Here is a 228,049-nt window from a genome sequence, read left to right as displayed (position 1 = left end):
ATTCGGCGCGCGCCGCTTATGAAGTCAGCAATCTTGAGCTGGCCATCATCAACCTCACCATGACCAATATCCGCACCGTGCTCGGCGGCATGGAGCTGGATGAGATGCTGTCGCAGCGCGATAACATTAATACCCGCCTGCTGCACATTGTTGATGAAGCGACCAATCCGTGGGGGGTAAAAATCACCCGTATTGAAATCCGCGACGTGCGCCCGCCGCAGGAACTGATAGCGGCCATGAACGCGCAGATGAAGGCTGAGCGTACCAAACGCGCCGATATCCTCGCCGCCGAAGGCGTACGCCAGGCGGCCATCCTGCGCGCCGAGGGCGATAAGCAGTCGCAAATCCTTAAAGCGGAAGGCGAACGTACCTCCGCTTTTTTGCAGGCGGAAGCGCGCGAGCGTCAGGCCGAAGCCGAGGCCAACGCCACGCGGATGGTGTCAGAAGCCATCTCTGCCGGGGATATCCAGGCGATTAATTACTTTGTGGCGCAGAAATACACCGATGCCCTGCAAAAAATTGGCGAAGCGAATAACAGCAAAGTGGTAATGATGCCGCTCGACGCCAGCAGCCTGCTCGGCTCGGTGGCCGGTATCAGCGAGCTGCTGAAAGAGAGTCGTCAGGAGCGCAAACCGTGATGCTGATGGAGCTGATTGCGCATCCGCACTGGTTCTGGCTCACGCTGGGCGGTTTACTGCTGGCAGCGGAGATGCTCGGCACCAGCGGTTACCTGCTGTGGAGCGGCGTGGCGGCGGTGCTGGTCGGGATCATTGAGTGGCTGTTTCCGTTCTCGTGGACCAGCCAGGGCATGCTGTTCGCCACTCTGACGCTGCTGTGCGTGTTTTTCTGGTATCGCTGGATGCGCTTTCGCGAAAGTGCGCAGCAGCCCAATACACTTAATCAGCGCGGCAGCCAGCTGATTGGCCAGCACCTGACGTTAGACAGTGCGCTAAAAGACGGCGTCGGTCATGTGCGCATTGGTGACAGCAGCTGGCGCGTGCAGGCGCAGGAAGATTTGCCAGCGGGCACGCCGGTGATCGTGACCGGCGTGTCAGGCATCACGCTGCTGATTCAGCCGCGTTTGCCGCCCTCCTGATGACCGCAGCCCGCCAGGTGATTGATGATAGGACATTCGGCACCGTCATCGCCCGGGCAGGCTGCAGCCAGTTCCAGCAGACGCGCGCGCATCGCGTGCAGCTCTTCAATATGCGCCGCGATCTCATCCGCCTTCTGCAGGGTGCGCGCTTTAACATCGGCACTGTGGCGCGCCGGGTTATTAAACAGTGCGACCAGTTCGCGGCACTCCTCGAGTGTGAAGCCCACCTGCCGCGCCTGGCGCAGAAAATTGAGTTCATCCAGATGGTGCGCGGCATAACTACGATAGCCGTTGTCACTGCGTAACGGCGGCGTAACCACCCCTTTCTGTTCGTAAAAACGAATCGCTTTGCTGGTCAGCCCGGTTTTTTTTGCTACATCGCTGATGTTCATCTCTGCCCCTTGACCTTCCCCTGAATGGAAGGTTTAGGCTTTATAACTAATGCAAACCTTGCAGCGAGTCAAACCTGATAAACGAGGAGTTGATGATGTCACACACACAATTACTGGCTCTGGACGGCTTGTCCTGTGGCCACTGTGTTAAACGCGTTAAAGAGGCGCTGGAACAGCGCAGCGATGTGGAACAGGCCGAGGTAACGCAGCAGGAAGCGCGCGTCACCGGCGCAGCCAGCGCCAGCGATCTGATTGCCACCGTTGAGCAGGCTGGTTATCACGCCACGCTGAAAAATGAGGCGTCCAGCCCAAAGCCTGATCCGTTGCCAGCTCAGGAGCCGCAGCCGGAGGCGCTGACAACGGAGTCGCAGCCGGCAGAAGAGAATCTTGCGGTGCACCATCTGCTGATAGGCGGGATGAGCTGCGCCAGCTGCGTCAGCCGCGTCGAGCAGGCGTTACAGAAAGTGCCCGGCGTGAGCCAGGCGCGCGTCAATCTGGGTGAGCGCAGCGCGCTGGTGCTGGGCGATGCCGTACCCTCAGCGCTGGTCAGCGCCGTAGACGAGGCGGGTTATTCTGCGGAAGTGATCGAAGATGAACAAACCCGGCGCGAGCGCCAGCAGGTCAGCGCACAGCAGGCGATGCGCCGCTTTAGCTGGCAGGCGGCGCTGGCGCTGATCGTCGGCGTGCCGATGATGGTCTGGGGCATGGTCGGTGATCACATGATGCTAAACGACAGCAATCAGACGCTCTGGCGCGTGCTCGGTGCCGTCACGCTGGCGGTGATGGTGCTTGCCGGCGGCCACTTCTATCGCAGCGCGTGGCGCAGCCTGCGTCATGCTACCGCCACCATGGACACGCTGGTCGCGCTCGGTACCGGTGCGGCCTGGATCTACTCGATGAGCGTCGCGCTGTGGCCGGCATTTTTCCCGCCGCAGGCGCGCCACCTTTATTTTGAAGCCAGCGTGATGATCATCGGCCTGATTAACCTCGGCCATGCGCTGGAACAGCGCGCGCGCCAGCGCGCCTCACAGGCGCTGGAGCGGCTGCTGGATTTAACCCCGGCGCAGGCCTGCGTGATCACCGCCGAAGGGGAAAAGCAACTGCCGCTGAGCGAAATCGCACCGGGCATGATGCTGAAGCTGGTGACCGGCGATCGCGTACCGGTGGACGGCGAAGTCAGCCGCGGCGAAGCCTGGCTTGACGAAGCAATGCTCACCGGCGAAGCGCTGCCGCAGTCGCGCCGTCCTGGCGATAAGATTTATGCCGGGACGCTGGTGCAGGACGGATCGCTACAGTTCACCGCCCGCGCCACCGGCAGCCATACCACGCTGGCCCGTATCATCAATCTGGTGCGTCAGGCGCAGAGCAGCAAGCCGGAAATGGGCCGGCTGGCCGATCGCATCTCGGCGGTATTTGTGCCGGTGGTGGTGGCGATTGCCCTGCTCAGCGGAGCGGTCTGGTATTTTATCGGGCCGCAGCCGCAGTTGGCCTATACGCTGGTGATTGTCACCACCGTGTTGATTATCGCCTGTCCTTGTGCGCTGGGCTTAGCCACGCCGATGTCGGTGATTGCGGGCGTCGGCCGCGCTGCCGAGCTGGGCGTGCTGGTGCGCGATGCCGATGCGCTGCAGCGGGCCAGTGAAGTCGACACCATTGTGTTTGATAAAACCGGCACCCTGACCCAGGGTACGCCGCAGGTCAGCGAGGTGCTGCTGTACAGCGACTGGGATCGTCAGCAGGTATTGCAGGCGGCCGCCCAGCTGGAGCTGGGATCGGGGCATCCGCTGGCGAAGGCCATCGTCGTCGCCGCACCGACCGTCAGTGATGCCCGCGTTGCGCAATTTCGTACAATACGTGGCAAAGGCGTGAGTGCTACTGTCGCTGACAGAACGCTGCTGCTGGGCAATGCGGCGCTGCTGGAAGAGCAGCACATCGACCTGCGCGCCGCACAGCAGGATATCGCGCGGCTCGCCGCGCAGGGCGCCACGCCGGTGCTGCTGGCGGATCAACAGCAGCTGCTGGGCCTGATCGCCCTGCGTGACCAGCTGCGTCCGGAGAGCCGTGCGGCGCTACAGCGGCTGCATCAGTTGGGCTATCGTCTGATCATGCTGACCGGTGACCATCAGACCACTGCCGAAGCCATCGCTGCCGAAGCGGGTATCGATGAGGTGATCGCCGGCGTGCTGCCGGACGGTAAAGCGCAGGCGATTGCGCAGCTGCAACAGCAGGGGTGCAGCGTGGTGATGGTGGGCGATGGCATCAACGACGCCCCGGCGCTGGCGCAGGCGGATGTGGGGATCGCCATGGGCGGCGGCAGCGATGTGGCGGTTGAAACCGCGGCGATGGCGCTGATGCGCAACGATCTGCACTGCGTGGCCGACGCGCTGGCGATGGCCAACGCCACGCTGCGCAATATGCGGCAGAATCTGCTGGGTGCCTTTGTCTATAACAGCCTGGGCATTCCGATTGCTGCCGGCGTACTCTATCCGTTTACCGGCGTGCTGCTCAGCCCCATCGTCGCCGGTGCCGCCATGGCGCTGTCGTCGATCACCGTGGTGAGCAATGCTAACCGTTTGCTGCGCTTTAAACCGGCGCAGCGGCAATAGCAACCTCTGCCCTGTCTTTCGCTGAGCGAAATCGCTAGCATGGATTTTTGACTTAAAAAGGACAAGGCATGAGACGCAGTGTGTGGCACCGCCTGCAACAGCTGGCCAGCAGCCTGTTCCCCGCCAGCTACAGCTGGCCCGCCATGGATATCAGACTCGGAGACCGCCGTCTGCATCTGGCTGGCAGTATTCATATGGGCACGCGCGATATGCAACCGCTGCCGGCCGGCTTGCTGCGCCAGCTGCAGAAAGCCGATGCGCTGGTGGTAGAGGCGGATATTACCCGCGGCAGTTCACCGTTTAGTGAGGGTGAAGCATATCCGCCGCTGGCAACGCGGCTGACGCCAGAGACGCTGCAGCAGCTGACGGCGCTGTGCGATGAGCTGTCACTGAACATCGCGCTGTTTGATAGCCTGCCGTTCTGGCAAATTGCGCTGATGCTGCAGGCGCAGCAGGCGCAGCGGCTGGGGCTGCGACCGCAGTACGGTATTGACTATCAGCTGCTGCAGGCAGCGCAGGCGGCAGGAAAACGCATTATTGAGCTGGAAGGGCCGGAAACGCAGATCGCGTTGCTGAAATCACTACCGCAGGATGGCCTGGCGCTGCTGCTGGATACGCTGGAACACTGGCACACCAACGCGCGACTGCTGCAAACCATGATCAGCTGGTGGCTGGATGCGCCGCCCGCCAGTCAGCCGGTGGCGCTGCCGACTACGTTCAGCAGTGAACTGAACGATACTCTGATGCGCAACCGTAATCAGCACTGGCGCGAGCTGCTGCTGGCGTTGCCGCGCGGGCGCTATGTGGTGGCGGTCGGTGCACTGCATCTCTACGGCGAAGACAATTTGCCGCAGCTGCTGAAGGCATAAAAAAAGAAGGCCAATATTGCTATCGGCCCGTCAAAGAGGAATTTGTTTATGATTTTGGTTATCGCCAGGGTGACTGGCGCCGGCCAATTTTCGCGCAAAGTTCAGATTTTCGCCAGTACTTTCACGCAAACCGAGATAAGAATTTTCGTAGCAAGGATTGATTATGACACCCGCCGTAAAACTGCTGGAAAAACAACAGGTCGCTTTTACCCTGCATCCCTACGAGCATGACAGCCATGAAACCCACTTCGGTGACGAGGCGGTGCGCAAGCTCAACCTGGATGCGCGCCAGGTGTTTAAAACCCTGCTGGTGGCGCTTAACGGTGATGGCAAAGCGCTGGCAGTGGCGGTGACGCCGGTCTCTTCACAGCTGGATTTGAAAAAAGTCGCCAAAGCGCTGGGGGCAAAAAAAGCCGACATGGCCGATCCGCAACTGGCGCAGCGCGTCACCGGCTATCTGGTGGGTGGCATCAGTCCGCTGGGGCAGAAAAAGCGGCTGCCGACGGTGATCGATCAGCAGGCCAGCGAATTCCCGACCATCTTTATTTCCGGCGGCAAGCGCGGGCTGGATATCGAACTGGCCGCGCAGGATCTGGCAAGGCTGCTGGATGCCACGCTGGCTGACGTGGCGCGCCGCGATTAATCAGGCTGCTGCGCGCACAGCTGGTCGATCATCCAGCGGCCGGCCGGGCCCGGCGGATTGCGCCGCGACCAGATAACATCCACCGCAATATGCTGCGGCCAGCCCGGCACCGGCAGCTCACGCAAGACCTGATGACCAAACTGCTGCACCAGCCAGCGCGGCAGTACGCTCCAGCCAAACCCCTGCTCCGCCATCTCCAGCAACAACAGATAAGTTGGGGCCGACCAGGTGCGGCCGGCTGGCAGCGGCTGGCGGGTTTCCACCCAGGTATTGAGCCGCAGCTGACGCAATTCGCCCAGCTGCGCCTCGCTCACCTGCGAACGGGCTGCCAGCGGGTGATCCTGATGCAGGAAAATCGCCATTTGCGCTTCAACCTGCAGTCGCGCCACCGCCAGATCCGGCGGCAAACGCGGCTGGGCGCGCACCACGCCAAGATGCACGCGCCCGGCCTGCAGTAAATCCAGCACATCCTCATCTTCCGCAATCATGCATTCGAACTCGATATCCGGATAGCGTGCCTCAAAGCGCGTCAGCAGATTTTCATGGTGATCGGCCTGCCAGAAGTCGGAAATGGCCAGGCTCAGGCGCGGCTCAACGCCCTGCGACAGCCGCACCGCCAGTTCATCCAGCCGCTGGCTGGCAGCAAGAATTTGCTGCACCTGCGCCAGTGCGCGCTGGCCCTGAGCGGTCAGTACCGGCTGGCGACCGCTGCGGTCAAACAGCGCAAAGCCTAAGTCATCTTCGAGATTGGCCACCGCGCTACTAATGGTGGACTGACTTTTTGCCAGCGCACGCGCCGCTGCAGAAAACGAGCCGCTGGCGACGGTCTGGACAAATGCCTCAAGGGATTCTGGTGAGTACTTCATGCTGAACCATCGCTTTTATCGATAGGTAATCATTTTATCTTAGCATTGTGCAGTGAGAAAATGCGTGGCGTTACTCAAAAGGAGGTTTATATGCGTACCCGTTCACTGAAAGAACGTTTTTGTCATGCCGCAGGCTTTGAAGGGTTAGCGATCGTCACGGTTGCGCCGCTGGCCGCCTGGGTCATGGATAAACCGCTGTTTCAGATGGGCGCGCTGGCGATTATGCTGTCGACCGTCGCCATGCTGTGGAACATCATTTATAACAGCGGCTTTGATCGCCTCTGCCCGCCGCAGCGCCAGCGCGGTCTCGGCCTGCGCGCGCTGCATGCGCTCGGCTTTGAGGGCGGCTTTATCCTTATTGGCCTGCCGATTGCCGCGTGGATGTTGCACATTTCGCTGCTGGAGGCTTTCCTGCTGGAAGTGGCGTTCTTTCTGTTCTTTCTGCCCTACACCATGGCTTACAACTGGGCATGGGATAAGCTGCGCCAGCGCTGGGTGAGCCAGAAATCCTGCCGCGCCTGAAAAACCACGGGCGGCTGAAGTGCCGCCCGTGTTGTCACTCGTGCGCCGCGCGCGGCCAGATCCACGCCAGGATCATCTGCGGATAGCTGCGCTTCTTTTGCTTCTCCAGCGCTTTGTCGCGCTCCTCAACCTGCTGCGGTGTCAGGTGCACAATCTGCGGTGGCGCATAATCGGCGACGCGCAGCGGTGAGTGCTGACTGACATAGCTGCGCAGTACCTCGGCATCACGCAGGCCGCTGTTGCGGAAACCAGCATGGCCATCAATCACCGGATAGCCGTCGCCGCCGCTGGCGTTAAAGCTGTTAGTGGCCATGCGATAGGTTTTATCCAGCTGCAGCGGCTCGCCATTGATTTTCACTGCGCTGACACTTTTGCCATCGGCCACCAGGCTGATGTTGCTGAACTGCGCGAAACCGCCGGAATCGGCTTTGATATTCGCCACCGTCGCCAGGTAGTTCAGCAGCTCTTTGCCCGTCAGCGTCACGGACACCACCTGATTGCCAAACGGCTGGATCTGCAACAGATCGCGCCAGCTGATCTCTCCCTGCGCCAGCGAGGTGCGAATACCGCCGCCGCTGATAACGGCAAAGTCGGCCTGAGTAGCCGCCATCTGCGCGCGCAGGATCAGCTGAGCCAGTGGCATTTGTTCAAAGCGCACCTTGCTGCGGTCGCCATCAAACACGCTGTCGCTGCGACCCACGTTGACCGCCAGCTGTTTGCCGGCGCGCAGCTGATACGGCGTCAGCAGCTTCATCATTGCGCCGTTCTGCGCTATCGCTTCCTGATACGGCAGCCAGGTTTCGCTGCCATCAAGGTTCTTTACCTTGTGCTTAAGGTTGACCGGAATCAGCTGATAGTTATCCAGCGTCAGCTCACCGTTGCGGAAGGTGAAATCGCCGCGACCGACAAATTTCCCCCACTCTTTTGCCTGCACGATCCACACGCCGTTCTGGCGATCCGGCTGGCACGGCTGTCCGGGCTGATAATCCGCCACGCTGACGTTCTCTTTTGCCATGCACACTGCATCGTGCGAATGGCCGCCGACGATCACGTTAACCGTGCCCGGCGGCAGGCTGCGCGCCAGCTCCACATCGCCCGGTGCGTTGCTGCCATGCTGCCCGTCGTCGTAGTGGCCCATGTGCGTCAGCGCGATAATTACATCCGGCTTGTCGCTGGCGCGCAGTTCCGCCACCGCTTTTTCCGTCTCTTTCACCGGATCGCGAATCTCTATCTGCGCCACGTTTTGCGGATTGGCGATGCGCAGCGTATCAGTGGTGGTCAGGCCGATCACCGCAATTTTCAGCCCCATACGATTGAATATCGCCCATGGCTTAAACAGGCGCTTATCGCTGCCTTTGGCATAAATGTTGGCGGCAAGAAAAGGAAACTTCGCCCATTTCTGCTGCTTCTGCAGCACGCTGAGCGGTTTGTCGAATTCGTGGTTACCGAGTGCCATCGCGTCATAGCCGATGAGGTTCATGCCGCGAATGTCCGGCTCGGCGTTCAGCACATCCGATTCCGGCACGCCGGTGTTAACGTCGCCCGCCGACAGAATCAGCGCGCCGCCGCCTTTGGCCTGTACATCATACCGCTGCTGATCCATCAGCGTTTTTTGCGCGGCCAGACCATATTCGCCCTGCGCATTGGCCCAGAAGTGGCCGTGATGATCGTTGGTGTGCAAAATGCTGAAGCGATAGCTGCGGTCCGGCTGCCACGCCTGCGCCAGCAGCGGCAACAGCAGCATAAACAGCGCCAGCCAGCGCCCTCTGTGCGGTGATAACAACAAAGCCGATCTCCTTATTCTGCGTTTTTTACCGGGCGGTGCGCCGGATGTGCTTTTTCGCCCTTCTGTGTCGCACAGTTCGCCCTTTAACTCAAGGCCAAAGGCGAATACAGTCATGCATGACGTAACAATCTGATAACGAAATTCCCACCCCTTCAGGATCTTTATGGCAAGTGAACAGACGTTAACCCCGACGCGGCGCACCGGGCGTACCGCTTTTGGCATTCTTGGTGCCATCAGTCTCGCGCATCTGCTGAACGATATGCTGCAATCGCTGTTACTGGCGATCTATCCGCTGCTGCAGAAAGATTTCAGCCTCAGCTTTGTGCAAATTGGTTTGATTACGCTGACGTATCAGGTTACGGCCTCATTATTACAACCGCTGATTGGCTATTACACCGACAAATATCCGAAACCCTGGTCACTGCCGGTCGGGATGGGGTTTACCCTGTTCGGTCTGGTGCTGCTGACCTTTGCCAGCACTTATCCGCAGGTGCTGCTGGCCGCAGCGCTGGTTGGCTGCGGCTCATCGGTGTTCCATCCGGAATCGTCGCGCGTGGCGCGTATGGCCTCCGGCGGCCGCCACGGGCTGGCTCAGTCGCTGTTTCAGGTCGGTGGTAACTTTGGCAGCGCACTCGGGCCGCTGCTGGCCGCCATCATCGTCGCGCCCTATGGCAAAGGCCATCTCAGCTGGTTCATGCTGGCCGCGCTGCTCGGCATCATTGTGCTGCTGCAGGTGAGCCGCTGGTACAGCCACCAGCAGCGCGCCACGCAGGCCAGCGCTGCCAGCAGGCCGCGTAACCCCCTGCCGCGCAATAAAGTGGCGCTGGCCATCGGCATTCTGCTGCTGCTGATATTCTCCAAGTACTTTTATCTCACCAGCCTGAGCAGCTATTACACCTTCTATCTGATGCACAAATTCGGGCTGTCCGTGCAGGCCTCGCAGTTCCATCTGTTTGCCTTTCTCGGCGCGGTCGCCGCCGGCACCATTATCGGTGGGCCGATAGGCGATAAAATCGGACGGAAATATGTCATCTGGGGATCGATTCTCGGCGTGGCGCCGTTTACCCTGCTGTTACCGCACGCCAGCCTGATGTGGACCAGCGTGCTGAGCGTCATTATTGGTCTGATCCTTGCCTCGGCGTTTTCCGCCATTCTGGTCTATGCCCAGGAGCTGCTGCCGGGGCGTATCGGTATGGTTTCCGGGCTGTTTTTCGGTTTTGCTTTTGGCATGGGTGGCCTCGGCGCGGCGGTCCTGGGCGTGGTCGCCGACCACACCAGTATCGAATGGGTGTATCAAATCTGCGCCTGGCTGCCACTTATTGGCCTGTTGACCGCTTTCTTACCTGATCAGCAGCAGCGCTGAGCCCTTTCGGGGGGCAACTATTTTTCTCTGCCCCCCTCCATTCTGCATAAATCCTGCCGATATGCTGAGATAACTGAGGAAAATAGCGCTTCGGCTGCGTTTTTGTCTCATTTTTTCAATTTTTTCGTCTTTCACCGCTCAAATGTTTAAACGCGGCGAACGATTGTGCATTACACTAGGTTGTTACAAGCGGATACATTTGCACACAAGGAGACAGGCATGCATCACACTACCCCGTTGATCACCACCATTGTCGGAGGTCTGGTCCTCGCATTTCTCCTTGGTATGCTGGCGAATCGCCTGCGCATCTCGCCGCTGGTCGGCTATCTGCTGGCCGGCGTGCTGGCGGGTCCTTTTACCCCGGGCTTCGTCGCGGATACCAATCTGGCCCCCGAACTGGCTGAACTCGGCGTTATTCTGCTGATGTTCGGCGTCGGTCTGCACTTCTCGCTTAAGGATTTGATGTCGGTAAAGTCGATTGCCATTCCCGGTGCCATCGCGCAGATCGCGGTCGCCACGCTGCTGGGAATGGGTCTGTCATGGGCGATGGGCTGGTCATGGATGACCGGTCTGGTGTTTGGCCTGTGTCTTTCTACCGCCAGTACCGTGGTGCTGCTGCGCGCGCTGGAAGAGCGTCAACTGATTGATAGCCAGCGCGGGCAAATCGCCATCGGCTGGCTGATCGTCGAAGACCTGGTGATGGTGCTGACGCTGGTGCTGCTGCCGGCCATCGCCGGCATGCTGGAGCAGGGAAATGCCAGCCCGACGCTGCTTGCGTGGGACCTGTTACTGACCATCGGCAAAGTCGCTGCCTTTATGGTGCTGATGATGGTGGTTGGCCGCCGCGTGGTGCCGTGGATTCTGGCCAAAAGCGCCGCCACCGGTTCACGCGAGCTGTTTACGCTGTCGGTACTGGCGCTGGCGCTGGGTATCGCATTCGGCGCGGTCGAACTCTTTGATGTTTCCTTTGCCCTCGGCGCCTTTTTTGCCGGCATGGTGCTGAATGAATCAGAGCTCAGCCACCGGGCGGCACACGACACGCTACCGCTGCGCGATGCGTTTGCCGTGCTGTTTTTTGTCTCGGTCGGCATGCTGTTCGATCCGATGATCCTGCTGGAGCAGCCGCTGGCGGTGCTGGGTGCGCTGGCCATTATCGTGCTGGGTAAATCGATTGCCGCCTGGCTGCTGGTCACACTGCTCGGCCACTCGCGGCGCACCGCGCTGACCATCTCCGTCAGCCTGGCGCAGATTGGCGAATTCGCTTTTATCCTCGCCGGACTGGGGATTTCGCTCGGTATGCTGAGCGACGAAGGCCGCAACCTGGTGCTGGCGGCGGCGATTCTCTCCATCATGCTTAATCCGATTCTGTTTACCGTGCTGGAGCGTTATCTCGACAAAACCGAGACCATGGAAGAGCAGACACTGGAAGAGGCAATTGAAGAAGAGAAGCAGATTCCGGTGGATATCTGCAATCATGCGGTGATCGTGGGTTACGGTCGCGTCGGCAGCCTGCTGGGACAGCAGCTGATGGAAGCTGATGTGCCGCTGGTGGTAGTGGAGAATTCGCGCCCGCGCGTCGAAGCGCTGCGCGAACAGGGCATCAAAGCCGTGCTGGGCAACGCGGCGCGAGTCGATACCATGGATTTAGCGCGTCTTGACTGCGCGCGCTGGCTGCTGCTGACCATCCCCAACGGCTATGAAGCCGGGGAGATTGTTACCGCCGCGCGCGAAAAGCGGGCAGATATTGAGATTATCGCCCGGGCGCATTACGACGACGAAGTGGCCTATATCATGGAGCGTGGCGCCAATCGCGTGGTAATGGGCGAGCGGGAGATTGCCAACAGTATGTTGCATGTATTGCAGGAAGAGATCGCGCAAAACCCGATTGTGCGCGAGTGCCCGATTTAAGACGTTATTAATTTGCCAGGTTGCCATGAATGGCGCCCCTACCAAAGGGTGCGCCGCCATGGAGACCCAACGTAGGGTGCGCATTCATGCGCACCGTTTCGCAAAGTGCAGATATCCATCACGCATTCATGCGCACCGTTTCGCAAAGCGCAGATATCCATAACGCATTCATGCGCACCGTTTCACACAGCGCAGACATCCATGACGGATCGCTGTTCAACCCGCCGTTATTACCTGTCCCAGTAAGACTCTTCTAAACTGTCTTCCCGCTCCGGCAGCCCGCGCGTCAGACGCGGTGAGTGCTGGTTCAGCACCTGATAACTGACGCGGTTGGCATATTTACACACCTGCGCCAGCGACGAGTAGGTCAGGTATTCGCGTGCGTGTTTGCTGGAGTTTGGCACTTTCTGACGGTGGAAATTGTTGGCGGTAATATCGTGCAGCAGCGCCGCCAGCGCGCCATCACCGGCACCATTGGTGTTCATGATCTTCTCCGGACCGCCCATGTAAGGCGCAATATGCGAGAAGATCCGCAGCGGCTGCTGGCAATCCTGATGACGCATGGCGCGGCTGAACTCAAACTGGTTGAACTCGGCAATCGCCCCTGGCAACAGCGGATGATTGGTTTTGCGCTTAAACGCCTCTTCGGTGAACCCGGCCATATACAGCCCGGTCGGTCCGGCGGTGCACAGCACCAGATCGACCCAGTCCAGCGCCATGTTGGAGGCCAGCAGCGGATCCGCTTCGCCGGTCAGCGCGAACGCTTCCTCTTCATTCATCGCCACAATCGAGACGTGTTCGCGCAGGAAATCGCGCCAGAACTGCGGGTTATCCTGAATCACATATTTGGTACCGAGCGTCAGCACCACCGGTACATTGTGCTTTTTGGCGAACTCGATGGCCCGCAGCGTCGCTTCCGGCATCGGTTCGCCCGGCTGACAGCGCACCAGGTAGGATGTCAGCACCAGCGCCGACGCACCGGCAATCACCTCTTCCGGAATACTGGCGGCCTGCAGCTGGTTCATCAGACCAGGGCTGATGGCAAAGGTGCGCTCGCCCTGCTCGCCGATCAGGGTAAAGCAGCGGCCAATGGCGCCATCGACGCCCTGCAGGAAGTTAAGATCCATGCGGCTGGAGGTATTGCACAGGTAGCGATAGGCGTAACCGCCAATCTGGATGTTGTTACACATCACGCCGAGCAGCACCGAACGGTCATCGGCCAGCACCGAGTAGTTGTGCAGCGTATTACCGATGGTGCCGCCGGCAAACTGGTGGCTGATCAGCTGCTCGCGCATCAGCTCGTTGTATAGCGCTTCGGCGGTCGCATCGTCGATCACCAGCGAATGACCGGCGCTCAGACCATAGCGCTGCAGGAAGTCGTCATCGACTTTGGCTTCGATATCCACCAGCGTCTGGTCGATACCCACCACCCAGCTGCCCTCTTCCTGCTCCTGCTGGGAAGCCTGCAGCAGCGGATCGCGCGCGTTGACGGGAAAATAGTGTTTGGATTTGCGTTTGCCGGGAAATTTCATGAAAGCTGCCGTCAGGGAAAATCAGGCAGAGAATGATATCACATTCTCTGCCGCACCCTTAGCGGCGCGCTTGTACCAGCTGCACCATCATCTCGATGTGCTCATCATCCGCATTAAGCGCCGGAATGTATTCAAATTTCTCGCCGCCAGCATGCAGGAAGATTTCGCAGTTTTCGCCGCTGATCTCCTCCAGCGTCTCGAGGCAGTCCGCCGCAAAGCCCGGACTCATCACCTGCACATGTTTGATTCCTTTGGCCGGCAGGCTTTTCATGGTCTCATCCGTGTACGGCATCAGCCACGGCTCGCGGCCAAAGCGCGACTGGAAGGTCATCATGATTTTATGCGGCGCAATGCCGAGCGCGGCGGCCAGGGCATCGGTGGTGTCTTTGCAGCGCAGCGGATAGTCGTCGCCTTCATTGGCGAAGCGCTGCGGAATGCCGTGGTAAGAGAGCACCAGCAGATCCGGCTCGCCGTGTTGGGCAAACGAGCGCTCTACCGAGGCCTTCAGCGCGGCGATATAGGCCGGATGTTCGGCGTAATCGCGGATAAACGCCACTTCCGGCAGGGAACGCAGCGGTTTAAAGCTGGCCGCCAGGCCATCCCACACTGCCGCCACGGTGGAGCAGGAGAACTGCGGATAGAGCGGCAGCACGATGAATTTGGTGACGCCCTGCGCCAGCAGACGCTCAACCGCACCGTTAAGGCTCGGCTGGCCGTAACTCATGCCCAGCTCTACCGGCATATCCAGCCGCTGCGCCAGCGCGGCACGCTGCCGCTTGCTGAACACCATCAGCGGGGAACCTTCGTCCATCCACACCGATGCGTACAGCTTCGAAACACGCGGCGAGCGGAACGGCAGAATGATGAAATTGAGAATCGGCCACCACAGCCAGCGCGGCGTATCCACCACGCGCGGATCGCCGAGGAACTGTTTCAGATAGCGTTTCACCGCCGCGGTGGTCGGTGCGTCTGGTGTACCTAAGTTAACCAGTAAAACCCCAGGCTTATCTTGCCTCATTGTATTTCCTTGATGTCGCAGACAATGGTTCTGAATCGGGGGAAATTGTAGCGGAAAAAGCGGAGGGGGAAAGCAATTGCTGCAAAAGGGCCGGACAACCGGCCCTGGTCACCACTTAGCCGAGGATATCGGCCAGCTGTGCACTCACTTCGGTCACCTGGCGGGTGCCGTCGATTTTGTGGTATTCGGTGTTACCGGCTTCGGCTTCTTTGCTGTAGTAAGCAATCAGCGGCGCGGTCAGCTGATGGTATTCCACCAGACGCTTACGCACGGTCTCTTCCTGGTCGTCTTTACGCGTGGTCAGCTCTTCGCCGGTCACGTCATCTTTACCTTCCACTTTTGGCGGATTGTATTTGATGTGGTAAACGCGGCCTGACGGCGCATGCACGCGGCGGCCGACAATGCGATCGACAATCAGTTCGTCCGGTACGGCGAACTCGAGCACGTAATCCACCTTGATGCCCGCCTCTTTCATGGCGTCAGCCTGCGGAATGGTGCGTGGGAAACCATCGAGCAGGAAGCCGTTTTTGCAGTCTTCCTGCGCGATACGCTCTTTAACCAGCGCAATCACCAGCTCGTCCGTTACCAGTTTACCGGCATCCATGATGGCTTTCGCCTGCTGGCCCAATTCGGTGCCGGCTTTGACAGCCGCACGCAACATGTCGCCCGTGGAGATCTGCGGAATACCGTATTTCTCCATGATGAATTGAGCCTGAGTGCCCTTACCTGCGCCCGGTGCCCCGAGCAGAATAATACGCATTGCGTAATTCCCCTTGCGAATCGCATTGATCAATCTGAGAAGGCCAAGAACATACCATTATGACCCGCACACCACAAGGCAACGGGCCCCCGGGCGCTGAAAGGCCTACTTTGACCTGCTTTAGCGCTGTGCGCCAGTAGCACGCACGTTTTTAAGAATTTCGGCTGTCTCTGAGCACCTCGCGCAGCCGTTTTTTTAGCGCAGCGGTGACGTTCTGCGGCTTATTGCCGTTGCCGCGCACGCTGACCGGCAAAAACAGGCGATGCGGCGCGGGCAGCAGCTGCATATCCGCGGGCAACGCTGGCAGCGCACTGCCGGGCGGCAAGGGCAGCAGCGCAAACGGCAGGCCGGGCTGGTGAATCGACTGCAGCGTGAACGGCGTATCCAGCGTCAGGCTATCGACACTGGCAACATTGAAGGGCTGCCAGTCGTCCTGCGCCATGCTCTCCAGCGCGCGTTCCGGCGCGTCACCCAGCGCCAGTCCCTGTTCGAACAGCCGCAGTTCGCTGCGCACCAGCGTACTAAAATCATGAGTACGCAGCGCAATCAGCACCAGATCGTCGCTCAGCATCGCATGCTGATTCAGCTGGGTGACAAACAGTCGCGCCTCGCTGATGAGTCGTTTATGCAACACGCTGGCGAAGGAGCCGGACGCGTGCGTCACGCCCTGGCTCTGGCAGGCACTCAGATTGCGCACCCGGCCCTGCTGCATATCGACATGATCGACCAGCGCGATATTGCCCGCCATCATCGGCAGGGCCGGCAGCACGCTGAGTTCGCTGACCGGATATTGCGCGGCGTAGCGCGTCTGATTGCGCGCCTGCTCCTGGCGCAGAAACAGTTGCGAGAGCAGCACGCGCGCGATGTGCAGTGAGGGGGCAAAAAACAGATCGTAATTTTCCAGCCGATAGTGACGGGACAGCAAGCCGCGCAGCCGATCGCGCGCCGCCGCCCTGGCAGTAGCCTGTTGTGAAGTCATCACGTGACATTTCTCTTGGTTATTCTGCTGTGTGAAGCTGGCGCTGGCAGCGGACATCGCCGCTGCTTTACACAGCGAAGCCGGTCCGTCAACCCGCCAGATTAAGCAGGAAAGGTTAGGTTAATGCGGCTGGACATTAAAATGATATAAACTGACAATCCCTGTTAGGTTTTTACACAGGGGATGAGTATGACCGCGCTTCCGTCGTTACGTGCACTGCACTATTTTCATCAGGCGGCGCTGCATTGCAGCTTTAGCGTCGCGGCCGAATGTCTCCATGTCACCCACAGCGCCATCAGCCATCAGATTCGCCAGCTGGAGAGCTGGATGGGCAAGCCTCTGTTCATCCGCACTAACGGGCGCGTGCGCTTAACCTCTCACGGCGAACGTCTGCTGGTGAGCTGCCAGAAAGCCTTTAGCGAACTCTCTACCACCTGCGTAAGTATTCGCACCGGGATGCGCAACCATCTGAGCGTCGCCTGTACCCCAAGTTTTTTATCCCAGTGGCTGATTCCGCGCATCAGCAGCTTTTACCAGCGCTATCCCGATATTGAAGTGCAATTCCAGCCGCAGGGCGATATTGCTCAGCTGCGCAGCGAACACACCGATGTGCTGATCCTCAGTTATGAACAGGCGCCGGACGACGACATAGATGCCTCACTCATCAGCGATGATTACGTTGGCCCGCTGTGCGCCCCGCAGTACGCGGCGCGTTTTCACAGCGAGCAGGATCTGGCGTCGCTGCCGCTTTTGCACGCCGATACCCGCCTGCAGGCCTGGGCCGAATGGGCGAAGATCAGCGGCGTGCGCGGTAATTTTTGGCTGGGCAAACATTTCGATAATCTGACGCTGGCGATTCAGGCCGCGAGAAACGGGCTGGGCGTGATTGTGGCGCCGCGCCTGCTGGTGCGTCAGGAGCTGAACGACGGCACGCTGATTGCGCCGCTGGGGTTTGTGCGCGCCGACCGTGCCACCTGGATGATGACCAAGCGGTCACGCCAGCACGATGCGGAGATTACGTTGTTCCGGGATTGGCTGCGGGATGAAGCGCTGAAGTAAGCAAGGGCGGCATAAATAAAAAAAGGTCGTCATTAATGACGACCCTACAGAGAGTGGACAGTTGTCGAATCGGTGACAGGTAACCTGTAGGGTCGGCATTCATGCCGACCGTTCCGATTACCGCACCGCGTTACGCCGTCAGCAACTGATTCATGCGGCGGATAAACTGGTTAGGATCGTCCAGCGTGCCGCGCTCGGCCAGCAACGCCTGATCCAGCAGCAGTTCAACCCACTCCGCAAAGCGCGCTTCATCCTGCGTATCAGCCACGCGTTTCACCAGCGTATGCTCCGGGTTGATCTCAAAGATGTACTTCACTTCCGGCACATCCTGACCGGCCGCGGCGAACAGCTTCGCCATCTGCGTGGTCATTTCGTTGGCGTCGGTGGTGACAATCGCCGGCGTGTCGGTGAGGCGATGGGTCAGACGCACCTCTTTGACGCGCTCGCCCAGCAGGGTTTTCACGCGATCGACGAACGGCTCCAGCGCTTTTTCCGCTTCCTTCTGCGCTTCCGTCTCTTCGTCCGCCAGCTTGCTCAGCGACTCATCCGCTTTGCTCACCGACTGGAACGCTTTGCCATCGAACTCCGTCAGGTAGCTCATCATCCACTCGTCGATACGATCAGACAGCAGCAGGACCTCGATGCCTTTCTTACGGAACAGCTCCAGATGCGGGCTGCTTTTCGCGGCGGCATAGCTGTCGGCAGTGATGTAGTAAATCTTCTCCTGCCCTTCAACCATGCGGCTAACGTAATCGTCCAGCGAAACGGTCTGCGCCGCGCCTTCGCTCTGGGTGGTGGCGAAACGCAGCAGTTTAGCAATCGCCTCCTGGTTGGCATGATCTTCCGCCGGGCCCTCTTTCAGCACCAGACCGAATTCTTTCCAGAACTGCTGATATTTCTCTGCGTCGTCTTTGGCCAGTTTCTCCAGCATCTGCAGGCTGCGTTTGGTCAGCGCGGCGCGCAGGCTCTGCGTGACGCGGCTGTCCTGCAGGATCTCACGGGAGACGTTGAGCGGCAGATCGCTGGAATCTATCAGGCCACGCACAAAGCGCAGGTAGTTCGGCATGAACTGTTCCGCGTCATCCATGATGAAGACGCGCTGCACGTACAGCTTCAGACCGTGCTTGCTGTCGCGGTTCCACATGTCGAACGGCGCACGCGACGGGATGTACAGCAGGCTGGTGTACTCCTGCTTACCTTCGACGCGGTTGTGGCTCCAGATGGCCGGATCGCTGAAATCATGGGCGATGTGTTTGTAGAACTCGTTGTACTCTTCGTCGCTGATTTCGCCTTTGTTGCGCGTCCACAGCGCCTGGGCTTTGTTGATCTTCTCCCAGGTGACGGTATCGTTCTCTTCGTCTTTGGTCTCGATCTCCACCGGCAGCGCGATATGATCGGAATATTTGCTGATCACGTTGCGCACGCGCCACGCGTCGAGGAAGTCATCTTCGCCTTCACGGAAGTGCAGCGTAATTTCGGTGCCGCGATCGGCTTTCTCAATCTCCGCCAGCGTATACTCGCCTTCGCCAGCGGATTCCCAGAACACGCCTTCGTCGGCTTTGGCGCCTGCGGCACGGGTGCGTACCGTCACTTTGTCAGCGACGATAAACGCCGAGTAGAAACCGACGCCGAACTGGCCGATCAGCTGGCTGTCTTTTGCCTGATCGGAACCCATCGATTCCAGAAACGCTTTGGTACCGGATTTCGCGATGGTGCCGAGGTTTTCAATCACCTCATCACGGCGCATACCGATGCCGTTATCGCTCAGCGTCAGCGTGCGTTTTTCCTTGTCGACCGAGATACGCACGCGCAGGTCGCCATCGCCTTCGTACAGATCCGGCGTCGACAGTGCGCGGAAGCGCAGCTTGTCAGCCGCATCGGAGGCGTTGGAGATCAGTTCACGCAGGAAAATCTCTTTGTTTGAATAGAGGGAATGGATCATCAGGTGCAGAAGTTGTTTTACCTCTGACTGGAAGCCACGCGTCTCTTGTCCTTTCATGGTCATTGCTACCTCAACAGAATCGGGGTTGATCAATTGTTGAGAGTGAAATGGGGATGGTGGGAAGAATTTCAAGCCGGTATCGCAGCAGGATACCGGCAAGTGGTCAGAATTTAATCTTGTGCCGTCCGGCAAGCGAGTGCGACAGCGTTGTGCCGTCGACCATTTCCAGTTCACCACCGACCGGAACCCCGTGCGCAATGCGGCTGGCGTCGACGCCATACTGGCCGCACAGCTCGGCGATATAGTTAGCCGTGGCTTCGCCTTCCACCGTGGGATTGGTGGCGAGGATCACCTCCTGCAGCGTCTCACGTTCAAGGCGCTGCTCCAGCCGATCCAGGCCAATGTCCTGCGGGCCGATGCCGTCCAGCGGCGACAGATGGCCCATCAGCACAAAGTAGCGACCGCCAAACTGGCCGGTCTGCTCAATGGCGTGGATATCCGCCGGGCTCTCCACCACGCAAATCTGGCCGTTTTGCTGACGGCGGGGATTGGCGCAGATGGTGCAGATCTCCTGCTCGGTGAAGGTGCGGCAGTCGGAACAGTGGCCGATTTCTGCCATGGCGCGGGTCAGCGCCTGCGCCAGACGCATGCCACCGCTGCGATCGCGCTGCAACAGATGAAACGCCATGCGCTGCGCCGATTTCGGGCCAACGCCCGGTAAACAGCGCAGCGACTCCATCAAAGCTTCAAGCAGTGGACTGGTTTGCATCAGAACGGCATCTTGAAGCCAGGCGGCAGCTGCATACCGGCAGAGACGGACGCCATCTTCTCTTTCTGCGTTTCATCAATACGGCGCGCCGCATCGTTGAACGCCGCAGCGATCAGATCTTCCAGCATCTCTTTGTCATCTTCCAGCAGGCTGGGATCGACTTCCACGCGGCGGCAGTTGTGCGCACCGTTGATGGTCACTTTGACCAGGCCAGCCCCTGATTCGCCGGTGACTTCCAGTGCGGCGATCTCTTCCTGAACTTTGGCCATTTTATCCTGCATCTGCTGGGCCTGTTTCATCAGGTTGCCCAATCCGCCTTTACCAAACATAGTTTTCTCTCTCTGCTGGGGCTGCGCGCAACGCTGCGCGACAGCGTGATCATACGGGTCGGATACTCTCTTCATCCAGGTCCGCATCAAAGAAGCGACGCAGCGTCTGAATGTGGGTATCGCTTTCGATCGACTGACGCGCCTGCGCCAGCTTCTCTTCATAAATGGCCTGACGCCACTCCAGCGGCGTCAATACCGCCGGATTATCGTCTTCCACGACGGTCAGTTCAACCGTCTGGCCGGCCGCCTGGCTCAGCGCGTCCTGAATCGCCTGGCGCGCCGGGGCAGAGTTGAGATGACGCTGGCTGCTGCGCAAATGCAGCGTCACGCCCTGCTCATTCACCTCTTTCCACGCGTTCAGCGCGACCTGCTGGACCAGCTTCGGCAGCGTCAGCGTGGCGATTTCCGCCGCCCAGGCGTCGCGCTGCAGCGCCTCTTCCGCCAGTTTGAGCGCCAGCTCTGGCGTTTTCTCATGCTCCAGCGCAGAACGCAAGGCTTTTGGCGTCGCCACCGGCTCCGGCTTGATCTCCTCCTGCTGCTGGGCTTTCCAGCGATACGCTTCCGGTTTCGCCGGCGCTTTTACCGCCGGCTCAGACGCGCGCTGTTGCACGCGCTCGGTAACGCTTGCCAGACGTTCCAGCGCCGGGTTTGCCGGCCGCGCGGAACGCGCTGCCGGCTCACTCTTTTTTGCTTTGCCGGCTCCCTGACGCAGCAGCTGCGTCCGCGCCTGTAACAGCTGACTGGTGGCGTCGGGCAAGTTATCCGGGGCCGGTGCCATATCGGGATAATCATCGGCCGGCGGCGGCGACTCATCCATTGGCGGTGCCATCTGCGGCTGCGCGGCCACAGCGGGTGCGGCTTTGGTCTGAGGCGCTGCCGCGGCAACGGCCGGCGCGGCCTGCGGCGTCAGCGACGGGCGCGCCACCGGTTCAGCGATGGTGGCCTGCGGATGAAACGCCAGTGCACGCAACAGCGTCATTTCCACGCCGAGCCGGCGATCCGGCGCCAGCGGCAAATCTTTGCGCCCCATCAGCAGCGTCTGATAATAGAGCTGAACGTCAGCAGGCGGCAGCACGCGCGCCAGTTCGCGCAGGCGCTGCGCCTGGCTGGCATCATCTTCGCCAAGCGAGCTGGGCAGCAGCTGGACCATCGCGATACGGTGCAGCAGACGCAGCATCTCCACCAGCAGCGCCTCCCACTCCACGCCGCGCGATGCGGCCTGATTCAGCAGCGCCATCACCTGTTCGCCGTTGCCTTCCACCAGCGCTTCAATCAGCGCCAGCGGCTGTTCATCATCCAGCGTGCCCAGCATTTGCGCCACGCTGTCGCGCGTGACGCTGCCCTGCCCCATGGCAATCGCCTGATCGGTGAGGCTGAGCGCATCGCGCATACTGCCGTCGGCGGCGCGAGCCAGCAGATGCAGCGCGCGCGGCTCGGCGTCAATCTGCTCCTGCTGCAGCACGTGCGCCAGCTGCTGCTGAATCTGTTCGACGTCGAGGGCTTTCAGGTGGAACTGCAGGCAGCGCGACAGAATGGTTACCGGCAGCTTCTGCGGATCGGTGGTCGCCAGCAGGAATTTCACGTGTGACGGCGGCTCTTCCAGCGTTTTCAGCAGCGCATTAAAGCTGTGGCGCGACAGCATGTGCACTTCATCGATCAGATAGACCTTAAAGCGCCCGCGTGCGGGTGCATACTGGACGTTATCCAGCAGGTCGCGCGTGTCTTCCACTTTGGTGCGCGAGGCAGCATCGATTTCAATCAGATCGACAAAGCGCCCCTGTTCAATCTCGCGACAGTTATCGCACTGTCCACAGGGCGTGGCCGTAATACCGGTTTCGCAGTTGAGGCCTTTGGCCAGCAGACGCGCAATCGAGGTTTTCCCCACGCCGCGCGTGCCGGAAAACAGATAGGCATGATGGATGCGTCCCAGTGACAACCCGTTGGCCAGCGCCGTCAGCACATGTTCCTGACCGACTACGTCGGCGAAAGCCTGGGGACGCCATTTTCGCGCAAGTACCTGATAGCTCATGTGGATTCAATCACTGGAGTTGTTTAACCTGGCACAGCAGCACGCTCAGTTGCGCCGATTCTGCCGTGGGACTTAGGGGAAAAATGCGGTGACGCAAACCCTGTTTATTTTGACAGGAGTGTAACAGCCACAGCCGGATATGCCTATACCCGTGATACGTTGCGCGCTGCGCTTCAGGGCGGAATACGCCTGTCAGGGAGTGCGAAGAGAGGCGCCGCCGGGCATCAAGGCTGGCGGCGCGATGGCCTTAGTGGCCGGGGAAGTTGACCAGGCTGTAGCAGTCGATACCCAGCGCGTTCAGGCGCGCTTCGCCGCTTAAATCAAACAGGTTGATCACGAACGCGGCGTCTTTAACTTCACCGCCCGCACGACGAATCAGTTTCACCGTGGCTTCAAGGGTGCCGCCGGTAGCCAGCAGATCGTCCACCACCAGTACCACATCGCCGGGTTTGATGGCGTCTTTGTGCAGTTCCAGCGCGTCTGAACCGTACTCCAGTTCATAGCTTTCGCTGAAAGTTTCACGCGGCAGTTTGCCCGGCTTGCGCACCGGCACAAATCCCACGCCCAGACCCAGCGCAACAGGCGCCCCGAACAGGAAGCCACGCGCTTCGGTGCCCACCACTTTGGTGATGCCTTTATTACGATAACGCTCCACCAGAATGGCGATCGCTGCGGCATACGCCTGCGGATCTTCCATCAGACTGGTGACGTCACGGAACAGGATGCCCGGCTTCGGATAGTCAGGAATGCTTTTGATGCTGTTTTTGATCAGTTCAAGCTGCTGCGCAGTTGCGGTCATAAAGGTTACGCCTGGAAAAATATCTAAAACACGCAGCTCCCACAGCGCCAATACCCGGAAACCGGGTTAAGCGAAGTCGTTTCTCAAAGGGAAGCCACGCACGAAGATGCCCAAATCTAAGCAAACAGCCGGCTAAATGCAACCCTGATGCTACGGTTCGTGCGGGTTCGCACTTTCTGCTACAACCGGGATGCGCCACAGCATGAGCAGCAGCAGCGCCAGCATCACACCGAGCAGGATGCGCAGCCACAGCAGCTTCACCAGCCAGATTGAAACCGCAAAGGTGATGACAATCAGCAACATAGCGCGGCTTTTGGCACCGGGCGGCATGGCGCGATGCTGCTGCCAGTGGCGCAGATAGCGGCCAAACGGCGAGCGCCACAGCAGCCAGTGGTGAAAGCGTGGCGACGAGCGGGCAAAACACCAGGCGGCCAGCAACACGAATGGCGTGGTCGGTAGTAAAGGTAATACAATGCCCAGCGTGCCCAGCACAATCGCCAGCCAGCCAAGGCTTAACAGTAAAATGCGCTGCATGCCAGATGCCTGAAAAATGTCACAACAGCGCTACGTTAACACAGACGGAATCGAAGTGATGCCTCAACTGCCCGCCCAACAGCGTCTGCACGCAATGATTGACACGCTGCGCCAGCAGATTGCGCAGCAGCCGGACGGTAGCTGCCGTCAGCCGCGCTTTGACGCGCAGCTGTTTCGCTGCAAAGGCACGCGACTGGCTGACTATCTGCAAGAGCTGCAGCACAATGCGGCGCAGCTCGCGGCGTCCGACAGTGATGCGTCGCGCCGCCAGTGGCTGGCGCAGAAGGTGCTGGATCAGATTGCCGCGCTGCAGCGCGAGTGCAGTAGCCAGCAACTGCGCGTGGTGCGTGAACAGCCGCGTCGCGATCCGCTGCAGCCGAAGCGTGATGAGTACCGCGGCTACGAAACGCGACTGCTGGCCATGCTGCAGCAGCGCGAACAGCACCTGGCGCGCGCTGAAACGCTGAGCGTGCAGCAGCAGCTGATGCGCGAGGTGGAGATTCTGCAGGAGCGGCTGGCGCGCTGCCGCGCCGCGCTGCATAAACTGGAGATCGCGGCGCAGCCGTAAGCCGTTCGCTTTCCTCTATACTGGAAACAGCGCTGACGGGAGGAGAAGCATGACCCTTATCATCTGGATTATTATTGGCCTGGCTGCCGGCTGGCTGAAGCGGAGGGAGTTTCCCGGCCGTCCCGGCGGACTGGTGCCGACGCTGGTGCTGGCGGTGATCGGCGCGCTGATTGGCGGCTACATCGCCACGTATTTCACCACGGGTGACCTCGGTACGCTGCATCCGATGGGCTTTGCCGTGGCGCTGGCCGGTGCTCTGCTAATGCTGCTGGTCGCCGCTAAACTACGTATTTAGGAGACACTATGACGCTGGATACCGCGCCGGACGACATCAAGCTGGCGGTCGATTTAATTCAGCTGCTGGAGGAAAACCAGGTGCCCACGGCCACGGTGCTGGCTGCGCTGGCGATTGTCCAGCGCGATTATGAGCAGAAGCTGGCGGCCGAGCGCACCGCTTAGCGCGTGCCGGCGAGCGTCGGGCTCAGGCGCAGCATATCTATAAATGCCTCGACCACCTGCGGCGCTTCACTCACCAGATCAAAACTTTGCGGATTGAATAACCAGCTTTCCATCATGCCGCTGATGTAGCCGCGCATCAGCAGCGCCGCCTGGCGGGTGTTGAGGCTGGCCGGAAGCTGCCCGGCCTCGATACAGCTGCGCAGCACCTCTTCGATGCGGTCATAACACGCCTGCAGCAGCCCCTGCTGCATCGCCATTAACGTCGACATTTCGCCAACGAACTCACATTTATGGAAGATAATCTCCATTAATGCGCGTCTTTGTGGATCCTTTGCTGTGGCTTCAAGGATATAGATCAGCATCGAACGCATTACAGAAAGTGGATCGCCAGGGTATTTTGTCTGATACTCAAGTTCCACATCGTCGAGCCCGGCGTCGCAGCGCAGCCAGATCTCCTGTAACAGATCGGCTTTATTTTTAAAATGCCAGTAGATAGCTCCGCGCGTGACGCCAGCGGCCGCGGCGATATCCGCCAGTGAGGTGGCGGCCACACCGTGTTCAGAAAAGTGAGCTAAAGCGGCATCCAGAATTTGATGCCGCGTTTCAAGTGCTTGCGCTTTGGTTTTTCGTGCCATAGAGGACTGTTTTTACAAACTGGCAAGTTTACATACATTTGTGAATGTATGTACCATAGCACGACCCGTGTTTTAACGCAGCAATGGGTTTAACGGTTTGTGATCCATTGATCATTTGATATCGGACACTAGAGGTTTATTTATGAATAAAAACAGAGGATTAGCGCCTCTGGCGGCCGCCGTGATGCTTACAGGCAGCTTTTTGTTAACAGGATGTGATGATAATAAATCCCAGCAAGCCGCCCAGCAGCAGCCCCCGGAAGTGGGTGTTGTCACGTTAAAAAACGAGCCCCTGAAAATCACCACCGAACTGCCAGGCCGTACTTCGGCGTTCCGCGTGGCTGAAGTGCGTCCGCAGGTGTCAGGTATCATTCTCAAGCGTAATTTTGTTGAAGGCAGTGATGTTAAAGCCGGCGATTCGCTGTACCAGATCGATCCCGCCACCTATCAGGCCGCATACGACAGCGCAAAAGGCGATTTAGCCCAGGCTCAGGCCAACGCGCGCGTTGCCCAGCTGACGGTGAATCGTTACAAGCCACTGCTGGGTACCAAATATATCAGTCAGCAGGACTACGATAACGCCGCGGCCACCGCCGCGCAGACCGCCGCAGCCGTACAGGCGGCGCAGGCCAATGTGGAAACCGCCCGCATTAACCTGGCGTACACCAAAGTGACCTCGCCAATCAGCGGCCGCATTGGTAAATCCTCGGTAACGGAAGGTGCACTGGTGTCGAACGGCCAGACCACCGCGCTGGCGACCGTGCAGCAACTCGACCCGATGTACGTCGACGTGACTCAATCCAGCGATGATTTTCTGCGCCTGCGCGGCGAGCTGGAGTCGGGTCAGTTGAAACAGAACGACGGCAAAGCTAACGTTACCCTGCTGATGCAGAACGGTAGCGCATACAGCCAGCCGGGCACACTGGAATTCTCTGATGTTACCGTGGATGAAACCACTGGCTCGATTACCCTTCGCGCGATTTTCCCGAATCCGGATCATCGTTTGCTGCCGGGCATGTTCGTGCGTGCACGTCTGGATGAGGGCACTAACCCGACGGCGCTGCTGGTACCGCAGACCGGCGTAACCCGCACGCCAACCGGTGAAGCCACCGCGATGGTAGTGGGCGCGGATAATAAAGTCGAAGTGCGTAAGATTACCGCGAACCAGGCGTTTGGCGACAAATGGCTGGTGACCGATGGCCTGAAAGAGGGCGATCGCGTGATTACCGTCGGTATTCAGCGTGCTAAACCGGGTGCTCAGGTGACGCCGCAGGAAGTCAAAGATGATGCCAAAGCCGCACCGGAATCTCAGTCTGCTAAATCATCGTCATAAACAGGAGCCGTTGATACATGGCTAAGTTCTTTATCGATCGCCCCATTTTTGCCTGGGTGCTTGCCATCATTATTATGCTGGCGGGTGCGCTATCGATTATCAAACTGCCGATCGAGCAATATCCCAACGTTGCGCCGCCGGCAGTTGAAATCCAGGCATCTTATCCGGGTGCAGATGCGAAAACGCTACAGGATTCGGTAACGCAGGTTATCGAACAGAATATGAACGGCATCGACGGGCTGATGTATATGTCCTCGAGCAGTGACTCTTCTGGTACGCTGACGCTGACGCTGACCTTCCAGTCTGGCACCGACGCCGACATTGCTCAGGTGCAGGTGCAGAACAAACTGCAGCTGGCAATGCCGCTGCTGCCGCAGGAAGTACAGCAGCAGGGGATTCAGGTGAAAAAATCCTCCAGCAGCTTCCTGATGGTCGCCGGTTTCGTTAGCGAAGATGGCAGCATGACGCAGAACGACATCTCAGACTACGTAGCGTCGAACATCAAAGATCCGATCAGCCGTACGCCTGGCGTCGGTGATACTCAGGTGTTTGGTGCGCAGTATGCGATGCGTATCTGGCTCGATCCGCACAAGCTTAACAACTACCAGCTGACGCCGGTAGATGTGATCAGCGCGCTGCAAACCCAGAACACCCAGGTGGCCGCCGGTCAGTTGGGCGGTACCCCACCGGTGCCGGGTCAGCAGCTTAACGCTTCGATCATTGCCCAGACGCGTCTGACCTCGACCGAAGAGTTCGGCAACATCATGCTGAAGGTCAATCAGGACGGCTCACAGGTGCGCCTGCGCGATGTCGCGAAGATTGAACTCGGCGGTGAAAACTACGAGATCATTGCCCGCTATAACGGCAAACCAGCCTCCGGTATCGGTGTCAAACTGGCGACTGGCGCCAACGCACTGGATACCGCCGACGCGGTGAAAGCGGAACTGGCTAAGCTGGAACCGTTCTTCCCGGCCGGCATGAAAACCGTTTACCCGTACGACACCACGCCATTCGTTAAGATCTCCATTTTCGAAGTGGTGAAAACGCTGTTCGAAGCCATCGTGCTGGTGTTCCTGGTGATGTATCTGTTCCTGCAGAACTTCCGCGCGACGCTGATTCCTACCATCGCCGTGCCGGTGGTGCTGCTGGGCACCTTTGCCATCATCAGTGCCTTTGGCTACTCAATAAACACCCTGACGATGTTCGGCATGGTGCTCGCCATCGGCCTGCTGGTGGATGACGCCATCGTGGTGGTGGAGAACGTTGAGCGCGTCATGGCGGAAGAGGGATTACCGCCGAAAGAAGCCACCAAACGCTCAATGGAACAGATCCAGGGCGCGCTGGTTGGCATCGCGCTGGTGCTGTCAGCGGTATTTATCCCGATGGCGTTCTTCGGCGGCTCAACCGGGGTGATTTATCGTCAGTTCTCGATCACCATCGTTTCGGCGATGGCGCTGTCGGTGCTGGTGGCGTTGATTCTGACGCCAGCGCTGTGTGCCACCATGCTGAAGCCCATCAAAAAAGGCGAACACGGCAAAACCACCGGTTTCTTCGGCTGGTTTAACCGCCTGTTTGATAAGAGCACCAACCATTACGTCGACAGCGTCGGTCACATTGTGCGCAGCACCGGTCGCTATCTGCTGATTTATCTGCTGATTGTGGTCGGCATGGCTTACCTGTTCCTGAAACTGCCTACCTCGTTCCTGCCGGAAGAGGATCAGGGGCTGTTACTGGCGCAGGCGCAGCTGCCTGCCGGTGCAACCCAGGAACGTACGCAGAAGGTGCTGGATCAGGTTACGGATTACTTCCTGACCAAAGAGAAAGACAGCGTGAATTCGGTGTTTACCGTTAACGGCTTTGGCTTCGCCGGTCGTGGACAGAACACCGGTATCGCCTTCGTCAGCCTGAAGCCATGGGATGAGCGTGGTGATGCCAGCCTGAAAGTGCCGGCGATTGCCGGACGTGCAATGCAGGCGCTGGGTCAGATTAAAGATGCCATGGTGTTCCCGTTCAACCTGCCGGCCATTATCGAACTGGGTAACGCCACCGGTTTCGACTTCCAGCTGATCGATCAGGGTAACCTCGGCCATGAGAAGCTGACCGCCGCGCGTAACCAGCTGTTTGGCATGATTGCCCAGCATCCGGATACGCTGGTGGGCGTGCGTCCAAACGGGCTGGAAGATACGCCGCAGTACAAACTGATTATCGATCAGGAAAAAGCGCAGGCGCTTGGTGTGTCGCTGTCCGACATCAACACCACGCTGGGTGCGGCCTGGGGCGGTTCTTACGTCAATGACTTCATCGACCGTGGTCGCGTGAAGAAAGTGTACGTGATGGGTCAGGCCGACTCGCGCATGCTGCCGGATGACATCAGCAAATGGTACGTGCGCAATAGCGCCGGGACCATGGTGCCATTCTCTGCCTTCTCTTCGGCGAAGTGGCAGTATGGTTCACCGCGTCTGGAGCGTTACAACGGTCTGCCATCAATGGAGATCCTGGGTCAGGCAGCACCGGGCAAGAGCTCGGGTGATGCCATGAACCTGATGGAGAGCCTCGCCTCGAAGCTGCCTGCGGGTATCGGCTACGACTGGACCGGCATGTCCTATCAGGAACGCCTGTCCGGCAACCAGGCGCCTGCACTGTACGCCATTTCGCTGATTGTGGTGTTCCTGTGTCTGGCCGCGCTGTATGAGAGCTGGTCGATTCCGTTCGCGGTCATGCTGGTGGTGCCGCTGGGTGTGATTGGCGCCCTGCTCTTCACCACGCTGCGCGGTCTGAGTAACGACGTGTACTTTGTGGTGGGCCTGTTGACCACCATTGGTCTCTCGGCGAAGAACGCCATCCTGATCGTCGAATTCGCCAAGGATTTGATGGAGAAGGAAGGCAAAGGGCTGGTCGAGTCAACGCTGGAAGCCTCACGTATGCGTCTGCGTCCGATTCTGATGACGTCGCTGGCGTTCATCCTCGGCGTACTGCCGCTGGCGATCAGCAGCGGTGCCGGCTCCGGCGCACAGAACGCCGTCGGTACCGGCGTGATGGGCGGGATGGTGACGGCCACCGCGCTGGCGATCTTCTTCGTGCCGGTGTTCTTCGTGGTGGTGCGCCGCCGTTTCAGCAAGAACAAGTCTGAGCTGGAACAGGGCCATCCGGTCGATCACCCTCACTGATAGTTTCTCTCTGCTAAAAGGCCGCGCAAGCGGCCTTTTTTATTGCGCACTCCCCTGCTCCGCACGTTCCATGACAAACCCGCACCGGAAGCGTGGTTGCAATCCTGCGGTGCGAGGTTCATAATATTGTTATATTATAACATTACATGAGAGCGCTATTATGAAACCAAACATTCATCCGCACTACCGTCCTGTGGTGTTCCACGACACCACCGTCGACGAATACTTCAAAGTCGGCTCAACGATTCAGACCGACCGTACCATCCAGTTTGAGGGCGAAGAGCTGCCGTACGTCACGCTTGATGTGTCGTCGAAGTCGCACGTTTACTACACCGGTAAACAGAAAGAGTTTGCCAAAGAGGGCAGCGCCGCACGCTTCAACAAGCGTTTTGGCAGCTTCCTGACGCGCAGCAAATAACCGGAGTTCAGCCACATGCAAGTTGTCAGTTCATTGCGGTCTGCCAAGACCCGTCACAAAGATTGCAAAGTCGTGCGGCGTAAAGGTCGTATTTATGTGATTTGCAAAACCAACCCGCGCTTTAAGGCGGTGCAGGGAAGAAAGAAAAAACGTTAGGAAAGTGTCGTGATAATTGGCCGGGATGCTCCCCGGCCTTTTTTTTACTTCATGCTGTGCAGCAGAGTTTCCACGTTGTGCTTAAACGCCGCCTCATAGGTGGGCGCCGGCCCGCTGGCCGCTGACAGCGCTTCCGGATAGAGCTCGCCACCGGGTTGCGCACCGGTTTCACTGGCGATCTGTTTCACCAGACGCGGATCGGTCTGGTTCTCCATAAAGTAGGTGGTGATATGCTCGGCCCGGAGCTGTTTGATGATAGCGGCGACATCGCTGGCGCTGGCTTCCGCTTCGGTTGAGAAGCCCACCGGCGCGAGGAACGTCACGCCGTAGCGCTGGCCGAAGTAGCCAAAGGCATCATGGCTGGTGAGTACCTTGCGTTTACTTTGCGCCACGCCGGCAAATTCACTTTTGGCCCAGCTATCCAGCTTCTGCAACTGCTGAATATAGCGTTCACCGCTGTGACGGATGTCGGCAGCATCATCCGGATCGGCTTTGATCAGCGCGTTCATCACGTTGGTGGCGTAGATCACGCCGTTGTGCATGCTGTTCCACGCGTGTGGATCGGTGATGGTTTTGCCATCCTCCTCCATTTTGCGCGTATTGACACCATTCGAGGCGACCACCACCGTGCCCTTGTAGCCGGACGCGCTAATCAGCCGGTCCATCCAGCCTTCCATGCCCAGCCCGCTGACGAACACCACATCGGCCTGCGCCAGCGCCTGGCTATCCTGCGGCGTCGGCTCAAAGGTGTGCGGATCGCCATCCGGGCCCACCAGCGATTTCACCTTAACGTGATCGCCGCCGACCTGTTTAACGATGTCAGCCAGCACGGTAAAACTGGCTACGGCATCAACGGTTTTTGCCAGCGTCAGCGGGCTAATCAGCATCGCGCCAATCGCCAGACTCAACGGTAACTTCTTCATACCTATCCCCTTGTCATCTTATTATCGACGGCGCAGCAGGCCGCCACATGGTCCTGTCAACACAGACAGCAAAAACAGTACGGCCGCACTCAGTACCACCGCCGGTCCGGCAGGCAGCGCATAGTGCCAGGAGAGCAACAGGCCGATAAAGGCGGCGATCAGCGCCAGCAGCATGGCAATCGCCAGCATGCGCGTAAGGTGACGGCTCCAGAAGCGCGCGCTGGTGGCGGGCAGCATCATCAGCCCAACGGACATCAGCGTGCCGAGCACCTGAAAACCCGCCACCAGATTCAGCACCACCAGCGTGAGGAAAATGCCGTGCACCAGCGGTGCGCTCCATTTCCCCTGCGCACGCAGAAAATCAGGATCAAAGGCATCAATGACCAGCGGCCGGAAGATCACGGCCAGCATCAGCAGGGTGAACGCGGCGATGCTGCCAACCAGCACAATCGCGCCGTTGTCCACCGCCAGCAGCGAGCCGAACAACACGTGCAGCAGATCGACACTGGATCCGCGCAGTGATACCAGCGTGACGCCGAGCGCCAGCGAACCCAGATAGAAGCCGGAAAAGCTGGCATCCTCCTTCAGATGGGTGTAACGGCTGACCGCACCGGACAGCAGCGCCACCGCCAGCCCGGCAATCAGGCCGCCAATCCCCATCGCCACCAGCGACAGGCCGGACACCAGATAGCCGATGGCGGCGCCCGGCAGTACCGCATGGGACAGCGCATCGCCCACCAAACTCATACGGCGCAGCGAGAGAAAGACGCCGAGCGGCGTCGCACTGATCGCCAGCGCCATGCAGGCCACCAGCGCCCGACGCATAAAACCAAACTCAATAAACGGCTGGAGTAACGTCATGACGCCACCCGACACAGCCGCGGTTGCTGCGCACTGTCACGCTCATCCAGCGACAGCACGTCACGAAAATGGCGCGCCACCAGCAGCTTGTCGTGCAGCACCACCAGCAGCGTGGTGCCCGCCCGCTGCTGCTGTTCGAGAATCGACATCAGTAAGGTTATCGTCGGCGTATCAATGCCGTTGAAGGGTTCATCCAGCAGCCAGAGCTGACTGCGCTGGAGCATCAGGCGCGCAAACAGCACGCGCTGCAACTGCCCGCCGGAGAGCATCGCGGGCTGCGCAGTGGCGAAGTCGCGCATCTGCACCGCCTCCAGCGCGGCATCAATCTCCTGCCTCAGCGCACGCGTGATGCCACCGAACCAGCCGCAGCGCGGCCAGCAGCCCATTGCCACCAGCTCATAGACGGTGAGCGGAAAGCGGGTATCCAGCTCGCTGCGCTGCGGCAACCAGCCCAGCGCTTTTCGCGGCAGCTGCAGTTCACAGCGTCCCGCCACTGGCGGCAGCAGTCCGGCGATAGTTTTGAGCAAGGTTGATTTGCCCGTTCCGTTGGCCCCGACCAGTGCCGTCATACTGCCGGCCGCCAGTTCGCCATTCACCACCGGCGTCACCGCCCTGCCCTGATAGCCGCCCTGCAGACGATGAAAACGCATCATTGGTGCAGGCCCCAGACGATGGCTAAAGCCAGCAGGCTACTCAGCAGTAGCGCTACCAGCAGGCGCCCGCCGAGCGAGAGAAGTAATCCACTGTGATTCATGATAGGCAACCAAAATGTTATAACATAACAATATACTACCTGATGGCATCATCGCGACGCGCGGACGAAAGTGTTTCAAAAGTTGATCAGCGGCGATACGCATGGGCGATTTGTGCCATCAAGCCAGCGCCCATCGCAGCAATCGCCCTTTCTGTTTACCAATGGCTTGCAATGTCAGAGCTGAAAGCCAATGATAGAACTCTCCTTGCTTTTTACGGGATGCAGAATGCAGTCTATTATTCATAGTGATATTGATGTGAATGAGGATGATTGCGGCAAGTTACGCCAGATTATCCAGGGGAATATTCTCAAAATAGCCCAGGACCTTGCCGGCGATTTACAGTGGTATTCTCAAAACGCGCAATTAGTTCCGGACAGTTTTACCATTATTTCCATTCAGCCCGTCGGCCACAAACGATTTAAAATGCTTTACGATTTCACGTGGGATTTATTTAATCCCTGCCTTGATTTAAATGAAACCTTTACCCAACGTGAAGAAGTTATGTTCCAGACAACGCCCGGTGCGCTGGTGTTTGAGGTGATAGACAATACCCGCCCGTCACCGTGCGACGAATTGTAATATTTAGTAATTGGGTGAGCAAAACTAATGATTGTGGATTATATTTAAAAGGTCGCTGAATTCTTTTTATTCGTGATCGCTCCCTGGTAGCTTTTCCAAATCTCGCCGCGTCGCGGTAACTGTGCTCGCTATGGAGGGGAAAAAGATGGACGAATACTCACCGAAACGGCATGATATTGCCCAGCTTAAATTTCTGTGTGAGAACCTGTTTGACGAAAGTATGGCGACGCTAACCGACAGCCATCACGGCTGGGTTAATGATCCCACTTCGCCAGGCAATTTACAGCTCAACGATTTGATTGAGCATATCGCCTCTTTCACGATGAATTACAAAATTAAGCATGTTGAAGATGAAGCGCTGATTACGCAAATCGATGAATATCTTGATGATACCTTTATGCTGTTTAGCAGCTATGGAATCAATACCCAGGATCTTCAACGGTGGCAACGTTCAGCAAAACGCTTATTTAATCTGTTTGCCGAAGAGTGCGCTTATCTCCAGCAACCCAGCCATTCCTTTTAGCATCAGAGTGAGACCGGTTTATTTATGAGCAACCCAGCCTTAACCAAAACAGACTATTTGATGCGACTGCGTCGTTGTCGCTCAATTGACACCCTTGAACGGGTGATTGAAAAGAACAAGTATGAATTACCCGATGATGAGTTAGCGGTATTCTACTCCGCAGCCGATCACCGTCTGGCCGAGCTGACCATGAACAAGCTCTATGACAAAGTGCCCGGATCTGTCTGGAAGTACGTCCGCTAAGTTTTCTCCCCGCAGGTCGCTTCGTTACTCACCTTTATTTCCACGGATGACAGGCAGGCAAAGGAGTGCCGATACGGTGCTGTGCCGCATTGCGCGCAGGGATTTTGCATGGGCAGAAATGGTGGAGGCCCTGCCAGCTACATCCCGGCACACGCGTCGCCTGCTGCGGCTGCTTCCTTCCGGACCTGACCGAGTTCACAAGTTAGCGTTGCGGGAGAACCAACAGGGCCCCCATTGACGAGCTCTCATGTTGAGAGCGCTGGCATTATCGGGGAAGCCCCTGGCAATTGCAAGCGCAGGCCGGGCAACCGTTGGTTTCTTGAACAGGCCGGCGGCAAAACCCTGCAGATAGCCGCAATCGCATGCTAAAGTGGCGCTTTTCCCGCAGACGAGGTGCGTCAGTGAGTGAACAGAGCAATTTTTCCGAGCGCGTCTGGCAAATTGTTGCCGCTATTCCTGCCGGTAAAGTGACGACCTACGGCGATGTCGCGCTGCTGGCTGGTTCACCGCGCGCCGCACGTCAGGTCGGCGGCGTGCTGCGGCGCCTGCCGCCAGGCAGCAAATTGCCGTGGTTCCGCGTGATTAATCGTCATGGTCGTATTTCGCTGCAGGGTGATGATCTTTTTCGTCAGCGCGATGCGCTGGAAGCCGAAGGTATTGAAGTGAGTGATGCGGGAGAAATTGAACTGGCAAAGTATCGCTGGGAGTATTAATGCTGACAGGCCGCACTCCCTTTAAGGCGCGGGAATGGCACTGCAGAAAGTAAAGCGTCACACGCCAGGGATGGCATGTGCCGAGCGATCAGGGACGAGACAGCGCCTTTACTTTCTGCAGTGCCATTCTGGCGCAGCTGCCGTAACGCGCTGTCTCCCGTTTCAACTTACAGACTGGTTGGTGCCGGCACGGAGGCTGACGGCGTAACCTGGGTTGGCGACGTCGAAGGCACAGTGGTAGCAGCGCCCGGCTGGGTTGGCATCGCCATATTGGTCACCGGTACCAGCAGCAGTTCCGCTTTCGTTCCACCCTGATTAATCACCGGTTTCACCGTATCGGTAATAAACGCCAGCTTGCCGTCGATGGTGATCGCTGCGCTCAGCAAAATGCGCGCGTTCGGCTGGATATCGGCCGGGTTAAAGGGCAGCACAAACTGGAACGGTGCCTGTTTGCCCTCGGTGCGAACCACACGCTGTGACAGCACTTTGGACGGCGCGTCCGCCAGTGACGCATCGGCCAGCGTCACGGTCAGCACCGCATCCGGCGGCAGCGCAATACGCTGGCGAATATAGACGGAACCGCTTACGTTCGGCTGGGCAATTGCCGACGGCTGCCCGGCCACGCTGGCGCCTAAAGTTGGCGTCGGCACGGGTTTACTGTGATCGGCACAGCCTGTGATTGCCACCGCCAGTGTCATACCGCTAATTACATGCCAGAGTTTCATCGATGTCGTCTCCTTATGAACACTATGATTGTCGGCGGTAAATTTATTGGCTGGGTTTTCCACCGCCGATTGCTGTTAATTCTGGCACAAAAATCCGCTTTGCGCCTGAAGCCCCGCCATCCTGCTGAAAACCGGGTAAAATCGTTGCGCAAACTGGTCGGATCTTTCACACTGACGCCATTGGCATCACTGAGGAATCCGTTATGAGCCAGGCACTGCACAACCTGCTTAATTTATTGAATCTGGAAAAACTGGAAGAAGGCCTGTTTCGCGGCCAGAGTGAAGACCTCGGCCTGCGCCAGGTGTTTGGCGGCCAGGTGGTGGGACAGGCGCTGTATGCGGCAAAACAAACCGTGCCGGAAGCCCGTATCATTCACTCCTTCCACAGCTACTTTCTGCGCCCGGGCGACAGCCAGAAAGCCATTATTTACGATGTGGAAACCCTGCGCGACGGCAAAAGCTTCAGCGCCCGCCGCGTCAGCGCCGTACAAAACGGTCAGCCGATCTTCTACATGACCGCCTCCTTTCAGGCACCGGAAGATGGCTTCGAGCATCAGAACAGCATGCCGCAGGTGCCGGGACCCGATAACCTGCCCTCCGAGCAGGATCTCGCCCACCGGCTGGCTGCGCACCTGCCGCTCAAGCTGAAAGAAAAATTCCTCGCCGAGCGCCCGCTGGATATCCGTCCGGTGCAGATCCACAATCCGCTGAAAGGCCACGTTGATGAGCCGCTGCGCCAGGTCTGGGTGCGTGCCAATGGTCAGCTGCCGGACGATCGCCGCATTCATCAATATCTGCTGGGCTACGCTTCCGATCTCAACTTTCTGCCGGTCGCGCTGCAGCCGCATGGCAAAGGCTTCCTTGAGCCGGATATGCAGGTGGCGACGATTGACCACTCCATGTGGTTCCATCGTCCATTCGATCTCTCGGAGTGGCTCCTGTACAGCGTGGTAAGCACCTCAGCGTCCGGCGCGCGCGGCTTCGTGCGCGGTGAGTTCTTCAGCCAGGACGGCACGCTGGTGGCGACGACGGTGCAGGAAGGGGTGATGCGTCAGCGCGAAGCATAAAAAAAGGGGCGATTATCTCGCCCCTTTCTCATCATTATAGTAATAGCGCACTGCTCTTCTGCCAGCCGGCACTTACTGGTTGTAAGCGTTCTCGCCGTGGCTGTTCACATCCAGACCTTCACGTTCCTGTTCTTCCGGTACGCGCAGGCCAACAATCATATCTGCCAGCTTGAAGCCGATGAAGGCGACCACGCCAGACCAGACGATGGTCAGGCCACAGCTGAACAGCTGAACCCAAACCTGATGGCCCATAGTCACGCCTTCTGCGTAGCCCACGCCGCCCAGTGACGAGGAGGCAAACACGCCGGTCAGGACACAACCGAGGATGCCACACACGCCGTGCACACCGAACACATCGCACGGGTCATCCACGCGCAGCCATTTCTTCAGCGTGGTCACACCCCAGATACCTGCCAGGCCACCGGCCAGACCGATAATCAGTGCGCCGCCGACGCCGACATAGCCACAGGCTGGCGTGATGGCAACCAGACCGGCGATGAAGCCAGAAGACGCACCCAGCAGTGAAGGCTTACCGCGCAGCGCCCACTCACCGAACACCCACGACAGCACGGCACCCGCAGTGGCCACCACGGTATTCAGGAAGGCCAGCGCCGCGATTTCGTTAGCGGAAGACGCAGAGCCGGCGTTGAAACCGAACCAGCCAACGTACAGAATCGCGGTACCGGTAAACACCATCGGCAGGTTATGCGGCTTGAACGCTTCTTTACCGAAGCCAGCACGCTTGCCTACCAGGTAAGCACCAACCAGACCCGCAACGGCGGCGTTGATGTGCACCACGGTACCGCCAGCGAAGTCCAGCGCGCCATCCTGTGCCAGGAAGCCGCCAGCCCACACCATATGTGCGATAGGCAGATAGGCCAGCGTCAGCCACACCAGTACGAAAATCAGTACCGCCGAGAAGCGAATACGCTCAGCCAGCGAACCAACAATCAGCCCCACGGTGATACAGGCAAAGGAAGCCTGGAACGCCACGTGAATGTACTGATAGAAGCTGCCCATCACCGCTTTCAGCTCGATATTTTTCAGCATCGCCCACTGGAAGTTACCGAAGAAGGCGTTGCCTTCGCTGAATGCCAGCGAGTAGCCGTAGACGATCCACAGTACGCACACTAACGCGAACGTCACCGCGACCTGCGTCAGCATCGACAGCACGTTTTTGCCGCGAATCAGGCCGCCGTAAAACAGGGCAATGCCGGGAATTGTCATGAACAGTACCAGCGCGGTACAAATCATCATAAACGCGTTATCGGCTTTATCCGCTACGGCAGGCGCAGCTGCCATCGCAAGAGACGGTAACAGCGCCAGGCTGGTGAGGCCCAACTTAGTCATTACTTTATTCATTTCTTTCCATCCCATCACAATTCAGAGCCCCAGTTACAGTGCTGCTTCGTCGGTCTCGCCGGTACGAATACGAATCACGCGCTGCAGTTCCGCGACGAAAATTTTGCCGTCGCCAATTTTGCCGGTGTACGCGGCTTTGCTGATCACATCCACCACTTCATCCAGCTGATCGTCCGCAATCGCAATATCGATTTTTACTTTTGGCAGGAAGTTAACGCTGTACTCGGCACCGCGGTACAGTTCTGCATGGCCTTTCTGACGACCGAAGCCTTTCACTTCGGTCACGGTCAGGCCCTGAATGCCAATGGAGGATAAGGCTTCACGCACGTCCTCCAGCTTAAATGGTTTGATTACCACGGTAACCAGCTTCATACGTTCCCCTCCGGATATAAAAATAGGTGAGTCTTCGCGGACACGCAGAGAGTTAAGCAAAGGCTGTGCCACAAATGGCAAAAGTGGGCGCTAAGGCTGCCGGGCGCAGAGTTTCGCGCTCCGGTATGGCGTAACAGGCAAGGTTTTCATTCGGAAAAACAGAAAGGTGGGACTTTACTGCACTCCTTTGGTGCTTACGGCCTCAAAGGAGTGCATCAATACAGAACATTCCGATAAATCTGCGCAAAAAAGGTGCAAATCACCCCTCTGCCGTTGCGGGTATGCCCGCCGCGAGTTCATCGCCGGCCTGCTGCAGCTGGTACATCTGCCAGTAACGGCCCTGCTGCGCCAGCAGTTCGGTATGTGTGCCGCGTTCGACCACCTGACCACGGTGCAGCACCAGAATCTGATCCGCTTCGGTGATGGTGGAAAGACGGTGAGCAATCACCACCAGCGTGCTGTGCTGGCGCAGCGTGCGTAGCGCCTGCTGAATCGCCTGCTCGGTGCCTGAGTCGATATTGGCAGTAGCCTCATCGAGGATCAGAATCTGCGGCAGCGACACCAGCACGCGCGCCAGCGCCAGCAGCTGTTTCTGCCCGACCGACAGCGTGTTTCCCTGCTCACCGAGCCGGGTATGAATACCGTCGCGCATCGTGCGGGCCAGCGGTGCCAGCTGCACCTTCTCCAGCGCGCGCCACACGTCCTCTTCGCTGATATCGCGTCCCAGGCGCACGTTGGCCAATAGCGTATCGGCCAGTACCACCGGATCCTGCTGCACCATCGCCACGCTGCCGCGCAGCGCATCGTGCGTCAGCTCGCGCAGCGGGCGGCCATCCAGTTCTATGCTGCCGCGCGTCACCGGATAGTAGCCCATCAGCAGATTGGCTAAAGTGCTTTTGCCACTGCCGGTATGGCCGACCAGTGCCACGAAGCCGCGCGCCGGCACCTCGAGATCGATATGGCTGAGCACGTCGCGGTTGTCGCGGTAGGCAAAGCTGACATCGCGCAGGGTGATACACCCGGAAGCCAGCGGCTGAGCGTCACTGCCGTAGCCCTGCTGCGCCGCATCCATCAGTTCAAAAATACGTTCGCCCGACACCACCGCCTGCTGCAGCATTGACTGCTGCGTGGTGAGCTCGATCAGTGGCTCGTTAAGGCGGCCAAGGTAAGTGATAAAGGCGTAAAGCACGCCAACCTCGAACACGCCCGGCGTGGCAAAGCTGAACAGCATTAGCAGACCGCACAAAATCAGTGCAGAAAACAGGCTGAGCAGCGGACGCAGCAGGAAGCCGTCCAGCCGCAGCGTCTCCATCCGCGCCAGATAGTGTGAACGGCTGGCTTCGCCCATGCGCTCGCCAAAGCGCGCCTGCTGGCGAAACTGCTGGATCACACTCATGCCGTTAATCACTTCGTTGAAGCCATTATTGATCTCGGCCAGATAGCTACGTACGCGGCGCGCAATCGGCGTGCTGTAGCGCTGATAGATCAGCATCACCGTTAACACCAGCGGGAAAATCACCAGCGCCACCAGCGCCATACGCCAGTCGAGTGCAAACATCGCCACCAGCATCGCGCCAATCAGCGCAGCGCTGCGCAGCACAGTGGCCACCACCGTGACGTAAAGATCTTTGATCACTTCGGTGTCGTTGGTGACGCGCGAAATAATCTGCCCCACCGGCTGGGTATCGAAGGCACTGAGCGGCTGGCGCAGCGCCGCATTCATCACGTCGACACGCAGCTGCTGCACAACGCCAATCGCCGCGCGGTTAAACAGCAGCGCCTGGAAATAGTGCAGACCCGCTGCCAGCAGCTGTAGCAGCACAAAGCCCACCAGCAGCCCGGCCACGATGCCCCACGGCATCTGGTGTTTAGCCACCAGGTTATCGATAAAATAGCTCACCAGCACCGGGCCGGTGACTTCGGCAGCGGCAGCGATCCACAGCATGCCGACGGCCAGCCACAGCGATTTGCGCCACGGTTTACCGTAAGCCAGCAGGCGTTTCAGCGTTGGCCATAAGCGTTGCGATTTAGCCATGGTCGGCTCCCTGTTCTGACTCGTCCTCATCCAGCGCGGCTTCCAGCTGCTGATAGCGATACATATCGCGATACCAGCCCGGCTGCGCCGCCAGCGTATCGTGATCGCCGCGCTGTGCCACTGCGCCCTGCTGCAATACCAGAATCTCGCTGGCTTCGGTCAGCGCCGACAGCCGATGCGCGCTGATGATCAGCGTGCGCCCTTTGCCCCACAGGCGCAGGTTATGCAGGATTTCATGTTCGGTACGGCCATCAACCGCCGACAGCGCATCGTCGAGGATCAGAATCTCCGCGTTGAGCAACAGCGCACGCGCAATGGCGATGCGCTGTTTCTGCCCGCCAGAGAGCATGACGCCGCGCTCGCCCACTTCGGTCGCGTACCCCTGCGGCAAACGCAGAATGTCATCGTGCACGCAGGCCATCTGCGCCACGCGCTCGATCTCTTCCTGCGTTGCCTCCGGGCGACCCAGCGCCAGGTTATTCGCAACGGTATCGGAAAACAGGAACGGCGTCTGGCTGACCACCGCCAGCCGGCTGCGCCAGCTGTCCAGCCGCAGCTGCGGCAGCGGAATGGCGTGATAGCAAATCTCGCCCTGATCGATATCAAAATGGCGCTGAATCAGGCTCAGCAGCGTGCTTTTGCCGCAGCCGGTAGGCCCGCAGAGCCCAAGCATCTGCCCGGGTTGTAGCTGGAAATGCACGTCGCTCAGCACCGGCGCGCTGCTCGCCGGATAGTGGAAGGCGCGGATCGCCACCTGCAGCAAGCCCGCTTCCGCCGGCAGTGGCTGCTGACCATCCTCAACCGCAGGCGCTTCCGCCAGCAGCGCGCCAATACGGCTCCACGCGGCGCTGCCGCGCTCGACGATGTTAATCATCCACGCCAGCGCCAGCATCGGCCAAATCATCAGCCCTAAGTACATGACGAAGCTGGTGAGCTGCCCGAGCGTTAGTGAACCGTGCCACACCATCCAGCCGCCACCGCCAATCGCCAGCAGATTCGAAAAGCCCACGGCAATATAAATGATGGGATCGAAGCGCGCATCGACGCGCGCCACGTGCAGATTTTTGCGGCCGGTGTCGCTGGCGATATCGGCAAACTGGCTCGACTGATGATCTTCCAGGCCAAAGGCTTTGATCATGCGGATGCTGGTCAGGCTCTCCTGCGTTTGATCGTTCAGGCTGGAGAACGCCGCCTGCGCCACTTTGAAGCGCTGATGCAGGCGCGCGCCGTCTTTCTGAATCACCAGCGCCATAATCGGCATGGGAATCAGCGCCAGCAGCGTCAGCTCCCAGCTGATCTGCACGCTCATTACCGCCAGCACGACCAGCCCCATCACCAGCGAATCCACCAGCGTCAGCACCCCTTCACCCGCAGCAAACACCACGCGATCGACATCGTTGGTCGCGCGCGCGATCAGATCGCCGGTACGGTGGCGCAGGTAAAACGCCGGATGCTGGCGGCTAAGCTGGCGGTAAAAATCTTCGCGCAGCTCCACCGCCAGCTGGTAAGAGGCGCCGAACAACAGCACGCGCCAGACGTAGCGCAGCAAATAGACAATCACTGCGGTCACCAGCATCACGCCGATCCACAGAAAAATTTCGCCGCGCGTCAGGCTGTGCTGGGTCACGCCGTCGACAATCACGCCGACCAGATGCGGAGGCAGCAGCTGCAGCAGCGCAATGATAATCAGCAAGCTGATGGCGCCCAGATAGCGCCGCCACTCGCGCAAAAAATACCAACTTAACTGGCTGAATAATCGCACAAAAAAATCTCTTGTGATGCCCGTTCAGGGCGCTACCGGCAAGGCGGTGGTGTATTTAATCTCTTCCATAGCGAAGCTGGAGGTGACGTCAATCAGCCCCGGGACGCCGTTAACCAGACGCTTGTAAAACGCGTCGTAGCTCTTCATATCGGCCACCTGAATGCGCAGCAGGTAGTCGTACTCACCCGCCATGCGGTAGAAGGCCATCACTTCCGGCATCTGCTGTACCACCGCGACAAACTGCTGAAACCAGTCGCTGCTGTGCTGCTGGGTTTTGATCAGCATAAAGGCGGTGAGCGACAGGCCGAGCTTTTCACCATCCAGCAACGCGACGCGCGCCCGAATAATGCCATCATCTTCCAGCTTTTTCAGGCGTTTCCAGCACGGCGTGGTGGTGAGATTCACCGCATCGGCCAGCGCCTGCAGCGACAGCGTGCAGTCTTTTTGCAGCAGCGCCAGCAGTGTGCGGTCAGTTTTATCTAGCATTCGCCACCTCAGGAGAAAAATTTTCTCTTATTTGCCGATTATAACCAAATTTTAGCAACCTCTTTTTCCTGCCAGTGCCTTACACTGAGCGCAATCTCGCTGCCGGAATCGCACCATGCAAACGCCCTGGGTTCGCCACGCTATCAATGAAATTAACGCCGACTTTCAGCGCTCCGCTGATACGCACCTGATCCGTTTTACGCTGGACGATTTCCCCGGCATTCGCTTTTATCTTAAGGATGAAAGCACCCATCCAAGCGGCAGCCTGAAACATCGCCTGGCGCGTTCGCTGTTTCTCTATGGTCTGGCCAATGGCTGGATTGGAGAAAACACGCCGATCATCGAAGCCTCCTCCGGCAGCACCGCGGTGTCGGAAGCCTATTTTGCCCGTCTGCTCGGCCTGCCGTTTATCGCCGTAATGCCAGCCAGTACCGCACGGCGCAAAATCGAGCTGATCCGCTTTTACGGCGGGGAGTGCCACTTCGTCGCCGATCCGTGCCAGCTGTACAGCGAATCCGAGCGTCTGGCGCGTGAACTCAACGGCCATTTTATGGATCAGTTTACCTACGCCGAACGCGCCACCGACTGGCGCGGCAACAACAATATTGCCGAAAGCATTTTCCGCCAGATGGCGCATGAACCCTTCCCGGTGCCACACACCCTGATCATGAGCGCCGGCACCGGCGGCACCTCGGCTACGCTGGGGCGCTACATCCGCTATCAGGGCCACGACACGCGCCTGCTGGTGGTCGATCCGCAGCACTCGGTGTTTTTCGATTACTGGCACAGCCGCGATCGCACGCTGCGCAGCGAGCGCGGCAGCCTGATTGAGGGGATTGGTCGCCCGCGCGTTGAGCCGTCGTTTTTACCGGATGTGATTGACGAAATGATGAAAGTGCCCGATGGCGCCACCGTGGCGGCGATGTTAAGGCTGGAGCAGATTCTCGGCCGGCGTCCGGGTGCCTCTACCGGCACCAATTTCTGGGGCATGCTGCAGGTGGCAAAACGGCTGCGCGCGCAGGGGCAGTCCGCCGCGCTGGTCACGCTGCTGTGTGACAGCGGCGAGCGCTATCCGGATACCTATTACAATCCGCAGTGGATCGCTGAGCAGATCGGCGATATTCAGGCGTGGCAGCGCGAGCTGCAATAAAAAACCGGACATCCTGTCCGGTTCACTGTAAGCCTCAGCATTCGGGGGAATAATCGAGGTGTGGTGTGGTCATCCAGTGATTTAAGTAGTGAGACACCGCCTGTGTCTCGCAATGGCCAATGATCGGTAAATGGGGCAGCGAGGTTTTCAGCTGATGCATGGCGTTGCCCATGATGAAACCACGCCCGACGCGCTCCAGCATTTCACGGTCGTTCATCGCATCGCCAAATGCCATGCAATCCGCCAGCGACAGAGACAGATGCTGGCACAGCCGCGCCAGCGCGGCGCCTTTGTGGCAATCCAACGGTAAAACTTCCAGACACTCCCTGGCGGAGAAGCACAGGCTGGCGCGATCGCCGAGCGCCTGTTGCAGTTCAATCTTAAGCGCCAGCAGCATCTCGTACGGCGCGATAAAGCAGATCTTGGTGACTTCATGTGCCGGCATGCGGCGTAAATCACGCAGCTGATAGTGAAACCCGCTCATCGCGTGCGCTTCCAGCAATCCCGGGAGCGGTTTATCGGTAAACCAGCCTTCGTCATTAAAGATGTGGATCGATCCGGGAGTTTGCCAGTGACTGTGCAATACCTCTTCCGCCACCGACGGCGCTAAATCACAGCCGTACAGCTGCCTGCCCTCGACATCGTGAATGCGCGTGCCGTTACCGGTGATCAGCCAGGCGGGCAAGGTGATCTGCTGGCGTACTGCCTGCATATCCAGCAGGTGACGCCCCGTGGCAAACGCCAGTGTAACGCCACGCTGGTGTAGGGCGTTGAGGCTCTGCAGCGTCTCCGCACCTAAACGGTGGGTAGGCAGCAGCAGTGTACCGTCCATATCAAATGCCGCGAGGCGGGCCATAGCAACTCTCCGGTCTGAATGAGGGGTTTACTATCGCCTGGTAATTACGGAACTAATAGTGAATACTTTCAAAAAACTGTTCCGGGTTTAATCATGCGACAGCTTCATCGGGTTAATCAGTTTCAGCGCCTGTGGCAGCTTAGCCAGGGCGAAGCGCAGCGCATCAGCGTTGCGGCCATGGCGCAGCACTGCTATTGCAGCGAGCGCCACGTGCGTACCCTGCTGCGGCAGTGGCAGCAGGCGGGCTGGCTGCAGTGGCACGGTGCGGCGGGACGCGGTAAACAGGGCGAACTGCGCTTTCTGCTCTCTCCCGAACAGCTGCGTCAGCAATTGCTCAGCCAGCAGCTGGCAGCCGGTGAAGCGGTACAGGCACTGCAGGTACTGGATGTCGCGCCTGAACGGCTGGTGACAATGCTGCGCCCACTGATGGGCGGCCAGTGGCAGAATCAGGCGCCGGTGCTGCGCATTCCCTATTATCGCGCGATGGAGGCGCTGGATCCGCTGCAGCTCACCGGACGCGCCGAGCAGCATCTGGTACGCCAGATTTTTTCCGGCCTGACGCGCTTTAACGCGGATGATGTCGAGGGCGATCTGGCACATCACTGGCAGCACGATGCGCAGGGCCGCGAATGGTATTTCTGGCTGCGGCCGCTGCTCAGCTGGCACAACGACGAACCGGTGCAGGCGGCACAGCTGGTCCAGCAGCTGCAACGTATCATGCAGACGCCGCAGGGCGGCCGCCTGCTGGCGGCGGTGGAACACATCGATGCGCCACATCCGCTGGCGCTGCGTATCCGGCTACGCACCAGCGATTACTGGCTGCCGCAGCGGCTGGCGCATCAGTTTTGCCTGCTGCCGCATCCGGAGCATGCCGATACCGGCAGCGGACCGTGGCGCCTGACGCACTTTACCCGCGAGCTGGTGCGGCTGGAGAGCCATGCGCGCTGGCACCATCAGCGTCCGCTGATTCAGGTGGTGGAATACTGGATTACGCCGCAGCTATTCGATCGCGGGCTGGGCACCAGCTGTCGCCATCCGGTGCAGATCGCCATTGGCGATCCCAACGAGCTGGACACGCTGCGGCCGGTGGATCGCAGCATCAGTCTCGGTTTCTGTTACCTGGCGCCGCGTTTCTCGGCTCGCTTCAGCCAGGCGCAGGCCAAAACGCTGCTCGCGCTGATTCAGCACAGCGGCGTCATTCAGCAGCTGCCGCTGGATGAAGGCTTAATTACACCAACCGCAGAGCTGCTGCCCGGCTGGCCGCTGCCCGCCCCGCACCGCCCGGAGGGCACACTGCCCGCAACGCTGACGCTGCATTATCACCTGCCCATCGAACTGCACGTCATGGCCCAGGCGCTGGTGCCGCTGCTGGCGGCACAGGGCTGTACCCTCACCTGCGTATTTCACGACGTCAAAAGCTGGCGCGACGACATCGATCTGAGTGACGCCGACATCATCATGGGCGACCGTCTGATTGGTGATGCGCCGCAGTTTACCCTGGTGAACTGGCTGGAAAATGATGCGGCCTGGCAACCGCTGCGTCCGGCGGTACTGCAGGCACCGCTGCACGCTATCGCCCGTCAGGCCAGTCCGGCACTGCGCAGCGCCGCGATTCATCAGCTGTTTCAGCAGCTAATGCGCGACGGCCATCTGCTGCCGCTGTTTAACTATCGCTACCAGGTGTTTGCTCCGCCAGGCGTCGAAGGTATTCAGCTTAACAGCATGGGCTGGTTCGATTTCACCCGCGCCTGGATCCCGCCGCCTGCCGCAGGCGGTGCTGTTCAGCCCGCGCCGGAGCCAGTACCATAGGCGCACTGATTTATGGGGAAGAAAACATGAAACGAGCCGTTGTCGTATTCAGTGGCGGACAAGACTCCACCACCTGTCTGATTCAGGCGCTGCAGCAGTATGATGAAGTGCACTGCGTGACCTTTGATTATGGTCAGCGCCATCGCGAAGAGATCAGCGTCGCCGCAGAGCTGGCGCACCAGCTGGGCGCGCGGGCGCACAAAGTGCTGGACGTAACGCTGCTCAATGAACTGGCGGTCAGCAGCCTGACGCGCGATAACATCCCGGTGCCAGCCTACAATCCACAGGCCAGCGGCCTGCCCAGCACCTTTGTCCCGGGGCGTAACATCCTGTTTCTGACGCTGGCCTCAATTTATGCTTATCAGGTGGAAGCCGAAGCGGTGATCACCGGCGTATGTGAAACCGATTTTTCCGGCTACCCGGATTGCCGCGACGAGTTTGTCAAAGCGCTGAACAACGCCGTCACTCTCGGCATGGCGCGCGAAGTGCGTTTTGAAACGCCGCTGATGTGGCTGAATAAAGCGGAAACCTGGGCGCTGGCGGACTACTGGCAGCAGCTGCCGCTGGTCCGTTCGGAGACGCTGACCTGCTACAACGGCGTTAAAGGCGACGGCTGTGGTGAGTGCGCGGCCTGCCACCTGCGCGCGCGCGGTCTGGCCGATTACCAGGCCAATGCGGCCAGCGTGATGGCGGCGATGAAACAGAAAAGCGGCCTGCGCTAATTGCGGCCGCGCTGCGGGCTGGCGTGCTTTCTGGGCATGCCAGCTCAGGAAGGCGCGGTCATCAATGCCGCCAGGCGTTCACGTAACTCCCCTTCCAGCGGCACGGTTTTTTGCGTGCGCAAATCGATGCAGACGAAAGTCAGCGCCGCATCCGCCACCAGCGTGTTGTCTCCTGCCAGCACCACCCGCTGTAAAATAATGCCGCTTTTGCCGTTGAGCTGCGCGACCTCGCTCTCAATGTGCAGCACGTCGCCCAGCACCGCCGGACGACGATAGTTAATGTTGATATTCACCACCACAAATGCCAGCTGCTGCTCCAGCAGCCAGTGAAAGGCATCGGCATCTTCCAGCCACTGCCAGCGCGCCTCTTCCAGAAATTCCAGGTAGCGCGCATTGTTCACATGCTGATAGACGTCAAGATGATAGCCGCGCACTTTGATGGTGGTTTGCATGATTGCTCCTGTTCAGGCTGTGAATGACAACTGGTTGGACCTGTTGAGCATAGCACAGCCTGATGGGCCGCTTTAGCAATCCTTCAGAGTCGCGAGCCGCTTCACAATTTCAGCCGCGCGCTGTTCCGCTCCACCAGCGCACTGCCAATACCCGGTACTTCTTTCAGCTGCTCGATGGCGCTGAAGGGCCCGTACTGCTCACGATAGCTGACAATCGCCTGCGCTTTTTTCAGTCCAATACCGTTCATGGCGGCGGCCAGCTGCTCGGCCGTGGCCTGATTGATGCTGACCTGTTCCGGCTGCGGCGTGGACACCTGCGTCGCCTGCGTTTCACTGGGGCTTTCCGCCGCCGCCAGTCCGCTGGTCCAGAGCGCGCCGCCCAGCGCCAGCGTGATGCAAAAGGCACGAAATGTTGATTTAACCATGCTGTGTTTCTCCTTGTGTTTGACAGCCACTGCAGGGTGGCACAAGCGAGAAACGCACTCAAAAGGCGATGATCAGAAATGGAAAAGGCCGCAGAAGCGGCCTTTCGGTATTGCAGCAGTTTACCTTTTTTTGTGAGGCTTACTGGTTTTGTGCGGCGGTGCCGTACTTAATCTTCGCCTCTTTACGCAGGTTTTCCAGCAGCGCTTCAAAGGCAATCTGCGCGTTGTTTTGCGTCACGCCTTTCACCATTTCGTCGATCTGCGCCTGCGGCATGTTGCCCGCGCTGACCTTATCCAGCGCGACCAGCACCACGTTGCCCTGCATATCTTCGCTGACACCCCACGACGGCTGGTTATCCGCTGGCTGTGGCAGGTTGAATGCGGCCTGTGCCACCGGATCCTGCGCGTTGCGATCGACGGTTTTGCTGGCGCTCAGCGTCAGTCCAGCCGCCTGCAGCGCGTCCTGTTTGCCCGCTTTCAGCTCGGTCAGCAGTTTGTCTGCCTGCGCTTTGGCCTGCTGCGTCGCTTTGTCATGCTTCAGGCTGTCGGCAATCTGCGCCTTGACCTGATCCAGCGGTTTAACCGCTTCCGGTTTGTGCTCGCTGATGCGCAACACAAACGCCCGATCGCCATCGACGCTGATGATGTCAGAGTTGTTGCCCGGCGCGCCGTTCTGACCGGTCAGGCCACCGTTGAAGATCGCCTGTTTAACCGCATCGAAATCGAGATCGGCCGGCACGTTATCGCGGGTGATCCAGCCCGTTTCCACTACTTTCAGGCCAGATGCCTGTGCGGCGCCCGCCAGGGACTCGTTGTCGTTACTGGCGGCTTCGCTCACCTTCTGCTGCATCTTATAGAAGGCGTCGACGGCTTTTTCCTGCTTCACTTTATCCGCCACCGCATCGTGCACCTCCGCCAGCGGTTTAACCTGCTCCGGCTGGATATCGTCCAGACGCACCACCAGGAAACCGACTGAGGACTTGATCACGCCAGACAGCTGGCCTTTCTGCGTCAGGTTGGCGTTTTTCAGCTCATCCGGCGTGGTGTTCGGCTCCAGCCAGCCCATGTCGCCGCCTTTACGCGCAGAGATTGGGTCGATGGATTTGCTCTTCGCCAGCATGGCGAAATCCTCGCCCTTTTTCAGCGCATCCAGCACTGCGTTGGCATCGGCTTCGGTTTTGGTCTGAATGATGCTGTAACGGTTGCGCTGCGGCTGTGAATAGTCGGCTTTGTGCTGATCGTACCAGCTCTGAATATCCGCTTCGCTGGCGTTCTCCTGCAGGCTGGCCGCATCCATTTTGATGTAGCTGACGCGGAACTGCTCAGGTGCCATAAAGCTGCTCTGATGCTGCTGGTAGTACTGATTGATTTCGTCGTCGCTGGCGGTTTGTTTCGCGGCCAGCGCATTAACGTCAATCACCGCCTGACGAATCTCACGCTGCTGCGAGACCAGATCCACCAGCTTGCTGGTTTCACCCTTCAGCATGAAGTCGGTATTGGCGATGGCGTTGATCAACTGCTGCGTCGCCAGCTGCTTGCGCAGCGCTTCGGCGTACTGATCGGCACTGAAGCCCATGCTGGCGATCAGGCCGTTGTATTTCGCGTTGTCGAACTTACCGTTGGTCTGGAAAGCCTGCTGATTGAAAATAGCCTGCTTCACCTGATCGTCGCTGATGCCAATGTGCAGATCTTTGATGTACTGATCGAGCAGCGCCTGATCGATCAACTGTGACAGCGCCTGCTGGCGCATCTGCTGCATGTAGCCGTCGTTGCTGGCCAGCTGCGAGAACTGGTCGCCCAGCATCTGCTGCTGACGGTTGCGCTCGTTGTTAAACGCCTGTTCCAGCTCACCGCGGCTAATTTCATGGCCGTTCACTTTGGCAGCGTAATCGCTGTTACCGCCAATCAGGTAGTTGCCCACCCCGGTCAGTACGAATGACAGGATGATCAATCCCAGAATGATCTTGAGCACGACATGGTTCGACGCCGCGCGTAAATTGTCCATCATGGTATGACAACACTCCGCTGTAGTGTGGATGTAAAGCTCTGACACGATGTCATCATCGTGCAGCTGCGGTTCAGGCTGGCAGCTGGCAACCATGCGGAGACTGAAGCCAGCGGCTAAAGTCGCGCATCAAGATAAAAAAAGGCACATCAAAAATGATGTGCCCGTATGTTACATGAGAACGCCTTTTTCGTCCTCAATCCATGGAAGAAAATGCTTCGATGGACAGGTCAGCGGTCATTAATTGACGGCGTCTTTCAGTGCCTTACCTGCACGGAAGCCCGGTACTTTACCAGCCGGGATGGTGATTTCTTTACCGGTTTGTGGGTTACGGCCGGTGCGGGCAGCACGCTCGCGTACAGAGAAGGTACCGAAACCGACCAGTGCCACTTCGTCACCGCCTTTCAGCGCGTCAGAAACGGAGCCCATGAATGCATCTAACACACGTCCCGCTGCCGCTTTAGAAATGTCAGCGTCTGCAGCAATTTTGTCGATCAACTGTGACTTATTCACTCTCTTCATCCCCTCTTTTATTATTCACTCGCACCCGCGCTTCCCGCCCGGTGCGAACGCGCAGCCAGTTATATCAAGCCTGTGGAGCTGAAACAACGGTATTCATCTTAATCGTTGATACAGCAGCCCCCTAAATTAGCGGCACAAAAAAAAGCTGGCAAGCCCGATTTGGGCTGCCAGCTTCGCTTTTTAGCGCTTTTTGTCGCTAATCACTATTTTGCCGTGGCTACCTGCATCCCGTACGGGGCATTTTCAAGCGCCAGGCTCAGCACTTCTTCAATACGCTTCACCGGATGGATCGACAGATCGGCAATCACGTTCTGTGGAATCTCTTCCAGATCGCGCTTGTTTTCGTCCGGGATCAGCACGGTTTTGATGCCGCCGCGATGCGCCGCCAGCAGTTTCTCTTTCAGGCCACCAATCGGCAGTACCTGACCGCGCAGCGTGATCTCGCCGGTCATCGCCACGTCCGAACGCACCGGGTTACCGGTCAGACAGGAGACCAGCGCGGTACACATCGCGATACCGGCGCTCGGACCATCTTTCGGCGTCGCTCCTTCCGGTACGTGCACGTGGATGTCACGCTTCTCGTAGAAGTCACCGTTGATGCCGAGTTTCTCCGCACGGGCGCGGACTACGGTCAGCGCCGCCTGGATTGACTCCTGCATCACCTCACCGAGTGAACCGGTGTAGGTCAGCTTGCCTTTGCCTGGCACGCAGGCGGTTTCGATGGTGAGCAGATCGCCGCCCACTTCGGTCCACGCCAGGCCGGTGACCTGACCAACACGGTTTTCGCTGTCGGCACGGCCGTAATCAAAGCGCTGCACACCCAAGAAATCCTTGAGGTTTTCGCCGGTGATTTTGATGCTCTTTTTCGCTTTGTCCATCAGCAGCGCTTTCACCGCTTTACGGCACAGCTTGGAGAGTTCGCGCTCCAGGCTACGCACGCCCGCTTCACGGGTGTAATAGCGGATGATGCCGATAATGGCGCTGTCGTCAACGCTGATCTCTTTCTCTTTCAGCGCATTACGCTCGATCTGCTTCGGCAGCAGGTGCTGTTTAGCGATGTTGAGCTTCTCATCTTCGGTGTAGCCGGAGAGACGGATCACTTCCATACGATCCAGCAGCGGAGCCGGAATGTTCATGGAGTTAGAGGTAGCCACAAACATCACATCTGACAGATCGTAATCCACTTCCAGATAGTGATCGTTGAACGCAATGTTCTGCTCCGGATCCAGTACCTCCAGCAGCGCTGAAGCCGGATCGCCGCGCATGTCGGATGACATTTTGTCGATCTCATCCAGCAGGAACAGCGGGTTTTTCACGCCGACTTTGGCCATTTTCTGGATCAGTTTGCCCGGCATCGACCCGATATAGGTACGACGGTGGCCGCGGATTTCCGCTTCGTCACGCACGCCGCCCAGCGCCATACGTACATATTTACGGCCAGTGGCTTTGGCGATTGACTGTCCCAGCGAGGTTTTACCCACGCCCGGCGGTCCGACCAGGCACAGAATCGGCCCTTTGATTTTGCTGACGCGACTCTGCACCGCAAGATACTCAAGGATGCGGTCTTTCACGCGCTCCAGACCGTAATGGTCGGTATCCAGCGTCTCCTGCGCTTTCCGCAGGTCTTTTTTCACCTTGCTGCGCGCGTTCCACGGAACCTGCACCATCCAGTCGATGTATCCGCGCACCACGGTGGCTTCCGCTGACATCGGTGACATCATCTTCAGCTTCTGCAGTTCAGCTTCGGCCTTCTCGCGCGCCTCGGCCGGCATTTTCGCCGCGTCGATTTTGCGTTTCAGCGCTTCGTATTCATCCGGCGCATCGTCCATCTCGCCCAGCTCTTTCTGAATCGCTTTCATTTGCTCATTCAGATAGTACTCGCGCTGGCTTTTCTCCATCTGCTTTTTAACGCGGTTGCGAATACGCTTCTCAACCTGCAGCAGATCGATTTCCGATTCCATCATCGCCATGAGGTATTCCAGACGCTCATTGATGTCGGACATCTCCAGCACTGACTGTTTGTCAGCCAGCTTAAGCGGCATGTGCGCCGCCACGGTGTCGGCGAGACGCGCCGCGTCGTCGATGCTGTTGAGTGAAGTCAGCACCTCCGGCGGGATTTTTTTGTTCAGCTTGATGTAGCCTTCAAACTGATTGATGGCGGTACGCACCAGCACTTCCTGCTCGCGCTCTTCAATTTCCGGCGAGATCAGGTATTCGGCCTGGGCAACAAAGTGGTCGCCATTGTCCGCTAAAGTGGTGATGTGTGCGCGCTGAAGACCTTCCACCAGCACCTTAACGGTGCCGTCTGGCAGTTTCAGCATCTGCAGTACGGAAGCAACGGTCCCTACCGCGAAGAGATCGTTAATACCAGGTTCATCCGTTGAAGCCTCTTTCTGGGCAACCAGCATGATCTTCTTGTCATGATCCATCGCCGCTTCGAGGCAACGAATCGATTTTTCCCGACCAACAAACAACGGAATTACCATGTGCGGATAAACCACCACGTCGCGCAACGGCAACACGGGGATTTCAATGCGTTCAGAACGCTCAGGATTCATAGAGCTCTCTCTTAGTTTAATGTCCGCCAGGTGATGGGAACCGCGTGATACAGGCTGTATGCAGTTAGACCCACAGGATTATGAGTATATGGGGATGCTTGCACGACATTCAATGTCACAGAGGTGAGAAAAATAAAAGGGGAAACATTTTCCCCTTTTTTAAGATAACAACGTGGTGTGATTGATTATTTATTCGCCAGAAGCCTGGGCTTCATGCTTACCGTAAATCAGCATCGGGTCAGATTGCCCCTCGATCACTGACTCATCGATCACCACTTTCTCTACGCCTTCCATTGATGGCAGGTCGTACATGGTTTCGAGCAGCGCCGCTTCTACGATAGAACGCAGACCACGTGCCCCGGTTTTACGCGAGTTCGCTTTCTTCGCAATCGCCGTCAGCGCTTCGTCACGGAACTCCAGCTCCACGCCTTCCAGGTTAAACAGCGCCTGATACTGCTTGGTCAGCGCGTTTTTCGGTTCACGCAGGATCTGGATCAGCGCTTCTTCGCTCAGCTCGTTGAGCGTCGCCACCACTGGCAGACGACCAATGAACTCCGGAATCAGACCAAATTTGATCAGATCTTCCGGCTCAACCTGTGACAGCAACTCGCCTTCGCTGGCTTTCTGCGATTTACCTTTGACGGTCGCGCCAAAGCCAATACCGGAGCCGGTTTCAACACGCTGTGAAATCACTTTATCGAGGCCAGCAAACGCACCGCCACAGATAAACAGGATTTTCGAGGTGTCGACCTGCAGAAACTCCTGCTGCGGATGTTTACGTCCACCCTGCGGCGGCACGGCAGCCACTGTGCCTTCAATCAGTTTCAGCAGCGCCTGCTGCACGCCTTCACCTGACACATCACGGGTGATAGACGGGTTGTCTGATTTACGGGAAATCTTATCGATTTCATCGATGTACACGATGCCGCGCTGCGCTTTCTGTACGTCGTAGTCGCACTTCTGCAGCAGTTTCTGGATGATGTTTTCCACATCCTCGCCCACGTAACCGGCTTCGGTCAGCGTGGTGGCATCCGCCATGGTGAAAGGCACATCCAGCAGGCGCGCCAGCGTTTCCGCCAGCAGGGTCTTACCGCTACCGGTTGGACCGATCAGCAGAATGTTACTTTTGCCCAGTTCAATCCCGTTGCTGGTGTCGCCATTACGCAGACGTTTGTAGTGGTTGTACACCGCCACCGCCAGCACTTTTTTCGCCTTCTCCTGACCGATAACATAATCGTCAAGGTGATGGCGGATCTCATGCGGCGTCGGGAGCGCGCTGCGCTCGCGGTGCGGGGCCACTTCTTTAATCTCTTCGCGAATGATGTCGTTACACAGATCGACACACTCGTCGCAAATATACACTGACGGCCCGGCAATCAGCTTACGGACTTCATGCTGGCTTTTGCCGCAGAAAGAGCAGTACAGCAACTTACCTGAACCGTCTTTGCGCTTATCTGTCATCAGCTAACCTCTTTTCGTTCTCAGACCTAATTGGTGTACGGCAATGGCCGCACAGCAACGGCCGATATGCATGCAACTCACCTGTCTGCACCCGTTAACTATAGCGTAAGGGGCAGACAGATGTGTCTTATTGGCGATGCGTCAGGATGGAGTCGACCAGGCCATACTCTACCGCTTCGCTGGCAGAGAGGAAACGATCGCGCTCGGTGTCGCGTTCAATCTGCTCCAGCGATTTGCCGGTATGTTCCGCCATAAGCTCATTCATACGCTGCTTCACTTTCAGGATTTCACGCGCGTGGATCTCAATGTCCGTCGCCTGGCCCTGATAGCCGCCCAGCGGCTGGTGAATCATCACGCGTGAGTTTGGCAGACAGAAGCGCTTGCCTTTGGTCCCCGCCGTCAGCAGGAATGCGCCCATCGAACAGGCCTGGCCCATACAGATGGTGCTCACGTCCGGCTTGATGAACTTCATTGTGTCATAAATCGACATACCGGCGGTAATTACACCACCTGGCGAGTTAATGTAGAGGTAAATGTCTTTTTCAGGATTCTCAGCTTCCAGAAACAGCATCTGCGCCACAATCAGGTTCGCCATGTGATCCTCAACCTGACCGGTCAGGAAGATCACGCGCTCTTTAAGCAGGCGGGAGTAGATGTCGTAAGAACGCTCGCCGCGCGAGGTTTGTTCGACCACCATTGGCACCAGCGCATTGGTTGGTGCAGTAAATTCACGATCGCCACTGTATGACATTACCGTCTCCTGATAAATTTCATTGGCAACATTCTGTACCGATTTTACGCGAGGCGCGCGGCGAAAACTATGCGCAGCGGTCTCGTTCCGACATAACAGGACGGTTAATCAGCCAGTCTTACTGTTTTCACGCATTCTCCCTGTATCTGGGGATGCAGCCCAGTTGTTTCAAGCATAACAACCTTTTCCCCATTCGCTAACACGGAAAAACAGCTTAGCGAAGAATTTGCCGATTAATTAGTCAAATAGCGCACAAATGTGGTTGGTTTCCGCCAGAAACGAAAAAGCCCGCGACATAGCGGTCGCGGGCTTTAGCACTCAGGGTTAACTCACGAATCAGGCCGCAGAGGTCTGGTTCATCAGCTCCTGGAAGTTAGTGGCTTTGTCAGTCACTTTGGCTTTCGCCAGTACCGCTTCAACCGCCTGCTCTTCCAGCGCAACGTTGCGCATGTTGTTCATCAGCTCGCTGTTTTTGCTGTAGAACTCGATCACTTCCTGCGGATCTTCGTACGCAGAAGCCATCTCTTCAATCAGCGCTTTAACGCGATCTTCATCGGCTTTCAGCTCGTTGATGCGAATCACTTCGCCCAGCAGCAGACCGACCACAACGCGACGTTTTGCCTGCTCTTCGAACAGTTCACGTGGCAGTTCCAGCGCCTGCTTCTCGTTGCCGCCGAAACGCTGTGCAGCCTGACGACGCAGAACGTCGATTTCGCTGTCGATCAGTGCCACTGGCACGTCGATTTCGTTCGCGTTAACCAGACCGTCAATCGCCTGCGTCTTCACGCGGTTACGGATAGCGCCTTTCAGTTCGCGCTCCATGTTCTTACGCACTTCAGCGCGCAGACCTTCGATGGAGCCATCTTCCACGCCGAAACGCTTGATGAATTCAGCGGTCAGCTCCGGCAGTTCGCGGGTTTCCACTTTCTTCAGCACGATGTCGAACTTCGCGTCTTTGCCTTTCAGGTTTTCCGCGTGGTAGTCATCCGGGAATTTCACGTCGATGGTGAAGGTGTCGCCGGCTTTCTTGCCAGTGATGCCTTCTTCGAAGCCTGGGATCATACGACCCTGCCCCATTGCCAGCACGAAGTCAGACGCTTTGCCGCCTTCGAACTCTTCGCCGTCTACAGAGCCGGTGAAATCGATGGTCGCGCGATCTTCTGCTGATGCCGCTGCATCGGTCTCTTTCCAGGTCGCCTGCTGCTTCTGCAGGGTTTCCAGCATGGTGTCGACGTCAGCGTCGGTCACTTCAACCACCGGTTTTTCGACTTCGATTGCATCCAGGCCTTTCAGCTCAACTTCCGGATACACTTCGAATTCAACCGCGTAAGTGAAATCTTCACCTTCTTTATACTCACCCGGCACGTAGTTCGGTGCGCCAGCTGGGTTGATCTTCTCTTTGATGATGGCGTCAACGAAGTTACGCGTCATCAGCTCGCTCAGGACGTCCTGACGAACAGAGGCACCGTAGCGCTGATTAATGATGGTAGCCGGCACTTTGCCTTTACGGAAACCGTCGATACGGACTTTCTTAGCCACTTCCACCAGTTCTTTCTTCACTGCGCTTTCGATGCTGTCCTTAGGAACAGTAATCGAAATGCGACGGCCCAGACCCTGAGTGGTTTCTACTGAAACTGTCATCTTGTTACCTCAAAAAATCACGTGCTCGGTCAACTTCAGACACCACACAATTAATGCGCCGTATCCAACAACCGGGACGGCCTCTGCAGGCAGAACCTAATCCCTGTCACCAGAAGCGTCCCGAAGACATTCCGGAAAAATAGACGCCGCATTATAGCGGCATCCCCGGAATGAGTCGAGGCTGCAAACTCACCACTTTTTAACGGTTTTGCTGCTTTTTTGCGCCGCAGATCGCGTTTGTGCATCATTGAGGTAAGAAAAAACGGCCCGCAGGCCGTTTTGGAGGAAGCTGAAGAGAAAAACTCAGGCCAGCGTACCGGCACCGCGACAGTTCGGTGAGGCGAGTACGGTATCCTGCAGTCCATCCCACTCTTTGCGCGTGTAGGTATGCAGCGCCAGCGCATGAACGCTGCCTGCCAGCTCGGTCGCCAGCTCGCCATAAATGGCGCGGTGACGCTGCAGGAAGCGCTGTCCGGTGAAAAGGTCGCTGACGATCACCACTTTGAAGTGACTTTCAGACCCGGCAGGCACGTTATGACGATAGCTTTCGTCATGCACTTCGAGATGTGCAGGCTCAAAAGCGTTACGCAGCTTTTCTTCTATTTGTTCGCGAATCATTGTTAACACTCCTCTACGGCGAGCGCTGTGCCCCATCTGTTTAAATATTAGTAGGTTTTTTACCTTTCCCGCAGCCGGGCAGGAAAAAAATCCTGCTGCGCTGCGCATCTTAGCCTGCTCAGGCTGGCGGTCAATCGGTTAGCGCGTCCGGCGGTCCGAAAAAATCCTTTACAATCAATTTCCCCTGGTGCGGGGCTTTTTTCGCCGTGCCGCAATGCTATGATGGCCGCAGTTTTGCAAACCAACCCATATGCTAACGAGAATGAGTATGTTGAAAAAACTGTTATTCCCTCTGCTGGCTGCCTTTATTTTGGCCGGCTGCGCCAGCAATAACACCACGCTGAACATCCAGCCAAAAATCCAGCTGCCACAGCAGGATCCGAGCCTGATGGGCGTTACCGTCAGCGTTAACGGTGCCGATCAGCGCAGCGATCAGGCGCTGGCCAAAGTGAACCGCGACGGTCAGCTGATCACCCTGACCCCGTCACGCGATCTGCGTTTCCTGCTGCAGGAAGTGCTGGAGAAGCAGATGACCTCGCGCGGCTACATGATTGGCCCGAACGGCGCGGTGGATCTGCAGATCGTGGTTAATGGCCTGTACGCCGATGTTACGCAGGGCAACGTGCGTTACAGCATCACCACCAAAGCGGATATCTCTATTATCGCTACCGCGAAAAACGGCAACAAGCAGGTGAAAAACTACCGTCAGACTTACAGCGTAGAGGGTGCCTTCAGCGCCACTAACGATAAGATCACCAACGCGGTTAACTCGACCCTGAGCGACGTGATTGCCGATATGGCGCAGGACACCAGCGTCAATAACTTCATCAAGCAAAACGCGCGTTAATTTTCCGCAGTAACCTGCCCGGTCCCCGCTGACCGGGCTTCATTTCAGGCTGGCTATGACATCTCACTATCTGCGTATTTTTACCCAACGTAACGCTGCGGTCCTGCTGCTGCTCGGTTTCGCTTCCGGTCTGCCGCTGGCGCTGACCGCCGGTACGCTCCAGGCGTGGATGACGGTAGAGAATGTCGACCTGAAAACCATTGGTTTCTTCTCCCTCGTTGGTCAGGCTTACGTGTTTAAGTTCCTGTGGTCGCCGATGATGGATCGCTATACTCCGCCCTTTCTTGGCCGGCGGCGCGGCTGGCTGCTGGTCACGCAGTTAGCGCTGATTGCCGGCATTGTGGCGATGGGCTTTATGCAGCCCTCACGCGACCTTACCCTGCTGGCGGCGCTGGCGGTGCTGGTGGCGTTCTGCTCAGCCTCACAAGATATTGTGTTTGATGCGTGGAAAACCGATGTGCTGCCGCCGGAAGAGCGCGGCAGCGGCGCGGCGATTACCGTGCTCGGTTACCGGCTGGCGATGCTGATTTCCGGCGGCCTGGCGCTGTGGCTGGCGGATCGCTATCTCGGCTGGCAGGCCACCTACTGGCTGATGGCGCTGCTGATGGTGCCCGGACTGATCGCCACGCTGCTGGCGCGTGAACCTGAGGCACCGGTGCGCGAGCCGCACTCGCTGCGTCAGGCCGTCGCGTTTCCGCTGAAGGATTTCTTTCAGCGCAACAACGCCTGGCTGCTGATCACCTTAATCATTCTCTACAAGCTGGGCGATGCGTTCGCCGCTTCGCTCACCACCACCTTCCTGATTCGCGGCGTGGGCTTCAGCGCCGGTGATGTCGGTCTGGTGAACAAAACGCTCGGCCTGCTGGCGACCATTATCGGTGCGCTGTACGGTGGCGTGCTGATGCAGCGCCTGAGCCTGTTCCGCGCGCTGATGATCTTCGGCGTGCTGCAGGCAGTATCTAATTTCGCTTACTGGCTGCTGGCGGTAACGCCACCGCATCTGTGGAGCATGGCCAGCGCGGTCTTTATCGAAAACCTGTGCGGCGGTATGGGCACCGCCGCCTTTGTGGCGTTGCTGATGACGCTGTGCAACAAATCGTTCTCGGCCACGCAGTTCGCGCTGCTGTCAGCGCTGTCAGCGGTTGGACGCGTGTATGTCGGTCCGGCGGCTGGCTGGCTGGTCGAACTATGGGGCTGGCCGGTATTTTATGCCTTTACCGTGGTGGCCGCCGTACCAGGCCTGCTGCTGCTGTGGGCGTGTCGCGGCACGCTACAGGCAATGCAGCACAGCGGTGAATTCATGAAGCGCAGCCTGTGGCCACAGGGTTATCGCTGGACGGTACGCCTGTTCGCGACGGGCTGTACGCTGCTGGCGCTCTGGCTGCTGACGCTGGCACTGCGTGCGGCGGATATCTGGCACAGCGCGACGCTGCCAACCCATCTGTTTGAGGCAGGGATGGCGCTGGCGCTGCTGGCGGTGCTGCTCGGTGTGATGCTGGACTGGCTGGCATTAAGAAAAACAGCGTCAAATCGTGCACATTAACGCTGCGCTATTTGCCAGACGGGGATAAATCGCTTAAAAATAGCCCCCGGCGAATTTTAAGCGATAGCATTTTTTTTAACGCGAAATAGAAACATTAAATTAACAATCCTGCGTAATATTTAAATCCGGTGAGCAATTAATTTGTAGAAATTTCATCGCCAAAATGATGCAGAATTGTTAAATAAATGAGTATTAAAACTCCGGTTTATGCTTTCCCTGTTTTCTCTGCGGTTAATGTCATTGGTTTTTGTTATATTGCCGCCAACTGCTTGTCGCAGTTAATAATTTGTCACCCTGCGCAACATCTGTGACACCCTTAGCAAAAGGTGTCAACAGCCTTCTGACACATCCTTAAGCTGGTTTACACTGCATAAACCTTCCCGTAAAATGCGCGCACACTTAAACGACAATAGAGCCCTTTGTCATTGAGGTCGTTAAATGAGACTCAGGAAATACAATAAAAGTTTGGGGATTTTGTCATTAATTGCAGGCGCTGTATTACTCAGCGGCTGCGATAGTGCGTTGTTAAATCCCAAGGGACAGATTGCACTGGAGCAACGTTCACTGATTCTGACAGCTTTCGGCTTGATGATGATCGTCGTTATTCCGGCAGTCTTAATGGCTGTTGTGTTCGCCTGGAAATATCGGGCAACCAATACCAACGCGAAGTATAGCCCTAACTGGTCACACTCTAACAAAGTGGAAGCCGTGGTCTGGACCATTCCGATCCTGATCATTCTCTTCCTCGGCGTGCTGACCTGGAAATCAACCCACGCGCTGGAGCCGAGCAAACCGCTGGCCTCTGACGTGAAACCGGTTGAGATCGACGTAGTGGCACTGGACTGGAAATGGCTGTTCATCTACCCGGAACAGGGTATTGCAACCGTCAACCAGATTGCCTTCCCGGCAAATACTCCGGTGAACTTCAAGATCACCTCGAACTCCGTCATGAACTCCTTCTTTATTCCTACGCTCGGCAGCCAGATTTACGCCATGGCGGGTATGCAGACCAAACTGCACCTGATCGCCAACGAGCCAGGTACGTTCGACGGTATCTCTGCTAACTTCAGCGGTCGCGGTTTCTCTGGCATGAAGTTCAAAGCCATTGCCACCAAAGACGATGCGGAATTCCAGCAGTGGGTTGCCAAAGTTAAAGCGGCACCTAACACGCTGACCACCATGGATGATTTCGAAAAACTGGCTGCGCCAAGCGAAAATCACCCGGTGGAATATTTCTCAACTGCGAATCCGGAACTGTTCAAGCAGGTTATTGATAAGTTCATGATGAGCCACGGGAAAATGGACATGTCGCACGAAGGCATGGACATGAATCACGCCGCAGCTGCGGGAGCCGAGGAATAATACGATGTTCGGAAAATTAACACTGGATGCAGTGCCCTACCATGAACCCATTATCATGGTTACGGTCGCCGGTATCATCATTGGTGGTCTGGCGCTGATCGCTGCTATTACCTATTTCGGTAAATGGCAGTATCTGTGGTCTGAATGGTTAACCTCCATCGACCACAAAAAACTGGGTATCATGTACATCATCATGGCCTTTGTCATGCTGCTGCGCGGCTTTGCCGATGCGGTAATGATGCGTACCCAACAGGTTATGGCTTCCGCCGGGGAAGCAGGCATACTGCCACCGCACCACTACGACCAGATCTTCACCGCTCACGGCGTGATCATGATCTTCTTCGTGGCGATGCCTTTCGTGGTGGGTCTGATGAACATCGCGGTTCCGCTGCAAATCGGTGCCCGTGACGTTGCCTTCCCGTTCCTGAACAACCTGAGCTTCTGGTTCACCGCTATCGGTGTGATCCTGGTTAACCTGTCACTGGGTGTGGGCGAATTCGCACAGACCGGCTGGCTGGCTTATCCACCGCTCTCGGGGGCAGAATACAGTCCTGGCGTCGGGGTCGATTACTGGATCTGGAGTCTCCAGCTCTCCGGTATTGGTACCACGCTGACCGGTATCAACTTCTTCGTGACCATTCTGAAGATGCGTGCTCCGGGCATGGACCTGTTCAAGATGCCGGTGTTCACCTGGGCAGCACTGTGTACTAACGTCCTGATTATCGCTGCGTTCCCGGTTCTGACCGTGACGCTGGCACTGTTGACGCTTGATCGTTACCTCGACTTCCATTTCTTTACCAATGATATGGGCGGTAACATGATGATGTACGTCAACCTGATCTGGGTCTGGGGTCACCCGGAGGTGTACATCCTCGTTCTGCCGGTGTTTGGTGTCTTCTCTGAAGTCACGGCCACCTTCTCGAAAAAGCGTCTGTTTGGTTACACCTCGCTGGTGTGGGCAACCATCGCCATTACCGTTCTGTCGTTCATCGTTTGGCTGCACCACTTCTTCACCATGGGTGCCGGTGCGAACGTTAACGCCTTCTTCGGTATCATGACGATGATCATCGCGATTCCGACCGGGGTGAAAATCTTTAACTGGCTGTTCACCATGTATCAGGGTCGTATCGAGTTCAACTCGGCGATGCTGTGGACCATCGGCTTCCTGGTCACCTTCTCCGTTGGTGGGATGACCGGCGTACTGCTGGCGGTACCAGGCGCAGACTTCGTGCTGCACAACAGCCTGTTCCTGATTGCACACTTCCACAACGTTATCATCGGTGGTGTGGTGTTCGGTTGTATGGCTGGCGTGACCTACTGGTTCCCGAAAGCCTTCGGCTTCACCCTGAACGAAACCTGGGGCAAACGTGCTTTCTGGTTCTGGATCATCGGCTTCTTCGTTGCCTTTATGCCGCTGTACGCGCTGGGCTTCATGGGGATGACCCGTCGTCTGAGCCAGGACATCGATCCGCAGTTCCACTCTCTGCTGGTAGTTGCAGCAGGCGGTGCAGCGCTGATCGCCTGCGGTATCCTGTGCCAGCTTATCCAGTTCTGGGTATCGGTACGTGACCGTGAGCAGAACCGCGATCTGACCGGTGACCCGTGGGGCGGCCGTACGCTGGAGTGGGCAACCTCTTCACCTCCGCCGTTCTACAACTTTGCTGTGATCCCACATATCCACGAGCGTGATGCGTTCTGGGAAATGAAAGAGAAAGGCGAAGCGTACAAGCAGCCAGAAAAATATGAAGAAATTCATATGCCGAAAAACAGCGGCGCGGCCATTGTTATCGCTGCCTTCATGACAGTCTTCGGTTTTGCCCTGATCTGGCACATCTGGTGGCTGGCAGGTCTTACTTTCCTTGGCACCATCGTGACCTGGATTGTGAAGAGCTTCGATGAAGACGTGGATTACTACGTACCGGTTGCTGAAATCGAGCAGATCGAGAAGAAGCACTTTGATGACATCAGCAAAGCAGGTCTGAAATAATGTCAACTGAAACCGTTAAACACCACCACGACGCCCATGCGGAGCATGGGCATCACGATGCGGGAGCCAATAAAGTCTTTGGCTTCTGGATCTACCTGATGAGTGACTGCATTATCTTCGCAACCCTGTTTGCGACCTATGCGGTCATGGTTAACAACACTGCCGGTGGCCCGGCAGGTAAAGATATCTTCGAACTGCCGTTTGTGCTGGTTGAAACCGCGCTGCTGCTGCTGAGCTCCATCACGTATGGTATGGCAGTGATTGCGATGAACAACCAGAACAAAGGTTCGGTCATCAGCTGGCTGGCGTTGACCTTCCTGTTCGGTGCCGGATTTATCGGGATGGAAATCTATGAATTCCATCACCTGATCAAGGAAGGTTTCGGTCCTGACCGCAGCGGCTTCCTGTCTGGCTTCTTTACTCTGGTCGGTACGCACGGTCTGCACGTGACCTCTGGTCTGATCTGGATGGCCGTGCTGATGTTCCAGATCGCTAAACGCGGTCTGAGCGCCACCAACCGCACCCGTATCATGTGTCTGAGCCTGTTCTGGCACTTCCTGGATGTGGTGTGGATCTGCGTATTCACCGTTGTCTATCTGATGGGGGCCATGTAATGAGTCATTCTGTAAACGAACATGGTGCATCTCACGGTAGCGTGAAGTCTTACATGATCGGCTTCATCCTCTCGATCATCCTGACGGCGATTCCGTTCTGGATGGTGATGGATGGCAGTGCTTCTCACGGCACCATTCTGGGTGTGGTTCTGGTGTGTGCAGTGGTTCAGGTGCTGGTGCACCTGGTCTACTTCCTGCATCTGGACAGCAAATCCGAGGGTGGCTGGAACATGGTGGCCATTGTCTTCTCCGCAGTCATTATCCTGATTGTGGTGATTGGCTCACTGTGGATTATGTGGAACCTCAACTACAACATGATGGCCCACTAAAGAGTCACGCGTAATGATTAAGCAATACCTGCAAGTAACAAAACCAGGAATTATTTTCGGCAATTTAATTTCTGTGATCGGTGGATTCCTGCTGGCTTCAAAAGGCAGCATTGATTACCCCCTGTTTCTCGTCGCTTTGGTGGGCGTTTCGCTGGTGGTCGCATCCGGTTGTGTATTCAACAATGTGATTGACCGCGACATCGACATCAAAATGGAGAGAACGCGGAACCGTGTTCTGGTCAAAGGCCTGATCTCGGCGAAAGTAAGCCTGGTTTATGCAACCGCATTGGGTATTGCTGGCTTTGCGTTGCTGTATTTTGGCGCTAACCCGCTGGCCATGTGGCTGGCGGTGATGGGCTTCGTCGTCTATGTCGGCATTTACAGCCTCTACATGAAGCGTCATTCGGTCTATGGCACGCTGATTGGCAGCCTCTCTGGCGCTGCGCCGCCAGTGATTGGCTACTGCGCGGTGACCAACCAGTTTGATGCCGGCGCGTTAATCTTACTGGCTATCTTTAGCCTGTGGCAGATGCCGCACTCCTACGCGATTGCCATCTTCCGCTTCAAAGATTATCAGGCCGCCAATATTCCGGTTCTGCCGGTGGTGAAAGGCATCTCCGTGGCAAAAAATCATATTACGCTGTACATCCTGGCGTTCATGATTGCCACGCTGATGCTGTCGCTGGGCGGTTATGCTGGCTACAAATATCTGGTGGTGGCTGCCGCCGTCAGCGTGTGGTGGCTGGGTATGGCACTGTCAGGTTACAAAACCTCAAACGACAAAGTTTGGGCGCGTAAACTGTTCGTGTTCTCCATTGTCGCCATCACTGCGCTGAGCGTGATGATGTCGGTGGACTTTATGGCCCCGGCCTCTAAGGACCTGCTGACTTACGTCTGGTAAGTCAGACCGTTACTCCGGACAAGGGCGCGAATTTCGCGCCCTTTCTTTTTGTTACCACTGCTTAAAAACAATTGTTTTACCCGCCCTGCCCTGCTTCCTAAAATAAGCGCTGCATGTCCCGGTGAGCCGGGTCGCAGATAAGGGCGCGCAACCTGTGCCGCTGCAACCTGAAGTCCCAGGGGCATAAACTTACAGAGGTTGGAATGAACGATAATAGAATGACACCAGTTGAGCTTCGGGCAACATGGGGTTTAGGCACAGTTTTTTCCCTGCGCATGCTGGGAATGTTTATGGTCCTGCCGGTACTGACCACTTACGGTATGGCTTTACAGGGCGCCAGCGAAACGTTGATCGGTCTGGCAATTGGTATTTATGGTCTGGCGCAGGCCGTGTTTCAGATCCCCTTTGGTCTGCTGTCCGACCGTATTGGCCGCAAGCCGCTGATTGTCGGTGGCCTGCTGCTGTTTGTGCTTGGTAGCCTTATTGCCGCCACCAGCACCTCCATCTGGGGCATTATCCTTGGTCGCGCGCTGCAGGGCTCCGGTGCCATTGCCGCGGCGGTGATGGCACTGCTGTCAGACCTGACCCGTGAACAGAACCGCACCAAAGCGATGGCGTTTATCGGCATCAGCTTCGGCGTTACCTTTGCGATTGCCATGGTGGTCGGCCCGATTGTCACGCATGCGCTGGGTCTGCACGCGCTGTTCTGGATGATTGCCCTGCTCGCCAGCCTGGGTATCGTGATCACCCTGCTGGTAGTGCCCAATGCGCCGGGCCACGTGCTGAACCGCGAATCCGGCATGGTCAAAGGCAGCATTCGCGCAGTGCTGGCTAATCCCAAATTGCTGAAGCTGAATATCGGCATTCTCTGTCTGCACATTTTGCTGATGTCGAGCTTCGTCGCGCTGCCGGGCCAGTTTGAACAGGCAGGCTTCCCGGCGGCTGAACACTGGAAAGTGTATCTGGTGACCATGCTGGTGGCGTTTGTCGCCGTGGTGCCGTTTATTATCTATGCCGAGGTAAAGCGCCGCATGAAGCGGGTGTTTGTCGGCTGCGTGGCGCTGATCATCATCGCGGAAATTGTGCTGTGGGGCGCCGCAGGCCACTTCTGGACGCTGGTGATTGGCGTGCAGCTGTTTTTCCTCGCCTTTAACCTGATGGAAGCGATTCTGCCGTCGCTGATCAGCAAAGAGTCGCCGGCGGGCTACAAAGGCACGGCCATGGGGATTTATTCCACCAGCCAGTTTATTGGCGTCGCGATTGGCGGCAGCCTGGGCGGCTGGATTTTCGGCCACTTCGATGCGCAAACGGTGTTTCTGGTCGGCGCGATAGTGGCTGCGGCGTGGCTGTTTGTCGCCATGTCGATGCAGGAGCCGCCGTACGTCAGCAGCCTGCGCCTGGTGCTGAGTGATGCGGTGCTGGCAGTACCGAATCTGGAGAAGCGGCTGCGCGCGCAGCCCGGCGTGGCGTCAGTGTTTATCGTGCCGGAAGAGAAAAGTGCCTACATTAAAATTGACAGCAAAGTGACGAGCCGCGTGGAGCTGGAGGCGCTGCTCGCCAGCAGTTAATGACTTAGCCACAGCGGACCGCGATGCTCTGGCTCCACGCGGTCCGCTCAGCGTCACTACAGCGACATATCCACCACAATACGCCCTTCAATTTTGCCGGCGTGCATGCGCGCAAAGATATCGTTGATGTTAGTCAGCGGCTCAACCGCGACATTCGCTTTCACCTTATGGCGACCGGCAAAATCCAGTGCCTCCTGCAGATCTTTACGCGTGCCGACAATCGAGCCGCGCACCGTAATGCCATCCAGCACCATGTCGAAGATCGAGAGATCGAATTTCCCCGGCGGCAGGCCGTTGAGCACCATGGTGCCGCCGCGACGCAGCGTGCCGATCGCCTGTTCAAACGCTTTTGGCGAGACCGCCGTCACCAGCACGCCGTGCGCACCGCCAAAACTTTCCTGGAACACTTTCGCCGGATCGACCTGCTTCGCATTGGCAACCACGCTGGCACCGAGCCGTTTGGCAAATGCCAGCTTATCGTCGTCGATATCGACCGCCGCCACGTTGAGCCCCATCGCCACCGCATACTGAATAGCCATGTGCCCCAGCCCGCCGATGCCGGAAACCACCACCCAGTCACCCGGTTTGGTATCGGTCATCTTCAGGCCTTTGTAAACCGTTACGCCAGCACATAAAATCGGTGCCACTTCATTAAACTCAACGTTATCCGGAATGATGCCGACGTAGTTGGCATCCGCCAGGCAGTACTCGGCAAAGCTGCCGTTGACCGAATAGCCGGCATTCTGCTGCGACAGACACAGCGTCTCCCAGCTGTCGAGGCAGTGCTCGCAGTGGCCACACGCCGAGTAGAGCCACGGTACGCCGACGCGATCGCCCAGTTTGAGATGTTTCACCCCTTCGCCAATGGCTACCACCTGCCCGACGCCTTCGTGACCGGGAATGAACGGCGGATTGGGCTTGATCGGCCAGTCGCCTTCGGCGGCGTGCAGGTCGGTGTGACACACGCCGGTGGCGGCGATTTTCACCAGAATCTGTCCTGGCCCAACGGACGGCACCGGCACCTGCTCAATCACCAGCGGTTCACCAAACGCCTTTACAATCGCGGCTTTCATGGTGGTTTTGATTTGCATATTCATCTTTCACTCTCCATTTGAACGGATGCGGACTCAGAACAGCCCCAGTGGCGCTGTGCCATAGCTGACCAGCAGATTTTTGGTTTGCTGATAGGCGCTGAGCGCCATTTTGTGGGTTTCACGCCCGACGCCCGACTGCTTGTAGCCACCGAATGCCGCATGGGCGGGATAGATGTGATAGCAGTTGGTCCAGACGCGACCGGCTTTAATGCCGCGGCCCATGCGATACGCCAGATTGGTATCGCGCGTCCACACGCCCGCGCCCAGACCAAACTGGGTTTCATTGGCGATCGCGAGCGCCTCTGCCTCATCGTGGAACGTGGTGACGCCAATCACTGGCCCAAAAATCTCCTCCTGGAAACAGCGCATCTGGTTGCTGCCCTTGATCAGAGTGGGCTGGATGTAGAATCCGTTATCCAGCTCCTCGGCGATATGCGCACGCTCGCCCCCTGTCAGAATCTGCCCCCCTTCCTCGCGGGCAATGTTGATATAGGACAGGATTTTGTCGAATTGCTGGCGGGAAGCCTGAGCACCGATCATGGTGTCGGTATCGAGCGGATCGCCACGGCGAATGGTGGCAACCTTGGCCAGCACCCGCTCCATAAAGGGCTGGTAGATCGATTCATGAATTAACGCACGCGATGGACAGGTACAGACTTCGCCCTGATTAAAGAAGCCCAGCACCAGCCCCTCGACCGCTTTCTCGATGAACGCCTCTTCACCCGACATCACATCCGCGAAGTAGATGTTGGGTGATTTGCCGCCCAGCTCGACGGTGCAGGGAATGATGTTCTCCGCCGCACAGGCCATGATATGCCGCCCGACCGGCGTGGATCCGGTAAAGGCAATTTTAGCGATGCGCTTGCTGGTGGCCAGCGCTTCGCCGGCTTCGCGGCCAAAGCCCTGCACCACATTCAGCACGCCCGGTGGGAACAGATCGCCAATCAGCTCCATCAGCAGCGTAATACCAAGCGGCGTCTGCTCAGCCGGTTTCAGCACCACGCAGTTACCGGCGGCCAGCGCCGGTGCCAGCTTCCACGCCGCCATGAGCAGCGGGAAATTCCACGGGATGATCTGTCCGACCACGCCGAGCGGCTCGTGGAAGTGATAGGCCACCGTGGTTTCGTCGATCTCGGCGGTGCTGCCCTCCTGCGCGCGCAGGCAGCCGGCAAAGTAGCGAAAATGGTCGACCGCCAGCGGCAGATCGGCGTTGAGCGTCTCGCGAATCGGTTTACCGTTATCCCAGCTCTCCGCTACCGCCAGCTTCTCAAGACTGGCTTCCATGCGATCGGCCACCTGCAGCAGCAGGTTGGCGCGCTGCTGTACGCTGGTTTTGCCCCACTCATCGGCGGCCTGATGCGCCGCATCCAGCGCCAGATCGATATCGCGCGCGTCGGATCGCGGGAACCGGGCAATATCGCTGCCGTCTACCGGCGAGGTGTTCATAAAGTACTGGCCGCTCAGCGGCTCGGTGAAGTTGCCGGCGATATAGTTGCCGTAGGTCGCCTGGAAAGAGACCAGCGCGCCGGGCGTGCCGGGATGTGCATAACGCATCGCAAACTCCTTATTATCAGGTCAGAGGGTCTGAACAGGCAGCGCAACTGCCTGTGTCGGTATTGCAGCGCGCGTGCCAGTTTTTTCTCATCAGGCGCAAAAGCGATAAATGCATTATTTATCAATCAAATAAATTCATGCCCCGCCAGCAAACCTGTCAGTCCTCCAGGACAAACGCGGTATCTGTGTTGCGTATCGCAACAGTGCAGAAACCCGAACGCTACAATATCGCAACACTTACACGCCGTTCTGAGGTCACTCATGCAGGGAAATTCAGCCGCGTCTGCCGTGCACGCCAACCCGCTGTTAAGCGACTCCTGGTTCCGCAGCCAGCTGTATGGATTAGAGCGCAGCGCCGACGATTTCCCGCGCGTGCGTCAGGGCGAGCTGGCCGATGTGCTGGCCAGCAACGCCGGGCTGCAGCAGTTTGCGCAGCCGGTCATCCGCCAGCTGGCGCAGCAGATGGCGGAGACGCAGTCGGTGGTGATCCTGTCCGATGCCAGCGGGCTGGTGCTGAACACCTTTGGCGATATGCAGGCGCTGGAGAAAGCCCAGCGCTTTGCCCTGGCTCCCGGTAATCTGTGGAGTGAATGCGGACGCGGCACCAATGCGATTGGCACCGCGCTGGCGATTGATGACGGCTGTGAAATTGATGGCCAGCAGCATTTCCTGACGCGCAATCAGGGTCTGTACTGCGCCGCGATGCCGTTGCAGATGCCCAACGGCCAGATAGCCGGCGTGCTGGATATCTCGGGTCCGGCACACTTTCCGCATCCGCATACCCTGAACCGGGTGAAAGCAGCGGCAAAGCAGATCGAGTACCTGTGGGTGAAGCAGAGCCTGCATCCGCAGCAGTGGCTGCTCAGTCTGCATCCGCAGCCGCAGGGCATCGACACCAGTGATGAACTGCTGCTGGTATTCTCTGACAATGTGCTGACCGCAGCCAACCGGCTGGCGATGCGCGAACTGGCTCTCAGCGCCGACCGCTTTGCCAGCCTGACGTTTCAGCAGCTGTTTCCGCAACTGCAGCAGCAGGCCAACAGCGTTCCCGCCGCGGTCGACATTGGCGCGCAGCGCTATTGGTTCCGCCTGCGCGCGCCGCAGCGCAGCCATGTCAGCGTGCCGGACAGTCGCACGCATGACTTGCCGCGCGTGCTGGGAGCTGACGGCGCAAAAATGCTGCGGTTGCTGGATGCCGGCGTTTCGCTGTGCATTTATGGTGAAACCGGCAGCGGCAAGGAGTATGTCAGCCGCGCGCTGCACCAGCAAAGCCGGTGGCGCAAGGGCAAGTTTGTCGCCATCAACTGTGCCGCCATCCCCGAAGCACTGATTGAATCCGAACTGTTTGGCTACCAGCCCGGCGCATTTACCGGCGCCAGTAAAAATGGCTACATCGGCAAAATTCGCGAAGCGGATGGCGGCGTGCTGTTTCTGGATGAAATCGGTGATATGCCGCTGACGCTGCAGACCCGTTTGCTGCGCGTGCTGCAGGAAAAAGAGGTGGCGCCGCTCGGCTCCAGTCGCAGCTGGCCGGTGAATTTTGCCGTGATTTGCGCCACGCATCGCGATCTGGCCCAGCGCGTGGCCGCCGGCGAATTTCGTGAAGATTTACTCTATCGTCTGCAGGAGTTCGCGCTGACCCTTCCGCCGCTGCGCGCCTGGCCGAACGTCGCCGGGTTTATCCGCGATTTATGGCAGGAGCTGGGGGCCGCGCAGCGTGGCGTACAGCTGTCTCCGGCGCTGCTGACGGCGCTGGCGCAGCAGCCGTGGCCGGGCAATGTGCGCCAGCTACGCAGTCTGCTGCGCGTGCTGCTGGCGCTTGCCGACGAGGGCGAAACGCTGACGGAAAGTCACCTGCCGGCAGAGTATCGCCGCCCGCCGGCACCGCCGCTGCGCGAACGCCACGATGAACAGCTGATCAGTGAAACGCTGCTGCGCTATGACGGCAATATCAGTAAAGCGGCGCAGGCGCTGGGGGTCGCGCGCAGCACGCTGTATCGTCGTGCGGCACGCGACAGAGGGGATTAATCGCGGAAGTTTTTGAACTGGAACGGCTGACCCAGGTTGCCACCGCGCACCAGCGCCATCGCACCCTGCAGATCGTCGCGGGATTTACCTGTGACGCGCAGCTCTTCACCCTGAATCTGCGTCTGCACTTTCAGTTTGCTGTCTTTGATCAGCTTAACGATTTTCTTCGCGACATCGCTTTCGATGCCTTTTTTCAGCTTCGCTTCAACGCTCCAGCTTTTACCGCTGTGCACAATCTCTTCCGGTACTTCAATCGCTGCGCCTTCAATGCCGCGCTTCAGCAGCTTTTCACGCAGAATATCCACCAGCTGCTTCACCTGAAAATCCGATTCGCTGGTGACTTTGATGGTCTCATTCTTTTCGTTGAGCTCAAAGCTGGCGCTCACGTTGCGGAAATCGAAACGGGTTGAGATCTCACGGTTGGCATTCTCCACCGCATTACGCACTTCCGGCAATTCGACTTCGGAAACGATATCGAAAGATGGCATCTTTTCTTCTCCTGATACTAAAGTGACATGCATAATACGCGTCTTGTCGCGCTAATAAAACACGCGACGCGGAAAGCTATAATTAAGGGTGTGACACCCATTCACCCACCCGCCAGCGGGAGGCATAATGAAAATTACCGTGTTGGGTTGCGGCGCCCTGGGGCAAATCTGGCTCGCGGCCCTTGCACGCCAGGGACATGACGTTCAGGGCTGGCTGCGCGTACCGCAGCCGTACTGTTCGGTCAACGTGGTTGATCCGCAGGGCCACGTCAGCAATCACACCTTCATCGCTAACGATCCGCTGTTTCTGGCTGAAAGCCAGCTGCTACTGGTGACCCTGAAAGCGCCACAGGTTTCCCCTGCGGTGAAAAACCTGCAAGGCGTGCTACCGCGCCACGCGCCGATCCTGCTGCTGCACAACGGCATGGGTACGATCGAAGAGCTCAAAGAAGTGCAGCAGCCGCTGCTGCGCGGCATCACCACGCACGCGGCTATGCGCGACGGCACGATGATCAAGCATGTCGCGCAGGGCATCACCCACATCGGACCTGCCAGCCGCGAAAGCGCGGCGCTGAGCGATATCGCCGATATTCTGCATCAGGCGCTGCCGGACGTGGCGTGGCACGATAACATCGCGTCCGCCAGCTGGCGCAAGCTGGCAGTTAACTGCGTGATCAACACGCTGACGGTTGAGCACGACTGCCAGAACGGCGCGCTGCGCGCCTGGCCGGAGCAGATTAACCGGCTGTGCGAGGAGCTGGCCTGGGTGATGGAGCGCGAGGGCCAGCACATTGCGCTGGATAACCTGCGCGACATTATCTACGACGTCATCGACAGCACCGCCGCCAACGTCTCCTCAATGCTGCAGGATGTGCGTGCGCAGCGTCAGACTGAAATTGATTACATTACCGGCTACCTGCTGCGCCGCGCCCGCGCGCAGGGGATTGCGCTGCCGGAAAACACCCGCCTGTACGACCTGATTAAACGCAAGGAGTCCCAATATGAGCGCGAACGCATCAGTGCTGGTTTGCCTGGCCCATGGCAGTGAAGAGACCGAAGCGGTCACCACCATTGACCTGCTGGTCCGCGCCGGCCTGAAGGTGACCACCGCCAGCGTGGAGAGTGATGGCACGCGCGAGATTGTCTGCTCCCGCGGCGTACGCCTGCTGGCTGACGCACCGCTGGTGGAAGTGGCGGATAACGATTTTGCCGCCATCGTTCTGCCGGGCGGCCTCAAAGGCGCTGAAACCTTCCGCGACAGCCCGCTGCTGGTGGAGACGGTACGCCAGTGTCATCTGTCAGGCAACATTGTCGCGGCGATCTGTGCCGCGCCGGGCACGGTACTGATACCGCATGACCTGTTTCCGGTGGGCAACATGACCGGTTTTCCCGGCCTGAAGCACACCATTCCGGAAGAGAAATGGATGGAGCGCCGCGTGGTGTGGGATCCGCGCGTTAATCTGCTGACCAGCCAGGGGCCGGGCACGGCGATCGATTTTGCCCTGAAGCTGATTGATCTGCTGGTGGATAAAGAGCAAGCGCGTGAAGTCGCGTCACAGCTGGTGCTGGCGGCAGGGATTTATAATTATCAGGAATTTGAAGAACGCGCGTAAAAAAGGTCGCCATCAATGGCGACCCCACGAGATCAGCGCACAGTTTTATTCGTCGCGGTGATTACAGGGTGCGCATTCCTGCGCACCGGGTTTTGCCCATGCACCCGAAATCAGGCGCGCCAGGCTTAACTCCCCCGCGCTTACGGACGGTACACCTTCACGTTCTTAAAGCCCTGCTCGTGCAGATACAACGCCTGCAACCGGCTCATCACGCCGCGATCGCAGTACAGCAACCAGGTTCTGCTCTGATCGAGATCGCCGAACTGGGTGCTCAGCTTATAAAACGGCAGCGATTTCACTTCCACGCCGGTCAGCGCCAGCGGCTTGTCGTCCTGTTCATCAATTGAACGGATATCCAGCACCACATCGTTGCCGCTGAATGACGCCACGGTTTCCACTTCCACCACTTCTTCTTCCGTCTGCTCCGCGATTTCACGGATATCGACGTTGCTGGCTTCCTGCACCACGCGCTGCAGAATGTCGAAATCGAAGTTCTGCTCTTCGGCTTCGATCTTCGCCTTCACCGCTTTCACCGTGGGGCTTTTCGAAATCACGCCGCAGTACTCCGGCATGGTGCGGGCGAAGTCTTCGGTGCCGATCTGACGCGCAATATTGATGATGTGCTCTTTATCGTGCGAGATCAGCGGGCGCAGAATCAGCGTGTCGGACGCGTTATCAATCAAACGCAGGTTAGTCAGCGTCTGGCTGGAGACCTGGCCCAGCGCCTCACCGGTCACCAGCGCCTGCACGCCGTAACGCTCAGCCACCATCGACGCCGCACGCACCATCATGCGCTTCAGCACCACGCCCATCTGGCCGTCATCAACTTTTTCCAGAATTTCACCCACCACCGGCTCAAAATTGATGGCGACAAAACGCACGCGATGTGAACGGCCAAAACGCTGCCACAGATAGTGCGCCACCTGACGCACGCCGATTTCATGCGCCGCGCCGCCGAGGTTAAAGAAGCAGTAGTGCACGCGACAGCCGCGGCGCATCAGCATATAGCTGGAGACGCCGGAGTCAAAGCCGCCGGAAATCAGCGACAGCACATCTTCCTGGGTGCCGATCGGGAAGCCGCCCAGGCCCTCATAGCGGCCGGTAATCAGCAGCAGGCGATCGTCTTCAATCTCCAGATTCACTGTCACATCCGGGTGATTCAGCTGCACGCGCGCGCTTTCAATGTGCTGATTGAGACCACCGCCGACGTAGCGCTCCACATCCTGCGAGCTAAAGCTGTGCTTGCCGCGACGCTTCACGCGCACGCAGAAGCTCTTGCCTTCCAGCCGCTCGCGGTTGAGCGCCAGCGTCTGCTCGAAGATATCGTGCATGTCGGTATAGGCGCGGTCTTCGACCGCCAGCACATGGTGGATACCGGGAATGCGCGTCAGCTCTTCCGTGACGGTGGCACGCAGCGCTTCCTTCTTCGCGCGCACTTCGATGTGATCCCAGTGGCGCACCACGGCGATCTCTTCGTCGAGGGTGCGCAGGGTATTACGGATATTACCGGTCAGAATTTTGATAAAGCGCAGGCGCACCGACTGACTTTTGATGGTGATTTCAGGGAAGAGCTTGATGATAAACTTCATGGCGACACAGCTTCGTTGGGCAAATAAGTGCTAAAATCATCAACACTTAGCTGGTAAAATCATATAATTGCGGGTTGGCATCAGCCACCGCATCCGAGGCGCGCAAGTATATCACCTTTGTCGGGTGACTGCTGTAAGCAACCTTCGCCGCATTGATTATTTTGCTAATCAATGCCCGTCGGCTACCATGGCCGATTGCAACATAATGTCCCAACCTGTGAGTCGACACTGATTATGCCGAAAAAAGCCGAAGCGCCCGTGAGTTTTGAAAACGCACTGCAGCAGCTGGAACAGATTGTCAGCCGTCTGGAGAGTGGCGAACTGCCGCTGGAAGAGGCGCTGAATGAATTCGAGCGCGGCGTACAGCTGGCACGCAGCGGCCAGCAAACCCTGCAGGCGGCGGAACAGCGCGTGCAGATTCTGCTGAGCGACGACAAAGACGCCCCGCTCGCCCCTTTCACGCCGGAAAATGAGTAATGGATTTCGTGCAACTGCAGCGCGCCTACCATGAGCGCGTGAACCAGGCGTTGACGCGCTTAATAGATCCACTTCCTTTTCAGAGTTCTCCTCTGGTGAACGCCATGCAATATGGGGCACTATTAGGCGGTAAGCGCCTGCGCCCGTTTCTGGTGTATGCCACTGGCGAGATGCTGCGCGCCGAGGCGGCCAGCCTGGATGCCCCCGCCGCAGCGGTGGAGTGCATTCACGCTTACTCATTGATTCATGATGACCTGCCGGCGATGGACGACGATGCGTTACGTCGCGGGCAGCCAACCTGCCATATCAAATATGGCGAAGACACGGCGATTCTGGCCGGCGATGCCCTGCAAACCCTGGCGTTTACCATTCTTGCGGACCAGCCGATGCCCGGCGTAAGCCCGCAGGATCGCATTGCCATGATTTCCGAACTGGCGCAGGCCAGCGGCGTGGCCGGCATGTGCGGTGGCCAGGCGCTGGATTTAGCCGCCGAAGGCCAATCCGTGGACTTGAACCAGCTGGAGCAGATCCATCGCCATAAAACCGGCGCGCTGATCCGCGCCGCCGTACGTCTCGGCGCCCTCACAGCAGGTGCAGCGGGCCGCGATGCGCTGCCGCAGCTGGATATCTACGCCAACGCCATCGGACTGGCGTTTCAGGTGCAGGATGACATCCTCGATGTGGTCGGCGATACCGCCGTTCTGGGCAAAACCCAGGGAGCCGATCAGGCGCTGGGGAAAAGTACTTACCCGGCGCTGCTGGGACTGGATAACGCGCGGGCCAAAGCGCAGGATCTCTATCGCGAAGCACTGGGCGCGCTGGAGGTACTGGCGGCACAGTCGTATGACACGTCCGCTCTGCAGGCGCTGGCCAGCTTTATAATTGAACGCGATAAATAACTTATATAATGAGTCTCTGATGAGTTTTGATATTGCAAAATACCCGACACTGGCGTTAGCAGGCACGGTTCAGGAATTACGTTTACTGCCTAAAGAAAAACTTCCGGACCTGTGCGACGAGCTGCGTCAGTATCTGCTGGACAGCGTGAGCCGCTCGTCCGGCCACTTTGCTTCGGGTCTGGGCGTCGTCGAGCTGACCGTCGCGTTGCATTATGTGTACAACACCCCGTTTGATCATCTGGTGTGGGACGTCGGCCATCAGGCCTATCCGCACAAGATTCTGACCGGCCGCCGCGACCGTATCGGCACTATCCGCCAGAAAAATGGCCTGCACCCGTTCCCATGGCGCGGCGAAAGCGAATATGACGTGCTGAGCGTGGGCCACTCGTCGACGTCCATCAGCGCCGGTCTCGGCATGGCCGTGGCCGCCGAACGCGAAGGCAAAGGTCGCCGTACCGCCTGTATCATTGGCGACGGCGCGATTACCGCGGGCATGGCGTTTGAAGCCATGAACCACGCCGGTGATATCAAGCCGGACATGCTGGTGATCCTCAACGACAACGAGATGTCGATCTCTGAGAACGTAGGCGCGCTGAACAATCGCCTGGCGCAGATTCTCTCGGGGAAAACCTATTCACGCCTGCGCGAAGGCGGCAAGCGCGTGCTGGGCGGGCTGCCGCCGATTAAAGAGCTGGTGAAGCGCACTGAAGAGCACCTGAAAGGCATGGTGGTGCCGGGCACGCTGTTTGAGGAGCTGGGCTTTAACTATATCGGTCCGGTCGACGGTCACGATGTGCTGACGCTGGTCAGTACGCTGAAGAATATGCGCGATCTGAAAGGGCCGCAGTTCCTGCACATCATGACCAAAAAGGGCAAGGGCTACGCGCCGGCGGAAGAAGATCCGATTACCTGGCACGCGGTGCCAAAATTCGATCCGGCCAGCGGCTCGCTGCCGAAAAGCGCGCCGGGCCTGCCGAGCTACTCGAAAATTTTTGGTAACTGGCTGAGCGAGATGGCCGCCGACGATGCGCGGCTGATGGCCGTGACGCCGGCCATGCGCGAAGGCTCCGGCATGGTGAGCTACTCGCGTGATTATCCGCAGCAGTATTTTGACGTGGCGATCGCCGAGCAGCATGCGGTGACGTTTGCCGCAGGCATGGCCATCGGCGGTTATAAGCCGGTGGTGGCGATTTACTCCACCTTCCTGCAGCGCGCCTACGACCAGGTGATTCACGACGTGGCAATTCAGCAATTGCCGGTACTGTTTGCTATCGATCGCGGCGGTATCGTGGGTGCCGACGGCCAGACGCACCAGGGGGCGTTTGATATCGCCTATCTGCGCTGCGTGCCGGGCATGGTGATCATGACGCCAAGCGATGAAAACGAGTGTCGTCAGATGCTTTACACCGGCTACCACTATCAGGATGGCCCGAGCGCGGTGCGCTATCCGCGCGGCACCGGCACCGGCGCCACGCTGGAACCGCTGGCCAGCCTGCCGCTTGGCAAAGGGGTGATTAAGCGCCGCGGCGAGCAGCTGGCGATCCTCAACTTTGGTACTCTGCTGCCGGAAGCACAGGCCGCCGCCGACGCGCTCAACGCCACGCTGGTCGACATGCGCTTTGTTAAGCCGCTGGATGAAGCCCTGATTAGCGAACTGGCGGCCAGCCACGACGCGCTGGTTACGCTGGAAGAAGGCGCGATCAAAGGCGGTGCCGGCAGCGGCGTCAATGAATACGTGATGGCGAAACGCCTGCGCGTGCCGGTGCTGAACCTCGGCCTGCCGGATGAGTTCATTCCGCAGGGGACGCAGGAAGAAGTGCGTCAGGATTATCAGCTGGACGCCGCAGGCATCCAGCAGCAAATCGCCGCCTGGCTGGCGCAGTAACCGCCCTTCCCCGCTCCTGCTGCTATGCTTGAGGGTAAAACCCCACGCATAAGAGCAGGAGCCCTTCATGAAAACCGTTCGTTTAGGCCAGACCGATCTGCAGGTTTCACGTCTCTGTTTAGGCTGTATGACCTATGGCGATCCGCTGCGCGGTAACCACGCCTGGACGCTGCCGGAAGAGAGCAGCCGACCGCTGATTAAGCAGGCGCTGGACGCGGGCATTAACTTCTTCGACACCGCTAACAGCTACTCCGACGGCAGCAGTGAGGAGATCCTCGGCCGCGCGCTCAAAGATTATGCGCAGCGCGATCGGGTGGTGGTGGCGACCAAAGTCTACTTTCCGCTGAGCAACCTGTCGCAGGGGCTGTCGCGCACCAATATTCTGCAGTCGATTGATGACAGCCTGACGCGGCTTGGCATGGAGTATGTCGATCTGCTGCAGATTCATCGCTGGGATTACGCCACGCCGATTGAAGAGACGCTGGAAGCGCTCGATCAGGTAGTGCGGTCAGGCAAAGCGCGTTACATCGGGGCTTCCTCGATGCATGCCACACAGTTTGCGCAGGCGCTGCAGTTACAGCAGCAGCATGGCTGGGCGCGTTTTGTCAGTATGCAGGATCAGTACAACCTGATTCAGCGCGAAGAAGAGAAGGAGATGCATCCGCTGTGCCAGCGCGAAGGCATCGCGGTGCTGCCATGGAGCCCGCTGGCGCGCGGTAAGCTGACGCGTCCGTGGGGAGAAACCACTGCGCGTTCGGTGTCGGATAACGTGATGGAAAAACTCTATACCGGCACCGAAGAGAATGACGCGGCCATTGCGCAACGGCTGGCAACGGTGGCTGCGGACAAAGGCGTGACGCGCGCGCAGGTGGCGCTGGCGTGGCTGCTGCATAAGCCGGTGGTTACCGCGCCGATTATTGGTGCCTCGCGCGAGCAGCAGTTTGCCGAGCTGGTGAAAGCCGTCGACGTGGAGCTGAGTTCAACCGATATCGCCGAGCTGGAGAGCGTCTACCAACCGCATCCGGTGGTGGGATTCGAGTAACGGTCCAGTCAGGTCGCCTTCAGGGCGACCTGATGTCACAGGCAGCGCATGCATGGCGACCTGCCTGCGGGCTAGGCATTCATGGCAACGCTTTCTGTAGGGTGCGCATTCATGCGCACCTGGCGCATTAAAGCACCAGCCCCAACCCATACAAAATCGCCGCTGAAATGACCCCGGCGATAATGTCATCGACCATAATGCCCATGCCGCCGTGCACGTTACGGTCGAACCAGCGAATCGGCCACGGCTTCCACATATCGAAAATACGGAAAATCACAAAGCCGGCCAGCACCCATTGCCAGCTCATCGCCGGTATCGCCATCAGCGTAATCCACATGCCGATGAACTCATCCCATACGATGCTGCCATGGTCGTGCACGCCCATATCACGCGCGGTGCGGTGACACAGGTAGACACCCACGCTAATGCCAATCAGCACCAGCAGCGAATACAGCTGCAGCGGCAGCAGCGTCATCAGCCACCAGAAGGGAATGGCAGCAATTGAACCGGCGGTGCCGGGCATAATCGGGCTCAGGCCGCTGCCAAAACCGGTCGCCAGCAGGTGCCACGGATTGGCCATGCGCAGACGGCTTTTGGCCACATCTTTATTTAGCGTCAAAGTGATCAAATCCCTTGTGATGGAAACTGCGCGGCTTGCCGTTCTCCAGCAGCGTCAGCCCTTCTGCTTCCGGCGCGATCTGGCCGATGCAGGTATACGCCACGCCAAGATGCCCCAGCGCCACATCCAGCGCACCACGATTGACTTCCGGCACGGTAAAGCACAGCTCATAATCCTCACCCCCGCTCAGCGCCCAGCGCAACACCTGTTCCGGCTCGAAGTGATCGCGCAACGCAGCCGACAGCGGCAGCGCATCCAGATTGATGCGGGCACCGACGCGGCTGGCGGTGAGAATGTGGCCGAGATCGGAGATCAGGCCATCGGACAGATCGATGGCTGACGTCGCCAGATTACGCAGCGCCTGGCCCTGCAGCACGCGCGGCATCGGGCGCAGATGACGCTTGATTAGCACTTCATGCACCGCCGGATCGTTCAGGCGATGATGGTGCTGCAGCAGCGACAGGCCGGCAGCGCTGTCGCCCAGCGTGCCGGTGACAAAAATCCAGTCACCCGGTTTGGCCCCGGCGCGCTTCAGCGCACGGCCCGCCGGCACCAGGCCATGAATGCCCAGCGTCAGGCTGAGCGGCCCGCGCGTGGTATCGCCGCCGATCAGCTGCATATCGTAATAATCCAGCAGCTCAAACAGGCTGTCGCTGAACGCCGCCAGCCACGGCTCATCCACTTCGGGCAGGGTTAACGCCAGCGTTAACCATGCCGGATCGGCGCCCATCGCCGCCAGGTCGCTCAGGTTAACCGCCAGCGCTTTGTAACCGAGATCGGCCGGATGGATATCACGTAAGAAATGCACGCCCGCCACCAGCGTATCGGTGCTGATGGCCAGCGTCTGTTTTTCCGGCACGTTAAGTAACGCGCAGTCGTCACCAATTCCCTTCTCCACATCGCGGCGGGAGCTGGTGACGCGGTTAAAATAACGTGCGATCAGTTCGAATTCACCACAGGACATAAGTCAGGTCTCAATGAAAAAAGGCCGGTGAGCCGGCCTTTTGCACTTATTTTTTGTTCGGTCGAATTTGCGGAGCGGCTTTATCCAGCACGCCGTTGACAAATTTATGGCTGTCTTCAGCACCAAACACTTTAGCCAGTTCGATACCTTCGTTGATCGCCACTTTGTACGGCACATCGTCACGCTTGCTCAGTTCATAGAGCGAAATGCGCAGGATGGCTTTTTCTACCTGGCCCAGCTCTTCCAGCTGGCGCGACAGGTAAGGCTTCATCAGGCCGTCCAGGAACGCGCTGTTGGTCGCCACACCGGCCAGCAGTTCGCGGAAATAGCTAATATCGACGTCTTTGACGTCTTGTTCCGCCAGAAACTGGTATTCCACATCGGCAATGTCGTTGTTAGACAACTGCCAGGAGTAAAGCGCCTGGACAGCGCACTCACGGGCGCGACGACGAGCAGCAGGTTTCACAAAATTCCCCTTACAAAAATCAGGCTTTGATGGCTTTCAATACGTTAATCATTTCAAGTGCGGTCAGGGCCGCTTCGGCGCCTTTGTTACCCGCTTTGGTGCCGGCGCGTTCAATCGCCTGCTCGATGTTTTCGGTGGTCAGTACGCCGAAGGTCACCGGAATTTCGCTGTTCATCGCTACGTGAGCGATGCCGGAGCTGGCTTCACCCGCCACGTATTCGAAGTGTGCGGTACCGCCACGGATCACCGTGCCCAGTGCAACGATCGCGTCGTGCTTGCCGGTTTTCGCCAGGGCGCGTGCCGCCAGCGGCAGCTCGTAAGCGCCCGGTACCCAGACCACGGTGATGTTTTCCGCTTTGACCTGGCCAATACGCTTCAGCGCGTCAACCGCACCGTCCAGCAGGCTGTCATTGATGAAATTGTTAAAACGCGCGATTACGATGGCAATATTGGCATCAGGCGTGGCAACAGCAGCTTCGATAACTTTCATACATATCCTTTGGGTGTTTGTTTTATGGCCCCGCAGAAGGGGGCGGATTCTATCATACTCTTCGGCAACGCGCTCAGGCTTTTCCGTGCATGCTCAGCGTGGTGTCAGGGTCAGCCGTAAATCGTCGCCAACCTGACGCACGTCGCTAAAATTCAGCGCTGGCGCATCGGCCAGCGTTTCCAGTCCCGGCAGCGCACACAGGCCGCGCGCGGCGTTACCCAGCAGTTTCGGCGCCAGATAAACGATCAGTTCATCCACCAGGCCGGCCTGTAGCAGCGCACCGGCCAGACCGGCACCGGCCTCGACCCACACGCTGTTAATCTGACGCTGACCGAGCAGCATCATCATCGCCACCAGATCGAGCTGCTCACCGCGCGGCGGCACCTCAATCTGACTCACGCCCGGCGGCCAGCTTTGTGCATCAGCCTCCGTGCGCATCAGCCAGGTTTCGCCGGGCTGGGCGATCAAACGATGCTGCGGCGTCACGCGCTGCTGGCTGTCGATCACCACCCGCACCGGCTGACGCAGCTGGCTCTCATCCAGCTGCTGGCGCACGGTCTCGCTCAGTTCATCCCAGCGCACCGTCAGCGACGGATTGTCCGCCAGCACGGTGGCGCTGGTGGTAAGGATAGCTGAACTGCGGGCACGTAAACGTTGCACATCGCGCCTTGCCGCTGCGGAAGTGATCCACTGGCTTTCGCCGCTGGCCATGGCGGTACGGCCATCCAGCGAGGCGCCCAGTTTGAGCTGAATCCACGGAAAACCGGTACGCATGCGTTTGAGAAAACCGCGATTAAGCGCTTCCGCTTCGTTCATCATCAGGCCGTGACTCACGTCGATGCCGGCCTGCTGTAAACGATACAAGCCGCGCCCGGCCACCTGCGGATTAGGATCCTGCATCGCCGCGACCACCCGGCTGACGCCGGCGGCAATCAGCGCATCGCAGCACGGCGGCGTCCGACCGTGATGGCTGCAGGGTTCCAGCGTGACATATGCGGTCGCACCGCGTGCGTGGTCACCCGCCATGCGCAGCGCGTGCACTTCCGCGTGCGGTTCACCAGCGCGCTGATGCCAGCCTTCGCCCACGATCTCGCCGTCGCGCACGATAACGCAGCCGACGTTAGGATTCGGGGTGGTGGTGTATTGTCCGCGCCGCGCCAGTTCCAGCGCGCGCGCCATGTAGTGCGCATCGGTCATGGATTAATCCTGTAAGCGGGCGATCTCTTCGCCAAAGTCACGAATATCTTCAAAACTGCGGTACACCGATGCGAAGCGAATATAAGCAACTTTATCCAGCTTCTTCAGCTCTTCCATCACCAGGTTACCAATCAGCTTGCTGGGAATTTCACGTTCGCCGGTGGCGCGCAGCTGGGTTTTGATGTGATTGACCGCGTTGTCGACGGCATCCGCGCTCACCGGACGCTTCTCCAGCGCCTTCATCATGCCGCTGGCCAGCTTATCTTCGTTAAAGGGTTCGCGCACGTCGTTGCTTTTCACCACGCGCGGCATTACCAGCTCGGCCACTTCAAAGGTGGTAAAACGCTCATGGCACACCAGGCACTGGCGGCGGCGGCGCACTGAGGAGCCTTCACTAACCAGACGTGAATCAATCACTTTGGTGTCCACAGCGGAGCAGAATGGGCAATGCATGACGTTTCCTGTCGCGAGAATTGGGGGCAGATAGTGTAGCGCGTTCCCGGTTGCAACAAAATACAGGGCGCAGAATCGCCACCTGGCTCACAGCGACGCCTGACGGTTACAGCAAACCGTGAAAAGTTACTAAGCTTAGAAAGCCAATCCGGCTTAATGACAGGAGGATGTATGGGTTTATTCAATTTCGTCAAAGAAGCGGGTGAAAAACTGTGGGATGCGGTGTCAGGCGGCGATGACCAGAGCAAAAAGCTGCAGGAGCACATCAATCAACTCGGCCTGCCCGACAGCGACAAAGTGAAAGTCGACGTGCAGGGCGATACCGTGAAGGTCAGCGGTGACGGTATCTCGCAGGAGTTGAAAGAGAAGATTCTGGTAGCGGCGGGTAACGTGGCCGGCATCACCAAAGTGGAAGATAACGTCACCACCAGTGACAGCGCCGCGCAGGCCGAATTCTACACGGTGAAAAAAGGCGATACCCTGAGCGCTATCTCGAAGCAGGTGTACGGCACGCCGAACGAATACAACAAGATCTTTGAAGCGAACAAGCCAATGCTGACGCATCCTGATAAGATCTATCCCGGCCAGGTTTTACGTATCCCTAAATAACCGGAAGGACATTGCATGACGTTCAGGATGATTTGGGTGCCGGCAGCGCTTGCTGCGCTGGTGCTCAGTGGTTGCAGCTCCACCCCCGCTTCACCTCAGGTCAAAGCGCTGCATCAGGAAGTGAGCCAGCTCAACCAGCAGATGCGCAAACTGACCAGTCAGGCCAGCGCGCTGGAGATTCAGGGGCAGCTCAACAGCCAGTCGACGCAGGGCGCATGGTTACTCCCGCAGGCGAATACGCCGGTAGAGCTGCAGACGCAGCTGGGTAAACTGCGCCTGTCGCTGTCGCACGTTGAGGGGGAAGCCAGCGGCAGCCGCGCTAACCTGAATATCCGTTCAACCGATGATAAGCCAGTGCCGGCACTCAGCGCCCGCGTGGTATGGGGCGAAATGGATCCCGCCAGCGGCAAGCCGCTGAACGCCGACAGCCTGAGCCAGACCATTACCGTGCCCGCCAGTCTGATGCCGCGCAGTTCGGTCAGCGTACCGCTGCGACTCAGCGGGCTGGCACCGGGTCAGCCCGGCTACGTGCGCGTGCATGATGTGCAGGCGGTGACGGACGCCAGCACGGTCGTTGCAGGCCAGTAATTCTGGCGTCAGGCATAAAAAAACGGGCTGCACTCAGGCAGCCCGTTTCATTTCTCCGGCACAATTACGGCAGAATCGAAGGCTGATCGGCGCCCTCTTTCTCCACTTTCTGCACCAGCATGTGTTCACGCTTCATGCCCAGCTTCAGCGCCAGCGCGGACGACACGTAGATCGACGAAATGGTACCGATGGTGACACCGATCAGCATGGTCAGCGAGAAGCCTTTCAGCAGTGCGCCACCAAAGATGAACAGGATCAGGATCATCGCCAGCGTGGTGATCGAGGTGATCAACGTACGGCTCAGCGTCTGGGTCAGCGACACGTTAGTGATGTCGTAAGAAGAACCGCGACGGATTTTGCGGAAGTTCTCACGAATACGGTCGGAAACCACGATCTTATCGTTGAGCGAGTAACCAATCACCGACATCAGCGACGCCACAATCGTCAGATCGATCTCAATGTGGAACAGCGACAGAATGCCGCAGGTGATGATCACGTCGTGCGCCAACGCCAGCACGGTGCCCAGCGCCAGACGCCACTCAAAGCGAAAGCCGATGTAGATCAGAATCGCTATCAGCGCTGACAGCAGCGCCATCGCCCCGGCCTGCGCCAGATCGCTGCCCACGCTCGGGCCCACGAACTCAATTCGCTTCACGGTCGCGTTCTGCTGCGTCGTCTGGTTGATCGAGGCGACCACTTTGTTACCCAGCTCCTGGCCTGCATTGCCGGTGGTCGGTGGCATACGCACCATCACATCACGGCTGCTGCCAAAGTTCTGTACCAGCGGCTCCTCAAAGCCTGCCTTCACCAGCCCGTCACGCAGCGCATCCAGATCCGCCGGCTTCTCGAGGTTGATCTCAATCACCGTCCCGCCGGTGAAATCGAGCCCCCAGTTAAAGCCGCGCACACCGATAATGGCGATGGACGCCACAATCAGCAGGCCGGAGATGATAAAGGCCAGCGTGTCCCAGCGCATAAAGTCGACGACTTTACGCCCATGGTTCAGCTGTTCAATACTATATTCCTGTGCCACAACGCACTCCTCAGATAGACAGCTTATTGATGCGTTTGCCGCCGTACACCAGGTTAACGATGGCACGGGTGCCGACGATAGCGGTGAACATGGAAGTCGCGATACCGATAGCCGTGGTAATCGCAAACCCTTTGATCGAGCCGGTACCGACCGCATAAAGAATGATAACTTTAATCAGCGTGGTGACGTTGGCGTCGACGATACTGGAGAAGGCGCCTTTATAGCCTTCATGAATCGCCTGCTGTACCGAGCGTCCGTTACGCAGTTCTTCTTTAATACGTTCGTTAATCAACACGTTAGCATCCACCGCCACCGCCAGCGTCAGCACGATACCGGCAATGCCCGGCATGGTGAGCGTGGCACCCGGTAACAGTGACATGATGCCGACAATCAGCACCAGGTTGCACAGCAGTGCACTGGTCGCAATCAGACCAAACTTCTTGTAGAACACCACCATAAAGATGATGGAGGCAATCAGACCCCACAGACAGGCTTCGAGACCCTGCGTGATGTTCTGCTGGCCCATGGTTGGACCGATGGTCCGCTCTTCCACAATCTGGATTGGCGCAATCAGCGCACCGGCACGCAGCAGCAGCGACAGCTGACGCGCTTCGTTCGGGTTGCTGATACCGGTAATACGGAAGCTGTTGCCGAGGCGCGACTGAATGTTCGCCACGTTAATCACTTCTTCCTGCTTCACCAGAATCGCACGACCGTTCGCATCTTTCTTACCGCTGTCCTTGTACTCCACAAACAGGGTCGCCATCGGCTTGCCGATGTTGTCCTTGGTGAAGTTGGACATGATGTTACCGCCGGCGCCATCAAGCGAGATATTCACCTGCGGCTGGTTGTACTCATCCATGCTGGACGTCGAGTCGGTGATGTGGTCACCGGTGAGAATCACGCGCTTGTACAGCACCACCGGCTGACCTTCACGCGTCTTTTTCACTTCCGAGTCACCCGGCACGCGGCCGCTGGCGGCTGCGCTCGGATCCACCGAGGTGTTGACCAGGCGGAACTCCAGCGTTGCGGTAGCACCCAGAATCTCTTTAGCACGCGCGGTATCCTGGATACCCGGCAGCTCAACCACGATGCGGTCAGCGCCCTGACGCTGTACCAGCGGCTCAGCAACACCCAGCTGGTTCACACGGTTACGCAGGATGTTAATGTTCTGCTGCACCGCATATTCGCGCGCTTCACTCAGACGCGCATCGGTCATCACCGCACGCAGCGTGTCGCTGCCAGCGCTGGTGATCACCAGGTCGCGATGGCGCGGCGTCAGATAGCTGATGGCCGCATCACGGCTGGCGCCGTCGCGGAAGCGTATTTCGGTGCCGTAGTTAGCGATTTTGCTAACGTTGGTGTAAGGGATATTTTTTTCGCGCAGATCGCTGCGCAGGCCATCAGCATTCTGCTCCTGCAGCTTGCCGAGGGCAGTATCCATGTCGACTTCCATCAGGAAGTGCACGCCGCCGCGCAGATCGAGGCCGAGTTTCATCGGTTCAGCGGCCAGCATGGTCAGCCAGCGCGGTGTGGCAGGGGCCAGGTTAAGGGCCACAACGAAATCTTCGCCCAGCGCATTGGTGATGGCTTCACGCGCGCGCAGCTGAATATCCGTGTTAGCGAAACGGGCCAGAATGGCACCATTTTCCAGCGCGAGGGATTTGCTCTGGATATTGTCTTGTTTTAATACGGTCTGGATCTGATCCAACGTTTGCTCACTGGCGGCGCCACCGCGCGCACCAGTGATCTGAACGGCCGGATCCTCACCATAAAGGTTAGGAAGCGCATACAGCAGGCCGACGAGAATCACGACGACCAGCATGATGTACTTCCACAAAGGATAACGGTTTAACACGGCAGTTCCCTTCGGGAAGAATAAATTACAGCGCCTTCATTGTACCTTTCGGCAGAACGGCGGCCACGAAATCACGTTTAATCACTACTTCAGTGGTGTCGTTCAGGGCGATAGCGATGTAGCCGGTTTCAGCCACTTTCGTTACGCGGCCCACCAGGCCACCGTTGGTCAGCACTTCATCACCTTTAGAGATGGAATCCATCAGCTTTTTGTGATCTTTGGCGCGCTTCTGCTGTGGACGCAGGATCATGAAGTAGAAAATCAGACCAAAAACCACCAGCATGATCACCAGAGAATACGGACTTCCCTGAGACGGAGCGCCAGCTGCGGCCACGGCGTCAGAAATGAAAAAGCTCATTAAATTTCCCTCATTGATAGAATTATCAGACGTTTAACGGTGGAACCGCTTTGCCCGTCCGTTGGTAGAACTCGCTAACAAAGTGCTCTAATTTACCCTCTTCGATGGCCTGGCGTAAACCCGCCATCAGACGCTGGTAATAGCGCAGATTGTGGATGGTGTTCAGACGTGCGCCCAGTATTTCGTTACAGCGATCAAGATGATGCAAGTAGGCGCGCGTGTAATTGCGACAGGTGTAACAATCACACTCCGCATCCAGCGGCGCGGTGTCATCTTTGTATTTCGCATTGCGGATTTTCACCACGCCATCGGTGACGAACAGATGGCCGTTGCGCGCGTTACGCGTTGGCATAACACAGTCAAACATATCGATACCGCGGCGAACGCCTTCCACCAGATCTTCCGGTTTGCCGACGCCCATCAAATAACGCGGTTTGTCTTGCGGAATTTGCGGACAGACGTGTTCCAGGATGCGGTGCATGTCCTCTTTCGGTTCACCCACCGCCAGGCCGCCCACAGCGTACCCATCAAAGCCAATCTCTACCAGACCTTTAACCGAGACATCACGTAAATCTTCGTAAACCCCGCCCTGAATAATGCCAAACAGCGCATTTTTGTTACCGAGCGCGTCAAAGCGGTCGCGGCTGCGCTGCGCCCAGCGCAGTGACATCTCCATCGAGCGTTTAGCGTAATCCCAGTCCGCCGGATACGGCGTACATTCGTCGAAGATCATCACAATGTCGGAGCCGAGATCGTACTGAATCTCCATCGATTTTTCCGGGTCGAGGAAAATCGGGTCGCCGTTGATCGGGTTGCGGAAATGCACGCCGGCTTCGGTGATCTTACGGATATCGCCGAGGCTGAACACCTGGAAGCCGCCGGAGTCGGTCAGGATCGGTCCCTGCCAGTGCATGAAATCGTGCAGGTCGCCGTGCAGTTTCATGATCTCCTGCCCCGGACGCAGCCACAGATGGAAGGTGTTACCCAGCAGGATCTGCGCGCCGGTCTCTTTCACTTCTTCCGGCGTCATGCCTTTGACCGTGCCGTAGGTGCCGACCGGCATAAACGCCGGGGTTTCCACGACGCCGCGATCAAAGACCAGACGGCCACGGCGCGCGCGCCCGTCGGTGGTATCTAATTCAAATTTCACATTGACCTCTTTCAATAATCAGAGAAACAGTCTGATTACTCAGCCACCAACGATTTCGTCGGGAGCCTGTGGATTACGGGTGATGTACATCGCATCCCCGTAGCTAAAGAAACGGTACTGCTCCGCCACCGCGCTCTGATAAGCCGCCATGGTGTGTTGATAACCGGCAAACGCCGAGACCAGCATAATTAGCGTCGATTCCGGCAGGTGGAAGTTGGTGATTAGCGCATCAATCACCTGGTAGTGATAGCCCGGATAGATAAAGATCTGCGTGTCATCGAAAAACGGCGCGATCAGCCCATCCTGGCAGGCCTGCGCTGCGCTCTCCAGCGATCGCACTGAGGTGGTGCCCACCGCCACCACTTTGTTACCGCGCGCTTTGCACGCCAGCACCGCGTCCACCACGTCCTGCGGCACTTCGGCATATTCAGAGTGCATGATGTGATCGTTGATGTTCTCTACGCGCACCGGCTGGAAGGTGCCAGCGCCGACGTGCAGCGTCACAAACGCCATCTCCACGCCTTTCGCCTTCAGCGCCGCCAGTAGTGGCTCATCGAAGTGCAGACCGGCGGTCGGCGCTGCCACCGCGCCGGGGCGCGCGCTGTAGACCGTCTGGTACAGCTCGCGGTCAGCTTCCTCATCCGGACGATCGATGTACGGCGGCAGCGGCATATGGCCGACGCTGTTCAGGATATCCAGCACCGCGCGATCGTCCGCAAACTCAATTTCGAACAGCGCATCGTGGCGCGCCAGCATGGTGGCTTTGACGCTTTCGTCGTCGCCCAGCAGTAATTCGGCACCTGGCTTCGGCGCTTTGGAGGCGCGCACGTGCGCCAGCACGCGTTTGTCATCCAGCATGCGCTCAACCAGCATCTCAATTTTGCCGCCGCTGGCTTTACGGCCATAGACGCGCGCCGGAATCACCCGGGTATTATTGAACACCAGCAAATCGCCCGGATTGAGCTTATCCAGCACATCAGTAAACACGCCATGGTTCAGCGCCCCGCTCGGGCCATCCAGCGACAGCAGGCGACATCCGCTGCGCTGCGCCTGCGGATAGTGGGCGATCAAAGATTCCGGTAATTCAAAGGCAAAATCGGCTACACGCATGCATCACTTCTTCAGGACTCAAAAAACAGGCGGCATAGTTTAGCGGAAAAGTGGGCAATTCTGAACAACTGGCTGCGCCGGTGTGATTCTGCCTATAATGCGCCATGAACTTTCTTGCTCACCTTCACCTCGCAACCCTGGCCGACAGCTCACTGCTGGGTAATCTGCTGGCCGACTTCGTGCGCGGCAACGTTGAGGCGCAGTGGCCGCAGCCGGTGGTGGCCGGTATTGCCCTGCACCGGCGCATTGATGTGCTGACCGATAACCTGCCGGAAGTGCGCAGCGCGCGTCAGCTGTTCCGCGCCGAAACGCGCCGCGTGGCGCCAATTACCCTCGACGTGATCTGGGACCACTTCCTGGCGCGCCACTGGGATCAGCTGCATCCGGCGCAGTCGCTGTCCGCCTTTAGCGCTGCCGCCGAGCGCGACATTGTGCCGCAACTGCCCGGCACGCCGGGCGATTTTATCGAGCTCAACGCGGTAATGTGGCGCGAACGCTGGTTTGAACACTATGCTGACCCGGCGCGGCTGGCGCGCGTACTAAGCGGCATGGCGCATCGCCGGCCACGGCTGGCGGCGCTGCGCGACTCCTATCAGGATTTTGTCGACCACTACACCCAGCTCGAACCGCTGTTTTTCCAGTTCTATCCACGCCTGATGGCCGCCGCGCGCGCCCGGCAGCTGTGAAGCACAATTTGCCGCTGCCCCGCATTGCCTCCCCTTGCCAGCCGCAGCCATCTGCGGCTTAATGAAGCCTTGCTTAACTTTTGTTAAGCCAGTCACACAGCCATGGCGCTTTATCCGGCGTGGTTCGCCACGTCGATTGCCAGTGAATGATAAGAGGGAAAAATGTCATCAGCTACGCTAACCGAATTAGATGCCCGTTATCACTATGCCTGTGAGGTGGCGAAAACCGCCGCCAGCCGCGCGCTGGCGTGGTATCAGCAGCGCCATCAGCTGGTGGTGGAGCACAAGAAGGATTTGCAGGATGTGGTCAGTGAGGCGGATCGCAACGTTGAGCTGCTGGTAAAACACCTGATTCATGAGCGTTTTCCTGACGATGCGGTGCTGGGTGAAGAGAGCGGCGGTGACGTCAGCGGCGCGCGCTTTATCTGGGTCATCGATCCGATTGACGGCACCAGCAGCTTTCTTAACGGCCTGCACAACTGGTGCGTCTCGCTGGCGATTGTCTGCGACAATCAGCCGGTGATTGGCGTAGTCAGCGATCCTAATCATCAGGAAACCTTCCACGCCTGCCGCGGCAAAGGTGCCTGGGTGAATGACAAGCGCATTCAGGCACACAGCGCGCAGCGGCTCGACCAGGGGCTGCTGGGCCTTAGCAGCTCGAACAGCCAGCCGATTGAACCGCTGACCACCTTTATCAGCCAGCTGCTGGCGCAGGGCGGCATGTTTATCCGCAACGGTTCCGGTGCGCTGATGAGCGCCTGGGCGGCCGCCGGCCGGCTGATTGGCTATTACGAAGCGCACATGAATCCGTGGGATGGCCTGCCTGGCATTGTGCTGATGCGCGAAGCGGGCGGCGTCACCAACGATTATCTCAGCCACCATGGCCTGCAACAGGGTAATCCGGTGCTGCTGGCCAACGCGGTGCTCTATCCGCAGCTCAAAGCGCTGCTGCCGGCACAGCCAACGTTATGACACGTCTGCTGCTGAGCGCGCTGCTGGCTTTGCTGGCGCTCACCGCGCAGGCGCAGCCGCGCTACCAGCTGGAAAAAGTGGTAGAGATCAGCCGTCACGGCGTGCGTCCTCCCACCGCAGGTAACCGCACGGAAATCGAAGCCGCCACCCAGCGCGCCTGGCCGCGCTGGCGCAGCGCCGACGGCGAACTCACCGCACACGGTTATGCAGCGGTAGTGAATAAAGGTCGCTGGCAGGGTGAACACTATCGCCAGCTCGGCCTGCTGCGCGCCGGCTGTCCCGATGCCGGGCAAATCTACGTGCGTGCCAGTCCGCTGCAGCGCACCCGTGCCACGGCGCAGGCGCTGCTGCAGGGCGCCTTTCCTGGCTGCGATGTGGCAGTTCATCACGTCGCGGGGACGGTCGATCCGCTATTTCAGAGCGAAAAACTGCCGTTCGGCCAAACTGATGCTGCCACGGAGCGGGCAGCGGTCGCGGCGCGCGCCGGCGATCTCGCCGCACTGCAGCAGCGTTTACAGCCCGCCGTGCAGCAGCTCAGGCAGGCGGTATGCGCGGCAGATTGCCCGTTCTTCGATCGCCCCTGGCAGCTGAAGCAGAGTAAAAGCGGCCATACCTACGTGCAGGGTCTCAGCGTGCTGGCCAGCATGGCCGAAACCTTACGGCTCGGCTGGAGCGAAAATCTGCCGTTCAGCCAGCTGGCGTGGGGCAACATCACCCGGGCGCAGCAGATCAGCGCCCTGCTGCCGCTGCTGACCGCCAATTACGATCTGAGTAATGATGTGCCGTATATCGCGCAAAAGCGTGCATCGATTCTGCTCGACGCGGTAGTGCGCAACCTGCAGGACGATGCGGCGACGCCCTCCACCCGCTGGCTGCTGCTGGTGGCACACGATACTAATATCGCCATGCTGCGCACGCTGATCGGCTTCAGCTGGCAACTGCCCGGCTACGCGCGCGGTAATATTCCGCCCGGCAGCAGCCTGGTGTTTGAGCGCTGGCGCGATAACCAGACGCAGACGCTGCTGCTGCGCGTCTATTTTCAGGCACAGAGTCTGGACGCGCTGCGCCAGCTAACGCCGATCGATCGGCAGCACCCGCTGCTGCGCCAGGAGTGGCATCAGCAAAACTGTCGCCAGACGGCAGTGGGCACGCTGTGTCCTTATCAATCGACGCTTGAGCACTGGCGCACCGCCATTGATCAGCGCGCGGTAATCCCCGTGGTCTATCCCTGATGCCAGCCGCCGGGTTAAGCCAGACAGATTACGCCGGCTTATTCCTGCAGCGAAATTACAGCAATAAACTGCAAGCTGATGGGCACGGTTATCTGAGACTTTTCTTTTTTTTCCCTTAAAAGCCTTAGCGCTGTAAAACTGCGATATGCTGCACGGGTCAATCATCCCTTAGTAATACCTTTCTCTTTTTACATTTTTCGGCGACAGGATGCGCCGAGCTATTTTTACCCGCAGTAATAAAATCGCAAATCAACATTGAATAACTGGGATCCTGTTATGTCTGTACCTGTCTCGCTGCGCTATCGTCCGGATATCGATGGTCTGCGCGCTGTCGCCATTATATTGGTTGTGCTGTTCCACTGCGGCGTCAGCGCCGTGCCGGGCGGCTTTATTGGCGTCGATATTTTTTTCGTTATTTCCGGCTTTTTAATTGGCGGTATTATCAGTAAAGAAATTACCGCCGGCACCTTCTCGTTTTATCAGTTTTATTTACGCCGCATCCGGCGTATTGCGCCCGCACTGTTTTTTATGCTGATGGTATTGCTGCTGCTCGGTTATCTGCTGTTATCACCGCTGGAATTAAGCCAGCTGGCAAAATACAGCATGGCGGTGTTTCTCTCGGTGTCCAATATGCTGTTACTGAAGAGCGGCGACTATTTCAGTGCAGATGCCGATCTCAATCCGCTGCTGATGACCTGGTCGCTGGGCATTGAGGAGCAGTTCTATATCGTGCTGCCGTTTATTCTGCTGCTGGCCGCGCGGCTGCGGCGCACAATGACCGGCATGGTGCTACTGCTCAGCCTGCTGTCGCTGGCCGGCTGCCTGTGGTTAACGCCCCTCTCCAGCACTCAGGCGTTTTATCTGCTGCCAACCCGCGCCTGGGAACTGGGTGCCGGCGTGCTGCTGGCGCTGTGGCAACCCCGCCCCGTCACCGGCCGGCTGGCCAGCCTCTGTCATCTCGCTGGCTGGCTGTTGATCATCGGTGCCACGCTGTTACTCAGCCATAGCGATCGCTTTCCTGGCTGGCTGGCGCTGCTGCCGGTGCTGGCGGCCTGTCTGATGATCGGTGCACGCAGCCCGCTCAATCAGCGGCTGCTGGAGAACGCGCCGATGCGCTTCATCGGTAAAATTTCCTACTCGTGGTATCTGTGGCACTGGCCGCTGCTCAGTCTGGCGCGCATCTGCAGCGATCGGCCGCTCAGCATCTGGCAGGCGCTGAGCATCTGTGCCGTTGCGCTGGTCATCGCCTGGCTCTCCTGGGGCTTCGTTGAACAGCCATTCCGTCGGGCGCGCAGCGGTACGCGCTGGCTGATCCCCGGCTACTGCGCCTCGTCGCTGCTGGCAGCCGGTGCCATGGTGCTGCTGTGGCAGAGCGGTGGCCTGAAATCGCGCGTCAGTGAAGCGGTGAAGCTCGGCGACGAATGGAAAGTCGCCGCCCAGCGCGATCCCTGCCTGCTGGATTACGGCGCCACACGGCCCGCCCGCGATGCGCAGTGCCAGCCGCAGAGTGACACACCGGCGATAGCGCTGATTGGCGACAGCCATGCCGCCGCGCTGGCGGCCAACGTCGCCGATTACGCCCGGCGGCAGCAGAAACCGCTGTTTCAGCTGACCAAAGCCTCCTGCCCTTTCCTGCTTGACGCCACGCGCGCGATGCCGCAAAAACCGCAGCATGCACAGCAGTGCCTCGATTTTAATCAGCGGGTTCTGCCGATCATCCTGAGCGATAAAATAGACGAAGTGGTGATCAGCGCGTTCTGGGCGGCGGGCCTCAGTGATCAGCCGGGCAGCGGATTCCGCAGTCTCCGCGATCCGGCGCAGGACAATCTGCAGGCGCTGAAAAGCGGGCTGGATACCGTGGTGGCGCAGCTGCTGGCGGCAGGGAAAAAGATCACCCTGATTGACGATGTGCCGACCATCACGCTCGATCCGCTGCGCTACAGCCATAACCGCAATATGCCGCTGCGCCGCAGCCTGAATAGCTGGCTCAGCGCGCAGGATGGCGCGGCGCTGGCGGCGGAACGCACGCAGCAGTTGCAGATGCCAAACGCATCGGTGGCAAATCTGTTAAAGGATTATCAGCAGCACGGCGTGCGCGTGTTGTCACTGCAGGAGACGTTGTGTAATGCGCAGGGTTGTCTGGTCACTCATCAGGGCATGCCGCTCTGGTACGACAATAATCACCTGAATCCGTACGGCGGAGAGATGGCGCTGGGGAAAAACTGGTAATGCACCACGGGCGAAGTCTCGCTTCGCCCGCGGTAAAGCTTCTTACGCTTTACGTTTCTTCGCCAGCGGCCACGCCAGCAGCAGCAGAACAATCCACGCAAACCCGACGTACAGCGAGATACGCGTATCCGGGAAGTAGCCAATCAGCGCGATGATAAAGGCAAGGAACAGCACCCCCACCCACGCCGTAGCGCTGCCGCCCGGCAGAGCAAACTGCAGCTTACCGGCCTGCTCTTTGCCGATTTTGTGGCGGAACGCGATCTGCGACAGCAGAATCATAATCCACACCCACACGGTGGCAAACGTCGCCAGCGAGGCGATCACCAGGAACACTTTTTCCGGCATCAGATAGTTGAGGTACACCGCCACCAGCATGGCAAGCATCATCACCAGCACCGTAACCCATGGAATGCCGCGATTCGACACCTTCATAAACATCTTCGGCGCATGTCCCTGCTGCGCCATACCGTGCAGCATGCGGCCGACGCCAAACACATCGCTGTTAATCGCCGACAGCGAAGCAGTCAGCACCACAAAGTTCAGAATGGAGGCGGCGGCGGCGATGCCGAGGTGCTGGAAAGTCAGTACGAACGGGCTGCCTGCGGTACCGACCTGGTTCCAGGGATAGATCGACATGATCACAAACAGCGTGCCGACATAGAACACCAGAATGCGCAGCGGTACGGAGTTGATGGCACGCGGGATCGATTTCGCCGGATCTTTAGCTTCGCCGGCGGTGATACCAATGATCTCAATGCCGCCGTAGGCGAACATCACCATCTGCAGCGACAGCAGCATGCCGACGATACCGTGAGCAAAGAAGCCGCCGTTGGTCCACAGGTTATGGATGCCGGTCGGCTGACCGCCGTTGCCGATGCCCCAGAAAATCATGCCGAAACCGGCCACGATCATGATGATGATGGTGGCAACTTTGAAGAAGGAGAACCAGAACTCCACTTCGCCAAACACCTTCACGCTCATCAGGTTGATGGCGCCGATGATCAGCACCACCGACAGCACCCAAATCCAGTGCGGCACCTCCGGGAACCACACGCCCATGTAGATACCAAAAGCCGTGACGTCGGCGATCGCCACAATCAGGATTTCAAAGCAGTACGTCCAGCCGGTGATATAGCCCGCCAGCGGTCCGAGGTAATCCTGCGCGTAGCGTGAAAACGAGCTGGCCTGCGGATTGTTAACCGACATCTCGCCCAGCGCGCGCATGATGATATACGCCACGGCGCCGCCGATGATGTAGGCCAGCAGTACGCTGGGGCCTGCCATTTTGATGGCATCTGCCGAGCCGTAAAACAGCCCGGTGCCGATCGCCGATCCCAGCGCCATAAAACGGATGTGGCGCGTGCTCAGTCCGCGTTTGAGCTTATTGGTTTCTTGCATAACAAACAGTACCTGTGGAAATGAAAAAACCACGGGCAAGCCCGTGGTCGGAATTAACAGCGATGTCGTTTACTGGTGAACGGCAACCTGCTCACGCCCTTTCACCCGGTCAACCACCGCAGCAATCACCAGCATCGCCAGCGACGGCGGCAACCAGGAGAGTCCCTGATCGGCCAGCGGCAGATGCTGGCTAAACAACGGCAGCGCATCTTTAAAGCTGGTGGTTTTGATGGCATCGACGATACCAAACAGCAGGCTGATCAGCATGGTTGGCGCGATGATGCGCGTGCTGCGATTCCACCAGCTCAGGGTAAAGCTCAGTACCACCAGTACGATGCACGGCGGATAGATAGCCGTCAGCACCGGAATCGAAATCTGAATCAGGTGGCTGAGACCGAGGTTCGACACCAGCATGGCGAACAGGCCGAGAATAAACACCAGCGCTTTATACGACAACGGCAGGTATTGCGCAAAGAATTCTGCGCAGGCGCAGGTCAGGCCCACCGCCGTAACCATACAGGCGACGAAAATCAGCGCGGCGAGGAAGACACTGCCCATACCGCCGAAGGTCTGCTGCACGTAAGCATGCAGAATCGCCGCGCCGTTAGCGTTCTGATCGACAATCGCGCCGCTGCCGGAGCCCAGCTTGAACAGGCTGAGGTACACCAGCGTCAGGCCAACACCGGCGATCACGCCAGCCAGCATGGTATAGCGCGTCAGCAGTTTGCTGTCTTCCACGCCACGCGAACGCGCCGCATTAACGATGACGATACCGAACACCAGCGCGCCGAGCGTATCCATGGTCAGATAGCCGTTCACGAAACCGCTGGAGAAGGCCGCACGCTGGTAGTCGGCGGTGGCCGGCGAAATGCCGCCAGCCGGCCACAGCAGCGCCGCGACGCCCAGAATGGTCAGCGCGACAATTTTCAGCGGCGCGAGGAAGTGGCCGACGGTGTCCAGCAGCTTGCCTGGATAGAGCGAAATGCCGATCACCAGCGCGAAGTACACCAGGCTATAGATAAACAGCGGCAGCGGGCCGTCGCCGGTCAGTGGCGCAATCCCGACTTCAAATGAAACGGTCGCGGTGCGCGGCGTGGCAAACAGCGGGCCGACGGCGAGATAGCACACGGTGGCGAGCAGCAGACCGGCCGCTTTACCAATCGGTGAGCTGAGCGCATCAATACCGCCGCCAACGCGCGCCAGCGCGATCACGGTCATCACCGGTAAACCAACCGCGGTGATCAGGAAGCCGAAGGCGGCAATCCAGACATGTTCACCAGACTGAATACCGACCATAGGCGGGAAAATGATGTTTCCTGCGCCAACGAACAGGGCAAAGGTCATGAAGCCCAGCGCCAGGATGTCCCTGGAGGTTAAACGATGTGTCATAAACTTCTGTACTGCCTGTAGCTGATGTTGCGGTGGAAGTTGGGTTTGTGTTGTCCCCTGGATGCGCGAAAACAATGGCTTAACTGGCTTGACCAGTGCGTTATGCGGGCCGAATCGGTACAGCGCAGGTGATTTAAACTGCTTTTCTTCTGTTCACAGAGGGATGAATCGACAACGGCGCAAATTAAAACGTTTATAGCGAAGAAAGGCAATACAGGATCGGAAAACCAGAAGGATATAACAGGAAAGCGTCAGAACGCAGTGGATAAGCAGGAAATAGTCGGAAAACACCTGAGATGATTTGCTTAAAGTTTCTGCAAAGCGGGCGATCTCCTTGCAGAAACCGCCGCAGGGATGCACAAAAGGCGCGCTTTACGCGCCTGTTTGCACAACTTTACAGCATCACCACATCTGTTGTGCGATGTCGACAACCAGACGAATCTTCTGCCACTGCTGCGCTTCGGTCAGGCTGTTGCCCTCTTCCGTTGACGCAAAGCCACACTGCGGGCTGAGGCAAATCTGGTCGAGGCTGACAAACTGCGCCGCTTCCTGCAGGCGCGCCTTTACCTGTGCAGCGTCTTCCAGCTCGCCGGTTTTGGTGGTAATCAGCCCTAATACCACCTGCTGATGACCGGGTTTGATGAAACGCAGCGGCTCAAAGCCACCGGAGCGCTCATTATCGTACTCGAGGAAAAACGCGTCGATGTTCACGCTGCCAAACAGAATTTCCGCCACCGGCTCGTAGCCGCCTTCCGAGATCCAGGTCGAGCGGAAGTTACCACGACACACGTGCAGACCGACGGTGAGATCCGCCGGTTTATCTTCCAGCGCGCGATTCAGCACCTGCGCATAAATGCGCGCCAGCTGTTGCGGATCTTCACCGCGCTCGCGGATTTGCTGCTGCTGATCGCCTGAACACAGGTACGCCCACACGGTGTCATCCAGCTGCAGATAGCGGCAGCCAGCGTCGTAAAACGCCTTGATCGCCTCTTTGTAAGTCTGTGCCAGATCGGCGAAGTACTGCTCCAGATCCGGATACACCGTGGCATCAATCACTTTACGGCCGCCGCGGAAGTGCAGCACGCTCGGGCTGGGAATGGTCATTTTCGCCACCGCATCGCCGGCCACGCTTTGCAGGAAGCGGAAATGGTCCAGCATCGGATGCTGCGGGTTAAAAGCGACTTTGCCGGTGACCTTCACGCCGTGCGCTTTGGTCTGCACGCCGTTGAACTGAATGCCCTGATCGGCCTCAAACAGCTCGACGCCGTGCAGATGGCCAAAGAAATCAAAGTGCCACCAGGCGCGGCGGAATTCACCGTCGGTCACCACCTGCAGACCGCTGGCGCGCTGCTGCTCCACCACCTGGCGAATCGCATCGTCTTCTACCTGACGCAGCTGGTCGGCGCTGAGGGTGCCACTGGCGAACTGCTCGCGTGCCTGCTTAATGGCAGCGGGACGCAGAAAACTGCCGACGGTATCGGCGCGGAACGGGGCGGTGTTGCGTTGCATATTCACTCCTGCACTGGCGCATAATTGCGTCAGGGTATAATTGCGTACGGTTATTTTTGGCCATCTGGATGGCTATATGTCCATAAGAGTGACATGCCGCCCTGCCGGCGGCAATAGAAGAAAATTCAGGGGACGTGAAAAAAATTCATGATCGGTCAGCGTGAATTAGTTTTGCGCAATCGCCGCGCGCGCCTGCGCGATCTGGCTGTCGGACAGCGGCAGGTAGCCAGCCTCCGTTACGCGGCGCTGGCCCTGCGCAGAGAGCACCTGTTGCAGAAAGGCGGCGACCAGCGGCGGCAGCTGTTTGCCGGGCGCCTTGTTAACGTAGATATACAGCGGGCGCGACCACGGATAGCGGCCGCTGCGGATCGATTCGGCATCCGGCATGACGCTGTCGCCGCTGGCGGTGACGATCGGCAGGGTTTTCACGCCGCTCAGGTGAAAGCCAAAGCTGGCATAGCCGATGCTGTTCGGCGTGCTGGCGACCGCCTGCACCACCGCCGCCGAGCCGGGAAACTCCGCGACGTCAGCGCGGAAATCGCCGCGACACAGCGCCTGCTGCTTGAAGAAGCCCCAGGTGCCGGAAGCGGAGTTACGGCCAAAGCGCTGAATACTGCGCGTTGCCCAGTTCGCCGTATGCAGGCCAACATCGCCCCAGCGCTGCGGCACCTGCTGTGCGCCGCACAGCCGCGTCACGGAGAACAATGCATCCAGCTGCGGCTGACTGATGGACGGCAGCGGATTGTCCTGATTAACCACCACCACCAGCGCATCCATCGCCACCGGCACCGCCAGCGGTGCATAACCATAGCGCGCGATAAACAGCTGACGCTCATCCACCTGCATCGGCCGGCTCATGGCGCCAAGCTGAGCGGCCCCGGCGGCCAGCGCGGTCGGCGCCGTCGACGATCCCGCCGCCTGCACCTGCACGTTGACGCCCGGCGACTGACGGCTGAAATCTTCGCCCCACAGCGTCATCAGATAGCCCAGCGTGTCCGAGCCCACGCTGCTCAGGTTGCCGGTCAGCATGCTTTGCTGAGCCGTCGCCAGCAGCGGGCACAGTAATAAAAGAGAGAGCAGCAGTGATTTCATCACAGAGTCCGGTGGCGTTTACTGCGCCACATTCTCGCGGATTCCGTTCGCCACAATCAAGCGCGGTGGCAGCACGAAGCGGAAGCAGGTTTCCTGATGCGGCACGCTGCTGATCTCCAGCCGCGTGGTGTGGTGGCCGAGCGCATGCTTAACAATGGCCAGCCCCAGCCCGCTACCGCCAGTGGCGCGCGAGCGCGCTTTATCCACGCGGTAGAAACGTTCGGTCAGGCGCGGCAGATGCTCCTCGCTGATGCCGGGCCCGTTGTCGCACACTTTAAATTCGGCGCCCTGTTTGGTGCGCAGCCAGCTGATGTCGATGCGCGTGCCATCCGGCGTGTGGTTCACCGCGTTATACACCAGATTGGAAATCGCGCTGCGCAGCTGTTCATCATTGCCGAACACCTTCAGGTGTGGATCGGTGTGGAAATGGATGTTGTGACGGCCCTGGCTGAGGGTTTCCGCCTCGCGCTGTAACAGCAGCAGCATGGTCGGCACATCCACCGTCTCTTTCAGATCAATGGCGGGGGCCGCTTCGATGCGTGACAGCGTCAGCAGCTGCTTCACCAGGCTGTCCATGCGTCGCGTCTGCTCCTGCATGGTACTGAGCGCCTTGCTGCGGGTGCGCTCGTTCATCCCGGCATCGTCCATCATCTCCAGATAGCCCTGCAGTACCGTCAGCGGCGTGCGCAGCTCATGGCTGACATTGGCGAAGAAGTTGCGTCGCGCCCCTTCCAGCTGATGCATCTGGGTGACGTCACGCGCCACCATCAGCCACTGCCCTTCGCTGTAAGGCATGACGCGGAACTCCATGTGATGCTGATTATTGAGCACCAGCGTCAGCGGCTTGTTAAAGTCGCGCTGGCGGATATAGCGGGAGAATTCAGGGTAGCGCAGCAGGTTGAGGATATTCTGTCCATTATCTTCCGGCCAGCGCAGCCCGAGATGCTGCTGGGCCAGACCGTTACACCAGAAAATGGTGCCCTCTTCGGTGGTGAGCACCACCGCGTCCGGCAGCGACTCGGCCCCGCTGCGAAAGCGTTTGATCAGATTGCCCAGCTCGCGCCGGCGGCGGCGATTGCGCAACTGCATTTGATACAGGCCGTAAAACAGCGGTTCCCAGCTGCCGCGCCCGGTGGGCGGCGTCATTGAACGATCAATCCACAGCCAGTGCGACAGCCGCATCAGATTTTTGAAGTGCCAGAACAGCACGCCGCACACGGCCAGTAACAGCCACCACGGCAGATAGCCAACCAGCAGACCCAGCATCAGCGCAGGCAGACACACCAGCGCCAGCTCGGTCAGTAATCTCTTCCAGGAGAGTCGTTCCAGCACGGTAAAAGACTCCGTTTAGTAGCGGGCAGAGAAACGATACCCTGTTCCGCGAACGGTTTGTACCATGCGATCGTGGCCGGAAACTTCCAGTGCTTTACGTAAACGACGGATATGCACATCCACGGTGCGGTCTTCCACATACACGTTAGTGCCCCACACGTGATTCAGCAGCTGTTCGCGGCTGTATACGCGCTCCGGATGCGTCATAAAGAAGTGCAGCAGTTTGTATTCGGTCGGTCCCATTTCCAGCGGCGTGGTTTCGGACATCACGCGATGCGAGGAGGGATCGAGGCTCAGCCCCTGCATCTCAATCACCTCTTCCACCGCCATCGGTGAAATACGGCGCATCACGGCTTTAATGCGCGCCATCAGCTCTTTGGGCGAGAACGGCTTGGTGATGTAATCATCGGCGCCCACTTCCAGCCCGCGCACGCGATCTTCCTCTTCACCACGCGCCGTCAGCATCATCACCGGAATATCACGCGTCATGGCTTCACGCTTTAAATGTTTGATGAACTGAATGCCGCTGCCGCCGGGTAACATCCAGTCCAGCAGAATCAGATCGGGCCAGGGTTCGATCAGCTTGCCAATCGCGCTGTCATAGTCCTCAGCCTCAATCGGCTGATAATCGTTTTGTTCCAGCACGAAACATAACATTTCACGGATGGGAGCTTCGTCTTCCACAACCAAAATGCGCTTAGCCATTATTACTCCTGCGATTGTGACGGCATGTCACGGGGATTTGCGGCGCCATTATGCGTCAGTTTTGTGACACTTTTATGAAAAACCCACCTCATGATAATCAGATAAAAAGCGCAATTGTGACAACCGGTTTCGCTTTTTTTTCATTGCGTTGTTAAGCGGTTATACTGCCGCTTTGCGATAGCAGGCACGGAGCATTCATGCGCATTATTCACACCGCTGACTGGCATCTCGGTCAGTTCTTTTACAGCAAAAGCCGCGCCGCCGAGCACCAGCAATTCCTCGACTGGCTGCTGGTCGCGATTGTGCAGCATCAGGTGGATGCACTGATCGTCGCTGGCGACCTGTTTGATACCGGTTCGCCGCCCAGCTACGCGCGCGAACTGTTTAACCGTTTCGTGGTGGCGCTGCAGCCCAGCGGCTGCCAGCTGATTGTGCTGGCCGGCAACCATGATTCGGTCGCCACGCTGAATGAATCGCGCGAGCTGCTGGCCTGCCTCAATACCCGCGTCATTACCAGCGCCACGCCCGGCGGCGAGCAGCAGGTGCTGACGCTGCAACAGCGCGACGGCACGCCGGGCGCGCTGCTGTGCGCCATTCCCTATCTGCGTCCGCGCGACATCCTGCGCAGCCAGGCGGGTCAGTCCGGTCGCGATAAGCAGCTGTCGCTGCTACAGGCGATTGAGCAGCACTATCAGCACTGTTATGCCGCCGCCGTGGTGCAGCGCGAAGCTATGGGCAGTACGCTGCCGATCATCGCCACCGGGCATCTCACTACCGTGGGCGTCAGCAAGAGCGATTCGGTGCGTGATATCTACATCGGCACGCTGGACGCCTTTCCGGCGCAGGCCTTCCCGCCAGCCGACTACATTGCGCTGGGCCATATACATCGCGCGCAGCGCATCGCCGACAGCGATCACATCCGCTACAGCGGTTCGCCGATTGCGCTCAGTTTTGATGAGCTGGGCCGCGAGAAAAGCGTATTCCTGCTGGAATTTAGCACCCGGCTGGAATCCGTCACACCGCTGGTTATTCCGTCATTCCAGCCGATGCAGATGTTAAAAGGCGCGATGGCAGAGATTGAACAGCAGCTGACCGCGTTTCACACCTATGAAGGCGATCTGCCGGTTTGGCTGGATATCGAAATCACTACTCAGGAGTACCTGAGCGACCTGCAGCGCCGCATCGAACAGCTTACCGAGTCGCTGCCGGTTGAGGTGCTGCTGGTGCGCCGCAGCCGCGATCAGCGTCAGCGCAGCCTGGCGCGGCTGGAGAACGAAACCCTGAGCGAACTGAAAGTTGAAGAGGTATTTGCCCGCCGGCTGGCGCTGGAGGATCAGCTGGAGGATGAACAGCGCGCGCAGTTAACGCAGCTGTTTCGCAGCACGCTGGCGACGCTGGAGGATCCGGGCGCATGAAAATTCTGACGCTGCGTTTTAAAAACCTCAACGCGCTGCGCGGCGAGTGGTTTATCGATTTCCGCCGCGAGCCGTTTGCCAGCAACGGGCTGTTCGCCATCACCGGCGCCACCGGCGCGGGTAAAACCACGCTGCTGGATGCCATCTGTCTGGCGCTCTATCACCAGACGCCGCGCCTTGGTGGCCTGTCGCAGAGCGAAAATCAGCTGATGACGCGTGACACCGCTGAATGCCTCGCCGAAGTGGAGTTTGAGATCAAAGGTGAAGCCTGGCGCGCCTTCTGGAGCCAGAACCGCGCGCGCGGCCTGGCGGAAGGTAAACTGCAGGCGCCGCGCGTCGAACTGGCGCGCGTGGCGGACAACCAGATCGTCGCCGATAAAGTCGGTGACAAGCTCAAAGCCATCGAAACCTTGTCCGGTCTCGATTTTGCCCGCTTCACCCGTTCGATGATGCTGTCGCAGGGGCAGTTTGCCGCCTTCCTCAATGCCAAACCCGGCGAGCGCGCCGAGCTGCTGGAGGAGCTGACCGGCACCGAAATCTACGGCCACATCTCGATGCAGATCTACGAGCGCTGGCGCACGGCGCGCGCGGCACTCGACACGCTGCGCGCCCGCGCCGGTGCGGTGCAGTTGCTCGATGACGCCCGCCGCGCCGAACTGGCGCAGCAGCTGGACCAGCTCACCCGCACCGAACAGGATCTGAGCGAGCAGCTGGCGCAGGCCCAGCAGCAGCAGCAGTGGCTGACGCAGCAGCAGCAGCTCAACGCGGAGCAACAGCAGGCGCAGCAGGCGTTGCAGGCTGCCGCCACGGCCTGGCAGCAGGCGGAAGGCGATCGTCAGCGGCTGGCGCGTGCTGAACCGGCAGAGAAGCTGCGCGACAAACTGCAGCAGCGCGAACAGCTGCAGCGCGACCAGCAGACACTGAACCAGCAGGCGCAGCAGTTACAGCAGCAACAGCAACAGGCACAAGCGGCGCTGCAGCAGGGTGAAAGCCACTATCAGGCCGCACAGCAGGCACGTGAACGCGCGCTGGCCGAACAGCAACAGCTGGAGACGCTGCTGAGCGAACAGGTGATCCCGCTCGATCAGCAGATCGCCAGCCGTGCACAGCAGCTTGAGCAGCAGCAGGCGCTGCTGAGCGAACAGCAAAAAACCCTGTTACTCAGCCAGCAGGCGCTGGATCAGCATCAGCAGGCAAGTGAACGCTTACAACAGCAGCTGGCGCAGCAGCAGGCGTTTCGCCTGAGTGAAGCCGCTGTCGCCCGCTGGGGCGGCGAACTGGCGCGCTGGCATGCCGAACTCGCCCGGCTTGAAGAGCGTGAGCAAACGCTGACGCAGCTCAGCGCGCAGCAGCAACAACTGCAAAGCCAGCTGGAACAGCAGCAGCAGGCGCTGCAGGCGCGCGAACAGGCGGCACAGCCGCTGCAACAGGCAGAAGCCGCGGCACAGCAGCAGCGCCAGCAGGCGGAGCAGGTGCTTACTTCGCTGGAAGCGGAGATCGTCAGCCCGGCGCTGCGGACGGCGCTGGCGCAGCATCAGCAGCAGCGCGGCGTACGTCAGCAGCTCAGCCTGCTGGCGGCACAGTGGCAAACGCTCCAGCCGCAGCGCCAGCAGCGTCAGCTTAAACTGCAGCTGTTACAGCAGCATGCTGAGCAGGAAGCGCTGGCGTTGCAGCAGCTGCGCGAGGAGTACAAGCGCGAGCATCAGACGCTACTGGACGTGCGTCGCCTGTGTGAACTGGAGCGCACGATTATTCAGCTGGCCGATGAACGGGCGAAGCTGCAGCCGGAACAGCCCTGCCCGCTGTGCGGCTCCTGCCAGCATCCGGCCATCGACCGCTACCAGCAGTTGCAGCCGGACGAAAATCAGCAGCGCCTGGCCGCGCTGGAGAGCCGCGTGATGCAGCTCAGGGAAGCCGGCACCGCGCGGGGCGAGCAGCTTAAACTGTCGCAGCAGCAACAGCAGGCGCTGCAACAGGAAATCGCCGATCTCGACCAGCAAATCGCCGCCACCCGCGAGCGCTGGCAGGCGCTGTGCGGTGAGCTGGCGCTTACCTTCAGCGCTGAACAGCACGCAGAATTCAGCGCCTGGCTGCAGCAGCAGGACGCGCTCGAAGCCCGCCAGCAGCAGCAGTTGCAGGCGCGCGAACTGGCGGCCGTCACGTTGCAGCAGGCCAAAGACGCGCATCTGCAACAGCAACAGCGCTGGCAGCAACATCAGCAGCAGCAACAGCTGGCACAACAGCAGCTTGCCAGCGCCCGGCAGCAGCGGGATGAGATCGATCAGCGCGTCAGCGGTGAACGTCAGGCATGGCAGCAGCAATTGCAGCAGCTGGAACAGCAGCTGGCTGCCCATCAGCTTAGCCTGCCGGCAGCGCCCGAGCGCGCAGGCTGGCTGCAAACGCTGCAGCAGCGCTGGCAGCAGTGGCAGGAAAGTGAGCGGTTACTTGCCGGGCTACAGCCGCAGCTGGCGAAAAGCGAAACGGAAGGCAGCAGCCTGCAGCACACGCTGGTGCGTGAACAGCAGCAGGTCGCCAGCCTGCAGCAAGCCCTTAACCACCTGCAACAGCAGCAGCAGGCCCAGCAGCAGCAGCGTCAGCAGCTGTTTGGCGACCGGCGCGTGGCGGACGCGCGTCAGCAGCAGCACGCCACGCTGCAACAGCATGACCAGGCGCTGGCGCAACAGCTGCAGCGCTGGCAGCAGGCGCAAAGCGAGCTGCACGGCCTGAAAGGTCAGTATGAACAGATTGTCAGCCAGCAGCAGACGCTGGCGCAGCGCGCAGCGGACGCCGAAAGCGCCTTCCGGCAGGCATTGCTGCTCAGTGATTTCGCTGACGAAAGCGCCCTGCGCGCCGCGCTGCTGGCGGAAGATGAGGTGCAGACGCTGCGCCAGCGGCTGCAAACGCTGGAGCAGCAGCATCAGCAGCACACCGCGCTGCATGCCAGACTGGCGCAGCGGCTGAGCGATCATCAGCAGCAGCGCCCGGCCGCGCTCAGCGATGCCGATGCTGGCTCCATCGCCGCCCGGCTCGAGCAGCTGCGCGTGGCGCTGCGTGACAACGCACGCCAGCAGGGTGAAGCGCAGCAGCAGTTGCACAGCGATACCCAACAGCGTCAGCAGCAGCAAACCCTGCTGGCGCAGATCGCCGCTGACGAAGCGGAACTGGCACAGCTGAGCCGCCTCAACGATCTGATCGGGTCGGCCAAAGGCGACAAGTTCCGCCGCTTTGCTCAGGGCTTAACCCTCGATCATCTGGTGTGGCTGGCAAACCGCCAGCTCGATCGCCTGCACGGCCGCTATTTACTGCAGCGCCGCGTCAGCGATGAGCTGGAGCTGGAAGTGGTGGATACCTGGCAGGCCGATGCCACGCGCGACACGCGTACGCTGTCCGGCGGCGAGAGCTTCCTCGTCAGCCTCGCGCTGGCGCTGGCGCTGTCCGATTTGGTCAGCCATAAAACGCGCATTGAATCACTGTTTCTCGACGAAGGCTTCGGCACGCTGGATGCCGAAACGCTGGACACCGCGCTGGATGCGCTCGATGCGCTTAACGTCAGCGGGAAAACCATCGGCGTGATCAGTCATGTGGAAGCGATGAAAGAGCGCATCCCGGTGCAGATCCGGGTGCGTAAAATGAACGGACTCGGCTACAGTAAACTGGAGCTGCCGGGCGAGTGATGCGTGAAGTGGCGCGGCGATCAGCTGATCGCCGCGCCAGGTAGATTAACGCGTAACCGGCGCTTTGTAGCGCGGACCGGCCAGCAGACCACCCTGCTCGTTCTGCGCTAACAGACGCGCGCTGGTGACACCCGCAATGGTGTGCGCTTTGTCGCCCGCGTTGCTGGCAATCTGTTTGATCGCCGCCGACACCAGCATGCCAATGATGCCGCCGTTGCTGTTGTTGCTGTTCTCAGAATCATTGGCGGTGGCCATGCCCTGCCACAGCTCTTTACCGCTGCGCAGATCGACCAGACGGGCAGTGGCCGAGACCGTGGTCACCGAATCAACCACCAGATAGCTGCTGCCATAATCGGTAATCGAAATGTACAGTGCGCTGTCTGCGTTGAAGATGTCATGCAAACGCTTCGTGCTCACCGCCTGAATTTCATGCCCGTTGCTCAGGCCGTTTTGCTGGAAGGTCTCTTCCACCACCGCCACCGGGAACACGTAGTAACCCGCTTCCGCCAGCGGCTGGGTCACCAGCGAGGTGAAGCTGTGCGACGCGTTGATATCCGGCGCACGGTTATCGGCAGGCAGCACCAGAATTGACGCCGGCTTACTGGCACGGAAGGCGCTGTAGTCATACGGTTTCTTATTCTGGGCACAGCCGGTCAGCAGCAGCGCCGCGAATACGCCGCACACGGCAATCAGTTTTTTCATTGGTTCACTCCTTTTTTCTTCATCAGAAAGTCCATGTACGGGGCCGATTCCGGAAACAGCTGCTTCTCGAGGGCGAACTGGCTGAAAGCTTTATCCGTATTGCCGTTTTTGGCGTACAGCAGGCCCAGCTGGGCGTGCAGACCCGGTGCTACCGGCTTGTTCACCGCTTTGGCCTTTTCGATATCCAGATTCAGCGCATCAATCTGCTTCTGCGGATCGCTGTCTTTCTGGTAATAGCTGTAGACCTGCTGCTGGTAATCACCCCAGTAGTAGATCGGCTCCGGTCCTTTTGGCGCACAGCCGGCCAGCACGCCTGCCGCGATCAGCGCGGCGCTCAGTTGCAGTAATTTCATCGTCAATATCCTTATTTCACCGGGCGCCATGCGCCATTATTGATGCCATCCACCAGGTGGTCGACCGCTTCACGGATCGCCAGATCCATCACTTTGCCGTTCAGGGTAGAGTCATAGCTGGCGGTACCGCCAAAGCCGATCACCTCACGCGCTGACAGCTGGTATTCACCCGCGCCCTGCACGCTATAAACCACTTCTGAAGTGGTCACATCCACCACATTCAGATTCACTTTGGCGTAAGCGATCTGGCTTTTACCGCGGCCGAGGATGCCCCACAGCTGCTGGTCGCCCACTTCTTTGCGCCCGAACTCGGTGATGTCACCGGTGATGATGTAGTTAGCGCCCTTGATGTTCTGCTGGCTGTGTTTGAAGTCGGCTTCCTGCTGCAATTCTTTCAGGTTGCTGCGATCCAGCACGTTGAAGCGATTGGTCTGCTGCAGATGCGTAATCAGAATGGTTTTGGATTGGTTGCCCAGACGATCAACGCCGTCGGAGAAAATCCCATTCATGTATGACGAACGGTTATCAAACTGTCCCACCGCGATTGGGCTGCGCACGCCCTGATAAGCCGGCTGGCTTGCGGCGCGAACCTGAGGTGCGTCGATGGCGCGCGACGACTCGGTGGCACAGCCACTGAGCAGTGCGGCGCTTAACAAGGAGAGTGCCGCAAAGGCATATTTCTTCTGCATTTCTGGTCCATGAATAAAGGAAGGGATAACACCGCCACCAGGCGGCAAATTCTGGTTATGCCGACAGTCAGAGTAATGCCATAGCATTCCCTGCTGCGGTCTGTAGACTGTCGGCAGCAGCGCCAGGAATCTTTAGCGAAAATGCAGGCTTATTAATGAATTTAATTAATCAATTAGCGAGACTATCAGGTGGGTTAGTAATGATGGTGGGGCTCAGCGCCTGCCAGCAGGTGTCCGCGCCGGCCCCCAGCCTGGCCAATCAGTGCCAGCCGCAGGACGATGCTGACAGCGCCGCCTGCCACTGGAGTGAAGCACTGCAGCAGCAGCTCAATAAGCAGTTTCACGATGCGGCGCGCTATGCCGGACAGCAGTGCTGGGTGCGCCTGGAGTGGCAGAACAGTGGGCGCTACGCGGTGACGCAAACCCAGGGCGACGAAGCGCTGTGTTTGCGCGCGTGGCAGCTTATTGGTCAGTCGCGCGGCTTACCGCCTCCGCCGCAGCGCGACCAGCCAGCGTGGTTTGGCTTTGCGCCACACCGGCCTGACTTACCAGCCCATCCTGGCGCCACTGGCGCGGGCTGATGCCGAACCAGCGGCGGAAGGCGCGGGAAAACGCGCTGACCTCGGAATAGCCGAGCAGCAGCGCCATCTCCGAGATGGGCAGCTGTCTTTGCTGCAGATAGTGCGTGGCCATTTCGCAGCGCACCTTATCCACCAGCGCGCTAAAGCTGATGCCCTCTTCGCGCAGGCGTCGCTGTAGCGACCAGCTCGACAACCCCATTTTGCCGGCGATCTCCTCCAGTGCCGGTTCGCCCTGAATGAGCGTCAGGCTGACCTGCGAACGCGCCTGTTCGACCACGCTCTGCACGCTGGCGCTGCTGTTGAGGCGGCGAATGGCATCCTGCATCACCATCAGCAGCATCGCATCCTGCTCCGGCATGGCGCGCTGCAGGTCGCGTTTCGCGATCAGCAGTGAGTTAAACGGCTGATCGAACCAGACCGGCGCATCAAACACTTTGCAGTGCTCGTGCCACTGCTCCGGACGCGGATGTTCAAAGTGCACCTCGCGCGGTGCCCAGTTTTTGCCCGCTACGTGGCGAATCAGGTTGAGGAACATGCCGAGCGTCAGCTCCGCATCCTGACGGCGCGCCAGGATCGCCCCGTGGCGCACCTGATAATCGAGCCGCCAGCAGTCGCCCTTGTCCACCAGCCGCGTCAGCGTATCGTGCTGGTGCCAGGGAAACGCGTTCACCACATTGTGCAGCGCCTGCTCCAACGTCGGCGAGCACAATCCGATGTAGCCAATTAACCCTAATGACTGCGGTTTGAACTGCCTGCCGTAATGCAAACCGAAGTTATCAAAGCCGGAGTGGCGCGCCGCTTCTTCCATCACGCGGCAATAGTTCACCAGCCCCAGACTCAGTGTCGGGCTGGCCAGCAGTTCGGAATCGATACCGCTGATGCCAAAGATGCGATCGACATCGCCGCCTTTATCCGTAATAAAGGCGCTCAGACCGGTCGCCGCCGCCGCCAGAACGCCACGGTTGCTGGCGGGTGTGGCAAACGCGCTGAAGGCATCAGCAGCAGAGATGAGTGATTGCATGGGAACCTCTCAGGGATCGCGCGGATAACAGAATGAAGGGATCCAGCAATTTTCATACCAGCGTCACCCGGCGGCGCGCGGTGCAAGGCAATGCACCGCCTGGCCGCCGCTGGCGCGCTCCCGGCGAAGATCTGCGTGCCTGTCAGCGCGCCTGTGACGGCCGGCGCGCTTGATGCGCAGGCACCAGATTACGCCATCAGCGCGCGCCGCTGCCCTCTGCTGGTGCAGGTCACGCGCCTACCGGCAGCTGGCTGCTCTCAAGATAGCGACGGCACAGCCGCACCGAATGGCTGGCCCAGTGCGGCCCGAGGCTGAGCGCCATCTCGGTATCGGCGTGCGTGCCCATCCACGCCGTCATCTGGATACGACGCTGGATCAGTAGCGTCGGCACCAGCGCCATCTCAGCATCGCTGATGTGCGCCACGCGTTCATAGCCAAGGATCCAGTTATCCACCCACTCCGCCGCACGCGGATGGTGCTCGACGAAGCTGATCGCGGCCGCCAGATCGTGCAGATACCAGCCCATGCCGCAGTCGTCGAAGTCGATCACCCGGGTCTCGCCTTTGTGCAGCAGCAGATTGGTCAGACGCAGATCGGCGTGGATCAGGCCGTAGCGATCGCGCTCTTTACCAAATTCCGCCAGCGCCTGCCCGGCGCGCTCAACCGCCGCTGCGATAATGCCGTGATCGGCCGGATCGAGATGCGGCGCATCCTGCCAGCGCCCCCAGTGGCTGTGCTCGCTGACCATGGTGTGATGATCCCAGATAATACGCTGAAAACCTTCTGGTTTCTGCCAGCTGCGGCTGTGCTGATGCAGGCGCGCGGTGATGGTACCGAGCTGCTGAAAGGCTTTGGGATCGACGTCGGTGGTCGGCATCTCGCCGTCAATCCAGTGGAACAGCACCGCATGACGCGTGCTGCCGTCCGCCAGCGTCAGCGTCAGCACGCTTTCACCGTCGCGCGCCGGGATGGCCTGCGGCACCATGATGCCGGTCTCGCGCAGCGCATCGAGCCACATCAGTTCACTGAGAATATCCGCTTTGCTGTGGTAATCCGGCCGGTGCAGGCGCAGCGCGTAGCGTTTGCCGCCGGCACGCAGCAAAAAGGTGGCGTTCTCCGAACGGCACAGCAATTGCAGCTCACCGTGCAGCGCGGCGGGATAGCAGGCCAGCGCACGTTGCGCCAGCAGGGTGATCTCGGCATCGGTCAGGGATTCGGCTTGTTTGGCGCTCATTCATCACTCTCCAGCATCAGTCTCTATAAACCAGTGTTATCAGCATGGGATGAGGTCGTCCTGACTGCCTGACCGCAGAACAGCAAAAGTTGACCGCAGCGTACAGCCAGCGCTTTTTCTGGCAGCGAGTTGACCGCAGAGGACAAAACTCACTGCGCCGGCGTCAAGTTTTCCCGTCCCGGGCAGCGGCATTATCCCTTCACTGTAGCGCAAACCCACAATAGCGCGGTGCCAACGCCGCACAACAAGCATGACGGGGAGATGAAGATGACAGGCAAACTAAAACCCACGCTGGGCACCCTGCATTTATGGGGTATTGCGGTTGGACTGGTGATTTCCGGTGAGTATTTCGGCTGGAGCTATGGCTGGGGCGTGGCCGGGACGCTGGGATTCCTGATCACCACCGCGCTGATCGCCACACTTTATACCTGCTTTATTTTTAGCTTTACCGAACTGACCACGGCGATTCCGCACGCTGGCGGGCCGTTCGCTTACAGCCGTCGGGCATTTGGCGAAACCGGTGGTCTGATTGCCGGTCTGGCGACGCTGATTGAGTTCGTGTTCGCCCCGCCGGCCATCGCCATGGCGATTGGCGCCTACCTCAACGTGCAGTATCCCGATCTCAACCCCAAAACGGCGGCAGTCGGGGCTTATTTATTGTTTATGGCACTGAATATTCTCGGCGTGAAGCTGGCCGCGATGTTCGAACTGGTGGTGACGGTGCTGGCAGTGCTGGAGTTGCTGGTGTTCATGGGCGTGGTATCGCCGGGTTTCAGCGTCGCTAACTTCGCCGCCAACGGCTGGGCTGGCAGCGATCATTTTGGCATGCCAGCGCTGTCCGGCATCTTTGCCGCCATCCCGTTCGCTATCTGGTTTTTCCTCGCCATTGAAGGCGCGGCCATGGCGGCCGAAGAAGCCAAAGATCCGAAGCGCACCATCCCGAAAGCCTACATCAGCGGCATTCTTACCCTGGTGGTGCTGGCGATTGGCGTGATGCTGCTGGCCGGCGGCGCGGGCGACTGGCGCAAGCTGTCGGACATCAACGATCCGCTGCCGCAGGCGATGAAGATGATCGTCGGCGAGCACTCTAACTGGATGCATATGCTGGTGTGGATCGGCCTGTTTGGCCTGGTCGCCAGCTTCCACGGCATCATCCTTGGCTACTCGCGTCAGTTCTTTGCCCTGGCGCGCGCGGGCTATCTGCCGCCCAGCCTGGCGAAGCTGTCGCGCTTCCAGACGCCGCACCGCGCCATCATCGCCGGCGGCGCCATCGGTATCGCCGCCATTTACAGCGACGGACTGATCAACCTGCAGGGCATGACGCTGACGGCGGCGATGATCACCATGGCGGTGTTCGGCGCAATCGTGATGTACCTGATGAGTATGCTGAGCCTGTTTAAGCTGCGCCGCAGCGCACCGGATCTGGAGCGCAGCTTCCGTGCGCCGGGCTATCCGCTGGTACCGGGCATCGCACTGGTGCTGTCGCTGGTGTGTCTGGTGGCGATGCTGTGGTTTAACCCGGTAATCGGCGGATTGTTTGTGGCGATTATGGTGCTCGGCTACCTTTACTTCCTCGCCACCAAAGCTCAGCGCGAGCGCGCACCGCAGGACTCCATGCTGGTCGGCGAGTAACAAACGCATTGCCCCTGCCCTTCAGGCAACGGAGACGGGTACACAGAGCCCTTTGTGTACCCGTCTCTTTCTGCCCCACGCGATAAATCCATCCCACCACAGCACCGCTCCGGTCTTGCTGCTGTGATACCTTTTTTGCATGACGAAAATGACAATTCATTACGCGTAATCGGGGTGCAACAATCAAAAAAACCCGCAAAAGGAGCCACTATGCACACCCGACATTTATCGCAAACCCTGACTGTCAGTTCGATCGGCTATGGTGCCATGGGACTGAGCGAATTTTATGGCCAGACAGACGACACCGCTTCACTGCAGCTGTTACACGCGCTTATCGACCTGAATATTACGTTTATCGACACCGCGGATATGTACGGGCGGGGCCATAATGAGCGGCTGATTGGCCACTTTCTTGCCGGTCTGGATAACACCACGCGTGAGCAGTTTAACATTGCCACCAAGTGCGGTATCGATCGCCCTGCGGACCAGGCTTATGCCCGGACGATTAACAACCAACCTGACTACATCACCCGCTGCTGTAATGAATCGCTTAAAAGGCTTGGCGTTGAGCGCATCGATCTGTTCTATCTTCACCGCGTGAGCCAGGCTACGCCGATTGAAGAGAGCATGGAATGCCTGAGCCGCCTCGTTAAAGCGGGTAAGATCAACCACATTGGCCTGTGTGAAGTTTCTGCTTCAACCCTGCGCCGGGCCCATGCCGTCCACCCGATCGCCGCCCTGCAAACCGAATATTCACTGTGGACGCGCGATATCGAAGCTGAGATTCTGCCGGTGGTGAAAGAGCTGGGTATAGGTTTAGTTCCCTACTCTCCGCTGGGCAGAGGGTTTCTGACCGGAAAGTATCGTCATAACAGCGACTTCGCCGAGGGTGATTTCCGCAAAAATAATGCGCGCTTTAGTCAATCCAGCCTCGACCATAACGCCCAGCTTCTTGACGCGGTGCACCCGCTTGCTGAAAAGTACAGCTGCACGCCAGGGCAGATTGCGCTGGCCTGGCTACTGGCGCAATACGACAAGCTGATCCCCATTCCGGGAACGAAACAGCCCCGCTATCTGGCAGAAAATGCGCAGGCCGCCGATATCGTGCTGGAGCAGGCAGATATCGCCTTACTGAACGCTATTCATCAGCACATTGAGATCAGGGGCGAGCGCTATTCTCAGGAAGGGATGAAAAGCATTAATGCCTGAAGCCATAACCGGGTAACGCCCGGTTATTTTTTCTGACGTCGCGCCGCCAGCCTGCTGCGCGACCAGACCGATTACCCCATATCCTGCTGATCTTTCGCGGGGTAGAATAACGTCTTTGATTACCCGGATGGACTCTATGGCGACGGCAGAGCACCTTATCAGCAACCATCTCCCCAGCGTGAAACAGCTGCAATGCTTTCTTGCGGTTGCGCACGAGCTGAACTTTCGCCGGGCCGCCGAACGGCTCAGAATGACTCAGCCTCCGCTAACCCGACAGATTAAGCGCCTTGAAGCCGTGCTGGAGCAGCCGTTGTTTAGCCGCAGCACCCATGACGTCAGTCTGACGGACGCTGGCCGGGCGCTGGTAATCAAAGCGGAGAAGATCCTTCAGGCGCTGAATGAACTCAAGCCAGGCCCGCTTTCTTCAGAAAAGCGCCTGCGTATCGGCCTCACCCGCACGCTGAATTTTGCACTGATTGCGCCCATTCACCAGCAACTGCTGAAACTGGACGCCGCCGACGATGTGGAAACGCCCGATCTGACGTCTGCGCAGTTGCTGCAGTGTCTGGCAAAAAACCGCCTGGACCTGGTACTGACGGGCGAAAGGGCAACCGGCCACGAAGATACCGTGCAGTACCAGTGGATCGGTCGTGAGCCGTTGCTGGTAGCAATGCCGGCCAGACATCCGGCCAGCCTGAAAGAAAAAGTCTCGCTGGAAGCTATCGGTGATTTACCGCTGTTCTGGTTTGCCAGAAGCGCAAATCCGTCATTCTACGATAAATGTGAACGCTTGTTTTCACAGCTCCACACCCCGCTTAAAAGAGTTAAAGAGCCCGATGATTCACTGGTTATGCTGACACACATTGCCCGAGGAAAAGGCTTTGCCCTGATGCCGCAGTCAAAATGTACCTTTCATCAGGAAGGGTTGTGTTATCGCGCACTGGCTGACGATGAAGCGCAAAAACTGCATATCGATATTTATGCCGCCATCCGACTGAATGAAAACCGGCCGGCCGTGCTGCATGCGCACGATATCGTGTGTCACGCCGGCCAGTTAAGCCAAAACTGACCCCTCTTCCGCTGGAAGAGGGGTTAAGCACGCATAAAGCGTCGTTACGCTACCCTTTCACCGGCCACAGCCAGGCGGCACCGCGCACGCCGCTGGAGTCACCGTGCACCGCTTTCAGCACCGGCGTTTCGCACTCGCGGCCGAACACCCACTGTTTCATCAGCGTCGGCACCGTCTGGTACAGCCGATCGTTGTTGCTCATGCCGCCGCCGAGCACGATCACATCCGGATCGAGCAGGTTAACCACCTGCGCCAGCGATTTGGCCAGCCGCGTTTCATAACGGCTCATCGCCAGCTCGGCTACCGGATCCTGCTGTTCGATCAGCCGGATGATCTCCGCGCCCTTCAGCGCCTGTCCGCTGAGACGCTGATAATCAATGGCGAAGCCGGTGCCGGAGACAAACGTCTCAATACAGCCCTGCAGCCCGCAGTAGCACGGCACTTCCGCGCGATAGCGCAGTTCGTCTTCATCCATCCACGGCAGCGGATTGTGCCCCCACTCGCCTGCGTTACCGTTACCGCCAATGCGTGATTCTCCGTTGATGGCCACGCCTGCGCCGGAACCGGTGCCAATAATCACCGCGAACACCAGCGGCTGGCCTGCGCCTGCGCCATCGACCGCTTCGGAAACCGCCAGGCAATTCGCGTCGTTGGCGATGCGCACGTCACGATTCAGCGCACGCGCCAAATCTTTGTCCAGCGGCTGGCCGTTGAGCCACGTCGAGTTAGCATTTTTTACCCGCTGGGTATAAGGAGAAATCGTGCCGGGAATGCCGATGCCGACCGTCCCCTGCTGCCCGGTCTGCGCTTCCGCCAGCAGGACTAAATCGACAATCGCCTGCACCGTGGCCGCATAGTCGTCACGCGGGGTATTCACGCGGTGGCGGAACAGCTCCTCGCCCTGGTCAGACAGCGCAATCACTTCAATTTTGGTGCCGCCTAAATCAATACCGATACGCACGATTTATTCCTCATTATTCGTTCAGGTGACAGATACAGTAGAAGGCTGAATCGGGAAAGGCAATGAAACCACTCCGATGTTTCGCTATCATGCGCGCTGACTGTTTTAGACTTGTGCGCCCGATCGCACCCACGGTAAGGAATCCTGATGTTGTGGTTTAAAAATATGATGGTTTATCGTCTGAATCGGGACATCCCGCTGTCCGCAGACGATCTGGAAAAACAGCTCGACGCCTTCACCTTCACGCCGTGCGGCAGCCAGGACATGGCCAAAACCGGCTGGGTCTCGCCGATGGGAAACCGCAGCGAAGCGCTGACGCATGTGATTAACGGTCAGATAGTGATCTGCGCCCGCACCGAGCAGAAAATTCTGCCGTCGCCGGTGGTGAAGCAGGCGCTGGAAGCCAAAATTGAGAAGCTGGAAGCGGAACAGAGCCGCAAGCTGAAAAAGACCGAAAAGGATTCGCTGAAAGATGAAGTGCTGCACAGCCTGCTGCCGCGCGCCTTCAGCCGTTTCAGTCAGACCTTTATGTGGATCGACACCGTCAATAATCTGATCATCGTCGACTGCGCCAGCGCGAAGAAAGCGGAAGATACGCTGGCGCTGCTGCGTAAGAGCCTCGGCTCGCTGCCGGTGGTGCCGCTGACGCTGGAAAATCCGATCGAGTTGACGCTGACCGAATGGGTGCGCTCCGGTGAATTGCCGGCGGGTTTCACCCTGATGGACGAGGCTGAGCTGAAGGCGATACTGGAAGATGGCGGCGTGATCCGCTGTAAAAAACAGGATCTGGTTTCCGACGAGATCGCCACCCACATCGAAGCCGGTAAAGTGGTCACCAAACTGGCGCTCGACTGGCAGGAGCGTATTCAGCTGGTGATCGCCGATGATGCCTCGGTGAAGCGTCTGAAGTTCAGCGACACGCTGCGCGAGCAGAATGACGATATTGATCGCGATGATTTCGCCCAGCGTTTTGATGCCGATTTCATTCTGATGACCAGCGAGCTGGCGGCATTGATCAGCAATCTGGTGGAAGCGTTAGGCGGCGAAGCGCAGCGTTAAGCGGACATCGCAAGCTGGAAGGATAGTACGGGTGTGTTTAACGGTCGCCATGAATGGCGCCCCTGCAAATATGCTGATTCATACCTGTAGGGTCAGCATTTATGCTGACCGCAGCCCACACACCTCATGCTGGCGCATAAAAAAAACCGGTAACGCCGCACAGGCTTTACCGGTTGATAATGGATGCTGCTTTAACGCTTAAAGATAGCGGCACAGATAAGACGTTGGCTCCGCCACCTGCAGGTGGAATTCGCTGTGGCCCGGCACGTTAAATACCGATCCGGCTTCGTACCATTTCCACTCGGCTTCACCCGGCAGCAGCACTTTCAGCGCGCCGCTCACTACCGTCATCTCTTCCGGCTGGCCGGTACCAAAGGTGTATTCGCCTTCCGCCATCACGCCAACGCTGGCCCGGCCAATGGTCACGCTGTCGAAACCAATGGATTTCACTTTTCCGTCGAAATACTCACTTACGTTGAGCATGTTACTTCCTCACAGCACATTAGGGTTACCGGCAGATTACAAGGGAACTCGCTGATCTGTCACGCGAATTAGCGCCGCCCGTCGCAAGTTGTGATCGGCCTCGATCAGACGATCAGTTCAGCCGCCAGTTTCGCCACCAGCACATTCGACAGCAGCACCGGAATGCCCAGCATGTTCTGCAGGAAATCGCGGTGTTTCTGGTGATAACCGATACAGTCGAGCACCACCACATCAGCGCCCTGCTCCTGCAGGGTCAGTCCGGCTTCCATCAGTTCGCTCTGCTGCGCCAGGTACGGGCTGGCGACGGCAAAACAGGGCGAGCTTTGCAGGTTACGCCATTTGCTGGCCTGCTCAGCGATCTGCTCCTCAACCGGCACCACGATGCCGATTTTGTGCGCCTGTACGATGGCGCTGACCAGCGGCGGAATGATGCGATCCGGCTCCAGCAGCAGCGCCGACATGGTTTTTAGCGTGCCGAACTCACCGGTACACAGCAGCAGAATGGTGTCGTAACCCTGCTGCTCCAGCGCGGTAATTTTACGCTGCAGTCCCTGTTCGACGGTGGCCGCCGCCAGCCGTACCTGTTCGCCGCTGCTCATGCGCGAAACCAGCACTTTATCGCCCGGCGCGGGAGCGTATAACTGCTCCACTTCAGCCAGCGTCAGGCCATCCAGCAGACCGGCATGCGCGACGGCGTCGGCGGGCAAATGCTCCTGCAGCAGCGGCAAAATATCGCTACGCGGTGACTGGCCAATGGTTAAGGTTACAAGCGACGGTTTCATCATCAGGCTTTCCGGCTGCGCAGGTGGCTGAGGCTACCATACAAAGATAGCAGCAGCGCGTACTCCTGCGGGTCATAAAACTGGCAGGTCTCACGGCCAAACTCTTTGGCCACTTCCACCGCAAAGCGCACGGTCGCCGCGATGTCCACTTCATGGCTGGCGCCGGTGCCGCAGCCAGGCACCACGGATTGCGCACAAATCGCGACGCCCACTACTGGCACATCGGTGGCGGTGGACGGTTGCAGGATGCTGTTGAGGTGATACACGCCGTTGCCGTAAGGGGTGATGTCCTGCGTGGTGATCGGGAACGTCACCGCAGGCTGACCGCTGGTCATCTCCATAATGCGCAGCAGATCTTCCGACACGCGCAGGATGTAGCCCTCTTTCACCGTGGGTGATAGCGCATAGCCCTTATGGTTGAGGATGCGGTTTCCTTTAGTGGTATCGATAGAGAGAATCGCGTCGACGCCTTCAACCACTTCGTTGTCATTCATGGTGATGTCGTCGCACGGCGAATCCATGAAGTCCACCGGCTCGTGCGGCCGGGTCGGCGCATCCGGACAAATATGCGTGGTTACGATCACGTCGCCGGCCAGCACGTCGCCTTTGGTCTGCATCTGTGCCAGCTTCAGCGCGCTGCTCACCGCAGCAACCGCACCGTCGGCGTCGGACACCATGCCGATGCGCGTCGGGCGCGCACCGATGCCGCCGAGACGGCCAATGATCCCCAGCGTCGGCGCGCTGCCGCCCCGGCTTTTGCCCTGGGCGCCCGGAATGTCGATGCGCACAAAATCGGTGCGCCCTTTTGGCCCGCTGACGCGCTTAAAGCTGGCTTGCACGCCAGGATAGGCGGCGAACAGATCGACCACCTGCTGGCCATCCACGCAGGCGCTGTCGAGTAACTCAAAAACCTGTAGTGTCTGCTGTAAACTCATCGCTAAATCCCTGGATTATTTCTTACTGCTACTGGCAAAAAGTGAGTGGAAGAAGCTGTACAGCGCGTCGCCCGCAATGAATCCAGCGGCCATCACCTCCATCGGTGAACGTCCACGCTCGCCCCACACGCGCAGGATCAGGACACGTAACGCAATCCCGACCAGCACCGCCCAGCCTGCGGCGGCGTTGTTGATTAACAGACCGGTGGCTAACAGCACGCCGAGCTGGCGCTTAGGCCCGCCGATCAGCTGAATAATCGCTCCCGGAATCGCCCACATCAGCAGGCTACCGGCAATGCCCGGCTCCGCGCCGGCCTGAATGGTTTTGGCGTAAACGCGCGCCACCGGCGGCAGCAGATTATCGACAAAGAACAGGTTATGCGCATACCACACCACCGGGATTGCGATGACGAAAGCGATCATCGCGGCGATCAGCTGGATGCGGCGGCCCCACAGCTCCTGCTGCACATCGGCCCCGTTACCGCGCAGAATAAAGCCGGCCTTCAGGTCATAGCCCATATCAGCAAAGGCCGGACCGGTGGCCGCGGTGAAGCCGCACAGCAGGCACAGCGCCAGCGGCGGGAAACCGAGCAGAATGCCGAGGATCAGGGTGATCAGCGCTACCGCGAAGGCCGGGAACCAGCCCGAGTGCATGGCGGCGATGCCGACAATCAGCTCATGCACAAAGGCGGCAAAGGCCGCGTAGATAATAAACAGCAGCAGCATCGGCAGGCCCATTTCGCTCCATAGGCCGCCGCCCAGCGCCAGCAGTGCCGAGATCACGATATAGCCGACAGTCCCCAGGCCGAGCGCGCGTTTAACTTCGGTGTCGCTGCGGCTAACGTTGAGGTTGTCGTGACGGCGACTGCGAATCACCTGCACCACCTGAATCAGCGCCACCAGACCGGCTCCGACCATGACGCCGTGCGGAATGTACAGCGCGTTAATATCGATACCGGCAACCGGTTGCGCATAGGCACGCAGCAGGAAGCCGATGCCGAGCATGGTCAGCGCCCAGATATTGCCAATGAATGCCGTACCAAAGGCGGACATCGGGATTTTCAGCATCGAACCCGCGACGCCGCCCACGATTCCAGCCACCAGCAGCCACGCCTGCCGACCGCCCTTATCACCGGCTTTGATCGCTTCTGCCGCCGCCACGCCCGGTGGCCATGCATTGCTGGCCGGGAACACGCGCGTGTCGAACAGACGATACAGCAGCCACGCATCCAGCAGCATTGCCGCGCTGACGCCGACAAACAGCGGCAGCACCAGCTGCGGCTCACCCAGCGCCCACGGCACGGCAATCGGCATCAGCAGGCTGTTGGCAGCGCCGAAGGTGGCGGAAGAGATGGCGGTCTGTGCAAGGTTTTGCACTTCAACCGAACGGTAGCGGCGAAACCACTGCAGTGGAATGCGCGCCAGCAGCATGGCAAATAGCGCGCCGATAATAGAAGTATTGGGCGTTACCCCAATAGTTGTGATCAGCTGTACCCCAATGATGGCCCCTGCAACTGACAGCAGAACCAGCATCAGGCCCACGCCAATATTTTTTATTGGATTATCCAGACGCATATTATCCCCGTATTTTCACCCTGTAGAAAACGCGCAATGACATTGTGCCCGACACGCGGAACCTCAACGTTTTATTCATCGTTCCCTGATTATTGAAATAAGCAGGTCCGAAGACCTGCTATTTCCCCGGTGTGGCGCGAAGTATTACGCCTTGAAATCAAATTAGGGTTGTCCTGTTTTATTCAGGACGCTGCGCCGTATTTTTCGGCCATCAGTGCAGCCGTTGCGCGCAATTCGCTGAGCAGCGCTTCCGGATAACCCGGGGCCGCTTCCTGCGAAAGAAATGAGAGACACAATGCGGCACTTTCACCGCGGTGTTTATTGGTTACCGCTACGGCAAGCGAGCTAATGCCAGGCAGCGTTTCATTGCGGGCCAGTGCCCAGCCCTGCTGACGAATCAGCGCCAGCTCTTTGCACAGCGCATCGATATTCAGCGGTGAATTGATCGACGCGGTTTGCCAGTTATCGCTGAAGCGCGCGCGCACCTCGTCATCACTCAGCTGCGCTAACAGCACGCGGCCGGTCGACGTGCCGGTAACCGACACCCGTGTACCAGGCGGCGTCACCAGCTGGGTAAAGAAGCGACCGTGGTACATGCGCATCACCAGCACATCGTCACCGTCCAGCACCGAGATATAGCCCATGCAGCCGCTGCTGGCCGCCAGGCGCGCCATCGGCGCCGATGCGCTGTCAATCAGCGGTGTCGAAAGATAATGCCCGGCAACGGACAACAGCACGCGGCCAATCTGAAAACAGCGGCTGTCGGGATCGCGCTCCAGTAAACCTTCGCTTTCCATGGTCGCCAGCAGGCGCGACACGGTACTTTTCGGCAGCCCCAGCGCCTCCACCACCTCGGTAAAGGTCAGGCCGGGATGGCCCTGCGCCACGCCAAAGCGCTGAAACAGCTTAAGCACGGCGGCGGCATTTTCGAGTGTGGTCATGGCGCTGGTTTCACTATATGGAACTGAGTTCCTGTATCGATAACCCGAAAGTAAAACGCGACGGTTTATCGGTCAAGCGCAAATTTTGCACCGGACAAAACGCAGGCTATTTAAGGCAGCAGAAAATAAGGGCTAAAGGCAAAATAAAAAGACGTTATCAGGCAGGAGAGCGATTAAACAGAAAAGACGGCAGATTTTATCGCCGTAATTAGCGCATCAGGGAAAATAAAAAATCTATTTAGCGACCGGACGTAATTACGCTAAAGCGGGCATCCCTGCCCACCGGGATTATTCTTTTTCCACATCTTCATAGCGGTCTTTGGCATCCTGCGCTTCCGCTTCCGATTTATGTTCGCTAATTAAGGTATCCGGACGTGGATGGTCAGCCCGTAATTCATACCAGGTGACGGTATTGCCCGCCTGCCCTTTTTCAACGGCAACAATGCGCGCTTCTCGCGGATAGGGTGGTCTGGTTGGCATCGTTTTCCCTCTTATGTCAGGTTTCCACACAGACAGCGGTGATCCTCTGCCTGCTATTGAGTATAGACAATCGAGGATCGCTGTAAAAAAGAGGGAGAATTCTTAGGCAGTTAGCTGGCGCGGGCGAGAGACAGCGATTGCAGAATATGTTCCACCACCTGCTCCGGTGCCTGCATCGCGTTGACTTCATGGTGCGCAGCCTGACGATAGAGCTGCGCGCGTTCACGCAGGATATCTTCCATCTCTTCCGCGATAGGCCGGCCGGTCAGGGTCGGACGCTGTGCCGCTTCTGGCTGACGCTCCAGCCGATCGGCCAGCACGCCCGAGGGCGCGTTGAGCCAGATGACCTGGCCATGCTCGCGCATGAAGTGGCGATTGACATCAGCCAGCACCATGCCGCCGCCGGTGGCGATTACGCTGGCAGGTGCGGTAACCGCCCGCAGCGATTCACTTTCACGCGCGCGAAAGCTGTCCCAGCCTTCCGTTGCCACAATCTCTGCCACGCTACGCTGTGTGGTGAGCTGCAGGTGGTGGTCGGTGTCACGAAAGGCATAGCCCAGCGCTTGCGACAGCGCCTGGCCAATGGTGGTTTTACCGCAACCGCGTGCGCCGATCAGATAGATGGGTAATGACATCCGGGCTCATCCTCCGCCGTAGTCTGCCGCGCGGGCAACGTCATCAGGTCAATAATGCGTCGCATGATACCTGGATTTTATTTTATCAGCCAGCCGCGAAGCACGAATTACGCGTATTTCAGCGATAGCTAATGCCATTGTTTTGATTTTTAACGGGAAAACGATGCGCATTTCGTGCATCAGGCGATTTGTAAGCGCGGGGCAACATTTGCTTACCAGGCCGCTGATTTACTTTCTGTCACGCAGCCCGCATATACGCTTTATAGTTCAGGCAACGGACGTCCTGTTGGTCGCCTGAAGAACAACACGCTATGCCTAACCGGAGGTTCACCATGCAGAGCCAGGAACAACAACTTATTGAAAGCCTGTTCAGCCGTCTGAAACAGGCAGAAAGCCAGAGCGGCCCGCGTGATGCCGGTGCCGAACAGTTAATCAATCAGCATTTACAGAGCCAGCCCGGTGCGCCCTACTACATGGCGCAGGCGATCCTGATTCAGGAAGCGGCGATGAAAAAGCTCAACGCGCAGGTATCGGAGCTGGAGAGCCGTCTGGCGCAGGCGCAGCAGCAGGCCCCGCAGCAAAGCAGCGGCGGTTTCCTGTCGAGCCTGTTTGGCGGCGGTTCGCGCCCGGCGCAGCCGCAACAGCCGGCATGGAACAGCGCACCGCAACAGCCACAATATGCCGCACCGCCTCAGCAGCAGTATGCTGCACCGGCGCGCGGTACCGGTTTCCTGGGTGGCGCACTGCAAACGGCTGTCGGCGTGGCCGGCGGTGTGGTGATGGCGGACATGCTCACCAGCCTGTTCCACCACTCGCAGCCGGAAGAGATCGTCAATATCATCAACGAACCGGCGCTGCCGCAGGTGGATGATAATCTGGACACCTTCAACGGCAATGACAGCAACAATGCCTTCCTGAATGACAATTCAGGCTGGGACAACAACAGCTTTGCCGATAACAATGATTTCAACGATTTCGGCAGCGGCGGTGATTTTGACGACGACGACAGCTTCGTCTGATTAACGCTGACGTAACCATTTATCCAGTTCGTTAGCAAACTGCTGGCGGTCTCGTGGGCTTAATGCCGACGGGCCGCCGCTCTGAATGCCGCTGGCGCGCATCGTTTCCATAAAATCACGCATGGTCAGGCGCTGGCGAATGGTATCGCTGCTGTAGCGCTCGCCGCGCGGATTCAGCGCTGCCGCCCCTTTCTCCAGCACTTCTGCTGCCAGCGGAATATCGCCGGTAATCACCAGCTCGCCGGGTTGCACGCGTTTCACAATCTCGTTATCGGCCACATCAAAGCCGGCAGCCACCTGCAGCGTTTTCAGAAACGGCGACGGCGGTACGCGCAGCGGCTGGTTAGCGACGAAGGTCACGGTGACTTTGGTGCGCTCAGCGGCGCGATACAGCACCTCTTTGATGACATTGGGACACGCATCGGCATCCACCCAAATCGACATGTTTAATCCTTATTAACGGGCAATGCCTGCGATCTTGCCGCGCTGACCGCGAATGGCAAATGTTATTTGTGCGCGACTTGTTATTCACTGCCGCTGACGTAAGCTAACCCACTGAGAAAACCGAACCACGTAAAGGATAAAGCGATGCTGGAGAAGAAAATCGGGTTTGTCGGCTGCGGCAATATGGCGAAAGCCATCATCAGCGGCCTGGTGAACAGCGGGCAGATCGCCCCGGCCAATATCTGGGTGCACGATCGAAAACCCGACACCAACCAGGCGATGGCGCAGCAGTATGGCGTGACGGCGGCGGAAAGCGTCGAGAGTCTGGCACGTGAAGTGGACATTCTGTTTGGCGCGGTGAAACCCAACGTGATTCTCAAAGTGCTCAAGGATCTGGCCGGCCAGCTGAAGAAAGATGCGCTGGTGGTGTCGATTGCCGCAGGTGTGACGCTGGATTCGCTGGCGGCGGTGCTCGGTCACGATCGTAAAATCATCCGCGTGATGCCGAATACGCCGTCGCTGGTCAATGAAGGCATGACCTCTATTACGCCGAACGTGCTGGTGGAACCGCAGGAGGTGGACGAGGTGGTGACCATTTTTGAGAGCTTCGGCAAAGCGGCGGTGGTGAACGAGTATCTGATTCATGCCGTGGTGGGTGTCAGCGGCTCGGCACCGGCTTACGTGTTTATGTTTATCGAAGCGATGGCTGATGCCGCCGTGCTGGGCGGCATGCCGCGGGCGCAGGCTTACCAGTTTGCGGCGCAGGCGGTAAAAGGTTCCGCCCAGATGGTGCTGGAGACCGGCAAACATCCCGGCGAACTGAAAGATATGGTGTGCTCACCGGGCGGCACCACCATTGAAGCGGTAAAAGTGCTGGAAGAGAAAGGCTTCCGCGCTGCGGTGATGGGCGCGATGCAGCAGTGCATGGCGAAGTCCGAGGCGCTGAGTAAGCAGTGATGGTGCGGGTTTTCCCTCACCCTAACCCTCTCCCGCTTGCGGGAGAGGGGACTGTTGGGTGCTGGCTTCAGGATCAGCCCTGATACGCTTCAAACAGCGCCAGGCCTTGTTCCAGCGTTATTGGCTGCTGCATCTCGTGCACCAGCGCGGCGGTGAGCGTATACATGCCAGCTGAACACACTGCCGCAATCATGCCCTGCTGGCAGTAAAAAGCGATGAAGCGTTTGTCCTGCAGCGATCCCAGCAGGCGATAATCATCCCACTCCTCTGCATGCCCCAGATACTCATAGCGGGTGCCATAATGCGCAGTCCAGAAGAACGGCACGCGATCGTACATGATGCGTTTGCCCAGCATATTCAGCGCGGCAATGCGCCCCTGCTGATGCGCCACACGATAGTGCTCAATGCGCTGCACGCCGCGCGGCGTGAGATAGCTGGCAATATCCCCCGCGACCCAGATGTTTTCACTGACCCGCAGCTGACTGTCGGCCAGCAGGCTGCCATCCTTCTGTAAGGGCAGGTCGTGAATAAAATGGGTGGCCGGCACAATGCCGGTGGCAAACAGCACCTGGCTGGCTGGCACGGTTTTGCCACCTTTGAGCCGCACGCCACTCACTGCGCCTTCGCCGGTCAGCGCTTCCGGTTCACCCTCGACAAATTTCACGCCGTTGCTGCGGTGCAGCTCATAAAAATGACGGCCAATCTCTTCGCCGAACTGGCTGGCAAACGGCAGCAGATGACGCGCCACCACCGTGACATCTATGTCGCGGTTACGCAGCGCACCGGCCACTTCCATACCGATAAAACTGTTGCCGATAATCACCAGCTGCTGCGCCTCATCCACCTGCGAAATCAGCGTGTCGGCCTGGCGCAGTGAACGCAGCAGGTGCACGCCATCCAGATCCTTGCCCGGGATATCAAGCGGCTGCGGCACGCCGCCGGTCGCGATCAGCAACTGGTCAAACTTCACCTGCTGCCCGTCTTTCAGCACCAGCGTCTGCTCCTGCGCCTTCAGCTGCACCACCTCCCCCTGCAGCCACACCACCGGGCCCAGCACATCCTGTTTCAGCAGCTTTGGTACCTCATCGATGGCCATCTTGCCGGAAGGGACAAATTTACTCAGCGTGGTGCGATCGTAAGGTGCGTCGCTTTCACGCTCGATACGCACAATACGGCCGCTAAAGCCTTCATCGCGCAGCGTCCAGATCGCAGCACTGCCCGCCGCGCCAGAGCCGAGAATCACGCACACCGGCGCTTCACCCTGAGCTACCGGCGCACTGGCCGGCGACATCGCCTGCGGATTGATCAGCACCTGCCCCTGTTCAATGCGCACCGGATAGCGTTTGAGATTGGCCAGCGCCAGCGGCTCGCACATTTTGCCATCGCGCAGCTCAAATACCGCCTTATGCCACGGACACACCAGTTTGTCGCCGCACACTGCGCCCTGCTCCAGCGGCGCGCCCGCGTGCGGACATTTTGCCTGCAGCGCCTGCACGCGGTCGCCGTCGCGAATCAGCACCATATCCGTTTCGCCGACGGTCACTTTAGTGGGTTTACGCTGCGCCAGCGCCTTGAGTTCCACGACAGATTGATAGCTCACGGTTCGCCTCCTTCGGGGTTATTCGTCTGATACGACAATTCCTTACAAAGAGTAAGTGTGGCAAAGCGTGAGGATTTAGCAGGAGAAACAAAGCGAAACGGCGGTTAACTGACTGTTAAACCGCCGTTTTAAGCGGCACGAAAGGATCAGAAGAACACGCTGGGCACGATGATTAGCGCGAAAATCGCCACAATCAGTCCATGTTTGACCCAGTAATACAACCGGCGATTGCGTTTCTTCAGGTTCTGACCGGCATCGCGCAGCGCATAAACGTATTTGAAGATGCGGTTGAGGAAGCCGGTACGATCGTTTTCGTCGTTGGGCGATGCCGCTGCTGACATTAACGTCGAGCCCACCCAGTGATTGACCGCCTGTGCCCAGCGCCATTTCATTGGCCGCTCGATATCGCAAAACAGAATGATACGCGTCTGCTCGCTTTCATTCTGCGCCCAGTGCACGTAAGTTTCGTCGAAGATCACCGCCTGACCGTCGCGCCAGCTGTGGCGCTGACGATCCACTTCAATAAAGCAGCGATCGTCGTTGGGCGTTTGCAGCCCGAGGTGATAGCGCACCGAACCGGCATAAGGATCGCGGTGTTTGCCCAGATGGCTGCCCGGCGGCAGTTCAGCAAACATGGCCGCTTTAACGCCGGGAATGTTGCTCACCAGTTCGGTGGTTACCGGACAGAGTTCGCGCGCTGACGGATGCGCATCGCTATACCATTTTAAATAGAAGCGCTTCCAGCCACGCTTGAAGAAAGTATTAAATCCGGCATCGTTATGCGTCTGCGCCGCTTTAATGTGATCCTGCAGGCGAATAGCTTCATCGCGAATCACCTGCCAGTTATCGGTCAGCTGACGCAGCTCAGGAAAATCCTCAACCGGAAAATAGGGCTGTTTAGCCGGCAGTCGCGACAGCCCGGTCATAAACATATTGATCGGCGCCATAAAAGTGGAGTGATCAAATAACTGACGGGAAAACTTTTGCTTTTCCACGCCGCGTGAGTGGGCGTAAAGCACACTAATAATAAATACACCAATAATGATCGCAGCGACCATACAACAGGTTCCTTATGTTGCACGTAAAGCCGCTCTGGCCACGGTTAAGCGTCAGAGAGACTGGATGGGGAGAAATGGAATTTTATGTAAGGATTTTGTAAAGTTTTGGCAACGCGTGCCGTTTATGACAGAAAAAATACCTCGCGCGTTAACCCTGCGAGTGCGGACACCAAAAAGCGGCCCGCAGGCCGCCAGAGGTTTAAGCACTCTTCTTCAGACAGCTGCTCATAAAGGTTTTACGCGCATCGCCGCTGAGTTTTTTCTCTCCTGCTTCGCTATTACAGCTTTTCATTTTCATCTGCTGCGGCGTCATATTGCCCATTTTGCTGTCTTTCTTCAGGCATTCGCTCATAAAGCTTTTACGCGCATCGCCTTTCAGATTTTGCGCGCCTGCATGCTGATTACACAGCGTCATTTTTTCCTGCTGCGCGGTTTTCTCCGCCGCGCCCGCACCGCCAGCCAGCAGCAGGCCTGCTGCCATTATTGCCACAAGACACGATTTCATTGCCGGTTTCTCCGTGTGATTATTGCCTGTTAAGCATGGCACGGAATAAGCAAAGCGGAAAAAAATCTATGCGCGTACGGCGGGATTATTCGCGCGGGTGGTTGAGTAACTTTTCGACGTAATTGCGCAGCATCAGCGCGTCCGGATTTTCCTGCACGGAAGCGGCGGGCGGCATCGCGCGATCAATACCCGCCGCGATGTCGCTAACCTGGGCGGCATCCAGTCTGCGCAGCATGGCGGTGAGCACGATTTCCAGCGCCTCAACCTGGACCACTAATTCTTTAGACTCTTCTTCTTTTTCTGCCAGCTTAAGCAGGAGTTCCGCAATCAGGTTTTTCATGCGATGGACTCTGTCAGAATGGGAAAACAAAAATTAGCATTGGCAGGATTAAAACAACAAGAATTTTTGCCGGCCAGAGGAAAAATAATGGTTAGCCGAAGCGTAAAAAAAAGTGGCTGAAATTCAATATATAACGGCGAAACGTTTCACTGACAAAATACGCCGCAGATAAAACGTTTCGCATCGCTGCATTAATTATGCGCTGGCGCTAAATTAACGCGGCCCCTGATACCCATGGCCGGGACCGCCACCGCCAGGACCACCCCAACCTCCTCCTCCGCCGCCGCCCGGCGGCGGAAAAAGACAACCGCTTAACGCGGACACCAGCGCCACAACGGCAGCGAGCTTAACGATACGGATCATATTGACCTCAGGTTGCTGAAATTGCGCTGAGTGTATGAAGCGGCGGTTAACACGACAATACAGAATGCTCCGCAACCCGGCGCTATTCATGCCTGCTCACCACGCTTAACGTTTTAGTGGCAAGAAACCGCTAAAAAAGCCTCACAGACCGCGCAATACACCAGCTTAAGTTACAGCCAACGCTGTGCCGCAAACGTCAATACTGCTCGCTGTGCGCGCAGTAACAAAATTGCGCGCTGCGTCTTTACAGCTAACGCCATTTCACGCAATGTGAGCGCAATACAATTAATGAGATCTCACTATGACCTTAGCCGCTGTTTCTCTGAGTGAAGTGCTGGCGCGCCGTGACTGGGAAAACCCGGTTATCACCAGCCTGCATCGCCTGGACGCGCATCCACCCTTTGCCAGCTGGCGCGATGAAGTCAGCGCGCGCGATGGCCATCCCTCACCTGCGCAGCAGCGGCTGAATGGTCAGTGGGCCTTCAGCTATTTTACCGCGCCGGAAGCGGTGCCGCACAGCTGGCTGCTACAGGACTTACCGGACGCCGCAACGCTGCCGGTGCCTGCCAACTGGCAGTTGCACGGTTACGACGCGCCCATTTATACCAACGTGCAGTATCCCATTCCGGTCAATCCCCCTCTGGTGCCACGCGAGAACCCCACCGGATGTTATTCGCTCACATTTAAAGTTGATGACGGCTGGTTAAGCCAGGGGCAGACGCGCATCATCTTCGATGGTGTCAGCTCGGCCTTTCATTTGTGGTGCAACGGACAGTGGATGGGCTATTCGCAGGATAGCCGCTTACCCGCCGAATTTGATCTCAGCCACGCGCTGCAGCCGGGAAACAACCGTCTGGCGGTCATGGTGCTGCGCTGGAGCGACGGCAGCTATCTGGAAGATCAGGATATGTGGCGCATGAGCGGCATTTTCCGCGACGTGACGCTGCTGCACAAACCGGACACCCGCCTGAGCGATGTGCAGATCGAAACCGCACTCAGCCCGGAATATCTGCGCGGCGATTTACGGGTGAGTGTCAAAATCCATGCCGGCGCGCGCTCGCTCAGTCAGTGTCGGGTACGCGTCACGCTATGGCGCAACGGTGACTGCATCGCACAACACCAACAGCCGCCGGGCAGCGCCATCATTGATGAACGTGGCCACTATCCGGAACGTACCCTGCTGGTGTTGCAGGTGCTGCAACCGCTGTTGTGGAGCGCCGAAACGCCTCATCTCTACCGCGCGGTAGTCACGCTGCTTGATGATGCCGGCGAGGTGATTGAAGCCGAAGCTTATGATGTGGGTTTCCGTCGCGTCAGCATTGAGCACGGCCAGCTGTGCCTCAACGGTAAGCCGCTGCTGATACGCGGCGTTAATCGTCATGAGCATCATCCCGAACGCGGTCAGGTGGTGGATGAAGCCAGCATGCGTCAGGACATTGAACTGATGAAGCGCCACAACTTTAACGCGGTGCGCTGCGCTCACTATCCTAACCATCCGCTGTGGTATCGGCTGTGCGATGAGTACGGCCTGTACGTGGTTGACGAAGCCAATATCGAAACGCACGGCATGCAGCCGATGAACCGCCTCTCCGACGACCCGCGCTGGTTTGCCGCCTATAGCGAACGCGTAACGCGCATGGTGCAGCGCGATCGTAATCATGCCTGCATCATCATCTGGTCGCTGGGCAATGAGTCCGGCCACGGCAGCACGCACGATGCGCTGTACCGCTGGGTGAAAAGCAGCGATAGCACGCGCCCGGTACAGTATGAAGGCGGCGGTGCCAACACGGCGGCCACCGATATTCTGTGCCCGATGTATGCGCGCGTCGATCAGGACCAGCCCTTCCCGGCGGTGCCGAAGTGGTCACTGAAAAAATGGATCAGCCTGCCGGATGAAGCGCGTCCGCTGATCCTGTGTGAATACGCCCATGCGATGGGAAACAGCTTTGGTGGCTTTGCCAAATACTGGCAGGCATTTCGCCAGTTTCCGCGGCTGCAGGGTGGCTTCGTCTGGGACTGGGTCGATCAAAGCCTGACGCGCTATGACGAACACGGCCAGCCGTGGCAGGCGTACGGCGGCGATTTCGGTGACACGCCCAACGATCGCCAGTTCTGCATGAACGGGCTGGTGTTTGCCGATCGCACGCCGCATCCGGCGCTGTTTGAAGCACAGCGCGCCCAGCAGTTTTTCCGGTTTACGCGCGATCCCGGCGATGCGTATCGCGTGACCGTCACCAGCGAATATTTATTCCGCCGCAGCGACAACGAACGGCTGCGCTGGTGGATTGAGCAGGACGGTGTAACCCTCGCGCGCGGTGAATGGGTGCTGGATCTCGATGCCGAAGGCAGCCACACCTTTACCGTGCCCGCGCCTGAAGCGCTGCAGGGTGAAGCGTGGCTCAACCTCGCGGTGCATCAGATCGCCGCCACGCCCTGGTCTGAGGCGGATCATCGCGTGGCCTGGGATCAGTGGGCGCTGCCGGCCGCACTGCCGGTTACGTTGCCGCCGCTCAGCGCCTGCGCGCCCCAGCTGGAAACCAATCACAATCTGGTGTCGGTGGTGCTGCCCACGCAGCGCTGGCACTTCTGTCGCCGCAGCGGCGCGCTGCTGCAGTGGTGGGTGAACGATCGTGAAACCATGCTGACACCGCTGGAGGAGTGCTTTATTCGCGCACCGATCGATAATGATATCGGCACCAGCGAAGCTGCCAATATCGACCCTAACGCCTGGGTCGAGCGCTGGAAACGCGCGGGCTATGATCGGCTGCAAACAGAGCTGCTGGCGATGCAGGTCGACAGCCTGCAGCACGGCGTGCAGATTGAAACCTGGCATCGCGTACTGGGTGAGGGTCAGCATCTGTTTACCAGCCATAAGCGTTATGGCATCAGTGGCGATGGCGAACTGACTATCAGCGTCGATGTACAACAGGCCGCCGGTCTGCCGCCGCCCGCGCGCATCGGCCTGCGCTGCCAGCTGGCTCAGGTCCCGCACCAGGTGAGCTGGCTGGGACTGGGGCCTCATGAAAACTATCCGGATCGCCAGCTGGCGGCGCAGTTTTCACGCTGGCAGCTGCCGCTGGCGGCGCTCAGCACCGGCTACGTCTTTCCGGGTGAGAATGGCTTGCGCTGCGGCACGCGCCAGCTGGATAGCGGCAGCTGGCAGATCAGCGGCGACTTTGCCTTCTCGCTCAGCCGCCACAGCCTTGAGCAGCTGCGCGCCACCTCGCACCGCCATTTGCTGCAGGACGAACCCGGCTGCTGGCTGCATCTCGACGGCTTCCATATGGGCGTCGGCGGCGACGATTCGTGGAGCCCGAGCGTCAGCCCGGAGTTTTTGCTTTCTCAGCGGCGCTGGCACTATGCGCTGACGCTGCGTCAGCCGGTTTAGCGGCGGCCGCCGGGCTAAGGGGTTTCAGCTCGGTTTTTGGCCGGCGATAGAAGCGCTGCAGCAACAGCACATTGAGCAGGACGACGACCGCGGTAGCGAAGAATACCCAGCGGTAACCGGTGGCGGCAGAGACCGCTGCACCCAGCAGCGGTCCGGCGACGTTACCGAGGTACATGAACGACTGGTTATAACCAAAAATACGGCCGGTGACGTTATCGCGTGAATGACGCACCAGCAGGGTTTGCACCGCCGGCATCATCGCGCCATCGGCAAAGCCGAGCAGAAAGCGCAGGACGCCCAGCTGCGTGGCGCTGGTGACAAACGACATGGCAATCAGCAGCAGCAGCGAGGCGATCATGGTCGCCAGCAAAATACGCTGGGTACCGATGCGATCGCCGAGTTTGCCGAGACGCGGTGCGGCGATGAGTGCCGACACGCCGGGCAGCGCGGCAATCACACCACTGAGAAACGCGATATTCTGCGCATCCGGCGCCAGCTCACGCACGAACAGCGTCAGGATAGGATTCACCGAGCCGTTACACATCTGAATCACCATGGTGGTGACGAACAGGCAGAACATCAGGCGTGGATTATCGAGGCTGCGCATCACCTCACGCCCGCTCAGTTTGTCCTGCTTGCTCACCGGCGTGTAGCCGGTCTCCTTAATCAGAAACAGCGTCACCAGAAAGCTGACCATCAGCAGTACCGCGGTAACGATAAACACCATGCGCAGGCCCAGCCAGTCAGCCAGCAGACCGCCAATCATCGGCCCGAGGATCACGCCGCCAATTTGTCCGGTCGACACGCAGCTCAGCGCCCAGCCGCTGCGCTCACGCGGCACCTGCGCGGCCACCAGCGCCATGGCGTTGGGAATATAACCGGACGTCAGTCCCATCAGCGCGCGCAGCAGCAACAGCTGCCACGCCTGAGTGACAAACGCCTGCAGCAGAATCACCGCGCCCATGCCAAACGAAGCGCGCAGCAGCATCAGCTTGCGTCCTTTGCGATCGGCAAGGCTGCCCCACAGCGGCGCCACGGCGGCAGAAACAATAAAGGTGACACTGAAGGTCAGGCCTGACCAGATACTGAGTGCGTTGCCGCCACGGATACCCAGCTCTTCCACGTAAAGCGGCAGGAAAGGAATGATCTGACTAATGGCCAGGCCGGTAAAAAAGCAGCCAAACCAGACGGATATCAGATTGATCTTCCAGGATTCGATGGAGCGTAGCATGAGCGCAGATGTCAGAAAAAATGAAACGAGGGTTCAGTCTAACAACCTCGTAACATTACCGGACGGCAAAACATGGCATGAGGATGAAAACGCAGTTTTTCGCTGCCGGGCGTGATTCTGCTCACAGCAAATAGGGCGATGCCTCACTTTTGTAGTGTCTTTATGTGCGGTTACCTGGCATAAGGCCCGATAAGCGCATCGCGAAAGACGGCAAACGTGAAAAAATATGACGATTCGTTACTGACAATATTCCACACCGCATCTATGTTTAAAAAATCACCAGTTATCACTGGCGAGGCGCTGCCCGTCCTGGACAGTCCGCATGCTTAATTCAGGTTTTCAGTTGCTGCCCGTCGTGGGTGGCAGGCTTCGTTGTCTCTGCGGAGGTCGGCTATGAGAACGCACCATGACAGCGCCAGTCGGGCGATTACCGACTATTTCAACAGCCCCGCCTGGCACGCGCCGCACGAGAGCGATTTGCTGGCCGCCATCATGCGCGAGCTGATGGATGATGGCCAGCCCGCCACCAATAAAGCGGTAATTGCCCGCGTGATTACCCGGCTGGAAGTGGAAGGCGATGAACAGCGCCTGCAGAGTTACCGCAACCTGCTGGCGCAGCTGTTAGAAGCAGGGCCGCAAAAATAGCGGCCCCGGAGATTATTTCACCACCCGCAGCTGGTCGGCTTCGCTGACCACTGCTTTACCGCTCTGACGCTGATACAGGCACAGTTCCCGCCCCAGCTGATTTTTCATGTGCTTTTGCGGATAGCGGCCTTCGAGCAACAGCGCATCGTAGCCAACGCTGTCGTCGTACATGATCGGCTTGCCCACCACTTTCACCGCTTTCAGACCGCTGGCCTGCACACACGCCTGCTGCAGGTTTTTATCGTGTTGCTGCCATGCCGCCTCGCTTGAGGCCTGCGCCAGCGGGCTGAGTAGCAGCGTCAAACACAGCGTTCGGGTCAGGTATTTCATCGTCACTCCTGTAAGGTCAGTCTGTTATTGCTGCCTGTACGCCAGGCGTCGCAGAGCCGCGATTCATCGCGCGCTATGGCGGGGGCAATATGGCGCAGCAGGCAGGTTATAGCGAAAAAAATTCCCGCCGTAGCGGGAAGAAACAAGACGAGCATTGCATATTCGAGAGTGACGAGGAAATCTCCGTAATGCGCAGCTATCCTCGCCCGCCGCCGTGACAGCCCGATGACAATGCCGTGTCCGTTTGGTGTTACCCGCAGTAAACCCGGGAAATTTTCCCGTTCTGATCGCCGAGGAAATTCAGGCGGCGCAGATTGAAGTCCATGGTGGCGGCACCGTTCCACGGAATCGCGCGCACCGGTACGGCAAAGCGCTGGGTATCAAGCGCGCTCAGCGGCTGACCGAGGTAGTTCTGATACTGCGAGGCACCGCACTGGTCGGTTTCCGGATCGTGGCTGACGGCGTGACTGCTGTCAGTTTTACTGGCTGACTGACAGGCCGTTAAGGCGAGCATCGCCGTGAGCAGCAGCGCTTTTTCATAATGGTTCACAATTTTCTCCTCCTGGATAATGAACAAGCGGTTCCTGAGAGTAACAAAGCGTGCCGCCGATGCGAAAATTTTTCCAGCAGACTGGTCGCATTGCGTGACAAAAGGCGCGATTTTCTGCTCACATTTTCGGATTAATCGCACGCTGTGTCTAAAAATCACCCGCGCAGACGCTACAATTATCTAAGACTTTTCTGAGGAGATAATGATGGAACTGGCTATTTTTATCGGCTTCGCCATCGTGATGACCTTCGTGGCCGTCCGGGTGCGTTAAGCCTCGTTAATTTTCTCTCTGCCGTTGTGCACCAAACGGTGCCAGCGGCATCCTCCGCGCCAGATAAGTGATTCGGTTCCCTCTCCGCCTGCTCGTCAGCGATGAAAGCGCAAGCTACCATGCCGCGCATCGCCTGCGATGAGACGGTCGGTTAGCGCCGCGATTGTGGCGTATCTGAACCGGCGAAAATCTCCGCAAACGCACCTCGACAGCACCGATCGCCGTTGCTACTATGCGTCTTCCTCTGCCCGCTGAGTCGCCTATGGACACCCAATCCGACAAAGTTACGTTGACCCTGTTTTACGTGGGTAGCTTTGTGGTTTATTACCTCGTGACCATGCTGATTACGCTGTTTCCCAATTACGGGACGCTGCGCAATAACGGCTTGCTGGTGCCAGTGCTGTGCCTGTTTGAATTTGCCGTGATTTATCCCCTGTACCGTTTCTACTGCCAGCGCCGCAGCGACATTCCCCTGGGCTTTCTGCGTCCCGGCCAGGCACTGCTGTTTATCGGCGCGCTGTTTGTACTGATGGTGGCGCAGACGCAGTTCCTGCAGCCGGAAGGCTGGCTGATTGAACAGAGCCAGCAGGGACGCAGCTCAATGCTGATTCTGCTGCTCACCGCCGTGTTGCTGGCGCCGGTGTTTGAAGAGGTGCTGTTCCGCGGCTTCCTGCTGCAGGCGTTTTTGCTGTGGGCGCCCAAAAGCCGTTTTGCCTGCATGTTGCTCACTTCGCTGCTGTTCGCTGCGTTACACACGCAGTACGTGCACTGGGAAACCATCGTTGCGCTGACGCTGTTCTCACTGCTGCTGTGCTACGCGCGTCTGCGCAGCAACAGCCTGGCGTTGCCGATTTTTCTGCATACGCTGAATAACCTGATCGCCATCCTGCCCGCCTGGTTCTACGCCTGATCCCTCTCACTGTTTGCTAACGATGCCATTAATTTCCCTGCATTTTCAGGTACTATCGCTTTTTAGCCTGCAGGAATGATGGTCGAAGCGCTGATGATTACTATGCTGGATGTGGCCCGCAAAGCGGGCGTTTCTAAAGCCACCGTGTCGCGCGTGCTGGCGGGCAACCGCTATGTGAGCAAATCCACGCAGCAGAAAGTGTTTCAGGCGATAGAGGAAACAGGCTACCGCCCGAATCTGCTGGCGCGCAGTCTGGCGACGCAAAAATCGCAGAATATCGGCCTGATCGTCACCCATTCGCTGTTTAACGGCCCCTATTTCAGCGAGCTGCTGTACCAGACGGCCACGCTGACCAATAACTATGGCCGCCAGCTGATCCTCGCCGATGGCAAAACCAGCGCTGACGATGAGCGCGCGGCAATCGAGTTTCTGCTCGATCTGCGCTGCGACGCCATCATTATCTACCCGCGTTTTCTCGACACCGCCGCGCTGGAAGCGATCATCGACCAGCACGATATCCCAATCATGGTGGTTAACCGCCGTCTGACGCAGCACGCGGCGAACTGCGTCTGGGCTTCGCACCAGCAAAATACCCGTGATGCGGTGAACTACCTGATTGCGCGCGGTCACCATGACATTGCGTTTATCACCGGACTGGCGGGATCGCCCACCGCCGCCGCGCGTCTGGCTGGCTATCAGCAGGCGCTGGCCGACCATCAGCTGCCGTATGACGCGGCGCGCGTACTGCCGGGCGCGTGGACGCCGGAGAGCGGTCAGGCGGCGGCACGCCAGCTGCTGAGTGCCGGCGTACCGTTCAGCGCGCTGATGGCCAGCAATGACGATATGGCGATTGGTGCCGCGCTGGCGCTGAATGCGGCGGGCAAACGGCTGCCGCAGGATGTATCGCTGATGGGCTTTGATGATATTCGCATGGCCGAATTTTTCCTGCCGCCGCTCACGACGGTTCATGTGCCGGTGGCGGAGATGATTCAGCACACGCTGGCGCAGCTGGTGGCGATGCTGGAGGGCGAAGCGATTGCGCCTTTGCCGCCGTTCAGCGGACGGCTGATTGAGCGCGCTTCCGTGGCCGATGGACCGTTTCGCTGCTCATAACGCCTCGCCGGCATCCTGCGTGACCAGCCACTGCTCCAGCTGCTGTAGCGTAGCAGCCTTAACGCTCTCCTGCGGGCGCACCAGGTAATAGGTGTGCCGGCCACAGTCCAGCTGGTAATCCTCCATGGCGATCAGCGTGCCCGCCTTCAGCTCCGCTTCCACCAGCACGCGCTGCGCCAGCGCAATCCCCTGCCCTTCAATAGCGGCCTGATAGGCCAGCGCCGAACTTTCCATCTGCCGCCGGTGCGGCAGCGCGTCCATTTCCACGCCAAATGCTTCGCACCAGCGCTGCCAGTCATCAGGACGTCCGCGCACCAGCAGCAGGGTATGCTGCGCCAACCCGGCCAGATGCATGCTGGCGCGCCGGTCAGCCGTCGGACGACACACCGGCACCAGCACGTTTTTCACCAGCGGCGTGACGTGCTGCTGCGGCCACGTACCGTCACCAAGCCGAATCGCCGCGTCGCAATCCACCGTATCGTCCCATTCCGACGCGGTCGTCAGGCGCACGTCAATCGCCGGATGCGCCAGCTGAAACAGTGCCAGCCGCGGAATAAGCCAGCGGGTGGCGAAGGTGGTGAAGGAGTGCAGCCGGATGACCGTGCGGCCGGCATTGCGCTGCAGCGTGGCGCTCGCCTGGCGAATACCGTCGAGGTGCTGGCTGATTTGCAGAAAATAGGCATTGCCGGGCAGCGTCAGTACCAGCCCGCGCCCCTGACGCTGAAACAGCGCCGTGCCAAAGTACTCTTCCAGCAGACGAATCTGACGACTCACCGCGCCTGGCGTCACCGACAGGCCATCAGCCGCTGCCCGCACGCTGCCGCTACGGGCGACATATTCAAACGCCAGCAAGGCATTCAGGGGTGGCAAATCACGCATCAGTTAACCGTTCAGTTTTTCTCAATGATGGAGCAATTTTAATCGATTGTGGCGAAAAGGCCAGACGCGCATCATTTCTGCACAGCGGCAGCCAGCCCAATAACGCTGACTGCCAGGTTGTCACATTGATTCTGACGCTGGAGCACACTGGAATGATTAAAGTCACCAATCCTGCCGACGGCAGCCTCGTCGGCGAAGCACCGTTCATGCGCCACGACGAGGTCGCGGCCGCTATCGATCGCACCTGTGCCGCGTTTCCGGCATGGGCGGCAAAAAGCGCGAAACAGCGCAGCGACCTGTTGCGCGGCTGGTACGATCTGGTACGCGCCGATAAGCACCTGTTTGCTGAACTGATGGTCAGGGAGAACGGCAAATGCCTGAGCGAAGCGCTGGGCGAAATCGAGTACGGTCTCGGCTTTATTGAGTGGTATGCGGAAGAGGCCAAACGCGTCAACGGTGATACCCTGCCGTCGCACGATGCTAACGCCTCCGTGCTGGTAGTAAAAGAGCCGGTCGGCCCGACCGCGGCCATCACACCGTGGAACTTCCCGTTTATGATGATCACCCGCAAAATCGCTACCGCGCTGGCCGCAGGCTGCACCATGATCATCAAACCGGCAGAAGAGACGCCGCTTACCGCGTATAAACTGCTGGAGTATGCACGTCAGGCCGGTATTCCCGCTGGCGTGTTTGAGATGGTGACCGGCGATCCGCAAGCCATCGGCGAAGCTTTTACCAGCGATACGCGCATCCATAAAATCTCCTTCACGGGATCTACCCGCGTCGGCAAACTGCTGGCGCAGCAGTGCGGGGCCACGCTGAAAAAGATGACCATGGAGCTGGGCGGCAACGCGCCGTTTATCGTGTTCGCCGACAGCCCGCTGGAAGAGAGCGTGGCCGGGCTGGTCAGCGCCAAACTGCGTAACTCCGGCCAGGTGTGTATTTCGCCTAACCGCATCTTTGTGCATGACGCGATTTACGATGCCTTTGTGCAGCAACTGGTGAAAACAGTCAGTGAGATCCGTGTCGATCAGGGTATGCAGCAGGAATTTGTGGTTGGCCCGCTGATTAACCGCATGGCGCTCGATAAAGTCACCGCGCTGGTGGACGATGCGGTTGCACAGGGGGCGACGCTGCGCCTCGGCGGCAAGCCACACGCGAAGGGCGGGTTGTTCTATGAGCCGACCATCCTGTGCGATCTGGACGCCTCGTTTGCCGTGCACAACACCGAGATTTTCGGACCGGTGTTTGCCCTGTACCGTTTCAGTGATGAAGAGCAGGTGATTCGCTGCGCTAACGACACCGAATACGGTCTGGTGGCCTATGCGTGGACGCGGGACGTTGGCCGTGCTTTCCGCCTGTCGAAAAAACTAGAAGCCGGCATGGTGATCCTCAATTCCGGCTCAGTCGGTACGGCATCAGTGCCGTTTGGCGGTATCAAGCACTCCGGCTACGGCCGTGAGGGCGGCCATTACGGTATTGAAGAGTATGTGCAGGTAAAATATGTGCTGATGGCGGGACAACACCGCTAATCACGCTGCTGGCGCGGCGGCGACCCAGCCGGGATGCCGCCGCACCGCGCGTTAGTATTCCACCTCCGCATCAGGCTGTGCGCCGTTATTGCGGATCAACTGCTGATACCAGAAAAAGCTCTTCTTGCGATAGCGCGCCAGATCGCGCAGATCGTGTTCATCGCGGTTAACGTAGATAAAGCCGTAACGTTTGCTGATGCCCTGATGGGTGCTGACCAGATCGATGGCCGACCACGGACAGTAGCCAAACAGCTCGACGCCATCGGCAATTGCCAGCCGCAGCTGGGCGATATGCTCACGCAGATAGGCGATGCGATAGTCGTCATACACTTTGTTGCCCGCCTCCAGCGTGTCGAACGCACCGAGACCGTTTTCTGTCACAATCAGCGGCAGGCGATAGCGCGCGTAGATCTCGCGCGCGGTAATGCGGAAACCGACCGGATCGATATACCAGCCAAACTGATTCTGCTGCAGATGCGGATTGTTGCAGCCGACGTACACTGATTTGTCGATGCCGGCCATCTGCTGGTCGGCCTGCTGCTTACTGTTCAGCTCACCGCGCGCGACCTCAGGCATGTCAGCACTGACGGTGGCCGATGCATAATAGTTGAAGGCGATAAAGTCCGGCTGGCCGGCGGCGATGGTCGCCATATCCTCCGCCTCAATGTGCGGCAGCCAGCCGCGCTGCTGCAGAAACGCCCACACCACGTTGTTGTAATGGCCGTGTACCGCCAGGTCGAGGTAGAGCCAGTTGCGGATCGCTGAAAAGTTATCGGCGGCCAGCACATCTTCCGGTCTGGCGCTGGCGGCATAGATACAGGAGATGTTCGGTGCCGGGCCAATTTTGGCCTGCGGCAAGCGCTGGTGACAGGCAATCATCGCTTTGGCCTGCGCCAGCATCATATGGTGATTCTGCTGATACAGCGTCTTCTGCGCATCCACCGTGCCGGCCGGCAGCGTGCCAATCACCTCGCCTTTGAGGATCATCATGTTCTGTTCATTGATGGTCAGCCAGTATTTCACCCGGTCACCATAGTGCTCGAAACAGGTGATGGCGAAGCGCTCAAAGGCGGCCACGGTGCGCCGGTTTGACCAGCCGCCATCCTGCTGCAGCGCCCACGGCAGGTCGAAGTGATAGAGCGTGACCAGTGGCTCAATGCCGTGGCGGCAAATTTCATCAATCAGCTGCTGATAAAACGCAATGCCCGCCGGATTCAGCTCGCCGTCTCCATGCGGATAGATGCGGCTCCAGGCGATGGAGAATCGATAGGTTTTCAGGCCAAGCTCCGCCAGCAGCGCGATATCTTCCCGGAAGCGATGATAGTGATCGCTGGTGACGGTGAAATCCGTCATCCCCTCAGGAAAATGGCCTTTATCGATCACCGACGGCCCTTTGCCGTCTTCGTTCCAGGCACCCTCAACCTGATACGCCGAGGTTGAAGCGCCCCACAGAAAGCCGTGCGGAAACGCACCGGGGTTAGGATGTTGCATACTGCCTCCTTGTTAGTCCGCAGCCAGCTCGCGCCGCAGCTGGATGATCTCTTCCGCCAGTTCGCGGCACAGCATGGCGTTCATCAGGTGATCCTGCGCATGTACCATGATCAGATTGACCGGAATTTTGCCGCAGCCTTCGTCGGCACCAATCAATTCGGTCTGGATACGGTGCGCGGCTCTGGCCGCCTCGCTGGCTTCGCTCAGCAACGCATCGGCGCGTGGCCACTCTTTGCGCCGCGCCGCGCGCAGCGCTTCCATCGAGCAGGAGCGCGCTTCTCCCGCCTGAATAATCAGTTCCATGACCGTGCTCTCATCAATTTCCATCATGCCTCCTTAACCGGTTGCGCTGCGGCAGCCTGCTCAAGCTCCTGCTGCAGCAGTTGCCGCTCATAAATTTTGAAAAACGGGTAGTAAATCAGCGTGGCGATGGTTACCAGCACGGCAATCAGCACGATGACGCGCCAGTCCCAGCCGGTCGACCAGGCCGCCCCGATCGGTGCCGGCGTGGTCCAGGGGGCCAGCGACACCACGTGGTTAATCAGGTGGGTTTTGGTGGCTGTCCAGGCGAGCGTGGCGTTGACTAACGGCGCGCAGATAAACGGAATGAACAGAATCGGGTTCATCACCACCGGCGAACCGAAGATGACCGGCTCGTTGATGTTGAACATGCTGGGCACAATGCTCAGCTTGCCAATCGAGCGCAGGTGCGCCGAGCGGCTGCGCAGGTAGAGCAGCACCAGCCCCATGGTGGAACCGGAGCCGCCAATAACGATGAAAAACTGCCAGAACGGCTCGATAAACACGTGCGTGATCGGCTCACCGGCGTTGAGCGCCTGCTGGTTGAGGCCAAGGTTAGTCAGCCAGAACGCCTGCAGAATGCCGCCGACAATCACCGCACCGTGAATGCCGGCGAACCACAGCATGTGACACAGCAGCACCGCCACCAGCACCGCCGGTAACGAATCCGAGGCGGAGATAATCGGTGCGAACAGCGCCATGATCGCCTGCGGCAGCAGCAGGCCAAACTGCGCCTGCACCCACAGGCTGAGCGGAAACAGCGTGATGAAGATGGCGATGATCGGGATCAGCAGATCGAACGACTGACGAATTTTGGGCGGCACCTGCTCCGGCAGCTTAAAGCCGATGTTGTGCTTTTGCAGGAAGTGCATCAGCTCAGTGGCGAACAGCGCCACCAGAATCGCGGTGAAAATGCCCTCGCCGCCGAGTGAGCCAACCGGCAGCGTGCCGTTGCTCTGGGGCGCTGCCACCACCAGAAACGCCATCAGCGCCAGGCTGGCCGCCATAAAGCCGTTCATCTTGTAGCTGTTCGCCAGGTTATAGGCGATGGCGCTGGCGATATACAGCGCCATGATGCCCATGGTCATGTTATACGGCATCATGATTTGCGCTTCATGCGCGCGCACCATACCGAGCCACCACTGGGCAAACGCCCATGAGCTGTCAGCTGAGAACGGCGGATGGGCAAACAGCAGCATAAACGAGCCCACAATCAGAAACGGCATCGAGGCGATAAATCCATCGCGGATGGCGATCACATGGCGCTGGCTGGAGAGGCGTCCGGCCAGCGGGCTGATGCGGTTTTCAATCACACCAAATAACGATTCGCTTATGCTGCTCATCGGCGAGCTCCTTGCATCAGGCAACAACAGAATAAGCCTGTGCAATAGCGCACAGGCGTAAGCAATTATTTTATTTTCGTAACAATCGTCAGGCGTGAATCAGCTTTAGCGAATCATCTAATATTTTCGCGCCATTCATCATGCCGTAATCCATGCTATTAATCACAGTGATAGGCTTATTTAGCTGCTGCGCCAGCGGCTGGAAGTCCGCCAGTTTGTATTTAATCTGCGGCCCGAGCAGGCAACAGTCAAAGTTCGCGATCTGATCGTTAAACTCTTCAATGCCAACGGCTTTTATCTCAACCTCGACGCCCTTCTCTTTGGCGGCCTTCTCCATTTTCTGCACCACCATGCTGGTGGACATCCCGGCGGCGCAGCAGAGTAGAATCTTTGGCATCATTCAATCCTCAGTGTGGGGTTTAATTAACGAATACCCGTGCTAAAGATTTTCTGCAACCGGTTTCAGATTTGCGTTACGGATCTGTGAGAAATATCAAAAAGCGCGCTGCAAATTTAATCGGGATGCAATAATAAACGGAAGAGATTATGTGAAAGTCGGGGAACAGTGGCGCGGCCAGACACAGCGCGCCACCGGGGGCAGAACGTCAGGAGATGGCGGAATCTTTTTGCTTGTCGGCTTCGAAGTGTGCCTTGAACTGCTCGTAGATGGAGATCATATTGGAAGCATCGCCGTGCAGCGGGCTCAGTTTACCGGCGCGCACCAGTTCGATGACCAGTTGCAGGGCGGCCTGTTTTGGGCTGCTGGCCGGATGGGCAATTTCATGAGACATCAGATATCACTCCTTATTGTTGTCAGTGCCGCACAGTTTAGCCCAGATTGTGCTGCTAATGGGCGTGGCGCTGGTTATCATCATCCTGTTCGGACAAAAAAGCCGCTCAGGCTGTTCATTGACGCCTGAGGCGTTTAGCTATACTGGATCAAAAAAAGGAACACACAGCCACGCATTCCGTACCACGGGAATGGTGCAGAAGGAGTCGGTTATGTTGATTGGTTTTGTCTTGTTAGTGAGCGCCTGCGGCCACGATGCCTGTGATGCCCTGCCGGTGTCGGAGCGGATTTACCCCACGAAAGTGGCCTGCGAACAGATGGCCGATCGCATCCATAAAGTCCGGCCGAACGTGGTGCTGCTTTGTGGGGAAGTGCACCGTTAATTCGGTGCCAGTGCGTCATCAATTGCATAAAAAACAGCCAGACGGCATTGCAACCTGGGCCCGCAGCGTTCAAAATATAAGCTGCTTTACACTATTACAGTTGTGAATCCCATGAAAAAAACTCGCCCCCGTCGTCCCAACGGACGCTGGGTTTATTACATTTTGTATGACGGCATTCTCTGGCCCTGTCCGGTGCGCTGGGAGTGGGAGAGCGGCTTCGGCGGCTGGCTGCCGTTTTACTATTCGCCCACCTTTGAATTTGTTGCGGGCGATCCGCGCAAGGCCTACCGCATTGCGCGCAGCAGCGTGCGCAATCTGCGCCAGCATGAGCATGACGGCGAATATGCCTGAGGCGTCAGAATTGCCACGGCAGCCACGAGGCCGTCAGCAGGTAGTGCACCAGTTCCAGCACCAGAATAATCATCACCAGCACCCCGAGCTTGTGGCGGCATATCCAATCCTTTAGCCCCATATCATCGCCGCCCAGCGAATCAGCATCAGCGCGCCGCAGATGCACAGCAACACCACAATCATCTTCCAGTGTTTTGTCGCAGCCAGTTTTTTTGCCACGTCTCCTCCAGACAGCAGAAAGCAACGATGCGCCCGCAGGCGCATCGCATAGTCTACCGCTGGTCACCCGTGAGGGCGATTAATTATTCAGCGTATAGTCGAGGGTGATTTCGGCATTCAGCACCTGAGACACCGGGCAGCCGGCTTTGGCTTTCTGAATGATTTCATCGAATTTGGCATCATCGATGCCCGGCAGCGCAATGGTGCTGTTGAGGGCAATTTTGGTGATGGCGAAGCCGTCGCCCTTTTTGTCCAGTGAAACATCGGCGGTGGTGTCGATGCTTTTCGGTGGATGACCGGCCTGGCCCAGCATCAGCGACAGCGCCATGGAGAAGCAGGCGGCGTGTGCCGCGCCAATCAGCTCTTCCGGATTGGTGCCCTTCTCGCCTTCAAAACGGGTGTTAAAACCGTATGGCTGGTTGCTGAGCACGCCGCTTTCAGTGCTAACCGTACCTTTGCCTTTGATGTCGCCTTCCCAATGGGCCGATCCTTTCTTATGAATGGTCATGTCATTCCTCCTGTTAGTCAGACAGCTATTCAGTATAGACAAGAGCCGGCGCTTTGCCTGGCTTAGCGCACCGCGTGTGGGCGCGCCGGGCTGAGTCCGGCTTCGCTCAGCAGCGCATTCGCCTGCACCAGCGAATCCTGCGTGATGTCCGCAATGGTTTTCGCGCCGGTCAGCGTCATCGCCACCCTCATCTCTTTCTCAACCAGACTCAGCAGATTCTCCACGCCGCGCTGGCCGTGCGTCGCCAGCGCATAGATAAACGCGCGTCCCAGCAGCACGCTGTCAGCCCCCAGCGCGATCATGCGCACCACATCCAGCCCGTTACGAATGCCGCTGTCGGCCAGAATGGTGATGTCGCCCTTTACCGCGTCGGCGATGGCCGGCAGCGCGCGCGCCGACGACAGCACGCCATCCAGCTGACGTCCGCCGTGGTTGGAGACCACGATGCCATCGGCGCCAAAACGCACCGCATCGCGCGCATCTTCCGGGTCGAGAATGCCTTTGATCACCATCGGCCCTTCCCAGAATTCGCGAATCCACTCCAGATCCTGCCACGAGATCGACGGGTCGAAATTTTTCGCCAGCCAGCCGATATAATCTTCCAGTCCGGTAGGGTTACCGAGGTACGTGGAGATATTGCCGAGATCGTGCGGACGCCCGTGCAGCCCGACGTCCCACGCCCACTGCGGATGGGTGACCGCCTGCCAGTAACGGCGCAGCGCGGCATGCGGGCCGCTCATGCCGGAGTGCGCATCGCGGTAGCGCGCGCCCGGCGTCGGCATATCGACGGTGAACACCAGCGTCGAGCAGCCTGCCGCTTTGGCCCGCTCCAGCGCGTTGCGCATAAAGCCGCGATCGCGCAGCACATACAACTGAAACCACATCGGACGGTTAATCGCCGGTGCCACCTCTTCTATCGGGCACAGCGACACCGTCGACAGGGTAAACGGAATGCCGCGATTGGCTGCCGCACGCGCCGCCTGCACTTCACCGCGTCGCGCGTACATGCCGCACAGGCCGACCGGCGCCAGCGCCACCGGCATCGACAATGTTTCATTAAACAGCCGCGTTTCCAGACTCAGCTCAGCCATGTTTTTCAGCACGCGCTGACGCAGCGCCACGTCAGAGAGATCGGCCACGTTGCGCTTCAGGGTATGTTCTGCGTAGGCCCCGCCGTCCAGATAGTGAAACAGGAATGGCGGCAGGATACGTTGCGCCGCGGCGCGATAGTCACTGGCAGCAGAAATAATCATCAGTTGTCTTCCTTACGGGTAACCTGCGTGGCGCCCGGTAACCGCGTGATGCGGGCCTGGCGCGCTTCGTCTTCATGCAGCGTTTTCATGGTGGTGTGAACAAAGCCGAGGTGATCCATCGCCGCCTGGCGCGCCGCGTCGGCGTCGCCCGCCATCACCGCATCGAACATCGCCTGATGCTGGGCGTTGAGCTGGTTAAAAATCACCGGCTGGGTGTACATACGCTGGCGGCTGTGCAGCACGGAGGATTGCAGCAGATCGAAAAATCCGCGCATGGTCTGCAGCAGCACCAGATTATGCGAGGCTTCGGCAATGGCGAGGTGGAAGCGCAGATCCGCCTGCGCGGCCAGTTCGGGATCGTCGCAGTCGTTCATTTGTATCAGCGCGTCAAAGGCATAGCGCAGCCGCTCTTTATCCGCCTCGGTGGCGCGCTGCGCGGCGTGCCAGGCGGTGCTGGCCTCAATCGCGTGGCGCGCCTCAAGAATATCCCAGCGGTAGTCAGGATCGGCGGCCAGCAGCTGGCGAATCGGCTCGACGATGCGCTGTTCTGACCACGGCTCCTGCGGCTCGCACAGCCAGGTGCCACCGCCGCGTTTACTGATCAGCACGCCACTGCTGATCAGCTGCTGGATGGCCTCACGCACCGACGAGCGCGACGCACCGAAGCGGGCGGCCAGCGCACGCTCCGAAGGTAAACGCATGCCGGGTTTCAGCTGATGCTCTTCAATCCAGGCGCTAAGACGCGCGCGCAGCGTATCCGCCAGCCGCGGTGTGGGTTCAGTCATGGAATCATCCAGGTAAAGACATACGCCTGCAGTGTGGTGATCACGCCGACCATACAGGTAAAAATCAGGCTGTGTTTAACGGTAAACCGGAACAGATCGGACTCGCGCCCCACCAGCCCCACGGCGGCGCAGGCGATGGCGATCGACTGCGGCGAAATCATTTTACCGGTGACGCCACCGGTGGTATTGGCAGCCACCAGCAGCACATCCGACACACCAATCTGCTGCGCGGTGGTCGCCTGCAGCGCGGCGAACAGCGCGTTGGAAGAGGTATCGGAGCCGGTCAGAAAGACGCCCAGCCAGCCGAGGAACGGCGAGAAGAAGGTGAAGGCCTGACCGGTGTGCGCCAGCGCCAGGGCCAGCGTGGCCGACAGCCCGGAATAGTTTGAGATGAACGCAAAGGCCAGCACCATGCCGATGGAGTAGATCGGCAGCGCCAGCTCCTTCAGGGTTTCGCCAAAGGTGCGCAGCGCCGCCGCCGGCTTCATGCGCAGGAAAATCACCGAAATCACCGCCGCCAGCAAAATCGCAGTGCCGGTAGCGGAAACCACGTCAAATTTGAACAGCGCCGCATACGGCGTTGCTGCGCTCACCACCGGCGGCATGCGTGCCACCAGCTCGTGCAGCAGCGGCACCGGCACGCTAAACACCCACTCATACAGCGCGCCGCCCTTAGCGAACAGCGCTTTAAACGGCGGAATACTCCACAGCGTAACGGTCGCGGTAAGGAACAGGAACGGCATCCAGGCACGCACAATCTGCGCCAGCGTGTAGCGTTGCGTCCCTGAGGGCGCAGTCTCTGGCGCGGGCTCTTTAAAGCGGAAGATGCGCACCGGCTGCCAGCGGCGCAGAAACAGCGTCAGGCAGATCAGCGAAGCCAGCGACGAAATAATGTCCGGCAGCTCCGGGCCAAGGAAGTTAGAGCTGAGGTACTGGGCGATGGCAAACGAGCCGCCGGCCACCATCACCGCCGGCCAGGTCTCTTTGATGCCGCGCCAGCCATCCATGATCGCCATGATCCAGAACAGCACGATGAGGGTGAGAAACGGCAACTGGCGTCCCGCCATCTGGCCAATCTGGAAGCTGTCCAGCCCGGTGACCTGACCGGCGACGATGATCGGAATCCCCATCGCGCCGAATGCCACCGGCGCGGTATTGACGATCAGGCACAGGCCGGCGGCATAGAGCGGATTAAAGCCCAGCCCGACCAGCAGTGCGGCGGTGATCGCCACCGGTGCCCCAAAGCCTGCCGCGCCCTCTAAAAACGCGCCAAACGAAAAGCCGACGATCAGCATCTGCAAACGCTGGTCTGGCGTGATGGAGAGAATCGAGGCGCGAATGATATCGAACTGGCCGGTTTTCACCGAGATCTTGTAGACAAACACCGCCGCCACGATGATCCAGGCAATCGGCCACAGGCCGTATAAAAAACCATACGCCACCGACGCCAGCGCCTGGGGCACCGGCATGCCGTACAGCAACAGCGCCACCAGCAGCGCCAGCACCACGGTGATCGTACCGGCCTGATAGCCCTTCAGCTTGAGCTTAATCAGCGCGAAGAAGAAAAAAACAATCGGGATCACCGCCACCAGGCTGGATAGCCACAAATTGTTGAGCGGATCGTAGTTTTGTTGCCACACCTGCATGCCGTTTCTCCAGAGGTCACCAGAGGGATGCGGCGCATCGGCAAAAGCAGGCGTGCGCCGCAGATTGTTGCCCGGTTCCGCACCACAATTGGTAGGACCACATTGCGGCTGACGGGCTTTCTGGCTCCAGATAGTTAATGCATTGTTAACCCAAAGCAACGCGGCAGGCGTGATTTTTCGTGTTATGTGACCATGTGGCTACATTTTTATAACATTGGTAGGACCAGTTAGCATGCAGCAGAACCAAAGGCGCGTGCATAGCTGCGCGGGTGAAAGCGCAGATTGAGCCCGATCAGCCCCAGCGTCACGACGCCCTGCATCAGCCAGACGCTGGCAAAGCTGTGGGTGAGCACCTGCAGCTGACCGGCAATAAACGGCATGCAGCCGGCGATGATGAATCCTGCGCCCTGCATGAAGGCCACCAGCCGCGCGCCTGCCTGCGGCTGCGGCAGATGATCGAGCGCCAGCACCATCGCCAGCGGGAACGCGGCACCGAGACCGAAGCCGGCGATGGCGGCCCACAGCCACGGCGCCAGCAGCGGCGCAAAAAGAAACCCGCTCATCCCGGCCAGCTGACACAGCAGACTGACAATCAGCTGCGGACGGCGATCGGCACCGCGCGCCAGCAGCGGCATCAGCAGCGCGCCGGCAACCTGGCTCAGAATCATCACGCCCAGCAGCGAGCCGCCGGCCTGCGCCGACCAGCCCAGCCGGTGATACGCATCCGGCAGCCAGGCCACGCAGGTGGCATAGCCGCCGTTGACCAGGCCAAAGCTCAGCGCCAGCGACCAGGCGCGCGGCTTACGCCACAGCGGCGGCAGCGTTACCTGCGCGGCATCCGGCGCGGCAGGCACGCGCACCAGTAGCCACAGCAGGATAGCCAGCAGCACCGGCAGCGCCCAGCCGCTGAGCGCCAGCGGTACGTCAAGCTGCGCGCTGAGCCACGGCGACAGCGCAGCGCCCAGTCCGCCGCCGCCCATTAGCGCGCCCGCCCACAGCCCGGTGACCGCCGCGCTGCGCCGGCTAAAACGCTGTCGAATCAGTCCCGGCATCGCCATCTGCACCACGCCGACGCCGATGCCAGCAAACAGTGCGCTGAGCACCAGCCCGCTGCCGCTGTCGATTACGCCGCGCGCCGCCAGCGCCAGCAGCAGCAGCGTCAGCCCGGCCAGCAGTAAGGGCTTTAAGGCCACGCGCTGCATCAGCCTGGCGCTGAACAGCGCCACCGCGCCCATCATCACCATCGGCACCGCCGGCAGCAGCGAGGCGGCCAGCCCTGACAGATGCAGGCTGTGGCGCAGCTGGCCCAGCAGCGGACTGACCGAGGTCAGCAGCGGGCGCATGTTCAGCCCTGCCAGCACCAGCGCAGCCAGCGTTAACGTATTGGCATGTCGGTTCATAACCCATCCTGCAGTGAAAAGGTTGTCAGCATCGCAGCAGACAGTACTATTTGGAAATGAAATAACACCATGATGGGCAGTGGATAAATGAATCGTCAGCCAATGTTTACGCCGCAGCAGCTATTGAGCTTTGTGGCGGTGTGCGAGACCGCCAGCTTTACCCGCGCCGCCGAGCGTGTGCACCTGTCGCAGTCGACGGTCAGTCAGCAGGTACGGCGACTGGAAGAGATGGTGGGTAAAGCGCTGTTACAGCGCACCTCACATCAGGTGGCGCTGACCGAAGAGGGAGAAAAATTGCTCGGCTACGCGCGGCGCATCATCGCCCTTAACGGCGAAGCGCACGATGTGCTGAGCGATAAGTGGCGCGACGGCATTGTGCGCATTGGTGTGCCGGAGGATTTTGCCGCCCCGACCGCCAGCCTGCTGGCCGGATTCAGCCGACAGCATCCGCAGCTGCGTCTTGACGTGATGAGCGGCATGTACGTCGATTTGCATCGCGCATGGCAGCGTGAAGAGCTGGATCTGATGCTGATCAAGCAGCCGGGCGGCGATCGCCCGCTGGCCGCCCGGCCCGAGCCGCTGCTGTGGCTGGACAGTGCTGAACATCCCTGCTTTGACCAGACGCCGCTGCCGCTGGTGGTGTTTCCGCAGCAGGGGCTGTATCGCGAAGAGATGTGTCAGACGCTGGATGCGCTCGGCCGCAGCTGGCGCATCAGCTACAGCAGCGCCAGCCTGGTGGCCCTCGCCAGCGCCAGCGCCGCTGGTCTCGGCCTGACGCTGCTGCCCGCCAGCTGCCGCCTGCCCGGTCACCGCGTGCTGGGCAGCGCTGAGGGTTTACCGGTGATCAGCCATTTCGAGCTGGCGCTGTTCTGCCGTAAGCCGCAGGATGCGCTACAACAGGCACTGGCCGCTGCGCTGGTGCAATTCTGCCAGCTACAGTGGCAGTGATTTTTCCACTGCCAGGCAGTGGGAAATATCGCAGCGCGGCGGCGTCGGTTTTGCCAGATTAGGTTTTTTCCTTTTGCCTGGAGTTTCCGATGCCTCTGACCGCTTCCAGCCGACGTGATTTCCTTAGCCACGGCGTGCGCCTTACTGCCGCAGGCAGCCTGATGATGGCTGGCATGAGCAGCGCCGCCCGCCCCGACACACCACCGGTCTCGTCCACACCGCCGCCTGCCGTGGCGCACTATCAGCTGCTGAATGTGCGCCTCGAAGAGGGATTTGAGCGCGACGGCGCGGAGATAGTCGCCACCCGCACCGCGCTGTACGACATCACCATTAAAGAAGGCAAGTTCAGCGCCATTAGCGCCGCCGGCCAGGCGCGCCAGCCTGCCGTGCCGCAGTGGGATGCCGGCGGTGCGCTGCTGCTGCCGCGCACGCGGGACATGCATATCCATCTGGATAAAACCTTCTACGGCGGACCGTGGCAGGCACCGCGCCCGCGGCAGGGCAAGACCATCATGGATATGATTGCGCGCGAGCAGGTGCTGATTCCCCAGCTGTTGCCAACCTCGCAGGCGCGCGCCGAAGCGCTGATTGGCCTGCTGCAAAGCAAAGGCAGCACCGAAGCGCGCAGCCACTGCAACATCGATCCAGTCAGTGGCCTGAAAAGTCTCGAACATCTGCAGCTGGCGCTGGCCAACCATCCGGCGTTTCGCTGTGAGATCGTCGCCTTTCCGCAGCATGGTTTGCTGCATTCGCAGGTCGATGGTCTGATGCGTGAGGCGATGCAGCTCGGCGTGCAGTATGTCGGTGGGCTGGATCCCACCAACGTGGATGGTGCCATGCAGGCTTCGCTTGATGCGATGTTCCGCATCGCGCTCGATTACGATCGCGGCGTGGACATTCATCTGCATGAGACCAGCGCCGCCGGCGTGGCAGCCATTCAGTACATGATCGCCACCATCGCCCGTAACCCGCAGCTGAAAGGCAAAGTGACGCTGAGCCACGGTTTCGCGCTCGCCACGCTGGAAGGTAAGGCGCTGGATGAAATTATCGCCGGCATGGCCGAACAGCAGATGAGCGTGGCGTCGACGATTCCGATCGGCAAACTGACGATGCCACTGCCGCAGTTGCAGGCGGCGGGCGTGACGGTGATGACCGGCACCGACAGCGTGATCGATCACTGGTCGCCATTCGGCACCGGCAGCATGCTGGAGAAAGCCAATCTGTATGCCCAGCTGTATCGCGGATCGGATGAGTTTGGCCTGAGCCGCGCGCTGCATATCGCCACCGGCGGCATTCTGCCGCTCGCCAATAGCGGTGAGCGCCAGTGGCCGCAGCTGCAGGATGAAGCCAGTATGATGCTGGTCGACGCCAGCTGCTCGGCGGAAGCCGTGGCGCGCATTGCGCCGGTGCGCGCTACGTTCCAGCGCGGCACGCCGGTATTCAGCGCCTGAAGGCGCATTGCAGCCAGCATCAGCACGCCAGTTCCGGCCACAAAAAAGCCTCCCGCAGGAGGCTTTGGAAGATGACACCGGCGCGGCAAGCCCGATGATAATGCTGGATTTAAGACAACATCTGAATCGCCAGCGCATACAGGCGCTGGTGCTCATCGTCATTAACAGGCTCTTCTTCCGCATAACAGGCAATCATGGAGCTGACTTTATCGGAGGATAACGTCTCTCCATGCAGATGCAGCGTTAGCACGGCGCGGCCGACGATTTTCAGAACGTCTTCGTTTTGTCCCTGGACATAGTGACTCAATGAGGTGACCTCTGAAGTAATTATTAATTGCCAAATGGCGCGCTAAATATAAAGCAAAGCGGTTAGGATTTTTACTCAGATTTTCCGCATAACGCGTAACATATAAGCGAAATATCACTGAAAATCACCGCAACGTGCCGCGATAATGCCGTATCGCTGCGGCTAATATCATTTTTTCCCTCGAAAAAGCGTTTTTACCGTTCGTGCTGCCTCGTGTGAAATTCGAAACATTCATTAAAACTTTGCGATAGTTGCACCTCATCATTGACCTGACAAAGCGCAACGGCTGACTAATTTCTCTGCGTGATTATTACCGTAATTGCCGTTGCCGATAGGCCGCCTTTCTGCCAGACTGGCCGCCGCTATTCCTGCTACTACCTGAGATGCTCCTGTGACTGCTTTTTCTACCCTGACGCAACTGCCTGCCAGCCAGCTCGACAACCTGCGCGAGATGGGCTTCGACGCCATGACGCCGATTCAGGCCGCTTCCCTGCCGGCCATCCTTAGCGGACGCGATGTGCGGGCGCAGGCGCAAACCGGCAGCGGTAAAACCGCCGCCTTCGGTATTGGCGTGCTGAACCGCATCGACAGCGGGCGTTTTCATACCCAGGCGCTGGTGCTGTGCCCGACGCGTGAACTGGCCGACCAGGTCAGCAACGTGCTGCGTCAGCTGGCGCGCTTCACCCGCAACATCAAGATCCTGACGCTGTGCGGCGGCCAGCCAATGAGCGCGCAGCGCGATTCGCTGGTGCATGCGCCGCATATTGTGGTCGGCACGCCGGGGCGCATCCTCGATCATCTCAAGCGTGACAATCTCGATTTAAGTCAGTTGCAGAGCCTGGTGCTGGACGAAGCCGATCGCATGCTGGAGATGGGTTTCCGCGACGATATGGAAGCCATCATTGGCTTTACGCCGGATTCGCGTCAGACGCTGCTGTTCTCCGCCACCTGGCCCGATACCATTGCCAGCCTGAGTCAGCGCTTTCAGCGCGATGCGCTGGCAGTAGCGACCGAAGCGCAGTCGGAACTGCCAGCGATTGAGCAGCAGTTTATTGAAACCAGCGCCAGCGAGCGTATCAATCTGCTCAGCGCTCTGCTCAGCCAGCAGCAACCGGCTTCCTGCGTGGTGTTCTGTAACACCAAACGGGAATGTGATGAGATTGCGGCCGCGCTCAACGATCGCCAGATCAGCGCGCTGGCGCTGCACGGCGATCTGGAACAGCGCGATCGCGAACGCGTGCTGATTCGCTTTGCCAACGGCAGCATCCGCGTGCTGATCGCCACCGACGTCGCCGCGCGCGGCCTCGACATTAAATCGCTGGCGCTGGTGGTTAACTTCCAGCTGGCGTGGGATCCGGAAGTGCACATCCACCGTATTGGCCGTACCGGCCGCGCCGGCGAACAGGGGCTGGCGGTCAGCTTTGTGGCGGCTGACGAAATGGTGCGCGCCCATGCGCTGGAAGATTACCTGCAGCAGAAGCTCAACTGGCAGCCGGCCAGCACGCTGAAAGGCAAAGGCGCACAGCCGCTGCCGGCGGCAATGATGACGCTGTGCATTGACGGTGGGCGTAAAGCCAAGATGCGTCCCGGCGATATTCTGGGCGCCCTGACCGGTGAAGCCGGTTTCAGCGGCGATCAGATCGGTAAAATCGATCTCACCCCGACCCATGCGTATGTCGCCATCGACGCCGCACAGGCGAAGAAAGCACTGATCAAGCTGAAAGAGGGCAAGATCAAAGGCAAAAGCGTGCGCGCGATTCTGCTGAAGTAACTGTCGTGAGCGTGAGGGCGATCGCCCTTACGCTAAATTTTCATCGCCCTTCCCTTCATTTTTTTCCTCCGCTGCCGATAAGTTAATCATGGCGCTATTGCCCTGCCCTTTACTCCGCCCAGATTCTGCCCCGAGGCCACAATGGATAATTTTCAGAAAGAGATCGATGAACGCGCCAACCTTGCGCTTTCTAACAAATTCGAACTGCTGCTGTTCCGGCTGGGTTCCGATCGGCTGAAAGGCAAGTCTGAGCTGTACGGCATCAACGTATTTAAACTGCGTGAAATTGTGCCGATGCCGACGATTACCCGCGCCGCCGGCATGAATTCACCGCTGCTCGGCATGGCCAGCATTCGCGGCCAGTTTATTCCGGTGATCGACCTGCCGGCCGTAACCGGCTGCAAACCGGAAACCGGCCTCAACCTGCTGCTGGTGACCGAATACGCGCGCAGCACCCAGGCATTTGCCGTGGAATCGGTGGAGAACATTGTGCGTCTCGACTGGAATCAGGTGCACACGGCGGAAGCGGGCATCGGCAGCCGTAACATCACCAGCATCGCCTGTCTGGACACCGACGGTCAGAGCAACAATCTGGCGCTGGTGCTCGACGTCGAGCAGATTCTGTATGACATCATTCCGTCGGTGCGTGGTGTTGAGCCGAGCGAAGAGACGGCGAAGAATTTCAACCTTAAACCCGGCCAGGTAGCGATTGTTGCTGAAGACTCCAAAGTGGCGCGTCAGCTGCTGGAACAGGGGCTGAAAAGCATGGGCATTCCGGCCATCATGCACAATACCGGGCTTGAAGCGTGGATTAAAATCAGCGAGATGCAGAAAGAAGCGCAGGCTAACGGCGAGTCGATTCACGACAAAATCGCGCTGGTGCTGACCGACCTCGAAATGCCGGAGATGGACGGCTTTACCCTGACGCGCAACATCAAGCGCGACGACGCGCTGCGGCAGATTCCGGTGGTGATTCATTCCTCGCTGTCAGGTAGCGCCAACGAAGATCACGTGCGCAAAGTGGGCGCTGACGGTTACGTCGCTAAGTTTGAAATCAACGAGCTTTCCAGTGTGATTTATCGCGTGCTGGAGAAGAAGCGCTAAGCGCTTGCCCCGATTTTCCCCTCAGGCGCGATATTCGCGCCTTTTTTGTGCCCGCTCGCCAGCCTTCAGCAGCGTTACCGTAACGGCGTATTTATCCTGTCTTACTGATCTATTAATCGTCTGAGGTCACCATGAATGGTGACCCTACAGGGCCTCTGCGTGTTTTTTGCAGGGTGCAGTTTATTGCGCATTCCGCCATGGTGCGGGAAATGAAATGCGCGATGAATCGCGCCGCTACGGTTTGTGCGACGGGATAATGCAGATATCACATTCGCAATGAATCATGATGGCGCGACGTATCGCGCAGATATTCCTTTCATAAGATGCCGCTGATAACCGTACGGGTAACTGATATTCCTTCCATGTGATGCCCTGATAACTGCACGGGTGGTAGCGGCGCGATTTTTTGCGCATTCCCCACGGTGCGGGAAATGAAATGCGCGATGAATCGCGCCGCTACGGTTTGTGCGACGGGATAATGCAGATATCCCATCCGCCTCTGCGCGTTTTTGTAGGGTGCGCAATTTTGCGCACCGGCACAGGCCGTGACGCCAGCTAATTACGACCAGTGATTAATCAACCTTAAGCCCTCTTAACCGTTTTGTGACAAATCCCTAAAAAATTAAAGTTAAAACATTAGCAACCGATAACTTTAGCGCCTGCGCTGGTGGCGCCAGACCCGTCTCGTCGCAATGGCAAAAAATCTTTCCTTTATACATCATCGACATATTGCAGACCCGTCGTCTGCGTTTCCGTTTTAATACAACAGCATTTTGGCATTGCGGGGAGATCCAATGTTGAGCTTAAAGAATATGAAGGTCGGCGTCCGCCTGGGCATCGCCTTTGGTTTAGTGGTGGCACTACTGGTGGTGATTGGTATCACCTCAATCATGAAGATCAACAACATCAAGAGCGGCATTACCTCGATTGTGGAAGATCGCTATGTAAAAGTGCGGCTCGGCTTTGACGTGCGCGATGGCGTCAACGATCAGATCAAATACCTGCGTGGCATCGTCATCGATACCACCCGACCGCAGTTCAACGTGCAGCGCTTTCAGCAGCTGGCAGACGCCACCGCCCGTACCAACGCGGCGATGAAGAAGATCGAAGCGATTCAGATTACCGCCGTGGGCAAGAAGAAAATTGCCAGCCTGCTGGCTGCCAGTCAGCAGTTTGAACAGCAGAAAAATGAGGTGCTGGATCTGGTGCGGGCCGGTAAAGCCGATGACGCCAGCTACTACGTGCTGAAAAAAATTACCGCCGTGCAGAATGCCTACCTCGACCTGGCGGTGGCGTTTGCTGATTCCCAGTCCTCGCAGCTCCAGCAGGAAGGCGCCAGCATTATCGACGATGGCACCACGGCGATTGAAGTCACGCTGGTGTTCTCCGCGCTCGCCATTCTCGCTGCCGTGGTGATGGGCTGGCTGCTGACCCGTTCAATTGTGCATCCGCTGAATGAAGCGGTGACCATCGCCAGCAAAGTGGCTGCCGGCGATCTCAGCTCGCGCATTGAAATACGCAGCAAAGATGAAACGGGCGCGCTGATGCAGGCTCTGCAGGCAATGAACGATAACCTGCTGACCATTGTTTCCGACGTACGCGCCGGATCCGACACCATCGCCGTAGCGTCCAACCAGATCTCCAGCGGCAACATCGATCTCTCTTCGCGCACTGAACAGCAGGCCAGCTCGCTGGAAGAGACGGCGTCCGCGATGGAGCAGATGACCGCTACCGTGAAGCACAACGCCGACAATGCGCGCGAAGCCAACTCGCTGGTGGCGAAAACCTCCGGCGTCGCCAAAGAAGGCGGGGAAGTGATGGAGCAGGTGATTGTGAAGATGGAGGCGATTGCCCTCTCCTCGAAGAAGATTGTCGACATCATCAGCGTGATTGACTCTATCGCCTTCCAGACCAACATCCTGTCGCTCAATGCTGCGGTCGAAGCGGCGCGCGCCGGTGAACAGGGTCGCGGATTTGCCGTCGTCGCCACCGAAGTGCGTAACCTGGCGCAGCGCTCTGCCTCCGCGGCGAAAGAGATCAAAGTGCTGATTGAAGACTCAGTGGCGAAGGTGGATGAAGGCAGCCGTCTGGTGACGCACGCCGGTTCGACCATTGGTGAGGTCGTCAATAGCGTAAGCAGCGTGGCGGAGATCATGAGCGAAATCACCATCGCCAGCAGCGAACAGAGCAGCGGCATCAGTGAAATCAATCAGGCCATTACGCAGATGGAAGCGGTGACGCAGCAGAACGCCGCGCTGGTGCAGGAAGCGTCCGCTGCGTCTCAGGCGCTGCAGGAGCAGGCCGATCGTCTGGCGCAGTCGATGAGCGTGTTTAAAACCGCTGCGGTTTAAAACAGACAGCCCCGATCTGCATGCGTCAGACGGGGCCGTTCAGTGTCGCAAGCGTTGTCTTGGCGGTGCGCATCGGGTCCGGCGCACCGCGTCCTGCTGTTAATTCATCAGCGAATAAGCGATGGACGAAATCGCCAGAATCCCCACCAGCACCACAAACAGGTTGCTGATTTTGCCGCTGTACTGGCGCATCGCCGGGACTTTATGAATAGCGTACATCGGCATCAGGAACAGAATCATCGCAATCACCGGCCCGCCCAGCGTCTCAATCATGCCGAGAATGCTCGGGTTCAGAGTGGCAACCAGCCAGGTGGTCAGCAGCATAAACAGCGTGGTCAGGCGATTCATTTTCTGCGGCGTGATGGTTTTGCCGCGGCTGCGCAGCGACTTCGCCACCATGCCGTTAAAGCCTTCACGCGCGCCCAGATAGTGGCCGAGGAACGATTTAGTGATCGCCACGATGGCGACAATCGGCCCCATCCAGGCAATCATCGGCACGTTAAAGTGGTTCGCCAGATAGGAGAGAATGGTGATGTTCTGCGCCTTTGCTGCCTGTAAATCGGCGGGCGACAGGCTCAGCACGCAGCTGAACACAAAGAACATCACGGTCACTACCATCATCAGATGGGCGCTTGCGAGAATGCGTGAACACTTTTTCTCCGCGCCGGCGCCGTACTCGGCGCGTTTCGCCACGGCAAAAGACGAGATAATCGGCGAATGGTTAAAGGAGAACACCATCACCGGAATCGCCAGCCACAGCGTCATCCAGATACTGCTGTCGCTGCCGCTTTGCGCAAACGATAAGGTCTCCAGCGCCGCGCCGTGCCAGTGCGGCACCAGATACGCAGCCAGCAGCATCAGTACCGCCACAAACGGAAACACCAGCACGCTCATCGCTTTGACAATCATCTGCTCGCCGAAGCGCACCACCGTCATCATGCCAGCGATCAAAATCAGCGACAGCAGCGCACGTGGCGGCGATACCAGCCCGAGCTGGTGCACAATAAAGCTGTCCACGGTATTGGTGATCGCCACGCTGTACATCAGCAGGATCGGGTAGATGGCAAAGAAGTAGAGCAGCGTGATGATCTTACCGGCGCCGATACCGAAATGCTCTTCCACTACGTCCGTGATATCTGCACCGGGATTTTTGCCGGAGAGCACAAAGCGCGTCAGCGCACGGTGCGCAAAGAAGGTCATCGGGAAGGCGAGAATCGCCATGATGAGTAATGGAATCAGCCCGCCCGCGCCGGCGTTAATCGGCAGAAACAGCACCCCTGCGCCAATTGCGGTGCCGTATAGGCCCAGCATCCACACCGTATCACTCTTGCGCCAGCCGGTTGCTGCCGCCTCCACCGTACCGAGGGTACCGGTTTGTGAGTTATCCATCTGTCTCTCCAAAATTGTCTCAAATGCAGCCGGAACGACGGCTAAAAATTCGCGGCGGCCTGCAGCGTGCGGTCGCTTCACAAAACGCGCCTATGCTACCCGTTTTTGCCCGGCGTGGATTGCCGCAACGCAAGACATGCATCACAAAGGCGGTAAAAATGCGCGAGATGGCGATAAAAGCAACAATAACGCACGAAACACGCACGCAATCGATTGCCTGGGGCGCTATTTGACCTGAGAAGCGTCAGGAGTGCAAGACACAGCGCGAAGTGGACGTGAGCGGGAGAATGAAGTGCGGGGATGTTGCCAGCAGCAGAGCTGCTGTGAAGGAAACTCCCCCGGCAGCTAGCCTCGGGCAATGCAGCACGTCGCCAGAGGATAACGCCGGGAGAATTGAAAATCAGAATGCCCGCATTCTATAGAGGGCATAAAGGAAATAGTACGCTGTGATAGTATTCAAATTCATAATCATGTACTTCAGTTTTTCATTTTTATTCAGCAGCGTAAAAATACCTTTAGAATATTTTCCGCGCTTGATTTGATTAATTTCCTGCGCAATATCGGCAGGTGAAAACGAGGCGTGATACATGGCGGTGACAATCTGCATATCCAGTGCCAGCACGCGTTTTGAGATTGCTTTTAAAAAATGGTCGAGATTACCCGACGCGTACTTTTCCACAATCGAATCGTACAAATCGGTGAGCGACTGTTTACGCACTTTGAGTTCGCTGTACTGCACTTTACGTTTCGACAGCGATCCCGCCACATCCTCATAGTGATAAGCCGCGCCTGGGGTGATGAGAAAATTACTGACGCAGCTGAAAAACTTCAGGTTAAACAGCAGGTCCTCACTCATCGAGACGCCTTCCATGAAGCGCAGATGAAGATCGTCAATAATCTGGCGGCGATAACATTTATTATGCAGATAGCCAATGTTGTCGCTCATCTCCAGCTCGCCCAGCACGTAAGGAATATCCTGCTGGCTGAAGAATCCCGCCTGCGAGACTTTGCCGATACGGTTGTCGTTGAGATTGCCGACCATTAAGTCCACCGATTCGGCCGGCCAGGCATTGAGATTCAGCTTGAAACTCATCAGGAAATTATCGTCGACCCAGTCGTCGGCATCGAGAAACAGAACATATTCTCCCTTCGCCTGCTGCAGCCCGCTATTACGTGCCGCACTGACGCCTGCGTTAATTTGATTAAGCACCGTAACCTGCGGATAGTGCGCAAATTCCTGCAAAATCCGGGCACTGTTATCGCGACTGCCATCGTTGACAACAATTATTTCATAGCTACTGAAGGTTTGATTTAATACGCTTTGCAGCGTACGCCGGATAGTGTTTTGCGCGTTATAGACGGGAATGATAATACTAAATAGCGTTTTTTCATTCATGATAAACTCTCTTTACTGTCTGAGGTTTTGATAGTGCTAAAGAGCTGCCATAGTTTCCTGGGGTTGAAAAAGATCAGATGAATACGCATGACCGGCTGTGCCGGGAAAAAGTAATTCAGCAGGGAGAACGATAAAAACTCGGTTAATACCACGCTCATGGCGGCACCGGTTAAGCCGAAATGCGGCACCAGCAGCAGCGACGACAGCAGGCAAATCACTAATACCGCGAAGGTTTTCTTCACCAGATAGCGATAGCCGTTATATTTAATGATGAAGCGATCCATGACGCTGCTCAGCACCGCACACATCGCACCGAGGCTGAGTAATAACGTTGGCGCGACCGCATCTAGATATTGCTCACCGTAGAAGTCACGAATAAACCAGCCCGACAGCAGCCAGATCGCCACAATTACCGCAGCGGAAACGCCAATTACCAGCAGATGCAGTTTCTGCGCTTTGACGATCGCCTGCTGGTCATTACGCTCAGCAAAAAACGCCGGATAAAACGACGCCAGCAGCGCGCTGGGTAAAAATACCCAGGCGGTTGACAACGTCAGCGCCACGGAAAAAATGCCCGCCTCTTTCACGCCGAGAAAATAAGAGACGCTGATTTGATTCACGCGGGTATAGAGCGCAACGGCAATCGCAGAGAAGATCAGCGACATGCCGGAAACCAGCATGTAGCGCGAATACTTTTTCACGTGGCGCAGCGCCGGAAGCGGTGCACGCCGCTCATACAGCAGAAACAGCGTTAACTTGATGGTGAAAGGAATAAAGGTGGCGAGCACAATCGGAATCGCCAGCCAGGCCGGTTCCAGCTGGTAATAGGAGATCAGAAAGCGCACCGTCAGGCTGATCGCCAGGCCAATGACGTTGGCAATCACATTGAGACGCGCGTTGAGCCTCGCTTCGTTGTAAATATTGACCAGGTCAATGGATGAGAACAGGCAGGCAATGGCTGCCGCGCAGATAAAGACCAGCGCGTCGGCGCTCCACTCCTCTTCCATAATCGCCATGCCGACAATCGACAGCACGCAATACAGCACCAGTACCAGCAGGAAGGTCGCCATCATCAGGCGCAGGCCGGAATGATGATTCTGCGCGATGCGTTTCAGCAAAATCACATCGCTGCCCATCAGTGCGATGGTCTGAATAAACTGAAATACCAGCATGGCGATGGAGATAATGCCAAAGGTGGTGGGCCCGACGTATTTCGCCACGTAGGAGGTGACAAAGATCAGGCCGAATACCGCAATCAGCTTTTCGGCAATCATCCACATGGAGTTTTTTAATTTGTCTTTCACAACGCCTCCGGTGCGATTATTTCTCTGCCAGCCGGCGCAGCCGTGAAACCAGGCGCGGGCTAATGAAAAACAGCGCAAAGTACAGGCTCCACGGATTAAGTAGCGGTCCGGCGGTGCACCAGCTGCGGAAACTGCGGCGATAGAGCGTGATGTATTCATCAATGAAGGCGCGGCTCAGGCTGTCGCTGTGCAGCCCTTTGTGGATGTAAGACGCCGTGACTTTTAAATAGAGGTGGTAATAGCAGCGATAATGCTGGCTCGATAAAAACGCCTTCATGCCGCTGAACGAGCGGGCAAAAGAGAAATGTTTTTCCCGCAGCGCCGAACGCGTGGCGGAGTGCGTGGATTTGACGTAGTGATAAACCACCCGCTGCGTCATCACTACCTGGCGATCCTGTTGCAGATGCAGGTAGTTCATGACAAACAGCAGGTCTTCGAAATTGGCGATCTCTTCGTTGAACCGCAGCCGGTGCTGACGAATGACATCGCCGCGAAACACCTTGTCGCAGATACCGTGGCGCGGGTGGTAATAGAGCAGATCGTTAATCGCCGCCGATACCGACAGCGCGTGCGCCTGTTCACGGTTGGCGGGAAAATCCAGCGGTGCGCCGTCCGGGTTGAAGTGTTGTGACTCACCCACCACCATCGCCGTTTCATCACTCATCAGCCGCACATACGTCGAGAAGGCCTGGGGCGGCAGGAAGTCATCGGCGTCTAAAAAACACAGCAGCCGGCCGCGCGAGGCGCGAATGCCCCGGTTGCGCGCCGCCGAGACGCCCGCGTTGGCCTGGCTGATAAGGTGGAACTGCGGATAACCGGCGTAGCGCTGCAGGATCGCCAGCGAGTCATCGCTGGAGCCGTCATTAATAAAAATGGCCTCAAAGCGAACCTCATCCTGCTGCAGCAGGCTGTCGATGCATCTTTCCAGATAAGCTGCGGCGTTATACACCGGCACAATGACGCTAATCAGCACGTCGTTAACGGGAGTTTGCATATGACCTCAAAACATAATTTATTGGGGGTTGAACCCGCCGTGACAAAATAAAAATCGATACTGAACCGTTAATGCTTAACGTTTAACGGCCCATGCTTTCATCCGGCTTAACATTAATACGCCGCTGTTTTCAGAGTTTCCTCAGCAAAATATGACCGCCGGAACACGTCTATTTTTTGCTGGAACCAGATAAGAATTTCGCTATATATTCAGGTCAGGTTTATCTGGCGATTTAAAGGGTAAAAACCGCAGGCTACCGCCCCTGGCTTACAGCGACCAGCGTGCCGAAATTCTCTTTGGTGCATTTTCAGGCGTAAAGAAGGGGCGCTGCACTCCGCAGAGTTCAGTGATTTATCAGCCAGTTAGCCCCAACGCTTCCTGCACAGCAACGTATTTATTGCATTGCTGCCGGGTAAAACATTTATCAGATAGAGGCTTATTCGTTATCCTGATCGGCGCTACCTCTCCAGCTATTTTTTGCCGCATCAGGAGAACGGGAACTGCCGACCGCGGTTGAAAAGGTGCATCTTTCGACGGGCCTTCGCAACGAGCGTTACGACATTAACGATATTTGCTGTATGCCCTGCACTTTTATTACGCCGCGATGTGTGTTGCGCGGCGCGAGGTGCAAGTGGCGTTAATTCAGTCCGGCTATCGCAGCCGGACTGCAAATGGCACAAGGCCAAAAATTGCGATCTGATTCAAAACTTTTACCGCATTCTTACCAGGCGCAGTTATAAGGTCAATGCCTTCCAGACCAAAACGGAATTTACTCACTCGCCCCGCCGCCTTATTTCGCGCTGACTGATTAGCATGGATAAAGCGCAACCGCGGCGATTGATAAGGGCGGCGCGCGCTGCTGACCAGGAATAAGAGCAGGGAAACCGGCGGATAAGTCCAGTAGCATCCTAAGCGGTTGTTATCGCAATGGGTTACGCCCTCGCCGTCCCGCTTAAGCAGTAATAATCTTTATTCATTCTGTTGACCTGCTATTTTTAGTAGTCGTCAAGCCCTGCCTCTATAAATTAGCGCCGTGCAGAAAAATACAGATCCTTACCGCATCACAAACTCAACTTAGCGCGATTTCATGCTGCTTATTTTAACAATCAGCGCTTCGCTGACGTGACTTAGGCCAAATATTTTTTTAAAGAAAGCCGGTAAATGCCGATAACGCTATCAGTGTATTTATCAGTGAGCCCGGAAATGATCAGCCTGCAAACCAATCTGTCTGCCCTCAACGCCAGCAAGCAATCTGCCAGAAGTGGCGCGGCGCTGGGCGATGCGATCCGCCATTTATCGTCGGGTATGCGCATCACCAGCGCGCGTGACGATGCGGCAGGTCAGGCGATTGGTAACCGTTTTAGCAGCCAGCAGAACGGCCTGGCGGTGGCGCAGCGTAATACCGGTGACGGCCTGTCACTGGTCGAAACCGCGGAAAGCGCGCTGGATGAGATCAATAACCGCCTGCAGCGGATTCGCCAGCTGGCGGTTCAGGGATTAAACAGCACCAATTCGCAGAGCGACTCAGACGCCATTCAGGCGGAGATTAACCTCAATCTGAAAGAGATTGACCGGCTCAACACCAGCAGCAGCTTTAACGGCATCAGGCTGCTGGATGGCAGCGCCGGTAAGCTGGGATTCCAGGTGGGCGCTAATGACAACGAGAAAATCAGTCTCGACCTGTCGGCACCCGGCTTCAGCGTGGAGGCGCTGGGACTTAAGGATTTGGTAATCAGCGGCATCAGCGGCAAAGTGACCAATGTCACCACCCTCACCGGCCTCGCCACCAATATGGCGTTCAGCAACCCGGCGATTACCGTGAACTATCTGCCCGCCAGCGGCTCACCGCAGCTGGTGCGCAGCAGTGGTGATAACCGCCAGTACGTGCAGAGCAGCGACGCCGACGGCAAGCCGGTCTATTATCTGGCCGCCGTCAGTGCGCGCTGGGATACCGCCACGGCTGCCGGTAACGTCTCGATTAGCCGCAGCAATCCGGCGCCGCTGTACAGTAACGTCAGCAGCATTGCGTCGCGCACCATCCCGGCGGTTAATTTTCAGGACAGCGGCGGCAGCGCGCTGAGCACCACGCCCGCAGCCACGTTAACGCAGGATAATGGCCAGTATTATATTGAGCAGAACAACAGCTGGTATCCGGCCACACTCAGCTTTGGCAGCAGCGGTGCGGTAACGGCACGCATGACCGGCGGTGCCGCCAAAACCGACAGCGATTTCGCCACCCTGCCGACCACGGTGACCGACACGCCGGCGATCGACACCAGCACCGCTAGCTTTAGCTTCAGCGATGCCAGCGGTAATGCGGTGAGTAATGGCCGTCTGCTGCGCAGCGGCGGGCAGTATGTAATGGAAGTGGATAACGGCGGCGGCAACTACCAGTATTACAACGCCGCCGTCAGCGCGACCTCGGATGGCACCAGTAATGCCCTGAGCATCGTCGCGACCAGCGCCAGCAGCATTAACAGCTTCAGTGCGGTAAACAGCGTGACCGGCACCTCCTACATCACGCTCGATCCGGCCAATGTGGATGTGCGCTATACCGATGTCGACGGCAACAGCAGTAATGATGTGCTGAAACTCGACGCCGACGGCAATTACTACATGGATGTGCCGAACGGCAATCTGGATAAAACCGCCACCTTCGTCCGCAGCGACAGCAGCGGCAACCTGATGCTGAAAACCCTGCAGGGCGTGGGTGACGTGCAGATTTACTTCCAGGCGGCGTTGTCGTCAGTGACCGATGCCTCCACCAACTTTACGACGCTGCGCGTGGCCGAGACCGGTTCAGAGATCCGCCTGAAGCATCCGGACGATCCGCTCGCCACGCTGGATCGCGCCATCGGGCAAATCGACAGTCAGCGCACCCGTCTGGGCGCCGTTGCTAACCGGCTGCTCTCGGCGCAAACGCTGCAGGGTAACGCGACCGCCGCCATTGCGGCATCGCGCTCCCGTATTGAGGATGCGGATTACGCTACGGAAGTCTCCAGCCTGTCGCGCCAGCAAATTCTGCAGCAGGCCAGCAGCGCCCTGCTGGCGCAGGCTAATCAGCTGCCGCAGCAGGTGCTGAAGTTACTGAACGCCTGATAAAGGACGTCATCCGGCTTCAGGTGAGGCAGAAGCATCACGCTGCGCACGCACAAAGTCGGTGAGCGCCCGCAGCGCCGGCGGCACCAGCCGGTGTCCCGGATAGTAGAGGCAGAGCGCACCGAGAGGCACCTGCCAGCCGGGCAGCAGGTGCACCAGTCGGCCCGCCTGCACATCCGCCGCGACCTGCTGTTCCGTCATGCAGGCAATGCCCAGACCCGCCAGCGCCGCCTGGTGGATGGCGCTCATGTCGCTGGCCGCCATACGCGGCTCGCCCTGCAGCCGATAACGCTGCTGCTGCTGGCTCAGCTCCCAGCGGTAAACGCTGCCGTCCGCCATGCGCATACACAGGGTTTGATGCTGATCGAGCGCCTCTGGCGTCTGCGGTGTGCCCGCGTGTGTGAGGTAGGCTGGCGCGGCCACCACAATCATGCGCATTTCCGGCGTCAGCCTGACGGCAATCATATCGCCCGGCACGTCCTCTGCCAGCCGAATACCGGCATCGAAGCCGTCGGCCACGATATCCACCCGCTCTTTCTGGCTGTAAATATCGACGCGAATGCGCGGATAGCGCTGCAGGAACGGCAGCAATATCGATGCGTACCACAGCGCGCTGCTCTCCGGCGGCACGTTGAGACGCAGCATACCGGCCGGATCGCCCGGATCGCTGCCGGCTTCCTCAGCCGCGCTGCGGATCATCGCCAGCGCTGGCACAATTTTCTCGCTGAAACGCCGTCCGGCATCGGTCAGCGCGACGCTGCGCGTGGTGCGGTTGAAAAGCCGCACGCCCAGCCGTTTCTCCAGCGCGGCAACCGCATTGGTCACCGCCGAAGGCGACATCTCCAGCTCGCTGGCCGCCGCTTTAAAGGTGCCGCGCCGCGCGACCGCCAGCACAATTTCCAGTTCAGTCAGACCTGTCCGGTTCATCAATTATTCCGTTTCGCGCAATACCCTTTGCAGGCGGAGGCGGATTATCGCCGCCGGTGGTGCGTGCTACTTTGCCGCCACGCAACATGCAAAGGAGCATAGCCATGCACATGATTGAACACATCTATATCAACGGCCAGTTTGTCACTCCTGACGGCGATGAATGGCTGGATATTATCAAACCTGCCGACGGCAGCGTAATCGGTAAAGCGCGTCTGGCCAATGCGCAGGATGCTGAACGCGCAATTGCGGCAGCCGCGGCGGCGTTTCCCGCCTTCTCCGCGATCACGGTGGCACAGCGCATCACCCTGCTGGAACAGATGTACCATGCGGTTAACCGTGCCGAAAGCGAGCTGCGCGCGGCGATCCTTGAGGAGTACGGCGCGCCCACCGCACGCTCCGAGTGGATGAGCCGCTATCCGGCTGATGTGATTCTGCAGGTAATTGAAGAGCTGAAACGCTACCCGTTTGTACAACAGGCAGGCCGCGCGCAGGTGCAGATGCTGCCGCTCGGCGTTGCCGGCCTGATCACACCATGGAACAGCAACGCGGGCTTTATCTGCCACAAACTGGCGACCGCGATTGCCGCAGGCTGTACCGCCGTGATCAAACCCAGCGAGTTCAGCCTGTTGCAGACCCAGGTGATCACCAGGGCGCTGCACACCGCCGGTTTGCCTGCGGGGGTGTTTAATATCGTCACCGGACGCGGTGCCAGCGTCGGTGAAGCCCTGAGCCGCAGTCCGCAGGTGGCAAAAATCTCCTTCACCGGCTCGACCGCCACCGGCAAAGCGATTTTGCGCAGCGCCGCCGACACCTTTAAACGCGTCACGCTGGAGCTGGGCGGTAAATCACCGACGCTGATTTTGCCGGATGCCGATGCCGCCCAGGCGGCCGAACTGGCGGTGCAGGCTGGCTTTATCAACAGCGGCCAGGCCTGTATTGCCGGCACGCGCATTCTGGTGCCGGAGCAGCGCAAGGCCGAGTTCGAACAGGCGCTGACGGCGGCAGTCGCTGCAGAGGTCTCCGGCGATCCGGCTGACGCGCGCACCACTATCGGGCCGATGGTTAACGAGAAACAGTGGCAGCGCGTGCAGCACTATATTGCGCTTGGCGAACAACAGGGCGCGCGCCTGCTGACCGGCGGCAGCGGCCGCCCGGACGGGCTGCACCACGGCTGGTATATCCGCCCGACGCTATTCAGCGATGTCACCAATGAAATGCCGCTGGCGCGCGAAGAGATTTTTGGCCCGGTGCTGAGCATCCTGACCTACCGCGATGAAGCCGAAGCCATCGCCATGGCCAACGACAGCGATTACGGCCTGTCGGCACTGGTGATCGGTGCGGATGAACAGCATGCGCGCAACGTGGGAGAGCAGTTGATCGCCGGCCGCGTGATGATCAACACGCTGGCTCACGAACCACGCGCGCCGTTCGGCGGTTTTCGCCACTCCGGCATAGGCCGGGAAATGGGACAGGCGGGTATCAGCGCGTTTCTGGAACCACGGGCGCTGATTGCTGGGTAAGGATGAGGTGAGCGCTGCAGTGAATAGCACTGCGGCGCAGGGAGTCATGCCAGAGCCCTGTTCCTCTCTCAATATTGGCACTGTCCCGATCTTCTCAAGTGAGTATTTTTCTATGGCAGACGCCAGGGCGATCCAAAATTTTATTACCATGAAATACGAAGGTAGTAATCGTCCTGTGCCAACTCAGGCTGATCGCATTTCAGCCTGCACCAGTTCATGCATTCGAGAAATCGCGGCTTTAATATACTCCTCCTGAGGTTTAAATCTCGACATGTGTCGAATGCAAACAACAGGAACAGATTTATCGTTGAATCGCCCGACGAAACCAAACGTTGTGAAATAACCCTTTGGATGGGAATACATCAATGTATCTTTATCGCCAAAATGCTTCAGTAACAGGCTTGCAGCAGAGAGTGATGACAGCCCGTTGCTGTGAGCAATAATCAACTCCGGATGACACATTGCCAGTGTTACTTCCTCAAAAAAAGACATTGAGTTTTTTACTAGCCCTTCGATTGTCTGGTGATGTTTGATGGCTTCCTGTTTTAAGGATGCTGCGTTTTCGGAACACATCATCAAAGCATTGGTGTAAACCACATCCTGCCAGTTATAACCCAGACTGGCAGGAATTTGCTGTAAGCGTTTGGCCAGATGGGTAATCCCCCACGATCCCTGCGTTCCCTTTACTACGTTTGAAACGTCAGGTTCTTCATAATCTTTAATTATCGAGCTTGCATTCGACATATGAGCATCCACCGCCGAGCCATTGAATCCCAGCATAATAAGACGCTTTCTGGCTGGAGGAGCCGCTAAAAGCTCAAATGCGTTGTCAAAAGGTCTGCCGGGAAGATTGCTGAGATCAAACCTGGCTAATCCATCTAAAATAAATTTTTTTGTTATTTCCATATCACCCTCAATTCCACGGTTATGTCAAAGCTGTCTTCTGTTCTATCGGGGCGGCCTTTTCCTTACCCGAATCGCGTTGAGTTTAACCGCCACATTAGAGTCATTAAAATGGCTTAAAGGAAGATCATCCTGGACGGTAAGCATTATCCTGATGAATTTGTAATTAAATCGCTAAAACAGATTATTAATTTTGGCCATTCTGTTTACAGCGTGGCAACACTTACAGGAATGACTTTCCGCAATCTCAGGCCTGAATAAAGGCGCGGTCACTTTACCATACTGTATAGATAGCGGGTACGCACATCCGACGCCCATCCCTTTCTGCGTACGCAAAAAAATCGACAAGCTTATGGATGCTTCGGTCTCAAATCTGTCACACAGGCTGAATCAGGACAGTAACAATGTTAGATAAGGGATTGATTTAACTGGTGCCGGAAACAGGAGTCGAACCTGCGACCTTCGCATTACGAATGCGTAAATTGATCTTGTAAAATCAATACCTATCGAATTTAAATGGATTTTTTCCGTAATATTGCCACAGTTCGTTAGGAATCAGGCAGAAATGGCGACTATACGCAAACGTGGTAACTACCAATGGGAAGCTCAAATCCGTAAACGTGGTTTTCCCTCTCAAACCAAAACCTTTAACACCAAAGTGGAAGCAGAAGCTTGGGCCAAAATGATCGAGTCAGAAATGGCGAGAGGAGTTTGGCTTAGCCGCAGCGAAGCGGAACCTACGACATTGTATGAAGCCCTAACGCGATATGAAAAAGAGATTGTTCCCGACAAAATGTAAGCACACCCGTTTTAGTTCCGCGCACTTTTTGAGATTTCCGGGGGTTCAGCCATCAGCCGGTACTCTTCCGGCGTCAGGTTATTCAGGGATTCATGAGGCCGCTCGCTGTTGTATTCCGTCAGCCAGCACTCTGTGATTTCCCGCGCTTCATTCAGTGTTCTGAACAGATAAAAACCCAGTATTTCTGTTCTGTATGTCCGGTTGAACCGTTCGATAAAGGCATTCTGCGTTGGCCTGCCGGGCCTGATAAATTCCAGTATCACACCATGCTCTTCTGCCCATTGTGCCAGCGTCAGCGAGACCAGCTCAGGACCATTATCCATCCGCATCTTCAGCGGATATCTGCGGTTTGCCACGATCCTGTCCAGCACCCTGACCACCCGCTGCGCCGGGATATTCAGGTCAATTTCGATCGCCAGCGCTTCGCGGTTAAAATCATCCGCCACGTTGAAGGTCCGGAAACGCCTGCCGCAGACCAGCGCATCGTGCATAAAGTCTATCGACCAGCTCTGGTTTAGTGCCTCCGGCGTGGCCAGCGGAGCCGGATTACGTACCGGCAGGCGCTGCTTTCCCTTACGGCGACAATTCAGTTTCAGCAGGCAGTAAATACGGTGAACTCTTTTATGATTCCAGCTATTGCCCTGCCTGCGAAGGATCTGAAAAAGCTTTTTAAATCCGTATCGCAGATAGCGTTCAGCCGCCACGGTCAGCGCCATGATCACCGGTTCATCACGTCGCGTATCCGGCTGATAACGAAATACCGTCCTGCTCAGCGACAATGTCCTGCAGGCCTGGCGTAAGCTCATAGCAAACTGCGCGATCATATAGCTGACCAGCTCACGCTTTATCGCTGGTGTTAAAGCTTTTTTTCGATGACGTCTTTCAGGGCCCGGCATTCAAGGCTGAGATCAGCAAACATCTGTTTGAGGCGCCGGTTTTCATCCTCCAGGTCTTTCATCTTTTTGATATCAGAGGCTTCCATCCCGCCAAACTTCGCTTTCCAGTTGTAGTACGAGGCCTCAGAGATACCAGCTTCGCGGCAGACATCCTTGACGGTACGTCCGGCTTCGACGGACTTCAGAACGGCAATGATCTGGTGTTCGGTGAATCGGGCTTTACGCATGGTGATCTCCTCAGGGGACATAATCAGTATGTCGGAAGATCTTAAAAGTGAATGGTTCGCTTAAGTGGGATACTTACAAGTGCCCTCGTCAAAAAAACCATTGTATTACATAAATTTATAGGTATGTTATTTTGAATTTAATTTAATTTAATAATAAAAAATCAGGAATTTCCTTATTGACATATTGTTTTTAAAAAAAATTGTGTCATTATGTTAATATTTAAGGGTAAAAAATAAGCATCACCTTACAACGCGTTGAAATTTAAGGGGTTTTAAGTGAAGAGCTCGCTACCATTGAATCATAACTTAAGCGATAAGATTTTAGAGTGCTTACTTTATAAAGAACATGATTCATTTTCATTAACCGATATCCAGCATGAATCATTAGAAAAAGGAATAGGTTCAGGTGAGGATCTAATGGTGGTTTCACCAACTTCTACTGGAAAAACTCTTATAGGTTCAATTGCAATAGCTAAAGGGTTGCAAAATGGTTTCAACACGGTTTTTTTGGTAACCCACAGAGCTTTAGCTAAACAAAAATTTGAAGACTTCAAAGTTGAATTTGTTGAAGATTTTTTAGATGGTGATAAATCATCATTGATTTTGGCTTCAGGTGATTTGGTAGAAGACGCAGCAGGTAACACGGTCTCATATCCATTAAGTAGCAGGATAATCGTAGCAACCTATGAAAAATATCTTGGATTGTTGTCAGCGTCCGGTGTTCCTAAAGATATGACTTCTACAGTATTCGTATGTGATGAAATCCAATTAATAGGAGACGAATTTAGGGGGCAGCAGGTCGAAATACTTTTAACTTTAATTAAAAGGGCTGGGTGGGCACAACTCATTGCTCTTTCAGCTGTCTTGGATAAAAATGATGCTCAGAAACTCGCTAATTGGTTAGATGTAAAATTCGTATATACTACTTCTAGAGAAAAACATTTAATCTATGAATGCAGAAGTCTAACTGGTGATACGTATGAGTGCCACACTGCTGATGAAGAAAATATTAAGCAAGGTAGAATTAAAGCTCCTAAAAATTCAATAGTCGAAAATATAAAAGACTATCTTGAAAATAACAAAAATCAGACGCCTATCGTTGTTTTTTGTATGACAAAAAAGCAGACATTCGATTTAGCTGACAGCTTTTCGAAGCTCTATCAGCAACCTTTAGAGACGCAAATACCAATCGAGTTTATAGATCTTCCAGACACTAGTTCAAACTCACGTCTCAAAGATTATATGCAGTTCAGAGTAGCATGCCATAGTACCGACTTGATTGAAGAAGAGAGAGAGATAGTAGAAAATAAAATTAAAAATCGTAAAATTGACATAGTTTTTGCAACTTCAACCTTATCTGCTGGAGTTAACTACCCGTTTGGTACAGCGTTTTTCGCATCCTGGAAACGGCGAGACTATGATAAAAAAATAGATATTCCGATACCAAGTTCCGAATTCCATAACATGTCAGGACGTGTAGGGAGGATGGGTACGGAACATGTTGGCAGGATTATATTTTTTGCTAATAACGCTTCCGATTTAGGACATGCAAAAAACTATCTTAATTTTAGTGCCATGCCTCGTATTAAAGGGCGCGTAGAGCCAAAAAAATTCGAACATCTATGTTTACAACTAACCTCAGCAGGTTTATGTTCTAACTTGACCGATTTGAAAGAAATTATTTTTACTACTTTCAGTGGCATTTCAGAGCAAGATAACAATCTTAAAGCTTTTCTAAGGTGGGATGGATACTTTGATGAGGCTATTAAATCTTTGACGAGAAGTGGTTTATTGCTTATAAGCCAAGGTGGAAACCTCATAGTGACACCATTCGGAAAAGCTGTATCTTTATCAGGTTTTAAAGTGGAATCTGGCGTTAACATTTTAGAGTTTTTCTCAAAAAATTCAAAATGGTTTTTCGATATTACAACTGAATCACTCAAAGATGATAATAAAGAACGTTTAATTCTTTCTGTTTTTTATGCTTGTTTCTGCAGCCCAGAATTTACTGACTATAATGGTAATAAAGCGTCAAGATCATTACCTTGGATGTTAAGAGATGGTTATTTAATGGATCCAGATAGGCTGAATATCCCTCTTTATGAAAGTATTTGGCATACGAATCTTAAAGCAGTTAATGCTAGTCAATTAGCTTATTCTTGGATAGAAGGTGAACAGTTTAGTTCGCTCGAAGGAAATTTTAATTCTTTAACTGCGGGTGCCTTAAACGAAGTTTTTAGGAATCTCGCATGGATGCTGAAAGGTATTTCAAAAATCATATTTGCTTGTTCAGATCCTAGAATTCCACAGGAAATGAGACCACTGGGACTTGATAATAATACTATAAATGAATTAAGAATTTTACCCAGACTTATCGGGACATTGTCGAAAAGAGTCAACTTAGGTTTACCAGATAAAGCTTTGTGGTTGGCTTCCTTGGATAAAATTTTTCCAGACGCGGGATTTAAGCTCACAAGAAACGAAATGATTAAAATAGCTAACAGCCTTTATTCAACACCAGAGTTTCTGGGGCAATCTGATAAAGACGCCAGTAATTTCAGGGTGGATTTATTTAAGAATGCGAGACCGTCTCCAAACCCTAAAGCAAATTGGTTAAGAGAAGCAGCAAGAGCTTGGAAAAAAAACCAACGTTTATTGGCTGCTGAACGACATATCCATAAGGCTAAGGCAATTTCTTTAGAAAGTTTGTTCAAAAGATTTTACAATTCGCGAGGTTCAGAATATGAGAACGTTTTCGAGGAAATGCTTATTAAGGCAAATATTGAATTTGATAAACTAGATGATGGCATTAAACGCGGCGCTCCAGACTATCTTATAAAATTGGCCAACTCACCTGAATTAGTTTTTGAGTTAAAAACTAAACAAGGCGAGGGATTGGTTGATTTAAATAGCGCGGCAGATGTTTTACAAGCTTCTGAGCTTCACAATCTTAAAGATAAGTTTTGTGTCACATTATGCCACCCGGGTGTTGATCCTAGTGTATTGTCTGTGATTGAGTCTTGCGGAAGACTTGCAGTTGTAGAGGGTCATGATTTAGGGGAAGCTATGCTAAGGTTATTCACAGGTACTTTAACTCAACAGCAATTATGGCAGTGGCTAAATGTACCTGGTTTAGCACTTGCTGAAGATCTTCCTTGATTTATATTTTTTTGTTATATCAAGATTTCTTTCGCTACAATGTATACGAAAGCAAGGTGAACTCATTGAAGATAGCATAGCGCTTCGGTGAGTTAGCCCTTGCTTCAAGTACAATCGGAAAGAAACTTCTGGTTTGTGCTGATAATAGTTGACCTGCTCCCCGTTGATTCACACGGAATGCTGTTAGAAATGCCCGTTCCTTGCTCATAGCAGACTTCGCGACGCTTTAGGCGGTCCGCTTCGTGCCATGAGCGGAAGTTGCTAACAACAGTCTGTGTGGAACAACGGGGTAGTACATCATAATGCTTGAAGCTGAGGACGAATGGATGAGCTTCGATTAGTTTTTGCCGCTGATTATGATCGGACCGTTCGGTGCCAGAAGCGAATTTCGCTTTGCACATCCCTCAATAAACTTAGAGACAGGCATGCCCAATCGATTGTATAAACATAGTCAGCCAACCCTCTAAATGGTACAGTTTTGTATAGCATTATTACTTAATTATATTAACCAGATAGTTAGAAATTGTTAGAGTTCCACAAAAAATAATATAAGGGAGTTTTATTTTGGAATTAACACCTTTCTACATAGTGTCATACACATCAGATAGAATAATGTTACCTCTGCATGATGTGGCCGACGGTAAGTCAGGACCAAAAGTTTCAGTTATAATCGGACCAAATGGATCCGGAAAAAGTTCAGCAATCGCGAGCTTAGTAGATGAGTTGGAGGTGATGTACCTTCTGTTAACCTCATCTAAAGATAACTTTAAGAAATTACGCCATCCTAAACAAGCAGAAATTGAATTTAGATATGGAGGGGATATATATAAAATTATACGGGATGGATTAGTTCTTACCGCTTTCAAGAATGAACTCACCATCGATTTAGACCGAGATTCATTCCCAAGGCATGCATTAGCTGTAGCACATTTACCGACAGATAAATTTAGATTTTCTCGCAATGATGATAATTTTTTTATCGGTATTTAGGGTTGCGGCAAGCGACGAATATGGTAACTACAGGTGCTCTTGAAGCAAAAGTAATATCAAGTCTTCTTAATCAATCTCAATGTAGTAGTTATCATCAGGCACTTGAGGAATGGTTGAAAGTGCTTAATATTGGAGGTGATTTCGAAATTGAATTTCGGGGTTTGAATACTGATGTATTCCACATAGGCGAAATTAAAGACCTCAATAGCATATCCAGACGCATTCAATATCGAAGCGTGGAAGACTATATTAATCATTTACAGGAAACCGTTGATGCTTCGATAACAGAATCAAGCATTACTATATTCTTAAGCATTTTTGGTAAAGTTTGTAAAGAGTTAGGGGAGGAAAACCTAGACTCCAAAGGCAAGAGAAAAAACTACATACTTCCCCTCAATTTGCTAATAGATGATAGCAAGATCGATAGCATATCTTGGGATCTAGGGGTGGAAATTATACGCAAACTTCGAATCTCTGACGAAATACGCCTAATTGTCAGCAAGAATGGGGAAAAAAAAGCATTTTCTGATCTAAGCTCAGGAGAACGCTGTGTCATTGGCACAGTGGCACGTTTGTTTGAATTTGCTACAGAAAGATGTGTAATTGCTATTGATGAACCAGAAGTGAGTTTACATCCCTCATGGCAGATAAAATATATACCTACACTAATGAAAGCAATGAAACATCTAAACTCGGCACATGTTTTAATTGCAACTCACTCGCATTTTTTAGTTTCGGATGTGGATGAATCTTCATCGCTTATTATAGCAAGTAACAATGATGTGGGGCAGATTCAGTTTGATAGATTTGATGGGGATGTATATGGTAGGACTCCCGATAACATTCTCTATAGGGTATTTGGTGTTGGTGCTGCGACAAATTTCTACGTTGAGCATGATCTCTCCGAGGCCCTTCAAATTCTTTCCGAACCAGAAAATGTGAATTTTGTTAAACTTAAAGAAATCAGAGGGCGGCTTAATAGAGTTTCGGCAGATGATAATCCGGCTTTTAATGAAATATTAAATATTATAGATAAATCTTTGGAAGGGGTTAATGATGCTAAAAATTAATTACCCTGCAACTATCGACCCTGCCGTTCAGAGAAAACTGGATGATATTCCCGAAGTTGAACGCCCAATAAAATGGGATACTTCAAGAACTAAGGCTATTAAAAACTTCAAAAATGAAATCATGACACATGGGTTAAAGGAGCAAGATAACAGATGTGCCTGGTGCACGCTTCCTGTTGGCGCAACTGGCAGAAGAACTGCTCATAGAGATCACATTGCTCCAAAGAAGCTTTATCCAAAATGGACATTTCATGCGAAAAATCTGGTTATCGTATGCGAGTACTGTAATGGTTTCGCTGTTAAATGCGACCTTGATACCGTTAAAACAGAAAATGCAACTTATGATGACATGGAATTTTTTATAGTACATCCGTACCTTCACGACACCGAAAAACACATTCGATTCCTTGAAAAAGAAGGAAATGAACCTGGGGTTGTTGTTGAAGGAATTACTCCGGAAGGTATTTGGACGGTCAATCAACTCAAGCTTTATGAAGATGGATTAACAGTACTTCGTGCACAAGAACTAGTTTATTATCGCAATATAAATAAACTCCCTCATCACTTCCAAATTCTTCTAAATAAAGCGACTGGCCGTGAGTAACATATGAAGTTCAGGCTAATAGTATTAGTTAGCCAACATTGATGTCCGCTCTTCGCGCAAAACTGCCTGTCAATAGCAGGGTATCGGATGCATTTTTTTGTTAGAGATGACTAAGTGAAATGCAAATGGGTCGTCAAGTGAATGCAAATACTCAAATGGAAGACTAAACGTGTTTGAATGCCTGTGTAGGTTATTGAAGTAACATCCTCTAGGCCAAACCGCGCTGGCTGTGAACTGGACTGACAACATCCTTAATCTGAAACCATCAAGGTAGTAATATTGCTCAAAAGATAAGATCGGCGGGAGCTACAAGGTAACGCATGCTGTTAGCATACCCTTGCATTGAGCCACAAACAATCTCACTGTACCTGCCACAATTTTGCCACACCTACAACGCGCAAAATTGCACATTGGTGTTGAACAAAGCAAAACAATGCAATAGTAACTTCATGATTTCGCCAGAAAAGATGGTGCCGATAATAGGAGTCGAACCTACGACCTTCGCATTACGAATGCGCTGCTCTACCAACTGAGCTATACCGGCATTGAGGCGGGAACTACGGGGAGTGAACATAGAAAAATCGGGGGGATGAGTCAAGATGGTGCCGGTTAAGTGCTGCGTTTTTCAGCATCACCCGCGCCGGCCTTACGATTTTGACGCGGAGAAACCGCCGCGAACAGCGCCCTCTCGCGCCAGGCACAAAAAAAGGCGAGGCTGCAGCCTCGCCAAAAGGTGCTGGCCTCAATCGTAATAAGGAAGCTTACGATCGACACCGTTGATATTGACCAGCACAAAGCCCGTCGGCGTGGTTTTATTGGTCGGCGTACCTGCTGCCGTCGCGACGGTAAGCACGCCTTTCTCGTTAGCCCCAATACCCGCGACGCCATTGTGCAGGCCAAAGCGCGCCGCCGGTTTGAGGGTGCCCATTTTGGTGGTATCCGTCACCACCGAGAAATCAGGCTGGAACAGCGAGCAGGAGCCGGCTTCAAAACGCGTCGGACCGGTGGTCTTCAGGTTAATCAGCGTATCGCCGCTGTTGGCGCGCAGCTTTACCCACACCACGGCATAGGTGGTGCCGACGCGGCTGTAGCGAATATCCAGCACCGCCGGCTGCCCCATATGGCAGGCATCGGCCCATACCGTTTCCAGCCGCTGCAGGTTAATCCACGTTTTCCCGGTGCCCGCCAGATTGACCGGCGAGGCGGCCGTTCCGGTTGGCTGGGTAGCGTCGGCTTTACCAATCAGCTCCATCACCCACTGCTGATTCGCCGTCGGGAAGAACAGCTGGCCGAGGCGATACCAGTTATCGGTGTCGGTATTGTTGGTGACTTTGTGGCCGCTGTAATAGCCCGCGCGGAATGAGCCGGTGATCAGCGTGCCGTGATGCTCTTCGCGGCGATAGCCGTAGTCAAAGGTCGACAGCCAGCGCGTGCCGGCCATATCGTTCGAGATCTTCGCTCCGGACTGCAGGCCAATCTGGCGCATGATGACGCGCGCATTATTGAGATTGAACGGCGTGCCGCAATCCTCAATGTTCAGCGTATCAATGCTCCAGGCACCGTCCGACAGATCGCCCGGATTACGCGTGTGCTCAATCCACACGTTACGCATGATGCCCTGCGTCACGCGCGGCATGTACAGCGTGGCGTCGCCGTAGCCGGTCTGGAAGTTACAGTTGCAGATCTCGATAGCGGTTGAGTGGTCCCACTTGCCGTTTGGCGAGTTCGACCAGCCAATGTCAAACACCCGGCCATAGGTCCACAGCGTGTAGATCTGGTCAAATTTACTGTCGAGCGTATCCAGCGCTTTAATCACCGTGCCGCCGCTGTTTTGCGCGCGGAAACAGTAAATATTTAACGTGGTGCCTTCGATGCAGGTGTTTTCGAAGAACGGCTGCACGTTGGTACACATCTCGGCGGTAATGGTACCTTTGTTGGTGGTGACGTCGGCCGATGCCTGACCGTGCCAGGTGATGCCTTTGATCGCGGTCCGCCGTGCCTTCACTTTGAACACCGTGTTGGCACTTTTGTCGGAGATGATGGTGGTGCGCGGCAGCGAACCCAGCTCCACGTCATCCCCCTGCAGACCAAAAAAGGCGATCTCGGTAGCGCTGATGTCGATCGGGTTAATCAGGAATTTACCGCCCGGGAAACGCACCGGCAGGTCACGGATATTACCGCTGTAGCCCTGCGTCCACGCCAGCATGCGGTTAAAGGCGTCGGTATCGTTAGCGTAACCGTCCCCTTTCGCGCCGAAGTGGTAGACGTTGACGTCGGCCGGATCGTTGATCACGCGTTTCCAGTAAAAGCCATTACCGACCGCCAGCGTACCGCCGTCATCGGCGGCCGTGGTAGTGCCGATAAAGCCGGTAAAATCACCGCCGCCACGGAAGGTGGAGTCCGGATTATAGCGGCGCAGGAACGCCAGATCGCCGTTTTTGGCCGGCACAGTGGTACGCAGTTCAGCAAAAGAGTTAACTTCGATCATCTTAGCCTCCTCGGCATTTCAGGTTTGCAATACAAAGCGAGAGAACAGCGTCAGTGCGCCGCCGGGCGGCAGTGCTGGTCCCAGAGATCGTTGTGGTTGTTGATGGCGCGCACGGTGCGAATGTCCATGCGTTCGGCGTCATTGCCGTGGGTGTAAATCGGGGAAAATAACGAACAGGCGGAGTCGATAACGACGGGCGCCTCAGGGTTGGTGGTATTTCGACTGCTGCAGCTTGTCACGAGCAGCAGCGTCATTAAGATTACCGTTGCGGGTTTCCACACGTCTGGCCTCCTCACGCAGCTGTTGCTGCTGCTGATTAACTTCAACCGCCTGCGCGGCGGTCTTTTCGGCCTGCGCAACATCAGCTTTCGCCTGCTGCTGCACCTTGCCGATTTTTTTGCCGCCGGCGTAGCTGGCAATCAGCGCGGCAATCACGCCGCCAATTGCCGCCAGCCAGTGCCAGCTGCCGGCAAGCTGAGAAAGAAGAAAGCTCATGGTTTGTCCTCCAGCGTTTTTCTCTGCTCCACCAGGTTCTTCTGACGCACGAACTGCGCCAGTACGCCCATCGCCACCATGAAGGCGCCGATCAGGCCGAGATAGTTGTGCGGCAGGATCTCTTTGATATCCGCCGGCAGCGCGTTCCATGCATCCAGCGCTGACGAGGGAAACGACTGCACCCAGGCGCTGAGCATCGAACCCAGCGACGCCAGCCACACCGACCAGGTTTTAAACAGCAGGCGCGCGTGTTTAACAAACTCCAGCGTGGTGAAGCGCTGCAGCAACAGCAGCAGGATGATGGCCGCCAGCACGGCGATAATGAACAACAGCCAGCGCATGTTCATAACAGCCCCCTGTAGATGTCGTAGGTGCCCGTGCGCATCACTTCGGCATGACGCCGGGCGCGCCCCGCAGTTTGCCGCGCCCACAGGCTATCGAGCATGGCGTTCGCCGCCGCGTCGAAATCGCGTTGCGTCACTGCGGTGAGCATGCCGCGAAACAGCGCCAGACCGTCGACGCCCATCTGGTAGGCCATGCTGATCAGCACATCGCTGCGCGCTTCATTGCATTGACTCAGTGCCTGCTGCAGCAGCGCGCGCTGCTGCATCTCCTGCACCTTGCCCTCAACGATGCACTGCTTCCACACGTCACCAACGCGGCGCGGCACGCGGAAGATATAGTGGCTGAGCGACGCGCCTTTCGGCCCGATGCGAATACCGCCCGCAACGGTGGGAAACCCCTGGGTGTCGAGGTAAGGCGCTTCGCGGTATCCCTCTTCGAAATTCAAAATGGCAATGATTTGGCTCATAACGGTTCCTCTTTGACGGGCGCAACGGCATGAAAAGCTGCGCAAATAACCACAACACATAAACCTCGCTGATCGGTTGCGCCGGGCGACAGGCAGCCGTTAAGCGCAACGCTCAAGCGCAACTAAACAGTGAGGAAAGGTGAAACGTTCCGTTCAGAACTGGGAAAACAGCAGAGAATTAACGCACGGCGTACAGATGAACGTGGGGCAAACAGCAGTTATCAAAGCTGGGGTTGTCGTTGCAGGGCCGCGTGGGCGCCAGTACTGCGCGGTCTACCCGGGAGCGGATTTCCCGCTGGCAGATGCGCTCGGCGGTGCGCAGGGTGATCTCATCACACTCCAGGCCCAGGGCACTGTCGATGCTGCGCTTCAGGCGGCTGAGCGGCTGACGCCGCCGGTGGCGACGGGTGCGCGCGTTTCCGCTAAAGACTGATTTGCCATATTGAATAATCGCCATAACTCCTCCTGTGAATGAGTCTTTGGCGATGGGGTGGTGAGCACGGCGATTCGGCACAGACCGGGACGTCCGTGGCCCCTCTGCAATCACCCGCAACTGGCTTGCCCGGCCGTAAAAAACGGCCAGGTATAAGCAGAGGAGAGTGAAAGCAGAGGACAACTGACGACGCTGCTAAGTGCGTATCCACCCCATCCCAAAATTCACTGACTTTGGGTGGGTTGTCTCGCGCTTGTGCAGCGCCTCAATTGTTTAAGAGCGGGCTCGTCCGGGAGCAGAGATGTCGTCCATCTATGGTCAAATTATTAACAGGTTCTAATGCATTGGCAAACACTGACAGTTAATTTTTTATTTACCGACAGTTAAATTTTTGATTTCAGCCGGATTATTTTTTTTGCCGGTTAACGCACTGCTGCTCAGCCCAGAATCTGATAGTCACGCGCCTGGCTCATGATGACGCGGGCAATCACCTGCAGCGACGCCGCTTCGTCCAGCGTCAGATACCAGGTCTCGTAGCGTTTGTTGTCGGAGATCACCGCCACCTTCTTGTGCTGTAACTGCAGCCGCTTGAGGTAGAGCTGGTTGTCGAGATTGAACAGATAGATGCCGTCACCGTCGAAGCGGTGCACGCTGATATCAACGAACAGCTGATCGCGCGGAGCAAAAGTCCCGGCCATGGAGTCACTGTTCAGGGCAATCAGCCGGATATTTTCGGCCGGGCGGCCGTTAAACAGCACGCGCGCCTCATCCAGACCGTATTCAATTGCCTGAATGGTCTCGACCAGTTCGTCGCGCGCGACAATACCCTGTGCGCTGCGTTGCCCGATGTCCAGGCTTTCGACGCGGAACATGTGCTGCGGATCGATCAGGCGCTGACGGGCAAGCGCCACATCCGGTTTTTCCATGCCGAACTGTAGCCACTCCACGCGCACGCCTAACAGCTGGCTGAGCGCCAGCAGATTACTGTCATCCGGAATGGATTGCGCGTTAAACCATTTCCATACCCCTGGAGTTGAGATCCTGCATCCCCGTTGTTGCAGTGCCTGAGCGACCTGTTTGTTCCGTCCATGTCCGACAATTCCCGCGCTCTCGCATGCGGCAATCAGCCTGGCAGTAAAAGCTTGTCTCGTACTCTCTTTTTTAACCATCAGTTAATAGTCTGCCATCAGTAAAAGACTGAATGTTATTTTCATTTTTGCTACCAGTTCATTTTATATTACCGCTAGTTTACTACCCAACCGCTTTTATCAATAAAGCTGGACGATCATTATCCTCTTCGCCCTGGTGGAAACCAGTAATGAATCTCTGACAGCTTGTTCTGACAGGGGTTTTCAGGATTGTTCTGTAACGCTGAGACCAGCACCCACAGCAAAAAATGGGCGAAAAGCCGCAGGCGCGCCACAGATGACAGGAATAAAACGAAAAGCTCTGGAAATAACTGGATCGAAAGCGATCAAAAAGGGCACCGCGTCAGGTGCCCATTATGATGCCGGAGAGAAAACTAACGGCGCAGGGTATCGTCGCCCCAGCCAATCCATTTGTAGGTGGTGAGCGCTTCGAGGCCCATCGGACCGCGCGCATGCAGTTTCTGCGTACTGACCGCCACTTCAGCGCCGAGACCGAACTGGCCGCCGTCGGTAAAGCGGGTGCTGGCGTTGACGTACACTGCCGATGAGTCGACCTGATTCACGAAGCGATTGGCGTTGCCAATACTGCGCGTCAGAATGCCGTCGGAGTGCTGGGTGCCGTGCGCGCGGATGTGCGCGACCGCTTCATCGAGGTCCGCCACCAGCTTGACGTTCAGATCGTTCGACAGCCACTCATCGTCGTATTGGTGCATCTGCACCGCCACCACGCTGGCCGGCCCCTGCTGCAGCAGCGCCAGCGCGTTTTCGTCGGCGTGCAGCGCAATGTTCTCCTGCGCCATACGCTGCAGAAACGCCGGAATGAAACGCTCAGCCTGACCGCGATGAATCAGCAGGGTTTCCAGCGAGTTACAGGCGCTGGGACGCTGCTTCTTGGCGTTAACAATCACCTCCAGCGCGGCGTCCGTCTCCATGGTTTCGTCGAGATAGAGATGGCACACGCCGATACCGCCGGTGATCACCGGAATGGTGGAATTTTCGCGACACAGCTTGTGCAGCCCGGCGCCGCCACGCGGGATCAGCATGTCAACGTAGCGATCGAGCTTCAGCAGCTGATTCACCAGTTCGCGATCCGGGTTCTCAATCGCCTGCACCGCTGCTGCCGGTAAATCATGCTTGATGAGCGCGTTCTGGATCACCCGCACCGTGGCGGCGTTGGTGCGCCAGGTCTCTTTGCCGCCGCGCAGAATCGCCGCGTTGCCGGTTTTCAGACACAGTGACGCCACGTCGACCGTGACGTTCGGGCGCGCTTCGTAGATCACCCCGATCACGCCGAGCGGCACGCGACGTCGTTCAATGCGCAGGCCGCTGTCGAGCAACCCGCCGTCGATCAGCTGGCCAACCGGATCGGCCAGACGGCACACCTGGCGCACGTCATCCGCGATGCCTTTCAGGCGCTGCGGGTTGAGCGTCAGACGATCGAGCAGCGCCGCACTCATGCCGTTAGTGCGCGCATCGGCCAGATCCTGCTGGTTAGCCGCCAGAATGTCGGCGCTTTCCGCTTCCAGCCGATCGGCGATGGTCAGCAGTACCTGATTTTTTTGTTCGGTGGAGAGCTCCGCCAGTTTGTACGACGCCTCACGCGCCGCTTTACCCATCTGTTCTAACATCATCCGCTCCTTAACTGACGATCATATCGTCGCGGTGCACCGCAACCGGGCCATATTCGTAACCGAGGATCTCACCAATCTCCTGACTGTGATGACCGGCGATCATGCGCATCGCATCGCTGTTGTAGCGCGTGACGCCGTGGGCGATATCGCGCCCCTGCAGGTTACGAATGCGGATCACTTCGCCGCGCGAGAAATTGCCCTGCACGTCACGGACGCCTTTCGGCAGCAGCGAACTGCCGCGCTCCAGCACCGCCGCCAGCGCGCCGTCGTCTATGGTGATCTCGCCCGCCGGTGGTGCGCCGAAGATCCAGCGCTTGCGGTTTTCCAGCGGTGACTGCTGCGCGTGGAAGCGCGTCCCCACCGGTTTGCCGTGCAGCACATCCCCGATTACATCCGGGCGGCTGCCGGCCGCAATAATCACGTCAATGCCGGCGCGACAGGCAACATCCGCCGCCTGCAGTTTGGTGGCCATGCCGCCGGTGCCGAGACCGGAGACGCTGCCGCCAGCCAGCGTGCGCAGCGCATCATCAATCTGATGCACATCGCTGATCAGTTCTGCCTCGGGATTGGTGCGCGGATCGGCGGTAAACAGACCTGGCTGATCGGTCAGCAGCAGCAGTTTATCGGCACCGCCGAGCATCGCCGCCAGCGCGGACAGGTTGTCATTGTCACCCACCTTGATTTCCGCGGTTGCCACCGCGTCGTTCTCGTTAATGACCGGCACGATATGGTTGTCGAGCAGCGCGCGCAGCATATCGCGCGCGTAGAGGAAGCGTTCACGATCTTCCATGTCGGCGCGTGTCAGCAGCATCTGCCCGATATGGATACCGTAGATGGAGAACAGCTGCTCCCACAGCTGGATTAAACGGCTCTGCCCCACCGCAGCCAGCAGCTGCTTTGAGGCGATGGTCGGTGGCAGTTCCGGGTAACCAAGGTGTTCGCGACCGGCGGCAATCGCGCCTGAGGTGACGATGATAATGCGATGACCGGCGGCGTGCAGTTGTGCACACTGCCGAACCAGCTCCACCATATGCGCCCGGTTCAGCCGGCGCGATCCGCCGGTGAGGACGCTGGTACCCAATTTGACCACCAGGGTCTGACTGCCACTCATGTTTTTCCTGCCATGTAAGAAAAAAATCTGCGAAGGGACGTTTTAACAGGAGTCAGCAAGGAAGCCAACAGCGGCAAGGGGAAAAGCACAAAAAACGCCTGACAAGCGGGTAGACCAAAAGTTCGCGATTAACAAGAAATCAGAAAAAATGTCATAAAACCTTCATTGCCAGCCGGTAAAACGTCCCGTGTTTTACAAACCTTTTCACGGGTACAACAAATTTTACTCATTGGGATTGATAGCAAAATGAAGAAAAGCACACTGGCACTCATCGTTTCCGCGCTGGCTCTGGCCTCAACCGCACAAGCCGCAGAAGTTTATAACAAAGACGGTAACAAACTGGATCTGTACGGTCGTGTGAAAGGCATGCACTACTTCAGCGACAACGCAGCCGCTGACGGCGACAAAACTTACATCCGTCTGGGCTTCAAAGGGCAGACGCAGATTAACGACCTGATGACCGGCTACGGTCAGTGGGAATATCAGTTCCAGGGTAACCGCGCAGAAACCAACACCGACGCTAACATCGGTAACAAAACCCGTCTGGGCTTTGCCGGTCTGAAGTTTGGTAACTACGGCTCTGTTGATTACGGTCGTAACTACGGCGTGGTTTACGATGTGCTGGCATGGACCGACGTGCTGCCAGAGTTCGGTGGCGACAGCGCCTACACCGACACCTACATGCTGGGCCGTACTTCTGGCGTCGCCACTTACCGCAACAGCAATTTCTTCGGTCTGGTGGATGGCCTGCGTTTCGCGGTGCAGTATCAGGGCAAGAACGATTCCACCAGCGCCAACGGCCGTTCAGAGATTCCTAAGCAGAACGGCGACGGTTACGGTGCGTCACTGGGTTACACCCTCGGCGATAGCGGTGTCAGCCTGATGAGTGCGATCTCCTCTGCTGACCGTACCAACTCGCAGGACGTGGCGACCCGTCTGGGCCGTGGTGACAAAGCGGAAGCCTGGGGCGCGGGCATCAAATATGACGCGAACAGCATTTACCTGGCATCGACCTACTCTGAAACCCGTAACATGACGCCAATCACGGGCGGCGTGGCGAATAAAACGCAGAACTTTGAAGTGGTTGCGCAGTATCAGTTCGACTTCGGTCTGCGTCCATCGCTGGGCTACGTGCAGAGCAAAGGCAAAGACATTGAAGGCATTGGCGATGCGGACATCGTGAAATATGTCGACGTGGCGATGACGTACTACTTCAACAAAAACATGTCGGCCATGGTTGACTACAAAATCAACCAGCTGGATGACAACAACCCGCTGGGCATCAACAGCGATGACGTGGTGGCGGTCGGTCTGACCTACCAGTTCTAAGCTTCAGCATTACCCTGTCTGTGTCTGTAAAAAAAGAGCCGGCTCATCACCGGCTCTTTCTTATTCAGGTCTGACTCAGGTTCAGGCGCTGAGTTTAACCGGCTCTTCTTTGAACCCCGCCGCGGGCCTGAGATCAAGCTTAAACTCATGCAGCGTGGCTTTCAGGCGCTCGTGGAAATTACGCAGCGTGCTCTCCACTTTCTCATTGTTCTCTTTGCCCTTGATCGCGGCCACGCTCCAGTCGCCGTCTTTATCAAACAGGCCGAAGTGGTATTCGTAGGTGAAGTGATCTTCATAGGCGTTCAGCGTCATCCACCAGCCCCAGAACTCGCGGCTTTCCGGCGCCGGTTTGACGTTGACGCACGCTGCCAGGCAATCAAAGAAGAAACGCGTCTCTTCACACTGTCCTTCACGGATGTACGGCCCCAATTCGGTGAAGCGCTTAAGCAGGCGACTACGGGGGTGACCACTCGGTAACGTCATGCTAACTCTCTCCCTCAAATAAACCGTATAAAACGCAGCGCGGCGGCAAAACGCCACCGCACGTATTTTCCCGAAGATAAGTTGTAGCAGAGTCTGCGTATTTCGCCAGTTAGCGCTGCAACTGTTTTGCCAGCCAGTCGCAAATTTGATTGAGCGCCTTGTCAAAGCTGGCAAACACTGGCGTGGCAGGAATCGCCAGCGCCTTGCCCTGCGCTGAGGAGTTGACGATCAGCTGCGCCTCCTCTTCCGGGCTGAACAGATCGTTGGGCCAGTAAGCGGCCAGCATCGGCACCGGCGTCCGGCGACCCAGCAGGCCCTGCACTTTAAGCGAATAGCGGTTGAGCTCGATGCGCAGATTGCTATCGGAGGTCGACGACATGCCCAGCCGGCTGGCCAGCATGTCCATATACATATCAGGCAGCTGCTGCTGGCGCTGCGCATCGACAAACACGTGATGCACCATCGGCCCGAGCGACGCCACCGCGCGCAGACGCGGCACCTCAAGGTAAGCCAGCCGCGTCGCCACGTTGGCGCCAAAGCGGTAACCGAACAGCGCCACGCGCGTGTGGTCAATCCACGGCACGTTGCTCAGCTCGCGCAGCACCTGCTGATGCAGCTGGCTGGTGTCCTGATTGAGCGTCCATTTGCTGCTGAAACCCACCGACGGCATATCCAGCGTCAGCATGGCGATGCCGCGCGGTGCCAGATAATCGTGAAACAGCCGGTAATGGTCGCTCTGCAGCGAGTCGAGACCGCCGCACAGCAGCACGGTGGGATACGGCGCGCTGGCCTGCGCCGGCATATGCAGGAAGCCGGTGACCGGACTGCCGCCGCTGATGGGAAAGGTCAGGGATTTAAGCTCGCCCGGCAGGCGCTGGGTGGCTTCTTCATAAGCGCGATTCGCCAGCACCTGTGCCTGATCCGCCAGCTCATCGCCTTTAATGTAGGGATACGCGGCCAGGCTGTAGAGACTGGCGGCATGCAGCCACTGCTGGCCGGCCTCATCGTGATCGGCGTTCTGCATCGCGCGCTGCTGCCACAGCGCCGCCTGCTTCGACCACTCATAGTTCCAGTTGCCGCCGCGATAGCCAATTACCGTGTCCAGCAGCGTTTTGTCGGTGTGTTCAAACTTACTGACGGCAATGCGCGCCAGCACTTCACTGATCTCCTGCGGTGCCAGGCCACGCCACGTCCACAGCAGCTTATTCAGCATGCGATACCAGCCGCGCTGGGTATCGCCTTCCAGGGCATTGTGCACCTGCGCCGTCTGGTGGTGCTGGCGATGCACCAGCGAGGAGGTTTCCGGGTGTTTGAAGCGGGGTTTGAACAGTTCTTCGCTGAGATTTTTCTCGGCCATCTTAAGCTTCTCCTGCGGCAGTCGCATAGATGGCTAAGAGTGTACTGCACCCGCCGCACGGGCGCGAGGCGCAGAAAGCACAACGCCCGGCATAACCGGGCGTTGTTTGCGTTGCATCAATCAGCTTTTTACAATCGGCGGAATGTACACCACGCCCATGTCCCACGGCTGCTCGATCCAGGTGTTCTGCGGAATATCGACAATGTAGTCGTCCACCAGCGCGCGGCCGGCCGGCTTAGCGAAGATGGTGCAGAAACGCGCTTTTGGATACATATCACGAATCGCCTGCGCGGTACCGCCGGTATCCACCAGATCGTCGATGACCACAAAACCTTCACCGTCGCCTTCTGCGCGCTTCAGCACTTTCATTTCACGCTGGTGATCGTGATCGTAGCTGGAGATGCACACGGTATCGACGTAGCGAATCCCCAGTTCACGCGCCAGCAGCGATGCCGGAACCAGACCACCGCGGCTGACCGCGATGATGCCTTTCCACTGTTCCACAGGAAGCAGGCGCTGGGCCAGTTTACGGGCATGAATCTGCAGCATGTCCCAGGTAACGACGTATTTTTCGCTCATAAAAGGAATCCCGGCCAATGAGATTGGCTTAAAAATATGCAAGGGGGAAAAGGTTGCGCGAGATTATAAGGATCTGACGCGTTAAAAACCAGCACCCGTCACATCGGTTGCAGGTTTTTAGCGCGCCCGATGGCGCACCCGGCAGGAAACAGTGATATTCTCTGGCCCATCACGTCAGATGTGCTGACGGCGATCTTTCACTGGAAACCCGCGTGCGAGCGGTATGTCCGCCGCGCTGACACAGGAGACGCGTTGTGTCTGAATTGTCTCAACTTTCCCCGCAGCCGCTGTGGGATATCTTCGCAAAAATCTGCTCGATTCCGCACCCTTCTTACCATGAAGAAGCGCTGGCCGAATACGTTGTTGGCTGGGCTAAAGAGCAAGGTTTCTGGGTTGAACGCGATCAGGTCGGCAATATCCTGATTCGTAAACCTGCTACCGCAGGCATGGAAAACCGTACTCCGGTGGCGCTGCAGGCGCACCTCGATATGGTGCCGCAGAAGAACAATGACACGGTACACGACTTCACCAAAGACCCGATTCAGCCGTACGTTGATGGCGAGTGGGTGAAAGCGCGCGGCACCACGCTGGGTGCGGATAACGGTATCGGTATGGCCTCTGCGCTGGCGGTGCTGGCTGACAACAGCCTGACCCACGGTCCGCTGGAAGTGCTGCTGACCATGACCGAAGAGTCGGGCATGGACGGCGCCTTTGGTCTGCAACCAAACTGGCTGCAGGCGGACATCCTGATCAACACCGACTCGGAAGAGGAAGGTGAGATCTACATGGGCTGCGCCGGTGGTATCGACTTTATCACTACCCTGCCACTGAGCCGCGAGGCCGTGCCTGCCGGATTCGAAACCCTGAAGCTGACGCTGAAAGGTTTGAAAGGCGGCCACTCCGGCGCGGACATTCATCTTGGTCTCGGCAACGCCAACAAGCTGCTGGCGCGCTTCCTTGCCGTGCACGCGGCTGAGCTGGATATCCGTCTGATTGAGTTCACCGGCGGTACGCTGCGCAATGCGATTCCGCGCGAAGCGTTCGCTACGCTGGCCATCGACAGCCATAAAGTGGATGCGCTGAAGTCTGCTGCCGCCCATTTCCAGGCCACGCTGCAGAATGAGCTGGGCAGTAAAGAGAAGAACGTCGCCGTGCTGAGCGAGCCGCTGGCGCATCAGGGCCAGGCGCTGACCGCAGACAGCCGCGATCGCTTCATCAACCTGCTGAACAGCACGCCAAACGGTGTGATTCGCAACTCGGACGTGGCAAAAGGCGTGGTGGAAACCTCGCTTAACGTCGGCGTGGTCACCATGGAGCAGGACAGCGCCGAGATCATCTGCCTGATTCGCTCGCTGATCGACACCGGTAAAGATTGGGTGGTCGAAACCCTGACTTCGCTGGGTGCGCTGGCCGGGGCGAAAACCGCGCCGAAAGGCGGTTACCCGGGCTGGCAGCCGGATGCCGACTCGCCCATCATGGCGCTGACGCGTAAGACTTATGAAGCGCTGTTTGGCAAGACGCCAAACATTCAGGTGATTCACGCCGGTCTGGAGTGCGGTCTGTTCAAAAAACCGTATCCGGACATGGACATGGTATCGATTGGGCCAACCATCACCGGTCCGCACTCGCCGGACGAGCAGGTGCACATCGACAGCGTCGGTCTGTACTGGAAACTGCTGACCGCGCTGCTGAACGTGGTGCCGGAAAAAGCGTAACGCCGTTGCGATAAAAAAAATCCTGCCCCCGGGCAGGATTTTTTATTTACGGTAACGGTGCCGCGTCAGGCGACCGCGCTGTAGCGCTCTTCCAGCGGCAGCTCAGCCATTACAACCCCAGCACCAGCTGGCGCTCCAGCTGCGGATTTACCAGCGTTACGTGCAGCCCCACCAGCCGCACACCGCGCCCGGCGCGGCGTTCGTCCCAGGCCTGACGCGCCACGGCGATCATGTCGTCTTTATTCAGCACCGGCCAGACATGCTCCTGGGTGGTGAGCTGGAAATCGTTGAACTTCAGCTTTACGCCCTGACGTGCAATCTGCTTATCCGGGCGGATCGCGCTGAGACGGCGATCGAGTTCGGCGTAGAGAAAATCAATAATCTCCAGACACTGCTCCCAGTGATGAATGTCCTCACCCAGCGTACGCTCGACGCCCAGCGATTTGCGCTCGCGCTCCACCACTACGTCACGATCGTCGATGCCGTTGCTGCGCTCCCACAGCACGCGGCCAAATTTTCCAAAGCGCTTCAGCAGCTGCGCCAGATCGGCCTGCTGTACGTCAGCGCAGGTGCGCAGCCCCATCTCTTCGAGCTTTTTGGTGGCCACTTTGCCAACGCCGGGAATCTTGCTCAGCGGCAGCGTCAGCAGAAAGTCCGGCATCGCCTGCGGCGTAATCACATACTGGCCATCTGGCTTGTTCATGTCTGAGGCGATTTTGGCGAGAAACTTGATCGGCGCAATGCCGGCGGACGCGGTCAGGCCGGTTTCGCGCAGGATATCGGCGCGAATCGCCTGCGCCATCAGCGTGGCCGATCCCTGGCACTGTTCACTGTCGGTGACATCCAGGTAGGCTTCATCCAGCGACAATGGCTCAATCAGTGGCGTATAGCGGGTAAAGATGGCGCGAATCTGCTGCGAGGCTTCTTTATAGGCATCAAAGCGGCCGGGCAGCAGTTTCAGATGGGGACAGAGGCGCAGCGCCGTGGCGGTCGGCATCGCGCTGCGCACGCCGTATTTCCGCGCCGGATAGTTGGCGGTGCTGATTACGCCGCGCTGCACGCGGCTGCCGCCGATGGCAATCGGGATATCACGTAATGAAGGATCGTCGCGCATTTCTACTGCCGCGAAAAAGCAGTCCATATCGACATGAATGATTTTGCGCATACGCCCCTCCGGATACTGGATAAGTATACAGCAGAGAAAAACAACGGCAATATTTGTGGCGCGTGCGATTAAAGTTTACAAATTTGTGGTCGTATTCCCTTTAGGATTGCACCATTTTCTCGGACTCCGGCTTGATTAAACGCCAGACAATGATAATGTTGCGCTGCGGTAGCGGATATTTCCGATAATGCAATACAGTGACGCACTGCGTCAGCGTTCCTCTTCACTTCAAGGTACACACAGAATGGGCAGAATCGCATTATTGTTTGCGATGATTCTTATGCCGCTCCTGAGCTGGGCAATGACGCCTGAGCCAATGCAGCCGCTGGCTCCGGTGAGCAAAGAGTTAAAGAAACAATTACTGGGTACACCGGTATTTATTCAGATCTTCAAGGAAGAGCGTACGCTGGAACTGTACGGCAAAATCGGTAATGAATATCGTCTGCTGGACAGCTATCGCATCTGTAACTTCTCCGGCGGCCTCGGGCCGAAACGTCGTCAGGGCGATTTTAAAAGTCCGGAAGGCTTTTATAACGTGAAGATGAATCAGCTTAAGCCGGACAGCCGTTTTTATCGCGCCATCAATACCGGATTCCCGAATCAGTACGATCGCGCCAAAGGCTATAACGGTAACTATCTGATGATTCACGGCGATTGCGTGTCCGTGGGCTGCTATGCCATGACCAACGCATCGATGGATGAGATCTTCACTTACGTGAACGCCGCGCTGCGTAACGGTCAGCAGGATGTGCAGGTCAACATCTTCCCGTTCCGCATGACCGACAGCAACATGCAGCGTCATCGTTACTCGACTTACATCAGCTTCTGGCGTGAACTGCAGCCGGGCTATGCTTACTTCGCCAAATACCACGTGCCGCCAACGGTCAACGTGACGGCAACCGGTCAGTATGCGGTGAACAACACGCCGGTCATGAGCACACCGGAAGCGGCGTCGAAATCATTCCTGGCGCTCACCCAGGTAAAATAATGCCCACTCACCTGGCACGATGCGGTTCCAGGTTTCATTACCGGTCAGCGGCTGCGTCGCAATCACCGTCACCACGTCTTTCGGCGTGGTCTGCTGCAGAAAATCAATCTCCACATCCTGATCGAGCAGCTTCGCTTTGCCAAACGGCGCGCGGCGCGTAATCCAGTACAGATTGGTTGAGCAGAAGGCCATCAGATAGCGTCCGTCAGACAGCAGCATATTGAACACGCCCTTCTGGCGCAGCTCCGTCGCCAGTTCCGCCACATAGCGAAACACCGCCGGCCAGTTGCCCGGCGTGCGCGGATAGCGCTCAGCCAGCTTATGCAGAATCCAGCAAAACGCCTTTTCGCTGTCGGTTTCGCCTACCGGACGGAAATGTCCGGTCTCCAGCTGGCGATAGCCCTTTAGCTGGCCGTTATGCGCGTAAGTCCAGTTGCGCCCCCACAGTTCGCGGGTAAACGGATGGGTATTTTCCAGTGATACCTGGCCGCGATTGGCCTGACGAATATGCGCCACCACCGAGTGCGACTTGATCGGATACTCCTGCACCAGGCGGGCAATCGGCGAGTTGTAGCTCGGCAGCGGATCTTTAAACGTGCGGCAGCCTTTATCTTCGTAAAAGGTGATGCCCCAGCCATCTTTGTGCGGCCCGGTTGCACCGCCACGCTGCACCAGACCGGTAAAACTGAAACAGATATCCGTGGGGACATTGGCGCTCATCCCGAGCAATTCGCACATAGCAACCGCCTTATCAGAACCTCCCGCGGGCGCGGGAGGAGCACGTCATCACTTAACCATCTCTTTTTCGATTAACAGCATCAGGATGTGGATCACTTTGATGTGAATCTCCTGAATGCGATCGGCATATCCAAAGTGCGGCACGCGAATTTCGATATCGGCCGTACCGGCCATTTTGCCACCGTCTTTGCCGGTCAGGGTAATCACTTTCATGCCTTTGGCGCGCGCGGCTTCTACGGCTTTGATGATGTTGGCCGAGTTACCCGAGGTGGACAGCCCCAGCAGCACATCGCCCTCGCGCCCGACCGCCTCGATGTAGCGGGAGAACACATAGTCGTAGCCAAAATCGTTGCTGACGCAGGAAAGATGGCTGACATCCGAAATGGCGATGGCCGGATAGCCAGGACGATTTTCGCGGTAGCGCCCGGTCAGCTCCTCAGCGAAGTGCATGGCATCGCAGTGCGAGCCGCCGTTGCCGCAGGAGAGCACTTTGCCACCGGCTTTGAAGCTGTCGGCCAGCAGCACGGCTGCGCGCTGAATGGCGTGAATGTTGGCTTCATCACTCAGAAACTTATTGAGCGTATCGGCGGCTTCATTGAGTTCTGAGCGAATAATGTCCTGATACATAGGGATGTCCTTTAGAGGAAAATTGACCCAGCAAGTTTAACGGAATGGGCCAGAGCCGCAAAGCGCCCGCAACAGGGAAAAGCGCGACGCCGCGCTGACGTCTAATTGCCGGCGCGATTTTGTGAGTTCGGTTGTAATTGCGATGTAAACAGATTGATAAATTTCGTGCGCTGCTCTAAACCTTATCACTAACAGGTCAGACCTCTTACAACTTACGGAGCGGTTCATTATGTTGCTTGCCTCGATCATCGCGACGCTGGTGTTAATTAGCGCCCTCTTCTACCATCAGGTTTCACTGCGGCTCAGCAGTGCGATTGTGCTGCTGTGGACCGCGGCACTGGCCGCCACCGGCCTGTGGACGCCATGGCTGCTGCTGCCGCTGGCCATTATTCTGCTGCCTTTCAACCTGCCGGCGATGCGCCGCAGCATGTTCTCTAAGCCGGCTCTGCACAGCTTCCAGAAGGTGATGCCGCCGATGTCGCGCACCGAAAAAGAGGCGATCGACGCCGGCACCACCTGGTGGGAAGGCGATCTGTTTCGCGGCAAACCGGACTGGCAGAAACTGCACAACTATCCGCAGCCGCGCCTGACCGAAGAGGAACAGGCGTTTCTGGATGGCCCGGTAGAAGAAGCCTGCCGCATGGCTAACGACTTCGAAATCACCCATGAAATGGCCGATCTGCCGCCGGAGCTGTGGGCTTACCTCAAGCAGCACCGCTTCTTTGCCATGATCATCAAAAAAGAGTACGGCGGTCTGGAGTTTTCCGCTTACGCGCAGGCTCGCGTGCTGCAGAAACTGGCAGGCGTGTCCGGAATCCTGGCGATCACCGTCGGCGTGCCGAACTCGCTGGGCCCGGGTGAACTGCTGCAGCATTACGGTACCGATGAGCAGAAAGATCACTACCTGCCACGCCTCGCGCGCGGCGATGAAATCCCCTGCTTTGCGCTGACCAGCCCGGAAGCGGGCTCCGACGCCGGCGCCATTCCGGATACCGGCGTGGTGTGCATGGGCGACTGGCAGGGCCAGCAGGTGCTGGGCATGCGCCTGACCTGGAACAAGCGCTACATTACCCTGGCGCCGATTGCTACCGTGCTCGGCCTCGCCTTTAAGCTCTCCGACCCCGATCATCTGCTGGGCGAAACCGAAGAGCTGGGTATTACCTGTGCGCTGATCCCGACCCATACGCCAGGCGTTGAGATTGGCAGACGTCACTTCCCGCTGAACGTGCCGTTCCAGAACGGGCCGACGCGCGGCAAAGATATCTTTGTGCCGATCGATTACATCATCGGCGGTCCGGCGATGGCCGGTCAGGGCTGGCGCATGCTGGTTGAGTGCCTGTCGGTAGGACGCGGCATTACTCTGCCGTCTAACGCCACCGGCAGCCTGAAAAGCCTGGCGCTGGCGACCGGCGCCTACGCGCACATTCGCCGCCAGTTCAAAGTCTCTATCGGTAAGATGGAAGGGATTGAGGAGCCGCTGGCGCGCATCGCCGGTAACGCTTACGTGATGGACGCGGCGGCGACGCTGATCACCAGCGGCATTATGCTGGGCGAAAAACCGGCGGTGCTGTCAGCGATTGTAAAATACCACTGCACCCATCGCGGCCAGCGCGCCATCATTGATGCAATGGATATCGCCGGCGGTAAAGGCATCATGCTTGGCGAGAATAATTTTCTGGCGCGTGCCTATCAGGGTGCCCCGATCGCCATCACCGTTGAGGGCGCGAACATCCTGACGCGTAGCATGATTATCTTTGGCCAGGGCGCAATCCGCTGCCACCCGTGGGTGCTGGAAGAAATGAACGCCGCCGCGAAGAACGATCTCGTCGCCTTTGACCGCGCGCTGTTCAGCCATATCGGCCACGTCGGCAGCAATAAAGTGCGCAGCCTGTGGCTTGGCCTGACCGGCGGCCGCACCAGCGCTACGCCAACCCGTGACGCGACCCGTCGCTACTATCAGCAGCTGAATCGCCTGAGCGCCAACCTTGCGCTGCTGTCAGATGTGTCGATGGCGGTGCTGGGCGGTAGCCTGAAACGTCGCGAACGTATTTCGGCACGCCTCGGCGATGTGCTGAGCCAGATGTATCTGGCATCCGCCACGCTGAAACGCTATGACGATGAAGGCCGCAACGAGGCGGATCTGCCGCTGGTGCACTGGGGCGTGCAGGATGCGCTGCATCAGGCGGAAGTGGCGATGGACGATCTGCTGCGCAACTTCCCGAATCGCCTGGTTGCGGGTGCGCTGCGGCTGGTGATTTTCGCCGGCGGTAAACACTGCCCGGCACCGTCCGATAAACTGGATCATAAGCTGGCCAAAATGCTGCAGCTGCCGTCCGCAACCCGCACCCGTCTGGGCCGCGGCCAGTATCTGACGCCGAGTGAGCACAACCCGGCCGGTCAGCTGGAGCAGGCGCTGCAGGATGTGATGGCGGCGGAAGTGATTCACGATCGTCTGTGTCAGCAGCAGAAAAAACACTTCTCCTTCACCCGGCTGGATGCGCTGGCCCAGCGCGCGCTGAAAGAAGGCTGGATTGACGAGAGTGAAGCGAAGGTGCTGACGCGGGCCGAAGCCAGCCGGCTGAAGGCCATCAACGTGGATGATTTTGCGCCCGAGGCGCTGGCGGTGGCCAAACCGGACAGCAAACCCAAACCCAGCGCCCGCCCCAGCGAAGCGGCGTAACCGTAAAAAGCCTCCAGCCGGAGGCTTTTTTTATGGCCTGCGGCAGCGGATAAGCGCACTCAGCATCTGTGCCAGCCACGTTTAGACGTCTAAGCGTCTCGATTGCCAAGTGTTAACATCCTGTTTATAGTGGCTGCAGCACAAGGTTACTCCGCAACGACATTCGCGCTTAAGGCACCCGATAATGACGCAGCCCAACCTGATCCCCGAGAGCAAACTACCGGCGCTCGGCACCACCATTTTTACCCAAATGAGCGCCCTCGCCGCCCAGCACAACGCCATCAACCTGTCACAGGGCTTTCCCGATTTTGACGGCCCGCGCTATTTGCAGCAGCGCCTGGCACATCACGTCAGCGAAGGCGCTAACCAGTACGCGCCGATGATTGGCACCCTGCCGCTGCGCGAGGCAATCGCCGATATAACCGCAGACATGTACGGTCATCGGCCGGATATCAACAGCGACATCACCGTGACGGCGGGCGCAACCGAAGCGCTGTATGCCGCGATCACCGCGCTGGTGCGGCCGGGCGACGAGGTGATCTGCTTCGATCCCAGCTACGATAGCTATGCGCCGGCGGTTCAGCTGGCCGGCGGCGTGCTGAAACGCATCGCGCTGCAGCCGCCCGCTTTTCAGGTCGACTGGCAGGCCTTCAGCAGCCTGCTCAGCGCGCGCACCCGGCTGGTGATCGTCAACACGCCGCATAATCCGTCCGCCACCGTGTGGCACGCCAGTGACTACGCCGCGCTGTGGCAGGCGATCGCCGGACAGGAAATTTATGTGCTCAGCGATGAAGTCTATGAGCACATCTGTTTTGATGAGCAGGGCCATGCCAGCGTGCTGGCACATGCCGACCTGCGTCAGCGCGCTATCGCAGTCTCATCCTTCGGCAAAACCTTTCATATGACCGGCTGGAAAGTGGGTTACTGCATCGCTCCGGCGGCGATCAGCGCCGAAATCCGCAAAGTGCATCAGTATCTCACCTTTTCAGTGAATACCCCGGCGCAGCTGGCGATTGCCGATATGCTGCGCCAGCAGCCGGAACATATTGATGCGCTGCCGGCATTCTATCGCGCCCGGCGTAACCGCCTGACGCAGGCGCTGGCCGCCAGCCGGTTTAAGGTGCTGCCCTGTGCCGGCACCTATTTCCTGTTGGTGGATTACAGCGCCATTTCCGATTTGGATGATGTCAGTTTCTGCCAGTGGTTAACCCGCGAAGTGGGCGTGGCGGCGATTCCGCTGTCGGTGTTCTGCGCGGACCCTTTCCCGCACAAGCTCATTCGCCTGTGCTTTGCTAAACAGGAAGCGACGCTTGACGCCGCTGCGGAGCGTTTATGTCAGCTTTAAAACTTACCGTATTGCAGGAAACCCTGAGCTGGATGGATGGCGCGGCCAACCTGCGCCATTTTGATGAGGTATTGCAGGGCATGACGGGCCGCGATGTCATCCTGCTGCCGGAGATGTTTACCACCGGCTTCGCCATGGAGGCGGCGGCCAGTTCGCTGCCGCAGGATCAGGTAGTGGCGTGGCTGCACGGTCATGCCAAAGCCCTGAATGCCCTGGTCGGCGGCAGCGCGGCGATTCAGAGCGACCAGGGCGCGGTAAACCGTTTCCTGCTGGTGGAGCCCGACGGCACGCTGCACCAGTACGACAAACGCCATCTGTTCCGCATGGCCAGTGAGCACCAGCACTATGTACCCGGTGAAACGCGCGAGGTGTTCCACTGGCGCGGCTGGCGTATTCTGCCGCAGATTTGCTACGACCTGCGCTTCCCGGTGTTTTCGCGCAACCAGAATGATTACGATCTGGCGCTGTATGTCGCCAACTGGCCGGCACCGCGCGCGCTGCACTGGCAGGCGCTGCTGCTGGCGCGCGCCATTGAGAATCAGGCCTATGTAGCCGGGTGTAACCGCGTCGGCAGTGACGGCAATCAGCATCAATACAGCGGCGACAGCCGGATCATCTCGCCGCAGGGTGAGATCCTCGCGGCCGCTGAACCCTTCGCCCGCGCGCGCCTCGATGCCGAGTTATCACTGGAGGCGCTGCAGGACTATCGCGAACGCTTCCCGGCCTGGCGCGACGCGGATGAATATACGCTGAAGTAATAAAAAACCCCGGCCAGGCCGGGGTTTGCGTTATTCACGTCAGTTGCTTACAGATCGAACCGGTCGAGATTCATCACTTTGGTCCAGGCGGCCACGAAGTCGTTGACGAACTTCTGCTTCGCATCGCTGCTGGCGTAAACTTCCGCCAGCGCGCGCAGGATGGCGTTAGAACCAAACACCAGATCGGCGCGAGTGGCGCTGTACTTCACTTCTCCGCTCTGACGATCGCGGCCTTCGAACAGCTCAGCGCTCTCATCAGTGGCGCGCCATGCGGTGCGCATATCCAGCAGATTGATGAAGAAGTCGTTACTCAGCACGCCCACGCGATCGGTAAACACGCCATACGCGCTGCCGTCGAAGTTGGTGCCCAGCACGCGCAGACCACCCAGCAGTACCGTCAGTTCTGGCGCGCTCAGCGTCAGCTGTTGCGCTTTGTCCAGCAGCAGGGTTTCGGTGGAAGAACCGCCCTGTACGCGGCGATAGTTACGGAAACCATCGGCCAGCGGCTGCAGTACGTTGAATGACTCGACATCCGTCTGGTCCTGACGCGCATCCACGCGGCCCGGCGTGAACGGCACCTGCACCGCGACACCTGCCGCTGCTGCCGCCTGCTCAATCCCGACGCTGCCCGCCAGCACAATCACATCCGCCAGCGACGCTTTACCTGACTCCTGCTGAATCTTCTGCAGCACCGGCAGCACATCGCGGGTGACACTGGCGTTGACCGCCCAGCCGTTCTGCGGTGCCAGCGCCAGACGGGCACCGTTCGCGCCGCCGCGTTTATCGCCGCCACGGAAGGTGGAAGCGGACGCCCAGGCCGCAGAGACCAGCTGGCTGACGCTCAGACCCGAAGCGGCAATTTTCGCTTTCAGATCGGTGATGTCATCCGGCGTCGGCTGATGCGTGGCCTGCGGTAACGGATCCTGCCACAGCAGATCTTCCTTCGGCACTTCCGGACCGAGGTAACGCGCTTTTGGCCCCATATCGCGGTGCGTCAGTTTGAACCAGGCACGGGCGAAGGCTTCGTTGAACGCCTGCGGATCGTTGAGGAAACGACGCGAAATCTTCTCGAACTCCGGATCGAAGCGCAGCGTCAGGTCAGTGACCAGCATGGTCGGCTTGCGTTTTTTCTCTGGATCGAACGGATCCGGGATAATCGCTTCGGCATCAACCGCTTCGAACTGAATCGCGCCCGCCGGGCTGTGCGTTTGTACCCACTCATATTTGAACAGGTTCTCGAAGAAGTAGTTGCTCCACTGCGTTGGGGTTTGCGTCCATACCACTTCCAGACCGGAAGTGATGGCATCGGCACCGGCACCGCTGCCGTAGCTGCTGTGCCAGCCCAGGCCCTGCGCTTCCAGCGGCGAGGCTTCCGGATCGACGCCCACGTGGCTGGCCGCGGCGGCACCGTGCGTTTTACCCAGCGTGTGACCGCCGGCAATCAGCGCGACGATCTCTTCATCGTTCATGCCCATGTTGCCGAAGGTGGCGCGAATCGCCGGGGCCGCCGAGCGCGGATCGCCGCTGGCTTCCGGACCTTCCGGGTTCACGTAGATCAGGCCCATTTCCGTCGCACCGAGCGGCGCGTTTGCCAGGCTTTCCGGATGGCGGTGCGCCAGCCATTCGGTCTCATGTCCCCAGTCCACGTCCATGTCCGGTTCCCAGACATCTTCACGACCGGCACCAAAGCCAAAGGTACGGAAGCCGGCGTTTTCCAGCGACACGTTACCGGCAAGAATGTAGAGATCCGCCCAGGAGATTTTCTGGCCATACTTCTGTTTCACCGGCCACAGCAGACGACGTGCTTTGTCGAGGCTGACGTTATCCGGCCAGGAGTTGAGCGGCGCAAAGCGCTGCTGGCCACGCCCGGAACCGCCGCGACCGTCGATGGTGCGGTAGGTGCCGGCGCTGTGCCATGCCATACGGATAAACAAGCCGATGTAGCTGCCCCAGTCGGCAGGCCACCAGGATTGCGAATCGGTCAGCAGCGCACGAATATCGGCTTTCAGCGCGGCGTAATCCAGTTTGCTGAACTCTTCACGGTAGTTGAAAGTGTCACTGAGGGGGTTAGAACGGCTGGAATGCTGGTTTAACAGATCGACGCGCAGCATGTTTGGCCACCAGTCGCGGTTAGTGGTCCCGCTTCCGGCGCCACGCGCTAAAACGCTTTTCTCTTCCGATGCTCCATGATGAAAGGGGCATTTTCCTGAGGCGGCTGCATTATCATTATTTTCGGGCGTGCTCATTTCTCGGCTCCATTGGCTTCACGTTGTCCGGTTAAGATAACCGCACCGTGTTGCAGAATATATTTGGATGGACCGAAGGTTTTGATAGTTACTGGCTTTCAAGCGCGAGGTTTGTGATAGAGAGCACGAATTTCAGGGCGCATAGGTACACCTCATGATGGATCGGGTTATACCGGTGCGCATGAATGCGCACCCTACGGAACCGCATAACGATTTTTACAGGGGCGCCATTGATGGCGACCTGGATTAACTTCCGCGGTAAGTCGACCACGACCACGGGGAAATGAGGAACGGCAGGTGATAATGGCTGCCGGCGGAGCCAATCACAAAATCAATCTGCGCGCTCACATACAGCGCATCACGCCCGTCGGCGGCGAAATAGTCACCGATCTCCGCGGTTAAGCGATAGTGGCCCGGCGCCAGCGGTTCAGGCGTGAGATCTTTGATGCGCCCGTCGCTGTCGGTTTCGCCCTCGGCCACTGGCAGCCAGCCCTCAGGGCTGTTCTGCTCCAGCGACATCGCGACGCCAATCGCCGGTTTGCCCAGCGCGGTGTCGAGAATATGGGTGGTGATGGTGCTCATGTAATGCTCTCCTTAAGCCGTAACAGGGTAATTTCCCGCAGCTGCGCCAGCGCTTCCTGCTGCTCGGTCTCTTCATCATTGTTGAGCCTGCGCTGCAATTCCGCCAGCATCTGTTCACCGCTGCGCCCTTTGGCGCGAATCAGAAACACCCGGCCGAAGCGCTGCTCATAGCGCTCATTACCGGCCAGCATCGCCAGCTGCAGCGCACCGTTAGCCTGCTGCATCGCTGCCTGTTCCTGCTGCGACAGCGCGGCCTCTTTACCCGCGCCCTGCGCTTTTTCGCCGATGCGCGGATGGGCGCTCAGCGCCTGCTGCAAGGCGTCGCCCTGCCACGCCTGCGCCAGCTGTTGCGCCGTGGTGTACAGCGCCGTCAGGCTGGCGAACGGCCGCGCCGCCACCAGCGCCTGCTGCCAGGCGGGAATCGCCACGCAGTGGGCAATCGCCGCCTGCGCCTGCGCGACGCTCGCCTGATTAAAATCGTTCAGATCCATTTCGCGGCTCCTTTAGCTGCGCGCCAGATCGCATACCGCCTGCAGATAGGCCTGCACGCCGAGCGCCACATCGGCCACCTGCACCGATTCCGCCGGATGATGGCTGATACCGCGATGGTTGCGCACAAACAGCATGCCCACCGGCCAGCGCTCAGCCATCGCGATCGCGTCGTGACCGGCTCCGCTCGGCAGCGCCAGACTGCGCCCCTGCACGGTTTCTACCGCATGGCTCAGCGCCTGCTGCAGCCGCGTATCACAGGCGGTGGCCGCGATGCGATAGTACTCGTTAGCGCTGAAGCTGAGCCCGCGCCGCAGCGCGATGGCTTCCGCCTGGGTCAGCAGGCTGGAGAGCAGACGTTCCAGCGGTTCATCCTGCGGTCCGCGCACGTCCAGCGACAGCTGCACCTCGCCGGGGATAACGTTAACGGCGCCCGGCAGACAACTCAGCGTGCCCACTGTGGCCACCAGCTGCGCATCCTGATCCTGCGTGGCCTGTTCCACAAACACCATCCACTCTGCCGCTGCTGCCAGCGCGTCTTTGCGGTGCGTCATCGGCACCGTGCCGGCATGACCGGCCTCCCCGACAAAGCGGCAGTTAAGACGGCGCGCGCCATTAATCGCTGTCACCACGCCAAGCGCCAGATCGTCCTGTTCCAGGCACGGTCCCTGCTCAATGTGCAGTTCGAGATAAGCCACAATGTCGCTTACCTCACGTGCCGCCTGCGGGATCAGCGCCGCGTCCAGGCCGAGGTCCTGCATCGCCTGCGCCACCGTAATACCGTTACCGTCCGGATGTGACACCCAGCTCTCCGGCCAGCTGCCGGTGAGGCCTCGGCTGCCAAGCAGCGTGATGCCAAAGCGCGTGCCCTCTTCATCGCCGAAGCCGACAATTTCAATCGCCAGCGGCAGGCGCTGCTGATGGTCGTGCAGCCACTGCACGGTTTCAATGGCGCTGAGCACGCCCAGCATGCCGTCGTAACGTCCGGCGTTGCGCACGGTATCGAGGTGCGAACCAAGCAGCAGCGCCGGTGCGCCCGGCTCCGCCGCTTCATAGCGACCGCAGATATTGCCGACCGCATCCTGCCAGGTGTGCATACCTGCCGCCTGCATCCACTCAGCAACGCGCGCGTTGGCGCGCACCTGCTCCGGCGACAGATAGACGCGGGTCAGCCCCTCTTCGCTCTCACTGATTGCTGCCAGCGCGTCACAGCGCGCCATCACCCGCGCCGCCGCTGACTGCGCCTCACCGGCGCTCATCAGGCTATGACTCATGCGTGGCTCCCGTAGTGGTCCCAGGCAGCCTGCAGCGCCGCGCCCTGAGTGGTGCGGAAACCGACGTGATTCAGCACGGACTCCAGCGCGCTCAGCGTCAGCATCACGCAATCTTTGCGCGCGTTGTAGCCCATGGTGCCGATGCGCCACACTTTGCCGTGCAGCGGACCGAACGAGGTGCCAATCTCAATGCCGAAATCGTCCAGCATCAATTTGCGTACCTGGTCGCCGTTAATGCCCTGCGGGATCACCACGCCAAGCACGTTATTCATCTTGTGTGTGAGATCGCCAAAGGTTTCCAGCCCCATGCCCTGAATACCTTTCAGCAGCGCATCACCGTGCAGCTTGTGACGCGCGATGCCGTTATCCAGCCCTTCCTGCAGGATCAGACGGGCACATTCGCGTGCGCCAAACAGCGCCGAGGTGGCTTCGGTATGGTGGTTGAGCCGCTCCGGTCCCCAGTAATCCATGATCATGCCGAGATCGAAGTAGTTGGAGTAGATCATCTCGTCGACGCCATCCTGATGTGCGTCGGTACGGATGCCCTGCTCCACGCACTTACGCTGGCGGATCACCGCTTCCATTTGCGGGCTCAGGGTGATCGGCGAGGTACCGGACGGACCGCCGAGGCATTTCTGCATGCCGGCAGAGACCGCATCCAGCCCCCAGGCATCGGTTTCCAGCGGGTTGCCGCCCAGCGATGCGGTGGCATCGGTGTACAACAGCACGCCGTACTGGCGACAAATCGCACCGAGCTGCTCCAGCGGTTGCAGCATAGTAGTCGAGGTATCGCCCTGCACCGTCAGCAGCAGGCGCGGTTTGACTTTTTTGATCGCATCTTCGATCTGATCCGGGGTAAATACCTCGCCCCACGGCACCTCGATGGTATGGACTTCCGCGCGGCAGCGACGGGCGATTTCGCACAGCAGATGACCGAAGCGGCCGAACACCGGCACCAGCACTTTATCGCCCGGACGAATCGCCGACAGCAGGATGGCTTCGATACCGGCGCGTGAGGTGCCATCAATCAGCAGGGTCCAGCGGTTTTCAGTGCGGAATACGCCACGGTACAGCGCCATCACCTCGTTCATATAGTGCGTCATCGCCGGATCGTACTGCCCAAGCAGCTGGCTCGACATGGCGCGCAGCACGCGCGGGTCGGCGTTGATCGGGCCCGGTCCCATCAGCAGACGCTGTGGCGGATTGATTTGCGAGAACTGGCTGATATCCATGAGGGGTTCCTTATTGTTCGGTTACAGACGCACGGTCGAAATAAACTGCTTCAGCTCGGCGGTTTGTGGATTCGCAAACAGCGTTTTGCTGTCGCCCTGCTCCCACACGCGTCCCTGATGCATAAACACCACGCGGTCGCCCACGTCGCGGGCGAAGTTCATTTCATGGGTGACGAGAATCAGCGTCATGCCTTCGGCGGCCAGCTGCTCCAGCACTTTCAGTACTTCACCCACCAGCTCCGGATCGAGCGCCGAGGTGATTTCGTCACAGAGTAAAACTTTTGGCTGCATCGCCAGCGCGCGGGCAATCGCCACGCGCTGCTGCTGACCGCCCGACAGGTTAGCCGGGTAGTAATTGAGGCGTTCGCCGAGCCCGACTTTTTCCAGCATCTGCGTGGCCAGCGTGCGGCACTCCGCCTCGCTCTTTTTCAGCACGCGGCGCGGTGCCAGCATCACGTTTTCCAGCGCGGTCATGTGCGGAAACAGGTTGAAGTTCTGAAACACCATGCCCACCGAGCGGCTGATTTCACGCGCCTGCGATTCACGATCGGTAATCGTCATGCCGCCCAGTTTAATACTGCCTTCCTGATAGCCTTCCAGCCCGTTCATGCAGCGCAGCAGGGTACTTTTGCCAGATCCGCTGCGACCAATGATGGAAATCACTTCGCCGTTGTCGATATCCAGATCGACCCCTTTCAGTACGTGGTTATCACCGTAGTACTTCTGGACCTGATTAATGGTGATGAGCGGCATTGAATTTTTTCTCCAGGTACTGGCTGTAACGCGACAGCGGATAACACATCAGGAAGTAACCGAGCGCCACCAGGCCAAACACCTTGAAGGGCTGATACGTCACATTGTTGAGAATGGTGCCGGCTTTGGTCAGCTCGACAAAACCGATAATCGACGCCAGCGCGGTGCCCTTGATCACCTGCACGGCAAAGCCAACGGTCGGCGCGATGGCGATGCGGATCGCCTGCGGTGCCACCACGCGATACAGCGTCTGGCCAAAGTTCAGGCCGAGGCAGCGCGACGCTTCCCACTGCCCTTTTGGCAGTGCGCGAATGCTGCCGTACCAGATATCCAGTAAAAACGCGCTGGTATACAGCGTCAGCGCCAGTGACGCCGCCGTCCAGGGCGCGACGTCGATGCCGAACAGGCCGACGCCGAAGAAAGCGAGAAACAGCTGCATCAGCAGCGGCGTGCCCTGAAACAGCTCGGTATAACAGCGAATCAGGCGGGTGAGCCAGCGACGCTGCAGCAGACGCAGAAACAGCAGCGGCAGTGTTACCAGCGTGCCGCCGAAAAAGGCCACCAGCGACAGCAAAATCGTCCAGCGCGCCGCCAGCAGCAGGTTGCGCAGGATGTCCCAGTCAGTAAACGTTGTCATGCCGGCTGCGCTCCAAACCATTTGCGACCCAGCGCCAGCAGCAGCTGACGCATGGCAATCGACAACGCCAGATAGATCAGCGTGGTCACCAGATAAACTTCAAAACTCAAAAAGGTGCGCGACTGAATCAGGTTGGCGGCAAACGTCAGCTCTTCATACGAGACCTGCGACACTACCGACGAGCCGAGCATCACAATGATGCACTGGCTGACCAGCGCCGGATAAATGCGCTGCAGCGAGGGCGGCAGCACCACGCGGATGAAGGTTTGCGTGCGGCTCAGCCCGAGCACGCGCCCCGCTTCCCACTGCCCGCGCGGCGTGACCTGGATACCGGCACGGATGATTTCAGTGCTGTAGGCGCCAAGGTTAATCAGCATCGCCAGCAGCGCCGCTTCACCGGCCGTCAGTTTCAGCCCGAGATTAGGCAGACCAAACACGATAAAAAACAGCTGTACCACGAACGGCGTGTTGCGAATCAGCTCGACGTAGATGCCCCACAGGCGGCTGGCCCAGCCCGGTTTGCCGCTGCGCAGCGCCGCGCCGAGAATACCCAGTCCGACACCGCCCACCGTCGCCAGCACCGTAAGCTGCACCGTGACCCACAGTCCGGCCAGCAGCTCTGGCCAGTGCGGCCAGAGATCTGCAAAGTTAAGTTGCCCAATCATTGGCCGTTCCTGTTATGCGCCGAGGTTGGCAGGCAGCGGCGCTTTCAGCCACTCTTCCGACAGCTTGTTCAGCGTGCCGTCTTTAATACCCTGCTCAATCAGTGCGTTCACTTTCTCTTTCAGCGCTGGCTCATTCTTTTTCAGGCCGATAAAGCACGGTGAATCTTTCAGCATAAACTGCGGCACCGGGGCTTTTTCCGCGTTCTGGCGCGCAATCGCTGCGACCACTAGGTTTCCGGTGGCGACATACTGCACCTGACCGGAGAGATAGGCGGACAGCGTGGTGTTGTTATCTTCGTAGCGCTTCACCTGAGCATCTTTCGGAGCGACATCGCTCAGCACCATGTCCTCTACCGCACCGCGCGTCACGCCAATCGATTTCCCGCTCAGCGCCGCCGCATCTTTCAGCGTCTCGCCTTTCGGGCCGAACACGCCGAGGAAGAACGGCGCATAGGCGCGGCTGAAGTCGATCACTTTTTCGCGCTCGGCGTTTTTGCCCATGCTGGAGATCACCAGATCGACTTTATCGGTCTGCAGATACGGTACGCGGTTAGCGCTGGTCACCGGCACCAGCTGCAACTTCAGTTTCATCTGCTTCGCGAGGTATTTCGCCATGTCGATGTCATAGCCCTGCGGCTGCAGATCGGTACCGACCGAGCCAAACGGCGGAAAGTCCTGCGGCACTGCCACGCGAATCACGCCACGCTTCTGGATATCCTGCAGCTGATCGGCCATGGCGCTGCCTGCCTGCGCCAGCAGCAATGCTGCCCCTGCTACTGCCAGTAATACTTTGTTCATTATGCACCCCGGTGAGTTAATGGTGAAACAAAAGATTCTTGATAAATTGATTTGCAACTAATGTGCCAACCACAACGGGCAGCAAACGCAGCGGCTAAGCGGAGGATTTAAGGCGGTTGTGGGCGCATCATAACGGGGACCACCCCGTCAGCGGACGCGATCAAAAAAGGTGCAAAGCACCAAAACGGTGCCCTTTAGCGGTGTTCCAGCTCGTCGAGCTGCTGGTAAAGATCGGCAATCTGATGGATGCGCTGACGCCCCTGCGACAGCATTTCGTGCAGCAGCGCGTTGGCCAGCAGGTTGATCAGGCTCATTGCCGAGGCGTAGCTGTCAAAGGCGGAAACGCTGTCGAGCGGTGCGCACAGCTGCCAGCGCGCCAGGGTGAGAATACCCTGCGCCTGCGGTTCGCACAGCACCAGCACCGGGATGCCGCTCTGCTGCAGCTGCTGCATCAGTGGACGAATGATGCGTGGCCGGCGGCGAAACGCCATCACCACCACCACATCTTCCGGCGTCATGTCCACCAGCTCTTCGCCCAGCGTCTGGCCTGGCTGTGGCAATACCTGCACCTGGGCACGCGCCTGTAGCAGCTGCTGACGCAGGTGCAGCGCCACCGGATACGCGTTGCGCATACCAATGATGAACACCCGCCGTGCGGCGCCCAGCGCGGCAATCACCTCGCTAAACTGCCGGGCGTCAATGCTGTTGACCCACTGCGTCAGGTTCGCCATCTCCTGCTTGTAATGGCGCGACAGCAGCGTGTTGCCCTGCACCGCGTCGCGATTATCGGTCAGCGGCATTCCGCTCTGGCGCAGGGTGCGCAGCTCATCACGCATGTCTTTGTATTTTTCATAGCCGAGGCGTTTGAACAGCCGACTCACCGTGGCCTTTGATACGCCGCTGAGCCGCGCCAGCTCAGCGCTGTTATAGCTAATCAGATCATCAAAATGGTCAAACACAAAGTCAGCAATGCGCTGCTCCTGCGGCGACAGTTGCGGATAGTGACTGCGAAGGCGTTCATCGAGCTGTTTCATCATCGGTCCTGTAACTTTCGTTTCATCACAAGCTAGCATAAATCGATCCAGGCTGGCGTAACACCAAAACTGGAACGGCTCTTGCTTTACCATTGCTACAGACTGGTAGCGGCGCAATTTGTTGCGCTTGTTTTCCCTATCCAGCGCGCCAAATCGCGCCGCTACAAAAGAATAATCCGGGAACAGTTCATTATGATTCAGAGCAATATGGCCCCGATGGGCATGGCGGTGACGCCACATCACCTTGCCAGCGAAAGCGCACTGGCAGTTCTGCGTGAAGGCGGCAACGCGCTGGAAGCCATGGTGGCCGCCGCGGCGACCATTGCGGTGGTCTACCCACACATGAATGGCCTCGGCGGCGACGGTTTCTGGCTGGTGGTGCCGCCCGGCGGCGATCCGATTGCTATCGATGCTAGCGGCGCCGCCGGTTCGCTGGCGCACCCCGACTTCTATCACGGTGAGAGCCATATTCCGCATCGCGGCCCTAAAGCGGCACTGACGGTCGCCGGCACCGTCAGCGGCTGGCAGGAAGCGCTGACGCTGGCGCACGAACTGGGCGCGACGCCGCTGCCGCTGAGCCGTTTGCTGCGCGATGCGATTCGCTATGCGGCCGATGGCATTCCGGTCACCGCCTCCCAGGCGGCAGCGACGGCGGCAAAACAGCATGAGCTGCAACATCAGCCCGGTTTTGCTGCCACCTTTCTGCCTGATGGCGCACCGCCCGCCGCCGGCAGTCGTTTTACCCAGCCGGCGCTGGCGCAGACGCTGAGCGTGCTGAGCGAGCAAGGGCTGGAGAGCTTTTATCGCGGTGAGCTGGCGCACCATCTGGCGCGCGAAATGGGCGCGCTCGGCATGCCGATTACGCTGGACGATTTACACCGCCAGCGCGCCCGGCGCTGCACGCCGCTGCACCTCACGCACAGCGAAGGCGATATCTGGAACATGACGCCGCCAACGCAGGGGCTGGTATCGCTGGCGATCCTCGGGATCACCGATCGTCTGGCGATGGCCGACGCCAGTGAAGCGCAGACGGTGCACCGCATCGTTGAAGCCACCAAACAGGCCTTTGCCCTGCGCGATCAACACATCACCGATCCGCGTCACATGGCGATTGATGTGCAGTCGCTGCTGAATGCCGATCATCTCGGCACGCTGGCCGCGCAGGTGCAGGACGATCGCGCCGCGCCCTGGGGCACCGGACGCGGACCGGGCGATACCGTGTGGATGGGGGTGATGGACAGCAGCGGCCTGGCCGTCTCCTTTATCCAGAGCATTTACCACGAATTTGGCAGCGGCGTCGTGCTGCCCGGCACCGGTATTACCTGGCAAAACCGTGGCGCGGCGTTCAGCCTGCAGCCGGATCACCTGCTGACGCTGGCACCGGGCAAACAGCCGTTCCATACGCTCAATCCAGCGGCTGCACGCCTGAAAGATGGCCGCACGCTGGTGTACGGCTCGATGGGCGGTGATGGCCAGCCGCAAACCCAGGCGGCGATCTTTACCCGCTATGTCATTCAGGGCCAGCCGCTGCAGCAGGCGGTCAGCGCACCGCGCTGGCTGCTTGGCCGCACCTGGGGCCAATCCTCGGACTCCCTCAAGCTGGAGGCGCGCATCGCGCCTGAAACCGTGCAGCAACTGCGCGCGCTCGGTCATGAAGTCGAACTGCTGGCTGAATACAGTGAAGTGGTGGGCCACGCCGGCGCCATCGTCAGACACAACAATGGCATGCTGGAAGGCGCGTTTGATCCGCGCAGCAACGGCAGCGCTGCCGGTTTTTAACGGAGAAAATCATGAGTGCACAACCGGACTGGGCAACCTATATTGCCCAAATGGAACAGATTCTGGCGCTGGAACTGGACGACACGCGCCGCGCCGAACTGCTGACGCAGTTTAACCGTATCGCCGCGATGGCGCAGCCGCTGATGGCGCTGCCGCTGGACGATCGCCTGGAAGTGGCAGGAGTGTTTCATCCATGACGCTGGCAGCCTTATCAATTAGCCAGCTGCAGCAGGCACTGGCGCAGGGCGATCTCAGCGCGCGCGACATCGCACAACAGACGCTGGCCGCCATAGAACAGCATAACCCGGCCATCAACGCCTGGACCGCCGTCACCGCGCAGCGCATGCTGCGGGAAGCCGACCGGCTGGATCAGCAGCGTCAGCGCGGCGAGCCGCTGCCGGCGCTGGCTGGCATTCCCTATGCGGTAAAAAACCTGTTTGACGTCGCCGGTCAAAGCACGCTTGCCGGTGCCAGCCTGTTCAGCGAGCGGCCGGTGGCACAGCAGGATGCGTGGGCGGTCTCTAAGCTGCAGCAGAGCGGCGCGCTGCTCTCCGGCATGCTGAATATGGACGCCTACGCTTACGGCTTTACCACCGAGAACACCCATTATGGTGCGACGCGCAACCCGCGCGATCTGTCACGCGTGGCCGGCGGCTCATCTGGCGGTTCCGCGGCAGCCGTCGCTGCCGGGCTGGTGCACTTTTCACTCGGCACTGACACCAACGGCTCGATTCGCGTGCCTGCTTCGCTGTGCGGCATTTTCGGCCTGAAACCCACCTTTGGTCGCCTGTCGCGCAGCGGCAGCCATCCGTTTGTCGCCAGCCTCGATCACATCGGTCCGTTTGCCCGTTCGGTGGAAGATTTGAGTCTGGTTTACGATGCGCTGCAGGGCGGCGACGCCAGCGATGCGTTTCAGGCGGCGCGGCCTGCGGAACCGGTCAGTGACAGGCTCTCTGCTGGCAGCGAAAAGCTGCGCAGCGCGGTGCTGGGCGGCTTTTTTGCTGACTGGTGCAGCGATGAGGCGCGCGCGGCGGTGGCGGTAGCGGCCCGCGCGCTCGGCGCGACAGAAGAAGTGACGCTGCCGCAGGCCGAACTGGCGCGCTCGGCCGCGTTTATCATGACCGCGGCGGAAGGCGGCAATCACTATCTGCCGGCTCTGCGCACCCAGCCAGAACGCTTTGAGCCGAATTCACGCGAACGCCTGCTGGCTGGCGCGATGCTGCCCGCCGCGTGGTATGTGCAGGCCCAGCGTTTCCGCCGTCACTTCCAGCAGCAGGTGCTGCCGCTGTTCGACCATTACGACGTGCTGATCGCCCCGGCCACGCCCTGTACCGCCACCACCATCGGCCAGGAAACCATTCATATCAACGGTCAGGATTTGCCGACACGCGCCAGCATGGGCATGCTGACGCAGCCGATTTCGTTCCTCGGCCTGCCGGTGTGTAGCGTACCGCTGCTCACCGCCAGCGGTTTGCCGATTGGCCTGCAGCTGATTGCCGCGCCGTTTAACGAACAGCTGGCGCTGCGCGCCGCCTGGGCACTGCAGCAGCAGGGTGTGACGCTGCCACAAACCTCTTTTATGGATGCCTGAAGATGACACCTGAACATATCGATCGTCCGGCGATACTGGCTGAAGTCACCGCCGCGTTTTACCGCTACGAGCAGGCGCTGGTGAGCAATGATGTCGCGGTGCTAGACGAGCTGTTCTGGCACGATGCGCGTACGGTGCGACTCGGTGCCGGAGAGAATCTGTACGGGATTGACGAGATTCGCGCCTTTCGCGCGGCGCGTCCGTCAAAGGGGCTCGATCGCACGCTGCGCAATACGGTCATCACCACTTTTGGCGATGACTATGCAGTGTGCAGCACCGAATTCACCCGCGAGGGCGTAGAGAAGATCGGCCGTCAGCAGCAGACCTGGGTACGGCTGCCGTGCGGCTGGCGCATCGTGGCGGCGCAGGTGAGTTTGATGAGCTGACGCAGGCGCGAGTGTTGCCCTCTCCTGGCAAGAGAGGGCACACATCCGTGAAAGGTAAGGCCGCTCAGGCAGCCGGATGCGTCTTCATCCAGTGATCGGCAATCTGCTGACGCGTGCACACCCACACCTTGTCGTGCTGCTGAATATGGTCGAGGAAACGCTGCAGCGCGCGGAATTTCCCCGGACGCCCCAGCAGACGGCAGTGCATGCCAATCGACATCATCTTCGGCGCAGTCGCGCCCTCTTCATACAGCACATCAAAGGTATCGCGCAGATAGGTATAGAACTGCTCGGCGGTGTTGAATCCCTGCGGCGTGGCGAAGCGCATGTCGTTGCACTCCAGCGTATAGGGAATGATCAAATGCGGTTTCACCGTGCCGTCCTGACAGGTGACCTGCGTCCAGAACGGCAGATCGTCACCGTAGTAATCGCTGTCGTAGCTGAAGCCGCCCTGCTCGACCACCAGCCGCCGCGTATTGGGGCTGTCGCGCCCGGTATACCAGCCGGTGGGCGCTTTACCGAATAACTCGGTGAGCACGTCCACTGCCTGCTGCATGTGCTGACGCTCGGTTTTGGCATCCATCCCCTGATAGTGAATCCAGCGCCAGCCGTGGCTGACCACATCGTAATCGGCGGCTTTGATGGCCTCGACAATCTGCGGATGCCGCGCCAGCGCCATCGCGACGCCAAAGATGGTCAGCGGCAGGCCGCGCTGCTGAAACTCCTGATGGATGCGCCAGAAACCGGCACGCGAGCCGTACTCATACAGGGAATCCATCGACATGTGGCGATCGGCATAGCTGGCGGCACCGATGATGTCGGAGAGAAACTGCTCAGAGCCCGCGTCACCGTGCAGCACATTATTTTCAGCGCCCTCTTCATAGTTGAGCACGAACTGCACCGCCACCCGCGCCTCACCCGGCCACTGCGCGTGCGGCGGCTGGCCCGCATAACCAATCAGATCGCGCGGATAGTTTTTGTTGAAGCTGTACTCTTTCTTTTCAGATACATCACTCATTCTGCAAGTTCCTGTCATCAGTCCTCAACCAGCCCTTAGTTTAGGTGCTGAAATGCCGCGCTGAGTGGTTTTTTAATCGGGTAAGCCAGATCGCCGTGTTTGCTGGTACCAAAGCCCAGCGCCAGTAATGACTCGACCATTTTCACCGCCGCACTGACGCCATCAATCACCGGCAGGCCCAGCTCTTTAGTCAGGTCCTGCGCCAGCGACGCCATGCCGCCGCAGCCCAGCACAATCGCCCCGCTGCCATCTTCACGTTTCGCCTGCAGACAGCGTTCGCGCACTTTCTCCTGCGCGACGCCGCTGCCGTCCTCAAGCGCCAGCACCGGCAGATCAATGGCGTGCAGCGCGGCACAGTGATGGCTGAATCCGTACTGCTGCAGCAGATGGCGAGCGATCACCAGCGTGCGCGGCAGCGTGGTGACAATTGAAAAGCGCGTCGCCACCAGCGTCGCGGTGTGCATCGCCGCTTCGGCAATGCCAATCACCGGTCCGCTCGCCAGTTCGCGCGCCGCCAGCAGTCCCGGATCGCCAAAGCAGGCGATGATGTGGCCGCTGACGCCCTGCTCTTTGCCGCGTTTTACCTGTTCCAGCACGCCCACCGCGGCAATCACTTCATCAAAGTGTCCTTCAATAGAGGGCACGCCCTCGCTCGGGCACACCGCCACAATCTCCGTGCCAGGTGCGGCCACGGCGCGTGCCGCTGCGCCGATGGTCGCCGTCATGGTGGCGCTGGTATTCGGGTTGATCACCTGGATCAGGCTCATGATGCCGCTCCTTTATGACCGGCAAATAACCGGGTGAAATCAGGCAGGGTTTCGCCGCTGCGTTCAAAGTGCAGGCTGGCGACGATATGTTCGAAGTGATGCTGCAGCGCCGTGGTTAACGCCGGCAGATCGTTTTGCCGCAGCAGATCCACCAGCCGATCGTGATGATCGCAACGACAGCCGCGCTGCCACGGTGCACCGTAAGCGGCGATCACCAGTGAGGAGCGCTGCGTCAGGCGCGTCACCATGTCAGTCAGCACCTGGTTGCCGGAAATCGCCTGCAGCTGGATATGAAAAGCCGCAGACAGACGGATGGCGGCGGCTCCGTCGTGCTGCTGGTGCGCCTGCTGCTCGTCGGCAATTAAGCCACTCAGCGCGGCGAGATGCGGCGGCTGCAGATGCGCCAGCACCGCCGGCAGATTGGCGCACTCCAGCAGGCTGCGCGTGGCGAAGATGTCGCGCGCTTCCTCCACGCCCGGCGTCGCCACCTGTGCACCACGTCTGGGCGACAGGGTGATCATTTGCACCGCCGCGAGGCGCTGCAGCACCTTACGAATGCCGGTACGGCTGACGCCAAACACCTCCGACAGCGCCTCTTCCGGCAATTTGCTGCCCGGCGGCAGCTGGTGCTCCACGATGGCGTTCAGCAACGCCTGATAGATAGGTTCGTCTCTGTCATTCAGATCGGCAGCCGTTTTCAGGCCTGTTTCACTCTTCATTACCCGCTCCGGCAAGTGACTGTATGCAGACATCGTATACGTGAAATTCATTTTTTGTATACAAGAAATCAATTCTGGCCTGGATCCTGCAATACCGTTTCACGCTGTCATTATTTTTCCATGAAGTTAAGAGGAGCAGGTTTCATGCCAAATCATTCTGAAGTGACCTCTGCGGTGGCCTCTGAAGCCAACGCCCATTACAGCCCGCGTCTGTGTAACGACGACCTGGCGCCGACCCGCAACCAGAGCTGGTCGTGGTACAACATTTTTTCGTTCTGGATGTCGGACGTGCACAGCATGGGCGGCTATGTGGTGGCGGCCAGCTTCTTCACCCTCGGTCTGGCCAGCTGGCAAGTGCTGCTGTGTCTGCTGGTGGGAATTTGCATCGTGCAGCTGTGCGCTAACCTGGTGGCGAAGCCAAGCCAGATGGCCGGTGTGCCTTACGCGGTGATTTCGCGTCAGGCATTTGGCGTGTTCGGGGCCAACATCCCGGCGGTGATTCGCGGGCTGATCGCCTTCGCCTGGTACGGTATTCAGACCTATCTGGCGGCGAATGCGCTGATGCTGGTGCTGCTGAAGTTCTATCCGTCGTTAAGCAGCATGACGCAGAGCAGCTGGCTCGGCCTGTCGCAGCTTGGCTGGTGCTGTTTCGGCGTAATGTGGCTGCTGCAGGCGATGGTGTTCTGGCACGGCATGAGCGCGATCAAACGCTTTATTGATATCGCCGGTCCGGCGGTATACGTGGTGATGGTGGCGCTGGCGGGCTGGATTGTATACAAAACCGGTTTTGACGGTATCTCCTTCACCCTCGCCAGTAAATCACTGAGTGCGGGCGAGCAAACCTGGCAGATGATTACCGCGACCGCGCTGGTGGTCTCTTATTTCTCCGGTCCGCTGCTCAACTTTGGTGACTTCTCGCGCTACGGCAAAAGCATGGGTGAGATTCGCCGCGGCAACCGCTGGGGCCTGCCGTTCAACTTCCTGCTGTTTTCGATTGTGACCGTGGTCATTGTCTCGGGTACTCAGTCGCTGTTTGGCAAAATGATCACCGACCCGATTGAAACCGTGAGCATGGTAGGCAACGATGTGGCGGTCGCTATCGGGCTGCTGACCATGATTACCGCCACCATCGGCATCAATATCGTGGCGAACTTCGTTTCGCCAGCGTTTGATTTCTCTAACTGCTCACCGCAGAAGATCAGCTTCCGCGCCGGTGGCATGATCGCCGCCGTGGGTTCAGTGCTGCTGACGCCGTGGAATCTGTTCCAGTCGCCGGAGCTGATTCACTACACGCTTGATGTGCTGGGATCGTTTATCGGGCCGCTGTTTGGCATTCTGATCGCCGATTTCTACCTGATCAAACGCAGCAAGGTATACGTTGATGACCTGTTCAACGATACGCCAAAAGGCCGTTACTGGTATCGCGGCGGTTTCAATCCGAAAGCGATTGCTGCACTGCTGCCTTCCGTCGGCATTTGTCTGGTGATTAGCTTTATTCCGTCCCTGCACGCGGTGGCGAACTTCAGCTGGTTCATCGGCGTGGCGCTGGGCGCTGGCTGCTACCGCTGGCTGGCGCGCGCCGAACGTGAGGTGCCGCAAGCCAGCTATCGTGCGGAAGTGGCGGTACAGAAGGATTAATGCGCTGGCGGTCGCCATGAATGGCGACCGTACGCCAGATGGGTATGATTTAGAAAAGCAAAAAGCCGATGCATTGCTGCATCGGCTTCTTTAAAGAGATTGGCGGAACGGACGGGGCTCGAACCCGCGACCCCCTGCGTGACAGGCAGGTATTCTAACCAACTGAACTACCGCTCCGCGCTTTGTTCCCCGTCGGGAACGAGGCGCATATTAATGGCAGCCTCATCCCTCGTCAACGCTTTTTGCAGGGGAATCTCTCGTTTGCCGCTTTTTTCAGCTTAACGACGCTTTCCCACGCAAAATCAGCGGCTTCAGGCGCGCCACAGGCAGCTGCCGCCCTTCTTTTGCACCAGATCGAGCCGGCTCTCATGCGCCATTATCTCTTCATCACTGGCGCTAACCACGCGCAGGCCGGCGCCCGGACGAACGATGCGCTGTATATGCTCGCCTGCCACCTGATTGCTCTGCTCGCCTTCCATCGAAAACGCCAGCGAGGTCTGGCCGCCGGTCATGGTGAGGAACACTTCGGCCAGAATCTCGGCATCAAGCAAAGCGCCGTGCAGCGTACGTTTGCTGTTGTCGATCTCGAAACGGTTACACAGCGCATCCAGGCTGTTGCGCTTGCCCGGGAACATTTTACGCGCCATCGCCAGGCTATCGGTGATCTGACAGAAGGTTTCTGTCTTGCCGATGTCACGCTGCAGCATGGCAAATTCGTAATCCATAAAGCCGATGTCGAACGAAGCGTTATGGATCACCAGCTCCGCGCCGCGAATGTAATCGAGGAATTCATCGGCGATTTGCGCAAAGGTCGGTTTATCGGCGAGGAATTCATCGGCAATACCGTGAACGCCGAACGCTTCCGGATCCACCAGCCGATCGGGCTTGAGGTACATGTGGAAGTTGTTGCCGGTCAGGCGACGGTTGATCACCTCAACCGCACCGATTTCAATGATGCGATGTCCTTCGTAATGCACCCCGATCATGTTCATGCCGGTGGTTTCGGTATCAAGGACGATCTGGCGGTTATTTGCAGTGCTCATAGGACTCGTTTTATGTCAGACTTGGCGTTTTGTCAGAAGGAAGTCTACCAGAGATGCGCAAACAGGTAGAAATATTCACCGATGGATCCTGCCTGGGCAATCCCGGTCCCGGCGGCTACGGCGCCATTCTTCGCTACCGCCAGCACGAGAAATTATTCAGCGCCGGCTATCGCCTTACTACCAATAATCGCATGGAGCTGATGGCGGCCATTGTGGCACTGGAAGCGCTGACCCAGCCGTGTGACGTGGTGCTCAGCACCGACAGCCAGTACGTGCGCCAGGGCATCACCAGCTGGATTCACAACTGGAAAAAGCGCGGCTGGAAAACCGCAGAAAAGAAGCCGGTGAAGAACGTTGATCTGTGGCAGCGACTCGACGCGGCGCTCAGTACCCATCAGATTCAGTGGGAGTGGGTAAAAGGCCATGCCGGTCATCCCGAGAACGAACGCTGCGATGAACTGGCACGCAGCGCTGCCGGCAATCCTTCCCTCGACGATATTGGCTATCAGGTTGAGTCCTGATCGCTGGCTTCACGAAACTGCCGCGTGGCATTGACCGCTGGCCGTAACTGGGTTTTGCCGGGCATCATCTTCACTTTGCCCGGCGTCAGCGGGAAGGTGCGCTTACGCGCAACCACGATGTTCAGACAGCCCAGCGCCGGCAGGTGCGTGCTGATCATCTTGCCGCCCTGGCGGTGCCACGGCACCACCTGAAAGCGCGTACGATACACCACTTCATAGTTGAGTAAGCTCAGCCAGTCGAGCAGGCGCACCTGGCTGAACATCCGTCCGCTCCACGGTGCGCGGCGCTGTAATCCGGGCAGGCCTTTACTGATGCCCAGCAGGCTGAACGGATTGAAGCCGCTGATAATCATCCAGCCGTCATCAATCAGTACGCGATCCACTTCGCGCAGGACGCGGTGCGGATCCTGGCTCCAGGCCAACGTGTGCGCCAGCAGACAGGCATCAATCGATTTGGCTTCAAACGGCAACTGTGTTGCGCTGGCGATGACGTGCAGCCCATCGCCCTCATCGCCCACATTAACCTGATGCGATATGGCACACTGGCGGGTATTGATTTCTGCGCTGAGGCTGCCAATTTTAAGCATATGAAAGCCGTACAGCTTGCCGAGATACGGTTGCAGTTGCTGGGTTAACGCGTCGCGGAAATAGTCGCCCCAGGGCATATCCTGCCAGGAGCGCGGCGCAGTCAGGATTTGGCGTGTTTTCGCTGGCTTCATGCTCTACCATTTTCCTTCTTCTACGACCTGAGAGGTGTTTATGAATCTTACCAGTATTCCCGCGTTGCAGGATAACTACATCTGGACACTGAACGATGAACAGGGACGCTGTCTGATCGTCGATCCGGGTGAAGCCCGGCCGGTGCTGGAAAAAATTCGCGCCAATCACTGGCAGCCGCAGGCCATTCTGCTGACCCATCATCATCACGATCACGTGGGCGGCGTTAGCGAACTGCTGGAGCACTATCCGCAACTTGAGGTTTATGGTCCGCAGGAGACCGCCGATAAAGGCGCGCGCACTATTCTCAGTGACGGTGATGAATTTACGCTGCTCGGGCTAAATTTCCGCGTCATCGCAACGCCTGGACACACTTTAGGACATATCTCATATTTCAGCTCACCTTATCTTTTCTGTGGCGATACGATGTTTTCGGGTGGCTGCGGACGACTGTTCGAAGGCACTGCGCAGCAAATGTTTGAGTCGTTTCAGGCGCTTAATCAACTCCCTGCCGATACGCTTATCTGCTGTGCGCATGAATACACTTTATCCAATATGAAGTTTGCTGCGGCTATTCTGCCTCAGGACCCGAAAATTTTGGCAAGGTATCAGCAAATTAAGGACTTACGCGCAGAAAATCGCATTAGTTTGCCCACAAAACTGGCGCTTGAGCGTGAAATAAATTTATTCCTGCGTACGCAAGATCCTGATTTGCAAAAGGCTTTAGGCATTAATGTGTCGTCGGCTCCGTTATGGCAGACTTTTGCCGATCTACGCGAGAAGAAAGACCGTTTTTGATATTTCTGGTTGTGTTGTGCCGGTCGCTAACGTATAGTTGCTCGTCTTTTAAGCGAACTATTGACACACACATGAAGGCTAAAGCGATATTACTCGCCTCGGTCTTGCTGGTTGGATGTCAGGCATCAAGGAATGACGCCAGTATCCCGGTACAGCATGCACAGAGTCTGTCTTCAGCTGGTCAAGGTGAAAATGGAAAGTACGGAGATCGCTTGTTGTCGCCGCGCTGGCAAGATGATGGAACCAGCCTTGCAGAAGACACTGATCTCTGGAATCACATTAGTGACGAGTTGAAGATGGGGATTCCGGAAAACCCGCGAATCCGCGAACAAAAAACAAAGTACTTAAAAAATAAGAGCTATCTCCACGATGTAACATTACGGGCAGAGCCGTACATGTACTGGATTGTCGAGCAGATACAGAAACGTAAAATGCCGATGGAACTGGTACTGCTACCCATAGTGGAGAGCGCTTTTGACCCACACGCAACCTCTTCTGCGAATGCCGCTGGCATCTGGCAGATCGTTGCGCAAACGGGCAAAAACTATGGTTTGAAACAGAACCAATGGTACGACGGACGCCGCGATGTGGTGGCCTCAACCAAAGTTGCGCTGGATATGATGCAGCGTCTGAACGGCATGTTTGACGGTGACTGGTTACTGACCATCGCCGCCTACAACAGCGGTGAAGGACGTGTGCTGAAGGCGATGAAACAGAACAAGGCGCGCGGTAAGCCGACTGACTTCTGGCATTTGTCGCTGCCACGCGAGACCACGGTTTACGTACCTAAAATGCTGGCCCTGAGTGATATTCTCAAGAACAGCAAGCGTTACGGTATTAAGCTGCCAACCGCCAATGAGAGCCGTGCACTGGCTCGCGTTGAAGTGGGACAGCAGATTGAACTGACGCAGGCCGCAGATATGGCTGGTATGTCGCTCAGCAAGCTGAAGACATTCAATGCCGGGTATAAAAACGGCACCACCGCGCCAAACGGACCGCACTATATTATGGTGCCAAAGTCCAACGTGGCCCAGCTGCGCAATTCACTGGCTTCCGGTGATATTGCTGCGGTACAGCCCGGCGAGCTGGCGAAAGTCAGCGCTGCAGGCAATAGCTATAAGGTCCGCAAAGGCGACACCTTATCGGGCATTGCCAGTAAGCTTGGCGTGAGCGTTAGTGCACTGAAGCAGCAGAATAACCTGCGCAGTGCGTCAGTACGCATCGGTCAGACACTGACCGTTGGCAGCAAAGCTGGCGCGTCGCAGCTGGCGGATAACGGCAACAGCATCACCTATCGTGTACGTAAGGGTGATTCTTTTGCCAGTATCGCCAAACGTCACGGTGTTAACACCAAAGACGTGATGCGCTGGAACAGTGACGCTAAAGACATTCAGCCCGGCGACAAGCTGACGCTGTTTGTGAAGAATAGCGCAACACCCGATACCTGATGCACCGAAAAGGCTGACTTTTGTCAGCCTTTTTCATTATTTACCTTTTCCCGTTCCCGCAGTCCGACACACTCACGCGTAAACCTCGTTATTATCGCCGTTGCGCCATGCCTTTAGCAGTCTGAAGTGGCTTATTGAGCAGGGTGCGGCATCAGCGCAGTGAATCATTCGCCTTTGGCGCGCCGCGCCTGGCTTAACGTTTAGCCGCGCCGGGACTGAATTCAACCAGCAGAGGATTGTGGTCAGAGGCACGCGTCACCAGCACCGACGCCTCGCTGACTTTCATGTCGCGGTAAAAGACAAAATCCAGCGGGCGGCCAAATGCCTTGCGTCGATGATCATCAGTAAAGTTTACTTCGCGCAGCGCCATCTCACGGGCAAAGCGGTAGAGCGCGTTCATACGCTGGCGGCTCCAGGCATTGAAGTCGCCGGCCATGATCACCGGCCCGCGATGATGCTGGATTTGCTCGCCAATCGGCCCCAGCTGTTTGCTGTACACATCAACGCCGAGGCTGAAATTGACCGCATGAATGTTCACCACCATCAGCATTTCGCCGGTGGGAAGCGGATAGGCAGTGACCAGAGCGGATTTAGACAGCCTCAGTAGCGGCTCACGTTCACGCAGCGGACAGCAGTAGACCGGATGGGCAGAAGCCAGCGTCATGACGCCAGAGGGGTGTTGTGGCAGCACAAAGGCCGGTACCTGATCGGCCGCAAGATAATTGCTGGTGGCGAACTGCACCAGTTCCGGTGTGGTCTGCGCCTCCTGCAGCAGCACCAGATGGGCATCTTTGCCGAAGCCCTGCAGTACTGACATCCAGTCTGCCCGCTGCTGTTTGAATATATTCCACACCAGCACGCGCAGGGTTGGGTCGGCTGGCAGCGGTGCACCGGGCGGTAACGCCTGCCCAAGATGCAGCATCGCCCCTGGCGGAAAAATCCGCTCAGCAGGCTGACCTGCTACATACCGCATTGCATAAGTTTTTTTTCGCACTGTCCCGCCTGGCTGATTTTCGACTACAACTTCACCTGACTGTTATAGGGATTTTAGCGCGGGGTTTCAATTGCTGTTATTGATTGTCGGAATTCGCCTCACAGCCAGCAACGGCAACAGCCCGCCATGCGGCAGGCTGTTGTGTGGCTTATTCAATGATCGCTGCCGCACGCGGCTTATCCAGCTGGCCACTGAGGCGGACCAGCAGCAGAGCCGCAAACACGATGACGGCACCCACCCATGGCGTGTGCGCCAGACCGTAATGTTCCACGATGTGACCGCCGACGGTTGAACCCAGTGCGATGCCAATATTAAAGGCCGCGATATTCAGCCCTGACGCGACATCAACTGCGCCTGGCGCATAGTGTTCAGCCTTTTGCACCACGTAAACCTGCAGGCCAGGTACGTTAGCAAAGGCAAAGACGCCCATCACCAGCACCGTGAGCAGCGCGAGGTAATGCATGCTGGCGGTGAACTGGAATACCACTAACAGAATGGCCAGCGCGATAAAAATCAGCGTCAGCGCCGGTACCGCCCCGCGGCGATCGGCGAGCCTGCCGCCCCAGATATTCCCGATCGCCACTGCAATACCGTACCCCAGCAGCACGCCGCTGACGGCGGTCGGCGAGAAACCGGCCAGTGACTGCATCATCGGTGCCAGGAAGGTAAAGGTGGTAAAGATGCCACCGTAGCCCAGCGCGGTAATCGCGTAAATCAGCAGCAGACGCGGATTGATCATCACCGCGGCCTGCTGTGCCAGGGAGGTGGCAGGCGGCTGTGCGATGTTACGCGGTACCAGTATCATACTGCTGACCAGTGCAATCACGCCCAGCAGAGAAACCGCCAGAAAACTTTCACGCCAGCCAAAATGCTGACCAATCAGTGTGCCAAGCGGTACGCCGGTGACCAGCGCCACGGTTAAGCCGCCAAACATGATGGCTATCGCACTGGCGGCCTTCTCTTTGCTTACCAGGCTGGTCGCAATGGTTGAGCCGACGGAGAAGAAAACGCCGTGCGCCAGTCCGGTCAGCAGACGTGCCATCACCAGCGTTTCATAGTTGGGTGCCAGCCAGGCCACCAGATTACCGACGGTAAACAGCGCCATCAGACCCATCAGCAACTGCTTGCGCGGCAGCTTGCCGGTTAAGGCGGTGAGCACTGGCGCGCCGACGGCTACGCCAAGCGCGTAGATGGATACCAGCATCCCGGCAGAAGGTAACGTAATGCTGAGCTGTTCAGCGATGGTCGGAATCAGCCCGACGATAACAAACTCGGTGGTTCCGATAGCGAAGGCGCTGATGGTCAGCGCCCAGAGTGCAAGTGGCATGGTTGACTCCCAATAATGTTTTGATGGGCGTCATTATCGACTCGTGCTTTAATAACAAAAAGAAGCAAAGTAACAATAAACTTTTGCCTGAGGAGGCATAATGAAGGCATCTTCAGAGGAGTTAAAAGTCTTTATCGCTGTGGTGGAAAGCGGCAGTTTTAGCCGTGCAGCGGAGCAGTTACAGATGGCCAATTCAGCGGTGAGCCGCACGGTGAAGAAGCTGGAGAACAAGCTTGGCGTGTCGCTGCTGACGCGTACCACCCGTCAGCTGGCGCTGACTTATGAAGGCGAACTCTATTTCCGGCGCGTGCAGAGGCTGATCCTTGAGATGGCGACAGCAGAGAATGAGCTGATTGAGCGCCAGCAGGCGCCACAGGGTGTGCTGCGCATCGACGCGGCAACACCGGTGATCCTTAACCTGCTGATGCCGATGATTAAACCCTTTCGCGAGCGCTATCCGGCGGTCACGCTATCGCTAATCTCCTCTGAAAGCTTTATCAACCTGATCGATCGTAAAGTGGATGTCGCTATTCGTGCCGGAGATTTAACCGACTCCACGCTGCGTGCCCGGCTGCTGTTCACCAGCTATCGTAAAATGGTCGCTACGCCAGCTTATCTGGCGAAATATGGTACGCCGGCGTCGGTGGAGGCGCTGGCACAGCATCAGTGCCTCGGCTTTGTCGAGACGCCTCGTCTCAATCGCTGGCCCGTGTCGGCTAATGGCAGCGATCTGTATGAAATTGACGCGGCGATGTCATCAAACAGCGGAGAGACGATCAAGCAGCTGTGCCTTAACGATCAGGGTATCGCCTGCCTGTCGGACTTTATGGTGAATGCGGAAATTGCGGCGGGCACTTTTGCTGAGGTGCTGGCGCACCAGTCGGTACCGGTTGAGATGCCTTTTAATGCGGTGTATTACAGCGATTTAGGGGTGAGCCAGCGCGTGCGGGCCTTTATTGATTTTCTCAGCGAGTGGGTCAGAGATCAGCCCTGGCGCGTGCAGGGCTGATGCATGGGAGAATTAATCCCAGTCTGGTGCCAGGCCTTCCGGGCTGACCAGACGCTGCTGGCGATCCAGCGCGGCGATCTGCGCCATGTCGTCCGCATCCAGCGTCAGCTCCTGCGCCGCCATATTGCTGGCCAGGTTCTCACGCTTGGTTGAGGAGGGGATCACGGCATAACCCAGTGCCAGTGCCCACGCCAGGACGACCTGCGCGGGTGTGGCCTGATGTTTCTGCGCAATCTGCTTTATCACCTGTTCTTTTAACGCTTCGCCATACGCCAGCGTCATGTATGAAGTGATATGAATGCCCTGCTGTTTCGCGAAGTCCACGACCTGGCGATTTTGCAGGAACGGGTGCAGCTCAATCTGGTTGGTCGCAATGTTCTCTGCGCCCACAGCGGCAATGGCCTCTTTCATCAGGGCAATCGGGAAGTTGGAGATACCAATCTGACGCGTCAACCCCGCCTCTTTCGCTGCCATCAATGCCTGCATGCTCTCTTTGACTGATACCGCTGCACCCGGCGAAGGCCAGTGAATCAGCGTCAAATCGACATAGTCGGTACGCAGTTTCGCCAGGCTCTGCTGCAGGCTGGGGATCAGTTTGTCGGCGGCGAGATTCTCAATCCAGATTTTAGTGGTGATAAACAGCTCATCACGTGCCACGCCGCTTTCGGCAATAGCCTGACCTACGGCAGCTTCGTTTTCATAAATTTGAGCGGTATCGATAGTGCGATAACCGAGTTCCAGTGCGGTTTTCACTGAATGAATAACGATGTCGTCCTGCAGACGAAATGTTCCTAAACCAAAAGCGGGGATTGTCATGTTTTCCTCATCATTGCGTTGAATGTTGTGATAAGGCGTATTGTGGCAGGATTATTGTTGCTGAAAAATCCGCTTATGAGCAGAGGAATTTTGCGTTTTACTCAACAATAGCGGGTTTTTAGCGGATATGAAAAAGCCCTGACTTCGCAGTCAGGGCTTCTCAATTTAAGTGGCGGAACGGACGGGGCTCGAACCCGCGACCCCCTGCGTGACAGGCAGGTATTCTAACCAACTGAACTACCGCTCCACCGATTCTGTACTGATATCAGACCGTCGCTGATTTCAGGTGTTTCGCCCTTTCCGCGTCACCGGGAAGGTCACGACCCGATTAGGGGTCTTAAATTGATGCCTGGCAGTTCCCTACTCTCGCATGGGGAGGCCCCACACTACCATCGGCGCTACGGCGTTTCACTTCTGAGTTCGGCATGGGGTCAGGTGGGACCACCGCGCTGTTGCCGCCAGGCAAATT

213 protein-coding genes, 3 tRNA genes, 1 rRNA gene, 1 other RNA gene, 2 pseudogenes and 1 other annotated feature (1 of these 221 cut by a window edge) are annotated in these 228,049 nt (G+C 57.8%); of the genes and pseudogenes, 88 read left to right on the top strand and 132 right to left on the bottom strand.

Going from position 1 to position 228,049, the window contains the following annotated elements; all coding sequences use genetic code 11:
* Positions 1-638, top strand: partial view of an SPFH domain-containing protein gene (locus F3J41_RS01095; protein WP_021508640.1) — the 3' portion only. Its footprint begins 277 nt before the window's first position; the window shows 638 of its 915 coding nt (coding positions 278-915); the start codon falls outside the window, past its left edge; it ends in the stop codon at positions 636-638.
* The gene (locus tag F3J41_RS01090) at positions 638-1,096 is read left to right on the top strand and encodes an NfeD family protein (RefSeq protein ID WP_058769407.1); all 459 of its coding nucleotides are present in this window, start codon (positions 638-640) and stop codon (positions 1,094-1,096) included. The genes F3J41_RS01095 and F3J41_RS01090 overlap by 1 nt, the downstream gene beginning before the upstream one ends.
* Here F3J41_RS01090 and cueR read toward each other — a convergent pair.
* Positions 1,072-1,488, bottom strand: coding sequence for a Cu(I)-responsive transcriptional regulator (cueR, locus tag F3J41_RS01085; RefSeq protein WP_088516259.1), 417 nt, complete (start codon positions 1,486-1,488; stop codon positions 1,072-1,074). The two genes, F3J41_RS01090 and cueR, sit on opposite strands and share 25 nt — an antisense overlap.
* Positions 1,489-1,583: 95 nt before the next feature.
* Here cueR and copA point away from each other — a divergent pair, with 95 nt between their 5' ends.
* The 3 genes from copA to ybaK all read left to right on the top strand — a co-directional run bounded on the left by copA (position 1,584) and on the right by ybaK (position 5,606).
* The gene (gene copA / locus F3J41_RS01080) at positions 1,584-4,094 is read left to right on the top strand and encodes a copper-exporting P-type ATPase CopA (RefSeq protein ID WP_166710236.1); all 2,511 of its coding nucleotides are present in this window, start codon (positions 1,584-1,586) and stop codon (positions 4,092-4,094) included.
* 68 nt (positions 4,095-4,162) lie between these two features.
* A complete protein-coding gene (locus tag F3J41_RS01075; protein ID WP_021508644.1) occupies positions 4,163-4,963 on the top strand; it encodes a TraB/GumN family protein in 801 nt (266 codons plus the stop codon).
* 163 nt (positions 4,964-5,126) lie between these two features.
* Complete coding sequence (gene ybaK / locus F3J41_RS01070; RefSeq protein WP_021508645.1) at positions 5,127-5,606, top strand: Cys-tRNA(Pro)/Cys-tRNA(Cys) deacylase YbaK; 480 nt, start codon at positions 5,127-5,129, stop codon at positions 5,604-5,606.
* Here the strand turns inward: ybaK and F3J41_RS01065 are convergent.
* On the bottom strand, positions 5,603-6,472 hold the full coding sequence (locus F3J41_RS01065) for a LysR family transcriptional regulator (RefSeq protein WP_021508646.1): 870 nt from the start codon (positions 6,470-6,472) through the stop codon (positions 5,603-5,605). The genes ybaK and F3J41_RS01065 overlap by 4 nt on opposite strands.
* A 90-nt stretch (positions 6,473-6,562) precedes the next feature.
* Here F3J41_RS01065 and F3J41_RS01060 point away from each other — a divergent pair, with 90 nt between their 5' ends.
* Positions 6,563-6,994 carry a multidrug/biocide efflux PACE transporter gene (locus tag F3J41_RS01060; protein WP_058781228.1) on the top strand — a complete coding sequence of 144 codons (432 nt, stop codon included), beginning with the start codon at positions 6,563-6,565 and terminating at the stop codon, positions 6,992-6,994.
* 34 nt (positions 6,995-7,028) lie between these two features.
* Here F3J41_RS01060 and ushA read toward each other — a convergent pair whose 3' ends face one another.
* A complete protein-coding gene (gene ushA / locus F3J41_RS01055) occupies positions 7,029-8,780 on the bottom strand; it encodes a bifunctional UDP-sugar hydrolase/5'-nucleotidase UshA (protein ID WP_166709699.1) in 1,752 nt (583 codons plus the stop codon).
* A 163-nt stretch (positions 8,781-8,943) separates the two neighbouring features.
* Between ushA and F3J41_RS01050 the strand changes: the two genes are divergently transcribed.
* The gene (locus tag F3J41_RS01050; protein ID WP_058769404.1) at positions 8,944-10,143 is read left to right on the top strand and encodes an MFS transporter; all 1,200 of its coding nucleotides are present in this window, start codon (positions 8,944-8,946) and stop codon (positions 10,141-10,143) included.
* Between the two features lie 219 nt (positions 10,144-10,362).
* A complete protein-coding gene (ybaL, locus tag F3J41_RS01045) occupies positions 10,363-12,051 on the top strand; it encodes a YbaL family putative K(+) efflux transporter (RefSeq protein WP_152391280.1) in 1,689 nt (562 codons plus the stop codon).
* A gap of 230 nt (positions 12,052-12,281) precedes the next feature.
* Here the strand turns inward: ybaL and F3J41_RS01040 are convergent, their stop codons facing one another.
* The 4 genes from F3J41_RS01040 to F3J41_RS01025 form a co-directional block, all read right to left on the bottom strand.
* Positions 12,282-13,583 carry an inosine/guanosine kinase gene (locus tag F3J41_RS01040; RefSeq protein ID WP_021507224.1) on the bottom strand — a complete coding sequence of 434 codons (1,302 nt, stop codon included), beginning with the start codon at positions 13,581-13,583 and terminating at the stop codon, positions 12,282-12,284.
* Positions 13,584-13,641: 58 nt separating this feature from the next.
* Positions 13,642-14,601: a ferrochelatase gene (gene hemH / locus F3J41_RS01035; RefSeq protein ID WP_021507223.1), complete on the bottom strand. Its 960-nt coding sequence runs from the start codon at positions 14,599-14,601 to the stop codon at positions 13,642-13,644.
* 115 nt (positions 14,602-14,716) lie between these two features.
* The gene (adk, locus tag F3J41_RS01030; protein WP_021507222.1) at positions 14,717-15,361 is read right to left on the bottom strand and encodes an adenylate kinase; all 645 of its coding nucleotides are present in this window, start codon (positions 15,359-15,361) and stop codon (positions 14,717-14,719) included.
* A 151-nt stretch (positions 15,362-15,512) separates the two neighbouring features.
* Complete coding sequence (locus F3J41_RS01025) at positions 15,513-16,340, bottom strand: DUF6024 family protein (RefSeq protein ID WP_166710234.1); 828 nt, start codon at positions 16,338-16,340, stop codon at positions 15,513-15,515.
* Between the two features lie 189 nt (positions 16,341-16,529).
* Here F3J41_RS01025 and F3J41_RS01020 point away from each other — a divergent pair, with 189 nt between their 5' ends.
* Complete coding sequence (locus F3J41_RS01020; RefSeq protein ID WP_021507220.1) at positions 16,530-17,399, top strand: LysR substrate-binding domain-containing protein; 870 nt, start codon at positions 16,530-16,532, stop codon at positions 17,397-17,399.
* Between the two features lie 130 nt (positions 17,400-17,529).
* On the opposite strand, the gene htpG is transcribed toward F3J41_RS01020, so the two are convergent.
* From htpG to F3J41_RS00990, 6 genes are all read right to left on the bottom strand, one after another.
* Positions 17,530-19,404, bottom strand: a complete 1,875-nt coding sequence (htpG, locus tag F3J41_RS01015) for a molecular chaperone HtpG (RefSeq protein ID WP_059012363.1) — start codon at positions 19,402-19,404, stop codon at positions 17,530-17,532.
* A 100-nt stretch (positions 19,405-19,504) separates the two neighbouring features.
* On the bottom strand, positions 19,505-20,110 hold the full coding sequence (recR, locus tag F3J41_RS01010; RefSeq protein WP_031279660.1) for a recombination mediator RecR: 606 nt from the start codon (positions 20,108-20,110) through the stop codon (positions 19,505-19,507).
* Positions 20,110-20,439, bottom strand: coding sequence for a YbaB/EbfC family nucleoid-associated protein (locus F3J41_RS01005; RefSeq protein WP_010616869.1), 330 nt, complete (start codon positions 20,437-20,439; stop codon positions 20,110-20,112). The genes recR and F3J41_RS01005 overlap by 1 nt, the downstream gene beginning before the upstream one ends.
* Before the next feature lie 49 nt (positions 20,440-20,488).
* Positions 20,489-22,468, bottom strand: coding sequence for a DNA polymerase III subunit gamma/tau (gene dnaX / locus F3J41_RS01000; protein WP_166709697.1), 1,980 nt, complete (start codon positions 22,466-22,468; stop codon positions 20,489-20,491).
* Positions 21,086-21,147, bottom strand: a sequence feature (DnaX frameshifting element). (Overlaps the previous gene by 62 nt.)
* A gap of 247 nt (positions 22,469-22,715) precedes the next feature.
* On the bottom strand, positions 22,716-23,267 hold the full coding sequence (gene apt, locus F3J41_RS00995; RefSeq protein ID WP_031279659.1) for an adenine phosphoribosyltransferase: 552 nt from the start codon (positions 23,265-23,267) through the stop codon (positions 22,716-22,718).
* A gap of 150 nt (positions 23,268-23,417) precedes the next feature.
* The gene (locus F3J41_RS00990; protein WP_058775241.1) at positions 23,418-23,801 is read right to left on the bottom strand and encodes a DUF454 family protein; all 384 of its coding nucleotides are present in this window, start codon (positions 23,799-23,801) and stop codon (positions 23,418-23,420) included.
* Between the two features lie 58 nt (positions 23,802-23,859).
* On the opposite strand from F3J41_RS00990, the gene priC reads away from it, so the two are divergent.
* From priC to rsmS, 3 genes are read left to right on the top strand one after another with little or no spacing between them, the layout of a single operon-like run.
* Positions 23,860-24,369: a primosomal replication protein PriC gene (gene priC, locus F3J41_RS00985; protein ID WP_166710232.1), complete on the top strand. Its 510-nt coding sequence runs from the start codon at positions 23,860-23,862 to the stop codon at positions 24,367-24,369.
* Positions 24,370-24,418: 49 nt separating this feature from the next.
* Positions 24,419-24,664: a GlsB/YeaQ/YmgE family stress response membrane protein gene (locus F3J41_RS00980; protein WP_166709695.1), complete on the top strand. Its 246-nt coding sequence runs from the start codon at positions 24,419-24,421 to the stop codon at positions 24,662-24,664.
* An 8-nt stretch (positions 24,665-24,672) separates the two neighbouring features.
* The gene (gene rsmS, locus F3J41_RS00975; RefSeq protein WP_021507212.1) at positions 24,673-24,828 is read left to right on the top strand and encodes a pleiotropic regulatory protein RsmS; all 156 of its coding nucleotides are present in this window, start codon (positions 24,673-24,675) and stop codon (positions 24,826-24,828) included.
* Here rsmS and acrR read toward each other — a convergent pair.
* On the bottom strand, positions 24,825-25,463 hold the full coding sequence (gene acrR / locus F3J41_RS00970) for a multidrug efflux transporter transcriptional repressor AcrR (protein ID WP_031279658.1): 639 nt from the start codon (positions 25,461-25,463) through the stop codon (positions 24,825-24,827). The genes rsmS and acrR overlap by 4 nt on opposite strands.
* Positions 25,464-25,605: 142 nt before the next feature.
* Between acrR and F3J41_RS00965 the strand changes: the two genes are divergently transcribed.
* From F3J41_RS00965 to ykgO, 4 genes are all read left to right on the top strand, one after another.
* On the top strand, positions 25,606-26,796 hold the full coding sequence (locus F3J41_RS00965) for an efflux RND transporter periplasmic adaptor subunit (protein ID WP_058757947.1): 1,191 nt from the start codon (positions 25,606-25,608) through the stop codon (positions 26,794-26,796).
* 17 nt (positions 26,797-26,813) lie between these two features.
* On the top strand, positions 26,814-29,963 hold the full coding sequence (locus tag F3J41_RS00960) for a multidrug efflux RND transporter permease subunit AcrB (protein WP_021507209.1): 3,150 nt from the start codon (positions 26,814-26,816) through the stop codon (positions 29,961-29,963).
* Between the two features lie 160 nt (positions 29,964-30,123).
* Entirely contained in the window at positions 30,124-30,381 is a 258-nt protein-coding gene (locus F3J41_RS00955; RefSeq protein ID WP_021507208.1) for a type B 50S ribosomal protein L31, read from the top strand.
* 15 nt (positions 30,382-30,396) lie between these two features.
* Positions 30,397-30,537 carry a type B 50S ribosomal protein L36 gene (gene ykgO / locus F3J41_RS00950; protein WP_010616859.1) on the top strand — a complete coding sequence of 47 codons (141 nt, stop codon included), beginning with the start codon at positions 30,397-30,399 and terminating at the stop codon, positions 30,535-30,537.
* Between the two features lie 44 nt (positions 30,538-30,581).
* On the opposite strand, the gene F3J41_RS00945 is transcribed toward ykgO, so the two are convergent.
* From F3J41_RS00945 to F3J41_RS00935, 3 genes are read right to left on the bottom strand one after another with little or no spacing between them, the layout of a single operon-like run.
* A complete protein-coding gene (locus F3J41_RS00945; protein WP_058769397.1) occupies positions 30,582-31,460 on the bottom strand; it encodes a metal ABC transporter substrate-binding protein in 879 nt (292 codons plus the stop codon).
* 21 nt (positions 31,461-31,481) lie between these two features.
* Positions 31,482-32,321 (bottom strand): metal ABC transporter permease, encoded by an 840-nt coding sequence (locus tag F3J41_RS00940; RefSeq protein WP_021507206.1) that lies wholly within the window; start codon positions 32,319-32,321, stop codon positions 31,482-31,484.
* A complete protein-coding gene (locus F3J41_RS00935; protein ID WP_021507205.1) occupies positions 32,318-32,974 on the bottom strand; it encodes a metal ABC transporter ATP-binding protein in 657 nt (218 codons plus the stop codon). The genes F3J41_RS00940 and F3J41_RS00935 overlap by 4 nt, the downstream gene beginning before the upstream one ends.
* Before the next feature lie 327 nt (positions 32,975-33,301).
* Between F3J41_RS00935 and F3J41_RS00930 the strand changes: the two genes are divergently transcribed.
* The 3 genes from F3J41_RS00930 to F3J41_RS00920 all read left to right on the top strand — a co-directional run bounded on the left by F3J41_RS00930 (position 33,302) and on the right by F3J41_RS00920 (position 34,421).
* Positions 33,302-33,655, top strand: coding sequence for a hypothetical protein (locus tag F3J41_RS00930; protein WP_031279656.1), 354 nt, complete (start codon positions 33,302-33,304; stop codon positions 33,653-33,655).
* 145 nt (positions 33,656-33,800) lie between these two features.
* Positions 33,801-34,178, top strand: coding sequence for an Hha toxicity modulator TomB (gene tomB, locus F3J41_RS00925; protein WP_021313568.1), 378 nt, complete (start codon positions 33,801-33,803; stop codon positions 34,176-34,178).
* A 24-nt stretch (positions 34,179-34,202) separates the two neighbouring features.
* Complete coding sequence (locus tag F3J41_RS00920) at positions 34,203-34,421, top strand: HHA domain-containing protein (RefSeq protein WP_021507203.1); 219 nt, start codon at positions 34,203-34,205, stop codon at positions 34,419-34,421.
* Between the two features lie 128 nt (positions 34,422-34,549).
* Here F3J41_RS00920 and ffs read toward each other — a convergent pair.
* An RNA gene (gene ffs, locus F3J41_RS00915) (signal recognition particle sRNA small type) lies at positions 34,550-34,646 on the bottom strand.
* Between the two features lie 176 nt (positions 34,647-34,822).
* Between ffs and F3J41_RS00910 the strand changes: the two genes are divergently transcribed.
* Positions 34,823-35,134: an MGMT family protein gene (locus tag F3J41_RS00910; RefSeq protein WP_021507202.1), complete on the top strand. Its 312-nt coding sequence runs from the start codon at positions 34,823-34,825 to the stop codon at positions 35,132-35,134.
* Between the two features lie 167 nt (positions 35,135-35,301).
* On the opposite strand, the gene F3J41_RS00905 is transcribed toward F3J41_RS00910, so the two are convergent.
* On the bottom strand, positions 35,302-35,859 hold the full coding sequence (locus F3J41_RS00905) for a YbaY family lipoprotein (RefSeq protein ID WP_021507201.1): 558 nt from the start codon (positions 35,857-35,859) through the stop codon (positions 35,302-35,304).
* 203 nt (positions 35,860-36,062) lie between these two features.
* Between F3J41_RS00905 and tesB the strand changes: the two genes are divergently transcribed.
* Positions 36,063-36,926, top strand: coding sequence for an acyl-CoA thioesterase II (gene tesB / locus F3J41_RS00900; RefSeq protein WP_088516247.1), 864 nt, complete (start codon positions 36,063-36,065; stop codon positions 36,924-36,926).
* Between the two features lie 72 nt (positions 36,927-36,998).
* On the opposite strand, the gene amtB is transcribed toward tesB, so the two are convergent.
* The 5 genes from amtB to F3J41_RS00875 all read right to left on the bottom strand — a co-directional run bounded on the left by amtB (position 36,999) and on the right by F3J41_RS00875 (position 42,943).
* A complete protein-coding gene (gene amtB, locus F3J41_RS00895) occupies positions 36,999-38,288 on the bottom strand; it encodes an ammonium transporter AmtB (protein ID WP_058757951.1) in 1,290 nt (429 codons plus the stop codon).
* A 33-nt stretch (positions 38,289-38,321) separates the two neighbouring features.
* Complete coding sequence (gene glnK, locus F3J41_RS00890) at positions 38,322-38,660, bottom strand: P-II family nitrogen regulator (protein WP_007886947.1); 339 nt, start codon at positions 38,658-38,660, stop codon at positions 38,322-38,324.
* A gap of 259 nt (positions 38,661-38,919) precedes the next feature.
* Entirely contained in the window at positions 38,920-40,695 is a 1,776-nt protein-coding gene (locus F3J41_RS00885; RefSeq protein ID WP_152391287.1) for a SmdB family multidrug efflux ABC transporter permease/ATP-binding protein, read from the bottom strand.
* Positions 40,688-42,457 (bottom strand): SmdA family multidrug ABC transporter permease/ATP-binding protein, encoded by a 1,770-nt coding sequence (locus tag F3J41_RS00880; protein ID WP_166709693.1) that lies wholly within the window; start codon positions 42,455-42,457, stop codon positions 40,688-40,690. The genes F3J41_RS00885 and F3J41_RS00880 overlap by 8 nt, the downstream gene beginning before the upstream one ends.
* Positions 42,458-42,481: 24 nt before the next feature.
* Positions 42,482-42,943 carry an Lrp/AsnC family transcriptional regulator gene (locus F3J41_RS00875; RefSeq protein WP_021507196.1) on the bottom strand — a complete coding sequence of 154 codons (462 nt, stop codon included), beginning with the start codon at positions 42,941-42,943 and terminating at the stop codon, positions 42,482-42,484.
* A gap of 115 nt (positions 42,944-43,058) precedes the next feature.
* On the opposite strand from F3J41_RS00875, the gene F3J41_RS00870 reads away from it, so the two are divergent.
* A complete protein-coding gene (locus tag F3J41_RS00870; RefSeq protein WP_059012728.1) occupies positions 43,059-44,093 on the top strand; it encodes a PLP-dependent cysteine synthase family protein in 1,035 nt (344 codons plus the stop codon).
* 34 nt (positions 44,094-44,127) lie between these two features.
* Here F3J41_RS00870 and cof read toward each other — a convergent pair whose 3' ends face one another.
* Positions 44,128-44,949, bottom strand: a complete 822-nt coding sequence (cof, locus tag F3J41_RS00865) for an HMP-PP phosphatase (RefSeq protein ID WP_166709691.1) — start codon at positions 44,947-44,949, stop codon at positions 44,128-44,130.
* Positions 44,950-45,042: 93 nt separating this feature from the next.
* On the opposite strand from cof, the gene F3J41_RS00860 reads away from it, so the two are divergent.
* Both F3J41_RS00860 and queC read left to right on the top strand, forming a co-directional pair.
* Positions 45,043-46,758: an SgrR family transcriptional regulator gene (locus tag F3J41_RS00860; protein ID WP_166709689.1), complete on the top strand. Its 1,716-nt coding sequence runs from the start codon at positions 45,043-45,045 to the stop codon at positions 46,756-46,758.
* A 26-nt stretch (positions 46,759-46,784) separates the two neighbouring features.
* Entirely contained in the window at positions 46,785-47,480 is a 696-nt protein-coding gene (gene queC, locus F3J41_RS00855; protein WP_058775231.1) for a 7-cyano-7-deazaguanine synthase QueC, read from the top strand.
* A 44-nt stretch (positions 47,481-47,524) separates the two neighbouring features.
* On the opposite strand, the gene F3J41_RS00850 is transcribed toward queC, so the two are convergent.
* The 9 genes from F3J41_RS00850 to bolA all read right to left on the bottom strand — a co-directional run bounded on the left by F3J41_RS00850 (position 47,525) and on the right by bolA (position 57,913).
* Entirely contained in the window at positions 47,525-47,932 is a 408-nt protein-coding gene (locus F3J41_RS00850; protein WP_059010554.1) for a thioesterase family protein, read from the bottom strand.
* 101 nt (positions 47,933-48,033) lie between these two features.
* Positions 48,034-48,357: a helix-hairpin-helix domain-containing protein gene (locus F3J41_RS00845; protein WP_021507189.1), complete on the bottom strand. Its 324-nt coding sequence runs from the start codon at positions 48,355-48,357 to the stop codon at positions 48,034-48,036.
* Positions 48,358-48,496: 139 nt separating this feature from the next.
* Positions 48,497-50,365, bottom strand: coding sequence for a peptidylprolyl isomerase (ppiD, locus tag F3J41_RS00840; RefSeq protein ID WP_059010588.1), 1,869 nt, complete (start codon positions 50,363-50,365; stop codon positions 48,497-48,499).
* A gap of 237 nt (positions 50,366-50,602) precedes the next feature.
* Complete coding sequence (gene hupB / locus F3J41_RS00835; RefSeq protein WP_014606441.1) at positions 50,603-50,875, bottom strand: nucleoid-associated protein HU-beta; 273 nt, start codon at positions 50,873-50,875, stop codon at positions 50,603-50,605.
* Positions 50,876-51,087: 212 nt separating this feature from the next.
* Positions 51,088-53,442: an endopeptidase La gene (gene lon, locus F3J41_RS00830; protein WP_059010556.1), complete on the bottom strand. Its 2,355-nt coding sequence runs from the start codon at positions 53,440-53,442 to the stop codon at positions 51,088-51,090.
* Between the two features lie 189 nt (positions 53,443-53,631).
* The gene (clpX, locus tag F3J41_RS00825; protein WP_021507186.1) at positions 53,632-54,903 is read right to left on the bottom strand and encodes an ATP-dependent protease ATP-binding subunit ClpX; all 1,272 of its coding nucleotides are present in this window, start codon (positions 54,901-54,903) and stop codon (positions 53,632-53,634) included.
* 127 nt (positions 54,904-55,030) lie between these two features.
* The gene (gene clpP, locus F3J41_RS00820) at positions 55,031-55,654 is read right to left on the bottom strand and encodes an ATP-dependent Clp endopeptidase proteolytic subunit ClpP (RefSeq protein ID WP_010616837.1); all 624 of its coding nucleotides are present in this window, start codon (positions 55,652-55,654) and stop codon (positions 55,031-55,033) included.
* Positions 55,655-55,990: 336 nt separating this feature from the next.
* Positions 55,991-57,295, bottom strand: coding sequence for a trigger factor (tig, locus tag F3J41_RS00815; RefSeq protein WP_021507185.1), 1,305 nt, complete (start codon positions 57,293-57,295; stop codon positions 55,991-55,993).
* 303 nt (positions 57,296-57,598) lie between these two features.
* The gene (gene bolA / locus F3J41_RS00810; protein WP_058757958.1) at positions 57,599-57,913 is read right to left on the bottom strand and encodes a transcriptional regulator BolA; all 315 of its coding nucleotides are present in this window, start codon (positions 57,911-57,913) and stop codon (positions 57,599-57,601) included.
* A gap of 268 nt (positions 57,914-58,181) precedes the next feature.
* Here bolA and F3J41_RS00805 point away from each other — a divergent pair, with 268 nt between their 5' ends.
* The 8 genes from F3J41_RS00805 (at position 58,182) to F3J41_RS00770 (ending at position 67,064) form a co-directional block, all read left to right on the top strand.
* On the top strand, positions 58,182-58,760 hold the full coding sequence (locus F3J41_RS00805; RefSeq protein ID WP_021507183.1) for a lipoprotein: 579 nt from the start codon (positions 58,182-58,184) through the stop codon (positions 58,758-58,760).
* Positions 58,761-58,815: 55 nt separating this feature from the next.
* The gene (gene ampG, locus F3J41_RS00800; RefSeq protein ID WP_059010558.1) at positions 58,816-60,303 is read left to right on the top strand and encodes a muropeptide MFS transporter AmpG; all 1,488 of its coding nucleotides are present in this window, start codon (positions 58,816-58,818) and stop codon (positions 60,301-60,303) included.
* Between the two features lie 438 nt (positions 60,304-60,741).
* The gene (gene cyoA / locus F3J41_RS00795) at positions 60,742-61,665 is read left to right on the top strand and encodes a cytochrome o ubiquinol oxidase subunit II (RefSeq protein WP_031279652.1); all 924 of its coding nucleotides are present in this window, start codon (positions 60,742-60,744) and stop codon (positions 61,663-61,665) included.
* Between the two features lie 4 nt (positions 61,666-61,669).
* Positions 61,670-63,652, top strand: coding sequence for a cytochrome o ubiquinol oxidase subunit I (gene cyoB, locus F3J41_RS00790; RefSeq protein WP_021507180.1), 1,983 nt, complete (start codon positions 61,670-61,672; stop codon positions 63,650-63,652).
* Positions 63,652-64,266: a cytochrome o ubiquinol oxidase subunit III gene (locus F3J41_RS00785; RefSeq protein WP_021507179.1), complete on the top strand. Its 615-nt coding sequence runs from the start codon at positions 63,652-63,654 to the stop codon at positions 64,264-64,266. The genes cyoB and F3J41_RS00785 overlap by 1 nt, the downstream gene beginning before the upstream one ends.
* A complete protein-coding gene (locus F3J41_RS00780) occupies positions 64,266-64,595 on the top strand; it encodes a cytochrome o ubiquinol oxidase subunit IV (protein ID WP_022549333.1) in 330 nt (109 codons plus the stop codon). Before F3J41_RS00785 ends, F3J41_RS00780 begins: the two co-directional genes overlap by 1 nt.
* A 13-nt stretch (positions 64,596-64,608) precedes the next feature.
* Positions 64,609-65,496: a heme o synthase gene (gene cyoE / locus F3J41_RS00775; RefSeq protein ID WP_021507178.1), complete on the top strand. Its 888-nt coding sequence runs from the start codon at positions 64,609-64,611 to the stop codon at positions 65,494-65,496.
* 203 nt (positions 65,497-65,699) lie between these two features.
* Positions 65,700-67,064, top strand: coding sequence for an MFS transporter (locus tag F3J41_RS00770; protein WP_031279651.1), 1,365 nt, complete (start codon positions 65,700-65,702; stop codon positions 67,062-67,064).
* A 56-nt stretch (positions 67,065-67,120) separates the two neighbouring features.
* Here F3J41_RS00770 and adhP read toward each other — a convergent pair whose 3' ends face one another.
* Positions 67,121-68,161 carry an alcohol dehydrogenase AdhP gene (gene adhP, locus F3J41_RS00765; protein ID WP_021507176.1) on the bottom strand — a complete coding sequence of 347 codons (1,041 nt, stop codon included), beginning with the start codon at positions 68,159-68,161 and terminating at the stop codon, positions 67,121-67,123.
* Positions 68,162-68,191: 30 nt separating this feature from the next.
* The gene (locus tag F3J41_RS00760) at positions 68,192-69,712 is read right to left on the bottom strand and encodes an aldehyde dehydrogenase family protein (protein WP_159377436.1); all 1,521 of its coding nucleotides are present in this window, start codon (positions 69,710-69,712) and stop codon (positions 68,192-68,194) included.
* A 261-nt stretch (positions 69,713-69,973) separates the two neighbouring features.
* On the opposite strand from F3J41_RS00760, the gene F3J41_RS00755 reads away from it, so the two are divergent.
* Complete coding sequence (locus F3J41_RS00755) at positions 69,974-71,740, top strand: sigma-54-dependent Fis family transcriptional regulator (RefSeq protein WP_152391296.1); 1,767 nt, start codon at positions 69,974-69,976, stop codon at positions 71,738-71,740.
* On the opposite strand, the gene F3J41_RS00750 is transcribed toward F3J41_RS00755, so the two are convergent.
* Positions 71,737-72,228: a YajQ family cyclic di-GMP-binding protein gene (locus tag F3J41_RS00750; RefSeq protein ID WP_021507173.1), complete on the bottom strand. Its 492-nt coding sequence runs from the start codon at positions 72,226-72,228 to the stop codon at positions 71,737-71,739. The genes F3J41_RS00755 and F3J41_RS00750 overlap by 4 nt on opposite strands.
* 127 nt (positions 72,229-72,355) lie before the next feature.
* Between F3J41_RS00750 and panE the strand changes: the two genes are divergently transcribed.
* Complete coding sequence (gene panE, locus F3J41_RS00745) at positions 72,356-73,276, top strand: 2-dehydropantoate 2-reductase (RefSeq protein WP_166709687.1); 921 nt, start codon at positions 72,356-72,358, stop codon at positions 73,274-73,276.
* Positions 73,230-73,841, top strand: a complete 612-nt coding sequence (gene yajL / locus F3J41_RS00740; RefSeq protein ID WP_166709685.1) for a protein deglycase YajL — start codon at positions 73,230-73,232, stop codon at positions 73,839-73,841. The genes panE and yajL overlap by 47 nt, the downstream gene beginning before the upstream one ends.
* Positions 73,842-73,981: 140 nt before the next feature.
* Here the strand turns inward: yajL and thiI are convergent, their stop codons facing one another.
* On the bottom strand, positions 73,982-75,430 hold the full coding sequence (thiI, locus tag F3J41_RS00735; RefSeq protein WP_021507170.1) for a tRNA uracil 4-sulfurtransferase ThiI: 1,449 nt from the start codon (positions 75,428-75,430) through the stop codon (positions 73,982-73,984).
* A gap of 234 nt (positions 75,431-75,664) precedes the next feature.
* Between thiI and xseB the strand changes: the two genes are divergently transcribed.
* From xseB to F3J41_RS00715, 4 genes are all read left to right on the top strand, one after another.
* Complete coding sequence (xseB, locus tag F3J41_RS00730) at positions 75,665-75,907, top strand: exodeoxyribonuclease VII small subunit (RefSeq protein WP_058757966.1); 243 nt, start codon at positions 75,665-75,667, stop codon at positions 75,905-75,907.
* Positions 75,907-76,806 (top strand): (2E,6E)-farnesyl diphosphate synthase, encoded by a 900-nt coding sequence (gene ispA, locus F3J41_RS00725; protein ID WP_021507168.1) that lies wholly within the window; start codon positions 75,907-75,909, stop codon positions 76,804-76,806. The genes xseB and ispA overlap by 1 nt, the downstream gene beginning before the upstream one ends.
* Before the next feature lie 19 nt (positions 76,807-76,825).
* Positions 76,826-78,691 (top strand): 1-deoxy-D-xylulose-5-phosphate synthase, encoded by a 1,866-nt coding sequence (gene dxs, locus F3J41_RS00720; RefSeq protein WP_058781214.1) that lies wholly within the window; start codon positions 76,826-76,828, stop codon positions 78,689-78,691.
* Positions 78,692-78,758: 67 nt separating this feature from the next.
* On the top strand, positions 78,759-79,733 hold the full coding sequence (locus tag F3J41_RS00715) for an aldo/keto reductase (protein ID WP_021507166.1): 975 nt from the start codon (positions 78,759-78,761) through the stop codon (positions 79,731-79,733).
* Positions 79,734-79,860: 127 nt separating this feature from the next.
* Here the strand turns inward: F3J41_RS00715 and pgpA are convergent, their stop codons facing one another.
* The 6 genes from pgpA to nrdR form a co-directional block, all read right to left on the bottom strand.
* Positions 79,861-80,352 carry a phosphatidylglycerophosphatase A gene (pgpA, locus tag F3J41_RS00710; protein ID WP_021507165.1) on the bottom strand — a complete coding sequence of 164 codons (492 nt, stop codon included), beginning with the start codon at positions 80,350-80,352 and terminating at the stop codon, positions 79,861-79,863.
* Complete coding sequence (thiL, locus tag F3J41_RS00705) at positions 80,339-81,316, bottom strand: thiamine-phosphate kinase (protein WP_021507164.1); 978 nt, start codon at positions 81,314-81,316, stop codon at positions 80,339-80,341. The genes pgpA and thiL overlap by 14 nt, the downstream gene beginning before the upstream one ends.
* A 46-nt stretch (positions 81,317-81,362) precedes the next feature.
* A complete protein-coding gene (gene nusB / locus F3J41_RS00700; RefSeq protein ID WP_031279648.1) occupies positions 81,363-81,782 on the bottom strand; it encodes a transcription antitermination factor NusB in 420 nt (139 codons plus the stop codon).
* A gap of 19 nt (positions 81,783-81,801) precedes the next feature.
* Entirely contained in the window at positions 81,802-82,272 is a 471-nt protein-coding gene (gene ribE, locus F3J41_RS00695; RefSeq protein WP_021507162.1) for a 6,7-dimethyl-8-ribityllumazine synthase, read from the bottom strand.
* A 93-nt stretch (positions 82,273-82,365) separates the two neighbouring features.
* Complete coding sequence (gene ribD, locus F3J41_RS00690; protein ID WP_058769382.1) at positions 82,366-83,469, bottom strand: bifunctional diaminohydroxyphosphoribosylaminopyrimidine deaminase/5-amino-6-(5-phosphoribosylamino)uracil reductase RibD; 1,104 nt, start codon at positions 83,467-83,469, stop codon at positions 82,366-82,368.
* Positions 83,470-83,472: 3 nt separating this feature from the next.
* On the bottom strand, positions 83,473-83,922 hold the full coding sequence (gene nrdR / locus F3J41_RS00685) for a transcriptional regulator NrdR (protein ID WP_031279647.1): 450 nt from the start codon (positions 83,920-83,922) through the stop codon (positions 83,473-83,475).
* A gap of 171 nt (positions 83,923-84,093) precedes the next feature.
* Between nrdR and lysM the strand changes: the two genes are divergently transcribed.
* The gene (gene lysM / locus F3J41_RS00680; RefSeq protein WP_058769381.1) at positions 84,094-84,531 is read left to right on the top strand and encodes a peptidoglycan-binding protein LysM; all 438 of its coding nucleotides are present in this window, start codon (positions 84,094-84,096) and stop codon (positions 84,529-84,531) included.
* A 15-nt stretch (positions 84,532-84,546) separates the two neighbouring features.
* On the top strand, positions 84,547-85,119 hold the full coding sequence (locus F3J41_RS00675) for a DUF3251 domain-containing protein (RefSeq protein WP_152391299.1): 573 nt from the start codon (positions 84,547-84,549) through the stop codon (positions 85,117-85,119).
* A gap of 64 nt (positions 85,120-85,183) precedes the next feature.
* On the opposite strand, the gene secF is transcribed toward F3J41_RS00675, so the two are convergent.
* Genes secF through queA form a run of 5 tightly spaced genes read right to left on the bottom strand, consistent with a single transcriptional unit; the run spans position 85,184 to position 90,628 of the window.
* Complete coding sequence (secF, locus tag F3J41_RS00670) at positions 85,184-86,152, bottom strand: protein translocase subunit SecF (protein WP_058769379.1); 969 nt, start codon at positions 86,150-86,152, stop codon at positions 85,184-85,186.
* 10 nt (positions 86,153-86,162) lie between these two features.
* Positions 86,163-88,010, bottom strand: a complete 1,848-nt coding sequence (gene secD / locus F3J41_RS00665) for a protein translocase subunit SecD (protein WP_071813591.1) — start codon at positions 88,008-88,010, stop codon at positions 86,163-86,165.
* A gap of 25 nt (positions 88,011-88,035) precedes the next feature.
* Positions 88,036-88,368, bottom strand: coding sequence for a preprotein translocase subunit YajC (gene yajC, locus F3J41_RS00660; RefSeq protein ID WP_021507155.1), 333 nt, complete (start codon positions 88,366-88,368; stop codon positions 88,036-88,038).
* 25 nt (positions 88,369-88,393) lie between these two features.
* Positions 88,394-89,518: a tRNA guanosine(34) transglycosylase Tgt gene (gene tgt, locus F3J41_RS00655; RefSeq protein WP_021507154.1), complete on the bottom strand. Its 1,125-nt coding sequence runs from the start codon at positions 89,516-89,518 to the stop codon at positions 88,394-88,396.
* Between the two features lie 39 nt (positions 89,519-89,557).
* Positions 89,558-90,628, bottom strand: a complete 1,071-nt coding sequence (queA, locus tag F3J41_RS00650) for a tRNA preQ1(34) S-adenosylmethionine ribosyltransferase-isomerase QueA (protein WP_021507153.1) — start codon at positions 90,626-90,628, stop codon at positions 89,558-89,560.
* 104 nt (positions 90,629-90,732) lie between these two features.
* Here queA and F3J41_RS00645 point away from each other — a divergent pair, with 104 nt between their 5' ends.
* The 4 genes from F3J41_RS00645 to F3J41_RS00630 all read left to right on the top strand — a co-directional run bounded on the left by F3J41_RS00645 (position 90,733) and on the right by F3J41_RS00630 (position 95,747).
* A complete protein-coding gene (locus tag F3J41_RS00645) occupies positions 90,733-91,314 on the top strand; it encodes an ACP phosphodiesterase (protein ID WP_058781210.1) in 582 nt (193 codons plus the stop codon).
* A gap of 162 nt (positions 91,315-91,476) precedes the next feature.
* Positions 91,477-92,286 (top strand): inositol monophosphatase, encoded by an 810-nt coding sequence (locus F3J41_RS00640; RefSeq protein ID WP_058757972.1) that lies wholly within the window; start codon positions 91,477-91,479, stop codon positions 92,284-92,286.
* On the top strand, positions 92,283-93,518 hold the full coding sequence (locus F3J41_RS00635) for a histidine-type phosphatase (RefSeq protein WP_104092644.1): 1,236 nt from the start codon (positions 92,283-92,285) through the stop codon (positions 93,516-93,518). Before F3J41_RS00640 ends, F3J41_RS00635 begins: the two co-directional genes overlap by 4 nt.
* Positions 93,519-93,794: 276 nt before the next feature.
* The gene (locus F3J41_RS00630) at positions 93,795-95,747 is read left to right on the top strand and encodes an acyltransferase family protein (RefSeq protein WP_166709683.1); all 1,953 of its coding nucleotides are present in this window, start codon (positions 93,795-93,797) and stop codon (positions 95,745-95,747) included.
* A 42-nt stretch (positions 95,748-95,789) separates the two neighbouring features.
* On the opposite strand, the gene proY is transcribed toward F3J41_RS00630, so the two are convergent.
* From proY to phoB, 6 genes are all read right to left on the bottom strand, one after another.
* Positions 95,790-97,145, bottom strand: a complete 1,356-nt coding sequence (proY, locus tag F3J41_RS00625) for a proline-specific permease ProY (RefSeq protein ID WP_058775216.1) — start codon at positions 97,143-97,145, stop codon at positions 95,790-95,792.
* Positions 97,146-97,214: 69 nt separating this feature from the next.
* Entirely contained in the window at positions 97,215-98,534 is a 1,320-nt protein-coding gene (gene brnQ, locus F3J41_RS00620) for a branched-chain amino acid transporter carrier protein BrnQ (protein ID WP_021507147.1), read from the bottom strand.
* 402 nt (positions 98,535-98,936) lie between these two features.
* On the bottom strand, positions 98,937-100,043 hold the full coding sequence (locus tag F3J41_RS00615) for a cobalamin-independent methionine synthase II family protein (RefSeq protein WP_104092642.1): 1,107 nt from the start codon (positions 100,041-100,043) through the stop codon (positions 98,937-98,939).
* Positions 100,044-100,208: 165 nt separating this feature from the next.
* Positions 100,209-101,135: a PstS family phosphate ABC transporter substrate-binding protein gene (locus tag F3J41_RS00610; RefSeq protein ID WP_059010572.1), complete on the bottom strand. Its 927-nt coding sequence runs from the start codon at positions 101,133-101,135 to the stop codon at positions 100,209-100,211.
* A gap of 18 nt (positions 101,136-101,153) precedes the next feature.
* Positions 101,154-102,467 (bottom strand): phosphate regulon sensor histidine kinase PhoR, encoded by a 1,314-nt coding sequence (gene phoR, locus F3J41_RS00605; RefSeq protein WP_166709681.1) that lies wholly within the window; start codon positions 102,465-102,467, stop codon positions 101,154-101,156.
* Positions 102,468-102,482: 15 nt separating this feature from the next.
* Complete coding sequence (gene phoB, locus F3J41_RS00600; RefSeq protein ID WP_021507143.1) at positions 102,483-103,172, bottom strand: phosphate response regulator transcription factor PhoB; 690 nt, start codon at positions 103,170-103,172, stop codon at positions 102,483-102,485.
* Positions 103,173-103,369: 197 nt separating this feature from the next.
* Here phoB and sbcD point away from each other — a divergent pair, with 197 nt between their 5' ends.
* Complete coding sequence (gene sbcD / locus F3J41_RS00595) at positions 103,370-104,587, top strand: exonuclease subunit SbcD (RefSeq protein WP_166709679.1); 1,218 nt, start codon at positions 103,370-103,372, stop codon at positions 104,585-104,587.
* Complete coding sequence (locus tag F3J41_RS00590) at positions 104,584-108,261, top strand: AAA family ATPase (protein ID WP_166709677.1); 3,678 nt, start codon at positions 104,584-104,586, stop codon at positions 108,259-108,261. Before sbcD ends, F3J41_RS00590 begins: the two co-directional genes overlap by 4 nt.
* Positions 108,262-108,306: 45 nt before the next feature.
* On the opposite strand, the gene F3J41_RS00585 is transcribed toward F3J41_RS00590, so the two are convergent.
* Genes F3J41_RS00585 through F3J41_RS00575 form a run of 3 tightly spaced genes read right to left on the bottom strand, consistent with a single transcriptional unit; the run spans position 108,307 to position 110,005 of the window.
* Complete coding sequence (locus tag F3J41_RS00585) at positions 108,307-108,963, bottom strand: DUF799 domain-containing protein (RefSeq protein ID WP_021507140.1); 657 nt, start codon at positions 108,961-108,963, stop codon at positions 108,307-108,309.
* A complete protein-coding gene (locus F3J41_RS00580; RefSeq protein ID WP_021507139.1) occupies positions 108,960-109,316 on the bottom strand; it encodes a DUF4810 domain-containing protein in 357 nt (118 codons plus the stop codon). Before F3J41_RS00580 ends, F3J41_RS00585 begins: the two co-directional genes overlap by 4 nt.
* Positions 109,317-109,327: 11 nt before the next feature.
* Entirely contained in the window at positions 109,328-110,005 is a 678-nt protein-coding gene (locus F3J41_RS00575) for a CsgG/HfaB family protein (RefSeq protein WP_021507138.1), read from the bottom strand.
* A 200-nt stretch (positions 110,006-110,205) separates the two neighbouring features.
* Here F3J41_RS00575 and F3J41_RS00570 point away from each other — a divergent pair, with 200 nt between their 5' ends.
* Entirely contained in the window at positions 110,206-110,586 is a 381-nt protein-coding gene (locus F3J41_RS00570) for a cell envelope integrity TolA C-terminal domain-containing protein (protein ID WP_241798655.1), read from the top strand.
* Here the strand turns inward: F3J41_RS00570 and F3J41_RS00565 are convergent.
* Positions 110,468-111,607, bottom strand: coding sequence for an AraC family transcriptional regulator (locus F3J41_RS00565; RefSeq protein WP_104189126.1), 1,140 nt, complete (start codon positions 111,605-111,607; stop codon positions 110,468-110,470). The genes F3J41_RS00570 and F3J41_RS00565 overlap by 119 nt on opposite strands.
* 229 nt (positions 111,608-111,836) lie before the next feature.
* Positions 111,837-112,841: a phosphotransferase enzyme family protein gene (locus F3J41_RS00560; RefSeq protein ID WP_058757981.1), complete on the bottom strand. Its 1,005-nt coding sequence runs from the start codon at positions 112,839-112,841 to the stop codon at positions 111,837-111,839.
* Positions 112,842-113,108: 267 nt separating this feature from the next.
* Between F3J41_RS00560 and eat the strand changes: the two genes are divergently transcribed.
* The 3 genes from eat to F3J41_RS00545 all read left to right on the top strand — a co-directional run bounded on the left by eat (position 113,109) and on the right by F3J41_RS00545 (position 116,751).
* On the top strand, positions 113,109-114,473 hold the full coding sequence (gene eat, locus F3J41_RS00555; RefSeq protein ID WP_031279644.1) for an ethanolamine permease: 1,365 nt from the start codon (positions 113,109-113,111) through the stop codon (positions 114,471-114,473).
* Between the two features lie 210 nt (positions 114,474-114,683).
* Entirely contained in the window at positions 114,684-115,682 is a 999-nt protein-coding gene (locus F3J41_RS00550) for an aldo/keto reductase (RefSeq protein WP_166709673.1), read from the top strand.
* Between the two features lie 136 nt (positions 115,683-115,818).
* Complete coding sequence (locus F3J41_RS00545; RefSeq protein ID WP_166709671.1) at positions 115,819-116,751, top strand: LysR family transcriptional regulator; 933 nt, start codon at positions 115,819-115,821, stop codon at positions 116,749-116,751.
* A gap of 49 nt (positions 116,752-116,800) precedes the next feature.
* Here F3J41_RS00545 and mak read toward each other — a convergent pair whose 3' ends face one another.
* Entirely contained in the window at positions 116,801-117,712 is a 912-nt protein-coding gene (gene mak, locus F3J41_RS00540; RefSeq protein ID WP_021507130.1) for a fructokinase, read from the bottom strand.
* A gap of 147 nt (positions 117,713-117,859) precedes the next feature.
* On the opposite strand from mak, the gene rdgC reads away from it, so the two are divergent.
* Entirely contained in the window at positions 117,860-118,771 is a 912-nt protein-coding gene (rdgC, locus tag F3J41_RS00535; protein ID WP_021507129.1) for a recombination-associated protein RdgC, read from the top strand.
* Between the two features lie 198 nt (positions 118,772-118,969).
* Here rdgC and ppnP read toward each other — a convergent pair whose 3' ends face one another.
* From ppnP to aroL, 7 genes are all read right to left on the bottom strand, one after another.
* Positions 118,970-119,254, bottom strand: coding sequence for a pyrimidine/purine nucleoside phosphorylase (ppnP, locus tag F3J41_RS00530; protein WP_010616577.1), 285 nt, complete (start codon positions 119,252-119,254; stop codon positions 118,970-118,972).
* 104 nt (positions 119,255-119,358) lie between these two features.
* On the bottom strand, positions 119,359-120,036 hold the full coding sequence (locus tag F3J41_RS00525) for an AroM family protein (protein ID WP_166710230.1): 678 nt from the start codon (positions 120,034-120,036) through the stop codon (positions 119,359-119,361).
* Positions 120,037-120,038: 2 nt separating this feature from the next.
* A complete protein-coding gene (locus F3J41_RS00520) occupies positions 120,039-120,971 on the bottom strand; it encodes a DUF1177 domain-containing protein (protein ID WP_166709669.1) in 933 nt (310 codons plus the stop codon).
* A 15-nt stretch (positions 120,972-120,986) separates the two neighbouring features.
* Positions 120,987-122,546, bottom strand: coding sequence for an OPT/YSL family transporter (locus F3J41_RS00515; RefSeq protein ID WP_058775204.1), 1,560 nt, complete (start codon positions 122,544-122,546; stop codon positions 120,987-120,989).
* Positions 122,547-122,728: 182 nt separating this feature from the next.
* Positions 122,729-123,487 (bottom strand): IclR family transcriptional regulator, encoded by a 759-nt coding sequence (locus F3J41_RS00510; RefSeq protein ID WP_058757986.1) that lies wholly within the window; start codon positions 123,485-123,487, stop codon positions 122,729-122,731.
* 288 nt (positions 123,488-123,775) lie between these two features.
* Positions 123,776-123,967: a YaiA family protein gene (locus F3J41_RS00505; RefSeq protein WP_021507229.1), complete on the bottom strand. Its 192-nt coding sequence runs from the start codon at positions 123,965-123,967 to the stop codon at positions 123,776-123,778.
* A gap of 110 nt (positions 123,968-124,077) precedes the next feature.
* Positions 124,078-124,602 carry a shikimate kinase AroL gene (gene aroL, locus F3J41_RS00500; RefSeq protein ID WP_021507230.1) on the bottom strand — a complete coding sequence of 175 codons (525 nt, stop codon included), beginning with the start codon at positions 124,600-124,602 and terminating at the stop codon, positions 124,078-124,080.
* A 332-nt stretch (positions 124,603-124,934) separates the two neighbouring features.
* Here aroL and F3J41_RS00495 point away from each other — a divergent pair, with 332 nt between their 5' ends.
* The gene (locus tag F3J41_RS00495) at positions 124,935-125,621 is read left to right on the top strand and encodes a DUF2076 domain-containing protein (protein WP_058775202.1); all 687 of its coding nucleotides are present in this window, start codon (positions 124,935-124,937) and stop codon (positions 125,619-125,621) included.
* Here F3J41_RS00495 and F3J41_RS00490 read toward each other — a convergent pair whose 3' ends face one another.
* The gene (locus tag F3J41_RS00490; RefSeq protein WP_010616571.1) at positions 125,622-126,065 is read right to left on the bottom strand and encodes a YaiI/YqxD family protein; all 444 of its coding nucleotides are present in this window, start codon (positions 126,063-126,065) and stop codon (positions 125,622-125,624) included. It lies immediately after the preceding gene.
* A 144-nt stretch (positions 126,066-126,209) separates the two neighbouring features.
* Here F3J41_RS00490 and proC point away from each other — a divergent pair, with 144 nt between their 5' ends.
* Positions 126,210-127,022, top strand: coding sequence for a pyrroline-5-carboxylate reductase (proC, locus tag F3J41_RS00485; protein ID WP_021507232.1), 813 nt, complete (start codon positions 126,210-126,212; stop codon positions 127,020-127,022).
* Between the two features lie 73 nt (positions 127,023-127,095).
* Here proC and F3J41_RS00480 read toward each other — a convergent pair whose 3' ends face one another.
* From F3J41_RS00480 to iraP, 4 genes are all read right to left on the bottom strand, one after another.
* The gene (locus F3J41_RS00480) at positions 127,096-128,622 is read right to left on the bottom strand and encodes an FAD-dependent oxidoreductase (protein WP_166709667.1); all 1,527 of its coding nucleotides are present in this window, start codon (positions 128,620-128,622) and stop codon (positions 127,096-127,098) included.
* A gap of 146 nt (positions 128,623-128,768) precedes the next feature.
* Positions 128,769-129,680: a lipid A hydroxylase LpxO gene (gene lpxO / locus F3J41_RS00475; protein WP_021507234.1), complete on the bottom strand. Its 912-nt coding sequence runs from the start codon at positions 129,678-129,680 to the stop codon at positions 128,769-128,771.
* A gap of 199 nt (positions 129,681-129,879) precedes the next feature.
* Positions 129,880-130,185, bottom strand: a complete 306-nt coding sequence (locus F3J41_RS00470; protein WP_058757988.1) for a PsiF family protein — start codon at positions 130,183-130,185, stop codon at positions 129,880-129,882.
* 85 nt (positions 130,186-130,270) lie between these two features.
* A complete protein-coding gene (iraP, locus tag F3J41_RS00465) occupies positions 130,271-130,525 on the bottom strand; it encodes an anti-adapter protein IraP (RefSeq protein ID WP_021507236.1) in 255 nt (84 codons plus the stop codon).
* Positions 130,526-131,189: 664 nt separating this feature from the next.
* Here iraP and F3J41_RS00460 point away from each other — a divergent pair.
* Complete coding sequence (locus F3J41_RS00460; protein ID WP_166709665.1) at positions 131,190-134,276, top strand: beta-galactosidase; 3,087 nt, start codon at positions 131,190-131,192, stop codon at positions 134,274-134,276.
* Here F3J41_RS00460 and F3J41_RS00455 read toward each other — a convergent pair.
* The gene (locus tag F3J41_RS00455) at positions 134,209-135,507 is read right to left on the bottom strand and encodes a multidrug efflux MFS transporter (protein ID WP_058757990.1); all 1,299 of its coding nucleotides are present in this window, start codon (positions 135,505-135,507) and stop codon (positions 134,209-134,211) included. The two genes, F3J41_RS00460 and F3J41_RS00455, sit on opposite strands and share 68 nt — an antisense overlap.
* 393 nt (positions 135,508-135,900) lie before the next feature.
* On the opposite strand from F3J41_RS00455, the gene F3J41_RS00450 reads away from it, so the two are divergent.
* On the top strand, positions 135,901-136,152 hold the full coding sequence (locus F3J41_RS00450) for a biofilm development regulator YmgB/AriR family protein (protein WP_021313231.1): 252 nt from the start codon (positions 135,901-135,903) through the stop codon (positions 136,150-136,152).
* A gap of 12 nt (positions 136,153-136,164) precedes the next feature.
* On the opposite strand, the gene F3J41_RS00445 is transcribed toward F3J41_RS00450, so the two are convergent.
* Both F3J41_RS00445 and F3J41_RS00440 read right to left on the bottom strand, forming a co-directional pair.
* Positions 136,165-136,482, bottom strand: a complete 318-nt coding sequence (locus tag F3J41_RS00445; protein ID WP_021507239.1) for a hypothetical protein — start codon at positions 136,480-136,482, stop codon at positions 136,165-136,167.
* Positions 136,483-136,732: 250 nt separating this feature from the next.
* Positions 136,733-137,032 (bottom strand): I78 family peptidase inhibitor, encoded by a 300-nt coding sequence (locus F3J41_RS00440; RefSeq protein WP_166709663.1) that lies wholly within the window; start codon positions 137,030-137,032, stop codon positions 136,733-136,735.
* A 533-nt stretch (positions 137,033-137,565) separates the two neighbouring features.
* Here F3J41_RS00440 and F3J41_RS00435 point away from each other — a divergent pair.
* Both F3J41_RS00435 and F3J41_RS00430 read left to right on the top strand, forming a co-directional pair.
* Positions 137,566-138,213: a CPBP family intramembrane glutamic endopeptidase gene (locus F3J41_RS00435; protein ID WP_021507241.1), complete on the top strand. Its 648-nt coding sequence runs from the start codon at positions 137,566-137,568 to the stop codon at positions 138,211-138,213.
* A gap of 93 nt (positions 138,214-138,306) precedes the next feature.
* Positions 138,307-139,326, top strand: a complete 1,020-nt coding sequence (locus F3J41_RS00430) for a LacI family DNA-binding transcriptional regulator (RefSeq protein ID WP_166710228.1) — start codon at positions 138,307-138,309, stop codon at positions 139,324-139,326.
* On the opposite strand, the gene F3J41_RS00425 is transcribed toward F3J41_RS00430, so the two are convergent.
* Entirely contained in the window at positions 139,321-140,205 is an 885-nt protein-coding gene (locus tag F3J41_RS00425) for a LysR substrate-binding domain-containing protein (protein ID WP_166709662.1), read from the bottom strand. The genes F3J41_RS00430 and F3J41_RS00425 overlap by 6 nt on opposite strands.
* 152 nt (positions 140,206-140,357) lie before the next feature.
* Here F3J41_RS00425 and F3J41_RS00420 point away from each other — a divergent pair, with 152 nt between their 5' ends.
* Positions 140,358-141,737: an NAD-dependent succinate-semialdehyde dehydrogenase gene (locus tag F3J41_RS00420; RefSeq protein WP_021507244.1), complete on the top strand. Its 1,380-nt coding sequence runs from the start codon at positions 140,358-140,360 to the stop codon at positions 141,735-141,737.
* A gap of 51 nt (positions 141,738-141,788) precedes the next feature.
* Here the strand turns inward: F3J41_RS00420 and F3J41_RS00415 are convergent, their stop codons facing one another.
* The 5 genes from F3J41_RS00415 to F3J41_RS00395 all read right to left on the bottom strand — a co-directional run bounded on the left by F3J41_RS00415 (position 141,789) and on the right by F3J41_RS00395 (position 145,662).
* On the bottom strand, positions 141,789-143,228 hold the full coding sequence (locus tag F3J41_RS00415) for a glycoside hydrolase family 1 protein (protein WP_166709660.1): 1,440 nt from the start codon (positions 143,226-143,228) through the stop codon (positions 141,789-141,791).
* A gap of 12 nt (positions 143,229-143,240) precedes the next feature.
* Positions 143,241-143,555: a PTS lactose/cellobiose transporter subunit IIA gene (locus F3J41_RS00410; protein WP_010618140.1), complete on the bottom strand. Its 315-nt coding sequence runs from the start codon at positions 143,553-143,555 to the stop codon at positions 143,241-143,243.
* Positions 143,555-144,871 carry a PTS sugar transporter subunit IIC gene (locus F3J41_RS00405; protein ID WP_021507246.1) on the bottom strand — a complete coding sequence of 439 codons (1,317 nt, stop codon included), beginning with the start codon at positions 144,869-144,871 and terminating at the stop codon, positions 143,555-143,557. The genes F3J41_RS00410 and F3J41_RS00405 overlap by 1 nt, the downstream gene beginning before the upstream one ends.
* Before the next feature lie 88 nt (positions 144,872-144,959).
* Positions 144,960-145,268 carry a PTS sugar transporter subunit IIB gene (locus F3J41_RS00400; protein WP_031279665.1) on the bottom strand — a complete coding sequence of 103 codons (309 nt, stop codon included), beginning with the start codon at positions 145,266-145,268 and terminating at the stop codon, positions 144,960-144,962.
* A 208-nt stretch (positions 145,269-145,476) separates the two neighbouring features.
* A complete protein-coding gene (locus F3J41_RS00395) occupies positions 145,477-145,662 on the bottom strand; it encodes a hypothetical protein (RefSeq protein WP_021507248.1) in 186 nt (61 codons plus the stop codon).
* A gap of 58 nt (positions 145,663-145,720) precedes the next feature.
* Between F3J41_RS00395 and F3J41_RS00390 the strand changes: the two genes are divergently transcribed.
* Both F3J41_RS00390 and F3J41_RS00385 read left to right on the top strand, forming a co-directional pair.
* Positions 145,721-146,044 carry a hypothetical protein gene (locus F3J41_RS00390; protein WP_166709607.1) on the top strand — a complete coding sequence of 108 codons (324 nt, stop codon included), beginning with the start codon at positions 145,721-145,723 and terminating at the stop codon, positions 146,042-146,044.
* Between the two features lie 111 nt (positions 146,045-146,155).
* The gene (locus tag F3J41_RS00385; RefSeq protein ID WP_021507249.1) at positions 146,156-146,395 is read left to right on the top strand and encodes a hypothetical protein; all 240 of its coding nucleotides are present in this window, start codon (positions 146,156-146,158) and stop codon (positions 146,393-146,395) included.
* Positions 146,396-146,506: 111 nt separating this feature from the next.
* On the opposite strand, the gene yniD is transcribed toward F3J41_RS00385, so the two are convergent.
* From yniD to F3J41_RS00360, 6 genes are all read right to left on the bottom strand, one after another.
* Entirely contained in the window at positions 146,507-146,614 is a 108-nt protein-coding gene (gene yniD, locus F3J41_RS23365; protein ID WP_021507251.1) for a small membrane protein YniD, read from the bottom strand.
* Between the two features lie 79 nt (positions 146,615-146,693).
* On the bottom strand, positions 146,694-147,122 hold the full coding sequence (locus F3J41_RS00380) for an OsmC family protein (protein WP_021313986.1): 429 nt from the start codon (positions 147,120-147,122) through the stop codon (positions 146,694-146,696).
* Between the two features lie 62 nt (positions 147,123-147,184).
* Positions 147,185-148,375, bottom strand: a complete 1,191-nt coding sequence (gene lldD, locus F3J41_RS00375; protein ID WP_088516211.1) for an FMN-dependent L-lactate dehydrogenase LldD — start codon at positions 148,373-148,375, stop codon at positions 147,185-147,187.
* Positions 148,375-149,160: a transcriptional regulator LldR gene (gene lldR / locus F3J41_RS00370; protein WP_058775192.1), complete on the bottom strand. Its 786-nt coding sequence runs from the start codon at positions 149,158-149,160 to the stop codon at positions 148,375-148,377. Before lldR ends, lldD begins: the two co-directional genes overlap by 1 nt.
* Positions 149,157-150,806, bottom strand: coding sequence for an L-lactate permease (gene lldP, locus F3J41_RS00365; RefSeq protein WP_166709658.1), 1,650 nt, complete (start codon positions 150,804-150,806; stop codon positions 149,157-149,159). Before lldP ends, lldR begins: the two co-directional genes overlap by 4 nt.
* A gap of 227 nt (positions 150,807-151,033) precedes the next feature.
* Positions 151,034-152,206, bottom strand: coding sequence for a cyanate transporter (locus F3J41_RS00360; protein ID WP_150058515.1), 1,173 nt, complete (start codon positions 152,204-152,206; stop codon positions 151,034-151,036).
* Between the two features lie 87 nt (positions 152,207-152,293).
* Between F3J41_RS00360 and F3J41_RS00355 the strand changes: the two genes are divergently transcribed.
* Both F3J41_RS00355 and F3J41_RS00350 read left to right on the top strand, forming a co-directional pair.
* Positions 152,294-153,154, top strand: a complete 861-nt coding sequence (locus F3J41_RS00355; RefSeq protein WP_031279666.1) for a LysR family transcriptional regulator — start codon at positions 152,294-152,296, stop codon at positions 153,152-153,154.
* A gap of 89 nt (positions 153,155-153,243) precedes the next feature.
* Positions 153,244-154,605, top strand: a complete 1,362-nt coding sequence (locus F3J41_RS00350; RefSeq protein ID WP_166709656.1) for an amidohydrolase family protein — start codon at positions 153,244-153,246, stop codon at positions 154,603-154,605.
* 109 nt (positions 154,606-154,714) lie between these two features.
* Here the strand turns inward: F3J41_RS00350 and F3J41_RS00345 are convergent, their stop codons facing one another.
* A complete protein-coding gene (locus F3J41_RS00345; RefSeq protein WP_010618157.1) occupies positions 154,715-154,912 on the bottom strand; it encodes a hypothetical protein in 198 nt (65 codons plus the stop codon).
* A gap of 391 nt (positions 154,913-155,303) precedes the next feature.
* Between F3J41_RS00345 and dbpA the strand changes: the two genes are divergently transcribed.
* The 3 genes from dbpA (at position 155,304) to F3J41_RS00330 (ending at position 160,138) form a co-directional block, all read left to right on the top strand.
* Complete coding sequence (gene dbpA, locus F3J41_RS00340) at positions 155,304-156,683, top strand: ATP-dependent RNA helicase DbpA (RefSeq protein ID WP_159377459.1); 1,380 nt, start codon at positions 155,304-155,306, stop codon at positions 156,681-156,683.
* 141 nt (positions 156,684-156,824) lie between these two features.
* Complete coding sequence (locus F3J41_RS00335) at positions 156,825-157,787, top strand: chemotaxis protein (RefSeq protein WP_021507259.1); 963 nt, start codon at positions 156,825-156,827, stop codon at positions 157,785-157,787.
* A 794-nt stretch (positions 157,788-158,581) separates the two neighbouring features.
* The gene (locus F3J41_RS00330; RefSeq protein WP_141496671.1) at positions 158,582-160,138 is read left to right on the top strand and encodes a methyl-accepting chemotaxis protein; all 1,557 of its coding nucleotides are present in this window, start codon (positions 158,582-158,584) and stop codon (positions 160,136-160,138) included.
* Between the two features lie 99 nt (positions 160,139-160,237).
* On the opposite strand, the gene F3J41_RS00325 is transcribed toward F3J41_RS00330, so the two are convergent.
* From F3J41_RS00325 to F3J41_RS00310, 4 genes are all read right to left on the bottom strand, one after another.
* Positions 160,238-161,527: an HAAAP family serine/threonine permease gene (locus F3J41_RS00325; RefSeq protein WP_166709654.1), complete on the bottom strand. Its 1,290-nt coding sequence runs from the start codon at positions 161,525-161,527 to the stop codon at positions 160,238-160,240.
* 400 nt (positions 161,528-161,927) lie between these two features.
* The gene (locus F3J41_RS00320) at positions 161,928-162,923 is read right to left on the bottom strand and encodes a glycosyltransferase family A protein (protein WP_058781179.1); all 996 of its coding nucleotides are present in this window, start codon (positions 162,921-162,923) and stop codon (positions 161,928-161,930) included.
* Positions 162,920-164,227 (bottom strand): oligosaccharide flippase family protein, encoded by a 1,308-nt coding sequence (locus tag F3J41_RS00315; RefSeq protein ID WP_058758004.1) that lies wholly within the window; start codon positions 164,225-164,227, stop codon positions 162,920-162,922. Before F3J41_RS00315 ends, F3J41_RS00320 begins: the two co-directional genes overlap by 4 nt.
* 16 nt (positions 164,228-164,243) lie before the next feature.
* Entirely contained in the window at positions 164,244-165,221 is a 978-nt protein-coding gene (locus tag F3J41_RS00310; RefSeq protein ID WP_166709652.1) for a glycosyltransferase family 2 protein, read from the bottom strand.
* A 1,203-nt stretch (positions 165,222-166,424) separates the two neighbouring features.
* Here F3J41_RS00310 and F3J41_RS00305 point away from each other — a divergent pair.
* Positions 166,425-168,320, top strand: a complete 1,896-nt coding sequence (locus F3J41_RS00305) for a flagellin (protein ID WP_166709650.1) — start codon at positions 166,425-166,427, stop codon at positions 168,318-168,320.
* A gap of 9 nt (positions 168,321-168,329) precedes the next feature.
* On the opposite strand, the gene F3J41_RS00300 is transcribed toward F3J41_RS00305, so the two are convergent.
* Positions 168,330-169,247: a LysR family transcriptional regulator gene (locus F3J41_RS00300; protein WP_166709648.1), complete on the bottom strand. Its 918-nt coding sequence runs from the start codon at positions 169,245-169,247 to the stop codon at positions 168,330-168,332.
* 104 nt (positions 169,248-169,351) lie between these two features.
* Between F3J41_RS00300 and F3J41_RS00295 the strand changes: the two genes are divergently transcribed.
* Positions 169,352-170,770 carry an aldehyde dehydrogenase family protein gene (locus tag F3J41_RS00295; RefSeq protein ID WP_166709646.1) on the top strand — a complete coding sequence of 473 codons (1,419 nt, stop codon included), beginning with the start codon at positions 169,352-169,354 and terminating at the stop codon, positions 170,768-170,770.
* A gap of 183 nt (positions 170,771-170,953) precedes the next feature.
* Here F3J41_RS00295 and F3J41_RS00290 read toward each other — a convergent pair whose 3' ends face one another.
* Positions 170,954-171,676 (bottom strand): hypothetical protein, encoded by a 723-nt coding sequence (locus F3J41_RS00290; protein ID WP_166709644.1) that lies wholly within the window; start codon positions 171,674-171,676, stop codon positions 170,954-170,956.
* 562 nt (positions 171,677-172,238) lie between these two features.
* Between F3J41_RS00290 and F3J41_RS00285 the strand changes: the two are divergent.
* Positions 172,239-172,466, top strand: a pseudogene (locus F3J41_RS00285) (site-specific integrase); the annotation flags it as partial.
* 17 nt (positions 172,467-172,483) lie between these two features.
* Here F3J41_RS00285 and F3J41_RS00280 read toward each other — a convergent pair.
* Positions 172,484-173,595 (bottom strand): IS3 family transposase gene (locus tag F3J41_RS00280; protein ID WP_166709642.1). Its coding sequence is split into 2 segments (ribosomal slippage): positions 172,484-173,334 and positions 173,334-173,595, totalling 1,113 coding nucleotides; the frame shifts between segments, so codons are not numbered across the junction.
* Between the two features lie 276 nt (positions 173,596-173,871).
* Here F3J41_RS00280 and F3J41_RS00275 point away from each other — a divergent pair.
* The 4 genes from F3J41_RS00275 (at position 173,872) to F3J41_RS00260 (ending at position 179,418) form a co-directional block, all read left to right on the top strand.
* Positions 173,872-176,754, top strand: coding sequence for a DEAD/DEAH box helicase (locus F3J41_RS00275; protein ID WP_166709640.1), 2,883 nt, complete (start codon positions 173,872-173,874; stop codon positions 176,752-176,754).
* A gap of 564 nt (positions 176,755-177,318) precedes the next feature.
* Positions 177,319-177,744 (top strand): hypothetical protein, encoded by a 426-nt coding sequence (locus tag F3J41_RS00270; RefSeq protein ID WP_166709638.1) that lies wholly within the window; start codon positions 177,319-177,321, stop codon positions 177,742-177,744.
* 20 nt (positions 177,745-177,764) lie between these two features.
* Positions 177,765-178,814, top strand: coding sequence for an AAA family ATPase (locus F3J41_RS00265; protein WP_166709637.1), 1,050 nt, complete (start codon positions 177,765-177,767; stop codon positions 178,812-178,814).
* On the top strand, positions 178,798-179,418 hold the full coding sequence (locus F3J41_RS00260; RefSeq protein ID WP_166709635.1) for a hypothetical protein: 621 nt from the start codon (positions 178,798-178,800) through the stop codon (positions 179,416-179,418). The genes F3J41_RS00265 and F3J41_RS00260 overlap by 17 nt, the downstream gene beginning before the upstream one ends.
* A gap of 468 nt (positions 179,419-179,886) precedes the next feature.
* On the opposite strand, the gene F3J41_RS00255 is transcribed toward F3J41_RS00260, so the two are convergent.
* From F3J41_RS00255 to proB, 9 genes are all read right to left on the bottom strand, one after another.
* Positions 179,887-179,962 (bottom strand) — tRNA-Thr (locus F3J41_RS00255).
* A 198-nt stretch (positions 179,963-180,160) separates the two neighbouring features.
* Entirely contained in the window at positions 180,161-181,906 is a 1,746-nt protein-coding gene (locus F3J41_RS00250; RefSeq protein ID WP_021507268.1) for an amylovoran biosynthesis protein AsmF, read from the bottom strand.
* A 201-nt stretch (positions 181,907-182,107) separates the two neighbouring features.
* Positions 182,108-182,401, bottom strand: coding sequence for a hypothetical protein (locus F3J41_RS00245; protein ID WP_166709633.1), 294 nt, complete (start codon positions 182,399-182,401; stop codon positions 182,108-182,110).
* Positions 182,398-182,742 (bottom strand): hypothetical protein, encoded by a 345-nt coding sequence (locus tag F3J41_RS00240; protein ID WP_190286078.1) that lies wholly within the window; start codon positions 182,740-182,742, stop codon positions 182,398-182,400. The genes F3J41_RS00245 and F3J41_RS00240 overlap by 4 nt, the downstream gene beginning before the upstream one ends.
* A 2-nt stretch (positions 182,743-182,744) precedes the next feature.
* The gene (locus tag F3J41_RS00235) at positions 182,745-183,212 is read right to left on the bottom strand and encodes a glycoside hydrolase family protein (protein WP_059011010.1); all 468 of its coding nucleotides are present in this window, start codon (positions 183,210-183,212) and stop codon (positions 182,745-182,747) included.
* Between the two features lie 178 nt (positions 183,213-183,390).
* Entirely contained in the window at positions 183,391-183,669 is a 279-nt protein-coding gene (locus F3J41_RS00230) for a hypothetical protein (protein WP_021507273.1), read from the bottom strand.
* A gap of 413 nt (positions 183,670-184,082) precedes the next feature.
* Positions 184,083-184,814: a S24 family peptidase gene (locus F3J41_RS23635; RefSeq protein ID WP_031279669.1), complete on the bottom strand. Its 732-nt coding sequence runs from the start codon at positions 184,812-184,814 to the stop codon at positions 184,083-184,085.
* Between the two features lie 353 nt (positions 184,815-185,167).
* Complete coding sequence (gene proA, locus F3J41_RS00220; RefSeq protein WP_166710226.1) at positions 185,168-186,421, bottom strand: glutamate-5-semialdehyde dehydrogenase; 1,254 nt, start codon at positions 186,419-186,421, stop codon at positions 185,168-185,170.
* Positions 186,422-186,431: 10 nt separating this feature from the next.
* Positions 186,432-187,535 (bottom strand): glutamate 5-kinase, encoded by a 1,104-nt coding sequence (gene proB / locus F3J41_RS00215; protein WP_021507276.1) that lies wholly within the window; start codon positions 187,533-187,535, stop codon positions 186,432-186,434.
* Positions 187,536-187,781: 246 nt separating this feature from the next.
* On the opposite strand from proB, the gene ompC reads away from it, so the two are divergent.
* A complete protein-coding gene (gene ompC, locus F3J41_RS00210) occupies positions 187,782-188,864 on the top strand; it encodes a porin OmpC (RefSeq protein ID WP_021507277.1) in 1,083 nt (360 codons plus the stop codon).
* Positions 188,865-188,945: 81 nt separating this feature from the next.
* On the opposite strand, the gene crl is transcribed toward ompC, so the two are convergent.
* The 3 genes from crl to gpt all read right to left on the bottom strand — a co-directional run bounded on the left by crl (position 188,946) and on the right by gpt (position 191,283).
* Entirely contained in the window at positions 188,946-189,347 is a 402-nt protein-coding gene (gene crl / locus F3J41_RS00205) for a sigma factor-binding protein Crl (RefSeq protein ID WP_021313042.1), read from the bottom strand.
* A 109-nt stretch (positions 189,348-189,456) separates the two neighbouring features.
* Positions 189,457-190,704 carry an esterase FrsA gene (frsA, locus tag F3J41_RS00200; RefSeq protein WP_166709631.1) on the bottom strand — a complete coding sequence of 416 codons (1,248 nt, stop codon included), beginning with the start codon at positions 190,702-190,704 and terminating at the stop codon, positions 189,457-189,459.
* Positions 190,705-190,824: 120 nt separating this feature from the next.
* Entirely contained in the window at positions 190,825-191,283 is a 459-nt protein-coding gene (gpt, locus tag F3J41_RS00195; RefSeq protein ID WP_021507279.1) for a xanthine phosphoribosyltransferase, read from the bottom strand.
* 254 nt (positions 191,284-191,537) lie between these two features.
* On the opposite strand from gpt, the gene pepD reads away from it, so the two are divergent.
* Positions 191,538-192,998 carry a beta-Ala-His dipeptidase gene (pepD, locus tag F3J41_RS00190; RefSeq protein WP_021507280.1) on the top strand — a complete coding sequence of 487 codons (1,461 nt, stop codon included), beginning with the start codon at positions 191,538-191,540 and terminating at the stop codon, positions 192,996-192,998.
* A 109-nt stretch (positions 192,999-193,107) separates the two neighbouring features.
* Here the strand turns inward: pepD and dinB are convergent, their stop codons facing one another.
* Positions 193,108-194,163: a DNA polymerase IV gene (dinB, locus tag F3J41_RS00185; protein WP_166709629.1), complete on the bottom strand. Its 1,056-nt coding sequence runs from the start codon at positions 194,161-194,163 to the stop codon at positions 193,108-193,110.
* Between the two features lie 244 nt (positions 194,164-194,407).
* Here dinB and dpaA point away from each other — a divergent pair, with 244 nt between their 5' ends.
* A complete protein-coding gene (dpaA, locus tag F3J41_RS00180) occupies positions 194,408-195,151 on the top strand; it encodes a peptidoglycan meso-diaminopimelic acid protein amidase (protein WP_058758015.1) in 744 nt (247 codons plus the stop codon).
* Here the strand turns inward: dpaA and F3J41_RS00175 are convergent.
* Positions 195,122-195,889: a class II glutamine amidotransferase gene (locus F3J41_RS00175; RefSeq protein WP_166709626.1), complete on the bottom strand. Its 768-nt coding sequence runs from the start codon at positions 195,887-195,889 to the stop codon at positions 195,122-195,124. The genes dpaA and F3J41_RS00175 overlap by 30 nt on opposite strands.
* A gap of 48 nt (positions 195,890-195,937) precedes the next feature.
* A complete protein-coding gene (gene lpcA, locus F3J41_RS00170) occupies positions 195,938-196,516 on the bottom strand; it encodes a D-sedoheptulose 7-phosphate isomerase (protein ID WP_021507284.1) in 579 nt (192 codons plus the stop codon).
* 229 nt (positions 196,517-196,745) lie between these two features.
* On the opposite strand from lpcA, the gene fadE reads away from it, so the two are divergent.
* The 3 genes from fadE (at position 196,746) to F3J41_RS00155 (ending at position 201,299) form a co-directional block, all read left to right on the top strand.
* On the top strand, positions 196,746-199,196 hold the full coding sequence (gene fadE, locus F3J41_RS00165; protein WP_058776018.1) for an acyl-CoA dehydrogenase FadE: 2,451 nt from the start codon (positions 196,746-196,748) through the stop codon (positions 199,194-199,196).
* A 184-nt stretch (positions 199,197-199,380) separates the two neighbouring features.
* Positions 199,381-200,541 (top strand): pyridoxal phosphate-dependent aminotransferase, encoded by a 1,161-nt coding sequence (locus tag F3J41_RS00160; protein WP_166709624.1) that lies wholly within the window; start codon positions 199,381-199,383, stop codon positions 200,539-200,541.
* Positions 200,529-201,299, top strand: coding sequence for an amidohydrolase (locus F3J41_RS00155; RefSeq protein ID WP_166709622.1), 771 nt, complete (start codon positions 200,529-200,531; stop codon positions 201,297-201,299). The genes F3J41_RS00160 and F3J41_RS00155 overlap by 13 nt, the downstream gene beginning before the upstream one ends.
* Positions 201,300-201,346: 47 nt before the next feature.
* On the opposite strand, the gene katG is transcribed toward F3J41_RS00155, so the two are convergent.
* From katG to hpxU, 10 genes are all read right to left on the bottom strand, one after another.
* The gene (katG, locus tag F3J41_RS00150) at positions 201,347-203,545 is read right to left on the bottom strand and encodes a catalase/peroxidase HPI (RefSeq protein WP_166709620.1); all 2,199 of its coding nucleotides are present in this window, start codon (positions 203,543-203,545) and stop codon (positions 201,347-201,349) included.
* Positions 203,546-203,791: 246 nt separating this feature from the next.
* Positions 203,792-204,127, bottom strand: coding sequence for a hydroxyisourate hydrolase (gene uraH / locus F3J41_RS00145; RefSeq protein WP_021507290.1), 336 nt, complete (start codon positions 204,125-204,127; stop codon positions 203,792-203,794).
* A complete protein-coding gene (uraD, locus tag F3J41_RS00140; RefSeq protein ID WP_058781168.1) occupies positions 204,124-204,618 on the bottom strand; it encodes a 2-oxo-4-hydroxy-4-carboxy-5-ureidoimidazoline decarboxylase in 495 nt (164 codons plus the stop codon). The genes uraH and uraD overlap by 4 nt, the downstream gene beginning before the upstream one ends.
* A gap of 12 nt (positions 204,619-204,630) precedes the next feature.
* Positions 204,631-205,890, bottom strand: a complete 1,260-nt coding sequence (gene hpxK, locus F3J41_RS00135) for an allantoate amidohydrolase (protein ID WP_058758022.1) — start codon at positions 205,888-205,890, stop codon at positions 204,631-204,633.
* Complete coding sequence (locus tag F3J41_RS00130) at positions 205,887-207,122, bottom strand: alanine--glyoxylate aminotransferase family protein (protein ID WP_058769328.1); 1,236 nt, start codon at positions 207,120-207,122, stop codon at positions 205,887-205,889. Before F3J41_RS00130 ends, hpxK begins: the two co-directional genes overlap by 4 nt.
* Before the next feature lie 21 nt (positions 207,123-207,143).
* On the bottom strand, positions 207,144-207,875 hold the full coding sequence (locus tag F3J41_RS00125) for an amino acid ABC transporter ATP-binding protein (protein WP_021507294.1): 732 nt from the start codon (positions 207,873-207,875) through the stop codon (positions 207,144-207,146).
* Positions 207,856-208,512: an amino acid ABC transporter permease gene (locus tag F3J41_RS00120; protein WP_021507295.1), complete on the bottom strand. Its 657-nt coding sequence runs from the start codon at positions 208,510-208,512 to the stop codon at positions 207,856-207,858. Before F3J41_RS00120 ends, F3J41_RS00125 begins: the two co-directional genes overlap by 20 nt.
* Positions 208,509-209,177: an amino acid ABC transporter permease gene (locus F3J41_RS00115; RefSeq protein ID WP_021507296.1), complete on the bottom strand. Its 669-nt coding sequence runs from the start codon at positions 209,175-209,177 to the stop codon at positions 208,509-208,511. The genes F3J41_RS00120 and F3J41_RS00115 overlap by 4 nt, the downstream gene beginning before the upstream one ends.
* A gap of 12 nt (positions 209,178-209,189) precedes the next feature.
* Positions 209,190-209,975 (bottom strand): transporter substrate-binding domain-containing protein, encoded by a 786-nt coding sequence (locus F3J41_RS00110; RefSeq protein WP_031279673.1) that lies wholly within the window; start codon positions 209,973-209,975, stop codon positions 209,190-209,192.
* Between the two features lie 194 nt (positions 209,976-210,169).
* Positions 210,170-211,009, bottom strand: a complete 840-nt coding sequence (hpxU, locus tag F3J41_RS00105) for a MurR/RpiR family transcriptional regulator HpxU (RefSeq protein WP_021507298.1) — start codon at positions 211,007-211,009, stop codon at positions 210,170-210,172.
* 192 nt (positions 211,010-211,201) lie between these two features.
* Between hpxU and F3J41_RS00100 the strand changes: the two genes are divergently transcribed.
* From F3J41_RS00100 to hpxZ, 4 genes are read left to right on the top strand one after another with little or no spacing between them, the layout of a single operon-like run.
* A complete protein-coding gene (locus F3J41_RS00100; RefSeq protein ID WP_166709618.1) occupies positions 211,202-212,788 on the top strand; it encodes a gamma-glutamyltransferase family protein in 1,587 nt (528 codons plus the stop codon).
* Between the two features lie 11 nt (positions 212,789-212,799).
* Positions 212,800-212,985: an oxalurate catabolism protein HpxX gene (hpxX, locus tag F3J41_RS00095; protein WP_010616983.1), complete on the top strand. Its 186-nt coding sequence runs from the start codon at positions 212,800-212,802 to the stop codon at positions 212,983-212,985.
* Positions 212,982-214,379, top strand: a complete 1,398-nt coding sequence (locus F3J41_RS00090) for an AtzE family amidohydrolase (protein WP_166709616.1) — start codon at positions 212,982-212,984, stop codon at positions 214,377-214,379. Before hpxX ends, F3J41_RS00090 begins: the two co-directional genes overlap by 4 nt.
* Positions 214,380-214,381: 2 nt before the next feature.
* Positions 214,382-214,765 (top strand): oxalurate catabolism protein HpxZ, encoded by a 384-nt coding sequence (hpxZ, locus tag F3J41_RS00085; protein ID WP_058769325.1) that lies wholly within the window; start codon positions 214,382-214,384, stop codon positions 214,763-214,765.
* A gap of 64 nt (positions 214,766-214,829) precedes the next feature.
* Here the strand turns inward: hpxZ and puuE are convergent, their stop codons facing one another.
* Genes puuE through F3J41_RS00070 form a run of 3 tightly spaced genes read right to left on the bottom strand, consistent with a single transcriptional unit; the run spans position 214,830 to position 217,269 of the window.
* A complete protein-coding gene (gene puuE / locus F3J41_RS00080) occupies positions 214,830-215,783 on the bottom strand; it encodes an allantoinase PuuE (protein ID WP_021507302.1) in 954 nt (317 codons plus the stop codon).
* A 35-nt stretch (positions 215,784-215,818) separates the two neighbouring features.
* Complete coding sequence (hpxA, locus tag F3J41_RS00075; RefSeq protein ID WP_166709614.1) at positions 215,819-216,550, bottom strand: allantoin racemase; 732 nt, start codon at positions 216,548-216,550, stop codon at positions 215,819-215,821.
* Entirely contained in the window at positions 216,547-217,269 is a 723-nt protein-coding gene (locus F3J41_RS00070; RefSeq protein WP_058769324.1) for a GntR family transcriptional regulator, read from the bottom strand. Before F3J41_RS00070 ends, hpxA begins: the two co-directional genes overlap by 4 nt.
* Before the next feature lie 144 nt (positions 217,270-217,413).
* Here F3J41_RS00070 and F3J41_RS00065 point away from each other — a divergent pair, with 144 nt between their 5' ends.
* Positions 217,414-218,907: an NCS1 family nucleobase:cation symporter-1 gene (locus F3J41_RS00065; protein ID WP_166709613.1), complete on the top strand. Its 1,494-nt coding sequence runs from the start codon at positions 217,414-217,416 to the stop codon at positions 218,905-218,907.
* 100 nt (positions 218,908-219,007) lie between these two features.
* Here F3J41_RS00065 and F3J41_RS00060 read toward each other — a convergent pair.
* A tRNA-Asp gene (locus F3J41_RS00060) sits at positions 219,008-219,084 on the bottom strand.
* A 134-nt stretch (positions 219,085-219,218) separates the two neighbouring features.
* Entirely contained in the window at positions 219,219-219,950 is a 732-nt protein-coding gene (gene dnaQ, locus F3J41_RS00055; protein ID WP_058776026.1) for a DNA polymerase III subunit epsilon, read from the bottom strand.
* On the opposite strand from dnaQ, the pseudogene rnhA reads away from it, so the two are divergent.
* Positions 219,904-220,471 (top strand): annotated as a pseudogene (rnhA, locus tag F3J41_RS00050) (ribonuclease HI). The gene dnaQ and the pseudogene rnhA sit on opposite strands and share 47 nt — an antisense overlap.
* Here rnhA and F3J41_RS00045 read toward each other — a convergent pair.
* Positions 220,456-221,190: a class I SAM-dependent methyltransferase gene (locus F3J41_RS00045; protein WP_021507307.1), complete on the bottom strand. Its 735-nt coding sequence runs from the start codon at positions 221,188-221,190 to the stop codon at positions 220,456-220,458. The pseudogene rnhA and the gene F3J41_RS00045 overlap by 16 nt on opposite strands.
* Before the next feature lie 40 nt (positions 221,191-221,230).
* Here F3J41_RS00045 and gloB point away from each other — a divergent pair, with 40 nt between their 5' ends.
* Positions 221,231-221,986: a hydroxyacylglutathione hydrolase gene (gene gloB, locus F3J41_RS00040; protein WP_166709611.1), complete on the top strand. Its 756-nt coding sequence runs from the start codon at positions 221,231-221,233 to the stop codon at positions 221,984-221,986.
* 71 nt (positions 221,987-222,057) lie between these two features.
* Positions 222,058-223,434 carry a murein transglycosylase D gene (mltD, locus tag F3J41_RS00035; protein ID WP_031279674.1) on the top strand — a complete coding sequence of 459 codons (1,377 nt, stop codon included), beginning with the start codon at positions 222,058-222,060 and terminating at the stop codon, positions 223,432-223,434.
* Between the two features lie 193 nt (positions 223,435-223,627).
* On the opposite strand, the gene F3J41_RS00030 is transcribed toward mltD, so the two are convergent.
* Both F3J41_RS00030 and F3J41_RS00025 read right to left on the bottom strand, forming a co-directional pair.
* Positions 223,628-224,428 carry an endonuclease/exonuclease/phosphatase family protein gene (locus F3J41_RS00030; RefSeq protein ID WP_031279675.1) on the bottom strand — a complete coding sequence of 267 codons (801 nt, stop codon included), beginning with the start codon at positions 224,426-224,428 and terminating at the stop codon, positions 223,628-223,630.
* A gap of 148 nt (positions 224,429-224,576) precedes the next feature.
* Positions 224,577-225,755, bottom strand: a complete 1,179-nt coding sequence (locus F3J41_RS00025) for an MFS transporter (RefSeq protein WP_058769322.1) — start codon at positions 225,753-225,755, stop codon at positions 224,577-224,579.
* 100 nt (positions 225,756-225,855) lie between these two features.
* Between F3J41_RS00025 and yafC the strand changes: the two genes are divergently transcribed.
* On the top strand, positions 225,856-226,764 hold the full coding sequence (yafC, locus tag F3J41_RS00020; protein ID WP_104092600.1) for a DNA-binding transcriptional regulator YafC: 909 nt from the start codon (positions 225,856-225,858) through the stop codon (positions 226,762-226,764).
* A 12-nt stretch (positions 226,765-226,776) separates the two neighbouring features.
* On the opposite strand, the gene dkgB is transcribed toward yafC, so the two are convergent.
* The 3 genes from dkgB to rrf all read right to left on the bottom strand — a co-directional run bounded on the left by dkgB (position 226,777) and on the right by rrf (position 228,043).
* Complete coding sequence (gene dkgB, locus F3J41_RS00015; RefSeq protein WP_152391331.1) at positions 226,777-227,580, bottom strand: 2,5-didehydrogluconate reductase DkgB; 804 nt, start codon at positions 227,578-227,580, stop codon at positions 226,777-226,779.
* Between the two features lie 170 nt (positions 227,581-227,750).
* Positions 227,751-227,827, bottom strand: a tRNA-Asp gene (locus F3J41_RS00010).
* A 100-nt stretch (positions 227,828-227,927) separates the two neighbouring features.
* A 5S ribosomal RNA gene (rrf, locus tag F3J41_RS00005) occupies positions 227,928-228,043 on the bottom strand.
* Between the last annotated feature and the right edge of the window lie 6 nt (positions 228,044-228,049).

This window comes from Pantoea sp. Ap-870, assembly GCF_011752515.1.
Classification (GTDB): domain Bacteria; phylum Pseudomonadota; class Gammaproteobacteria; order Enterobacterales; family Enterobacteriaceae; genus Pantoea; species Pantoea dispersa.
The sequence above is the reverse complement of the archived record's forward strand: the minus strand, read 5'-3'. Positions and strand labels throughout refer to the sequence as shown.

Excerpts from the sequence above, each read along its gene's own strand:
- F3J41_RS00390 (WP_166709607.1), top strand. The coding sequence starts at position 145,721 with ATGGGCGTGGCGCTGGTTATCATCATCCTGTTCGGACAAAAAAGCCGC.
- ampG (WP_059010558.1), top strand. The coding sequence starts at position 58,816 with ATGACATCTCACTATCTGCGTATTTTTACCCAACGTAACGCTGCGGTC.
- tomB (WP_021313568.1), top strand. The coding sequence starts at position 33,801 with ATGGACGAATACTCACCGAAACGGCATGATATTGCCCAGCTTAAATTT.
- F3J41_RS01075 (WP_021508644.1), top strand. The coding sequence starts at position 4,163 with ATGAGACGCAGTGTGTGGCACCGCCTGCAACAGCTGGCCAGCAGCCTG.
- F3J41_RS00550 (WP_166709673.1), top strand. The coding sequence starts at position 114,684 with ATGCACACCCGACATTTATCGCAAACCCTGACTGTCAGTTCGATCGGC.
- F3J41_RS00960 (WP_021507209.1), top strand. The coding sequence starts at position 26,814 with ATGGCTAAGTTCTTTATCGATCGCCCCATTTTTGCCTGGGTGCTTGCC.
- F3J41_RS00300 (WP_166709648.1), bottom strand. The coding sequence starts at position 169,247 with ATGAACCGGACAGGTCTGACTGAACTGGAAATTGTGCTGGCGGTCGCG.
- clpX (WP_021507186.1), bottom strand. The coding sequence starts at position 54,903 with ATGACAGATAAGCGCAAAGACGGTTCAGGTAAGTTGCTGTACTGCTCT.
- F3J41_RS00425 (WP_166709662.1), bottom strand. The coding sequence starts at position 140,205 with ATGCGTGATTTGCCACCCCTGAATGCCTTGCTGGCGTTTGAATATGTC.
- ribD (WP_058769382.1), bottom strand. The coding sequence starts at position 83,469 with ATGACCGATGCGCACTACATGGCGCGCGCGCTGGAACTGGCGCGGCGC.
- mltD (WP_031279674.1), top strand. The coding sequence starts at position 222,058 with ATGAAGGCTAAAGCGATATTACTCGCCTCGGTCTTGCTGGTTGGATGT.
- ppnP (WP_010616577.1), bottom strand. The coding sequence starts at position 119,254 with ATGCTCAACGTAAGTGAGTATTTCGACGGAAAAGTGAAATCCATTGGT.
- dpaA (WP_058758015.1), top strand. The coding sequence starts at position 194,408 with ATGGGCAGAATCGCATTATTGTTTGCGATGATTCTTATGCCGCTCCTG.
- hpxU (WP_021507298.1), bottom strand. The coding sequence starts at position 211,009 with ATGAAACAGCTCGATGAACGCCTTCGCAGTCACTATCCGCAACTGTCG.
- F3J41_RS00130 (WP_058769328.1), bottom strand. The coding sequence starts at position 207,122 with ATGGATATCAGCCAGTTCTCGCAAATCAATCCGCCACAGCGTCTGCTG.
- F3J41_RS00525 (WP_166710230.1), bottom strand. The coding sequence starts at position 120,036 with ATGAAACCGTCGCTTGTAACCTTAACCATTGGCCAGTCACCGCGTAGC.
- F3J41_RS00965 (WP_058757947.1), top strand. The coding sequence starts at position 25,606 with ATGAATAAAAACAGAGGATTAGCGCCTCTGGCGGCCGCCGTGATGCTT.
- uraD (WP_058781168.1), bottom strand. The coding sequence starts at position 204,618 with ATGGATCTGAACGATTTTAATCAGGCGAGCGTCGCGCAGGCGCAGGCG.
- F3J41_RS00335 (WP_021507259.1), top strand. The coding sequence starts at position 156,825 with ATGGATAATTTTCAGAAAGAGATCGATGAACGCGCCAACCTTGCGCTT.
- F3J41_RS00455 (WP_058757990.1), bottom strand. The coding sequence starts at position 135,507 with ATGCTACGCTCCATCGAATCCTGGAAGATCAATCTGATATCCGTCTGG.
- F3J41_RS00930 (WP_031279656.1), top strand. The coding sequence starts at position 33,302 with ATGCAGTCTATTATTCATAGTGATATTGATGTGAATGAGGATGATTGC.
- panE (WP_166709687.1), top strand. The coding sequence starts at position 72,356 with ATGAAAATTACCGTGTTGGGTTGCGGCGCCCTGGGGCAAATCTGGCTC.
- yajC (WP_021507155.1), bottom strand. The coding sequence starts at position 88,368 with ATGAGCTTTTTCATTTCTGACGCCGTGGCCGCAGCTGGCGCTCCGTCT.
- adk (WP_021507222.1), bottom strand. The coding sequence starts at position 15,361 with ATGCGTATTATTCTGCTCGGGGCACCGGGCGCAGGTAAGGGCACTCAG.
- F3J41_RS00920 (WP_021507203.1), top strand. The coding sequence starts at position 34,203 with ATGAGCAACCCAGCCTTAACCAAAACAGACTATTTGATGCGACTGCGT.
- amtB (WP_058757951.1), bottom strand. The coding sequence starts at position 38,288 with ATGAATAAAGTAATGACTAAGTTGGGCCTCACCAGCCTGGCGCTGTTA.
- F3J41_RS00245 (WP_166709633.1), bottom strand. The coding sequence starts at position 182,401 with ATGAGCTTTCTTCTTTCTCAGCTTGCCGGCAGCTGGCACTGGCTGGCG.
- lldD (WP_088516211.1), bottom strand. The coding sequence starts at position 148,375 with ATGATTATTTCTGCTGCCAGTGACTATCGCGCCGCGGCGCAACGTATC.
- F3J41_RS00715 (WP_021507166.1), top strand. The coding sequence starts at position 78,759 with ATGAAAACCGTTCGTTTAGGCCAGACCGATCTGCAGGTTTCACGTCTC.
- acrR (WP_031279658.1), bottom strand. The coding sequence starts at position 25,463 with ATGGCACGAAAAACCAAAGCGCAAGCACTTGAAACGCGGCATCAAATT.
- F3J41_RS00325 (WP_166709654.1), bottom strand. The coding sequence starts at position 161,527 with ATGGATAACTCACAAACCGGTACCCTCGGTACGGTGGAGGCGGCAGCA.
- frsA (WP_166709631.1), bottom strand. The coding sequence starts at position 190,704 with ATGGCCGAGAAAAATCTCAGCGAAGAACTGTTCAAACCCCGCTTCAAA.
- F3J41_RS00515 (WP_058775204.1), bottom strand. The coding sequence starts at position 122,546 with ATGCGTCTGGATAATCCAATAAAAAATATTGGCGTGGGCCTGATGCTG.
- yafC (WP_104092600.1), top strand. The coding sequence starts at position 225,856 with ATGAAGGCATCTTCAGAGGAGTTAAAAGTCTTTATCGCTGTGGTGGAA.
- F3J41_RS00045 (WP_021507307.1), bottom strand. The coding sequence starts at position 221,190 with ATGAAGCCAGCGAAAACACGCCAAATCCTGACTGCGCCGCGCTCCTGG.
- F3J41_RS00330 (WP_141496671.1), top strand. The coding sequence starts at position 158,582 with ATGTTGAGCTTAAAGAATATGAAGGTCGGCGTCCGCCTGGGCATCGCC.
- rsmS (WP_021507212.1), top strand. The coding sequence starts at position 24,673 with ATGACGCTGGATACCGCGCCGGACGACATCAAGCTGGCGGTCGATTTA.
- proC (WP_021507232.1), top strand. The coding sequence starts at position 126,210 with ATGCTGGAGAAGAAAATCGGGTTTGTCGGCTGCGGCAATATGGCGAAA.
- nrdR (WP_031279647.1), bottom strand. The coding sequence starts at position 83,922 with ATGCATTGCCCATTCTGCTCCGCTGTGGACACCAAAGTGATTGATTCA.
- xseB (WP_058757966.1), top strand. The coding sequence starts at position 75,665 with ATGCCGAAAAAAGCCGAAGCGCCCGTGAGTTTTGAAAACGCACTGCAG.
- lldP (WP_166709658.1), bottom strand. The coding sequence starts at position 150,806 with ATGCAGGTGTGGCAACAAAACTACGATCCGCTCAACAATTTGTGGCTA.
- F3J41_RS00415 (WP_166709660.1), bottom strand. The coding sequence starts at position 143,228 with ATGCAACATCCTAACCCCGGTGCGTTTCCGCACGGCTTTCTGTGGGGC.
- cyoB (WP_021507180.1), top strand. The coding sequence starts at position 61,670 with ATGTTCGGAAAATTAACACTGGATGCAGTGCCCTACCATGAACCCATT.
- recR (WP_031279660.1), bottom strand. The coding sequence starts at position 20,110 with ATGCAAACCAGTCCACTGCTTGAAGCTTTGATGGAGTCGCTGCGCTGT.
- dnaQ (WP_058776026.1), bottom strand. The coding sequence starts at position 219,950 with ATGAGCACTGCAAATAACCGCCAGATCGTCCTTGATACCGAAACCACC.
- F3J41_RS00935 (WP_021507205.1), bottom strand. The coding sequence starts at position 32,974 with ATGATGCGTTTTCATCGTCTGCAGGGCGGCTATCAGGGCAGGGCGGTG.
- hpxA (WP_166709614.1), bottom strand. The coding sequence starts at position 216,550 with ATGAGCCTGATCCAGGTGATCAACCCGAATACCAGCGCCACCATGACG.
- F3J41_RS00560 (WP_058757981.1), bottom strand. The coding sequence starts at position 112,841 with ATGAGCGCCAAACAAGCCGAATCCCTGACCGATGCCGAGATCACCCTG.
- F3J41_RS00305 (WP_166709650.1), top strand. The coding sequence starts at position 166,425 with ATGATCAGCCTGCAAACCAATCTGTCTGCCCTCAACGCCAGCAAGCAA.
- F3J41_RS00070 (WP_058769324.1), bottom strand. The coding sequence starts at position 217,269 with ATGAAGAGTGAAACAGGCCTGAAAACGGCTGCCGATCTGAATGACAGA.
- ybaK (WP_021508645.1), top strand. The coding sequence starts at position 5,127 with ATGACACCCGCCGTAAAACTGCTGGAAAAACAACAGGTCGCTTTTACC.
- adhP (WP_021507176.1), bottom strand. The coding sequence starts at position 68,161 with ATGAATATGCAAATCAAAACCACCATGAAAGCCGCGATTGTAAAGGCG.
- F3J41_RS00750 (WP_021507173.1), bottom strand. The coding sequence starts at position 72,228 with ATGCCATCTTTCGATATCGTTTCCGAAGTCGAATTGCCGGAAGTGCGT.
- F3J41_RS01060 (WP_058781228.1), top strand. The coding sequence starts at position 6,563 with ATGCGTACCCGTTCACTGAAAGAACGTTTTTGTCATGCCGCAGGCTTT.
- gloB (WP_166709611.1), top strand. The coding sequence starts at position 221,231 with ATGAATCTTACCAGTATTCCCGCGTTGCAGGATAACTACATCTGGACA.
- F3J41_RS00755 (WP_152391296.1), top strand. The coding sequence starts at position 69,974 with ATGCAGGGAAATTCAGCCGCGTCTGCCGTGCACGCCAACCCGCTGTTA.
- F3J41_RS00850 (WP_059010554.1), bottom strand. The coding sequence starts at position 47,932 with ATGCAAACCACCATCAAAGTGCGCGGCTATCATCTTGACGTCTATCAG.
- F3J41_RS00260 (WP_166709635.1), top strand. The coding sequence starts at position 178,798 with ATGATGCTAAAAATTAATTACCCTGCAACTATCGACCCTGCCGTTCAG.
- ykgO (WP_010616859.1), top strand. The coding sequence starts at position 30,397 with ATGCAAGTTGTCAGTTCATTGCGGTCTGCCAAGACCCGTCACAAAGAT.
- F3J41_RS00320 (WP_058781179.1), bottom strand. The coding sequence starts at position 162,923 with ATGAATGAAAAAACGCTATTTAGTATTATCATTCCCGTCTATAACGCG.
- F3J41_RS00615 (WP_104092642.1), bottom strand. The coding sequence starts at position 100,043 with ATGCAACGCAACACCGCCCCGTTCCGCGCCGATACCGTCGGCAGTTTT.
- F3J41_RS00250 (WP_021507268.1), bottom strand. The coding sequence starts at position 181,906 with ATGATCGAAGTTAACTCTTTTGCTGAACTGCGTACCACTGTGCCGGCC.
- thiL (WP_021507164.1), bottom strand. The coding sequence starts at position 81,316 with ATGTCCTGTGGTGAATTCGAACTGATCGCACGTTATTTTAACCGCGTC.
- F3J41_RS00940 (WP_021507206.1), bottom strand. The coding sequence starts at position 32,321 with ATGACGTTACTCCAGCCGTTTATTGAGTTTGGTTTTATGCGTCGGGCG.
- F3J41_RS00645 (WP_058781210.1), top strand. The coding sequence starts at position 90,733 with ATGAACTTTCTTGCTCACCTTCACCTCGCAACCCTGGCCGACAGCTCA.
- tig (WP_021507185.1), bottom strand. The coding sequence starts at position 57,295 with ATGACAGTTTCAGTAGAAACCACTCAGGGTCTGGGCCGTCGCATTTCG.
- F3J41_RS00400 (WP_031279665.1), bottom strand. The coding sequence starts at position 145,268 with ATGCCAAAGATTCTACTCTGCTGCGCCGCCGGGATGTCCACCAGCATG.
- F3J41_RS00575 (WP_021507138.1), bottom strand. The coding sequence starts at position 110,005 with ATGCAGAAGAAATATGCCTTTGCGGCACTCTCCTTGTTAAGCGCCGCA.
- F3J41_RS00885 (WP_152391287.1), bottom strand. The coding sequence starts at position 40,695 with ATGGCTAAATCGCAACGCTTATGGCCAACGCTGAAACGCCTGCTGGCT.
- crl (WP_021313042.1), bottom strand. The coding sequence starts at position 189,347 with ATGACGTTACCGAGTGGTCACCCCCGTAGTCGCCTGCTTAAGCGCTTC.
- F3J41_RS00350 (WP_166709656.1), top strand. The coding sequence starts at position 153,244 with ATGCCTCTGACCGCTTCCAGCCGACGTGATTTCCTTAGCCACGGCGTG.
- F3J41_RS00065 (WP_166709613.1), top strand. The coding sequence starts at position 217,414 with ATGCCAAATCATTCTGAAGTGACCTCTGCGGTGGCCTCTGAAGCCAAC.
- F3J41_RS01065 (WP_021508646.1), bottom strand. The coding sequence starts at position 6,472 with ATGAAGTACTCACCAGAATCCCTTGAGGCATTTGTCCAGACCGTCGCC.
- F3J41_RS00110 (WP_031279673.1), bottom strand. The coding sequence starts at position 209,975 with ATGAACAAAGTATTACTGGCAGTAGCAGGGGCAGCATTGCTGCTGGCG.
- lon (WP_059010556.1), bottom strand. The coding sequence starts at position 53,442 with ATGAATCCTGAGCGTTCTGAACGCATTGAAATCCCCGTGTTGCCGTTG.
- F3J41_RS00405 (WP_021507246.1), bottom strand. The coding sequence starts at position 144,871 with ATGAGCAGCATAAGCGAATCGTTATTTGGTGTGATTGAAAACCGCATC.
- F3J41_RS00565 (WP_104189126.1), bottom strand. The coding sequence starts at position 111,607 with ATGCAATCACTCATCTCTGCTGCTGATGCCTTCAGCGCGTTTGCCACA.
- F3J41_RS00630 (WP_166709683.1), top strand. The coding sequence starts at position 93,795 with ATGTCTGTACCTGTCTCGCTGCGCTATCGTCCGGATATCGATGGTCTG.
- F3J41_RS00955 (WP_021507208.1), top strand. The coding sequence starts at position 30,124 with ATGAAACCAAACATTCATCCGCACTACCGTCCTGTGGTGTTCCACGAC.
- F3J41_RS00295 (WP_166709646.1), top strand. The coding sequence starts at position 169,352 with ATGCACATGATTGAACACATCTATATCAACGGCCAGTTTGTCACTCCT.
- F3J41_RS00805 (WP_021507183.1), top strand. The coding sequence starts at position 58,182 with ATGTTGAAAAAACTGTTATTCCCTCTGCTGGCTGCCTTTATTTTGGCC.
- yajL (WP_166709685.1), top strand. The coding sequence starts at position 73,230 with ATGAGCGCGAACGCATCAGTGCTGGTTTGCCTGGCCCATGGCAGTGAA.
- F3J41_RS00420 (WP_021507244.1), top strand. The coding sequence starts at position 140,358 with ATGATTAAAGTCACCAATCCTGCCGACGGCAGCCTCGTCGGCGAAGCA.
- apt (WP_031279659.1), bottom strand. The coding sequence starts at position 23,267 with ATGACCGCAACTGCGCAGCAGCTTGAACTGATCAAAAACAGCATCAAA.
- F3J41_RS00490 (WP_010616571.1), bottom strand. The coding sequence starts at position 126,065 with ATGTCGATTTGGGTGGATGCCGATGCGTGTCCCAATGTCATCAAAGAG.
- copA (WP_166710236.1), top strand. The coding sequence starts at position 1,584 with ATGTCACACACACAATTACTGGCTCTGGACGGCTTGTCCTGTGGCCAC.
- lysM (WP_058769381.1), top strand. The coding sequence starts at position 84,094 with ATGGGTTTATTCAATTTCGTCAAAGAAGCGGGTGAAAAACTGTGGGAT.
- brnQ (WP_021507147.1), bottom strand. The coding sequence starts at position 98,534 with ATGACACATCGTTTAACCTCCAGGGACATCCTGGCGCTGGGCTTCATG.
- F3J41_RS00380 (WP_021313986.1), bottom strand. The coding sequence starts at position 147,122 with ATGACCATTCATAAGAAAGGATCGGCCCATTGGGAAGGCGACATCAAA.
- F3J41_RS00785 (WP_021507179.1), top strand. The coding sequence starts at position 63,652 with ATGTCAACTGAAACCGTTAAACACCACCACGACGCCCATGCGGAGCAT.
- fadE (WP_058776018.1), top strand. The coding sequence starts at position 196,746 with ATGTTGCTTGCCTCGATCATCGCGACGCTGGTGTTAATTAGCGCCCTC.
- F3J41_RS00870 (WP_059012728.1), top strand. The coding sequence starts at position 43,059 with ATGCAAACGCCCTGGGTTCGCCACGCTATCAATGAAATTAACGCCGAC.
- F3J41_RS00100 (WP_166709618.1), top strand. The coding sequence starts at position 211,202 with ATGATTCAGAGCAATATGGCCCCGATGGGCATGGCGGTGACGCCACAT.
- rdgC (WP_021507129.1), top strand. The coding sequence starts at position 117,860 with ATGTTGTGGTTTAAAAATATGATGGTTTATCGTCTGAATCGGGACATC.
- F3J41_RS00160 (WP_166709624.1), top strand. The coding sequence starts at position 199,381 with ATGACGCAGCCCAACCTGATCCCCGAGAGCAAACTACCGGCGCTCGGC.
- uraH (WP_021507290.1), bottom strand. The coding sequence starts at position 204,127 with ATGAGCACCATCACCACCCATATTCTCGACACCGCGCTGGGCAAACCG.
- queC (WP_058775231.1), top strand. The coding sequence starts at position 46,785 with ATGAAACGAGCCGTTGTCGTATTCAGTGGCGGACAAGACTCCACCACC.
- F3J41_RS01090 (WP_058769407.1), top strand. The coding sequence starts at position 638 with ATGCTGATGGAGCTGATTGCGCATCCGCACTGGTTCTGGCTCACGCTG.
- F3J41_RS00450 (WP_021313231.1), top strand. The coding sequence starts at position 135,901 with ATGAGAACGCACCATGACAGCGCCAGTCGGGCGATTACCGACTATTTC.
- F3J41_RS00875 (WP_021507196.1), bottom strand. The coding sequence starts at position 42,943 with ATGCTAGATAAAACTGACCGCACACTGCTGGCGCTGCTGCAAAAAGAC.
- F3J41_RS00310 (WP_166709652.1), bottom strand. The coding sequence starts at position 165,221 with ATGCAAACTCCCGTTAACGACGTGCTGATTAGCGTCATTGTGCCGGTG.
- F3J41_RS00585 (WP_021507140.1), bottom strand. The coding sequence starts at position 108,963 with ATGAAAAAACTGATTGCCGTGTGCGGCGTATTCGCGGCGCTGCTGCTG.
- eat (WP_031279644.1), top strand. The coding sequence starts at position 113,109 with ATGACAGGCAAACTAAAACCCACGCTGGGCACCCTGCATTTATGGGGT.
- F3J41_RS01050 (WP_058769404.1), top strand. The coding sequence starts at position 8,944 with ATGGCAAGTGAACAGACGTTAACCCCGACGCGGCGCACCGGGCGTACC.
- ribE (WP_021507162.1), bottom strand. The coding sequence starts at position 82,272 with ATGAAAGTTATCGAAGCTGCTGTTGCCACGCCTGATGCCAATATTGCC.
- priC (WP_166710232.1), top strand. The coding sequence starts at position 23,860 with ATGCCTCAACTGCCCGCCCAACAGCGTCTGCACGCAATGATTGACACG.
- dxs (WP_058781214.1), top strand. The coding sequence starts at position 76,826 with ATGAGTTTTGATATTGCAAAATACCCGACACTGGCGTTAGCAGGCACG.
- F3J41_RS00580 (WP_021507139.1), bottom strand. The coding sequence starts at position 109,316 with ATGAAATTACTGCAACTGAGCGCCGCGCTGATCGCGGCAGGCGTGCTG.
- F3J41_RS00780 (WP_022549333.1), top strand. The coding sequence starts at position 64,266 with ATGAGTCATTCTGTAAACGAACATGGTGCATCTCACGGTAGCGTGAAG.
- ispA (WP_021507168.1), top strand. The coding sequence starts at position 75,907 with ATGGATTTCGTGCAACTGCAGCGCGCCTACCATGAGCGCGTGAACCAG.
- F3J41_RS00410 (WP_010618140.1), bottom strand. The coding sequence starts at position 143,555 with ATGGAAATTGATGAGAGCACGGTCATGGAACTGATTATTCAGGCGGGA.
- F3J41_RS00505 (WP_021507229.1), bottom strand. The coding sequence starts at position 123,967 with ATGCCAACCAGACCACCCTATCCGCGAGAAGCGCGCATTGTTGCCGTT.
- F3J41_RS00860 (WP_166709689.1), top strand. The coding sequence starts at position 45,043 with ATGCGACAGCTTCATCGGGTTAATCAGTTTCAGCGCCTGTGGCAGCTT.
- iraP (WP_021507236.1), bottom strand. The coding sequence starts at position 130,525 with ATGAAAAACCTGATTGCGGAACTCCTGCTTAAGCTGGCAGAAAAAGAA.
- F3J41_RS00460 (WP_166709665.1), top strand. The coding sequence starts at position 131,190 with ATGACCTTAGCCGCTGTTTCTCTGAGTGAAGTGCTGGCGCGCCGTGAC.
- F3J41_RS00760 (WP_159377436.1), bottom strand. The coding sequence starts at position 69,712 with ATGCGTTATGCACATCCCGGCACGCCCGGCGCGCTGGTCTCTTTCCAG.
- proB (WP_021507276.1), bottom strand. The coding sequence starts at position 187,535 with ATGAGTGGCAGTCAGACCCTGGTGGTCAAATTGGGTACCAGCGTCCTC.
- ybaL (WP_152391280.1), top strand. The coding sequence starts at position 10,363 with ATGCATCACACTACCCCGTTGATCACCACCATTGTCGGAGGTCTGGTC.
- aroL (WP_021507230.1), bottom strand. The coding sequence starts at position 124,602 with ATGTCATTACCCATCTATCTGATCGGCGCACGCGGTTGCGGTAAAACC.
- queA (WP_021507153.1), bottom strand. The coding sequence starts at position 90,628 with ATGCGTGTAGCCGATTTTGCCTTTGAATTACCGGAATCTTTGATCGCC.
- F3J41_RS00990 (WP_058775241.1), bottom strand. The coding sequence starts at position 23,801 with ATGCAGCGCATTTTACTGTTAAGCCTTGGCTGGCTGGCGATTGTGCTG.
- lldR (WP_058775192.1), bottom strand. The coding sequence starts at position 149,160 with ATGACTGAACCCACACCGCGGCTGGCGGATACGCTGCGCGCGCGTCTT.
- F3J41_RS00980 (WP_166709695.1), top strand. The coding sequence starts at position 24,419 with ATGACCCTTATCATCTGGATTATTATTGGCCTGGCTGCCGGCTGGCTG.
- proY (WP_058775216.1), bottom strand. The coding sequence starts at position 97,145 with ATGCAAGAAACCAATAAGCTCAAACGCGGACTGAGCACGCGCCACATC.
- F3J41_RS00240 (WP_190286078.1), bottom strand. The coding sequence starts at position 182,742 with ATGCGCTGGCTGTTGTTCATTATCGCCGTGCTGGCGGCCATCATCCTG.
- htpG (WP_059012363.1), bottom strand. The coding sequence starts at position 19,404 with ATGACCATGAAAGGACAAGAGACGCGTGGCTTCCAGTCAGAGGTAAAA.
- F3J41_RS00355 (WP_031279666.1), top strand. The coding sequence starts at position 152,294 with ATGAATCGTCAGCCAATGTTTACGCCGCAGCAGCTATTGAGCTTTGTG.
- F3J41_RS00545 (WP_166709671.1), top strand. The coding sequence starts at position 115,819 with ATGGCGACGGCAGAGCACCTTATCAGCAACCATCTCCCCAGCGTGAAA.
- sbcD (WP_166709679.1), top strand. The coding sequence starts at position 103,370 with ATGCGCATTATTCACACCGCTGACTGGCATCTCGGTCAGTTCTTTTAC.
- hemH (WP_021507223.1), bottom strand. The coding sequence starts at position 14,601 with ATGAGGCAAGATAAGCCTGGGGTTTTACTGGTTAACTTAGGTACACCA.
- F3J41_RS00385 (WP_021507249.1), top strand. The coding sequence starts at position 146,156 with ATGAAAAAAACTCGCCCCCGTCGTCCCAACGGACGCTGGGTTTATTAC.
- glnK (WP_007886947.1), bottom strand. The coding sequence starts at position 38,660 with ATGAAGCTGGTTACCGTGGTAATCAAACCATTTAAGCTGGAGGACGTG.
- clpP (WP_010616837.1), bottom strand. The coding sequence starts at position 55,654 with ATGTCATACAGTGGCGATCGTGAATTTACTGCACCAACCAATGCGCTG.
- F3J41_RS00570 (WP_241798655.1), top strand. The coding sequence starts at position 110,206 with ATGATGGTGGGGCTCAGCGCCTGCCAGCAGGTGTCCGCGCCGGCCCCC.
- F3J41_RS00115 (WP_021507296.1), bottom strand. The coding sequence starts at position 209,177 with ATGATTGGGCAACTTAACTTTGCAGATCTCTGGCCGCACTGGCCAGAG.
- F3J41_RS00845 (WP_021507189.1), bottom strand. The coding sequence starts at position 48,357 with ATGGTTAAATCAACATTTCGTGCCTTTTGCATCACGCTGGCGCTGGGC.
- F3J41_RS00290 (WP_166709644.1), bottom strand. The coding sequence starts at position 171,676 with ATGGAAATAACAAAAAAATTTATTTTAGATGGATTAGCCAGGTTTGAT.
- cyoE (WP_021507178.1), top strand. The coding sequence starts at position 64,609 with ATGATTAAGCAATACCTGCAAGTAACAAAACCAGGAATTATTTTCGGC.
- puuE (WP_021507302.1), bottom strand. The coding sequence starts at position 215,783 with ATGAGTGATGTATCTGAAAAGAAAGAGTACAGCTTCAACAAAAACTAT.
- F3J41_RS00175 (WP_166709626.1), bottom strand. The coding sequence starts at position 195,889 with ATGTGCGAATTGCTCGGGATGAGCGCCAATGTCCCCACGGATATCTGT.
- F3J41_RS00265 (WP_166709637.1), top strand. The coding sequence starts at position 177,765 with ATGGTAACTACAGGTGCTCTTGAAGCAAAAGTAATATCAAGTCTTCTT.
- F3J41_RS00590 (WP_166709677.1), top strand. The coding sequence starts at position 104,584 with ATGAAAATTCTGACGCTGCGTTTTAAAAACCTCAACGCGCTGCGCGGC.
- dnaX (WP_166709697.1), bottom strand. The coding sequence starts at position 22,468 with ATGAGCTATCAGGTACTTGCGCGAAAATGGCGTCCCCAGGCTTTCGCC.
- F3J41_RS00360 (WP_150058515.1), bottom strand. The coding sequence starts at position 152,206 with ATGAACCGACATGCCAATACGTTAACGCTGGCTGCGCTGGTGCTGGCA.
- hpxX (WP_010616983.1), top strand. The coding sequence starts at position 212,800 with ATGAGTGCACAACCGGACTGGGCAACCTATATTGCCCAAATGGAACAG.
- F3J41_RS00090 (WP_166709616.1), top strand. The coding sequence starts at position 212,982 with ATGACGCTGGCAGCCTTATCAATTAGCCAGCTGCAGCAGGCACTGGCG.
- cyoA (WP_031279652.1), top strand. The coding sequence starts at position 60,742 with ATGAGACTCAGGAAATACAATAAAAGTTTGGGGATTTTGTCATTAATT.
- F3J41_RS01040 (WP_021507224.1), bottom strand. The coding sequence starts at position 13,583 with ATGAAATTTCCCGGCAAACGCAAATCCAAACACTATTTTCCCGTCAAC.
- F3J41_RS00675 (WP_152391299.1), top strand. The coding sequence starts at position 84,547 with ATGACGTTCAGGATGATTTGGGTGCCGGCAGCGCTTGCTGCGCTGGTG.
- gpt (WP_021507279.1), bottom strand. The coding sequence starts at position 191,283 with ATGAGCGAAAAATACGTCGTTACCTGGGACATGCTGCAGATTCATGCC.
- F3J41_RS23635 (WP_031279669.1), bottom strand. The coding sequence starts at position 184,814 with ATGGTTAAAAAAGAGAGTACGAGACAAGCTTTTACTGCCAGGCTGATT.
- thiI (WP_021507170.1), bottom strand. The coding sequence starts at position 75,430 with ATGAAGTTTATCATCAAGCTCTTCCCTGAAATCACCATCAAAAGTCAG.
- dkgB (WP_152391331.1), bottom strand. The coding sequence starts at position 227,580 with ATGACAATCCCCGCTTTTGGTTTAGGAACATTTCGTCTGCAGGACGAC.
- F3J41_RS01005 (WP_010616869.1), bottom strand. The coding sequence starts at position 20,439 with ATGTTTGGTAAAGGCGGATTGGGCAACCTGATGAAACAGGCCCAGCAG.
- F3J41_RS01025 (WP_166710234.1), bottom strand. The coding sequence starts at position 16,340 with ATGACTTCACAACAGGCTACTGCCAGGGCGGCGGCGCGCGATCGGCTG.
- F3J41_RS00640 (WP_058757972.1), top strand. The coding sequence starts at position 91,477 with ATGTCATCAGCTACGCTAACCGAATTAGATGCCCGTTATCACTATGCC.
- F3J41_RS00520 (WP_166709669.1), bottom strand. The coding sequence starts at position 120,971 with ATGAGTTTACAGCAGACACTACAGGTTTTTGAGTTACTCGACAGCGCC.
- F3J41_RS00435 (WP_021507241.1), top strand. The coding sequence starts at position 137,566 with ATGGACACCCAATCCGACAAAGTTACGTTGACCCTGTTTTACGTGGGT.
- F3J41_RS00395 (WP_021507248.1), bottom strand. The coding sequence starts at position 145,662 with ATGTCTCATGAAATTGCCCATCCGGCCAGCAGCCCAAAACAGGCCGCC.
- ompC (WP_021507277.1), top strand. The coding sequence starts at position 187,782 with ATGAAGAAAAGCACACTGGCACTCATCGTTTCCGCGCTGGCTCTGGCC.
- F3J41_RS00120 (WP_021507295.1), bottom strand. The coding sequence starts at position 208,512 with ATGACAACGTTTACTGACTGGGACATCCTGCGCAACCTGCTGCTGGCG.
- F3J41_RS00945 (WP_058769397.1), bottom strand. The coding sequence starts at position 31,460 with ATGAAGAAGTTACCGTTGAGTCTGGCGATTGGCGCGATGCTGATTAGC.
- F3J41_RS00235 (WP_059011010.1), bottom strand. The coding sequence starts at position 183,212 with ATGAGCCAAATCATTGCCATTTTGAATTTCGAAGAGGGATACCGCGAA.
- F3J41_RS00510 (WP_058757986.1), bottom strand. The coding sequence starts at position 123,487 with ATGACCACACTCGAAAATGCCGCCGCCGTGCTTAAGCTGTTTCAGCGC.
- katG (WP_166709620.1), bottom strand. The coding sequence starts at position 203,545 with ATGAGCACGCCCGAAAATAATGATAATGCAGCCGCCTCAGGAAAATGC.
- tesB (WP_088516247.1), top strand. The coding sequence starts at position 36,063 with ATGAGCCAGGCACTGCACAACCTGCTTAATTTATTGAATCTGGAAAAA.
- F3J41_RS00470 (WP_058757988.1), bottom strand. The coding sequence starts at position 130,185 with ATGAAATCGTGTCTTGTGGCAATAATGGCAGCAGGCCTGCTGCTGGCT.
- proA (WP_166710226.1), bottom strand. The coding sequence starts at position 186,421 with ATGTTAGAACAGATGGGTAAAGCGGCGCGTGAGGCGTCGTACAAACTG.
- F3J41_RS00230 (WP_021507273.1), bottom strand. The coding sequence starts at position 183,669 with ATGGCGATTATTCAATATGGCAAATCAGTCTTTAGCGGAAACGCGCGC.
- hpxZ (WP_058769325.1), top strand. The coding sequence starts at position 214,382 with ATGACACCTGAACATATCGATCGTCCGGCGATACTGGCTGAAGTCACC.
- phoB (WP_021507143.1), bottom strand. The coding sequence starts at position 103,172 with ATGGCTAAGCGCATTTTGGTTGTGGAAGACGAAGCTCCCATCCGTGAA.
- bolA (WP_058757958.1), bottom strand. The coding sequence starts at position 57,913 with ATGATTCGCGAACAAATAGAAGAAAAGCTGCGTAACGCTTTTGAGCCT.
- F3J41_RS00495 (WP_058775202.1), top strand. The coding sequence starts at position 124,935 with ATGCAGAGCCAGGAACAACAACTTATTGAAAGCCTGTTCAGCCGTCTG.
- F3J41_RS00905 (WP_021507201.1), bottom strand. The coding sequence starts at position 35,859 with ATGAAACTCTGGCATGTAATTAGCGGTATGACACTGGCGGTGGCAATC.
- dinB (WP_166709629.1), bottom strand. The coding sequence starts at position 194,163 with ATGCGCAAAATCATTCATGTCGATATGGACTGCTTTTTCGCGGCAGTA.
- F3J41_RS00125 (WP_021507294.1), bottom strand. The coding sequence starts at position 207,875 with ATGCCGCTCATCACCATTAATCAGGTCCAGAAGTACTACGGTGATAAC.
- cueR (WP_088516259.1), bottom strand. The coding sequence starts at position 1,488 with ATGAACATCAGCGATGTAGCAAAAAAAACCGGGCTGACCAGCAAAGCG.
- F3J41_RS00610 (WP_059010572.1), bottom strand. The coding sequence starts at position 101,135 with ATGAAATCACTGCTGCTCTCTCTTTTATTACTGTGCCCGCTGCTGGCG.
- ppiD (WP_059010588.1), bottom strand. The coding sequence starts at position 50,365 with ATGATGGACAATTTACGCGCGGCGTCGAACCATGTCGTGCTCAAGATC.
- F3J41_RS00025 (WP_058769322.1), bottom strand. The coding sequence starts at position 225,755 with ATGCCACTTGCACTCTGGGCGCTGACCATCAGCGCCTTCGCTATCGGA.
- F3J41_RS00445 (WP_021507239.1), bottom strand. The coding sequence starts at position 136,482 with ATGAAATACCTGACCCGAACGCTGTGTTTGACGCTGCTACTCAGCCCG.
- F3J41_RS00155 (WP_166709622.1), top strand. The coding sequence starts at position 200,529 with ATGTCAGCTTTAAAACTTACCGTATTGCAGGAAACCCTGAGCTGGATG.
- lpxO (WP_021507234.1), bottom strand. The coding sequence starts at position 129,680 with ATGGTCGCTGCGATCATTATTGGTGTATTTATTATTAGTGTGCTTTAC.
- F3J41_RS00635 (WP_104092644.1), top strand. The coding sequence starts at position 92,283 with ATGACACGTCTGCTGCTGAGCGCGCTGCTGGCTTTGCTGGCGCTCACC.
- F3J41_RS00770 (WP_031279651.1), top strand. The coding sequence starts at position 65,700 with ATGAACGATAATAGAATGACACCAGTTGAGCTTCGGGCAACATGGGGT.
- hpxK (WP_058758022.1), bottom strand. The coding sequence starts at position 205,890 with ATGAGTCATAGCCTGATGAGCGCCGGTGAGGCGCAGTCAGCGGCGGCG.
- F3J41_RS00430 (WP_166710228.1), top strand. The coding sequence starts at position 138,307 with ATGATTACTATGCTGGATGTGGCCCGCAAAGCGGGCGTTTCTAAAGCC.
- F3J41_RS01020 (WP_021507220.1), top strand. The coding sequence starts at position 16,530 with ATGACCGCGCTTCCGTCGTTACGTGCACTGCACTATTTTCATCAGGCG.
- cof (WP_166709691.1), bottom strand. The coding sequence starts at position 44,949 with ATGGCCCGCCTCGCGGCATTTGATATGGACGGTACACTGCTGCTGCCT.
- lpcA (WP_021507284.1), bottom strand. The coding sequence starts at position 196,516 with ATGTATCAGGACATTATTCGCTCAGAACTCAATGAAGCCGCCGATACG.